A 225,143-nucleotide genomic window follows, 5' to 3' on the forward strand; every position below is an offset into this window, starting at 1 on the left:
GCGGTTGTAGCTCAGTTGGTTAGAGTACCGGCCTGTCACGCCGGGGGTCGCGGGTTCGAGCCCCGTCAACCGCGCCACTTCTTCCTCTCGGACTTGTAAAGTTGCGTTGTGAATCGCGCCCCGCTCGCCTATATCCGGGCGAAATTCGGGAGAGTTCGATGCGTTGGATCAAGCAGGTCTTTGACCATATCACCCTGTTTCAGGCCATTCTCTTCGCGGGGCTTTTGGGCCTCGCGCCGTTCACGCCCGAACCGCATATCTGGGAAAAGCTCAAGATGCTGGTGGCGGGCACTCTGGTGCGTCCGATCGACTGGTTCGACCTCTTGCTGCATGGCACCCCATGGGTGATCCTTGCGATCAAACTGGGCCAATGGGTGAAGACGGGACAGACCGGCAAGACCGGCGGAGGTGCGGCATGAAGGATGAACTGGACGCAAAGGCGCTGATCGAACGGCTCGGAGGCGCAGCGCGGGCGGCTTCGGCAGAGCTCGCATTCGCGAGCGCGCAAGCCAAGCAAAAGGCGCTCGAGGCGGCGGCCGATGCGGTGCTCGCGCATGCGGGCGACATCATCTCCGCCAATGGCGAGGACATGGCTTACGGCGCGCAAAAGGGGCTGAGCCCGGCGATGATGGATCGGCTGATGCTCGATCAGTCGCGCGTCGAGGCGATCGCGAAAGGCCTGCGTGCCGTTGCGGCGCAGCGCGATCCGGTGGGCGATGTGATCACCGAATGGGACATGCCCTCGGGGCTCCATATCCAGCGCGTGCGCACGCCGCTGGGTGTGATCGGCGTGATCTACGAATCACGGCCCAACGTGACCGCCGATGCCGGCGCGCTGTGCCTGAAATCGGGCAATGCGGTGATCCTGCGCGGCGGCTCGGAGAGCTATCATTCGAGCCGCGCGATTCATGCCTGCCTCGTCGAGGGGCTGAAGGCGGCGGGCCTGCCCGAGGATGCGATCCAGCTGGTGCCGACGCGCGACCGTGCGGCGGTGGCCGAGATGCTGCGAGCGACCGATTATATCGACGTGATCGTGCCGCGCGGCGGCAAGGGGCTCGTCGGGCTCGTGCAGGCCGAGGCGCGCGTGCCGGTCTTCGCCCATCTAGAGGGCATCTGCCATGTCTATGCCGATGGTGCGGCGGATCTCGAGAAGGCGCGTGCGGTCGTGCTCAACGCCAAGACCCGGCGCACGGGGATCTGCGGGGCGATGGAATGCCTGCTGATCGATCGCGCGTTCTGGGACAAACATGGCGGTGTTCTGGTCGAGGATCTGCTCAAGGCGGGCGTCGAGGTGCGCGGCATGGGTGATCTGCTGTCGATCGCGGGCGTAACCGAAGCCGCGGCCGACGATTACGGTCGCGAGTATCTCGACATGATCTGCGCCGCGAAGATCGTCGACGGCGTGGATGGCGCGATCGAACATATCCGCCGCTACGGCAGCCAGCACACGGAATCGATCCTGACCGAGGACGATGCGGCGGCGGCGCGGTTCTTCGAGCGTCTCGACAGCGCGATCCTGATGCGCAACGCCTCGACCCAGTTCGCCGATGGCGGCGAGTTCGGGATGGGGGCCGAGATCGGCATCGCGACGGGCAAGATGCATGCGCGTGGCCCGGTAGGGGCCGAGCAGCTGACCTCGTTCAAATACCTGGTGACCGGCGACGGCACGGTGCGGCCCTGAGCGGCGCGTCAGAACCGGATTACGCCGCCAGTTTCGGTGAGCGCCCAGTCGAGGCCAAGCCCCAGCCGCGCCGCCAGGCGCGGCAGCAAGGCAAATTGCACCTGCGCGGGCGTGACGTCGATATGCGCCCCGTCCAGCGTCGAGAACAGCCGTGCATCCCCGCGCGCCTTCTCGGACTGCGCCCCGATTTCCCAGCGCCCGCCGCAATCGCGCACGGTGATCGTACCGCCATAGGGCAGGACCGTCTCGAGGCAGAGGATGGACAGGAAGGCCAGTTTCACGAGCCCGCGGGCATGATCGCCCGAGATCTCCCAATGCAGGCGCAGCCTGCCTTGTGCCGAAATCCCGGCCAGAAGCGAGGCGATCTCGGGCTGGCCAAGCTGTTGTTGTTCGCTCGATTGGCCGAAAGCCACGCGGAAGAATTTCACCCGAGCATTGGCTGCCGCGACACTTTGCTCGATCAGCTCGATCTCGGGGCCCTGCGTGGCACAGCTCATGGTGAGCAATTCGAGCCCGTTTGCGATCGCGCCGATCGGGCTGATCAGGTCATGGCAGAGGCGCGAACCCAGCAAGGCGGTCAGGTCAGTCTCGTTCAAGCTTGCCTCGACGGTTTCGAACGGCATCAATATCTCCGAAAGTGAGGGCGCAAATGTATGAGATCCTTGAACCCGGCATGCTGGTACGAAACCCCGCGCAGCCCGACTGGGGTATCGGCCAGGTGCAGTCGCGGATCGGCGAGAAAGTAACGGTCAATTTCGAACATGTGGGCAAACAGGTGATTGACGGGCGAAGAGTCTCGCTTGAACTGGTTTTCCCCGATCAGGGTTGATGAAAGGTTAACACCTGAGCGGGACAGGTCGAGTCACAAAAACAACCTCAGGCTTTATTCGGTGTCTTCGCATATTGCCATGACGGTCAGGGCTTTCTACATCTGCGCCACGACGCGGGCGCCAGGAGGAGATGCGTGAGCGAGAATGCGGCATTCGATATCAGGCTCGCCCGGGGCAGGGCGGATCTCGAGGCCTCGCAACGTCTGCGGTACCGTGTCTTCGTCGAGGAGCTCGGCGGCGGTGGGCAGACCGTCGATCATGACGCGCGCATCGAACGCGACGATCTCGACCCCGTCTATGATCACCTTCTGCTTGTCGATCGCAACCGGCCCGAGGGTGAACATGTGGTGGGCGCCTACAGGCTGCTGACCTCCGACCGCGCTGCCGAGGCCGGTCATTTCTACTGCGACGCCGAATATGATCTGGGGCCGCTGCGCGCCTCGGGGCGCAAGCTGCTCGAACTGGGCCGCTCCTGTGTGCATCCCGATTACCGGGGCGGGGCGGCGATGCTTCTGCTCTGGAATGCGCTGGCCGATTACGTGCTCGCCCATGAGGTAGAGATCCTCTTCGGCGTGGCCTCGTTCCATGGCACCGATCCACAGGCGCTGAAGATGCCGCTTGCCTGGCTCCATCATCATCATCTCGCCCCCGAGGCGTTGCGCGCGCGCGCGCGTCCCGAGGCGTTCCAGCGCATGGATCTGGTCAGCGAAGCCGATCTCGACCGGCGCGCGGCGATGGCGCAGATGCCCAATCTGATCAAGGCCTACCTGCGGCTGGGCGGCTTCGTGGGCGAGGGGGCCTTCATCGACCATCCCTTCAATACGACCGACGTGCTGTTGCTGATGGATACCAAGGCGATGAGCGACAAGCACCGCGCCTTCTATACGCGGCGCTTCGAGGGCAAGGGATGAGCTGGATCGAGGAGGAACCCGATCCCAAACCGCTTGGAACTTTCGATTGGGCAAGGGCGATCGCGCGTGGGGTGATCTGGGGGCTGGTGCTGCTCACCGGCCTTGTCGCGTTGCTCGTGCTGCGCCTGATCGAGCGCCCGATCCACGGGCTTGCGCGCCCCTGGACGCCCTGGATTACCCAGATGGTCTGCCGGATGAGCCTGCCGATCCTCGGCATGGGCTACCGGGTGAGTGGCCGTCCGATGAACAAGATCGGCGCGGTGGTGGCCAATCACGGCTCCTGGCTTGATATCTTCGCGCTCAACGCCTGCCAGCGGGTCTATTTTGTCTCCAAGGCCGAGGTCGCGCGCTGGCCCTTCGTCGGCTGGCTGGCCCGCGCCACTGGCACCGTGTTCATCAAGCGCGATCCGCGCGAGGCCAAGGCCCAGCAGGCGCTTTTCGAGGAGCGGATCCGCGCGGGCCATCACCTGCTCTTCTTTCCCGAGGGCACCTCGACCGACGCGCGCCGGGTGCTGCCTTTCAAGCCGACGCTGTTTCAGGCTTTCTACAGCCACGGGCTCGACAAGGTGATGCAGATCCAGCCGGTGACGGTGGTCTACCGTCCGCCCGAGGGCGAGGATCCGCGCTTTTACGGCTGGTGGGGGGATATGGAGTTCGGGCCGCATCTGCTGAAGGTGCTGGCCCAACGCCGGCAGGGTTCGGTCGAGATCGTCTTTCACACGCCGCTGTCAGTTGCCGATTACCCGTCGCGCAAGGAGCTGGCCTGGGCGGCGGAGGCTGCGGTGCGCGCGGGGCTTCCCTACGAGATCGCGCGGTCACGATAATAGGCCAGAACATAGAGCCGGATCGCGGTCGCAAGCCCCGCCTCGGTGCCACGAGCGACATCAATTTCAGCGGCCAATTCATTGATGCCGAGGGATTTTTCGGCCGCGATTTCGCGGAACACGCGCCAGAATTCATCCTCGAGGGTGACCGAAGTGCGATGCCCGCCCAGGGTCAGTGAGCGCTTCTTCGGGCGGCTCATTCCTCACCGCTTTCACGATGGTGACCGTCGAGATCGCGCCGCGCTTTTTCCTCGCGGGCGGCCTCGAGCGATTTCTGCGCTTTGGTTCGGCCGAATTTCGCAGCGTTCTCATCGCCTTGCGCGCGCTTCTTCACACGATCGCGCTGTTTGCGAAACTGGTTGAGATTTGTGATCTTGCTCATGACGTCAGCCTGCCACAGCTCGGGGAGTCGGAAAAGAGGTAGGTTGAGGGCGGCAATCGCCCGATGGCGGCCCGATGGCGGATCGCGAGGGGGCGCTGCCCCCGCTCGCGTGCCGCGAGCCCCCCGGGATATTTGAGCCAATTCGAAGATGTGGGCGGCAACTGCGCCGAGGGCGCGCGCCATGGGCAAGCGGGGTGGGCGAGAGGGGTGTCATCACCGCGGCGTGAAGGGGCGCCGCGCCCGACCGCTTCGCCTTGCCAAGGTCGGAGGCCACGGATAGGGTGCGCGCCGACAAACCGGGGCGAGATGCCCCCAAGGCCCAAGACAAAGGACCATTTGTGATGTTCGTGACCCCCGCTTTCGCTCAGGCCGCCGGTGGCGCCGCCAATCCCGCAGCCGCTTTCGGTCAGTTCCTGCCGCTGATCCTGATCTTCGTGATCATGTATTTCCTGCTGATCCGTCCGCAGCAGAAGAAGGCCAAGGAGCACAAGTCGATGCTCGAGGCGCTGCGCCGTGGCGACAACGTGATCACCCAAGGTGGCATTATCGGCAAGGTGACCCATATCCGTGAAGACGGTGAGGTCGAGGTCGAGATCGCGCAGGGCGTGAAGGTGCGTGTCGTGAAGGCGACCATCGTTCAGGTTCTGTCGAAGACCGAACCCGCCAAGACCTCGGAATAAGCCATATAAGGCCCTTCGCCCATGTTGCAGATCTCGCTGTGGAAGCGCGCGCTGATCCTGATCGTCGTCCTGATCGGGATCGTCTTCGCCGCGCCCAACGTCTTTTACAACCGGGTGGAGGGCCATAACGACGCGCTCTCCGCCGAGGCCAAGGGCAACGCCCTGACGCCCGAGCAGCAGGCCGCCCGGGCCAGCTGGCCCGACTGGCTGCCCTCGGACATCATCAATCTCGGCCTCGATCTGCGCGGAGGCGCCCAGCTTCTGGCGCAGGTCAATGTCACCGAGGTCTACAAGGCCCGCGTCGACGGTCTCTGGCCGGAGTTCCGCAAGGCTCTGGCCGATGAGCGTGCAACGCTCGGCTCGATCCGCCGCGTGAAGTCCGATCCCGGCGTCTTGCGCATCCAGATCGGCAATGCCGACCAGATCCAGGAAGCGCTGCGCATCGCCGAGACGCTGAATACGCCGCTCGCCTCGCTGACCGGCGTGGGGCAGAAGACGCTCGCGATCACCGCCGAGGGCAATCAGCTGGTGATCCAGCTTTCGGACGCCGAAAAAGCCTCGACCGACGATCGCACGATGCAACAATCGCTCGAGATCGTGCGCCGCCGGATCGACGCGGCGGGCACGCGCGAGCCGACCATCGTGCGCGAAGGCTCGGACCGTATCCTGATCCAAGTGCCGGGGGCGAGCTCGGCGCAGGAGATCAAGCAGCTGATCGGCACCACGGCCAAACTGACCTTCAACTCGGTGATCGGGACCACATCGAACCCGAACCAGGCGACCGGCACCGATGAAGAGATCCTGCCCGCGGCGGATCAGCAGGGGCTCTATTACATCCTCGATCCCCTTCCGGTGGTGACGGGCGAGGATCTGACCGATGCGCGTCCCGATACCGATCAGAACGGCTATCCGGCGGTGGCGTTCCGCTTCAACGCCTCGGCCGCACGCACCTTTGGCGATTACACGCAGGCCAATATCGGCAAGCCCTTCGCGATCGTGCTGGACAACAAGGTGATCTCCGCCCCGACGATCCAGAGCCATATCGCGGGTGGCTCGGGCATCATCACGGGCCGCTTCACCGTCAAGGAGGCGACCGATCTGGCGCTCCTGCTGCGCGCAGGCGCGCTGCCCGCCTCGATGACCTTCCTCGAAGAACGCACGATCGGCCCGGAACTGGGCGCGGATTCGATCGCCGCCGGCAAGCTTGCCGCCGCCGTGGGCGCGGTCCTGGTCGTGGTCTTCATGGTGGCCTCCTACGGGCTCTTCGGGGTCTTCGCCTCCGTCGCGCTTGGCATCAACATCGCGCTGATCTTCGCGATCATGTCGCTGATCGGCGGGACGCTGACGCTGCCCGGGATCGCGGGGATCGTGCTGACCATGGGCACGGCGGTCGACGCCAACGTGCTCGTGTTCGAGCGGATCCGCGAAGAGCTGCGCATCGCCAAGAAACCCGCCCGCGCGATCGAGCTGGGTTATGAGCGCGCGATGTCGGCGATCATCGACGCCAACGTGACCACCTTCCTGACGGCTGTTATCCTCTTCGTGCTGGGCGCGGGCCCGGTGCGTGGCTTCGCCGTCACCTTCCTGATCGGGATCGTTACCTCGGTCTTCACCGCGATCTGGGTGACGCGGCTGTTCGTGAGCCTGTGGTTCGCGCGCCGTCGGCCCAAGGAACTGGTTCTGTAAGGGAGATCGAGACATGGCATTCCGTCTGAAACTGGTCCCCGACCACACGACGTTCGACTTCTTCAAGCACCAGTTCCTGACCTTCGGGTTCTCGGTGGCGATGGTGCTGGCCTCGGTAGTGCTCGTGCTCACCATGGGGCTCAATCTCGGCATCGACTTCCGGGGCGGCACCACGATCCGCACCGAGGCCGACCAGACCGAGCCGGTCGATATCGGCGCCTACCGCTCGGCCATCGCGCCGCTCGATCTGGGCGATGTACTGATCACGCAGGTCTATGACCCGAATTTCCGCGATGACCAGAAGGTCGTCACGATCCGCATCCAGGCCCAGGACGGGCAGGAGGCGATCAGCCCCGACACCCAGGCAAAGGTGCTCGACGCGCTTCAGACCGTGAACAAGGACATCAAGATCGTGGCGACCGAGTCGATCGGTCCCAAGGTCTCGGGCGAGCTGATCTGGACCGCGGTCTGGTCGGTTCTGGCCGCCGTCTTCGCGATTCTCGTCTATATCTGGATGCGCTTCGAATGGCAGTTTTCGGTGGGCGCGGTCGCGGCACTCGTGCATGACGTGACCGTGACGATCGGGATCTTCTCGCTCTTCCAGTTCAAGTTCGACCTGTCGATCATCGCGGCGCTGCTGACGATCCTGGGCTATTCGATCAACGACACCGTCGTCGTCTTCGACCGTCTTCGCGAGAACCTCGTGAAATACAAGAAGATGCCGCTGCGCGACGTGATGAACCTCTCGGTCAACGAGACCCTGTCGCGGACCGTGATGACCTCGGGCACCACGCTTCTGGCGCTGATCGCGCTGCTGGTGCTGGGTGGCGACGTGATCCGCAACTTCGTCTTCGCGATGACCTGGGGCGTGATCGTCGGCACCTATTCCTCGGTCTTCGTCGCCAAGAACATCGTGTTGTTCATCGGCCTAGACCGCAACAAGGAGAAGAAGGACCCCGCCGAGCAGTTCTTCGACAAGTCCGATGTCGCTGCTGACTGAGGCGAATTTCGGAGCCTCGCTGCCGATCGACGGCTACGGGCCGGGCTTTTTCCGCGTCGCGGGGGAGGTCCGGCACGGGTCTGTCTGGGTGATGGCCGATCGCTGCGGGGAGTGGGGCGGGTATGATGACCGCGATACGCTTGCAGCGCTCGCCGGTCAGATCGACCTGCTCTTCGTCGGGACAGGGGCCGATATCGCCCATCTGCCGAAGGATTTCGTGGCCGAACTCGAAGCGAAAGGCATCATGTGCGAGGGCATGGCGACACCGTCGGCCGCGCGCACCTATAACGTGCTTTTGTCCGAGGGACGCCGTGTCGGCTGCGCGCTGATCGCGATGCCCGCGAAGGGAGAGCCGTGATGACGATGCTCTCGGTCGCGGGGCTCGCGGTTTCGCGCGGCGGTCTGCCGGTTCTCGAAAACCTCGACTTCACGCTCGAGGCGGGCCACGCGCTCGTGCTGCGCGGACCGAACGGGATCGGCAAGACGACGCTTCTGCGCACGCTGGCCGGGCTGCAGCCGGCGCTCGCGGGGACCGTGTCGATGCCGCCCGAGAGCATGGCCTATGCCGCGCATTCCGACGGTCTCAAATCGACCCTTACCGTGCGCGAGAACCTGACTTTCTGGTCCTCGGTCTACGCCACCCACGATATCGAGCCCGCGCTTGACCGGATGAACCTTCGCAGCCTGGAGCATCGCGCGGCACTCAGCCTCTCGGCGGGACAGAAACGCCGGCTCGGCCTTGCGCGCCTGTTGGTGACGGGGCGTCCGGTCTGGGTGCTCGACGAACCGACCGTCTCGCTCGACACCGCCTCTGTCACGCTCTTCGCCGAGGCCGTGCGTGGCCATCTCGCCTCCGGTGGCGCGGCTCTGATCGCGACCCATATCGATCTCGGCCTCGATGAGGCCCGCGTGCTCGATCTCGGCCCGTTCAAGGCCCGGCCGCCCGAAGAGGGCGGGATGATGGGCGCCTTCGACGAGGCTTTCCTATGACCGGGCGTTGCGCGCGTGGCGCGCCAGGATGCCTCCGGCGGGGATATCTGAAGCAGCTGGAAGGTGACATTCTCATTCCAACTGCCCGAAATATCCCGGGGGGTGAGCGGCGCAGCCGCGAGGGGGGCAGCGCCCCCATGCGTCGCTCCGATAACGGAGGCGCGGCATGATCGCATTGCTTCTCAGGGATTTGCGGCTGGCGGTGCGCGCGGGCGGGGGCTTCGGCCTCGGGCTTGCATTTTTCCTGATCGTGGTGACGCTGGTTCCGTTCGGTGTGGGGCCGCAAGGTGAGATCCTTGCGCGGATCGCCCCCGGGATCCTGTGGCTGGGTGCGCTTCTGGCCTGTCTGCTCTCGCTCGACCGGATCTTCGCGCTCGATTACGAGGATGGCTCGCTTGATCTGCTGGTGACCGCGCCGATCCCGCTCGAAGGGGTGGTCAGCATCAAGGCGCTCGCGCATTGGATCACGACAGGGTTGCCGCTTGTCGTCGCGGCCCCCGTCTTCGGCATCTTGCTGCATCTCGCCCCCGAGGCGCAGCTCTGGATGATCGTGGCGCTTTTGCTGGGCACTCCGGCGCTGTCGGTGCTTGGCACATTCGGGGCGGCGCTGACGGTCGGGCTCAAGCGCGGCGGGCTTCTTCTGTCGCTGCTGGTCTTGCCATTCTACGTTCCGACCCTCATCTTCGGTGCGGAGCTCGTGCGCCGTGGCGCCGAGGGGATGAACACCCAGGTGCCGCTTCTGATGCTGGCGGGGATCACGGCCGCGACCATCGCGCTCGTGCCCTTCGCCTCTGCGGCCGCGATCCGCGTCAATCTGCGCTAGGGCATCCGGCGCACGCCATGCTAGGAAGGGCCGAACCGGCCAAAAGGTGAGCAGAACAACAAGATGTCGATCTGGGAATACGCCAACCCCGTCAAATTCATGAAGACCTCGGACAAGGTCTTGCCCTGGACGATCGGTCTGGCCGCGGTCACGCTGATCACCGGGCTGATCTGGGGCTATTTCTTCGTGCCTTCCGCCGAGAATTTCGGGGGTTCGGTGAAAGTGATCTATGTGCATGTGCCCGCCGCGATGATGGCGATCAATATCTGGGTGATGATGTTGGTCACCTCGTTGATCTGGCTGATCCGGCGCCACCATGTCTCGGCGCTGGCCGCGAAGGCCGCAGCCCCGATCGGCGCGGTGATGACGCTGATCGCGCTGATCACGGGCGCCGTCTGGGGCCAGCCGATGTGGGGAACGTGGTGGGAATGGGATCCGCGCCTGACCTCGTTCCTGATCCTGTTTCTTTTCTACCTGGGCTATATTGCGCTTTGGGCTTCGGTCGAGAACCCCGACACCGCCGCCGATCTGACGGGCGTTCTGTGTCTCGTGGGGGCCGTCTTCGCGCTGCTCTCGCGCTATGCGGCAAATTTCTGGAACCAGGGCCTGCATCAGGGCGCGACGCTTTCGATGGACCAGGAGCAGCACATCGCCGATGTCTACTGGTTCCCGCTTCTGATGTGCATGGCCGGGTTCGTCCTGTTCTTCGTCGCACTGGTGCTGATCCGCACCCGCACCGAGGTCCGCGCGCGCCGTCTGGGTGCGCTCCAGCAACGTGAGCGCATGGCATGACAGATACGACCGGGCAAGGAACGACCGTCACCGATGGCGGCGTCGTCCTCGTGGATCCGTCCACCAAATCCTACACTTACACGGTGAATATCGCCTGGGGCGCTACGATCCTGCTTCTCGTTCTGATCGTCGTGGTCTCGCTGATGCGGGGCGCGAAGATCAAGCGACAGCTGGCAGAGGCCGAGGCGCGCCGAAAGGGAGGCTTCGATGGTTAAGCCGCTTATGCTCCTGCCGCCGGTGATCTTCGCCGCGCTCGCAGGGCTTTTCATCTGGGGAATGAACCGCGAGGATCCGACCCAGCTGCCCACGGTTTTCGCCGGCAAGGCCGCGCCGCCCGTGCAGCTCGAACCGCTGGGTGAGTTCGAGCCCTTCACCGACAGCGATCTGCGCGACGGCAAGATCAAGCTGGTGAATTTCTGGGCCAGCTGGTGTGCGCCGTGCCGGATCGAACATCCCAATCTCGAAGCGCTGTCGAAGGAAGGCGTCGATATCTACGGGGTGAATTACAAGGACACGCCGTCGAAGGCGCAGGGGTTCCTCGAGGATATGGGCAACCCCTATGCCGAGCTCGGCGCCGACCCCAAAGGGCAGATGGCGCTCGATTGGGGCGTCTATGGTGTGCCCGAGACCTTCGTGGTCGATGGCGAGGGCAAGGTTCTGTTCCGTTTTGCAGGCCCTGTGACCGAGCGCGTGATCGCCTCCGATCTGCGCCCGCTGCTGGAAGGCAAGGCCGCCGCGAAATAAAGGTTCCTGTGGTCGGGCGGCTCAACGAAAAGGCCGCCCCACAGGAAATTTTCGCGCGGTGGCAAGACCGGGGCAGTCTGCTGTCCAGCCGCCTGAAAGTTCCTGGGGGTGAATGGCCACAAGGACAAAGGAGCGGCGCCCCTTGTCCTCAGGGCTTCCAGTTTCTCAGCCCGCGCGGGTTCAGCTTCGCCCAGTCGGGCCAGTAACCGAGCTTGTCCACGACGACGATCACGATCGCCGCCAGAAACGCCACCGCCGCGATCTTCACATGCAGCATCGAGGGCGGACGGCGCGCCCATTTCGCCATCCGCATCAGCCAGGTGATGTTCACGCCTCACCCTTGAGGAAGCGCACCTTGCCGATAAATGGCAGGTTGCGGTTGCGTTGGGCGAAATCGATCCCGTAGCCCACGACGAACTCGTCGGGGATCTCGAAGCCGGTCCAGGTGGCGCGCACGTCCACCTCGCGCCGGGCGGGTTTGTCGAGAAGCGCGCAGCATTCGATCCGCGCCGGTTTGCGGGCGCGCAGCATCCCCATCACATGTTTCAGCGTGAAACCGGTATCGACGATATCCTCGACCACGAGCACGTCGCGCCCCTCGATTCCCGCGCGCAGGTCCTTGAGGATGCGCACCTCGCGCGTGCTTTCGGTGCCATCCCCATAGGAGGAAGCCTCGAGGAAATCGACCTCGACGGGCAGGTCGATCTCGCGCACGAGATCGGCGATGAAGACGAAAGAGCCGCGCAGAAGGCCGACCACCACCAGCTTGTCGGTCTCGGCGAAGGTGCGGGTGATCTCGGCGGCCAGTTCCTCGACTCGTGCAGCGATCTGCTTGGCCGAGATCATCTGGTCGATCACATAGGGACTCTGCGTCATGATGTCGGGCCTTTGATCGGGTCGCGGGGCTTGAATTCGCCCCCAGCTTTATCGCATCAAGATGCGCAAGGAAACGGAAGAGACATGCCCAAGCATCACGAGAACCGCGTCATGCCCTACAGCGCCCAGCAGATCTACGATCTGGTGGCCGATGTGGCCCGCTATCCGGAATTTCTGCCGTGGAACTCGGCGGCGCGGATCCGCTCGCGCGTAGAACAGCCCGATGGTTCGGTGCTGATGCTCGCCGACCTCGTGATCTCCTTCAAGGTCTTCCGCGAGAAGTTCGGATCGCGCGTGGTGCTGCATCCGGCGGATCATCACATCGAGACCGAATATCTCGACGGGCCGTTCAAATACATGCACAGCCATTGGAAGATGCGCGACCGGCCAGATGGTGGCTGCGATGTCGATTTCCACGTCGATTTCGAATTCAAGAACGCGATTCTTCAGGGTGTGATCGGGGTGGTGTTCAACGAGGCGATGCATCGCATCGTGCGCGCCTTCGAAAAACGCGCCGAAGAGCTTTACGGCGCGCAAGGGTAAGCGCCGCCTCACCTTCGATCGCCCAATGAAAAAGGCCGCCCAGAGAGGCGGCCTTTGCAGTGATCCCAAACGGTTGCGCTCAGGAGTTCATGTCATAGGCGCGCTCGCCATGGGTCGAGAGATCGAGACCGTTCGTCTCGTGCTCCTGGCTGACGCGGATCGGGAAGACGAGCGCCACGAGCTTGGCGAGGATCCAGCTGCCGACGATCGTGAACACGCCCACCACCGCCAGCGCGCCGAGCTGCGCCACGAAGGATCCGTGGCCGAAGACCGCGATCATGATCGTGCCGAAAATGCCGCCCACGCCATGCACCGCGAAGACGTCGAGACTGTCGTCGACATGCAGTTTCTCGCGGATCAGGATCACGAATTCCTGACAGATGATCCCGGCGGCGAAACCGATCACCAGCGCTTCGATCGGGCCGACCCAGCCAGCCGCGGGGGTGATCGAGGCAAGGCCCGCGATCGTGCCGGTCACGAGGCCCACCATCGAGGCGCGGCCGAACTTGATACGCTCCCACAGCGCCCAGCTGAGCGAGGCAGCGGCGGCCGAAAGATGGGTGACGGTGATCGCCATGCCGGCCACGCCATCCGCGGCCAGCGCCGAGCCGCCGTTGAAGCCGAACCAGCCGACCCAGAGCAGACCCGCGCCCATCGCCACCATGCCGGGGTTGTGCGGCGGCGTGTTGCGCTTCGTGCGTGGCCCGATCATCAGCGCGAGCACGAGCGCCGCCAGACCGGCGGTTTCGTGCACCACGATGCCGCCGGCGAAATCCTTTGTGCCTTCCGCACCCCAGATCCCGCCATCGGCCATGATGCCGCCACCCCAGATCCAATGCGCGACCGGCGCATAGATCAGCAGCATCCAGAGCCCCGTGAAGGTCATCACGAACGAATAGTTGATGCGTTCCACGAAGGCGCCGACGATCAGCGCGGGGGTGATGATCGCGAAGGTCATCTGGAACGAGAAGAAGACGATTTCGGGGATCGTGCCCGACAGCGCATCCGGCCCGATCCCGAGCAGGGCGAACTTGCCCAGGCCTCCCCAATAGCCGTTGGCCTCGCCAAAGGCGATGGAATAGCCAAAGAGCAGCCAGAGCACGCTCATCAGCGCCGCGATCGAGAAGCACTGCATGAAGATCGACAGCACGTTGCGCGCCCGAACGAGCCCGCCATAAAACAGTGCCAGCCCCGGCAGCGTCATCATCAGCACGAGTGCCGTGGCCACCATGATCCAAGCGGTATCCGCCCCATTCATCCCTCGATTCCTCCTCGATTGTCCGTCTTGGAGGGGGAAGGGGCATAGGCGAACTGCTCAATAAAGATTCAATGGCCTACAGAAGTGATTAAATGCGCGGCAATTTGCGTAATGGGCAAAAAATAGGCGCTAAACCATATCGGCGACTAGAAAATAGTCGCAATTGAATCACGACAGCGCCGCAGAGAGGAGCAGTTTCAGCGCGTGGTCACGCGCCGCTTTGCGCACATTTTCGCGCCCCGCAGCGCCGAACTCGACGGTCTCGGTCAGGGTTTCGCGCCCCTCGCAGGCCAGCCCGAAACAGACCCGACCCTCGGGTTTGAACTCCGATCCTCCGGGCCCCGCAATGCCGGTGATCGCGACCGCAAGTTGCACGGGCGCGTGGGCGCGCGCGCCATAGGCCATCTCGCGCGCCACCTCTTCCGAGACCGCGCCATGCGCGTCGAGCGTCTGGGCGCGCACACCCAGCATCTCGCGCTTGGCCGCGTTGGTGTAGGTGACGAAGCCGCGCTCGACGACCGCCGAAGAGCCCGCGATGTCCGTCAGCGCGGCGGAGACCATGCCGCCGGTGCAGCTCTCGGCCGTCGCCAGCATCCATCCGCGCGCCTTGCAGGCCTCCAGAACCTCCGCGGCCAGGCTCATCACATCATCCCCAGGAAGACGACGTGATACAGCGCAGCGAGGAGGATGGTCACGACACCCGCGAAAACACCGGCCCAAAGATCATCCAGCATCACGCCGGTCGCGTCGTGGCGACGGTCCGCGCCGCCCACGAGCCAGGGTTTCCAGATATCGAACAGGCGGAAACAGACAAAGGCTGCGACCGCGCCGGGCCAGACCATGTGCAGCTCGACGCCCGTCGAGAGCCCGCGCGACCAGAAGCCAAACGCGGGGAAGAGCAGGGCGACCCATTGGCCCGCGACCTCGTCGATGACGATCTCGGAGGGGTCGTCGGTGCTGTCGCCGAGCTGCGCGCGCACCGACCAGAAACCAAGTGCGGTGACCGCGATCGTCGCGATGACGAGCGGGATGAAGCCCAGCCAATGTTCGATGGCCCAGCCGACCAGAACGGCGACCAGAGAGCCCCAGGTGCCGGGGGCGGGCTTGAGCAGGCCGACATATCCGACCGTGTTGATGGCGCGCAGCATGGGCTTACTCCTTGATCAGCGTGGCGGTGGCGATGGCGGCGATGCCTTCCTCGCGGCCCGTAAAGCCCAGACGTTCCGACGTGGTCGCCTTGACCGAGATCCGGCCCGGCTCCATCCCCATGATGCGGGCAAGCGCTGAGGCCATCTCGAGCGCATGGGGGCCGATCTTCGGGCGCTCGCAGATCAGCGTGACATCGACATTGCCGATCCGGAAGCCGCGCGTCTCAGCCAGTTTCACCGCATGATCGAGGAAGATTTCCGACGCGGCGCCCTTCCATTGCGGGTCCGAGGGCGGGAAATGCCGCCCGATATCGCCCTCGGCCAGCGCGCCATAGATCGCATCGGTCAGCGCATGCATCCCCACATCGGCGTCGGAATGGCCCCTGAGCGTGGCGCTATGGGGCACCTTGACCCCGCAGAGGATCACATGATCGCCCGGCTCGAACGCGTGCACGTCATAGCCATGCCCCAAACGGATATCCATCTTGCCTCCAAGTTGTCTCTCGGCCCGGGCGAAATCCTCCGGGTAGGTAATCTTGAAATTGTCTTCCGAGCCGCGCGTGATCGCAACCGAAAGGCCCGCGGCACGGGCGACCTCAACGTCATCGGCGGCCCCGCCCGGGTGAGCGCGATGGGCGCTCAGGATCGCGTCGAAATCGAAGCCTTGCGGGGTTTGCGCGCGCCAAAGCCCGCTGCGGTCCTGCGTGCCGGTGACCTGACCCTCGGCCCCGGTCCAGAGCGCGTCCGATACGGGTAGGGCGGGCGCTGCGGCAGGGGCTGTTTCCAACGCCTTCAGGACACCGTCGATCACCTCGGGGCTAACGAAAGGCCGCGCGCCGTCATGGATCAGCACCTTGCTCACGCCCGAGCCTTCAAGCATTTCCAGCGCGTTGCGCACCGAGGCGTCACGGCTTCCCCCCCCGGCGCAGAGCGTAACCGCGCCGCCGAAAAGCGCCACGCCGCGCGCCATGTCTTCGGGATGCAGGACAACGACGATGCGCTTCATGCCCGCGAAAGCCGCGACCGTATGGGCGAGCACCGGCTTGCCGGCGAGCATCTGCCATTGCTTCGGCTGCGCCCCTCCGGCGCGGGTGCCGCGCCCGGCGGCAACGATGATCACGGCGACAGTCATGAGCACTCCCTTTGCGCCAAAGGCTTAGGCCAAGGGGCAGGGCGGTGCAATCGTCTGAAATGCATCGCGCGTGGCCCGCGATGCGACATTGTGACTACTGCCTTTGATCAAAAAATACGCAAATGCTGATTTTTCCCGCCACATAGGGCTGGATCCAATTGTGATTCTCCGGTCGAACGCCTAGATCTTGGTTCAAAGAGTGACAGGAACGCACGTGCCTCAGGTTTTGGCCCTCGACGACATTCAGATTTCGCCGCCGGTTCTTCTGGCGCCGATGGCCGGGATCACCGACCTTCCGTTCCGCCGGATGGTCGCGCGCTTCGGCGCGGGCCTTGTCGTGTCCGAAATGGTGGCCTCAGGCGAGATGCTCACGAAAAAGCCCTCGGTGCGAGCCAAGGCGCGGGTTGAGATGGGGCTGGAGCTGCCGACCTCGGTACAGCTCGCGGGCCGCGAGGCGCAGCCGATGGCCGAGGCCGCGAAGATGGTGGCCGACATGGGCGCGCGGATCATCGACATCAACATGGGCTGCCCGGCCAAGAAGGTGACGGGCGGGGCCTCCGGCTCGGCGCTGATGCGCGACCCCGATCATGCGCTGCGCCTGATCGAGGCGACGGTGAATGCGGTCGATCTGCCGGTGACGCTGAAGATGCGCCTTGGCTGGTGTGATGACAGCCGCAACGCGCCCGAGATCGCGCGCGGCGCGGAAGCGGCGGGGATCCGGATGATCGTGGTGCACGGGCGCACGCGGATGCAGTTCTACAAAGGTGAGGCCGACTGGGCTGCGATCGCCGAGACCCGCGATGCGGTGAAGATCCCGGTCGTGGCCAATGGCGATATCGTGGATGCGGCTTCGGCGCGGGTGGCGCTGGCGCAATCGGGCGCGGCTGGCGTTATGGTCGGTCGCGGTGCCCAGGGTGCGCCCTGGCGGCTGGCAGAGATCAGCCATGCGCTGTTTGGTGCCCCGGCGCCGACGGTGCCGCACGGAAGCGCGCTTTCCGAATTTATTTCAGAGCATTACGAGGCGATCTTGAGCTTTTACGGCCGCGATCTGGGGCTGCGTCTCGCACGCAAGCACCTCGGTTGGTATGCCGATGAGGCCGGCGCGCCTCTGCGCGCCGAAATGATGGTCTCGGAAACCCCCGAGGCCACGCTCTCCCTGATTGAACGCGCCTTTGGCGAAAGGATGGCGGCATGAACCTTCCCGCGCCCGGCATCATTTGGAATTCCCTGCCGACCCCGGCGTTGTTGATCGACGGCGAGGACAAGGTCGACGAGGTGAACCCGGCTGCCGAGCTGTTCCTCAACCTCTCGGCTAAGTCGCTGAGGGGGCAGACCATCGGTGAACGGCTGGCGATCTCCGCCCCGCTAGAGGAGATCTTCTCACGGGTGCGCAAGAACCGTGCGTCTCTCTTCGTCAATGATGTCGAGGTTACGACCGGCGAGAAGGCCCCGGTGCAATGCAACCTGCAAGCCGCACCGGTGGGCGAAGAGCCCGACCGTGTGCTCCTGCTGATCGAGCCGCGCGAACTGGCGGACCGGCTGGGCCGCGCGAGCTTGGTGAAATCGGCCGCACGCTCGGCGATCGGCATGGCCGAGATGCTTGCCCATGAGATCAAGAACCCGCTTGCCGGGATTGCCGGGGCGGCCCAGCTCCTGAGCATGAACTTGTCTGGAGAAGACCTTGAATTGACGGATCTTATTGTTGATGAGACACGCCGGATCGTGAAGCTTCTCGAACAGGTGGAACAGTTCGGCAATGTCCGCGCACCCGAGAAGAAGCCGGTCAATATCCATGACGTTCTGGACCGCGCGCGCAAATCGGCCGGTGTGGGTTTCGGCGCGCATATGACGATCACCGAAGAATACGATCCTTCGCTGCCGCCGACTCTGGGCGATGCAGATCAGCTTACGCAGGTTTTCCTGAACTTGCTGAAGAATGCGGCGGAAGCGTCGGAAGGTGCAGGGAAAATCAAGATCCGCACCTTCTATGAGCACAGCCTGCGCCTGCGTCGCGCCGATGGCTCGGGCCAGCCGCTGCCGCTTCAGGTCGAGATCATCGACGACGGTCCCGGCATCCCGCACGAAATCGCCAACGAGATCTTCGAGCCCTTCGTCTCGGGCCGTGAGAATGGCACCGGGCTCGGTCTTGCGTTGGTCTCGAAGATCATTTCCGATCATGACGGCTGGGTCTCGCTCGACTCGGTGCCCGGCCGTACCCGTTTCCGTATTTCCCTGCCAGTTGCGCCCAAGGAGGCTTGATCCATGGACGGCACCGTTCTTGTCGCCGATGACGATCGCACGATCCGAACCGTTCTGACCCAGGCCCTGACCCGAGCCGGCTGCAAGGTCCATGCCACGGCCTCTCTGGTCACGCTTATGCGCTGGGTCGAGGAGGGCAAGGGTGACCTCGTGATCTCGGATGTGATCATGCCCGATGGTAACGGTCTCGAGGCGCTGCCGAAGATTTCGGAAGAGCGACCCGGCCTGCCGGTGATCGTGATCTCGGCGCAAAACACGATCATGACGGCGATCCAGGCGGCCGAGGCCGATGCTTTCGACTACCTGCCCAAGCCCTTCGATCTGCCCGACCTGATGAAGCGCGCGCAAAAGGCGCTTGAGCAGAAACGCCGCGCGCCGATGCCCACGAAACCGGGCGAGCCGGTGACCGAGGGCGGCGATCTGCCACTCGTCGGGCGCACCGCGGCGATGCAAGAGCTTTACCGACTCGTCGCGCGGGTGATGAACGCCGATCTTCCGGTTCTCATCTCGGGCGAGAGCGGGACCGGTAAATCCCTGATCGCGCGCGCAATTCATGACTTCTCCGACCGTCGCACGCTGCCTTTCGTGGTGGCTCAGGCCGGTGACCTGCAAGGCGCGGACGGTCCGGCCATGCTGTTGTCGAAAGCCAAGGGCGGCTCGCTCGTCTTCGACGAGGTGGGCGATTACGACGATGATACGCAGGCCCGGATCGTGCGCATGCTCGACGCGCTGCCCGACCCCGCGCCGCGGATCATGGCGACGACGCAGATCGATCTCGCGGGGCTGATGGAGGCGGGTAAATTCCGTCAGGATCTGTTCTATCGTCTCGGTGGCGTCACGCTGAACGTCCCGAGCTTGCGTGAACGGGTCGAGGATATCCCGCTTCTGGCCGAGCATTTCCTGGGCCGTGCCGAGCGTGACGGGTTGGGCACGCGCCGTTTCACTCCCGAGGCGATGCAACTCGTGCGCGCCTATAGCTGGCCGGGCAATGTCCGCCAGCTCGAGAACACGATCCGCCGGCTTGCCGTGACCTCCTCGGAGGAAGAAATCGCGCGCTCCGAGGTGGAGTTCGTCCTCGGCAACCAGCCCGCGATCGAGCCGCTGCGCCAGGGCGGCGAGGGCGAGAAACTCTCGGCCTCGATCGCGCGCCACCTCCGGCGCTATTTCGACCTTCACGGCGGTTCGCTCCCGCCTGCGGGGCTTTACGATCGTATTCTCAAGGAGATGGAGGGCCCGCTGATCGAGATCGCTCTCGATGCAACCGGCGGCAATCAGGCAAGATGTGCCGATCTTCTTGGCATCAACCGCAATACGTTGCGGAAAAAGATCACCGATCTGGATATTCAGGTGACACGCCGCCGCAAACTGATGTAAACCGGCAACAGGGGATTGTGGCTTTTCCGCTGTCACGGATTCGCGAGCCCACTCCTGAAATTTGGGGGCATCGGTGCAGGGCAGCACGGCATATCGGTCAGGCTGGGACAGGCTGGCGCGCTTTCGGCGTCAGCGGCGCGTTCGCAACATTTTCACGCTGAGCCTCGTGGTCCTCGGGCCCGTTCTGGCGATCGGAACTTTCGTCGTTCTGGGGCCGATGGGGCAGGGTGCGGACAGCGCTTCGCTGCGCCTGATCCTGCTTGGTGACTTCGTCTATTTCCTCGTGCTTGCCGGGCTGATCCTAATGCGCCTTGCGCAGATGGTGGCAGCGCGCAGGGCGCGTTCTGCCGGATCGCGGCTCACATTGCGCCTGACCGGTGTCTTCGCCGGGATCGCGCTGGTGCCGACGGTGTTGGTCGCGGTTTTCGCCGGGCTGACAGTGAATATCGGTCTGGAGGGATGGTTTTCCGATCGGGTGCGTTCGGTGGTGGGGACATCGCTGCAAGCCGCCGAAGCCTATCAGGCCGAACACAAGCGCGATCTGGTGCAGGATAGCCGGGCGCTGGCGGGTTTTCTCAATCTGCGCCGTCAGGCGTCGACGTTCATGTCCGATGGCGAGCTGCGCGAGCTGCTGATCGCCGGACAGGCGGGCATCCAGCGCGGCGTCAAGGAAGCCTATGTCATTGACGGAACAGGCAAGATCATTGCGCGGGGGGACCGGTCCTATCTCTTCGATTACGAGCAGCCCTCGTCCCGGGATATCGTCGAGGCGCAAAAGGGTGAGACCGTCCTGATCGAGGACTGGCCGATGTCCGAACTGCGCGCGCTGATCCGGCTCGACGCTTTCGTGGATCGCTACCTCTATATTTCCCGGAAAGTCGACGGGCAGATCCTGTCCCTGCTGGATCAGACACGCGAAACCGTAACGCTTTACCAGCAGCTCGAGACCGCGCGCGGGCGGGTGATCTTCGAGTTCGGCCTCGTCTATTTCGGATTCGCGCTGATCCTGATCCTTGCCGCGGTCTGGCTGGGGCTCTGGTTTGCCGAACGCCTGTCGAAGCCGATCGGGCGCCTTGCCGCTGCCGCCGAACGTGTCGGTGCGGGAGATCTAGATGCTCGGGTGATCGAGGCCGAGGGCGATGACGAGATCGCGACGCTCGGCGCGGCGTTCAACCGGATGACGAGCCAGCTCAAGGGGCAGCGCATGGCGCTGGTCGAGAACCACCGCGAGACGGAGGAGCGGCGCCGCCTTTTCGATTCCGTGCTGTCCTCGGTGACCTCGGGCGTGATCGGTCTTGACGCCGACGGGCGCATCGACTTCGTGAACCGCGCCGCGACGCAACTGCTCGAGCTCGACAGCATCCGCGATCATTCGCGCGAACTGGCCAATGCCGTTCCCGAGTTCGACAATCTTTTCAGGCGCTTGCAGGACGGTCTTAATGAGGTGGCTCAGGAAGAGGTGCGCGTCTCTCGCGGCGGCCGGCTCGAAAGCCTGCTCGTGCGCATGGCGGTGCGACGCAACGATCTGGGCGCGCCCGAAGGCTATGTCGTCGCTTTCGAAGACGTGACAGAACTCGTCTCGGCGCAGCGCATGGCCGCCTGGGGCGACGTTGCGCGACGCATCGCGCATGAGATCAAGAACCCTCTCACCCCGATCCAGCTGTCGGCCGAGCGTATCAAGCGCAAATTCGGCAAGATCACAGAAGGCGAGGATGCCGAGGCGCTGGAACAGCTGACCGGTGTCATCGTGCGCCAGACCAACGATCTGCGCCGTATTGTGGACGAGTTTTCGCGCTTCGCGCGGATGCCCGAACCCAACCGCGCCGATCACGATCTCGCGCAATTGGTGCGCGACGCGGTGACCTTGCAGCAAGATGCGCTGCATGGGGCGGAGCTGATCTCTGACGTTCCGACCGAGCCGGTGATCGTCGAACTGGATGCGACGATGATCTCTCAGGCGGTGACGAACTTGATCAAGAACGCCGGGGAAGCGATTGAATCCTATATCGAAAAAGGCCCCGAGGACGGGTTTGCTCCGCAGGTGCGCCTCGCGATGGAGGTGACCCCCGAACAGGTCACGATCCGCATCGCCGATAACGGGATCGGCCTGCCGCCCGACCGCGCGCGGCTCTTCGAGCCTTACGTGACGACGCGCGAGAAAGGGACCGGTCTGGGGCTTCCCATCGTTAAGAAGATCATCGAGGAACATGGCGGGACATTGTCCCTCAGCGACGCGCCCGCCTTCACAGAGGGCGCCCATCGCGGGGCGCTCGCCGAAATCAGGCTACCGCGCGCGCGCGCAGCGCTGCGGGCCATCAAGGAGAGGGGCGAGGCCCCCGGGGAAGTGACATGAGCGACATCCTGATCGTCGACGACGAGAAAGACATCCGCGAGCTGATCGCCGACATCCTGCGCGACGAGGGGTTCCAGACGCGGCTCGCGGCGAATTCCAACGAATGCATGGATGAAATCAACGCGCAGGAACCGGCGTTGATGATCCTCGATATCTGGCTGAAGGACAGCATGATGGACGGGATCGACATCCTCAAGACGGTCAAGCGCGACAACCCCGACGTGCCCGTGATCATCATCTCAGGCCACGGCAATATCGAGATCGCCGTCGCCGCGATCAAGCAGGGCGCCTATGACTTCATCGAGAAACCCTTCAACATCGATCAGCTGATGGTGGTGATCTCCCGCGCGATGGAGACCGCCCGTCTGCGTCGCGAAAACTCGACCCTCAAGCGCCGCGACATGTCCTCGGGCGAGATGATCGGCGACTCGGCAGCTTTCCGGCGGCTCAAGGATCAGCTCGACAAGGTCACCAAATCGAACGGCCGGGTGATGCTGACGGGCGAGCCCGGCTCGGGCAAGGAGATGGCCGCGCGCTATATCCACCAGTTCTCGACCCGCGCCGCTGGTCCTTTCGTCACCGTCGCCTCCGCCTCGATCGAGCCCGACCGGATGGAAGAGGTTCTCTTCGGGCGCGAAACGCCCGAGCGCGGCGTGGAAAAAGGTCTGCTGGAACAGGCCCATGGCGGCGTGATCTATTTCGACGAGGTGGCCGAGATGCCGCTCGGCACGCAATCGAAGATCCTGCGCGTGCTGACCGACCAGCAATTCCTCCGCGTGGGCGGGGCCGACAAGGTGCGCGTCGATCTGCGCGTGATCTCCTCCACGACCCGCGACCTGACCGCGATGATCCGCGAAGGCGGCTTCCGCCAGGAACTCTTCGACCGTCTCAATGTCGTGCCGATCGAAGTGCCGCCGCTGGCCGAGCGCCGCGAGGACGTTCCGCTTCTGGCCGAACATTTCCTGCGCGGCTTCAACGAGACGCAGGGCCTGCCGCTGCGCGAGATCACCGAAGAGGCGGCGGCGCTGATGCAGACGATGGATTGGCCCGGCAATGTGCGCCAGCTGCGCAACGTGATCGAGCGGGTTCTGATCCTCGGCGAAGGCTCCGGTCCGATCGAGGCGCGCGAGCTGCCCGGGCAGGAAACGCCCGCCGAAGAGGGCCGCATCGTGCTGGGCGGGGCGCTTGCGACGCTGCCCTTGCGCGAGGCGCGCGAACTCTTCGAGCGCGAATACCTGCTCACCCAGATCAACCGCTTCGGGGGCAATATCTCGCGCACCGCGAATTTCGTCGGCATGGAGCGCTCGGCGCTGCATCGCAAGCTGAAATCCCTCGGCGTCGTCACCACGAACAAGGCGGGTGCGCGCGTCGCGCAATTCGAGGGCGACGAGGAGCAATAAGAAAACGCGCGAGGGATTTACCCCTCGCGCGTTTCTTCTTCCTCTTGGCGGAAATATCCCGGGGGGTCAGGGGGCAGCGCCCCCCTTTCTTATTTCTCAGGCAAGAGCCCGCGCGGGCTGAAACGCAGCACGCCCAGCAAGATCACCCCCATCACCAGCATCCGCATATGCGGGGCCGACTGGATCAGGTGCTCCTTGACGCCGCCATCGGGGAAGGGCGAAGCGAGAGCCGCCATGATGTCGGGCCCCCAGTCTCCGGCCTTGACCCAGACATACCAGATCAGCACGCCTCCGAGGATCGAGCCCCAGTTATTGCCCGAGCCGCCCACGATCACCATCACGAGGATCAGGAAGGTGTAGCGCAGCGGGTTGTAGGAGGTCGGCGTCATCTGCCCGTCGAGCGAGATCATCATCGCGCCCGCAAGCCCGATCACCGCCGAGCCCAGCACGAAGATCTGCAAATGGCGGCGGGTGACGTTCTTGCCCATCGCGGCGGCCGAGATCTCGTTGTCGCGGATCGCGCGCATCATCCGGCCCCAGGGTGATTTCAGCGCCTTCTGCGTCAGCCAGATCAGTGCGCAAAGCACGACCACGAAGAGCAAGAGGAAAGCCAACTTCACCGTGATCGTCGAAGCGAGCTGCGGATCCATGCCCCAGCTCTGCGCCTTGGCGACGAATTCCGCGCTGTTTTGCAGGTCGATCTCGTAGGGAACCGGCCAGGGGCGCGGGATGCCGTTGACGTTGAGCACGCCGCGGTCAAGCCATTGCTCGTTCTTGAGCACCGCCACGAGGATCTCGGCAATCCCGAGCGTCGCGATGGCGAGATAGTCCGAGCGCAGACCCAAGGCCGTCTTGCCCACGAGCCAGGCCGCCCCAGCGGCCAGGATTGCGCCCACGGGCCAGGAGATCAGCGTCGGCAGGCCGAGCCCGCCGAGGTTGCCCTGCGCCGAGGGGTTGATCGCCTCGATCGCTTCGACCGCCGGGTCGAAGGCCCAGCGATAAGCGAAGAATCCCGCGATCAGCACGGCCGTCACCGCGAGCCCGCGCAAGCGGCCCGTTACGTTGCGCCAGATCCAGATCGCCGCCAGCACCGCGACGATGGCGATGAAGAAGGCAAGCATGATGCCAAAGCCCCCCGCCTTGAACGCACCGGGCGTCGGCGGCATCGAGATCAGCACGGGCGCGAGACCGCCAAGCGCGAGGAACCCCATCGCGCCCGCGTTGAACAGCCCCGCATAGCCCCATTGCATGTTCACCCCAAGCGCCATGACCGCGCTCAGAAGGCCCATGTTCAGAATGCCGAGCGCCGAGTTCCAGCCCGAGGTGAAGCCCTCGAACAGGATCAGCACGGCCATGATGGCGAAGAAGAGCGGCGCGCGCATCGCGCTCGATTCACCGGGTTGTCGTGTGGTGCTCATACGATTTTCCCCTTGAAGAGGCCGGTCGGCTTGAAGATCAGCACGAGGATCAGGATCGTGAAGCTGACCGCATATTTGTAATCGGTGGACAGAAGCTGGACGAGCCCGTCAGGTTGCCAGTTCGGGATCAGGTAGGTCACGACCTTTTTCCACGCATAGGTGAGCCCGACCTCCGAGAAGGAGATCACGAAGCCACCCGCGATCGCACCCACCGGATTGCCGATGCCGCCGACGATGGCCGAGGCGAAGATCGGCAGCAGGAGCTGGAAATAGGTGAAGGCCTTGAAGCTCTTGTCGAGCCCGTAAAGCGTGCCCGCAATGGTCGCCAGCGCCCCGGTGATGATCCAGGTGACGGCCACGACGCGGTTCGGGTCGATACCCGAGAGAAGCGCCAGGTCCTCGTTGTCGGAAAACGCGCGCATCGATTTGCCGGTGCGGGTCTTGCCGAGGAACCAGAACAGTGCGGCGACGGTGATGATCGCGGTGACCACGGTGATCACCTGCGTCGAGCGCAGCGTGAGAGGCTCGGAAAGCCCGGTCATCTCGCGCCATTGCCGCGCGTTGATGACGAAACGCGCGCCATCGTCGAAATTGATCTGGTCGACGCCGATCAGGAAGCGGGTGAGCGCGTTCATCACGAACATCACGCCCACCGAGACCATGACCATGACCACCGGAGCGGCCCGGACCTTGCGGTAATACTGATAGACGACCTTGTCGGTCCCGAGCATCAGCGCCGCGGTGATCGCGATGCCGAAGGGCAGGGCGAGCAGCGCCGTCGGCAGCGGTCCGAGGCTGATCCCCATCGCCTGAAAGCCCCAGGTGATCAGGATCACGATGCCCGTGCCGAAAGCCATCGTGTCGCCATGGGCGAAGTTGGAAAAGCGCAGGATCGAATAGATCAGCGTGACCCCGAGCGCGCCAAGCGCAAGCTGCGCGCCATAGGCGGTGGCGGGAATGATGACGTAGTTGGTGACCGCGACAAGCGCGTTGATGAGATCCATTGCTCAGCCCCCCAGGAAGGTGCGGCGGACTTCCGGATCGGCCAAGAGCGCCTGTCCGGTGTCGGTATATTTGTTGGTGCCTTGCACGAGGACATAGCCTTTGTCCGCGATTTCAAGCGCTTGGCGAGCATTCTGTTCGACCATCAGGATCGAGATGCCGGTGCGGGCAACCTCGATGATCCGGTCGAAGAGCTCGTCCATCACGATCGGCGAGACGCCCGCGGTCGGCTCGTCGAGCATCAGGAGCTTCGGCTGGGTCATCAGCGCGCGGCCCACGGCCACCTGCTGACGCTGCCCGCCCGAAAGCTCGCCCGCATTCTGGCGGCGCTTTTCCTTCAGGATCGGGAACAGCTCGTAGACCTGCTCCATCGTGCCGGTGAAATCGTCATTGCGGATAAAAGCGCCCATCTCGAGGTTTTCTTCGACGCTCATGGTCGGGAAGACGTTGTTGACCTGCGGCACGAAGCCCATGCCCTTCTTCACCCGGTCCTGGGGCGAAAGCGCGGTGATATCCTCGCCATCAAGCGTCACCGACCCGCCGCGCAGGGCGAGCATCCCGAAGACCGCCTTCATCGCGGTGGATTTGCCCGCGCCGTTGGGGCCCACGATCACGGCTATCTCGCCCTTCTCGACGGTCAGCGTGCAGGAATGCAGGATGTCGGCCTTGCCGTAGCCGCCGGTCATCTCCGAGGCGTTCAGATAGCTCATTTCGCGCCTCCCTTGCCGGCTTCGTCGCCCAGACCGGGCTGCGCGCCGTGGTCTTCATGGGCGGCGGCCTCGGCGGCTTCCTCGGCCTTGACCTTGTTCTTGAGGCCGGTGCCCAGATAGGCCTCGATGACGGCCTCGTTTTCCATGATGTGATCGGCGGACCCTTCGGCGAGCACCTTGCCCTCGGCCATCACGATGACCGGATCGCAGAGGCGGCCGATGAAATCCATGTCATGCTCGATCACGCAGAAGGTGTAGCCGCGTTCCTTGTTGAGGCGCACGATCGCATCGCCGATCGTGTTGAGAAGCGTCCGGTTCACGCCCGCGCCGACCTCGTCGAGGAACACGATCTTGGCCTCGACCATCATCGTGCGACCAAGCTCCAACAGCTTTTTCTGGCCGCCCGAGAGATTGCCCGCCTTCTCGTCTTTGAGATGCGATATCGTCAGGAAATCAAGCACTTCATCGGCTTTCTTCAGAAGCGCCGCTTCTTCGTCGCGGATCCGTCCACGACCGAACCAGGTGTTCCAGAGCGTCTCGCCGGCCTGGCCCGAGGGCACCATCATCAGGTTCTCGCGCACGCTGAGCGAGGGAAATTCATGCGCGATCTGGAAGGTGCGCAGAAGCCCCTTGTGAAAGAGCTCGTGGGGCGCGAGCCCGGTGATGTCCTCGCCATCCATCGTGACGCGGCCCGAAGTGGGGGCGTGCACGCCGGCGATGACGTTGAAGAGGGTGGATTTGCCGGCGCCATTCGGCCCGATCAGACCGGTAATCGAACCGGTCGCGATTTCGAGACTCGCGCCATCGACGGCGCGGAAACCGCCGAAGGATTTTACTAGTTTTTCAACCCGGATCATGGGGTCCCCTGACTTCATGCTTTGCGCGAGCATTGCGCCGCAAGGTCTTGTTTTAATTGGAAACAGCCCGGATCTCTCCGGGCTGCTTCGCGTCTGTTTTCAGTTCAACGGTACTGGACCGTCTCCATCTTGCCGTCCTTGAACTCGATCTCGCGGAAGGTGCCGGCGGCTTCGCCATTGCCGATCAGGTGAACGGCGGTCGCGCCTTCATAGTTGATCGCCTTGCCTTCCTTGATCAGTTCGAGAGCCTTGGCGAGTTCGCCCGGATAGATCTTCTCGCCATCGCCATTGGCGATGTCCATGATCTTGTCCTTGTAGACCTTCGGATCGGTCGAGTTCGCGGCTTCCATCGCGAGCAGCATCAGCGCCGCGGCATCATAGGCTTCGCCCGAGTAGACGGAGCTGCCGTCGAAGCCGGCGGCTTCGGCCAGCGCGAGGAACTTGTCATGGCCTTCGCCTTCCGAGGCGGGCATCTGACCGAAGGAGCCGTTAACTTCCGAACCAAAATTGTCCTGCAGGGTCTGGCTGACCATGCCGTCGGGGAACACGAACGTCTCGAAGGCGCCGGTGTCGAGCGCGCCGCGCAGGATGCCCGAGCCGCCCTGGTCGATATAGCCCGCGATCACGAGCGCTTCGCCACCGGCCGAGGCCAGCGAGGCCACTTCGGCCGAATAATCGCCCTTGCCGTCTTCGTGCGCGGCCGAGATCGTCACGGAACCGCCCTTGGCCTTGTAGGCCTTCTCGAAGCTGTCCGCGAGACCCTTGCCATAGTCGTTGTTGGTATAGGTCAGAGCGACGGATTTGATGCCTTTTTCGAGGATCTCGTCGGCCATGACTTCGCCCTGACGCGCATCCGACGGCGCGGTGCGGAAGAACAGGCCGTCATCGGGCAGGGTCGAGAGCGCCGGCGAGGTGGCCGAGGGCGAGATCATCACCATGCCGTTCGGCATCGCGACGTTTTGCAGAACGGCAGTGGTCGCACCCGAGCACATCGCGCCCATGATGCCCGACACCTTGTCGGAGGTGACCAGCGTTTCGCCCGCCGCGGTCGCGGCTGCCGCGTCGACGCAGGTCGAGTCGCCGCGCACCGGGGTCACGGTGTCGCCGCCCAGCAGCTTGCCGGAATCCGAGACTTCCTTCATCGCCAGCTCGGCGCCCTGTGCCATCGGCGGGGACAGGGATTCGAGCGGGCCGGTGAAGCCCAGCAGGACGCCCATCTTCACATCCGCGGCGTAAGCGCCGGTCGCGGCAAAGGCGATCGCGGCCGAGGCCAGAAGAATTCGTTTCATTTATTCACTCCCGTGTTGGAACTCGCGTTCTGGCGCGAGGTTAGTGTGCGGTTATGCAAATGTGAAGAACCGCTGGCGCGGCGATCACGCGAAAAACCGACCTGAAGGTCAAGACCGGGCGAAATCGACGTAACGGCAATGTGGGGGTGCGTGCAAATTCGTGAAAAAATTCGCTCCGTTTCGCGCAACTTTCAATCATCGGCGAAATCGGCTTCGGGGCCTTCGGTTGCATCCATGTTGTCACGTTCGCCCATAGCGGAAGTGCCGCGCTCGCGGTAGGGAGTCGTCTGGTAATGTGCGCGGTAGCATTTCGAGAAATGCGACGGGCTCGCAAAGCCGCAAGCCATCGCGACATTGATCACGCTCATCTCGGTCTGCATCAGCAGGTTGCGCGCCTTTTGCAGCCGCAATTCCATGTAATAGCGCTTCGGGCTGCGGTTGAGGTAGCGGCGAAACAGCCGTTCCAGCTGGCGCGCGGACATGCCGACCTCGGTGGCGAGTTGTGCGGGACTGATCGGATCCTCGATATTGGTTTCCATCCGCCCGATCACCTGGGCGAGCTTGGGATGCCGCACACCGATGCGGGTCGGGATCGAGAGCCGCTGGGTGTCGCGATCGGTGCGGATGGTCGAATGGATGAGCTGGTCGGCGACGGTATTGGCAAGCTCTTCACCGTGATCGCGCGCGATCAATCGCAGCATCAGGTCGATCGAGGCCGTGCCGCCCGCGGTCGTCACGCGGTTGCCGTCGATCACGAAAACGCCCTTGGTCAGTTCGACATCGGGGAAGTCCTCGGTGAAGGAATCGGTGTTTTCCCAATGGATCGTGGCGCGCTTGCCATCGAGAAGCCCGGCCTTGGCCAGCGCATAGGAGCCGGTGCATAGCCCGCCCATCACCGAGCCGCGCCGTGCCTCGCGGCGCAGCCAGCTGAGAACCGGCTTCGTCACCGCCTCGACCACGTCGATACCGCCGCAGACCAGAACCATCGTGTCGCGTCCGAGCTCTTCCAGACCGATATCGGTGCGAAACACCGTGCCGTTGGAGCAGGCGACATCGGCACCGTCTTCAGAGGCGAGCTTCCACGAATAGAGCATGCGCCCGGAAACCTGGTTTGCCAGTCGCAGCGGCTCGATTGCGCTGGCGAAGGCCATCATCGTGAACCGGTCGAGAAGCAGGAACACGACCGAGCGATGGCGGCTGTCCTCGCCGAGGCGGATCATTCCCTGCGACGGCGCGGGACGACGGGCAGGGCGGGGCGGGGAACGGTCGGACATGGGCGATCTCTTTGGAACCTCTCGGCTTCTTACGCAAAGCTGAAAATCGAGATCTCTGCAAGGGGCGGCTCGTGCGGGGACTTGCAGGGAGCTTTGGCATGTTAGCGTTAAATTCGGGTTTGTTCTCGGGCGTCGGCGAGTCTATAAGCGCGCCCTGAAAAGATACCATGCTTTGGAGGATCAGATGGGCAAGGGTTGGAGCAAATCGGACTGGCGCGCGAAACCGCGGGTTCAGATGCCCGACTATCCCGATCAGGCGGCGCTGCACGCGGTAGAGGAAACCCTCTCGCGGATGCCCCCTCTGGTCTTTGCGGGTGAGGCGCGCAAGCTCAAGGCGGAACTGGCCAAGGCCGCCAAGGGCGAGGCCTTCCTGCTTCAGGGCGGCGATTGCGCCGAAGCGTTCGGCGAATTCTCGGCCGACAACATCCGCGACACCTTCAAGGTCATGCTGCAGATGGCGGTCGTGCTCACCTGGGGCGCGAAAGTGCCGGTGATCAAGGTCGGCCGGATGGCGGGCCAGTTCGCCAAGCCGCGCTCGGCGCCCACCGAGGTGATCAACGGCGAGGAACTGCCGAGCTACCGCGGCGACATCATCAACGGCTTCGACTTCACCGAAGCGGCGCGTTTGCCCGATCCGAACCGGATGCTTCAGGCCTATACGCAGGCTGCGGCTTCGCTGAACCTGCTGCGCGCCTTCTCGACCGGCGGTTACGCCGATATTCACCGCGTCCAGAGCTGGATCGCGGGCTTCACCGATGCCGAGGAAGCCGAGAAATACCGCAAGGTGGCCGACCAGATCTCGGATGCGATGGAATTCATGCGCGCCGCCGGCGTGACCTCGGAAACCGCGCATGAGCTGGGATCGGTCGATTTCTACACCTCCCACGAGGCGCTGCTTCTGGAATATGAAGAGGCGCTGTGCCGCATCGATTCAACCACCGGTCTGCCGATCGCGGGAACGGGCCACATGCTCTGGATCGGCGACCGCACCCGTCAGGTCGACGGCGCGCATGTCGAATTCTGCCGCGGTGTGCAAAACCCGATCGGCCTGAAATGCGGCCCCACCACCACCGAGGACGACCTCAAGGCGCTGATGGCCAAGCTGAACCCCGAAAACGAGGCGGGCCGCCTGACGCTCATCGCGCGTTTCGGCGCGGGCAAGGTCGGCGATCACCTGCCGCGCCTGATCCGCACGGTCGAGGCCGAGGGCGCCAATGTCGTCTGGTCCTGCGACCCGATGCACGGCAACACGATCAAATCGGCCAGCGGCTTCAAGACGCGCCCCTTCGATAGCGTGCTGCGCGAGGTGCGCGAGTTCTTCGCAATCCACAAGGCCGAAGGCACGATCCCGGGCGGCGTGCATTTCGAGATGACCGGCAAGGACGTGACCGAATGCACCGGCGGCGTGCGCGCGGTGACCGACGAGGACCTTTCCTCGCGTTACCACACCGCGTGCGACCCGCGCCTGAACGCGAGCCAATCGCTGGAACTGGCGTTCCTCGTGGCCGAGGAACTTCAGGACCGTCGCAAGCTGGCCAAGGCTGCCTCGCAGTAAGCGGCGCACAGAAGAAACAGCAAAGGCCCGGGACTTCCCCGGGCCTTTTTCGTTGGTTCGGGCGTGCAGCCTCAATCCATCGGATGCGGCAACTCGACCGTGAAGAGCTTGAACCGCGTTGCCTGATGGCGGTTGAAGTTGTTGTCGCTTGCGGTGAGCATCGTCTCGCGTCCGCCGATGACCGGTCCGAAGGCGATATCTTCGAGATCATCCACCGCGATCCCGGGCATTCCGGGGGAAAGCGCGAACCACAGCGCCTTGTGCACGGGGCGATCGCGGATGCGGTCGATCCGGTCCTCGCCCGCGATATTGCTCGCGCCTTTTGTCGAGACCACGTAGAAGCGCACGGAATTTCCGACGCCCGCCGCATAGCCGCGCTCGACGGTCACCAGCCGACCGTCAGGCAGGGCCGCGAGCGCGGTCAGCCCGTTTGAGGCCGGGCCATCGAATTTCGTCGGGCGGGCCGGGATCGTGTCTGTGTAATAGACATATTCCGCGCGCGGCTGCCCGGTCTCGGGATCGAGCATCAACAGCCGCACCGGGCTTTGCTCGGTATAGCTTGCGACAGGGCCGTCTTGCGCCAGCGCCTCCTCGGTCGCCGCGATCAGCGTGTGACCGTCGGGGCCGAGGTCGAGCGCGTCGATCGGGTGATCGGGCCGCACGCCATGCGCGCGCAGGCCTTGCGCGGCGAAAGCCGGGGGCAGGGGCACGGGGGCTGCGCCATCGCCTGCGCTCGATGCGGAGAAGAGTGCAGGACCTGTCCCCTCTATGTCCTCGGCGCTCCAGTAGATCCGGTCATGCGCGGGATCGACCGCGACGCCGCCCGCGCGGACCTGTGCCCCGAATGCTGCGCCATCGGGGCCGCGCAGGGGCCGCATGCCCAGAATATCGAGCCCAGAAAAACGGCCGTTCTCGACCGCGATGCGCAGATGATAAAGGCGCGGCGGGCCGTTGTCGCCATGCGCGTCCGAAATCGCGACGAACTGCCCCGAGCGCGGGTCATAGGAGAGATCCGAGAGACCGCCGAACGGCACGCCCTCGATCGAGAGGCCGGTCGGCAACGTGATTTCTCCGATCAGCTCGGGCGCGGGGAGAGGGCCTGAAAACGTAGGCAAAGGCGCGAAGGCAAAAGCGCAAAGCAACAGGGCAGGGCGCATCGGTCGGGCTCCTTTCGGGTCGCAGCAATGGTAGAGCCCCTGCCGCGTCTGTCTGCCGACATTCCCCTGACAACGTTTCACTTTGGCGTGGCGGGCCCGTGTCCCTGCGTGAGCGAAAACCTCACCCGCGCGGGTGCAATTCACCCATTCGCAACGAAAATTCGATTGTGTTTCATCCTCCCGTGAAGCTATTGTCACCTTTAGTCGGCTTCGCGCAGAGCGTGCGGGGTCCACGGAATTCGCTGAGATCGGGGCAGAGGTCTCGCGCATGGCGCGAAGCAGCCCGGGCTCAACCGATTGGCCGGAAGGCCGTAAGTTTGTCTCCCTCTGCCGCATTGCGCGGGATGGAGGCCGTCAATTGGGTCCGCCCCGCCGGCAATGGCGACCGGATCTTGGAAAGAACCGCGATGATGCGTGACAGGATTTCGCTGATGGAGACGGGAAGGCCTCGGGCCACCGCCATCTGCGCGCAGGTCCGCATGCTCGCCTCAAGGACAGTCCCGGCCCTGCATGCCGCCTCGCCCCCGGGCAGGCGGTCGACACGGGTCGGCCTATTGGATTTACATGGCAAAGAAGATGCTCATCGATGCCACCCACGCGGAAGAGACCCGCGTCGTGGTGGTGGACGGCAACAAGGTCGAGGAATTTGACTTTGAAACCATCAACAAACGGCAGCTCGCCGGCAATATCTACCTCGCAAAGGTAACCCGCGTCGAACCGTCGCTTCAGGCGGCCTTCGTGGATTACGGCGGAAACCGTCACGGGTTCCTCGCCTTTGCGGAAATCCATCCCGATTACTACCAGATCCCGGTTGCCGATCGCGAGGCGCTGCTCGAGGAAGAGCGTCAACTCGCCGAGGCTGCTGCCGAGGAAGAGGACAAGCCGAAATCCTCGCGCCGTCGCCGCTCGCGCCGGTCCTCGGCAAAGGCCGAGAAGGCGACGCAGGACGATGCGGTGATCAGCTCGGAAGAGATCCCCGGCATGGCCGTGGTCGACCTGTCCGAGGGCGACGAGGCTGCGGCGGGCGAAGCTTCCGCCGAAGGCGCCGCTCCCGAGGCGCAGGCTGACGAGGCGCCCGTTGAGACCGCCGCGTCCGAAGAGGCCCCGGCCGAAGCCGACGAAGCCGCCGCGGAAGCGATCGAAGCTTCGGAAGAGGCCGACGAGGCCGAGGCTTCCGACGATGACGAGACCGACGCCGACGAGGAAACCGACGAGGACGCAGAGGCCGCCGAGGCCGATCACGGCATCGAATCGGTTGCCGAGGAAGACGTTCACGAGGAAATCCGCCCGGCGCGCAAACCGCGCCCGCGCCGCTACAAGATCCAGGAAGTGATCAAGGTGCGCCAGATCATGCTGGTGCAGGTCGTCAAGGAAGAGCGCGGCAACAAGGGCGCGGCGCTGACCACCTATCTCTCGCTCGCGGGCCGCTATTGCGTGCTCATGCCCAATACCGCGCGCGGTGGCGGGATCAGCCGCAAGATCACCAACGCGGCCGACCGCAAGAAGCTCAAGGAGATCGCGAGCGAACTCGACGTGCCGAAAGGCGCGGGGCTGATCGTGCGCACCGCCGGCGCGCAGCGCACCAAGACCGAGATCAAGCGCGACTACGAATACCTGATGCGCCTGTGGGAGCAGATCCGCGACCTGACGATGAAATCCATCGCACCCGCGCCGATCTACGAAGAGGGCGACCTGATCAAGCGCTCGATCCGCGACCTCTATTCGAAGGATATCGACGAGGTTCTGGTCGAGGGTGAGCGCGGCTATCGCGCGGCCAAGGACTTCATGAAGATGATCATGCCGTCCCACGCCAAGAACGTGAAGCATTACGCCGAGGCGTTGCCGCTCTTCGCGCGTCATCAGGTCGAGAGCTATCTCGGCTCGATGTTCAACCCGACCGTGCAGCTGAAATCCGGCGGTTACATCGTGATCGGCGTGACCGAGGCGCTCGTGGCGATCGACGTGAACTCGGGTCGGGCCACCAAGGAAGGCTCGATCGAGGAGACCGCGCTCAAGACCAACCTTGAGGCTGCCGAAGAGGTCGCTCGCCAGCTGCGCCTGCGCGATCTCGCGGGTCTGATCGTGATCGATTTCATCGACATGGAAGAGCGCAAGAACAACAACGCGGTCGAGAAGCGTCTGAAGGACAAGCTGAAGACCGACCGCGCGCGCATCCAGGTCGGTCGCATCTCGGGCTTCGGCCTGCTGGAAATGAGCCGCCAGCGCCTGCGTCCGGGGATGATCGAATCGACGACCCAACCCTGTCCGCATTGCCACGGCACCGGCCTCATCCGTTCGGATGACAGCCTTGCGCTGACCGTGCTGCGCGCGATCGAGGAAGAAGGGACGCGCAAGCGCGCCCGCGAGGTTCTCGTGCGCGCGCCGGTGGCGGTCGCGAATTACCTGATGAACGCCAAGCGCGAGCATGTCGCGAACATCGAGGCGCGTTACGGTCTGTCGGTCCGCATCGAGGCGGCGCCGGAACTCGTCTCGCCCGATTTCACCATCGAAAAGTTCAAGACCGCGACCCGCTTCGTGCCCGAAGTGACCAGCCCGGTCGTTTCGGCCTCCGCGAGCCTGATGGCCGAGATCGACGAGATGGAGGATGAGGTCGAGGAAGAGGACGAGACCGAGGCCGAGGTCGAGACCCCGGAGGTCGAGTCGGACGCCGAGGACCAGCCCAAGAAGAAGCGCCGTCGTCGTCGTCGCCGCAAGAAGCCGAACGGCGATCAGGCAGAGTTCAACGGATCCGAGGAGGGTTCGGACGAGGAAGGCGCGGAGAGCGACGCCGAGACCGAAGAGACCGCCGAGGAAACCACTCCGGCCGATGCCGAGCCTGCCGAAGCAGCCGAGGCTGCGCCGGTCGAGGAAGAGGCGCCCAAGCCCAAGCGCCGTTCGCGTTCGCGCAAGAAGGCGGAGCCCGCCGAGGCTGAGGTGACCGAAACCGCGACGACCGAGGCTGAGGCCGAGGCTGCGACGGAAGAAAAGCCCAAGCGCCGGACCCGTACGCGCAAGAAAAAGGAACCCGAAGCCGAGGCTCAGGCCGCGGTCGAGGGATCTGACGCTGTGGCCGAAGTCTCCGAAGAGGCACCGAAGCCGAAGCGTCGCACCCGCTCGCGCAAGAAAGTCGAGGAACCGGTCGCCGAGGCCGAACCCGAAACCCCTGCGCCCGAGCCCCCCGAGCCCGACGCTCCTGTCGAGCCGGTCGAGCCGGATGCTCCGGTCGAGACGCCCGAGCCGAGCCCGGAAGAGGCGCCGGACGTGACCCCCGAGGAGACGCCCGAGGCCCCCGAGCCAGAGACGCCCTTCGAGGAGCCCGTCGAGATGCCCCAGCCCGACGCGCCGGTCGAGATCCCGACGATGAGCGTCGAAGGCGAGGGGGAGGTTCTTGTCGAGGATGACACCAAGCCCAAACGTCGCGGCTGGTGGAGCCGGGGCTGAGAGCTCTGAAATGACGAAGGCCGGGCAGAGCGCCCGGCCTTTTTCTTTTGCGCGGCCGCGATCAGGCGGCTTGCGTCGCGCGTGCCCGGCTCAATTGCAGGGCTGCCCGCGCGGCCTCTCGGCCCTTCTCGACGAAATGGGCGCGGAAGATGCGTCCGTGATGCTCGGTCTCTTGGTACTGATGCGGCGTCAGCGAGACCGAGAGCACCGGAACCCCGGTCTCCAGCCCCACCTGCATCAGGCCGTTGACCACCGCCTGCGCGACAAAGTCATGGCGATAGATCCCGCCATCGACCACGAACGCGGCTGCGGCAATCGCGCCATAGCGTCCACTTCGCGCCAATTCCTGCGCGCGCAGAGGTAACTCGAACGCCCCCGGCACATCGAAGACATCGACCTGTGCGGCGGGGATCTCGTGCAAGAACCCGACCAATGCCTGATCGACGATGTCGGCATGCCAGCTGGCCTTGATGAAAGCGTAACGGGTGTGTGTCATCGTGAACTCCTTTTCGTGCGACACGTCACCCAAGGCGATCACAGGCAGACCTTCCCGCCCGCAAGGCGGGCCGGGTCGGCTGCTGCTCTCTTTCATCCGGACTATGACCGTCGGCTCAGGCCTCGCACCTGATCTGCTGACCCTCTCACGACGGAAAGGCGCTCGCGGGCTCGCAAGGGATCAACCCCGCATACCGCCGGTGGGGAATTTCGCCCCGCCCTGAGAGTGAGCGAAGAGTTTCACGCAAGGGCCGCGATGGCAAGGGGAGCGGTTCAGCCCTTGCGCACGTAATAGACCTTGAGGCCTTCCCAGTCCTCGGCATCAAGCAGTTTGTGGCCCGATTGCGCACAGAAATGAGGGACATCGACCCATGACGCGCCATCGGTCGCCGCAAGCCGCACAACCGCGCCGGAGCTGGCCGTTTCCAGCGCCTTGCGCAACCGCAGGACGGGCAGGGGGCAAAGCAGACCCCGGGCGTCAATATCGATGTCGGCGTGCATGACTCGCGCTTTAGGCCCGGCGCGCGGATTTGTCCACGCGGATGTTATCTCACGACCCGGTGACCGCGCCCGCGCAATCAGCTAGAGGAGAGATATGTTTGGAATCGATCTCGTCTCCGCCGCCTTCCTGCCCGCCGCCTTCGTTGCGCTTTTCGCGGGTCTTTTGTCCTTCCTGAGCCCCTGCGTGCTGCCGATCGTGCCGCCCTACCTGGCCTATATGGGCGGGGTCACGATGGGCGATCTGCGCGAGGGCAAGCGTTCGGCGGTGGTGCCGGCGATCTTCTTCGTACTAGGCCTGTCGACGGTGTTCCTCTTCATGGGATTCGCCGCCTCTACCTTCGGGCGGTTCTTCCTGACCAATCAGGTGCTCTTCGGACGGATCGCGGGCGGGGTGATCGTGATCCTCGGGCTGCATTTCCTCGGTCTTTTCCGCATTCCGATCCTCGATCGCGAGGCGCGGCTCGATGCGGGAGATCGCGGTGGCTCCTCGCTTGGCGCCTATGTGCTGGGGCTCGCCTTCGCCTTCGGCTGGACGCCCTGCATAGGCCCGCAACTCGGAGCGATCCTGTCGCTCGCCGCTCAGGGCGGAGACCAGATGCGCGGCACCGCGCTGCTGGCGATCTACGCGATGGGGCTGGGCATTCCTTTCCTGCTCGCCGCGATCTTCATCCAGCGCGCGATCGGGGTGATGAACCGGCTGAAGAAATACATGGGTGTGATCGAGAAGACGATGGGCGCGCTTCTGGTGATCGTCGGCCTGTTGCTTCTGACCAATGCTTTCTCGACGATCAGTTTCTGGTTGCTTGATACCTTCCCCGGCCTCGCGAAGCTAGGCTGACCTCCGGCAAGAGGGGGCGCTGCCCCCTCGGCGCGTTCCGCGCCTCACCCCCGGGATATTTTCGCCAATTCGAAGGTGCGAAGCGTCGTCTGAACCAGAACCGGCATTTTGAGATCGGGCGGGACAGGCGCGGACATCGATGACCGCCCAGGTCGGGTTTACGCGGATCCCCGCCTCGCTGCGGATCGCAGTCGGGCAGGTCCTCATTTCTTCGAATTGGAAGAAATATCCCGGGGGTGAATTTTCCTGAAAGGAAAAGAGGGGGCAGCGCCCCCTCTTTCTTATCTCAGCCTTCAGCGCGCGCGGCGCGTTTGCGCTCATGCGGGTCGAGGTGGCGCTTGCGCAGGCGGATCGCCTTGGGCGTCACTTCGACGAGCTCGTCATCGTTGATATAGGCGATCGCTTCTTCGAGCGACATCCGCACCGGCGGGGTGAGGCGGACCGCTTCGTCGGTGCCCGATGCACGAACGTTGGTCAGCTTCTTGCCCTTGAGCGGGTTCACTTCGAGATCGTTGTCGCGCGAATGCTCGCCGATGATCATGCCCGTGTAGACCTGCTCCTGCGCACCGATGAAGAGCTTGCCGCGTTCTTCGAGGTTCCACAGCGCATAGGCCACGGACACACCGTTCTCCATCGAGATCAGCACGCCCTGGCGGCGACCCTCGATCGTGCCCTTGTAGGGGGCCCAGCCGTGGAAGATACGGTTCAGCACGCCGTTGCCGCGCGTGTCGGTCATGAACTCGCCCTGGTAGCCGATCAGGCCGCGCGAGGGGACATGGGCGACGATGCGGGTCTTGCCGTGGCCGGCGGGGCGCATCTCGGTCATCTCGCCCTTGCGCGCGCCGGTGAGCTTCTCGATCACCACGCCCGAGAATTCGTCATCCACGTCGACGATGACTTCCTCGATCGGCTCCATCCGCTGGCCGTCTTCCTCGCGGAAGATCACGCGCGGGCGCGAGATCGACAGTTCGAACCCTTCGCGGCGCATGTTCTCGATCAGAACGCCCATCTGGAGTTCGCCACGTCCCGAAACGACGAAGGCCTCGCCGCCCGGCGTGTCCTCGATCTTGATCGCGACGTTCGACTCGGCCTCTTTCATCAGGCGGTCGCGGATCACGCGCGACTGGACCTTCGAGCCGTCCTTGCCCGCCAGCGGGCTGTCATTGATGCCGAAAGTCACGGAGATGGTCGGCGGGTCGATTGGCTGGGCCGGGATCGGATCGTCGATCTCGGGGGCGCAGAGCGTATCGGCCACGGTGGCCTTGGTCATGCCCGCGACGGTGACGATGTCGCCAGCCTCGGCGACGTCGATCGGCTGCTGGCCGAGACCGCGGAACGCGAGGATCTTGGTGCATCGGAAGGATTCGATCCGCTCGCCCTTGCGGCTCAGGGCCTTGAGCTGGTCGCCGACCTTGAGGCGCCCGGCCTCGACGCGGCCGGTCAGGATGCGGCCGATGAACGGGTCGGAAGAGAGCGTGGTCGCGAGCATCTGGAAAGGCTCGTCGGCGCGGAATTCCTGCTTGGGCGGTTCGACATGCTCGAGGATCAGGTCGAAGAGCGCCGAGAGATCCTCGCGCGGCCCGTCGAGTTCGCGATCCGCCCAGCCGCCGATGCCCGAGGCATAGACATGGGGGAAGTCGAGCTGTTCGTCGGTGGCGCCGAGGTTGGCGAAGAGGTCGAACACTTCGTTGAGCGCGTTGTCGGGGTCGGCTGCGGGCTTGTCGACCTTGTTGAGCACGACGATCGGCTTGAGGCCGAGCGCCAGCGCTTTCGAGGTCACGAACTTGGTTTGCGGCATCGGGCCTTCGGCGGCATCGACGAGCAGGCAAACGCCGTCGACCATCGACAGGATGCGCTCCACCTCGCCACCGAAATCGGCGTGGCCGGGGGTGTCGACGATATTGATGCGCGTGCCTTTCCACTCGACCGAGGTGGCCTTGGCGAGGATGGTGATGCCGCGCTCGCGCTCGATATCGTTGCTGTCCATCGCGCGCTCGGCGACGGCCTGGTTTTCACGGAAAGCGCCCGATTGGCGCAGGAGCTGGTCCACGAGCGTCGTCTTGCCGTGGTCCACGTGTGCGATGATCGCAATGTTGCGAAGGTCCATGGGAGGTCGTCCTGTTCTTGAGTTGCCCCGCCCATAAGGGAAAAAACCGGGCGCGGCTAGCCCCAGAGGTGCGACTTCGCGCCCTTCAGTGGAAATGCGAACGCGAAAACAGGTTGATGACCATAATTCCGGCAAGGATCAAACCGATTCCGATCAGCGCCGGGGCATCCAGTCGCTGGTTGAACAGAAGCCAACCGACGCTCGCGATCAGCACCATGCCGATCCCCGACCAGAGCGCGTAGGTGATCCCGAGCGGAAGCACCTTGAGCACAAGCGTGAAGAAATAGAGCCCGCCGATGAACCCCACCGCGACGCCGACGGTCGGCCAGAATCTGGTGAATTGCTGGCTGGCCTGAAGGCAGGCGGAACCGAAGGTCTCGAAAGCCACTGCCACCAGCAGGAAAAGGTATGTCTTGATCATGCCGCCACTCTGACCGATCGCCGCGCGACTTGCCAGAGGCACCGATCAGTCGAGAACCTCTTCCTGGAACTGGGTCAGCACGAGGCGCCAGAAATCGAACGTGTCGTCGAGATTCTTCCGGCTCACCCCGAAATCGAGATTGACGTTCATCTCCACTGTCGGATCGCCGTCCTCGTCGAGATAGGCCTTGCCGAAGCGCATCCCGCTATTCCAGGCGTTGATCTGCGCCAGAGACACCGGCACACCTGCCCAGCCAGCGGTGAACTGGATCGAATTGCAGTTCTGGCCGTTGGTGCAACCGTAGAAGAGCACGATATATTGCGTGCCGTCGATGCGCCCGACGATCTGCGGGTCGCCGTCGGAATCGGTCTCCAGTTCGGCCGAGCCGTACCCCGTCGCGATCGCGCGGATCGCCTCGGGATCGGAACCGTCGATCAGTGTCTCTGCCGAGGCCAGCGGGCCTGCGAGTGCGAGGGGAACGGACAGGCACAGGCCTGCCAGTCGGGCGCGCAACGTCATGTCTCTCTCCACTGTCTTGTCGGGTGAACCTTCGTTCACCTTATCGTGAGCCTAGAGAGAGTAAGGTTTCGCGCCAAGGGGTTGCAGGAGCGATGAGGCGATGCGGCGCAGGGATGCGCGCTTATTGCGCCACGTACCAGTCGCGGCGGTGGTTCATCGCGATGACGAAATTCAGCACCAGCGCCCCAAGGAGCGACCAGAGAACCAGCGAGGGTTCGAGCACGAAGCTCGCGATCACAAAGAGGCACAGGTCGTGGATCAGCTGCGTCCAGCCTGCGCGAAACCCGAACTTGTCCTGCAAGATCACCGCGACGATGGAGACACCGCCAAGCGATCCTTGATGGCGAAAGAGGCCCAGAAGGCCCACGCCTGCGGAGACGCCGAAGAGGGCGGCGGCGACGGCCGGGTGGATATGGTCGACATGCAGAACCGGTTTCAGCGCCTCGGCCATCAGCGAGACCAGCGTGACAGTCACCAGGCTTTTCACGGCGAACCCCGCACCGCGCGCGTAATAGGCAAAGGCGTAGAAGGGGATATTGATCGCGAAGAACACGAGACCGAAGCTGAAGCCCGTCACATAGGACAGGATGAGCGCCGCGCCCGCCGTGCCGCCCGTCACCAGTCCCGCTGCGCGCAGCAGGTGGATGCCGAGCGCGGCCTGCGCCGAGGCCACGACGAGGCCTTGAAGGTCCTCGAACTGGGAATAATGCGGACGAGCCGGAATGTGTGCGTCAGTGGTCATGACCTAAAAATAGGACAGAATCGCTGACTTTCCAAATCGCTGCACGCAGAGCGGCCTTGCAGCGGGGGAAAGGCTCAGGTCGCGACGTAGCGGTCGCGGCGGTGGTTGATCAGGATAATCACGTTGAGAACCATCGCACCCAAAAGCGACCAGAGCACCTTGTCGAGCGGCAGCACGAACAGCGCAAAGAGGAAAACCCCGCAATCGAAGAGGATCTGCGTGCGGCCCGCCTTGAACCCGGTCTTGTCCTGCAGATAGAGCGCGACGATCCCGACGCCGCCAAGGCTTGCGCCGTGACGAAAGAGCGCAAGCAGTCCCGCACCGGCGGTCACGCCAGCCAGGACGCCCGCCGCGCCGGGATGCAATGTGGCGAAGCTCAGAAGATGCGGGAAAATCTCGGTGAAGCTCGAGAGCAATGCGACCGCGAGCACGGTCTTGATCGTGAACCGCTTGCCCATCCGGCGGAAGGCCAGCCAGTAGAAGGGCAGGTTGAGCGTGAAGAAGATCGCGCCAAAGCTCCAGCCCGTAACGTAGGACAGCACCAGCGACAGGCCCGCGATCTGGCCGGTGAACAGCCCCGCGCCATGCAGCAGCGACACCGAGAGCGCCACCAGAAGCGTGCCCGAAAGCAACCCCTGAGTGTCCTCGGGCAGGGTGTGTCGATGCGGGTCTTTGATGCGTGTCTGGGCCATGGCCGCCAGATGCCACGGGTCCAAGGCGCGCGCAAGCACTGCGATCTATGGGCAACAGCCTGGCTCCAAGAACGGGCTTTCACACTCGCGTGACTTGCCTCATCGCTTCGCATCGCGCCAAGTGACGCCATCCGAAACGCCCAAACCAGGAGGAGGGCTCGTATGATCCAACAGCACCAAGCCCCCGCCATGCGTTGCGGATATTTTGTCAGCACCCAAGCCACCGCCATCCGCGTCGCACGACGCCAAGGCTGATCGCTCCCGCTGACACTTCCGGGGCCTAGCCCCATCCCGCAAACCGACCTGATCTGCGCCCCGATTTTCTCGTGGCGCCTTCGCCGCCTTCGCGCGGCGCCGTTCGGGTCGTCTTTTCAAACCAACTGAAGGAAAGGCCGGTTGCGGGGGAGGTCCCGTGCCGGAAGATGACAATGACCCAGACCCTCACGCGTCCGACGGATGCTTTTACCCTCGATGCCGCGATCGCCAAATATGGCGCGGCCAAGGTTCTGCGCGCGGCGCTCTTTGCGCTGATCACGCGTGGCCCGAAACCGCGGGCGCTCGATGCGGATGCGCTCAGCGATTACCTGCGGGCCGATATCGGCCTGGGGCCCGCCGAGCCCCCGCCCGAACCGTGGAGTTTCCTGCGGTAAGCGAAAGGGCCGGGCGTGAAATGCGCCCGGCCCCCTCAAACCTCTCTGCGCCGATCAGAGCGTCAGCGACTTGTTGAGATACTCGTCGATCTTCTCGAGGAAGCCCATCGTGGTCAGCCATTTCTGATCCGGGCCCACGAGCAGCGCGAGGTCCTTGGTCATGTGGCCGTCCTCGACCGCCTTCACACAGACCTTCTCGAGCGTTTCCGCGAAGGTCTTGAGCTGGTCGTTGCCATCGAGTTTGGCGCGGTGCTTGAGGCCCCCGGTCCAAGCGAAGATCGAGGCGATGGAGTTCGTCGAAGTCTCCTTGCCCTGCTGGTGCTGACGGTAATGGCGCGTGACCGTGCCGTGGGCGGCCTCGGCCTCGACGGTCTTGCCATCGGGCGTCATCAGGATCGAGGTCATCAGGCCGAGCGAGCCGAAACCCTGTGCCACGGTGTCGGACTGCACGTCGCCGTCGTAGTTCTTGCACGCCCAGACATAGCCGCCCGACCATTTCAGCGCCGAGGCCACCATGTCGTCGATCAGGCGGTGCTCGTACCAGATGCCGGCTTCCTTGAACTTCTCGGCGAACTCTTCTTCGTAGACCTTCTGGAACAGATCCTTGAAGCGACCGTCATAGGCCTTGAGGATGGTGTTCTTGGTCGACAGATAGACCGGCCAACCCTTCACGAGCCCGTAGTTCAGCGAGGCTCGCGCGAAGTCGATGATCGACTTGTCGAGGTTGTACATGCCCATCACGACGCCCGCGTCCGGCGCCTGGAAGATTTCCTTTTCGATCACCTCGCCGTCGTCGCCCACGAATCTCAGTGTCAGGGTGCCCTTGCCGGGGAAGCGGAAGTCGGTGGCCTTGTATTGGTCACCGAAGGCATGACGCCCGACCACGATCGGCTTCGTCCAGCCCGGCACGAGGCGCGGCACGTTGCGGCAGATGATCGGCTCGCGGAAGATCACGCCGCCGAGGATGTTGCGGATCGTGCCGTTGGGCGAGCGATACATGCGCTTGAGGTTGAACTCCTCGACGCGGGCTTCGTCGGGGGTGATCGTCGCGCATTTGACGCCAACGCCATATTGCTTGATCGCCTCGGCCGCATCGACGGTGATCTGGTCGTCGGTGCGGTCGCGTTCCTCGATGCCGAGGTCATAATATTTCAGGTCGATATCGAGATAGGGCAGGATCAGTTTCTGCTTGATGAAGTCCCAGATAATGCGGGTCATCTCGTCGCCGTCGAGTTCGACGACCGGGTTTTCAACCTTGATCTTGGTCATGCGCGTTCCTTCTGGTTTGCGGGACGGTTCACGGAACCGTGTTCCGGGGAGGCCGGGAATCGAAAGGGGCGGCTCGGTGCCGCCCCTTCTGTCTCAGTGCTCTCAGCCGATGATGGCGTTGAGCGTTGCGCTCGGGCGCATCACCGCGGCGAGTTTCGCCGGGTCGGCGTGGTAGTAGCCGCCGATATCGGCCGGCTTGCCCTGAACGGCGGCGAGTTCCGCCACGATCTTCGCTTCGTCATCGGCCAGCGCCTTCGCGACGGGCGCGAATTCGGCTGCGAGTTCCGCGTCGTCGCCCTGGGCGGCCAGAGCCTCGGCCCAGTAACGGGCGAACCAGTAATGGCTGTCGCGGTTGTCGGGCTGGCCGACCTTGCGCGAGGGCGAGCGGTCATTGTCGAGGATGCCCTGCGTCGCGACATCCACCGCGTCGCCCAGCACCTTCGCCTTGGCGTTGCCTTTCGTTTCCGCGAGGAAACGGAAGCTTTCACCGAGCGCACAGAACTCGCCGAGGCTGTCCCAGCGCAGGTGGTCTTCTTCCAGAAGCTGCTGGACGTGCTTGGGGGCCGAGCCGCCCGCGCCGGTCTCGAACAGACCGCCGCCCTGCATCAGCTTCACGATCGAGAGCATCTTGGCCGAGGTGGCCAGTTCCAGGATCGGGAAGAGGTCGGTCAGGTAGTCGCGCAGCACGTTGCCGGTGATCGCGATGGTGTTCTCGCCCTTGGTGATGGTCTCGAGCGAGGCGATGGTGGCTTCGCGCGGCGCCATGATCTCGAACTTGTCGGCAACGCCCTTGGCTTCGAGGATCGGCTTCACATATTTGATCAACTCCGCGTCATGGGCGCGGTTTTCGTCGAGCCAGAAGATCGCACGGTAGCCGGTCAGGCGCTGGCGATCGATCGCGAGGTTCACCCAGTCCTCGATCGGCGCCTTGCGGGCCGAGGCCGAGCGCCAGATATCACCAGCCTTGACCTCATGCGCGTGCAGCACGGTGCCATCGTCGAGCACCATCTTCACCACGCCGTCGGTGGGGATTTCGAAGGTGGTGGGGTGCGAGCCGTATTCCTCGGCCTTCTGCGCCATCAGGCCGATGTTCTGAACGGTGCCCGCGGTGGCGGGGTTCAGCTTGCCGTTGGCTTTGAAGAACTCGACCGCGGCGTCATAGACCGGCGCATAGGAGTTGTCCGGGATCACGCAGACGCAGTCATGTTCCTTGCCATCGGGGCCCCAGCCCTTGCCGCCAGCGCGGATCAGCGCGGGCATCGAGGCGTCGATGATGACGTCCGAGGGAACGTGCAGGTTGGTGATGCCCTTGTCGGAGTTCACCATATACATCGGCGGACGCTCGGCGGTGACGGCCTCGATTGCGGCCATGATCTCAGGCTGATCCTTCACGCGGGCGAGCAGGTCGCCCAGACCCGAATTCGGGTTCACGCCGAGCGCCTTCATCTCGTCGCCGTATTTCTCGAAGACCGGCTTGAGCCAGGCCTTGACCGCATGGCCGAAGATGATCGGATCCGAGACCTTCATCATCGTCGCTTTCATGTGCAGCGAGAACAGGACGCCTTCGTCCTTGGTCTTCGCGATCTCGTCCTCGAGGAACGAATCCAGCGCGGATGCCGACATATAGGTCGCATCGACCACGGTGCCCGCCGGGTACTTCACGCCTTCCTTCAGAACGGTCTCGGTCTTGGCGTTTTCCAGGACGATCGTCGCGGTTGCTTCCTTGGGCAGGGTGGCCGAGACTTCATTCGAGAAGAAATCGCCGCCCGACATTGCTGCGACGCGGGTCTTGCTGTCCCTGGTCCACTCACCCATGCGGTGCGGGTTGGCCTGGGCGAATTTCTTCACCGCGGTTGCGGCGCGGCGATCCGAGTTGCCCTCGCGCAGGACCGGGTTCACGGCCGAGCCCTTGATCGAGTCGTATTTCGCGCGGACCGCTTTCTCGGCGTCGGTCTTCGGCTCTTCGGGGTAGTCGGGCAGGGCGTAGCCTTGCGATTGCAGCTCCTTGATCGCGGCCACGAGCTGCGGCACCGAGGCAGAAATGTTCGGGAGCTTGATCACGTTTGCCTCGGGCGTCTTCACCAGTTCGCCCAGCTCGGCCAGATCGTCCGAGATGCGCTGCTCTTCGGTCAGCACTTCGGGGAAGGTGGCGAGGATACGGCCCGCAAGCGAGATGTCCTTGGTGCCGACCGAAATCCCGGCGGCAGAGGCGAATTTGCGGATGATCGGCAGCAGCGAGGCGCTGGCGAGTTCGGGGGCCTCGTCGACCTTGGTGTAGATGATATCGGGGGTATTTTTATCGGCCATTGCGGAGCCCTCTCGGTTGGAGTCTCGGTTTCGCTGCCTCATACCCGATTCAGATCCGCTTGGCTAGACGGTATGCGATTGTATACGGGAAGGCTCTGCCACTTATCGCCGAGGGGGGCGGATGCGGCACTGGTCGGGACCGCTCAGCCGAAGCGCGATCGCGATCAGGCTGACGAGACTCAGCGCAATCAGGGTCAACGGAATGTTGCGCGCGGCGATGTTGGTGCCGAGATGCGCGCAATCGGGAATGAGCACCAGATAGATCACGAAAGGCGCAATGGCGAGGCTCAGCACCATCCACTCGACCCAGTTGAAATAGAGCCCGTTGCGAAACAGCCTCAGCATGGCCGGGGCGCTCAGGAGAAGCAGAAAGGCTGGGATCGTGTCGTCGTCGCTGCCCGAGGACAGCAATTCGCGACAAGCAATGCCATCCGACCCGATCAGCGGTGCGTCGAAGGAGTCAAAAAGAAGGCCGAGGAGCATGGCGCTCAGAAGTGAGAGGAAGAACGGGATGTTCCAGCCGCTCATCGCGCCGTGAACCATCCTTCGACCCTGGCCCGGACCCATTCCCAGACCGCAGGCGCGCCGCGTGAGATCTTGGTGCCGATCCGGTCTTCGAGTTGGGAGAAGCTGACGTCATACTCGATCCACGATCCGCCGCCCGACTGGTGGTTGAGCAGCACCGGCTGCACCCGGTCGAGCGATTTGGCGAAGATGGCATCGGGGCTCTCGTTCGCCTCGAATTCGTGCCAAAGCGCGAGCAGCTCCGCCCCCTGATCCTCGGGCAGCAACCCGAAGATGCGCGCGGCGGCCTCGGCCTCGGCCTTCTGGATGTCCTCGGAGCCATGCGCCGTGCCGCCCTGAGAATGGATCGGCACATCGCCCACGTCGATCTCGACGAGATCATGCAGCAGCAGCATCCGGATCACCCGGTCGATCGACACGCCCTCGGGCGCCTGATCGGAGAGCGTCAGCGCATAAAGAGCAAGCGACCAGCTATGCTCGCCCGAATTCTCGGGGCGCGAGGCATCATGGATCGGCGTCGCCCGCGTGACCGATTTCAGTTTCTCGGCTTCGGCGAGAAACGCGAATTGGCGATCGAGCCGGTTCATCCACGCCTCCACAGTCGCGGCAGCAAAAGCAGGAAGGCCACGAAAAGGAACAGCCCGCTGATACGCCAGATCATCGCGCGATCCGAAAAGGTCGCGCAATCGATGCGCGGCACGGCGAAGGCGTAGAAGAACAGGGTGCCGAGCATCGACAGCAGCACCGTGCCAAGCCCCACCACTGGCGGGATCGCGCGGTCCGCGGCCGAAAGCAGCAAGAGTGTCCAGCCGATCCAGAGCGGCAGCACCGATATCATCAGGTGAAGCGGGCTTCGGACGAGCCCGGCAAAGCCGCGCAGCATCGCCTCGCCGCGCGTCGCATCCCCGGTCCAGTCGCCCTCGCAGATCATGTGGGTGGCGTGGAAGGCGGTGGCGATAACGAGCGACAGGCCGAGCGCGAGCGCCGCGGCGTAGAAGATCGTTGTCGCGGACTGGTTCACGCCTCGTCCCCGGAAGCGTCGGATTGCGCGGCTTTGCGCGCCTTGGCGTCGAGCTCGCGCAGGCGTTTCTCGAAGAAATCGCGCCCGCGCTGCTCGGCCATATGCAACCGGCAAGCCGTCATGAAGGCTTCTTGCAGCGAGGGCGAGGACGTGCCGATGTAATTGCCGACCTCCATGAAGAGGCGATCGTCGCCGTATTTGCGCATCGCCTCCATGGTCTCGGCGGCGAGCTTTTCAGCAAGCTCGTCGATCAGCGCCATCAGCGCGTGCCCTCCGTCAGGCGGCGACGCACATAGGTCTGCACCGTCTCGATCATCGGCTTCATATGGGCTTCTTCGTTCTTGAAGAAGTGATCCGCGCCCTCGATCTCCTCATGGGTGATCGTGATGCCCTTTTGCTCCTGGAGCTTGGCGACCAGCAGGTCGGTCTCCTTGGGTTGGGCGATGCGGTCGTTGGTGCCGTTGATGATCAGGCCCGAGCTGGGGCAGGGCGCAAGGAAGGAATAGTCGTAATTGCCGGGGCCCGGCGACGAGGGGCCCGGAGGTGCGACCGAAACGAAGCCGGTGATCTCGGGGCGACGCATCAGCAGCTGCATCCCGATCCAGGCGCCGAAGCTGTGACCCGCAACCCAGCAATGCTTGGAATTGGGATTCATCGCCTGAAGATAATCGAGTGCCGAGGCTGCATCCGATAGCTCGCCGATGCCCTGGTCGTATTCGCCCTGACTGCGGCCCACGCCCCGGAAGTTGAAGCGAAGCACCGTGAAGCCCATCTTGAAGAAGGCGTAATGCAGGTTGTAGACGACGCGATTGTTCATCGTGCCGCCAAATTGCGGATCGGGATGCAGGATGATCGCAATCGGGGCGTCGGGGGCGGGTTGCGGATGATAGCGCCCCTCGAGGCGACCTTCGGGACCGGGGAAAATGACTTCGGGCATTGTCTCTCGTTTGCTCTTGCCAGCTTGGCTCCGGCGCGCGTGCTGCGACCTCGCGTTTCTTGACGGGTCGGCACGGCTGGCCTAGGAGGAAGCCACCCCCGGCGCCATGCCGGGAGATCGGGTATTGGTGGAGGTAATCGGCCCTCGCGCTTGCGTCAATGCTTTCAGCGGTTTTTGCGTGCGTTGCGGGTCGATTTAAGTCAGCTTGAAGGTTCCGGGCGGGAGGGTCGCATGAAACTGTCGACGAAAGGGCGTTACGCGATGGTCGCGCTGGTGGATCTGGCGCTGGCGGGCGAAGGCAGCCGAACCTCTCTCGCGGCCTTGTCCGAGCGTCAGGATATTTCTCTGCCCTATCTCGAACAGCTTTTCGTGCGGCTGCGCCGCGCGGGCCTGGTGAATTCGGTGCGCGGCCCGGGCGGCGGCTATCGTCTTGCGCGTTGCCCCTCCGAAATCCGCATCTCGGAGATTTTCGAGGCCGTGGACGAAACCGTCTCGGCGATGCATGTAGGCGCGGGCGCCTCGGGCGCGATCTCGGGCTCGCGCGCGCAATCCATGGCGAACCGGCTCTGGGAGAGCCTGTCGGCACAGGTTTTCGTCTTCCTGCATCAAACGACGCTCGAAGACGTGGTGAAGAACCGGCTCAAGCCATGCCCGGCCGTGCCGAGCCTGTTCTCGGTGGTCGACGAGTAACCTCGAGCGGTGGTCGGCAAGGCGGGCCATGGACGCGCTGCGGGGGATATTTGAAGCAGTTGGAAAGTGAGAGTTTGCCTCTTCCAACTGCTTCAAATATCCCCGCCGGAGGCATCCGACCTCTCAACCACGCGGAGCGCATGATGGAGCGTACCTATCTCGACTGGAATGCAACGACCCCTTTGCGGGTCGAGGCCCGCGAGGCGATGATCGCGGCGATGGATGTGGTGGGGAATCCGTCCTCGGTGCATTCGGAAGGGCGCGCGGCGAAGGCCCTGATGGAGCGGGCCCGCGCGCAGGTGGCAGCGGCTCTCGGGGCCGAGGGGCAGGACATCATCTTCACCTCGGGAGCGACGGAGGCGGCGGCTTTGGCATTGGCCGGACAGGGGATGCATTGCGCCGGTGTCGAGCACGATGCGGTCCGAAGCTGGTGTGAACAGGATCTTGGCGTTGATCGGACGGGTCGGATCGAGGTTTCCGATCCCGCGCATTCTGCCGTCCAGCTTGCCAATTCCGAGACCGGGGTGGTGCAGGAGCTGCCGGAGGGGCTTTACCTGAGTGATCTCACGCAGGGTTTCGGCAAGATTCCCTTCGCCTTCAACTGGCTTGGCGTGACCTGCGGGATCGTCTCGGCGCATAAACTCGGTGGACCCAAGGGCATTGGTGCGCTGGTGGTAAAGCGCGGCACGGATATCGCCGCACAGCTCAAGGGCGGCGGTCAGGAGATGGGCCGGCGTGCGGGCACCGAGAACCTGACCGGGATCGCGGGGTTCGGGGCCGCCGCCGAGGCAGCCTCGCACGATCTTGAGAGCGGAATTTGGGCGCGCGTGGAAATAGTTAGAAACATTCTAGAGAGTGCCATTGCGGATCGCGCAAAAGAAACTATTTTTGTCGGGAATGAATCACGCAGGCTCCCGAACACCACCTGCTTCATCACGCCCGGATGGAAGGGCGAGACGCAGGTGATGCAGATGGATCTGGGTGGTTTTGCCGTTTCGGCCGGCTCGGCCTGTTCGTCGGGCAAGGTGAAAAGCTCTGCCGCTCTGGTGGCGATGGGTTTTTCCGAAGAGGAAGCCGGCTGTGCGCTGCGGGTCTCGATCGGCCCGGACACGCGTGAGGAAGATGTGATGCGTTTCGCCGAACACTGGCTGAAATGCGAAGGGAAACACCGCGCGCGGCGCGGGTGAGCGACAGGAGAGGCCGGATATGGCGGGTGCGGATCAGGTGGAAGTGCGCGAAGGCGTGGATCGCGAAACGGTCGAGACCGTCCAGAACATGGGCGCCTACAAATACGGCTGGAATACCGAGATCGAGATGGAATACGCGCCCAAGGGCGTGAACGAGGACATCGTCCGCCTGATCTCGAGCAAGAACAACGAGCCCGAGTGGATGACCGAGTGGCGCCTGAAGGCGTTTGCGCGCTGGCAGGACATGAAGATGCCCGACTGGGCGCTTCTGAACATCCCGGATATCGACTTTCAGGACCAGTATTACTACGCCCGCCCGAAAAGCATGGTCGAGAAGCCCAAGTCGCTCGACGAGGTCGATCCCAAGCTGCTGGCTACCTATGAAAAGCTCGGCATCCCGCTGAAGGAACAGATGATCCTTGCCGGTGTCGAAGGGGCCGAGGATATCGACCTCAACGACCGTCAGGTCGCTGTCGACGCGGTGTTCGACAGCGTTTCCGTGGGCACCACCTTCAAGGACAAGCTCGCCGAGGCGGGGGTGATCTTCTGCTCGATCTCCGAAGCGATCCAGGAGCACCCGGAACTGGTGAAGAAATATCTCGGCTCGGTCGTACCGCAGGCGGATAACTTCTATGCCGCGCTGAACTCGGCCGTTTTCTCGGATGGCTCCTTCGTCTACGTGCCCCCGGGCGTGCGCTGCCCGATGGAGCTTTCGACCTATTTCCGCATCAACGCGGAAAATACCGGGCAGTTCGAACGCACCCTGATCATCGCCGACAAGGGCTCCTATGTGAGCTACCTCGAAGGCTGCACCGCACCTCAGCGCGATGTCGCCCAGCTGCACGCTGCGGTTGTGGAGATCATCATCGAGGAAGACGCGGAGGTGAAATACTCCACCGTCCAGAACTGGTTCCCGGGCGACGAGAACGGCAAGGGCGGCATCTACAACTTCGTCACCAAGCGTGCCGATTGCCGTGGCGACCGCGCCAAGGTGATGTGGACCCAGGTCGAGACCGGCTCGGCGATCACCTGGAAATACCCGTCCTGCATCCTGCGCGGCGATGACAGTCAGGGCGAGTTCTACTCGATCGCCATCGCCAACAATTACCAGCAGGCCGATACCGGCACGAAGATGCTGCATCTGGGCAAGAACACCCGCTCGCGCATCGTCTCCAAGGGGATCTCGGCGGGCAAGGCGCAAAACACCTATCGCGGTCAGGTGTCTATGCATCCCAAAGCCACCGACTCGCGCAACTACACGCAATGCGACTCGTTGCTGATCGGCGACAAATGTGGCGCGCATACGGTGCCCTATATCGAGGTGAAGAATAACTCCTCGCGCGTCGAGCACGAGGCAACCACCTCGAAGGTCGATGACGATCAGCTCTTCTATTGCCGCGCGCGCGGCATGGATGAAGAGGAGGCCGTGGCTCTTGTCGTGAACGGCTTCTGCCGCGAGGTGCTGCAGGCTCTGCCGATGGAATTCGCGATGGAAGCCCAAAGCCTTGTGGCGATTTCTCTGGAGGGCAGTGTCGGGTGATTTGCACACGTGTAAATTGCAAAATCGCCCCGGATGTGCCCCATTTCAGGCACATTCCTTCAGCATGTCTTAACCCGCCAGGAAGATGGATCGAGGTGGGCCATGACGATATCCAGCACGAGCTTCAACGATCGGTTGACGCGGATCGAGAAGATTTCGGCCAAGAACAAGGGTCGGGTCGTGCTGCATGTCGGGGATCGCGAAATGAACGTGCGCGCGGATTCCGCGATGCTGCGCGGTGCGATCGCCGAGCCCAGGACGAAGCGACGTTTGCTTGCCTTCATTCCGGCATTGGGAACGGGCGTCGCGGGATTTGTTCTGGCATCCGTCCTGCGCGAGCATTTCATGACGCCGCAGATCGCGGAAGCGATCGGAACCCATGCCGATCTCGCGCTCTTCGGGGCGGCGCTTCTCGTGGCCTTCGTGATCGGACTGTTCTTCAAGCTCCTGTCGACGAAACTCGTCATGCTACAGGCGCTCGGCGTCGTCATCGCGATGGCGGGGCTGCACAATCTGGCCTTCTGGCAGCCCGCGCTGGCGTCTTCGGTCTTTTCCGAGGCCTGGGTGCAGCAGAAAGTGGCAGAGACCGAGCCGCGCACGCTGACCTATGCCGGGGCCGTGATCCACTTCTGACCTGCGGCGGCGCGGCCCCGCGGGGTCGCTCCATCGGAGGTCACGCATGATCGTCACCACCACCCCCACCATCGAAGGGCGCCCGATCGCGGCCTATCACGGCATTGTCGTGGGCGAGGCGATCATGGGCGCCAATGTCGTGCGCGACATCTTCGCCTCGGTCACCGATATCATCGGCGGCCGGTCGGGGGCTTACGAATCCAAATTGCAAGACGCGCGCTCCACGGCGCTGCGTGAACTTGAAGATCGCGCCCGCGAACTGGGCGCGAATGCCGTTGTCGGCGTCGATCTCGATTACGAGGTCGTCGGCCAATCCATGCTGATGGTGTCGGCCTCCGGCACCGCTGTTACCGTATCCTGAGGAAGAACCATGCTTGAGATCAAGAACCTGCACGTCAAACTGGAAGAAGAGGACAAGCAGATCCTCAAGGGCGTCAACCTGACCGTCGAGGCCGGAAAGGTCCACGCGATCATGGGGCCGAACGGCTCGGGGAAATCGACGCTGAGCTACGTTCTCTCGGGTCGCGACGGCTACGAGGTGACCGAGGGCGAGGCGGAACTCGACGGGATGGACCTGCTCGAGGCCGAGCCTGAAGAGCGCGCGGCGGCGGGCCTCTTCCTGGCGTTCCAATACCCGGTCGAGATCCCCGGTGTCGGCAACATGACCTTCCTGCGCACCGCGCTCAACGCGCAGCGCAAGGCCCGCGGCGAAGAAGAGATCTCCGCCGGTGACTTCCTCAAGCTCGTTCGCGAAAAGGCGAAATCGCTGAAGATCGACGCCGACATGCTCAAGCGCGCGGTCAATGTCGGCTTCTCGGGCGGCGAGAAAAAGCGCAACGAAATCCTTCAGATGGCGCTTCTGGAGCCGAAGATGTGCATCCTCGACGAGACCGACTCTGGCCTCGACGTCGACGCGATGCGTCTGGTCGCCGAAGGGGTGAATGCGCTGCGCGACGAGAAGCGCTCCTTCCTCGTGATCACCCACTACCAGCGCCTGCTCGACCACATCAAACCCGATGTCGTGCACATCATGGCCGATGGCCGCATCATCGAGACCGGCGGGCCGGAACTGGCGCTTGAGGTCGAGAAGAACGGCTATGCCGAGCTGCTGGCCAAGCACGGGATCTCGGAGGTGATGGCGTAATGTCGGCTGTCGAGAAAATGACCCCCGCCGAGGCGCGGCTTGCCCGCGTCACGCTGCCCGAGGGTTTCGGGCCGCAACGCCGGGCCGCGCTCGAGCGTCTGATCGCGATGGGCCTGCCGGGTCGTCGTGACGAATACTGGCGCTGGACCAACCCGACCGATTTCATCGCGCCCGAACCGGTCGCCGCCGCGCCGTTCAAGGATGACGAGCCGGAGCTGTTCGGCGAGATCGACCGCCTGAAGGTCGTATTCCGCGATGGCGTCTTCGATGCCGAGGCTTCGGACGATCTGTCCATGTCGGGCGTCGAGATCCTGCGTCTGGCCGAGGCGGGCGATGTGAACTGGGCAAGCGCGCTCTATGGCACGTTGGAGGCCAATGGGCAGAAGCCGGTCGTGCGCCCCTTCGCAGCCCTGAACACCGCGTCGGCCACCGATGGCGTGCTGATCCGTGTGACGGGCAAGGCCGAGAAACCGGTGAGCCTGATTTATACCCATGAATCAGAGACTTCCGATCCGATCTTGCATCATCTCGTGAAGCTTGAAGAGGGCGCCGAGATCACCGTGCTGGAAAACGGCCCGGCCGGTGCGCGGTTCAACAAACTGATGGAAGTCGATGTCGCCAAAGGCGCGCGCTTCCACCATATCCGCGTGCAGGGCCGCGATCACGAGCGTCGCGCCGTGACCGGCATCTTCGCGCGCGTGGCCGACGAGGCGCTGTTCAAGTCCTTCACGCTGACCTCGAACGGGGTGCTGACGCGCAATGAATGCGTGATCGACATCGTGGGCGACGATGCCAATGCCCATGTCGCGGGCGCGGCGCTTGGCGACGGCAAGAGCGGCGCGTTCCACCACGACGACACGATCTTCATCACCCATGACGCCGAACGCTGCGAGAGCCGCCAGGTGTTCAAGAAGGTGCTCAAGAACGGCGCGCAGGGCGTGTTCCAGGGCAAGATCCTTGTGAAGCCGGGCGCGCAGAAGACCGACGGTTACCAGATCAGCCAGTCGCTGTTGCTCGACGAGGACAGCCAGTTCCTCGCCAAGCCCGAGCTCGAGATCTATGCCGATGACGTGCAGTGCTCGCATGGCTCGACCACCGGCGCGATCGACGAGACTGCGCTCTTCTACCTGCGGTCTCGCGGGGTTCCGGTCGAGGAGGCAACCGCGCTTCTGGTTCTCAGCTTCGTGGCTGATGCCATTGAAGAGATTGAAGAAGAGCGCTTCCGCGACGCGATCCTGACGCGGCTCGAAGGCTGGCTTTCGCGGCATCGCGGCTGAGATGGCAGCCAGCGACGACATCCTGCGGACCTATCGGCACCCGCGTGTGGTGATGCGCGAACATCTGGCGCGTCCGGCTTCCGAGCCGCGCGCGCTGGTGTTCCTGCTGCTGGCGCTGACGGTGATCTTCATCGGCCAGTGGCCGCGCCTGTCGCGGCTGGCCCATGAGATGCCCGATCAGCCTATGGTCGGGCTGATGATGGGGACGATGCTTGCGCTTCTGGCGACGGTGCCCATCTTCTACCTGATCGCCGCACTCGGCCATCTGGTCGCGAAAGCGATGGGCGGGCAGGGCAGCTGGTATGGTGCGCGGCTTGCGCTGTTCTGGGCGCTGCTCGCGGTGTCGCCGCTGATGCTGCTGCAAGGTCTCGTCGCGGGTTTCATCGGGATCGGGCCGCAACTGTCGTTGGTCTCGCTCCTGGTCGGGGTGGCGTTCGTGCTGTTCTGGATCGTGGGTTTGCGCGTGGCGGAGTTCGAAGGAAAATCAAGGTGATGCAGGTCGATCTCAAAGACTGGCTGATGCGGAGCTTCACGGAACCGCGCGCGGTCGCCCGCGAATTGATGGCGCTCAATCTGCCCAATGCGGCACGCTTTCAGGCGATGGTGCTTGTCGTGGTGATGAGCGCGATCCTTGGCACGCTCGCGCAGATGGTCTTCACCGTCATCACCAAGCTCGACCTTGGAGAGCTGACCTCGCCGCTCATGGTGGTGGGGCTTCAGGCCTCGCTGCTGCTCTATGGCGCCTTTGCGATGTCCTTCGTCGGTCAGCGCGCGGGCGGCAAGGGCAGCTATGCTGACGCGTTGCTGCTGCTGACCTGGATCGAGTTCGTGCTGATGATCGGGCAGGTGATTCAGGTCGTTCTGATGGTCTTCTTCCCCATCTCGGCCACGATCATGTCGTTGTTGCTGGTCGGGCTGATGTTCTTCCTGCTTGTGCAGTTCACGATGGAGCTGCACGGCTTCACCAATCCGCTCGCCGTGGCCGTGGGGGTGATCCTGACCTTCCTCGGGTCCGCGCTCATTGCCGGGATCGTGCTGGTCTCGACAGGGCTCGTGCAGATGCCCACGACCCCCATGCCGAGCTGAGGTAGAGACATGTATGATATCGAAAAGATCCGCTCGGATTTCCCGATCCTGTCGCGCGAAGTGAACGGCAAGCCACTGGTTTACCTCGACAACGGGGCTTCGGCGCAGAAGCCGCGCGTGGTGATCGACGCGATGACGCGGATGTATGAGAACGAGTATTCCAACGTCCATCGCGGTCTGCATACGCTCTCGAATATCGCGACGGAGAAATACGAGGGCGTGCGCGCGATCGTGGCCAAGTTCCTGAAGGTGAAGGACGCGGATGAGATCGTCTTCACCACCGGCTCGACCGAGGGGATCAACCTTGTGAGCTACGCCTGGGCCGCGCCGAAGCTTCAGGCTGGCGACGAGATCGTGCTCTCGGTGATGGAGCATCACGCCAATATCGTGCCGTGGCATTTCCTGCGCGAACGTCAGGGCGTGAAACTGGTCTGGGTCGAGCCCGAGGCGGATGGATCGCTGCCCCCCGAGAAGGTGCTCGAGGCGGTGACCGATCGCACGAAACTGATCGCGATCACCCATATGTCGAACGTGCTCGGCACGCTGGTCGATGTGAAGCCCATCGCACAAGCCGCGCGCGAGAAGGGGATCGCGACGCTCGTCGATGGCAGTCAGGCGGCAGTGCACGGGCCGGTCGATGTCGACGATATCGGATGCGATTTCTATGCCATCACCGGTCATAAGCTATATGGGCCAAGTGGTTCCGGGGCGATCTTCATCCGCAAGGAACGGATGGCCGAGATGCGTCCCTTCCTCGGTGGCGGCGATATGATCGACACCGTGACCCGCGACAGCGTCACCTATAACAAACCGCCGATGAAATTCGAGGCCGGCACGCCCGGCATCGTGCAGCAGGTGGGGATGGGCGTGGCGCTCGACTACCTGATGCAGATCGGGATGGAGAATATCGCGGCTCATGAGCGGTCCCTGCGGGATTACGCGCAGGAGAAGTTGACGGGGCTGAATTGGCTCAACGTGCAGGGCAATGCGCCGGACAAGGGGGCGATCTTCTCGCTCACCCTCAACGGCCCTGCGCATCCCCATGATATCTCGACCATTCTCGACAAACGCGGCGTGGCTGTGCGCGCCGGGAGCCATTGCGCGATGCCGCTGATGGATTGGCTGGGCGTCTCTGCCACCGCGCGGGCCTCGTTCGGGATGTACAACACACGCGAAGAGGTCGATGCGCTCGTCTCCGCGCTGGAACTCTGCCACGAATTACTGGGCTAGGGCCTTTCGCACGCATTTGCGATGCGATGTGCGCTTGCCATTGCTGCGATGCAGCATAACTGTTTCTCGACAGCGGACGTGACAGAGGCAGGCCATGAAACGCAAACGGATCAACCTTGCCCTTCAGGGCGGCGGCGCGCATGGCGCCTTCACCTGGGGGGTGCTCGACCGCTTCCTTGAAGAGGACTGGCTGGACTATGCCGCGATCTCGGGCACCTCGGCCGGGGCGCTGAATGGCGCGGCTTTCAAGGCGGGATATGCGCGCGGCGGCCGCGAGGGCGCGCGTGCCGAGCTCGAACGGCTCTGGGGGCAGGTCTCGGAAACCGTAGATCTTCGGCTCAATCGCATCCTTCCCGCCGAGCTTCCCGGCGGCGAGGCGATCATGCGCTGGTTCGACGCCTTCACGCCTGCGGCTTTCATCGAAGGCATCTCGCGTGTGTTCTCGCCCTATGACACGGGACCGTTCTACATCAACCCGCTCGCGTCGGTGGTCGAGAAATTCCACTTCGAGGATGTCTGCGCAGCCGCAGACCCGGCGCTTTTCGTTTCGGCCACGAATGTGCGCACAGGAAAGATCCGGGTCTTTTCACGTGACGAGATCACGGCGGATGCGATCCTCGCCTCCGCCTGCTTGCCCGAGATTTTCCGCGCCGTGGAAATCGACGATCCCAAGACCGGCAAGAGCGAGGCCTATTGGGATGGCGGTTTCACCGGGAACCCTCCCTTGTTCCCGCTCTTCGAGCCGCGGTTCCCGCGCGATGTCGTCGTAATCTCGATCAACCCGCTGCTGCGGGACGGTATCCCGACGACGCCCGCGCAGATCGAGGAGCGGATCAACGAGATCAGCTTCAATTCCTCGCTCCTGCGCGAGCTGCGCGCGATCAATTTCGTGCGCCGCCTGATTGCCGAGGGACGTTTCCCGGAAGGGGCGATGAAGGATGTCCTGATCCACATGATCGCCGATGACGACGTCATGACCCGACTGAGCAGCAAGTCGAAGATCCTGCCCGAATGGGGGATGCTGCAAAAGCTCAAGGAGGCGGGGCGGGCCGCGGCCGATGCCTGGCTCGAGGCCCATGCCGACAAGATCGGGGTCGAGGCCTCGACCGATCTTCACTCGTTGTTCGACTGAAGTTTCGCCTTGATCTTGCGCCCGTCCTTGCCTTTCGCCTCCTTGGGCTGCGGATAGACGAGGCCGGCCGAGATGATCAGCTTCGCCGCATCCTCGACGGACATGTCGAGATAGGTGACCTGCGATTGGGGCACGAACAGCAAGAACCCCGAGGTCGGGTTCGGCGTCGTTGGCAGGAAGACCGAGATCAGCGGGTCCGCATCGTCCGCCTTCTGGGCGATCTCGCCCTTCGCGGTCGAGGAGACGAAGGCGATCGCCTTGAGCCCTTCGCGCGGATATTCGATCATGCAGGCACGGTCGAATTTCGCCTCGGATTGGCTCAGCACGGTCTCGGCGATCTGCTTGAGCCCGTTATAGACCGTACGCACCAGCGGCAGCCGATCGACGATGCTCTCGCCGAAGCGGATCATCGTGCGCCCGAAGAAACCCTTGGCGAGCCATCCCACGACCACGGTGAAGATCAGGAAGATGATCACGCCGATGCCGCGCACATTGACGCCGATATAACGCTCGGGGCGCAGTTCCGGCGGCACCAGCGGCAGCACCCAGCCATCGACCCAGCCCGCCATCGTCCACATCAGCCAGATCGTCAGACCGATCGGCGCGACCACGATCAAACCGGTGAAAAAGGACGCACGCAATGCCGCGAAACGCGAGCGTTTGCGCGGGGGATTTTCTTCGGGTTTCGTCATGGGCCTCTCACGGGCACGGGCGCCTGTGGCGCGGGATCTGCCAGCTATCTAGGCACCGCCCGCGCTTTCAGCAATGGCAATCGCGTCAGCCGCGGCGCGCGGCCGTGATTTCGCCCGCGATTGCGGCAGCCAGCCGTGCATTGTTCAGAACGAGGGCGATATTGGCCTCGAGCGAGCGGCCTCCGGTCAATTCGAAGATGCGCGAGAGCAGGAACGGCGTGACGGCCTTCGCGGCGATGCGCCGGGCGTCGGCTTCGGCCAGCGCCTCTTCGATCACCGGCACGATCTCCTCGCGCGCGATTTCGGCCTCGGCGGGGATCGGGTTGGCGATCAGCTGTCCGCCGGGCAGGCCGAGGCTCGCGCGGGCGATTTGCGCCTGTGCGATCTCGGCGGGCGTGTCGGCGCGCAGCGGTGCAGGCAGGCCGGAGCTGCGCGACCAGAAGGCGGGAAAATCGTCTTGCCCGAAAGCGATGACCGGCACGCCATGGGTTTCCAGAACCTCCAGCGTTTTCGGAAGATCGAGAATGGCCTTCGCACCCGCCGCGACCACGCTGACCGGCGTCTGCGCGAGTTCGAGCAGGTCGGCGGAGATGTCGAAGCTCTCCTCGGCGCCGCGATGCACACCGCCGATCCCGCCGGTTGCGAAAACCTCGATCCCGGCGAGATGGGCGGAGATCATCGTCGCGGCCACCGTGGTCGCGCCGGTCGCGCCTTTCGCGAGGCAGACCGCCAGATCGGCGCGGCTGACCTTCATCGCGTCGCTCGTACGAGCGAGCCGCTCCAGCGCGTCCTGCTCGAGCCCGATATGGATCAGACCGTCCATCACCGCGATCGTCGCGGGGACCGCACCGGATTCGCGCACTTCCGCTTCGACACGCTGCGCGGTTTCGAGGTTCTGCGGATAGGGCATTCCGTGGGTGATGATCGTCGATTCCAGCGCGACGATGGGGCGTCCATCGGCCTGGGCCCTGGCGACCTCGTCGGAAAAGGTGAGGGGGGCGGTGGTCATGTCGCAAGCTCTCCGGAAACATAGCGGGCCGCGGCGAGGAGCGCGCGTTCGAGCGCCTCCGCACGGGTGCCGCCCTGACGTTCGGCCACGAGATGCGCGGCCATGAAAGTATCGCCCGCGCCGGTGACGCGGGTCACGAGAACGGGGGGAGGGGCCGCGGCGATCACCCCGCCGGCACTCGCGCAGCCATCGGCCGCGGCCTTGCCGCCATCGGTCACTAGCACCCGATGCGCACCGCGTTCCAGTAGCCCTTCGGCGGCCGCCTCGGCGCTCTCGAAATTGCGCTGGCACAGGATGCCCGCCTCCTCGAGATTGACATAAAGCGTGGCGGACGGGTGCGAGAGCAGAGGCATCAGGCGTTCGGCCTTGCCGGGGCTCGCGGGCGCAACCCGCAGGTCGGATTTCGCAAACAGCGGCGACTGCGCGATCTGGCTGAGCAACGCTTCGGTGAGGTTGCCGTCAAGTGCGACCGGCCCCTCCCAGGGCTCGGCCTCGGAGCCCAGTCGCCCATCGGCGAGAGGCGCCAGGATCTTGTCGCCCGCAGCCTCCAGGGAATGCGCATCCGCGATGGCCGCGACCAACCCGTTCGCGCCTTCGATCGCCATGTAACGATCGGTCGGCAGATCCTCGGAGACGTAGAGATAGGCGCAATCGATCCCGAGCACCTCTGCGGCCCGGATCAGGTCTTCGCCCTGGCTGTCGCGACCCAGTGCGGTGAGCACGGCGGGCGTGAGCCCGAAACGGCGCAGCGTCATCGCGATATTCATCGCAACGCCGCCCGGAAGCCGCTCGATCCGGCCCGGCACATCGGAGCCGGTGCGCATATGCACGCTCGCGCGCCCGATGATGTCCCAAAGGACCGAGCCGATGCAGAGAATGTCGGGACGGGATTCTGTCATGAACCTTCTGTGGCGCGGTTTGGCGGGCGGAGCAAGGGGGCGCTGCCCCCTCGGCGCGGCGCGCCTCACCCCCGAGATATTTTCATCAAGAAGAAGCGCGAAATCATCTTCTTCTTGACCCAAATATCTCGGGGGTGAATTTCCGTAAGGAAAGAGGGGGCAGCGCCCCCTTTTTGTCAGCCGACGAGCCAGGCCGCGCCATTGGGGCCGAGCGTGACCCGGTCTCCCTGCGTTCGCGCCTCGATGCAGGGGCCGGTCAGCGTGCCTTGTATCTCGAGAGTGACCGTCTCGGGGCCGAGATTGAAAAGACAGGTGAGACGGGCGTCGTCACTCTCGCGAACGAAGCCCAGAACCGGATCGGGCAGGTCGAGAAACGTGGTACGCCCGGTGCGCAGGACCGGATTGGCCTTTCGGAAGGCCAGCACGCGGCGGTAATGGGCCAGCACGGAGCTGTCATCCGCGTCCTGCCGAGAGACCGCGCGCGCGGCTTGCGGCGCTTTGACCGGCAGCCATGGCGTCACCGTCGAGAATCCGGAATTGGCGCTCTCGTCCCAGACCATCGGCGTGCGGCAGCCATCGCGCCCCTTGTTTTCCGGCCAGAAACGCAGCCCCGGCGGGTCGGTCAGTTCGTGATAGGCCAGATCGGTCTCGGTCTGGCCAAGCTCCTCGCCCTGATAGATGCCGATCGTGCCCTGAAACGAGCCGAGCATGGCGATGGCGAGCCTGGCGATGTGATCTTCGGTGCCGAATTTCGCCCAGCGCGTCACATGGCGCTGCACGTCATGGTTGGAAAAGGACCAGCTTGGCCAGCCATCGGGCGCGCCTTTGAAGAACCCTTCGATCTTGGAACGAAAGTGCGTCGGAGAGAATTTCGGCCCGAGCATGTCGAAACTGTAGGCCATGTGCAGGCGCGCCTTGCCGGAAGTGTATTCCTCCATGATTCCCAGCGCGCGGTGGGGCGCCTCGCCCACTTCACCCACCAGCGTCCGGGCCTCGAACGCATCCATCAGCGCGCGCATCCTTTGCAGGAAGGGAAGGTTCTCGGGGCGGTTCTTGTCGAAGGCATGATCCTGCATGTCATAGGTCGAGATCGGCGGCCAGCGCTCGGGATCGGGCTCCATCGGCGGGTTGTCGCGCAACTCCGGGTCGTGGAAATAGTAATTCACCGTATCGAGGCGGAACCCGTCCACGCCGCGCTCGAGCCAGAACCGGAGCACGTCGAGCAGTTCGTCCTGCACCTCCGGATTGTGCAGGTTCAGGTCGGGTTGCTCGATCAGGAAATTGTGCAGGTAATACTGGCCGCGCTCGGGAGACCATTCCCAGCTCGAGCCACCGAAGACGGACTGCCAGTTGTTGGGCGGGCTGCCATCGGGTTTGGCATCGGCCCACACATACCAGTCCTTCTTCGCGCCGGCCTTCTTGGAATCCTTGAACCACGGGTGCTGGTCGGAGCTGTGCGAGATCACCTGGTCGATGATCACCTTCAAGCCGAGCTCATGGGCCCTGGCGACGAGCGCGTCGAAATCGGCAAGGGTTCCGAATTGCGCGTCGATGTCGCGGTAATTCGAGACGTCGTAGCCCATATCGGCCATCGGCGAGGTGAAGATCGGGCTCAGCCAGATTGCGTCCACGCCCAGCGAGGCGACATGATCGAGCCTGCGGGTGATCCCCTTGAGATCGCCGATGCCGTCGCCCGAGTCGTCTTGAAAGCTGCGCGGATAGATCTGGTAGATGACCGCACCGCGCCACCAATCCTTGGCCATGAAACGCTCCTGAAATTTTCCTGTTGCCCGTTCTCGCGGCAAGCATAGGTTTGTTAGCGCAAACGACAACCGCTTCGCGCCGGGTTTCGCCCCGCTTGCTTGACCTTGCCCGGGGTGCGCCCCATCAATCAATTGATATCTGCCGTGTATCGGAGACCTCCCGCGTGAAAGACACCCAATTGCCCTCAGCCGAAATTCTGCGTGACGAAATCCTGCATCACATCACCTATTCGATGGGCAAGGATCCCGATCACGCGTCGGTTTACGACTGGCGCATGGCACTGAGCCTCGCGATCCGTGACCGGGTGGTCGCACCGTGGTTCGCCGCGACCCGGCGCACCTGGGACGAGGGGCGCAAGCGCGTCTATTACCTCTCGATGGAGTTCCTGATCGGGCGGATGCTCGAGGATGCGGCGATCAATCTGGGCATCCGGGCAACCTGCCGCGAGGCGATCGAGGGGCTGGGGCTGGATTGGGATGCGGTGGTCGAGAACGAACCCGACGCGGCCCTGGGCAATGGCGGTCTGGGGCGGCTCGCGGCCTGCTACATGGAAAGCATGGCGACGCTGGGCTGCCCGGGCTATGGCTATGGCATCCGCTATGAGCATGGGCTTTTCAAGCAGCGTTTCGAGGGCGGGCGTCAGGTCGAGAGCCCCGAGGACTGGCTGAAACAGCGTCATCCCTGGGAGTTCGAGCGTCCCGAGGCCGCCTACGAGATCGGTTTCAAGGGCCATGTCGCGATGGTCGATGGCAAGCCCGTCTGGGAGCCCGCTGAGACCGTGATCGCCGAGGCCTATGACATGCCGGTCGTGGGCTGGGAAGGCAAATGGGCCAACACTCTACGGCTCTGGTCCGCCAAGCCCACCGAACAGTTCGACCTCGCGCGGTTCAACCATGGTGATTTCGCGGCCGCGGCCGAACCCGAGGCGCTGGCGCGCACGCTCAGCCGCGTTCTTTATCCCGACGACACGACCTTCGCGGGCAAGGAATTGCGGCTCAAGCAAGAGTATTTCCTGACCTCGGCGGCGCTTCAGGACATCATCCGGCGCCACCTCGCGGCGGATCGTTCGCTGTCGGAGCTGCCCGATTACGTCGCGATCCAGATGAACGACACGCACCCGGCGATTGCGGGGCCGGAACTGATCCGGATCCTCATCGACCTGCACGGGATGGCATTCGACGCGGCGATGGAGATCGCGCTGCAATGTCTCGGCTATACCAATCACACGCTTTTGCCCGAGGCGCTCGAACGCTGGGCGACCTATCTGATGGGCACGGTTCTGCCGCGCCACATGCAGATCATCGAACAGATCGACGCGTGGCACCTTAAGATGAACCCGAAACGGCCGCATTACGTGGGTATCGTGAAGCATCAGGAAGTGCGGATGGGGGAGCTGGCCTTCATCACCTCGCACAAGGTCAACGGGGTCTCGGCGCTCCATACCGAGCTGATCAAGCGCAATCTTTTTCCAGAACTCGACAAGCTCCATCCCGGGCGGATCATCAACCAGACGAACGGGATCACGCCGCGGCGTTGGCTGCGCATGGCGAATTCCGAACTGTCGCACCTGATCATCGACACGATCGGGGATGGCTGGGAAGCCGATCTCGACCGGCTGCGCGAGCTGGAACCCTACGCGCAAGACGCCGCCTTCCGTGACGCCTTCATGGGTGCGAAACGTCGCAACAAGGAGCGGCTGGCGCAGTGGGTGGCCGAGACGCAGGGCATCACCATCGACCCCGATGCGATCTTCGATATCCAGGTGAAGCGCATCCACGAATACAAGCGCCAGCTTCTGAACATCTTGCAGACCATCGCGGAATGGCACGAGATGCGCGAGAACCCGCAGGCCGATTACCAGCCGCGCGTGAAGTTCTTCGGCGGCAAGGCGGCGCCGGGCTATTACACCGCCAAGCAGATCATCCGTCTGATCAATGACGTGGCCGAAGTGGTGAATAACGACCCTTATGTCGACGGGCGCCTGAAGATCGTCTACCCGCCCAATTACAACGTCTCGATGGCAGAGCGGCTGATCCCGGCGGCGGATCTGTCGGAACAGATCTCCACCGCCGGCAAGGAAGCCTCCGGCACGGGCAACATGAAATTCGCCCTCAACGGGGCGCTGACCATCGGCACGCTCGACGGCGCGAATGTGGAAATCCGCGAGCAGGTTGGGGCGGAAAACTTCTTCCTCTTCGGCATGACAGCCGACGAGGTGATGGAGCGGCGCAAGGATCCCGAACATGCGCGTCATGCGATCTTGCAAAGCCAGGGTTTGCAGGATGTGCTCCAGATGATCGCGGAGGGGCGTTTCTCGCCGGAAGAACCCGAACGCTATCACGATCTGGTCCACAATATGTGGCACAGCGATTATTTCCTCGTCGCTTCCGATTTCGAAGCCTATGCGGCTGCGCAGAAAGAGGTGGACGCCGCCTTTGCAGATCGCGCAAGCTGGGCGGAGAAAGCCGTGCTCAATACCGCGCGGATGGGGTTCTTCTCCTCCGACCGGGCGATCCGCGGCTATATGGACGAGATCTGGAATACCCAATCGGCCCTCAAGGCCTAGGAGCGACATGAGACTGACCCCGGATGAGGCTCGAACCCTGATCGAGGCGCGGCACCCCGATCCATTTTCCGCTCTGGGGCTGCATGCGGGCGAGATCGTGGCGCTGGTGCCCGGGGCGGAGCGCGTCTGGGCGCTCGGCACGTCCGAGACCGAGCTGACCCAGATCGTGCCGGGCGTGTTCACGGGCGAATGGGGCGAACCTTCCTATCGCCTGCGTGCGCAAAATGCGCAGGCAACCTGGGATTTCGATGACCCTTATGCATTCGCACCCGTACTGGGCGCGATGGACGAATACCTGATCGGCGAGGGCACGCATAAGCGCCTTTGGGAGAAGCTCGGCGCCCATGCGATCACCCATCAGGGCGTCGAAGGCGTGCATTTTGCGCTCTGGGCACCCAATGCGCGGCGCGTCTCGGTCGTGGGAGAGTTCAATTTCTGGGACGGGCGGCATCACCAGATGCGGCGCATGGGCGCGACCGGGGTCTGGGAGATTTTCGTGCCGGGCATCCACGAGGGGGCGCTTTACAAATACGAGCTGCTGGACGCCGCGGGCAAGGTTCTGCCGCTCAAGGCCGACCCGCTGGGCTTCGGGGCCGAGCATCCGCCCGCGCAGGCCTCGGTCGTGCGCAAGCTGGGCCTGCATCGCTTCGGGGACGGGGCCTGGTGCGAGACCCGCGCCGCCGCGCAAGAGCGCCACGCACCGATCTCGATCTACGAGGTGCATCTCGGGTCTTGGGTGCGCGTCTGGGACGAGGGCGGCAGGCCGCTCTCATATCACGAACTGGCCGAGAAGCTCGTCGATTACGCCTGCGACATGGGCTTCACCCATATCGAGCTGCTGCCGATCACCGAGCACCCGTTCGACGGATCGTGGGGTTATCAGCCCATCGGCCTTTATGCGCCGACCATCCGCCATGGCCGCCCCGAGGAATTCGCCGAATTCGTCGATGCGGCGCACCGGCGCGGCCTCGGCGTCATCCTGGACTGGGTGCCGGGGCATTTCCCGACCGACGATCACGGGCTCAAGCGGTTCGACGGCACGGCGCTTTATGAACATGCCGACCCCAAGGAGGGTTTCCATCAGGACTGGAACACGCTGATCTACAATTACGGGCGGCGCGAGGTGTCGAATTACCTGCTCGCCAACGCGCTCTTCTGGCTCGAGCAATATCACCTCGACGGCCTGCGCGTGGATGCGGTGGCCTCGATGCTCTATCGCGACTATTCGCGCGCGGCCGGCGAATGGGTGCCCAACAAATTTGGCGGGCGCGAAAACCTCGAAGCGATCGAGTTTCTCAAGGCAATGAACGCGGCCTCCTATGGCGGCGCGCCGGGGATCATGACGGTGGCCGAGGAAAGCACCGCATTTCCGGGCGTGACGATGCCGGTCCATGAAGGCGGGCTTGGTTTCGGCTACAAGTGGAATATGGGCTGGATGAATGACAGCCTGCGCTATTTCGCCCGCGACCCGATCTATCGCAAGCACCACCATAACGAGCTGACCTTCGCCAGCTCCTATGCGTTTTCCGAGAACTTCATCCTGCCGATCAGCCATGACGAGGTGGTTCACGGCAAGGGCTCGATGCTGGGCAAGATGCCGGGCGACGACTCGGAGAAATTTGCCAATCTGCGCGCTTTTTACGCGTTCCAATGGGCGCATCCGGGCAAGAAACTGCTCTTCATGGGGCAGGAATTCGGACAATGGTCGGAATGGAGCCACGAGCGCGAGCTCGACTGGTATCTCCTTAACGATCCGCGCCATGCGGGGCTGCGCAATCTCGTGCGCGACCTCAACCGCCTCTATCGCGAGACGCCCGCTCTGCATTGGGGCGATTGCGATCCGGCCGGGTTTTCATGGAGCGCCGCCGACGATGCCGAGGCCTCGGTCTATGTGTTCGAACGCCACGCGCCGGGGGGCGTGCCGGTGGTGGTGGCGGCCAACCTCACGCCGGTCGAGCGAAGCTACCGGATCGGCCTGCCGCAGGGCGGGCACTGGGGCGAGATCCTGAACACGGATTCGGGTCATTACGGCGGGGAGAACCGCGGCAATCTCGGCGCGGTGGAGGCCGAAACCTTCACCCAGTCACATCGCGATCACAGTGCGGAGGTCTATCTGCCGCCACTCTCGGTGGTGATGTTCGCGCCACAATCGATTTGAAGGAACAGCAAGGGGGGAAAGCATGAAACCGCAACCCAATACGCGACTGAGCGCCCAGGCGATGGCCTTCGTGCTGGCCGGCGGCCGCGGGAGCCGATTGAAGGAACTCACCGACCGGCGCGCCAAACCGGCGGTCTATTTCGGTGGCAAGACACGGATCATCGACTTCGCGCTGTCGAATGCGCTGAACTCGGGCATCCGGAAAATGGCGATTGCGACGCAATACAAGGCCCATTCCCTGATCCGCCATGTCCAGCGCGGCTGGAACTTCTTTCGCGCCGAACGCAACGAATATCTCGACATCCTGCCCGCCTCGCAGCGCGTGGCCGAAAGCCGCTGGTACCAGGGCACCGCCGACGCCGTCGCCCAGAACATCGACATCATCGAGGATTACGGCGTGAAATATGTCGTCATCCTCGCGGGCGACCATATCTACAAGATGGATTACGAGGTCATGCTGCGCCAGCATGTCGAGACCCAGGCCGATGTCACGATCGGCTGCCTCACGGTCCCGCGGATGGAGGCCACCGCTTTCGGCGTGATGGCGGTCGATGCCTCGGGCCAGATCACCGACTTCCTCGAAAAGCCCAAGGACCCGCCGGGCATGCCCGACGATCCGACCCATTCGCTGGCCTCGATGGGGATCTATGTCTTCGATTGGCAATTCCTGCGCGAGCTGCTGGTGCGCGACATGGAAGATCCCAATTCTAGCCACGATTTCGGCCATGACCTGATCCCGCAGATCGTGCGTCACGGCAAGGCGATGGCGCATAAGTTCTCCGACAGCTGCGTGACGACCGGGCTCGAGACCGAACCCTACTGGCGCGATGTCGGGACTGTTGATGCGTTCTGGCAGGCCAATATCGACCTGACCGATTTTACCCCGAAACTGGATCTTTACGACAGTGAATGGCCGATCTGGACCTATGCCGAGATCGTGCCGCCCGCGAAATTCATCCATGACGAGGAAAACCGGCGCGGCACCGCGATTTCCTCGCTGATCTCGGGGGATTGCATCGTCTCGGGCTCGGAGGTGCGAAATTCGCTGCTGTTCACGGGTGTTCGCTCGCACAGTTTCTCGTCGCTCGAACACGCGGTGGTGCTGCCTTACGTGACGGTGAACCGCAAGGCGCAGCTGACGCGCTGCGTGATCGATCGCGGCGTGACCATTCCCGAAGGTCTCGTCGTGGGCGAGGACCCGGAAGAGGATGCGAAGTGGTTTCGCCGCTCGGAAGGCGGCGTGGTGCTGATCACGCAAAGCATGCTCGACAAACGCGCAGCAGCGCTTGATTGAGAGCGGGGCAGGGGGCCAGCCCCCTCGGCGCGTCCCGCGCCTCACCCCCGAGATATTTATCTCAAGAAGAAGGAATGGCCCCGTTTCTTCTTGATCCAAATATCTCGGGGTGAATTCGGCGAAGCCGAAGAGGGGCAGCGCCCCTGTCCTTCATCTCCATTCCGGGGCTTGCCATATCCGGCTCAAGCGTCTATATCGCGCGCACTTCACAGGCGGAGGCGGGCCGATGGGGGAGACATCCCCAAAGGTCCACCGGTTGGGGCATATGCCCTGAAACCCTCCGCTCAGGCGCAAACCGGAAAAGGAAATGGACATGGCGCTTCCCGATTTCTCCCTGCGTCAGCTCTTGGAAGCTGGCGTTCACTTTGGTCACCAGACGCAGCGCTGGAACCCCCGCATGGGTCAGTACATCTACGGCGAGCGGAACGGGATCCACATCCTCGATCTGACCCAGACCGTGCCGATGCTCGACCAGGCTCTGCAAGTCGTTCGTGACACCGTCGCCAAGGGCGGCCGCGTTCTCTTCGTCGGCACCAAGCGTCAGGCGGCCAAGCCGATCGCCGATGCGGCCGAGAAATGCGCGCAGTACTACATGAACCACCGCTGGCTCGGCGGCACGCTGACCAACTGGAAGACCGTCTCCCAGTCGATCAAGCGTCTCAACGAGATCGACGAGAAGCTCGAGTCGGGCGCTGGTGGTCTGACCAAGAAAGAGCGTCTGGGCATGGAACGTGACCAGGCCAAGCTGCAGGCGTCGCTGGGCGGCATCCGCGAAATGGGCGGTCTGCCGGACCTGCTCTTCGTGATCGACGTGAACAAGGAAGATCTCGCCATCGCGGAAGCCAAGAAGCTCGGCATCCCGGTCGTGGCCGTGGTCGACTCGAACTGCTCGCCCGAAGGCGTTGACTACGTGATCCCGGGCAACGACGACGCGGCCCGCGCCATCGCGCTCTATTGCGACCTCGCTTCGCGCGCGGCCCTCGACGGCATGAGCGCCCAGATGGGCGCCGCCGGTGTGGACCTCGGCGCGCTGGCCGATACCCCGGTCGAGGAAGCTCTCGCCGAGGCCGGCATCGAAGCCGACGCCTGAGCCGTCACTGCAATGACATGAGGGCGGGCTATCCCGCCCTCGCTGACTTCTTCAAAGGAGATCCGACCATGGCGATTACCGCTGCAATGGTGAAGGAACTGCGCGAATCGACCGGCGCAGGCATGATGGACGCGAAAAAAGCGCTGACCGAAACCGATGGCGACATGGAAGCCGCCGTTGACTGGCTGCGCACCAAGGGCCTCGCGAAGGCCGCCAAGAAATCCGGCCGCGTGGCCGCCGAAGGCCTCGTCGCGCTCGCCGTCGACAGCGGCAAGGGCGTCGCGATCGAAATCAACTCGGAAACCGACTTCGTCGCGAAGAACGCCGATTTCCAGAAACTTGTCGCCGACATCGCGGAAGTCGCGCTGGAAACCGGCGAGAGCGTCGAGGTCGTGAAGGCCGCGCATCTGGGTGGCAAGACCGTGGAAGACGTGCTCACCGACGCCATCGCGCGCATCGGCGAGAACATGACCCTGCGCCGCATGCACATGCTCGAAGGTGAGACGCTGGTGCATTACGTGCACAACGCGGCTGCCGAAGGCATGGGCAAGATCGGTGTGCTCGTCGCTCTGAACGGTGCCGATAACGGCATCGGCAAGCAGATCGCGATGCATATCGCGGCGACCAACCCGGCCGCGCTCTCGGAAGCAGATCTCGACCCGGCCGTGGTCGAGAAGGAAAAGCAGGTCCAGATCGACATCGCACGTGAATCGGGCAAGCCCGAAGCCGTGATCGAGAAGATGATCGAAGGCCGCATGAAGAAATTCGTGGCTGAGGTGACCCTGCTCAACCAGCAATTCGTGATCAACCCCGACATCACCGTCGGTCAGGCCGCGAAAGAAGCTGGCGTCGAAGTCACCGGTTTCGTGCGCATGGAAGTCGGCGAAGGCATCGAGAAGAAAGAAGAAGATTTCGCTGCCGAAGTCGCGAAGACCGCAGCCGGCAACTGAGCCGCAGCGATCTGATCAGAACAGGAAACGCCGCTCCCTTGGGGCGGCGTTTTTCATTTCCGTGCCTTTCAATCCAGCTGGGCGCGGTCAGCGCGGCATGGTCGCGTTGAGAAAGATCTGTTTTTGCAAAGAGGCTTTCATCACCGCCTGAGCGGTGGTGTCGACATCGAGCGCCTCGCGCGCAAGCCGCAGGTGCTTTTCCACCGTCGACGGCGTGAGCCCCATGATGATCGCGATATCGGCGGTAGTCTTGCCGTCAGCAACCCATTCGAGCACTTCGCGCTGGCGATTGGTCAGCGCGCGGCGCGCCGTCGCGAAGGGCATGGTCGAGATCCGCAGATGGACGAGACTGTTCTTCGCCATCAGCTCACGCTCGTTCTCGGCCCAGATCCGGTCGACATCGTCCTGGCTCAGCCCCGGACGCCCGACAAGGCCCATGCCGCCACGCGACCGGCTCGAGGCGTCGCCGAAGCCGATCGAATAGCCCGCGCGGATCCCGAAGCGATTGTTGAGGTCGATCACCGCGATCTCGGCGGGGCTGAGTTCGTTTCGATTGATCCGGTCCGCCAGCAGCCGCCAGGAGGCCGCGCCGTCATTGGCCGCCGCCCATTGCACCATCGGCGCATCGCGGTAAAGACCGCCGCCCACGAAGAGTTCCAGATATTCCGGCTCGTGGTTGGACAGGATCAGCATGTCATCGACATCGCCAAGGCTGTTGGCGGTGCGAAAGCTCGTGAAGCCATAGATGACGCGGCTGAACCCGTAATGCGCCATCTCCCGGCAATGGGTGTCCCAGATCTCCTTGATGTCGCGAGATCTTAAAATCTTTTCACAAAAACTCAGCATCCAGCGCAGCCCCGCCTCTGCCTCCCGTTCGCCCTTCGGTAGCAAAGGAGAGGTCTTTGACGCAACAATCATAACCTAAGGTCAGGATTGTGACTGCACTGTTTATGAACCTGAGTGCAACCCCTTGTTATCGATGTGTTTCACAACGTGACAGATCGGCACAATCCCGGGTCGTCTCGGGGGCCAGCGTCGCAAGAGCATCGAAATGCGTCAGGTAGATCTGGCCGGAGAGATGGGTGATCAGATCCGAGCGCGTGAGGCGATCCATGACCGGGCCTTTCACCTCGGACAGATGGAGCCGGACGCCCGCATCCTTGAGCTGATCGTTGACCTGTTCGAGCGCCTCGAGGGCCGAGGAATCGATATGGTTGATCGCGGGACAGTTCAGCACGACATGCTTGATCGACTTGTCGGCGGCGATGCGGTCATAGATCAGCTCTTCGATGAAACGCGCATTGGGGAACCAGAGGCTTTCGTCGACACGCAGGCTCAGCACGCCCGGTGCGGTCTCGACGCGGTGGCGCAGCACATTGCGGAAATGTTCGGTGCCCGGCACCTGCCCAAGCTCGGCCACATGCGGGCGCGAGCTGCGCCACAGATGCAAGCCGATCGAAAGGATCACCCCGGTTGCGATGCCGACATCGACACCGTCGAGCAGCGTCACGACAATCGTTGCCACCATCGCCATCGCGTCGCCGGGCGAATAGGTGAAGATGCGCTTGATCGCACCGAGATCGACCAGCGTCAGCACCGCCACGAAGATCGTCGCGGCGAGCGTTGCCTGCGGCAGGAAGTAGAGCGCGGGTGTCAGCGTGAAAGTCGCGACCGCCATACCGATCGCGGTGAAGGCGCCGGCGGCAGGGGTGGCTGCCCCGGCCTCGAAATTCACCACCGAACGCGCGAATCCCCCGGTCACCGGGAAGCCGCCCGAGATAGAGGCCGCGATATTCGAGCCGCCCAAAGCCACGAGTTCCTGATCGGGGTCGATGCGCTGGCGCTTCTTCGCGGCAAGCGTCTGGGCCACCGAGATCGTCTCGACATAGCCGATGATCGAAATCAGCAGCGCGGGCACGAAGAGCTGCCCCCAGAGCGCGGGATCGAACGGGGGCAGGGTGGGGGCCGGCAGGCCTTTCGGCACCTCGCCCACGACCTTCACCCCCCATTTTTCAAGCCCGAGCGCCCAGGTCACGAGGATCGTCAGGATGACCGCGGCCACGGGTGCTGCGCGCACGAGGACCGAGGCAAGCCGCTCTGATATTCCGCGCTTGATCAGAACGGGCTTCAGTCCCTTGCGCGACCAGTAGAGAAACCCGATCGCGAAGGTCGAAATCAGCACGGTCGGGACGTTGATCTGGTTGATATTCATCCAGATCCCCTCGGCCACTTCCGGGATCGTCTTGCCCGAGACCTTGATGCCGAGGAAATGTTTCAGCTGCCCCGCCGCGATCAGGATGCCCGAGGCCGAGATGAACCCCGCGATCACCGGATGGCTGAGGAAAGAAGTGATGAAGCCGAGCCGCAGCAGGCCCATCACCAGCAGCATGATGCCCGAGATGAAGGCGAGCGCGATCGCCGCGCCCAGATATTCCGGCGTCCCCTTGGCCGCGAGATCGCCCACCGCCGTCGCCGTCATGAGCGACACCACCGCCACCGGCCCCACCGCAAGCGGGCGCGAGGTGCCCAGAAGCGCATAGATGATGAGCGGCGAGATCGACGCGTAAAGACCGACTTCGGGCGGAAGGCCCGCGAGCAGTGCATAGGCCAGCGATTGCGGGATCAGCATGATCGTGACGATGATCGCCGCGATCAGGTCGGCCTCAAGGGTGGCGCGGTTATACTCGCGCCCCCAGGTGAGGATCGGGAAATATCTTTTGAGCATATGGTCTTATCAGAGAATCTTGCCACGGCGCGTGGCGTAGAATTTCAAAACCGGGATCAGCGAGCTGTGGTCGTAGCCGGCATGGGCGGCGGTCTCGATGATCTTGTCGAGATCCATCTTGCCCGCCTCGCTCATCCCCCAAAGATGCGACGAGCGCGTGCCCGAGCGACAATAGGCGAAGACGGGCTTGGGCGCGGATTTCATGATCGCCTCGTAATCGGCGACGAGGTCGAAGGTCATCTCGCCCGGATAATAGGGCAGGTAGTGATAGTTCATCCCGTGCTTGGCGGCGAGCTTGGCCATCGCCGCCGAGCTGTGCTCTTCATCCACCTCTTCATCGGGGCGGTTGGTGATCAGCGTGCGAAAGCCCATCTCGGCGAGCTTGGCCACGTCCTCGGGTTCGATCTGCGGCGCGACCGAGAAATTGTCTGAGAGTTTGCGCGGTTCCATCTGGTTTCCTGTATGTCCTGCCAGTCAAAAATCGGGGCGGGTGTTTGCCTCCCGCCCCCTGTGCTGTCTCAGAGCCCGTTCACCGGCACCTTGAGATAGGTGTTGCCCTTTTCATCCTTCGGCGGCATCTGGCCTGCGCGCATGTTCACCTGCAACGAGGGGATGATCAGCTTGGGCATCGCCAGCGTCGCGTCGCGCTCGGTGCGCATCTTGACGAATTCCTCTTCCGACTTGCCGCCGCCGATATGGATGTTGCGCGCCTTCTCCTCGGCCACGCTGGTCTCCCAGGCATATTCGTCGCGGCCCGGCGCCTTGTAGTCGTGGCCCACGAAGATGCGGGTGTCGTCGGGCAGGGTGAGGATCTTCTGGATCGAGGCATAGAGCGTTTCCGCCGAGCCACCCGGGAAGTCGCAACGTGCGGTTCCGAAATCGGGCATGAAGAGCGTATCGCCCACAAAGGCGGCGTCACCGATCACATAGGTAAGGCAGGCGGGGGTGTGGCCCGGCGTGTGAAGAACCTTGCCTTCAAGCGCGCCGACCGAGAATGTGTCGCCTTCCTTGAAGAGCTGGTCGAACTGGCTGCCGTCGCGCTGGAACTCGGTGCCTTCGTTGAAGATCTTGCCGAAGGTGTCCTGCACGACCTGGATACGGTCGCCGATGCCGATCTTGCCGCCGACACGTTCCTGGATATAGGGCGCGGCCGAGAGGTGGTCGGCGTGGACATGGCTTTCGAGGATCCATTCCACTTCGAGCCCTTGTTCTTGCACATAGGCGATGACCTCGTCGGCGGATTTGGTATCCGTCCGGCCCGAGGAATAATCGAAATCGAGAACGCTATCGACAATGGCGCAAGCCTTGCTCCCGGGATCCTTCACCACATAGGAGACGGTGAAAGTCGCAGTGTCGAAAAACGCTTTGACGTCAGGTTTGATCATGGCGGCCTCCGTTAACCTGCCCCGGATATGTGGCGGGGCAAAAGACTATGAAATTGCGGCACTCTGTCCCAGCCCTTGCCGGATCTCGGACGGTAAGGGATGCGAGAGATCGGGAATGATCCAATCGGCGGAGGAGAAATCCCCGCCGTCGGTATAGGCAGATGGTGTGAGCACGACGCGCAGCCCCGCACCTTGCGCCGATTTGAGGCCCATTTCGCTATCCTCGAAGGCGATGCAGGCCTCGGCGGGCAGGTCCAGGCGGCTCAGGGCCAGCGCGAACACGTCGGGCGCGGGTTTCTTGGCCTTCACCTCGTCACCCGCCGCGATGGCCTCGAAGATCGAGCCGGGCTCGGCGTTCATCGTCGCGCGGATCAGCGCGTCGACATTGGGCCGGTTCGTGGTGGTCGCAATGGCGAGCGGGAGCCCGGCCATGCGCGCAGCCTCGATCAGTTCGGCCACGCCCGGGCGCAGCGGAACCTCTCCGGAGGCGATGATCTCGACATAGCGCGCGGTCTTGAGCTTGTGCAGGTCGGCGATCTCACCGTCGGACGGGCCGAACCCGACCTCGTCGCGATGGCGCGCCATGCGTTCCTTTCCGCCGGTGGTCTTCAGGAGTTCGCGATAGTCCTCCTGTGACCAGTCCCAGTCGATCCCGCGGGACGCGAAAGTCTCGTTGAAGGCGCGGCGATGCGCTTCTTCGGTTTCCGCGAGTGTTCCGTCCACGTCGAAGATCAGCGCGCTCACCATTTCCAGCCCTCCACCAGACCGGGCACCATCGCCCAATCCGAAAAGGCCACGTCATGGGGCACTTCATGCAGCGGCGCCTTGCGATACCCCTCGGAATAGATCGCGAAAGGGGCGCCTGCATTCACGGCCGTCTCGGCATCGACTTCGCTATCGCCCACATAGATCATCCGACCACCGCCAAGGGCTGCGTGGCAATGGTGCAGCATCTGCGGCTCGGGCTTGCGGGTGGGCATGGAATCCCCGCCCAGCGTCAGCTCGAAATAGTCCCAAAGCCCGACATGACGCAAAGCCGCCTCGGCCGGGGCGAAGGGCTTGTTCGTGCAAACCGCCATCCGGCAGCCCTTCGCCTTGAGCGCATCGAGAGCGGCAATGACGCCGGGATAGGGCACATTGCCCTCCACATCGGTCTCGTAACGCTTGACCAGCGCATGTTCCACGCGGGAAAAAAGCGGCCCGTCGGGGTCTTCGCCGGACGTGATGAGCAATTGCCGGACGAGGTTCGGCACCCCCTTGCCGACAAAGCTGCGGATCGTCGAAAGCGACAGCGGCTCGAAGCCCAGATCGCTCAACACCGCGTTCGAAACGGAATGGATCGCCGGGACGGAATCGATCAGGGTGCCGTCGAGATCGAAGATGATCGAAGGCGCATCGCTCATGCGGCTTTCCACTTGATCGAGCAGCCCATGGACGGGATCTGATCCTCCGGGCCGACGCCCGTTTGGGCCACCATCATCATCCCCTCGTAAAGCTCGCGCCGTGCATCCGCCGGGCCCGCCTGCTTGGTCGACGCATCGAGCCGCCCGCGATATTGCAGCTCGTCTTCTGCGTTGAAGCCGAAGAAATCGGGGGTGCAGGCCGCACCATAGGCCTTCGCGACGGTCTGGCTTTCGTCATAGAGATAGGGGAAGGAAAAACCCTTCTCCTTCGCAAGCCTGGCCATGTTCTCGAAACCGTCCTCGGGGTAGTCGTCGGCGTCATTGGCCGAGATCGCCACGACGCCGATCCCTGCCGCCTGCAACTCGGCCGCATCGCGCAGGATACGGTCGAGGATCGACTGGACATAGGGGCAATGGTTGCAGATGAACATCACTAGCGTGCCCTTGGGGCCGCGGATGTCATCGAAGCTGTAATCCTTGCCATCGGTGCCCGGAAGCGTGAAGCCCGGAGCCTTCCAGCCGAAATCGCAGACGGGGGGTGTGACAGCCATGGGATCTCCTATTCGAATTCCATTTCCTCGTAGACGACGCCCGCGTTTTTCGTCGCCAGCTCCTCGAACGTGTCGAGGTTCTTGTAGGGGCTCTGATCGACGTAATAGGCGCCGGCAAGATCGCCGCCATTGTCGATATGCTCGCCAATCTTGTCGCGCAGATAATGCAGGTAGCCAGTCGTGCCGCGCGTCACCTTTTCGAGATTGGTCGGATGGCCGTGGCCGGGGATGATGAAGGTCGGATTGAGCGGGATGAATTTCGTCTCGAAGGTCTCGATCCAGCAGCTCGTGCAGGTGCCCGAGAAGATCGGCGGCATCCGTTCGGAGAAGGCGATATCGCCCGCGATCATGAAGCTTTGCTTGGGCAGCCAGACCTGCGTGTCGCCGGGGCTGTGAGCGGGGCCGAGATGCATCACGTGGATCTCGAAATCGCCCATCGTGATGACCTTCTCATCCTCGAAGGTCTCGGTGGGCAACATCGGGTCGGTGCCCTCGGCCGTTTCCTGCCCGTAGCGTTTCAGCGCATCCCAGGCGCCAGCCATGTCATGCTTGAACTCTTCGGCGGCATCGGCATGGGCAAGCACCGGAATGCCCTGCGCGATCCAGTAATTGTTGCCAAGCATCGCATGGCCCTGGCCGTTTTCGTTGATCACCAGCTTCACCGGTTGATCGGTGACGGCCTTAATCTCGTCATGCAGCGCCTTGGAGAGCTGGTAGGAGGCGCCGGAATTGACGACGACCACGCCATCGCCCGTGACGATGAAGCTGAGATTGTTGTTATGGCCCGCATTCTCGTAGGTCGGCGGCGCGGTGGCCCCGATCGCGGTCCAGACGCCGGGGATCACCTCATAGGGCTTCGAATACAGGACCGAACCCGGATACATGTCGGGCACATCCTCGGAGGCGAGGGAGGGCGTCACATGAAGCAGGGCCACCAATGCACTGGTCAGAAAAAGTTTTTTCATTCTCAGACCTCGGGAACGTAACGATAGGCATCGCCGTCACGCTCGACATGCCCGAGCCCGCCTTCGGGAAGGTGGAAGCCGACGATCGGCATCTTTTCCGAAGCCAGCTGGTCGAGCAGCGCCACACGGGTCGTCGCGCCCAGATCGGGATCCTGATCCGAGCCAGCCGCCATCGCAGGGGCCGCGAAGGCAAGGTAATGGTTCACGATCGCATCGCCGATGATGAAGGCCTGCGCGTTGCCGTTCTTCACCTGATAGGACATATGCCCGGGCGTATGGCCGGGGGTCATCTGCGCCATGATTCCGGGCAGGATTTCCTCGCCATCTCCGAAGGTTGCGATCTGATCCTGAAGCGTCTCGAGGCGGCGCAGCGCGCCGGCGGCAAAGGTCTTGCGCCCGTCGTCGATGCTGTCTTGCGTGGCCGGGTCGATCCAGTAATCGAATTCGCTCTTGCCCATCATGTGCTGGGCATTGAAGAAGAACGGCTCGTCGAAATCGTCGAGCACGCCCCAGAGGTGATCGGGGTGGCCGTGGGTGAAGACCACATGGGTCACATCCTCGGGGGCCACGCCAAGCGCGTCCATCGCCTCGGTCAGCTTGCCTGCGGTGGGCATGAAGTCATTGCCCGAGCCCACATCGAACAGAACCGTGTTCGTGCCGTCGCGATAGAGCGTGACATTGCAGGGCGGTTCGACCGCATCGCCGGTGATCCCGTACCTCTCTAGGATCGGCTTGGCCGCGGGATTGTCGCTCACGAAGCCAAGCGGCAAGACGAGATTGCCATCTGAAAGCGTGTCGATCCGGGCCGAGCCCATCTCGAGCGAGGTGGCGGCGAAGCTGAGCCGGGGCAGGGCACTCATGGCGCCTGCCGCCATGGCCCCACGCAGAATGGTGCGTCGCGTGAATTTCATGCCAGTCCTCCCTTACTGGTATTCAATTCTGCGAATATGACGGACAGAATGTCGCAGGGCAAGCGGTCAGTTCACACAAACGCGATCTACTTGCACCCTCACTGGGCCGCCTTGAGTGCCCCTTCTGCCGCCGCGCGAATGGCCGCGATGTTCTGGCCATAGACTTCGGGCTTGTCGACGGAGCCGCCTTTGAACACTGCCGAGCCTGCGACGAAGCAGTCCGCACCGGCCTCGACGAGCGGGCCGACAGTGGTCGGATCGACTCCGCCATCGACCTGGATGTGAATCTCGCGATCACCAATCATTTCGCGCACTTGGCGAACCTTGTTGATGCTGGTGGGGATGAATTTCTGCCCGCCAAAACCGGGGTTCACGCTCATCACCAGAACCATGTCGACGAGATCCAGTAGCTCCGAGATCACGTTCGCGGGCGTGCCGGGGTTCAGCGAGATGCCGCATTTCACCCCTTGCGCCTTGATCGCCTGAAGCGTGCGGTGCGGGTGCGGACCGGCCTCCCAATGAGCCACGATCATATCGGCGCCCGCTTCGGCATAGGCCTCGATGTAGGGATCGACCGGGGCGATCATCAGGTGAACGTCCATGAAAGTCTTCACATGCGGACGGAACGCCTTCACCGCGGGCGGTCCAAAGGTGAGGTTGGGCACGAAATGCCCGTCCATGACGTCGATATGGACCCAATCGGCGCCTTGATCTTCGATGGCGCGAATCTCGGCGCCGAAATTGGCGAAATCGGCCGAGAGGATCGAGGGCGCGATCTTGATGGAACGGTCAAAGCTCATGGGGGCCTCCTTGGCGGCTCATTTCGTCAGTTGCGCGAACAGGGTCGGCAGTTTCTCGGGCAGGCGCTCGACCTGATCGATGATGGTGTAGTTATTGGCCCCGAAGATGCGCGACACGTAACGGTCTGCCTCCGGGTCCAGGGTCAGGCAATAGCTGTTTACGCCCATCTGCTGCAATTCGGAAACCGCCTTCTTGGCATCCATGCGCAGATATTGCGGATCGCGTTCGTCGATATCGGCGGGTTCGCCATCGGTTACGATCAGAAGCAGCTTGTGCGCCTCCGACCGGCCGGCGAGGTGATGGGCGGCGTGGCGCATCGCTGCCCCCATCCGCGTCGAGAGCCCGCCCTTCATTCCCGCAAGCCGTCCCTTGGCGTCTTCGTCGAGCCGCTGCTCGAAATCCTTGAACCGGTAATAGTGCACGTCGTGACGGCCATCCGAGGCAAACCCGTGAATCGCGAAGGGATCGCCGATGCCCGAGATCGCCGAGGCCACGAGCGCCGAAGCCTCGCGGGTCAGCTCCAGCACGGTCTTGTCCGATCCGCGCACGGTTTCATTGGTCGATTCCGATAGATCGAGCAGGATCACCACCGCCAGATCGCGCCGGTTGATCACGTTGCGCATCGTGATGCGGGTGTCGGGCTGCATGCCGATCCGGCTCATCACCATCGCATCGACGGCGGCATTGATGTCCAGCTCGTCGCCATCCTCCAGCCGCCGCTGGCGCGACACGCCCTGCGGGCGCAGCCGGTCCACGATCTGCTTGATCCGGTGGCGGATGCCGCGATGCTCGGTCAGGATCTTGTCGATGCTCTCCGGGTCGGCCTTGCCCGGACGGCGCTCGTAGACGGTGGACCAGCTCGGACGCATCAGCTGTACCTTGTAATCCCACTCGCCGTAATGGAACGGATCCGAGATCGGCTCCTTGCCCTCCATCTCGTTATAGGAGACGCCCTCATCCTCGTAGGGGAAAAGCTCCGAAGACAGCACCCAGACCTCTTGCGCATCGTCTCCAGCGGTCTCGACATCGACCTCGTTGACGAATTCCATCAGCCCGACATGTTTGCGGACCTGTCCCTGATCGGGCTGGTAGGCGGAGCTGTTGTTCCAATCGTAATCGTCCAGCGACCAGATGAAGCGGTTGTCGTCGCGATAGGGAATGTTGAGGCTTTCGAGAATTCGCAGGGACGGCACCGCACGACGTTGGGCGAGTAGGTTGTAAAGCTCCACCCCAAGCGCCCAACTCAACATCGTCTCGCGCTCATTGCCCGCGATCTCGGAATGGAATGTCTCCACGAGATTGTCGATCTCGATATCGCCCGTGCGCATTCCCGGCTCGATCAGCGCCTTCGCGACCTTCTCGAGCAGATACATCGTCTCATGCTCATAGGCCTTGGGTTCGGACTGCGGCATGAGGTTGCGAAACATCGTGGCGAGCCCGGGAAAGGCCTTGATCGCGCAATATTCGACGCGGGCATCCTCGATCATCCCGATGAGGAAGATCTGCGCGGGATTGAGCGCCTCCTGGCCCAGCCCCTTATCGGAATAGACGATATGGGCCGCCATGTGGGCGCACATCGCGCGGTAGAGATCGAGCCCCGAGACAACACCGATCCCATCGACCGCATCCGGCAGATGCAGCGCGCCGTCTTCGATGAAGGGCCGAAAGCCGGTGAAATCGGCGGCAGACGGGCGCAGGAAGAAATCGCGGCCCCAGAAGGCACGCAGGTAGAAGTTGAGGCGACGCTGGCTGTCGATGAACAGCGTGCCGCGGCGTTCCTGCTTGAGGATCGCACGGCTGTCCTCGGAGACGAGGCCGAAATAATCCGCCTGTTTCGGCAAGTCACGCCGATAGGCCTCGGCGCCGAAATCCACCCAGCGGCGCAGGCCGGAGAGGGTGAGTTTCGACAGCAGCTCTTCGAGCACGCCGAACATCGGGCGCAGGCCGCGCGGCGCATTTGCCGCCAGCCGGTGCAGCAGCGCGAGATAGCCGCGCAGCAATTCCGGGTCACCGAAGCGCCGCGCGGCGCCGGGCAGGGTGTCGATCATCAAGATCAGCACCTCGCCCGAGACCATCGAGGCCAGTTTCAGCACGGCGCCGACCACGTCACGGATCGAATCTTCGCCGCATTCCTTCACCACCTGCGGGATCTCGTCGAGATAGGAGATCAGCAGGCGCGGCCCCTTGCCGAGCGAGATCATCGCGCGCGCGCCGTCCATGTAGTCCTTCAGACCGGCGGGCGACATCAGCCGCGCTGCCTCGTGGAAGAGCCCCTCCAGGCTGTCCTCCAACTCGGGCGCGGCCTTGACCAGCTCCTCGCGATAGTCGTCGAGATCGACCTTCATCGCTCAGCTCCTCATGCCACCTTCGAGCTGTCGGTTACTTCGGGGAAGAAGGTCTGGACGGCGGCCTGCAGCGTGTCGCGCATGTCCGGATCGTCGGTGAGCGGCTCCACCAGCGCCATCTGGCAGGCGGCGGGCGCGGGGATGTCCTGCGAAATCAGCTGGCCCGCGTAAACCAGAAGGCGCGTGGACATGCCCTCGTCGAGCCCGTGGCCCTTGAGGTTGCGCGAGCGCTCGGCGACCTGCACGAGCTTTTCGGCGGTCTTCAGGTCGATCCCGGCTTCGTGCGAGACGATCTCGGCTTCGGTCGCGGCGGTCGGATAGTCGAAGGACATCGCGCCGAAGCGCTGCTTGGTCGATTGCTTAAGATCCTTCATCATCGACTGGTAGCCGGGGTTGTAGGAGATCACGACCTGGAAATCGGGATGGGCATCGACCAGCTCGCCCTTCTTCTCCAGCGGAAGCTGGCGGCGGTGGTCAGTCAGCGGGTGGATGACGACGGTGGTGTCCTGACGGGCCTCGACGACCTCGTCGAGATAGCAGATCGCGCCGATCCGAGCGGCAATCGTCAGCGGGCCGTCTTGCCATTTGGTACCGTTGATATCGAGCAGGAACCGCCCGATCAGATCCGAGGCGGTCATGTCCTCGTTACAGGCGACGGTGATCAGCGGACGCTGCAGCTTCCACGCCATGTATTCGACGAAACGGGATTTCCCGCAGCCCGTCGGCCCCTTCAGCATCACCGGCATGCGCACGTCATAAGCGGCGGCGAATTGCTCCACCTCCCAGCCTACGGGCTTGTAATAGGGCTCGTTCTGAATGCGGAACTGGTCGATATCGATGTCGCTCATGCTCGGGGCCTCCCGTTCGCGCGTGGGATTTCTTTGGGAAATGGGGCAGGGTGGGCCACCGTGACCGGCAGCCCGCCCCGCGATCTCATCAAGCGGTCATGTCGGCGCGGTGCACCACCATCGAGGTGCCCTGCGACTGCTTGAAATTGTCATAGCCGACGAGACGCACGTGGTTGCCCGGGTTGGCCTTCTTGCACATCTCGATCTCGTTGAAGATCGCATCGACATCGGTTTCGCCGAACATCGGCAGCTTCCACATGTACCAGTAGTTCGAGCGCATGTTCTCGGGCTCGGTATGTTCGATGGCCGGGTTCCAACCCTTCGAGACGATGTATTCCACCTGCTTGCGAAGCTCCTCGGGGGTCAGCTGCGGCAGGTAGGAGAAGGTGCCCATCTTGCGGCTGTTCGGGTCCGAGATGCGCGAGCCGTAATCTTGCATTCCGCTCATGTTTTCAATCCTTTCTCAGGCGTTGTCGAGGGGGCGCACCTTAGCGGTGCGCCACGTCCAGCTTGTCCACGGTGTCGAACTCGAACTTGATCTCTTTCCACGTTTCCATGGCGATCTTCAGTTCGGGGCTGTGTTGGGCAGCCTCGGTCATGATGTCCTTGCTCTCCTTCTCGAGGTCGCGGCCCTCGTTGCGTGCCTTGACGCAGGCCTCGACCGCGACACGGTTTGCCGCAGCGCCCGCCGCGTTGCCCCAGGGGTGGCCGAGCGTACCGCCACCGAACTGAAGGCAGCTGTCATCGCCGAAGATGTTGACCAGCGCCGGCATGTGCCAGACGTGGATGCCGCCCGAGGCGACCGGGAGAACGCCCGGCATCTGGCCCCAGTCCTGATCGAAGAAGATGCCGCGCGAACGGTCTTCCTTGACGTATTTCTCGCGCATCAGGTCGATCCAGCCGAGCGTCGCCGCACGGTCGCCCTCGAGCTTGCCGACGACGGTGCCCGAGTGCAGGTGGTCACCGCCCAGAAGGCGCAGCATCTTCGCCAGCACACGGAAGTTGATGCCGTGCTTGGGGTGACGGTCGATCACGCCGTGCATGGCGCGGTGGACGTGCAGCAGCATCCCGTTGTCGCGGCACCAGCGCGAGAGCGAGGCCTGAGCCGCCCAGCCGAGCGTGAGGTAGTCCGACATGATGATCGGCGAGCCGATCTCCTTGGCGAACTCGGCGCGCTTGTACATCTCTTCGATGTTGGGCGCGGTCACGTTCAGGTAGTGGCCCTTGCGCTCGCCGGTTTCCTTCTCGGCCTTTTCGATCGCTTCCTGGCAGAACTCGAAACGGTCGCGCCAGCGCATGAAGGGCTGCGAGTTGACGTTTTCGTCGTCCTTGGTGAAGTCGAGACCGCCACGCAGCGCCTCGTAGACGGCACGGCCGTAGTTCTTCGCCGAGAGGCCCAGCTTCGGCTTGATCGTGCAACCAAGGAAGGGGCGGCCATATTTGTCGAGCTTGTCACGCTCGACCTGGATGCCGTGGGGAGGGCCGTCGCAGGTGGCGACGAACCACAGCGGGAAGCGCACATCCTCGAGGCGCAGCGCACGCACGGCCTTGAAGCCGAACACGTTGCCGACGAGCGAGGTGAAGACGTTCACCACCGAGCCCTCTTCGAACAGGCCCATCGGGTAGGCGATGAAGGCATAATAGCTTTCGTCGTCGCCCGGCACGTCCTCGATCGCGTAGGCGCGGCCCTTGTAGTAGTCGAGATCGGTCAGCAGGTCGGTCCACACGGTGGTCCAGGTGCCGGTCGAGGATTCAGCGGCCACGGCGGCGGCGGCTTCCTCGCGCGGGACGCCGGCCTGCGGTGTGATCTTGAAACAGGCGAGAACGTCGCTTTCCTTCGGGGTGTAGTTCGGGTCCCAGTAGGTTTCGCGGTATTCCTTGACGCCGGCGGAATATTTGCCCGGTGCGTTCTGATTCATCTGAGGGTCTCCTTCTCTCCCTAAATCTCAGTGCGCCCGGCCGGCGGCCGGCCGGGCGCGATGTGTCAGGCCACGACCGGGTCGAGCGACCCGCTGGCATAGCGTTTGGCCATGTCATCCATGTCGATGACGTCGATCTTGCTGGCATTGCCCGCGGTGCCGAAGCGTTCGAACCGGTCGAGACAGAGTTTCTCCATCTCCTCCATCGCCGGGATCATGAACTTGCGGGGATCGAATTCTTTCTTCTTCTCCATCGCGACCTTGCGGAACTGGCCGGTGATCGCCATCCGGTTGTCGGTGTCGATATTGACCTTGCGCACGCCCGACTTGATGCCGCGCTCGATCTCTTCGACCGGGACGCCATAGGTCTGGGGCATCTCGCCGCCGAAATCGTTGATCAGGTCCTGGAGATATTGCGGCACACTCGACGAGCCGTGCATCACGAGGTGCACCGAGGGGATCTTGGCGTGGATCTTCTCGATCTGGCTGATCGCGAGCGTGTCGCCGGTGGGTTTCGAGCTGAACTTGTAGGCGCCATGAGAGGTGCCGCAGGCGATGGCCAGCGCGTCGACCTTGGTGAGCTTGACGAAATCGAGCGCCTCGTCGGGGTCGGTCAGGAGCTGGTCATGGCTCAGCTTGCCTTCCGCGCCAGAGCCGTCTTCCTTCGCCGCCTCGCCGGTCTCCAGCGAGCCGAGCACACCGAGCTCCCCCTCGACCGAAGCCCCGACCCAATGGGCCATGTCGGCCACGCGCTTGGTGATGCCCACGTTGTAATCCCAATCGGCGGGGGTCTTCATGTCTTCCTTCAGCGAGCCGTCCATCATCACGGAGGTGAAGCCGTGCTTGATCGCGGAGAGGCAGGTCGCTTCGTTGTTGCCGTGATCCTGATGCATGCAGAGCGGGATCTTCGGGAACATCTCGGCCAGCGCCTGGATCATGTGGCGCAGCATGATGTCACCCGCATAGGAGCGCGCGCCGCGGCTCGCCTGCATGATCACCGGCGCGTCGCATTTCGCGGCGGCCTTCATGATCGCAAGGCCCTGTTCCATGTTGTTGATGTTGAAGGCCGGCACGCCGTAGCCCTGTTCGGCAGCGTGGTCGAGCAATTGTCTGAGCGTAATCAGTGCCATATCAGTCGTTCCTTACCTTTCGCGCTTCAGATCAGCTTGCCCATCGCGACGGCCGTGTCGGCCATGCGGTTCGAGAAGCCCCATTCGTTGTCGTACCAGCTCAGGATGCGGACCATCCGACCGTCCATCACCTTGGTCTGGTCCATGTGGAAGACCGAGCTGTGAGGATCGTGGTTGAAGTCACTGGAAACATTGGGTTTGTCGGTGTAGCCGAGGATGCCCTTCATCGGACCGTCGGCCGCGGCGCGGATCGCGGCGTTCACCTCTTCGACGGTGGTGTCCTTCGCCGCTTCGAACACGAGGTCGACGACCGAGACATTCGGGGTCGGCACGCGGATCGCGACGCCGTCGAGCTTGCCGTTGAGTTCCGGCAGCACGAGGCCCACGGCCTTGGCAGCACCCGTCGAGGTCGGGATCATCGACAGCGCCGCGGCGCGGGCGCGATACATGTCGGAATGCATCGTGTCGAGCGTCGGCTGATCGCCCGTGTAGGAGTGGATCGTGGTCATGAAGCCCTTCGAGATGCCGATGGCGTCATTGAGCACCTTGGCAACCGGCGAGAGGCAGTTCGTGGTGCACGATGCGTTCGAGACGATCATGTCGTCCTTCGTCAGCGCGCCGTGGTTCACCCCGTAGACGATGGTCTTGTCGGCACCCGCGGCGGGGGCGGAGACCAGCACCCGCTTCGAGCCGTTCTCGAGATGGAAGGCCGCTTTTTCGCGCGCGGTGAAGATGCCGGTGCATTCCATCGCGATATCGACATCGCCCCAGGGCAGTTCCTTCGGGTCGCGGATCGCAGTGACCTTGATCGGGCCACGGCCAGCGTCGATCCAGTCTTCGCCCGTCGTCACGGTTTGCGGAAAACGCCCATGCACGCTGTCGAATTGCAGCAGATGCGCATTGGTCTCGACCGGGCCCAGATCGTTGATCGCGACGACCTCGATATCGGTGCGGCCCGACTCGATGATCCCGCGCAGAACGTTACGGCCGATCCGACCAAACCCGTTGATGGCAACTTTAACCGTCATTCTCTCATGTCCCTCAGATCAGTTCTTTGGCTTCCGAAACAATCGTTTCGGCGGTGATATTGAAGTGTTTGTAAAGGGCCGGGGCAGGGGCCGAGGCGCCGAAGCCCGTCATGCCCACGAAGCTGTCGCGCGGCCCCAGGAAGAGATCCCAGCCCTGGCGGATCGCGGCCTCGCAGCCGATCTTCGGCTTGGTGCCCATGACCTCGACCTTGTAGACCGCGTCCTGCTGTTCGAAGAGTTCGAAGCACGGTGCCGAGACGACGGCCGCCTTGATCCCCTCTGCAGCGAGCTTGTCCGCGGCATCGAGCGCGATCTCGATCTCCGAGCCGGTCGCGATGATCGTCACGTCGCGCTCACCCGGATCACGCAGCAGATAGGCGCCGCGCGCGGTGAGGTTTTCGGCCACATGCTCGGTGCGCACGGTCGGCAGGTTCTGGCGCGAGGCGACGATCATCGTCGGCGTGGTCTTCGAGGTCATCGCGATTTCCCAAGCCTCGGCGGTCTCCACCGCATCGGCCGGACGCAGCACCAGAAGGTTCGGAATGGCGCGCAGCGAGGCCAGATGTTCGACCGGCTGGTGCGTCGGGCCGTCCTCGCCCAGACCGATGGAGTCATGGGTCATCACATAGCAGGTCGGCACGCCCATCAGCGCCGAAAGGCGGATCGCGGGGCGGCAGTAATCGGCGAAGGCCATGAAGGTGCCGCCATAGGGCTTGAGCCCGCCATGCAACGCGATCCCGTTCATCGCGGCGGCCATCCCATGCTCGCGGATACCGTAATGGATGTAATCGCCGGTGAAATCGGTGGGCGTGATCGATTTCATGCCCGAGGATTTCGTGAGGTTCGACCCGGTCAGGTCGGCCGAGCCGCCCACGGTGAAGGGCAGGGTGGCGTTGACCACTTCCAGTGCCATCTGGCTCGCCTTGCGGGTCGCGACCTTCGGCTTGTCCTCGGACAGCTTGCGCTTGCAGGCCTCGATCGCGGCGGGTAGCGCCCCGACCTCATCCTCTTCGGCAGCGAGGAATTCGGCGCGGGCGGTTGCGGTGTTCAACCGCTGCTCCCACTCCGCCCGCGCCTTCGCGCCACGCGACGCGATCCGGCCCCATTCGTCATAGATCGCCTGGGGAATCTCGAAAGGTGCATGGTCCCAGTGAAGCTGCTTGCGCGCGGCGGCGATTTCCTCGTCGCCCAGAGGCGCGCCGTGCACATCGTGGCTGCCTTGCTTGTTGGGCGCGCCGAAACCGATGATGGTGCGGCAGGCGATCAACGAGGGGCGCGGATCCTTGCGCGCGGACTCGATCGCATCGGCGATCTCGGTCGGCGTATGGCCGTCGCATTCCAGCACGTGCCAACCTGCGGCGGCGAAGCGCGCCTTCTGATCCATCGAAGTCGAAAGGTCCGTGTCGCCGTCGATGGTGATCGAATTGTCGTCCCACATCACGATCAGCTTGCCGAGCTCGAGATGGCCCGCAAGGTCGATCGCCTCATGGCTGATACCCTCCATGAGGCAGCCGTCGCCCGCGATGACGTAAGTGAAATGATCCACAAGATCATCGCCATAACGCGCATTCTTCATCTTTTCGGCAATTGCCATGCCCACGGCGGTGGCGATGCCCTGGCCGAGCGGGCCGGTGGTGACCTCGATCCCGTCCGCATGACCGTATTCCGGGTGCCCTGCGGTGCGGCTCCCGAGCTGGCGGAAAGCCTTGATCTGCTCGATATCCATATCGGCATATCCGAGCAGATGGTTGATCGCGTAGATCAACATCGAGCCGTGACCTGCCGAGAGAACGAAGCGGTCGCGATCGGGCCATTTCGGCGCGCTCGGATCGATATTCGTGAAGCGATTGAAGAGCACCGTAGCGACGTCGGCCATGCCCATCGGCATGCCCGGATGGCCCGAATTGGCCTTCTGCACCGCATCCATCGCCAGCGCGCGGATCGCGTTCGCCATGCGGGTTTCCTGAGTGATATGAATGTCTTTCATCACAGCCTTCATCTCCCTCAAGCGCGCTTGCTGTCGCGCACGATGCGCTCGATCAGCGGAGTCAGGATCAGCTGCATCGCGAGATCCTGCTTGTTGCCCGGAATGACGATCGAATTGGCGCGGCTCATCCAGGAGCCGTTGATCATCGAGGTCAGGTAGGGGAAATCGATCCCGCGCGGGTTCTTGAAGCGGATCACGACGAGGCTCTCATCGGCCGTCGGGATCCAGCGCGCCACGAACGGGTTCGAGGTATCGACCACCGGCACACGCTGGAAGTTGATGTCGGTCTCGGTGAATTGCGGGCAGATGCAATGCACATAGGAGTGCATGCGGCGCAGGATGACATCGGTCACCGCCTCGGTCGTGTAGCCACGCGAAGCGCGGTCGCGGTGGATCTTCTGGATCCATTCGAGGTTGATCACCGGCACCACGCCGATCTTGAGATCCGCATGGGCGGACAGGTTCACCTCGTCATTGACAACGCAGCCATGCAGGCCTTCGTAAAAGAGCAGATCCGAGCCATTCTCGAAATCGCTCCATTCGGTGAAATGACCGGGGGGCGTGCCCCATTTCTCGGCCTCGATATCGTCATGGACATAGTGGCGGGTCTTGCCCTTGCCGGTCTCGCCGTATTCGCGAAAGACGCGCTCCAACTCTTTGAGTTCATTGGCCTCGTAGGAGAAATGCGAAAAGCCCTGATCGCCTTCGTCATAGCGCTTCTCAAGCTCGGCCTTCATGTCCGCGCGGTTGAAGCGGTGGAAGGCGTCGCCCTCGATCGACACCGCCTTGATGCCCTCGCGGCGGAAGATCTGGTCGAAGGTGTTCTTGACGGTCGAGGTGCCGGCGCCGGACGAGCCGACAACAGAAATGATGGGGTGTTTCTTGGACATTCTCAGCTCCGGAACAGGCCGCGGGAATTGAAGAGCGCGTGGCTCTCGTCGTGCGGCAGGTCGTGATAGGCAGCGACGCGGGCGACTTTCGTGCTCGAACCGAAAACGAAAGGCGTGCGGGCGTGCAGGCGGTCGGGCAGGGCGTTCAGGATCGGGTCGGCCCCGTCCGTGGCCCCGCCGCCGAGTTGCGTGATCAGCAACGCGATCGGGGCGCATTCGTAGACATGGCGCAAACGGCCGCGCTCATATCCCTTGCGATCATCGCCCGGGTAGAGGAACACGCCGCCGCGCGAGATGATGCGGTGCGTTTCGGCCACCAGAGAGGCAATCCAGCGCATGTTGAAATTGCGCCCACGCGGACCTTCGGCACCGGCGACCATGTCATCGATGAAGGCACGGATCGGCTGCGGCCAATGGCGGTAGTTCGAGGCGTTGATCGCGTATTCCGAGGTTTCATGGGGCAGGGGCTTGGGGTCGGCGACACGGGTCCAGATATCGGTACCCGGCTCGAGAACCCATTGCTGTACGCCTTTGCCGAAGCTCACCACGAGCGCGGTCTGCGGCCCGAAGATGATATAGCCGCCCGCGATCTGCTCGGTGCCCGGGCGCAGGAAGCTTTCATCGGGCCCCTCGGCTTTCGGGAAGATCGAGAAAATCGTCCCGATCGAGACGTTCACATCGATATTGGACGATCCATCCAGCGGGTCGATGGCGAGCGCCAGCGTGCCGGTTTCGAAATCGACTACGTCATCCTGCTCTTCGGATGCATAGTAGCGCACCGCGCCATCGCGCAGCGCATCCATGAACGCCTCGTCGGCGATCACATCGAGCGCTTTCTGACCGTCCCCACCGGCATTCGTGCCCGCCGCTTCGGCAAGGTTTCCCTCAAGTCCGTTGCGGGCGATGATCCGCGCCAGGGTGGCGCCGACGCTGGTCAGACGTGTCATAGTGTCGGCCAATTCGGGCGACAAGCCCAGGCCGTCGAAGCTCACTGACATCGATCCCTCCTCCAAGACGATGTGCTGTCGAGCTGGAGCATTGCGAAAGAATGCGTTTTATGAAATTTAAATCTTGGGAAATCGCGTTAAAGAAAGTTGAACATGATGCGGATGAATGCCTTGACGCTGAAACAGCTGCGCGCGCTCGATGCGGTGGCGCGCGGCGGTTCCTTGACGGCGGCGGGTGAGACGCTTGGGCTGACGACACCGGCAATCCATACGCAGATCAAGGGCTTGGAAGAAGCGGTCGGGATGAAGCTGATCCAGCGCGCGGCGGATGGCTCGGGTTCGGAGCTGACCGAGGCCGGCATGGCCTTGCGTGAGACGGCGCGACGAATCGAGGACAACTTGTCGCAGGCCGCCGCCAACCTGCTCGCCATCCAGCGTGGGCAGTCGGGCAGGGTCACGCTTGGCGTTGTCTCGACCGGAAAGTATTTCGCGCCTCGATTGGTGAAGATGCTGCAAGACGCGCATCCCGAGATCGAGGTTGCGCTGCGGGTGGGCAACCGCTCGAGCATCATCGAAGGCGTCGAGCGCGGCACCTTCGATCTCGCGATCATGGGCAGACCTCCGCGTCATCCGCCCGTAATCGCCGAGCCGATAGGCGAGCATCCGCATGGGTTGATCGTGCCGCCGGGCCATCCGCTGATCGGGCAGGGGATGCAGCTCGATCTTCTGTTCGACCAGACCTTCCTTGCGCGCGAACAAGGCTCGGGAACCCGGATTGTGATGTCGCGCTGGCTCGACCGGATCGGCGAAGGACGGATCTACGACACGCTCGAGATGGATAGCAACGAGACGATCAAGCAGGCGGTGATGGCCGGCCTCGGCATTGCCTTTCTCAGCCTGCACACGGTCATGGACGAGCTTGCGACAGGCCGGCTCGTGCAGATCGACGCGCCGGGTCTGCCGCTCATGCGCCACTGGTTCCTGGTTCGCCGCGAGGATGAACGCACGCGGGAACTGGCGCTGCGGGTCTGGGAAGAGATCGTCGAGATGAAGGGCGCGTTCCTGCCACGGATGGAGCAAGATTGACCTTGCCTGCGGCTGAGTTAACTCTGTCGCAAAAGGGAGGTGCGCATGGCATATGCAATGGCAATCACGGCGCCCGGAGGGCGCGACCAGTTCCACCGGATCGAGATCGCCCCGCCGCAGCCGGGGCCGGGAGAGGTCACGTTAAGACACACCGCTATCGGATTGAATTTCATTGATGTTTATTTCCGAACGGGTCTCTATCCCTGGCCAGTGGAGCGCGATCTTATAACCGGTGCGGAAGCTGCCGGCGTGATCGAGGCGGTTGGCGAGGGTGTCAGCCTCAAGCCGGGACAGCGCGTCGCCTATACGCTGCCCAATGGCGCCTATGCGAGCCACCGAGTCGTCGCTGCCGATCAGCTTGTGCCGGTGCCCGACGCGATCTCTGACGATGTCGCGGCGGCGGTCATGCTCAAGGGGCTGACCGTGCATTACCTCATACATCACTCATACCCGGTAAGTGATGGTGAACACGTGCTTTTTCACGCAGCGGCAGGCGGTGTCGGGTTGATCGCGGGTCAATGGCTCAAGGCCAAGGGCGTGACCGCTTATGGCACGGCTGGCGGGCCCGAGAAATGCAAGCTTGCGAAAGATCACGGCTATGCGCAGGTCATCGACTATCGCAGCGAGGATTTCGTCAAGGAAGTCATGGATTTGACGGGCGGCGCTGGTGTGGATGCCGTCTACGATTCCGTTGGCGCCGATACGCTGATGAAGTCGCTCGATGTGCTCAAGCGGTTCGGAACGCTCGTGAGCTTCGGTCAGAGCTCCGGTCCGCCGGATCAGTTCAAGGTCGGGGATCTCACGCGGAATTCGCTGCGACTGACGCGACCGACGCTGTTCCATCATACGACACGGCCGGGTTGGTTGCTTGAAGCAGCCGGAGAACTCTTTGAGATGATTGCGAAAGGCGCGATCAAGATAGAGATCGCACAACGCTTTGACCTCGCGGACGTCGCCGTTGCACATGAGGCCCTGGAGGGGCGCAAGACAGTGGGAAGCACGGTTTTGATCCCGTAAAGGCGCCAAAATAGCGCATTTTAGTTACATAATACGGATTATACGCTTTACGGATGCGACACAGGGAGGCGCAAACCGCGCCCCCTAACGTCCCGATCCAAAGAGAAATGCCGCCAGTTGCGCCGTGGGCACCGGCTTGGTGAGAATTTCCACCTGAGCCGGTTGTGCCCTTTTGCGCAAAGCTTCGGACCGGTCAGCGGTCACGAGCCGCACCGGAACGTCGCTGCGGCGTGCGCGCAGTTCCTCGATCAGAGCGAGCCCGTCCATACCGTCTCCCAGCTGGAAATCGATCAGACAGGCATCGGGTTCGAGCCCGGTGGCTTCGAGCAGCTCCAGCGCTTCTTCTCCCGAACTCACATCCAGCACGGTCACGCCCCATTTCTCGAGAAGCTGGGTCATCGCGCGCGACAGTTCAGCGTCGTTCTCCACCAGAAGCACGACGATATCGCCCCCTTCGGGATCGCGTGCCACAGCGACCGGATCGTCCTCGATGCGTGCGACCTGGCCAAGCGCGGGTTTCAGGCCGAGCGAAAACGTCGATCCGCATCCCGGTGCAGACCGTAACGTCAGTGGGTGGCCGAGAACGGCGGCCGCGCGTTCGACGATCGCAAGTCCCAGCCCCATGCCCTCGGACGCTGAGGCTTTCGCGTTAAGGCGATGAAATTCATGGAAAATCGAATCCTGATCTGCTTCCGCGATGCCCGGCCCACTATCACGAACTTCGACGAAAAGACCGTCGCGGCGCTGTCGAAGTGCCACGAAAACACCGCCCGTTTCGGTATAGCGCACCGCGTTCGAGATCAGGTTTTGCAGGATACGGCGCAGGTATGTCCGGTCGGAAATCACCACCGCATCCGTTGGTTTTATGCGTATTTTCAAACCCTTGATGCGCGCATGCAATGTGAATTCATCGCGCAGGGCTGCAAAGATCGGCCCCAGTGCGACCGGACCGGGATCGACGGTGACGTGGCCTGACTCGAGCCGCGAGATATCGAGAAGCGCGCCGAGGATCCCCTCGACCGACATCAGCGCGTTATGCGCCTTCTCGACCGTGCGCGCAGCCATTTCCGCGGTATTCTCTTCACCAAGCGAAGCGAGATAGAGCTTTGCCGCAGAGAGCGGTTGCAGGAGATCATGACTTGCCGCCGCGACGAACCGCGCGCGCGAGGCGTTTGCCCTCTCGGCGCGAGCCAGCGCATCTTCCAACTCCAGCGTGCGCTCGGTCACGCGGGCCTCGAGCGTTTCGTTGATCCGGCTCAGGCCTTCGATCGCATGGCGCTCGGCAGAGATGTCCGAGAGCGACATCACGAAGCCCCCGTCGGGCATTTCCTGCGCGAAGATTTCAAAGACCTTGCCGCCGTCCTGCGTCACCTCGACCTGGAAATGATCGTGACGCAGCGCGCGGCGGACCCAATCTCCCAGACGATGCGCCGAGAGCCCGCTCGGAAAGATGAACTGGTCTCGGACCTGATCGAGTACCGTGTCGAAATGCATCCCCTGGCGCAGACGGTTGCGCGGCAGCAGGAGAAATTCGCTGAGCCGCGCGTTCCAGCCAAGCAGGCGCAAGCCCGCATCGAAAATGCAGACCCCGAGCTTGAGATGTTCAAGCGTCGCCCGCAGGATCTGCGCCTGATCGTCCAGAAGCCTGCCCCGCTCCTCGCGTTCGGCGCGTATCAGATCGGTCACCTCGGTCTGCAAGATCACCGTGCCGCCGTCATGGGTGCGATGTTCGGAGACCTGCATCCAGCGATCCTCACCCATCGCCTGATTGAGGATGAAGTGATGCTCGGCATGGCGTGCGCGGCGCATTGCGATCCAGCTTTCGCGGGTCATCCCGGGGGGCATGTGCAGATGATCGGAATGCGCGACGAGGTCGAGGTAATCGTGGAAATGCAGCCCCGGAACGATCTTGTCGCGCACGTCGCTCAACAACGCATTGAAACGCGAATTGGCCATCACGAGCACGTCTTGCGCGTCGAATAACGCAAACCCGTCCTGAACCGTCTCGATCGCGGCGGCGAGGTTCTGGCGCGCGGTTTCGGTCTCGCGGTTCGCATCGGCCAGTCGCGCATTCGAGGCGTTCAGAAGGTCGAGCGCGCGTTCGAGATCGCGGGTCCGCTCGCGCACCTGATCCTCGAGCATCGCGGCGCGCTGGAACTGCGCGAAGGCCGCACCGCGATCTTCGTTCATCTCCTCGGAATGGCGGATCAGCGCCTCGGCGATGGTCAGAAGTTTCTCGTTCTGGCGCTCAAGCGTATCTGCGGGATCGAGAAAGGATGTGGCAAGCGACTGTTTCATGACGCGGCATCCAGGGATTCGGGCGGGAAGAAAGCGACGCCCGTCATCGTCTGGTTCACATGCATCGCGCCGATCTGCTCGCCATAGGTGGAGAAACCCACCACCCCGTGGCGCGCGAGCGTGTCCGACACGGCACGTACGGATTGACGACCTTCGGCCTCGAAGCGGCGAAAAATACAGTCGAAGCCCAGAACCGCCGAAGGTTGCCGGCGCGCCGAGAGCGCGTCGAGTTCGCGCGCAAGATGGGCCGAGATGTCTTCGGGCTCGCCCAGCGTCAGCACCAGCCCCTCGTCGATCGCCGCAAAGAAAACAAGCGAGTCCCCTGCCCCAACCTGCTGGATCGAGCGCGCGTGATAGCGTCCGCCCACCCGCACGAGCACCGGGTTTGCGGCAAAGACCGTGGGAGAGAGTTCCTCGACATGAAGCCCCAGCAGCCGCGCATATTCGCGCGCGGCGGGCTCGTCATTGATCCGCACGACCGACCGCGCCTCGGGATCGGCACGGGTCACGACCATGCGCGACATGGTGGGTTTCAGGTGATTGAAGGAAAAGAGCTGCACATCGCAGGCGGAACGCACGATGCTGAGAACCGCCGCGTTGGAAAACCGGCGTCCGCGCGCGAAAAGCTCGGCCCGTTGGAACCGGATCCCGTCGCCCGCCGATCCTCCGAAAAGCGGTACCGGCCCGAGACCGCCCGAAAGCGCGGAGACCAGCGCGTCTTCCTGACCGGACAACCCGTCGACCAGCAGAACGGCGAATTCGCTCGCCCGCGCAAAGGCCCGCCGCGCAAGGCTCTGGCGGGCGCGCAAAAGGTCCGAGACCAGCGCTTTCGTGTCGAGTTGATCGAGGTTTTCGATCACGAGGAGTTCGGTCGAGAACCCCATCGCAGGCAAGGCGAAAGCGACGATCTGCCCCGCATCATAGCCGCGTGAGGTAATCTCTCCGGCGGTGGTGCAGCCCACCACCTCCGCCTCGGGCCAGAGTACCTGCCCCTCGCGCGCAAGGCTTTCGATATCGGCGAGCGCATCGGCAAAGAGGAAGACTTGAGCGAGATTGCCCGGCCCCAGCGCCTCCTTGATCTGGCGGAGCGCATCGGGCGCATTCGCCGACGCACAGGCCGAGCGCGGACATCCCGGCCCCGCAGGTCTGATCAAATTCTCTCGCATGGCGCCTCCCAACATCGGGAGGTTAGCCCGTCCGCCAGCTTTCCGGCAATCCCGACATGCTCTGCGCCTCGCGCGCAATCAGCACGGCCTGCGTGCGTGAACACACACCGAGCTTGCGCATGATGGCGGTGACATGGGCTTTAACCGTGGTTTCCGCGATGTTGAGGTCATAGGCGATCTGCTTGTTCATCTTGCCCTCGCAGATCTGCTCGAGGATGTTCGCCTGCTGGCGGGTGAGCTGGCTCAGGCGGCGGATCGCCTCGTCCTGCGGGCTCAGACCGTTGCCTTCGGCCAGTGCCTCGCCATTGGCCTCGGGCACGAAAACCTCGCCCCGCGCGATCGCGGCAAAGGCGGCGCGGAACAGCTCGCGGCGCGAATGTTTGGGCACGAAACCGGCAGCCCCGGCTAGGATGGCCGAGCGGATCACCCGCGGCTCGTCGAGAGAGGACACGACCATGATCGGCAGATCGGGCGCGGCCTGCTTGAGCCGCATCAACCCGTCGAGCCCGTTCACATCCGGCAGGTTGAGATCGAGAACGATCACATCGGGCGTGGCCCCCTCCTCGATCTTGTCGAGCGCCTCGGCAAGCCGTTCGGCATGGGTCACCGTCTGGATCCCCGCCACCGCCTGCAAGGTCATCGCGAGCGCATCGCAAAAGAGCGGGTGATCCTCGACGATGAGGGCCGAGGTGAACTCGTTTCTGTGCTGCGGAACTGCGCGATCCTTCATGGGCCGTCCTTCGGTCTGCGTCGCGGGGTGAGAGGCCCGCTTTCTTCCAACCTAGCGCGCGGCGCGCCCGGAGGGATACTGGCAATAAGTAGGATATGGGGTTTTGCGGTGCTTTCCCCTTCACCCGGTTCAGCCTTTGGAGCGGCGCTGATAGCCCCGACGGCTCCCGCACGCGCGGCTCGGATCGGTGCAGGGCCCCGGCGATACCGATCGGACAAGGAAAAGGGCGCGAGGTTTCCCCCGCGCCCTGTCCGTCTCGCACCTTTGGATCAGTTCGCCGAAGCGAGTTTCTTGGGCAGGCGGAACGTCCAGACCATGCCACCCTGGTTGAGGTAGTTGACGTGCTTGGCGACTTCGCCACCCCAGAGCGGAACCGCGCCGCCCCAGCCCGACATCACGGTCACATATTGCTCGCCATCCTGCTCCCAGGTGATCGGCTGGCCGACGATGCCAGAGCCGGTCTGGAACGACCACAGCTCTTCGCCGGTCTCGTCATCGAGCGCGATGAACTTGCCCTCGGGCGTGCCGAAGAACACCAGACCACCCGCGGTCGCCATCGTGCCACCCCAGAGCGGCGCGTCGTTCTTGTACTCCCACTTCACCTCGCCGGTATTCGGGTCCATCGCCTTGAGCGAGCCGATGTAATCCTCGAAGAGCGGTTTGATGGTGAAGCCAGCGCCGAGATAGGCCGCGCCTTTCTTGTAGGAGATCGGCTCGTTCCAGATATCCATGCCCCACTCGTTCGAGGGCACGTAGAACAGGCCCGTCTTCTGCGAGTAGCTCATCGGCATCCAGTTCTTGCCGCCGAGGAACGACGGAACCGCGAAGACCTGCTGGCCCTTGCCATCGTCCGAGCTGGCATTCGGAGCGCCGGGGCGGTTCTCTTCGTTGTAGATCGGACGGCCGTTCTCGTCGATGCCGCTGGCCCAGCTGATATCCTTCACGAAGGGATAGGCCGCGATGAACTTCCCGTCCTCGCGATTGAGGATGTAGAAGAAGCCGTTGCGGTCGGCGGTGGCGAAGCGCTTGTTGCCGTCCTTGTCGGTGAAGGCGATCACCTCGTTCACACCGTCAAAGTCCCAGCCTTCGCGGGGCGTGGTCTGGAAGTGCCACTTGATCTCGCCGGTCTTCGGATCGATCCCGAGACGCGAGGCCGCATAGAGGTTGTCGCCGGTGCCGTCGTTCTTCTCGCCCGCGTTGCGCAGCCACGAGTTCCACGGAGCGGGGTTGCCCGCGCCAAAGACCAGCGTGTCGGTGTCGATGTCATAGGAACCGCCGAGCCAGGTCGCCCCGCCGCCGGTCTTCCACATGTCGCCCGGCCAGCTCGCATTCAGCGTGCCGGTCATCGTGCTTTCCTCGCCGTTGAGCGTGCCCATGTGGCCTTCGATGGTCGGACGGGTCCAGACCAGCTCGCCGGTTTCAGCGTCGCGCGCCTGAACTTCGCCGACGATCCCGAATTCACCGCCCGAATTGCCGGTGATGACAAGGCCGTTCACGATCAGCGGCGCGGCGGTGTAGGAATAGCCTTCCTTGTAATCCGCGATCTTCTTGTTCCAGACGACCTTCCCGGTCTTGCGATCGAGCGCGACGATGCGCGCGTCCAGCGTGCCGAAATAGACATTGTCGCCATAGATCGCGGCACCGCGGTTGATCACGTCACAGCAGGGCAGGATGCCTTCGGGCAGGCGCGCGTCGTATTGCCAGAGCTCTTCGCCCGTCTTCACGTCGATCGCCCACATCCGCGAGTAAGAGCCGGTGATGTACATCACGCCGTCATAGACGATCGGCTGGCTTTCCTGGCCGCGCTGTTTCTCGCCCCCGAGGCTGAAAGCCCAGGCCGGGACGAGGTTCTCGACGTTGCCCTTGTTGAGCGTTTCCAGCGGCGAATAGCGCTGGAGATGGCGGCCCATCCCGTTGGTCAGCACATCGGCGGTGCTGTTCTCGTCATTGGCCAGATCCTGCTCGGTCACGCCCGCGGTGGCGGCGGTCCCGAGGCAGGAGATGGCAACGACGGCGGCCAGTACGAATCTGTTCATCATGTCCTCCCGTTGATCTCCCCACCGTGGGCTCACACGCGGCTCACGGTGCATCACGGGTCAAGTATCGACGGCAGGCTCCCGGCGTATATTGTCCATTGGTCTTACGCCCCATGCGACCCTGCCGTCGAAACGGGAGGCGGGGGTCAGTGCAAGGTCGAGAGATAGCTCACGATGAAATCCTGAACGGTCGGATCCTCGATGCCCACATGGCGCATCTTGGTCCCGGGAACGAATTCGTCATTGTATTCCATCCAGGCGCGCAATGCGCCGGGCGTCCAGACGAACCCCGCGTTTTCAAGGGCTTCGGAATAGGGATAGCCCTCTTTCGTGCCCGCTTTGCGCCCGACGACACCATTCAGCAGCGGGCCATAGCTCGCCTTGTCGGCATCGACCGAATGGCACCGTTTGCAAGCGGTCTCGAAGAGCGCGGCACCGGCATCGACCTTGACCTTCTCGAAGGTCTCGGCCTGCACGGGCAGGCTCAGGCACATGAGGGCGAGGGCGGAAAAAATCGGGCGCATCATCAGTTCGTCTCCTGTTACGATTGTCACTGGCGAGACTGCCCGCGCGCGGCCGATCCGGGCTTGATACGGATCAAGCTACCCCCCCGACCTTGGTCGTAATTCACGCCGAAAATCGCTGCGATCGAACGGAAAACTGCGGCGGCCGGGCCGAGACGAGAGAGAGGACACCCCGGCCGCCCACGCGCCACGTCAGGACAGCGGCGCGTATTTCCAATTATCCGCGTCGGGCGTGACCTCATCGAGATCGTAACCCGCGCCTTGCAAACGTTTCGCGGTCGGCAGGCCCGCTTCGGCGGCGCGATCGACCAGCGCCCTGCCCGCCGCCTCGTCCCTGGCCACGCCTCTCCCGCGCATCAGGTCGAGCCCGCGATTGAACATGCCGACCGGATCGCCCAGATCGGCGGCGCGCTTGTCCCAATCTGCCGCGGCGCCCGGATCGAGCGGCCCGCCAAGCCCGTTATCCTCGAGCTGGCTCATCCAGGTCATCGCGCCGGTCCAGCCATCTTGCGAGCAGCGCTCGAAGAGCATGCGCGCCTCGGCGTGGCGGCCCGATTTCGTGATCAGATAGCCCATCGCGCAATTCGTCATCGAGGTCTCGCCGCGCCCGACATCTCGCAGCGCCCGATCGAGCGACAGTTCCTCGGGATTGAGGTCTCCATAGCTTTCGGCGTCCTGTGCGAACCCGTTGCCGGGCAGAGCCGCCAGCAGCATTGCGAGGATGAAAACGTGGCGCATCGCATGACCTCCCTCGATCTCCCGAAAGCCATCGTAACATGCGCGGGCCTCACGCGGGTCACCTTGGTCCCTAGACATTGGTCGTATTGCGCATACGACCACGCATTCGCAGCATGAGCCGACCGGGAAAGATCCGGTACGGGAGGAAATCATTGGCTTTTCAATGGCTCATCGGCGCCTGCGCCGCGCTTGTGCTTGCGACTCAATCGCAGGCCGAGGTGCTGCGCATCGACTGGATCGAGCGGCAGGTGTCGCCGCCGCCGGTGCTGTCGAACATGGCAGCGATTCCCTCCGGTCTCGGCCTCGACGGTGCACGACTGGCCGAAAGAGACATCGCTACGACCGGGCGCTTCACGGGGCAGAGTTATGATTTGCACGAGACAGTCGTCGCCCCGGATGCGGATTTCCTGAAAGCTGCGAAATCCACGTTGGCCGAGGGCGCCCGGGTTCTGGTGGTCAAGGCCCCTGCCCCGGATCTGCTCGCACTCGCCGACCTGCCCGAAGCGCAAGGCGCGCTCATCCTCGACGCCTACGCGCAAGATGATGCGCTGCGGGGCGCGGACTGCCGTGCCAACGTGCTGCACACCGCACCGAGCTATGCGATGCGCACCGATGCGCTGGCGCAGTTTCTACTGAAGAAACAATGGCGCAAACTGGTCCTCATTGCCGGGCAATTACCCGAAGATCTGGCCTTTGCAGCCGCATTGAAACGCTCGCTCACGAAATTCGGTCTGAACCTCGCCGGCGAGAAAACCTGGGATTTCGACGCGAATATGCGCCGCGCGGCGGCCGCTGAAGTCCCCCTGTTCACGCAGGACCTGCCCGCGCATGATCTGCTCCTCGTCTCGGACGAGCCCGGCGATTTCGCCCGCTACATCGCTTATAACACCTGGGTTGCGCGCCCACTCGCGGGGTCCGAGGGGCTCAAACCCGTCGGCTGGTCCGGCGTGGTCGAGCAATACGGCGCGGCGCAACTGCAAAACCGCTTTCGCGAGGCGGAAGGCCGCGAGATGCAGCAGGCCGATTTCGCCGCCTGGATCGCTGTCGCGGCCCTTGGCGAGGCCTTCACGCGCACGCAATCGACCGACCCCGCGAAGCTGCGCACCTATATGCTCTCGGACGCATTTCGCCTTGCAGGTTTCCTTGGCCGGCCTCTGTCCTTTCGCAACTGGAACGGACAGATGCGCCAGCCGATCCCGCTCGTGACCGAGCGTGCGGTGACCGCCCTCGCGCCGCTCGAGGGCTTCCTCCACCAGATCAACGAACTCGACACTCTGGGCGTGGACGCGCCCGAATCCCCCTGCACAGCTTTCGGAGACGCCAGATGATCCGCGCGTTACTACTGACTACCCTTCTCGCCTCGCCCGCTCTGGCCGACGAGATCTGGGTCACCAATGAAATGGACGACACGGTCAGCGTGATCGACGCGAAGACGCTCGAGGTTCTGCATACCTACGAGACCGGAGAACGCCCGCGCGGGATCACCTTCAGCCGCGACTTCAAGCGCCTTTATATCTGCGCCTCCGACAGCGATGCGGTGCAGGTGATGGACCCAGACACCGGCGAGATCCTGCATGACCTGCCCTCGGGCGAAGACCCCGAGCAATTCGTGATCGCGCCGGATGATCGGCTGCTCTACATCGCCAATGAAGATGACGCCATCACCACCGTCGTCGATACCCAGACCCGCAAGGTGGTCTCGCAGATCGACGTGGGCGTGGAGCCCGAGGGTATGGGGATTTCGCCGGACGGCAAGGTGCAGGTGACGACCTCCGAGACGACGAACATGGCGCATTGGATCGACACGCAATCGCACAAGATCATCGCCAACTCTCTCGTCGATCCGCGCCCGCGCCATGCCGAATTCAGTCCTGACGGCAAGGAATTGTGGGTCAGCTCGGAGATCGGCGGGACCGTGGCGATCTTCGACACGAAGGATCAAAGCCAGATCGGCAAGATCTCCTTCCAGCTCAAGGGCGTGCGGCCCGAGAAGATCCAGCCGGTGGGCATGCGGTTTTCGCCCGATGCCACAAAGGTCTTCATCGCGCTTGGCCCCGCAAACCATATCGCGGTCGTCGATGCGAAAACGTTCGAGGTCGAGCGATATATTCTCGTCGGGCGTCGCGTCTGGCACATGGCGCTTTCGCCGGACCAGACCCGCCTGTTCACCACCAACGGTGTTTCCGGCGATGTGACGGTAATCGATATCGCCTCGCTCGAACCTATCGACACCGTGAAGGTCGGCCGTTTCCCCTGGGGCGCGGCGGCGCGTCCCTCCAGCAAGTGAAGAGGCTTCCTGTGTTTTCCGAAATTCTGAAAATCGGTTTGATTGCAGCGATTTGCGCGGGCCCCGCTTGGGCCGATGACGATGGAGACGATGCTGCGCCGCCCGCGGGTCTGCTCGCAGGCAAAAACAAGGAGGACCTCCCGGAGGTGATCCTGTCGGTGGGCGAACCGCTCGGCGATCCGTGGCATTTGAAATCCGGCCGCTATTACGAGGTCGAGATCACGGCGGACGGCTCGGGCGAGATCGGCCTTGAAGGCGCGGGCTTCTTCCGGGCGATCTGGGTCGACGAGGTGGTGATCCGGGGGCTGGAGGTCCGACCGATGGGCCTCCATTCGATCGAGTTCGATCGCGCGGGAACGATGGAGATCGGCTTTGTCGCGATCAAGCCGGGTCTCTACGACCTGCATATCCCCGGCGCGACCGGCGCCACACAACGGTTGGAGATCGTGATTGAGTGAGGCGCCCGCCCTTATCGTCCGGGGTCTCAGCCATGACTGGGGCCGCAAACCCGCGCTGCGCGATGTGAGTTTCTCCGTCCCGCGCGGGCGGTTTTGCGCGCTTCTGGGACCGAACGGCGCGGGCAAATCCACCTTGATGTCTGTTCTGACCGGGCTGATCCGTCCCGCCCCGGGCGTGGTGGAGATCGCGGGTCACGACATGGCGCGCGCGCGCCGCGCGGCCCTGGCCGAAATCGGCGTCGTCTTTCAACAACCGACGCTGGATCTGGATCGTTCGGTGCGCGCCAACCTGCGTTATTTCGCGGCGCTGCACGGGCTGGGGCGTAAGATCGCGGATGCGCGGATCGCCGAAGCGCTGGAACGTCTCGGCATGGCCGAACGCGCGGATGAACGGCTCCGCGCACTCAATGGCGGGCATCGGCGGCGCATGGAGATCGCCCGCGCGCTCCTGCACCGCCCGCGTCTTCTGTTGCTCGATGAGCCGACCGTTGGCCTTGACGCGCCTGCCCGGAGCGCGATTACCGATCATGTTCATCAACTCGCCCGCGACGGCATCGCTGTCCTCTGGGCTACCCATCTCGCCGATGAGCTGCACCCCGAGGATCAGGTCGTCTTGCTCCATAAAGGCGTCGTGATGACCAATGGCGTCGTCCGGCATTTGGTTGAAGATCGTTCTGTAACCGATTGGTTTTCCGACGCCATGGAGAGTGCAGCATGAGCGCGCTTTCCGCCGCGACTGCCATCGCCACGCGCGAACTGGCCCGCTTTGTCACCCAGCGCGAGCGCTTCCTCGCAGCCCTCGTGCGTCCACTCGTCTGGCTTTTCATCTTCGCCGCAGGTTTTCGCGCGGCGCTCGGCCTGTCGATCATCGCGCCTTACAAGACCTATATCTCGTACGAAACCTATATCCTGCCCGGTCTTTGCGCGATGATCTTGCTGTTTTCTGGAATGCAAAGCTCGCTCAGCCTCGTGCATGACCGGGAAAACGGAGCGATGCGGTTGATGCTGACGGCGCCGCTGCCGCGCTGGTTCATGCTGGGGGCGAAGCTGCTGGCCGGGGCGCTGGTCGGCCTCGTGCAGGTCGCGGCTTTTCTTGTCATCGCGGCGCTTTTCGGTCTGCGCGTGCCTGTTCTGGGTTATCTCACGGCGCTGCCCGCGCTCTTGCTCTCGGCGCTGATGCTCGGGGCCTTGGGGCTGCTTCTCTCGGCGCGCATAAGGCAGCTTGAAAACTTTGCGGGGGTGATGAATTTCGTGATCTTCCCGATGTTCTTCTGCTCTTCGGCGCTATACCCGATCTGGAAAATGCAGGAGAGCTCACCACTCCTAGCGAAACTCTGTGAAATCAATCCCTTCACGCATGCAGTTGAACTGATCCGATTCGCGCTTTATGGCCAGCTCCACCTCGCGGCGCTCGGCTGGACCGCCCTCGCGGCGGTGGTCTTTTTCGCAACCGCCCTCTGGGGTTACGAGCCCGCCCGCACCCGATCGTCCTGAAGCAATCGCGCTGGCCGTCCATCGACCCGGGCAAAACGCGTGGCCAGCGCGTCCAGCTCGGCGGTGGAATGGCTCGCGATGACCACAGCGGCATTGGTTTCAGCGATGAGCGCGGCTGTGAGTTCAAGAAGATCCTCGACCCGCGCCCCGTCGAGCGAGGCGAATGGCTCATCCATCAAGAGCAGGTCGGGCTTGGTCACGAAGGCCCGGGCAAGCCCCACCCGGCGGGCCTGACCGACCGAGATTTGTCCCGGCCAGTGATCCTCGACACCCTCGAGCCCGACCCGCGCAAGGATCGCGCGCGCCTGCGCCTCGGTCGCCGAAGTGGGCAGCGTCACATTGTCGATCACCCGCCTCCAGGGCATGAGCGTCGGGTTCTGAAACACCATCGCACGCCGGCCTCTGACCTCCAGCGTTCCCTCGAACCGGGTGTCGAGCCCCGCAAGGATGCGCAGGAGCGTCGTCTTGCCCGCCCCGGACGCGCCCGACAGTCCCAACACCTCGCCGCGCCCGACATGGAGCTGCATCGGTCCCAGGACGGGCACGCCGCCATAGCCCTTTTTCTGGAGATCGAGCCGGATCATCGCTGCCTCCAGCGCGCGGCGCGCCGCGCAAGCGGGGCGACGATCGCCCATTCCACCACCAGCATCACCGCCACGAAAGCCAGCGCATTGGCCAGCACGCCTGCAATGTCGAACATTTGAAAATCCAGATGAATACGAAAGCCTATCCCGTTGGAACGGCCAAGAAATTCGACGACGAGCACGATCTTCCAGATCAGTGCGAGCCCCGCCCTTGCCGCCGCCATGATTTGCGGCGCGAGTTGTGGGATCAGGATGTGACGCAGCCGCGCAACACGCCCCATCCGGTAAAGCCGCGCCATGTCGGAGAGGTCCGGATCGCGCGCGATCATTCCCTCGCGCAGCATCACCGCGACCATCGGGATCTTGTTGACCGCCACGGCCGCGATCGCCGCCCATTCATTCAGACCGATCCAGAGATAGCACAGCACGATCGTCACAAGCGCCGGAACGTTGAGCGCGACGGTCAGCCAGGGGCCGAACCAGCGATCCAGCCGTTCGCTCGCCCCAAGTGCGACGCCAAGCGCCGCGCCGATCCCCATTGCGAGGGTGAAGGCGGCGAGGACGCGGATCAGCGTGGCGCTCAGATCGGGCCAGAGCTGACCGGAGATGAGCGCTTCCCAGAGGGTCGGAAAGACGATTTGCGGACCCGGAGCAAGGCGCGGGTCATTCAGGAGCCACGCGCCGCCAGCCCAGACCAGCACGAGCGCAATCAGCGAAGCCAGCGCGACCGGGAGATCGGGGCGCCGACTGGCGACCCGCTTCGGTCTCCGCCCGATCCGTTCGCGCTCATGTCCCTGTGTGATCACGCCCGCTCGCATCATTGGTTCAGTTCGACAGGAAGGTGCCCTTGGGCAGGGAGGTCGCCCCACCCACGAGTTTCGCGCCCCCCAGCTCGGCCATCAGGCGCAGCATCCGGTCGGCGGCCTCTTCATCGACCGGACCCGGGGCAGGAATGCCCGCGCGGAATCCGGCGACGAGAGCCGCATATTGCGCATCATCGCCCGCGCGCATGATCGGGCGCAGCCGCGCGAAGGCCGCATCGTCCGTCGCGAGCTTTTCCTTCGCCGCGCGCGAGGCCGCCGCCAGCCCTCGTGCAAGCTCCGGTTTGCTCTCGACGAGATCGCCGGGGAGCACGTAGCCCAGTAGCGGCGTCTCGGGCGAGAGGCCCAGCTCGGTGGCGGCGGCGCCGACGGTGATGAGCGGCACCATGCCCGCCGCTTCCATCTTCGCAGCGAAGTGCCAGAAATTGATCGCGCCATCGACCTCCCCCGAGAGCGCGGTCTTCATGATCAGAGGCGGCGCGCCGAAGACCTGCTCGGTCTCGGTCGCCAGATCGATCCCTTCGGCCTTTTGCGCATAGGCCCGCAGGATCAGCCAGCTCTTGTCGATCGGACCGCCCGCGATCCCGATCTTCTTGCCCTTCAGATCCGCAAGGCTCCTGGCGGGACTATCAGCCCGCACCATCAGCCCGCCCACGGCCTTCGAATAAGGGATGAAGCGGTAATCCTCACCGGCTGCGCGCATCCGCGCGACCCAGAACCAGTCGGTCACGATCGCATCGACGGCACCGCCCTGAAGCATGATGTCCGAGCCCGACTTGCCGGCGACCGGCACGACCTCGAGGGTGAACCCGTGTTCGCGGTCAAGCCCGTAATGCCGGATCGTGTCGAGCTCCCAGTTGACCGTGCCGCCCTCAAGTGCGGCCACTTTCAACACCGGCAGATCGCCCGCACGTGCAGCGACCGCGCCCGAAAGCCCCATCGCGACCGAGACCAAAGCCGCGCCCGCCGCGCGAGCCCATCCATCAAACGCCATCTCATCCTCCCATGCGCGATCACGATCACGCCTCGGCAATCAGAGTATCAGCCCGCCCGCGCCCGCCTATTCGACCAAAGGACAATGCCGAACCCCGCAGAACCCGGCCCGACCGAGACCAAGGTCGAATGGTGGCCTGCTGCACCGCCGCGCTATCCAGTGACCAAGCGAGATCTTTTTGGGAGGTTCAGATGCTCGACACCCGCATGACCCTGATGGCCGCACTCTGCGCCCTGAGCCCGGCGGTTGCCTTTGCTCATGGCGATGTGACCCCGCAGCCGGTCAATACCGATGTCCTGCCCGATGTGGGCGAGGAGTGGCTCAGCGAAAACCCCTACCGGGCCGCAACCGCGGGCGAAGAGGTCTGGGCGAAGGCCGTGCAGATCGGCGATAGCGGTTTCAACCAGAACTGTGCGCGCTGTCACGGGCTTGGTGCGGTCTCGGGCGGTCTGGCCCCCGACCTGCGCTATCTCGAGGCCGAGGAATATGGCGACGAATGGTTCGTCGAACGCTTCCGCCACGGGATGACCCAGAACGGCATCACCAAGATGCCCGCTTTCGGCGACATCCTCGGTCAGAAAGCGGCCTGGGCGATCCGCACCTATATCGAGACGCGCCCCGACGATGGCGCGCTCGAACCCTATTCGGATCAACTCCACAAGATTCGCGACGAGCTTGCCGCGGGCAATGCCGATGTGCCGACTGTGATCGCCACGCTCGAGGATATCGCGGGCAAGGTCGAGACCGCCTCGGGCGCGCCGGTCGCCGACAGCGCGGTGTCGCGCGCGGCCCATGAGCTCGAGAAGAGCCCCGAGAAGCAGAAGGAAGCGGCGGATATGCTCTCGATCGGCATTTCGGCGGCCGAGTGATGCGCATGCACCGATTTAGGGCCGGGTGTCTTGCCCTGGCGCTTCTGGGCGGGGTGGCTTTGGCCACACCCGCCCTTTCGGCCTGTGAGGGCTATGAGCCCGAGCAGAAACTGCAAAACACCGCCCCCCAGGATATCGGGCGCGACCTCGACCGGATCATCGCGGATGGCTATATCGAGTTCGCCCTCTATGAGGATTACGCGCCCTGGTCCTATGAAGAAGCTGGCAAGGCGAAGGGCATCGATGTCGAGATCGGCAAGATCATCGCCGCGGATCTCGGCGTTCAGCCCCGCTTCCGTCTGGTGAGCGCGGGCGAGACGCTCGACGCCGATCTGCGCAACTATGTTTACAAGGGCGCAGTGATCAACGGACGTGTCTCGGACGTGATGCTGCACGTGCCCTATGATGTGGACTATGCGTGCCGCTTCGATCAGGTGGTCTTCACCGGGCTTTACGGCGAGGAGCATATCGCCATCGCCTATGACGCGGCGAGCTACCCCGACAAGGGGCCGACGCCGGCGGTGTTCCGCTACGATCCGATCGGGGTCGAGAATGACTCGATCTCGGATTTCTACATGACCGATGTGACGCGCGGCCCCTCGGCCGACAAGGTGCATCGCTATCGCTCGACCGTCCTCGCCATGAAGGCGCTGGCCGATCACGAGGTGATGGCTGTAATGGGGCCACGTGCCGAGATGGAAGCGGCGATAGCGCCCGGCATCCAGATCCACGAGCCGCCCCTGGGCCTGCCGCGTTCAAAATGGGTGATCGGCGTGGCGCTGTCGATGCAGCACCGCCCGCTGGCATATGCGGTGGATGACGCGATCGCGGCGGCGCTCGAAGATGGTCGGATCGCCAAGGCCTTTGCCGAATACGGCGTGGAATTTACCCCACCCACTCCGTAAGAAAGCAAATCGGGCCGCGCTGATCCCAGATCAGAGCGGCCCGTAATTCCCCTCGAAATCGACGAGATGCACCTCTGACAGCCCGAGCTTTGTGGCGCTGCGCGAGATCGCCTTGCGGTCCATCAGGACGAACGCGGTCGAGGCGGCATCAGCCAAAGCCGCGCTTGGTGCCTCGACGGTGACGGTCGACCAGATTGCGTGCTGCCCTTTGGGGCCGAGAATGTGGCTGCCGCCGGGCAATGCGAGTGCTCCCGGCGAGGAGGTCGCGACCGCCTGACCATCGGTCAGAACGAGGCGCGCCAACATGCCAGCTGCCGGGTCCGAGACCCCAAGCGTGAACGGCCCGCCAATCGCCGCAAACTCTCCCATATCAACAAGCACATCACGATAACCGCGTGCGATCAGAAGCGCACGAATGCGATCGGCCGCATAACCTTGAACGATCCCGTTGAGTGTCAGCCCTTGCCCCTGCCCGAGCCGAATTTCTTCCCCGATCTCGACACGCTCGAAACCGATGCTCATTCTCTCCGCCTGCCCGTCGCGGCTGTCCGCCAAGGCCTGCCAAAGCGGTTGCACGGTCGGATCGAATGCCCCATCCGTCGCATGGTGAACGAGGCGCGCCAATTCCAGAACGTCGCGCATTGCAGCCGATGGCCTGGCCCTGCCGCGTGCGTTCAATTCTTTCAGTTCAGACGGGCGATGGAGCGAGAATGTCGCTTCGATAGCCTCAATTTCATCCTGTATTTCATTGAGATCATGCCCAATATTCTTCGCGCCACGAATGTCTATGCCGATCTGCGCACCGAAGGCCTGACCCTGCCATGATGTCGCCTGCGCCGGGTGCCCCGCCAGAGCCGCAACCGCTGAAATCTGCAAAAACCGCCGCCGTTTCATTCCGCCGCCTCCCGAATTCCCGTTGCGCGTTGCGCCCGTTTCGCCTCCAGCACGAGCGGCACGCAAAGCGCCGGGTCATCGTGGATCTTCACGCAATCAAGGCATTGGAAACACTCGGAATAGCGGATCTCTCCACTCTTCGCGATGGCGCCGTAATTGCAACGCACCTTGCAGAGCTGACAGGGCGAGCCGCACTCGGCCCTCCGCGGGATCCAGTTGCGCAACCGCAGGAGCCCGCCAAGCCGCATCGCCGCTCCCAATGGGCAAACCGAACGACAGAACCCCTTGAACCAGACGGTCGAGACCGCAATCCACCCGGCCGCCCACAACACATAGGGCCAGGGGCGATCGAAATGGGTCGTGATGGCGGTTTTGAAGGGCTCGATCTCGACGGCCTTCTCGGTGTGGTCGGGCGACAAGAGCGCGATCCCGACAAGCGCGACCAGCGCCAGCGGCCCCGTCCACAAGAGCGCCTGAGCCAACGAGCGCGGCGGCTCCCAACGTGGCAGGTGCAAAACGCGCCCGAGGTGATGCGCGAATTCCTGCATCGCCCCGTAAGGGCAAAGCCAGCCACAGAAAAAACCGCGCCCCCAAAGGAAAAACCCGAGGATTGCCGCTCCCCAGATCAACAGCGAAAACGGATCGTAAAGCAACACTTCAAGCGAACCATTCCCCGTCAGCGCCCGCAGCACCGCAAGCGGTGTGACGATCGAGAGCTGCCCTTGCCCCCAATACCCGACGAAGCCGATGGTAATCGCGAGAATGCCGAGACGTACCGGCGTGAACAGCTTCAATGCGGCCAGCTTCGACTGCATCAGAAGCGCGCCGAAAAGAAGCGTCAGGAAGCCGGACAAGATCCAAAAATCCGTGGCCCGGTTGCGCAAGGCCTCGCGCCACGGGGGCAACGCCTCGGGGGTCTGAGGAAAGGTGAAAAACCGTTCGGGCGTCTTGAGCGTAAGCGAGAAATGCGCCTCGCCCGGCTCGGGCTGGAACATCCCGTGCATCCGCACCGCCTGCGCTGAAAGCTGCCAATCGCGCGTCGGATCGAACCCAAGCCGACGATCGAGCCGGACGACGAGTTTCGTCGAATCCTCAAGGGCTTCCGGTACGTCTTTCGCAAGATGTGCAAGGATATCCGCATCGCGCAGGGCGAGAGGCAGCCCATCTTGCTGCGCCGAAATCCGGTCGGGCGCGGTGTTGCGCACGAAATCCTCGCTCACCAACCCCTGACGCCCAGCCTCGATCAGCAGGTAAAGCTCGTCATCGGGCGCGCGCGACAGAAACCGGCGCGTCTCTGCATAGGTTTCAGGCGACAGGACGGCTTTGGCGATCGAGGGCGGCCCAAGGTCGATCACATAAAGATCAAGATACATCCCATTGGGATCATTTGATCCTTCCGGATCATCATATGCCCATTTCGTGTTCTTGAAAGCGGCATCTTCCTCGGCATTCGTGACCCTGAGCCGTCCGATCAATCCGGCATCGGCAAGCGCCTTCCAGTCCAGATCCTCAACGTGGTCAGGATCGGGCTTGGGTGGCGGACCCGCACTAATCCCCTGCATCTTCTCGCGCGCGACCGCGAGCGTCGCGGCGAGGATCGATTCATGGGCGATCCGTACGCTCGCCGTCGCCTTCGTCACCCCGTCGAGATAGACCAGATCCGAGCCCGATCCCGCCCCCCCGTAAGGTGTCCCGACGACGAGCGGTTCGTTGATCGAATGTCCGCGATATTGTTCGAGGAAGTCGCGAAACGGCGCTTCGCCGAGCCCCGAGACGAAAACCGGCTCATGCTGAGCGATCAGCTTCACGGCGATGAACCGGCCCTCGAGATCAAGCATCACCAACATGTTGATCGGTTTGCCGGAAAACCCCGGAAGGGGCGCGAGCTCCCCGGTTTCGAAGACGTAGCCCGCCTCGCCACCGCCCGAGTTCAATAGCTGCCAGACACCCTTGTCGTTGATCTCCTCACCCACCGCATAAGGCGCCACGACCATATCGGCGACCTGATCATGTGTGAGGCTGGCCGCGAAAGCGGGCAAAACCGTCATCAACCAGAAAAATGCCGCGCGTAACATGCGCCCAGCCTAGCGGATGGGCGGCGCGAAGAAATTCGACCTTCGTCTCAGGTGATGACGTCGGGACCTGTGCATCCGGTGCGGGCGCGGATGCCGACAAGGGCTTCGGTCGCGGCAATGATCGGGGCGAGCGCCTCTTGCGGATCGCGGTCGAGCCCATCCGGCCCCGGCGCGTAGCGTTCGAGATAGACGCGCAATGTCGCGCCCTGCGTCCCGGTACCTGACAGACGCAAGACGACACGCGAACCGCCCTCGAAGAGGATACGGAAACCCTGCCCCTCGGAAACCGATCCATCGACCGGGTCGGTATAACAGAACTCGTCTGAACTTTCGACCGTAAGCCCTTCGGTTTGCGTGCCTTTCAAAGATCTAAGCTTGGCGCGCAGATCCCCCAGCATGGTTTCGGCGAGATCGACTGGCAGCGCTTCGTAATCGTGGCGCGAATAGTAATTCCGGCCGTAGCGCGCGAAGTGGTCGCTCAGGATCTCGGCCACCGACATCTTCCGCACGGCGAGGATGTTCAGCCACATCAGGACCGCCCAGAGCCCGTCCTTTTCGCGCACGTGATCCGAGCCGGTGCCGAAGCTCTCCTCGCCGCACAGGCTGACGCGGCCCGCATCCATCAGATTGCCGAAGAATTTCCAACCCGTCGGTGTCTCGTAGCAATCCAGACCGAGCGCCTCCGCCACCCGGTCCGCCGCCGCAGAGGTCGGCATCGAGCGCGCGACGCCCTTCAGACCATCCTTGTAGCCCGGCACGAGATGCGCATTGGCCGCCAGCACCGCGAGACTGTCGGAGGGCGAGACATAGGTGCCCGCCCCGAGGATCATGTTCCGGTCACCATCCCCATCCGAGGCGGCGCCGAAATCCGGCGCGCTCTCGCCCATCATCTCGGCCATCAGCTCATGCGCCCAGGTCGGGTTCGGATCGGGATGCATGCCGCCGAAATCGGGAAGCGGCGTCGCATGGGTCACCGTGCCCTTCGGAGCGCCGAGACGGTTTTCGAAGATCTCAACCGCATAGGGCCCGGTAATCGCGCACATCGAATCCATGCGCATCCGGAAACCGGACTCAAAAAGGTCACGCAGTGCATTGAAATCAAACAGCGTTTCCATCAGGTCCGCATAGGCGGAAACAGGATCGACCACTTCAATCACCATCTCGCCCATCGCACTCTCGCCCAGCGTATACAGATCGGGATCAGGTGCATCGAGCTTGAGATAATCGGAGATTTCCTGCGTGCGATCATAGATCGTGGAGGTGACGGATTCCGGCGCGGGGCCGCCGTTCGACATGTTGTATTTCACGCCGAAATCTTCATCGGGACCGCCGGGATTGTGGCTCGCCGAGAGGATCACGCCGCCATCGGCGCCGCGCTGTCGAATCAGGTTCGAAGCGGCGGGTGTCGAAAGCCAGGCCCCGCGACCCACGATGACGCGCGCAGCGCCATTCGCCGCCGCCATCTTCAGGATCGTCATCGCGGCTTCGCGCCCGAAATAGCGACCGTCACCGCCAAGGACCAGGGTCTTGCCCGTCACGCCGCCCACCGCGTCAAACGTCGCTTGCACGAAATTCTCGAGGAAATCCGGCTGCATGAAAATGCGTGTCTTCTTGCGCAGGCCCGAGGTTCCGGGTTTCTGGCCGTCGATCGGTTGGGTGGTGTGGCGGGTCATGACGTCTCCTGCGGTGTCGCGCGGGTGAAGACTTGAACGGATTGTGCGGCAAGGCAAGTCTCGGCGGCGGAGAATTGCTCTTCCGCGGCTTCGGGTCGCGCCGTGTCGAGCAGTTGCGTCCACCGCCCCGTAGGCAGGGACGCGGAGCACGCCGGGCCCGCGTTCAGAAGAAGATAGACAGCTTCAAATCCGGCATCCCCCGCCGGACCTTCAGCCGCGCCCCGGATCTCGACCCCGATGCACCGCAATTCCGGGTCGTTCCAGTCATTGGGCTGCGGCTCCTCACCGGAACAAAGCCGCCAGATCAGATCGCGAATGCCGTCCTGCTTGCGTTCCAAAGCGTGAAGGAACCGAGTCTGACGCAGGACCTTGTGGTCTTTTCGTATGCGGATCAAGCGCTTGACGAATGTTTTCAATTCCTCGTCCGGCGCGGTCCAATCGACCCAACCGGTCTCGTTATCCTGCGCATAGGCATTGTTGTTACCGCCTTGCGAATTACCGATTTCATCACCTGCAAGCAGCATCGGAACGCCCTGGCTGAGGATCATCGTGGCCAGCAAGGCGCGTTTGCGCGCGGCCTGCGCCTGCGGATCCGCGAGTGCTTCGGAAAAGTTCGCATCATGCCCGTCGCGATTATTCTCGCCATTCGCCAGGTTCTGCTTTTCGCCAAAGGAAACAAGATCTTGCAGGGTAAAACCGTCATGAGCGGTGATGAAATTCACCGAAGCCGTCGCGGGGCGTCCATGCTGATCAAAAAGCTCGGCCGATCCTGCGACGCGCCGCGCAATATCCCCCGTCATGCCGCGATCGCCGCGCCAGAACCGCCGCGCATCGTCGCGGAACCGATCATTCCATTCGCTGAACGGATGCGGGAATCCGCCAAGGTAATAGCCACCCGGCCCGATATCCCACGGTTCGGCAATCAGTTTCACCCCACGCAGGACCGGATCTTGCGCAATCGCCGTCAGGAAAGGAGCGTGCGGCTCGATCGCGCCCGAAGCGCCGCGCGCAAGCGTTGCGGCCAGATCGAAGCGAAACCCGTCCACCCCCATCTCCTCGACCCAATGGCGCAGGCAATCCATCACGAGACGCAGCGCAAGCGGGTTCGCGAGATTGAGCGTGTTGCCCGTCCCGGTTTCGTCGATATAGCTGCCCCCAGCACCGAGCCGGTAATAACTCGCATTGTCGATCCCGCGCAGGCTCAACATCGGTCCGAGCGCATCGCCCTCACCCGTATGGTTGAAGACCACATCGAGGATCACCTCGATCCCCGCGGCATGGAAACGCCGCACCATTTCGCGAAATTCCTCGCGCGGATCCGGGCCGCAATACCGTGGCTCGGGCGCGAAGAAGCCAACCGGCTGGTAGCCCCAATAATTCGAGAGCCCCTTTTCGACGAGGAAGCGGTCATCGTGATAGGCGCATGTCGGAAGCAGCTCGATCGCGGTGACGCCCAGGTCGCGCAGATGGGCCAGGATCGGTTCGGAGGCCAACCCCGCCCAACGCCCGCGCAGCTCTGCCGGGATCGCGGGATGGGTCATGGTGAGACCCTTCGGGTGGGCCTCGTAGATCACCGTCCCGGACCAGGAGTGATGCGGTCGCTGCCAGTCCGGGCGCACGATCTCGGCGACCACGGATTTCGGCATGACCTCCGTGCTATTGCGCCGGTCCGGTTTCGTTTTCCCCGGCTGCATGGGGGCTTGCCAGGTAATCTTCGAGTCGATGATGCGGGCGTAGGGATCAATGAGAAGTTTCGCAGAGTTGAAGCGGTGCCCCGCCTCCGGCGCCCATTTGCCGCACACCCGATAACCGTAACGGGCCCCCGGTTTGAGCCCCGGCACGAAACCGTGCCAGATCGGCCCGGCGCGTCCGGGAAGCCTGAGGCGCGTCTCGCCCGCTTTGGTGAAGAGGCACAGGTCAACCGCCTCGGCATGGGCCGAGGCGAGCGCGAAATTCACGCCGCCCTCGACAGGCGTCGCACCAAGCGGGTCCGGGCGTCCGGCCTCGATCTTCATCGCGTGCAAAGCTGGTCGTAAAGTGCCGCGTAACGCTCGGCAGAGCGTGCCCAGCCCCAGTCCATCTTCATCGCGCGGCGCTGCATCGCACCCCAGCCCTTGCGATCGTAATATAGCGCGGCAAACCGCATGAGCGCCTGACGCAGAGCGAGGTCGTCGACCGGATGGAAGACAACGCCCGTCGAGGCATTGGCGGCGTCGGTCGCGGGGGTCGCTCCGATCACCGTATCCGCGAGACCACCCACGGCGGCCACGACCGGCAAGCAGCCATAGCGCAGCCCGTAAAGCTGGGTGAGACCGCAAGGTTCGAAACGCGAGGGCACGAGCACCGCATCGCCACCCGCGAACATCCGGTGGCTGAGCGCCTCGTCATAGCCGATCTTCACACCGACCCGACCGGGATTGTGAGCGGCCAACTCGCGCATCGCGTGTTCCGCCCAGCCATCGCCCGAGCCCAGCACGGCCAGCCCGCCCCCGGCGGCGAGAAACGGCCCCAGCGCGGGCGTGATCAGGTCAATCCCCTTCTGCGAGGTGAGCCGCGAGATCAGGATCGCGAGCGGCCCGGGCACATCCAATCCGAATTCGGCTTCCAGCGCCTTGCGGTTGCTGGCCTTGCCCGCGGGTTTTGCCGCCGAGAACGGCGTGATCTCGGGGTCAGTCTCGGGGTTCCAGACAGTTGCGTCGATACCGTTGAGAATGCCGTGCAGATCGCCTGCGCGCATCTGCAAGAGCCCCTCCAGCCCAAGCCCGAACTCGCCGCGCATCAGCTCCTCGGCATAGCGCGGGCTTACGGTGGTGATCGCATCGGCGGCCACGAGACCGGCCTTGAGCGTCGAGATATCGCCCCAGAACTCCACTCCGTCACGGTTGAAATCCCAGGTCTGGAGCCCGAGAGCCGCGAGCTTGTCGCGCCCGAAACGGCCCTGAAAGGCGATGTTGTGGATGGTGATCACCGTCGGGATGCCCGAGCCGCGCAGATACCAGGGCACGAGCCCGGTCTGCCAGTCGTGGCAATGCACGAGATCGGGGCGCCATTTTCCCAGACCCTCCCGCGCGATCTCGGCTGCGACGAAACTCAGCGCGGCGAAGCGCTCGGCATTGTCGCCGTAATCCTGCCCGTCCTGCGAGTAGGGGCCGCCATCACGATCGAAGAGGTGATCGGCAACGAGCGCCAGCACCTCCATCCCGGCGGATTTTCCCAACGTCAGCCGCGCCGGGCCGCCATAGAGATTGGCGCTTTCCCAGACCTTTTTCGGTGATTTCAGCTTTTTCAGAATGCCGCGATAGGCGGGGATCATCACCCGCATGTTCCAGCCTTGCTCGGCCAGCGCTGCGGGCAACGCGCCCACCACATCGGCCAGACCGCCGGTCTTGACCAGCGGCACGGCTTCCGAGGCGACAGAAAGAACATGTTTCATGATCTTCCCCCTATTCAAAACATTCCGGGGCGCAGCGCAGCGACCGAGGGGCTACTCCACCCCTGCCCCGTTACCGAAACAGGACCAGCGCGCCGGGTGACCAGGACACGCGGGTGCGCGTGCCGACATCGAGCACCGGGCGCCCGAACACATTGCGCATCGAGATCCGCACCGGCTTTTCCATCCCGTCGAGCCGCACGTCATAATAGGTCATGTCGCCGTAATAGACGACCTCGTCAATCGTGCCCGCGGCTTCGCGATCGCTCGCCTGCTGGCCTTCATACAGAAGCGTCAGCGTCTCGGGCCGGAAACCGACCGCCGCGCTATCCCCGGTGGGCGCGGCCGAGACTTGCGATGTCGAGACGTCGAGCACCCCGAGCCCCGCCACTTCGGCACTGATCAGATCGCCGCTTTCGCCGGTCACCTTCGCGGGCAGGAAGTTCATCACGCCGATGAAATCGGCCACGCGGCGCGAATTGGGGCGGCGGTAGAGCGTCTCTGGATCGGCAAGCTGGGCAATCTCGCCCTCAAACATCACGGCGATCCGGTCGGACATGACCAGCGCCTCTTCCTGATCGTGGGTGACGAGCACGAAGGTGATGCCCACCTCGCGCTGCAGCTTGATCAGTTCGACCTGCATCTGCTCGCGGATCTTGCGGTCGAGCGCGGAGAGCGGCTCGTCCAGAAGCAGCACCTTCGGCTTCAGGATCAGCGCGCGCGCCAGCGCCACACGCTGACGCTGTCCGCCCGAGAGCGCATGGGCCGCACGCGCGCCATAGCCCTTCAGCCCCACCATCTCTAGCGATTCCTCGACCAGCTTGTCCTTCTCGGCCTTCGAGCGCGGATCACGGCGCAGCCCGAAGCCCACATTCTGCGCCACCGTCAGATGCGGGAAGATCGCGTAGGACTGGAACACCATATTGGTCGGCCGCTTGTTCGCGGGCACGCCGGCCATGTCCTTGCCGTCGATCAGAACCGCGCCCGAAGAGATATCCTCGAACCCCGCGATGGTGCGCAGAAGCGTGGTCTTGCCGCAGCCCGAGGGGCCCAGAAGCGAGAAGAACTCACCCGCGCGGATCTCGGCCGAGATGCCGCGCAGCGCGTGATAATCGCCGTAATATTTGTGAACGTCTCGGAAGGCGATCATCGGGTTATCTGTCACAGGAAACCTCCGGTATCCTTTGCGCCGGTCCGCTTGATGCCGCGGCGGCGGAAGAACTCGGCCACGCTCAGAAGCAGGATCGAGGCCGCGACGAGGCAGGTGCCAAGCGCCATGATGACCGGGATCGCGCTCGGGAAACGCAGCTGGGAAAAGATGTAGGTGGGCAACGTCGGTTGGTTGCCCGCGAGGAAGAAGGCCACGATGAACTCATCCAAAGAGATCGTGAACGAGATCAGGAAAGCCGAGATGATGCCCGGCATCACCAGCGGCAACACGATCAGGCGGAAGGTGGACATCCGGGTCTCTCCCAGATCCACCGCCGCCTCTTCAAGCGACTGATCGAGCGTGGCGAACGCCGTTTGCAGCACCGCGATCGCGTAAGGCAGCGCGATGATCACATGGCCAAGGATCACCGTCCCGATCGAGAGGTTCACGCGCAGTACCTCGAGCATCACCAGAAGCAGCGACATCCCCATCAGAATGTCAGGCAGCACCATCGGCAGCATGATCAGCCCCATGATCCCGCCCTTCGCGCGAAACTTGTAGCGCGTCGAGGCGCGGGCCGCGAAAACCGCGAGGATCGTCGCACCCGCCGAAGAGGTCAGGGCGATGATCAGCGAGTTCGTCAGAGCGTGGCGCAGCGTGTCGTTCTCGGCCATCTTCGCGAACCAGTCGGTCGTGAAGCCCTTCAGCGGGAAAGCGATGATCGTGCCGTCGTTGAAAGCGAAAAGCGGCAACAGGAAGATCGGCGCATAAAGGAAGATCAGGTAGGCCAGTGCGTAGATCTTGAGCGAGGGAAATTTCATGCGCGGCTCACTTTCCGACCTTGAGGAAGCGGCGGTTGAGCCACAGGAATACCAGCGCCAGGGCGGCGACCACGAGGAGCGAACTGACCGCGATGGCCGACCCCAGCGGTCGGTTGTCCAAAGGCAGCATCTGCGCCTGAATGAGGTTCGCCACCATCGGCATCTTGCCGCCCCCGATCAGCTCGGGCGTGACGTAGTCGCCGACCGTCGGGATGAAGACGATCAGGGTCGCGGCGACCACGCCCGGCATCGCCAGAGGCAGGGTCACCCGCAGGAAGGTGCGCCAACGGCTCTCACCCAGATCCTGCCCGGCCTCCAGCAGCGAGCGGTCGATCTTCTCGAGGCTGACAAAGATCGGCAGGATCGCGAAAGGCGCATAGGCATGGGCCAGCGTCAGCGCGATCGCCCCCACCGAATTGAGCATCTGCAGCGGGTCCGCGATCAGCCCGTTCGGGCCGATGATCCCGATCCCCTCCAGCGCCGAATTGATCACGCCGTTATAGCCGAGGATCACCTTCCACAGGAACACGCGGATCAGATACGAGGTCCAGAACGGAATGGTGATCAGAAAGATCCAGCGCGCCTTCTGGTTCGGCGCGAGTCCGAAGCTCAGGTAATAGGCAATCGGGAAGGCCAGCCCCACAGTGACCAGCGTCACCAGCCCCGCCACGAACAGCGACCGCACCAGAATCACGCGAAAGATCGGATCGGACCAGGTCGCGAGGTAATTCTGCAGGGTGAATTCGTGAATCACCGTGAGATAGCCGTCCTTAAAGAAGGAATAGGCCAGGATCGTCGCGAGGGGCGCGGCCAATAAAAGAAGGGCGTAGATCGCGGGCGGAGAAATCAGCGCATAGCCCTGTGCCGCGTCGCTGCGCAACCAGCTCTCACCTTTAGCGGCCATGCATGTCTCCCTTTTCGCGCCCTATGCAGGCGCCATCCGGGGGCCACGAAAGCACAAGGGCGCGGGCGTGAAAAGGGGCCATGCCGATCACGCGAGCGCGAGACAGGCAGCTGCCGCAATTTTGTGCACTCAGACCGGCAGGTCGTCCGGCATCCGATCGAGAAGCCCGGTCAGCGTGCGCAAGGCCGACCTGAAACGTTCTTCGGGGGCGGACCCTGCCATCGCGATCCGCACCGCATTGGGCGCCTGCCCGTCCTGCACGACATATTCATCGGCCGAGCGCAGCAAGACGCCCTCGGCCTCGGCCATGCGCGCAAAGCTCGACGCGCGCCATCCGAGCGGTAGCTTGAGCCAGAGGAAGCTCAACCCCGGCAGCCAGGAGATGTCCTGCCCGCCAAGCGCCTGCACCGTCATCTGCAAGCGCCGTCCCATTTCCTCCTGCGCGGCATAGCGCAGTCGCATCGCCTCGCCGCTGTCGAAGAGACGCGCCACCATATCGGTGATCGGGCGCGCGAGGCCGAAGAAGGAATGTTGCGCCGCTAGCCGCCCCACCTCGCCCATGCCCTCAGGGGCGGCGACGATGCCAAACCGCATCCCGGCCGAGATCGTCTTGGAGAGCGACGTCACATGCCAGCAGCGTTCAGGCGCGATCACGCGCAGGCTGGGCAGGCCCGTCACTGGGGCCGTGTAGCAATCATCCTCGATGATCTGGAGGTCGTGGCGGCGCGCGACCTCGGCCAGCGCCATCCGGCGCGCCTCGTCCATGCGCCCGGCGGTCGGGTTCTGCGCATCCGGGGTGATGCAGACGATCTGCCCGCGATAGCGGCGGCAGGCGGCATCGAGCGCCTCCGGGATCATCCCCTGCTCATCGATCGCGACCGGATGGATCTCGGCACGGTTGAGCCGCGCGGCATGGCGAAAGCCCGGATAGGCCAGCTCTTCGATGAAAACGCCGGGACGGTCGCCGCGCAGACAGGTCTGCATCACGAGATTGATCCCGTTCTGCCCGCCATGGGTCAGCACCAGATCATCGGCACTCAACTCGGCATGGAGCGAACAATCCCTCGGGAACCAGTCGAGCACCGCCTCGCGGCAATAGGCGTCGCGACGCAGGCCGGGATATTGCAGATAGGTCTTGCCGATATCGCGCGCCGCTTCCTGCATCGCCCAGGCCAGCGCCTTGGTCTGGCCGACATCGGGAAGTTGCGGCGAGCGCAGATCGACGACGCGGTCGGGCTCACGCTCCACCTCTTCGCCGGTCTGGCGATACAAAGGTTCGCGCGGGCCGAGTCGCTGATTTTGTGTCGATACAAATGTACCCCGACCGACCTGCGCATCGAGCAGCCCTTCCTGGGTCGCGATCTGGTAACCCCGCGCCACGGTGCCCGGAGTGACCCCGAGTTTCCAAGCCAAGTCCCTGACCGTAGGCAATTTTGTTCCGGGCGGAAGATCGCCGCGGCGGATCCCTTCGCGCAAGGCGCGCACGAGAGCGAGGTATTTCGGGCCACTCAGTTTAGCGAGCTCGGGGGACCAGCTTGTATCAGTCACAATATTTCTCTGGCTGCGCAAATCGACACAATGTATCCATCTTATACCAAAGGAACACAGATTGTATCAATACAGAAAGGCCCTGCAATGTTGACCCTGTCGCGGACCCGTCCCGCCATCGCCCGTCACGGCTCGCTCAGCCTGATCGCGCGCGTCGCGCGCGTCCTCGAAACCCGCCGCTCCCGCGCGGCTCTGGGGAAACTTGACGCGCGCCTTCTGCAAGACATCGGAATCAGCCGGGCTGAGGCCCAGCGAGAAGAGCGCCGCTTCCTGTGACGCGGGCGATCCGGGCATTCCCCTGAACGGATCGTCATCTATCTGGCCGGGCAATGCGCCCGGCCTTTTTTTGACTGTGATCGCGGTCGTCGGCGACCAACCCGCACCAAGCGCGGCCAATCTGCCCTGCGGTGGGCGAACCGTCCCGGAGCGCGATTATCCGTGCGCGTCGTGCAACGAACGTGGCAGTCCCGAAAGAGACGGCCGGACGGGACGATAATCGGCGCTTTCGAGAAGATCGGCGCGTTTTGCCAGCAAATCGGCGCGCGCGATTTGTTCAAGCGCGGCGATGCTTTCGGGCGTCGGGCGAAAGCTCTCTGCCCAAACACCCTCGCCCAGGATCAATTCGTGCCGATCGAAAAGCAGCTGGAGATAGCGGACGCCCTCTTGAGGTGTGATCTCTTCGATACCGTCCATCCCGACGAGATCGCGCGCCATCACCATCGCCTCGCCCTGCCCATCATGGAAAACCGACAGCAAATGATGGCTGGGCGAAACGATCAGGTCGCGCAGCGGCTGATCGGGGCCAAGCGCCCCAGCCCGCACCCGCACCGGACGCAACAGTGGATTGAGCGCGAGATCGCGCGCGCTGAAGGTTCGCTCGCCGATCCAGCGAAGAACCTGAACCCCGTTGTCGCGGGTCAGGAGCCGTGCACCGGGCACGAGATCTCCGGCCCGGCAGGCGCCACTCTCGGTGGCGAGAAGCGTGTCGGGCGTGAAACAGGGAATTGCAGCGACGAAATCACGGATCGGCGCTTCGAAAAGCGCCGCGCCCCGAGCATCAAACCCCGCGATCCGCCCTTCCAGATATTCGTAATCCGCAAAGTCGAGTCGCAGATCGACAAGCTCTTCACGGGCCCGCCGCGTAAATCCGACTGCGGGAGAGCGCCCGATCGTGGTTTCGAAGATGTCACGAATTCCGATCATCTTTCGGCCCTCCCCAGCCTCTCTGGTTCCCGATTTCGCCATGCTATGGCGCGGTGGTCTATAAAAAGAAGCAAATACGCCCGCTTTTCGCCCGAAATTGCGAAAACAGAGTGTTTCGCCCGAGGAAGCCCTCACGCCGTCCCAACATGGAAACGCCCGGGGAAATCTCCCGGGCGCCCCGTTTTCTCGTTCACCCGCGCAGCAGCACCGCCGCCTCGTGCCGCTTGAGCGTCTTGCGCGCGGCATGGTAATCGCTGCGCCCCTTTTCGGTTTGCAGATCCGGGAAGAGCTCGAAGATCTCCTGCCGCTGCGCATTCCCCAAACCGCCAAGCGCCTGGTCGCCAGGCTGGAAGCTCTCGGTCCATGAGCCGTTGGCGAGGACGACCTCGTGACGGTCGAACATGAAGTGCAGGTAGCTGGCACCAAGCGTCTCGACGGTCGAGACGCCTTCATTCGCCACAAGGTGCTTGGCCGCGACAAGAACCTCGTGCTCTTCGAAATAGAGCGCGGTCATGTCATTGGCGACCAGCATGCGGTGGTTCGGCGAGACCAGCATGTCGCGCTCGGGCAGATCGTTGCCAAGCGACCCGGCCCGGATCAGCACCGGCTTGAGATGCGGCGCGCGGGCGAGCTGCTCGCGCGTCATGTCGGCACGGCCCGCCCATCGGATCTCCTGGATGCCGTTGTCGCGGGTGAGCACCTTGTCGCCCTCGCGCAGCAGCTCGACCGGAACCTCGCCCTTCGGCGTCGCGACCAGCGTACCGGGAGTGAAGCAGGGAATGATCTGCTCCATGTTCGAGAACGCGAGCGTGCCGGTCACATTGCCGTCGCCATCGAGGAAGCTCACCGTACCCGCATAGGTCGTCGGGTCGGTCATGTAGCTGTCGACGCGCAGAGGACCTGCGCCACGCAGATCGAGCGTATCCCAGTCGTCGCCGCCCTCGCCGCCATCAAGCGTGTCGCCCGCGCCGTTCTCGGGCGCATCCACGAAGAAGAAGTCGCGATCATCCCCGCCAAACGCATAGTCCGCACCGGTGCCGCCAAGCAGCGTGTCGCTGCCGGTGCCGCCGTCGAGACTGTCCGAGCCGTCGCCGCCGAGCAGGCTGTCATCGCCCGCGTCGCCCATCAGCGTATCGTCGTCGATCCCGCCATCGAGCGTATCGTTGCCATTTCCGCCCGAGATCCAGTCGTCGTCATCCTCGCCGAAGATCACGTCGTTGCCGTCATTGCCTTCGGCCGAGTCATTGCCCGCGCCGCCGATCATCGAATCCGCCGCATTGCCGCCGATCAGCGTGTCATTGCCCTCGCCCCCGTCGAGCAGATCCTCGCGCGGGCCGCCAAGCAGACGATCGTCGCCGGCATCGCCATAAAGCGTATCGCCATCCTGACCCGCATCGAGCGTGTCATTCCCGTCGCCGCCATGCAGCGTGTCGTCTCCCGCTCCGCCCGAGAGGTAATCATCCCCATCGCCGCCATAGAGGTCATCATTGCCCTCGCGACCGGCCAGCGTGTCATTGCCGCCTTGACCATAGATCACGTCATCGCCAAGACCGCCGTCGAGGCTGTCATCGCCCGGCTCGCCCGTTCCGTCGAAGACCGGAACGGCCTCGCACTGGATGTCGGTGATGGTGATCTTCTGATCAGTGGCCCCGCCATTGGCATAGGCGATGGTGATCTTCGCCGTCGGGTCCGCGATCTCGACGAGCACCGAGCCGATCGCGTCATCCGGGCCAAGATAGCCGGTATCCTGATCGCCCGCGGTGATCGTATAGGTGCCATCGCCATTGTCGGTGACGGTTTGATTGCCCGAGGGTGTGATCGTGATGTCGACCGGGTTGCCATCGGCGTCGAGCGCCGAGAGCGTCACCACGTCGATATGGTCGTCGCAGCTATCCGAGCGGTCGATATCATTGATCCGGAAAGCGACGTTCTGCACTTCGCCGGTGTAATCGGGATTGTCCGACGAGAAGCTCAGCACCGTCGTCGAGGTCGGGTCGATCCCGCCCTCGCCGCCGCAGCCGTAAAGCTCGAGCGCGGAATTGCTGTCGAAGGTCTCGCCCGGAGCGACATATTGCGTCGAGGAGACGAATTTCGCGGTCGCGCCAAAATCCTGCGAAGTGAAATCGAAGGTGACCTTGGTATCGCCGAGATCGACGGTCTGGTCCGTCAGGGTGCCGCAATAATCGTGCAGATCGCCCCAGTCGACGGTTTGCGAGACCGGATCGGCGACGGGTCCGTCGGATGTATTGCCATCCCCCCAGATCGTATCGTTGCCCGCGCCGCCGTTGATCGTGTCGTTGCCGCCCTCGCCATACAGAAGATCGTTGCCATCGCCCCCATCGACCGAGTCATTGCCCGCGCCTGCGTAAACGGTGTCATTTCCGTCGCCCGCAAGGATGATGTCGTCGTTGCCGACCTGCCCGGGAAGGATCGCGTCGTTATGGTCGACCATGTCGCCCTGCGGATCGCCCGTGTAGGCCACGTCGATCAGATCGTCACCGGCGGTGCCTTCCACGATACCGTCGAGCTCGGGCTCCTCGACGGTGAGCGTGACAGTCGCCCAGTCATAGCCGCCATGGCCGTCCGAGATCTGGTAATAGAAGGTATCTGGCCCGAAATAGTCTGGATCGGGCGTGTAGGTGATGGTTCCGTCTGCATTGAGCGTCACCGACCCATGGGCCGGATCGGTCACCTGGCACACACGGATCGGGTCGCAATCGGGATCGCTGTCATTGGCCAGAACGTTGATCACGACCGAGCTGTTGTAGCTCACCGTTGCCAAGTCGTCCCTGGCATATGGGTCATGATTGCAGAACGAATAATAGGTCATCCCGTACTCTCCTTGGCCTCCCGCCGCTGTCCCGGCCGGTGCGCCTTGTTTCCCCGATCCCGCGGCGCGAACTGGCAGCGCCGGAATGATTTCCCGGACCTCGCGATCCGGTGATGTTTCGTGAAACGGGATATGGCTTGCTCACACAGGCGCAGCCGTTGACAGACGGCTCGGATTGCTCCGAGGTCTCGCAATTGTCGGTCGGATTGACGGTTTGTCCCCACGTAATCCTGGCAGCACCTGGTGAGGTCTCGCGCTGAAGCCCCCTTCACTGGCCACCCCCATGGCCAAGTTGCCCCCCAAGTCGGGCATGGCCACAATCTGCCCGCGCCTCCGCCACAAAGAAAGGGTAATTTGCCTTGTTCTTGCCTCATTTGTGCAGATTGCTTGCAAAATAAGCAGCAATCGCCGCAGTGCGGAAAGTCGTTGAAAAGACATATTGTTTCGATTTGAAACTCGGCCGGTTGGCAATTCCGCAGTGTAGCCGCCTGAAATGGGGAGGCTTTTCGCGCCGTCGAGATGATTCGTCGCGTTTCGCAAAAGCCGGTTCGCTCACTTTGTTCCACTTTCGGAAACAATGCTGGACTTCAATCGTTTCCAAATCGCACGCAATCGTGCGCCTTATTCTTGCCATCAATCCGCCCGGATTGTTCCCGATCGCGCTCCAAAATCAGAGGGATACGCGGTTTGTTCTCCCCGATGCCGCGGCGTCACGTCGAATCACCATTCGGTAATTTCAATTGAGGCAAATGGGATGAAACGTGCCCGTATGCGATGCGGCAGGTCTCTGCCCGCCCCAAGGCAAATTGCGCCCTCACGAGCGGTGAACGGACCTGATCTGCTTCGGGCCGATGGTCACAAAAACGCCGACAGACCCCGCCAACCCGCCAGCGCGCCTGAAAACGCCATCACCCCGATTGCCAGCATCCTGTATTGCCCATGGTTGAGGCGCGCGAAGGCACGCGTGCCCGCCCACGTCCCGAGCGCGAGTGCCGGAATCGACACCACCGTCAGCCAGAGGGTCCTCGCGTCGATCGCTCCGGCCAATGCCAAGCCCGGTGTCGCCATCAGCGCGGCAAAGAAAAAGAACAGCAAAAGCGACGCGCGGGTCTGCACGGAACTGGTGCCCGCCCCGAGGTAATAGGCGACCGCGGGCGGTCCCGACATCGCGGCAAGCCCTGAGAACGCGCCCGAAGCGATCCCCGCCGCGATGGCCAGCCCGCCATGGGGATGCGCATGGGTCGGGCGATAGCGCACCAGAACCACGAGCCCTGCGAGCACCACCACTGCGATGATCACCCGCGCCGCATCCGGGCTGAGCGCGGTGAGCGCAAAGATGCCCAGCGGCGTGCCCAGCAACGCCCCCGCCGTCAGACGCATCAGCGAGGGCATATGCGCGTCACCCCTGAGCGCGAAAATATCGCGCAGCCCCACCGCGACCTGCAACAAAACCGCGAGGGCGACCGCCTCGATCGGGGGCAGCAAAAGCGACACGATCGGAACCGCCGCGAGCGCGAACCCGAACCCCGCCACCCCGCGCAGGAAGGCCGAAACGAAAACAGCGCCGATCACGAGCGCCGTGGTCGCGCTCAGCATTGCCGCGCCTCGGATTTGGCTTGCGCGATCCGTGCCGCACAGCCCGCGGAGCAAAAGGCGATCAGACCCTCGACCGAGGCCTGTGGGCCCGTCGTCGCGGCCAGTGCCGCGACGCGCCATTCCGACGTCAGAAAGGCCAGCAGGGCCGCGACCGAATAGACGAAGCCTTCCGCGACAACCGAACAGCGCACGCCCGGATAGAGCGCGCAGATCTCCTCGATGAAGCGTTGTGCGGTCGGATCGAAGAGATCGGCCGAAATATCGGCCCAGGCCGGATCGGCCGAGACCATCGCCACGAGCCGCGCATAGGCCAGCCATTGCGGATCGCTGCCCGCAGCCTTCGCCAGATAAGGCCGGAAGAAACAGTCAAGGATCACATCGAGACTGAGCGCCCCCTGCCCCTTCGCACCCGCAAGCGCTTCGAGACGAAGCTGGGTCAGTTCCTCGGCGCGCCGTTCGACGACCTCGCGAAACAACGCCTCTTTCGAGCCCCCGTGATGGTTCACCAGACCCAGCGGAACTTCGGCCAGGGCAGCGATGTCTCGCACCTTCGCCCCCTCGAATCCATCCCGCGCGAACACGGTTTCCGCCGCATCGAGAATTCGTGAGCGACTCGCGAGCGAACGCTTCGACGGGGCCCTAAGTCTCTGTTTATCGGTCGTCTTCTTCGTCATCGCATCGGGGCTTGCTTATTTTGAACAATGGTTCAATTTAAGAATGTCTGGGAGGAGACGCAACATGACAAATACGAGGGGCACGTTCGCCCTGATCGGCGCGGGCCCGATGGGTCTGGCCGCGGCCAAGGTGCTGGGCGAACAGGGTGTGGAGTATCAGGGGTTCGAGCTGCACAGCGATGTGGGCGGGCTTTGGGATATCGAGGGCGCGCGCTCGACAATGTATGAAAGCGCGCATCTGATTTCGTCCAAGCGGATGACGGAATTTGCCGATTTCCCGATGCGCGAGGACGTGGCCGAATACCCGAGCCACCGCGAGATGGCTCAATATTTCCGCGATTTCGCCGATCACTTCGACATCCGCCGCCATTACCGCTTCGGCGCGGAGGTGACGAAGGTTGAACCGCTCGGCGATGATGGCGAGGGCTGGCGGGTCAACTGGCGCGATGCCGAGGGCGAGCATTCGGAGATCTATGCGGGCGTGCTGATCGCCAATGGCACGCTCTCCGAGCCGAACATGCCGGAGTTTCCCGGTCAGTTCGACGGCGAGTTGATCCATTCCTCGGCCTATCGCGATCCGTCGCAATTCAACGGCAAGCGCGTGCTCGTCGTGGGTGCAGGCAATTCGGGCTGCGACATCGCGGTGGACGCGATCCATCACGGGCAAAGCTGCGATCTGTCGATGCGGCGCGGTTATTATTTCGTGCCGAAATATGTCTTCGGCAAACCCGCCGACACGCTGGGCGGCGCGATCAAGCTGCCGATGTGGCTCAAGCGCAGGATCGACGGCGCGCTGCTGAAATGGTTCGTGGGCGATCCGCAGAAATACGGGTTTCCCAAGCCCGATTACAAACTCTACGAGAGCCATCCGATCGTGAACTCGCTCGTGCTGTTTCACGCAGGCCATGGCGATCTGAAAGTGCGCCCGGATATCGAGCGGCTCGACGGGAAGACGGTTCATTTCAAGGACGGCTCGCAGGCCGAGTATGACATGATCCTCGCGGCCACCGGCTACAAGCTGCACTACCCGTTCATCGAACCTGCGCTGCTGAACTGGCAAGGCGATGCGCCGCATCTCTATCTCAACGCGATGCACCCCAAGCGCGACGACCTCTTCGTGCTTGGCATGCTGGAGGCGAGCGGGCTTGGCTGGCAGGGCCGCCACGAGCAGGCCGAGATGGTGGCGCGCTACATTCGCGGGTTGCGTGACGGCGTCGAGGCCGCAAAACGCCTGAAGGCACAGAAATCCGCAGGGTTCGAGCGCGCAACCGGCGGCATGGGCTATCTCAAGCTCGCGCGGATGGCCTATTACGTGGACAAGGCGACCTATCGCAAGGCGGTCACCGGCTGGATCAAGGCGCTCGGCGGGAAGGCCGCGGCATGACCGGGCTCGACGCGGTCCGGCTGAATTTCAGCCCCGGCGCCCTGCATCTGCTCAATGCGATCCTCGGAATCGTCATGTTCTCGGTCGCGATCGACCTCAGCCCCCGCGATTTCCGCCCGCTGGTACGCAAACCTTGGGCGCTGATCGTGGGGTTTGCCTCGCAATTCCTGGTGCTGCCCGCGCTGACCTTCGGGCTGGTGCTTGCGCTCAAGCCCAGCCCCTCGATCGCGCTCGGGCTGATCCTCGTCGCGGCCTGCCCGGGCGGGAATGTCTCGAACTTCTTCACCCACCGGGCGGGTGGGAACACGGCGCTGTCTGTCTCGCTGACAGCCTTCGCCACGGTGGCCGCGATCGTGCTGACGCCGTTCAACATCGCGTTCTGGGGGAGCCTTTACGCGCCGACCCGCGCGCTGCTGCATGCAACCCATATCGACCCGATGAGCGTCGCGTTCACCGTGGGCGTGATGCTTCTGCTGCCGCTCATCGCCGGGATTGCGCTGAACCATTACCGCTACGATCTGACGACGCGCATTCGCGACCCGTTGAAATGGGTATCGATGGCGATCTTCGTGGGGTTCGTGGCGCTCTCACTCAGCGCCAACTGGTCCTATTTCGTGCAATTCGTCGGGCTGATCGCGGGGATGGTGGTGATGCACAACGCTCTGGCCTTCGCGGGCGGTTACGGCACGGCGACGCTCGCGCGGCTCTCGCCTTATGACCGGCGCGCGATCACGATCGAGACTGGCATTCAGAATTCCGGCCTCGGGCTGGTGCTGATCTTCGCCTTCTTCGGGGGGCTGGGTGGCATGGCGATCGTCGCCGCCTTCTGGGGGATCTGGCACATCATCGCCGGGTTCACGATCTCGACTGTCATGAGCCGAAAGGAGGCCGCGCGATGACCCGGATCCTGATCACCGGTGCCAGCGGCATGATCGGCCGCGTGCTGACAACCGAGCTGGCCGAGAGCGGTCACGAGGTCATCGCGACCGATCTTGCGGCGCCGAACGAGCTCCCGGAGGGCGTGGATTTCATCGAGATGGATGTCACGACGGACGCGCCTGCCCGCGTAATCTCGCAGGTACGCCCCGAGGTGATCGTGCATCTCGCCTCCATCGTGACCCCCGGCCCCGGCATAGGGCGCGAGCTGGCCTACAAGGTCGATGTCGAGGGCACGCGCAAACTGCTCAATGCGGCTCTGGAAAACGGCGTGCGGCGGCTCGTCGTGACCTCGTCGGGCGCGGCCTATGGCTATCATGCCGACAATCCCGTACCGCTGCGCGAAAGCGATCCGGTGCGCGGCAACCCCGAGTTCGCCTATGCCGATCACAAGCGGCAGGTCGAGGAGATGCTGGCCGAGGCGCGCACCACCCACCCCGCTCTCGAGCAGGTCGTCCTGCGGGTCGGTACGGTTCTGGGCAAGGGCACGGAGAACCAGATCACGGCGCTCTTTCGCAAACCGCACCTGCTCGCGATCCGGGGCAGCGAGAGCCCCTTCGTCTTCATCTGGACCCGCGATCTCGCGCGTATCCTGATGCGCGCTGCGACCGACGGCCCACCCGGCATCTTCAATGTCGCGGGCGATGGCGCGCTGGGGGTGGCGGATCTCGCGCGGCGTCTGGGTAAACCTGTGCGCCGCTTGCCCGCGCTTGCCATCAAGGCGGCGCTGGCCATCGCTCATCCCCTCGGCCTCAGCCGCTACGGGCCGGAACAAGTGCGCTTCCTGCAATACCGCCCCGTGCTCGCCAATGACGCACTCAAGGAGGTCTTCGGCTACACGCCCGAACTGACCAGCGCCGAAGTTTTCGATCTATGGGCCCGCGAGGCAGGGCTATGAGCGCGCGGGTCGCGGTAATCTCGGGCGGCGCCGGGGGGCTTGGGCAGGCCCTTTCGGCGGCGCTGCGATCGGAGGGCTGGCAAGTTGTGCTGCTCGACCGGGACATTTCGGGGCTGTCGGCCAAGTCAGGAGAAGAAGCCATTGGCTGCGACCTGACCGATCCGGCGCAACTTGCCAGCGCCTGCAATGACATCCTTGCGCGACACACCCGGATTGACCTCGTGATCTATAATGCGGGTGTCACCCAGATCGGGCCGTTCGCGGATCTGACCGACGCCGCGCATCGCAAGGTGTTCGAAATCAACTACTTCGCCGCAACGGCAATGGCGCGTCATTTCCTCGAGCCGCTACGGCAAAGCCACGGCACCCATCTCGCGATTTCCTCGGTCGCGGGCTTTTCACCGCTTCATCACCGCACCGCCTATGCGGCCTCGAAACATGCGCTCGAAGGTTTTTTCAAATCGCTGCGCTCCGAAGAGGCGCCGTATGGCGTCCGCGTCCAGATCGCAGCCCCGTCTTTCGTCGCGACGAATATCGGTCGCGAGGGATACGAGCCCGGTGGCATCGCCCGACCGGGATCGGCCCCCGACGGGGTGGATTACATGACGCCCGAGGCGGCCGCGCGCGAAATCCTGAAGGGGCTGAAGGCGGGACGCCCGATGATCCCCGTCGGGCGCGTCGCACGGCTGTCCTGGTGGATCAACGGTCTCTCGCCACGGCTTTTCCAGCGGCTGATGGAGCGCTCGATCGCGAAGACCGGGACCGGTTGAGCGGCGCGGCGCGTGTGCTTGCTTTGAGGATGACTGGTGCCCGAGGTCGGACTCGAACCGACACGCCTTGCGGCGGCGGATTTTGAATCCGCTGCGTCTACCATTCCGCCACTCGGGCCCAGTTCCCGTCCTCTAGCGCGCTGTTTCGGCGCTGGCAAGCACCCTCAGAGGTTGCGCACCGAAAACGTGTCGCATTGCTTGAGATCGCCGCTCTGATAGCCGCGCTCGAACCAGCGTTGGCGCTGGGCGGAGCTGCCATGGGTGAAGCTGTCGGGCATGGGCACGCGGCCGGCATTGCGCTGGAGCGTATCATCCCCGATCCGCGCCGCCGCGTTCATGGCCTCGCCGATATCGCCCGGTTCGATCGAGCCGAATTGCTCCTGCGCCTGTCGCGCCCAGATCCCCGAGAAGCAATCAGCCTGCAACTCGATGCGCACCGAAAGCGCGTTCGACTGGGCCTCCGAGCTTTGCGCGCGGATCTGGTTGACCTTGCCCAGAATGCCCAGTTCGTCCTGAACATGGTGGGCGACCTCGTGGGCAACGACATAAGCGGCAGCGAAATCGCCCTTCGCGCCAAGCTGCTGGCTGAGCGTGTCGAAGAAGGCCGTGTCGAGATAGACCTTCTTGTCGCCCGGACAGTAGAACGGCCCCGTCGCGCCGCTCGCGTTGCCGCAAGAGGATCGCGTGATGCCGCTGTAAAGCACCAGCGTCACCGGGTGGTATTGCCGCCCGAGCTCGTCGCGGAAAATCCCGTCCCAGACATCCTCTGTATCAGCCAGCGTCACGGAGACGAAATCTCCCATCGCCTTCTCGCGTTCGCTCAGCTCGCCCGATTGCGTCACGACAGGTCCCGACGTCGTCGTGCCCTCTAGAAGCGGCGTAAGATCGACCCCGAGGAAATAGGCGATCACGACGATTGCCACGACACCCAGCCCTCCGCCGCCGAGCCGGATCGCTCCGCCACCCGCAGAGCGCTGCCCGCGCCGGTCCTCGATATTGCGGCTGCCCCGCCGTCCACGCCATTGCATCGCACCGACCTCCTGTCCCGATTTCGTGAAGATTAGCGAAAGCGTGACAAAAGCAAAGACCATCAACGCCCTCTTCGCCTTGACCTCGGCGCACATGAGAGGCACGAAGCAAGCCAGAAGCACAGATGAGGCACCGATGATCCGCGGTATCTATGACTGGACGATGGCCCGCGCGAGCCATCCCAAGGCGATGTGGTTTCTCGCCGCCGTCGCCTTCATCGAGGCCTCGGTCTTCCCGATCCCTCCCGATGTGCTGATGATCCCGATGATCCTCGCGCGGCCCTGGGCGGCCTGGCGCATCGCGCTGGTGGCGACTCTCGGCTCGGTCGCGGGCGGCTGCCTGGGCTATCTGATCGGCTATGGGTTCATGGATGCGATCGGCCAGCCGGTGCTCGAATTCTACGGCAAGGCGGGTGCCTTCGACGACCTCGCCGCGCGGTTCAACGAAATGGGCGGCTGGGCGGTGCTGATCGCTGGTGTGACCCCCTTCCCCTACAAGGTGATCACGATCTTCTCGGGCGCGACCCATCTCAATCCGGCACTCTTTCTCGGAGTGTCCGTCATCGCACGGGCCCTGCGCTTTTTCGTCGTGGCCGCGCTCTTGTGGAAGTTCGGCGCGCCGATCAAGGTCTTCATCGAGCGTTGGCTCGGCCTGCTCTTCACCCTCTTTGTCGTTCTGCTGATCGGCGGCTTCTACCTGTTGAAATATCTCTGAGGATCCTGATGCAAACCCGGCTCGATTTTCGCATGCTCACCGGCCTCGCCGCCGCTGGCTCCGCCTTTATCCTTGCCGGGGCGCTGATGTTCCAGGCAATCGGCTATGCGCCCTGTCACCTTTGCCTGCTGCAACGCTGGCCGCATCTGGCCGCCGCTCTGATCGGCCTTGCGATCCTGGCTTTCCGACTGCCCGGCTGGACCGCGCTTCTCGGGATGGTCGCGGCGCTGACCACGTCGGGGATCGGCTTTTATCATTCCGGAGTGGAGCGCAAGATTTTCGCAGGCCCCGTCGACTGCACCTCGGGTGCGGTGAACACGACGATCTCGGCCGCAGACCTGATGAAACAGATCAACGGCGCGCCCCTCGTGCGCTGCGACGAGATCCCGTGGGACATCTTCGGCATCACCATGGCCAATCTCAACGCCGTGGGCTCGCTGGTCCTTGCGGGGATCTGGCTCTGGGCTTTCCTCAAGTCGCGCCGCAGCGCGGCTTGATACGCTAGAGGCAGGGGCGCTGCCCCCTCTGGCCTGCGGACATTCACCCCAGGGATATTTTCGCCAAGTCGAAGAGGAATTCGCCCCTTTATGCTTCGGGTCGAATACCCCGGGCGGGAGCGCGACAGCGCGAGGGGGCAACGCCCCCCGCCCCGCCCTCGATCAGAGCGCCGTCCAGCCGCCATCGACCGAGATGGTCGTGCCGGTGATCTGCGCGGCCGCGTCAGAGCAGAGGAATACCGCAGTGCCGCCGATCTGCTCGGTGGTCGCGAACTCCTTCGAAGGCTGGCGCGCGAGGATGACCTTCTCGATCACTTCTTCCTCGGTCATGTTGTATTCCTTCGCCGTGTCGGGGATCTGCGCCTCGACGAGCGGGGTCTTCACATAGCCCGGGCAGATCGCGTTGGCGGTGATGTTTTCCTTCGCGGTCTCGAGTGCTGTGACCTTGGTCAGGCCCACCACGCCATGCTTGGCCGAGACATAGGCCGATTTATAGGGCGAGGCGGTCAGCCCGTGCGCCGAGGCGATATTGACGACGCGGCCCCAGCCCGCCTTGCGCATCATCGGCAGCGCTACGGCGGTCGTGTGGAAGGCCGAGGTCAGCATGATCGCGATGATCGCGTCCCATTTCTCGACCGGGAAGTCCTCGATCGGCGAGACATGCTGGATGCCCGCATTGTTGACGAGGATGTCGCATTTGCCTGCCTGCTCGATCAGCGCGCGCGCCTCGGCGCCTTTCGACAGGTCCGCCTTGATATAACGCGCGGTGACACCGAACTCCTTGCCGAGATCTGCGGCGAGCTGGTGATCTTCCTCGCGGTCGGTGAAGGAGTTGAGCACCACATCCGCGCCCGCACGGGCCAGTTCGCGTGCGACGCCGAGGCCGATTCCCGAATTCGAGCCGGTAATGACGGCGGTTTTTCCCTTGAGCGACATGTCCTCTCCTTCCTGGTGACTGGATACTGAGTCTCGATCTGGCGCGATCATGGCGCGCGGCCAGCATAAAGACCATGCTGCACGTGCAAATGCGCGTGAGCCCGCGCCGAGGCGGATTGAAACTGCGATGGAGAAAAGAAAAAAGACGCCCGCACAAGGCGGGCGTCAAGTCATGAGGCAGGTTTCATACAGGCAAGAAACCTATCGAGCAGTGCCCCCTTTATAAGCAATCGCGCGCCGCTCTCCAAGGGAAAAGTTTGCGCAGTTTCAAACCTCTCGCTAGCTTGGCGTCACAAAATACGGGCAGACGGGGAATTGTTAACATGCAGGGATCGGTGTTTTTCCACGCCATCACGGCGCTGGCACTGGGGCTCGCCCCTGTATTTACAGGCCCTGCCCGGGCCGAGCCGCAACCCGCGATCGCAATGTATGGCGAACCGGCCCTGCCCTCGGGATTCACCCACCTTCCCTATGCCGATCCCGACGCACCGAAAGGGGGCGAGATCCGATTCGGTGTCTCGGGGATGTTCGATTCTCTCAATCCCTGGATCCTGAATGGCCGCCCGGCGCAGGGAATCAGTTCCTATGTCACCGAATCGCTGATGGGCCGGTCGATGGACGAGCCCTTCACGCTCTACGGTCTGCTCGCGGAATCGGTCGAGACGGATGATGCGCGCACCTGGGTCGAGTTCACCTTGCGCCCGGATGCGAAATTCTCCGATGGCAATCCCGTCACCGTCGAGGATGTGATCTGGAGTTACGAGACGCTCGGCACACAAGGCCACCCGCGCTACCAGAACGCCTGGTCGAAGGTGGACAAGATCGAGCAGACCGGACCGCGCAAGCTGCGCATCACCTTCAAGGAGGCGGATCGAGAGCTCGCGCTGATCATGGGGATGCGTCCGGTGCTCGAAAAAGCGCAGTGGGAAGGCCGCGATTTCTCCTCGACCACCGATATCGTTCCGATCGGCTCGGGTCCCTACACGGTGGGGCGCGTCGATCCGGGCAAGTTCATCGAACTCAAGCGCAATCCCGATTACTGGGGTAACGATCTGGGCTTCAACAAGGGCCGGAACAATTTCGACGTGATCCGCTATGACTATTTCGGCGATGGCGGGGTCATCTTCGAGGCCTTCAAGGGTGGCGAGACCGACAGCTATACCGAGTCGAACGCAGCCGACTGGGGCCGGAACTACAATTTCCCGGCCGTCATCTCGGGAGAGGTCGTCAAATCCGAGATCGCGAACGGACGGCCCTCGGGCATCAAGGGGCTGGTGATGAACACCCGCAACCCGCTCTTCGCGGATTGGCGGGTGCGTCAGGCGATGATCGACGCGTTCAATTTCGAGTTCATCAACACGACGATCAATGGCGGCGCAGAGCCGCGCATCGCCTCCTATTTCTCGAATTCGGAACTCGGGATGAAACCCGGCCCGGCCGAGGGCAAGGTGAAGGCGCTTCTCGAGCCCTTCGCCGATCAGCTCCCGCCCGGCACGATCGAGGGCTACGCGCTGCCGCAATCCGATGGCGGCGTGCGCAATCGCAAGAACATGCGCGCGGCGACGAAATTGCTCGAAGAGGCAGGCTGGCAAGTCGATGGCGACGGCATTCTGAAGAAGAACGGCCGGCCCTTCAGTTTCGAGATCGTGCTGCAACAGGGCGCGGCCGAGACCCAGAGCGTCGTCGATATCTATGTCGAGGCGCTCAAGAAGCTCGGGATCTTCCCGAAAGTCACGGTGATCGACGATGCGCAATATTCGCAGCGCACCAACGCCTATGATTTCGACATGGCCTGGTATTGGCGCGCGCTCTCGCTGAGCCCCGGCAACGAACAGATGCTTTACTGGGGGGCGAAAGGCGTGACCGAGCCCGGATCGCGAAACTGGATGGGGATGAACTCTCCCGCCGCAGAGGCGATGATCCGGGCGATGCTGAATGCGCGCAGTCACGAGGATTTCGTGGCCGCGACCCGCGCGCTCGACCGCATCCTTACGGCGGGGCGCTACGTGATCCCGATCTGGTATGCACCGGTTGACCGCATCGCGCATATCAAGCAACTTCATTTCCCGGAGAAGACCCCGCTCTACGGGGCTTGGCCCGGGTTTCAACCCGATGTTTGGTGGTATGACGAGGCAGGACAATGAAGAAACTGATCCTTTTCGCCGCGCTGGCCGCGGCATTGGCTGGGTGCAACACGGTCGCGGGCGTGGGCGACGACGTCTCTTCGGGCGCGCGCACGGTCCAGAGCTGGTTCTGATGACCGTCCGCTGAGCCGGACGCGATGGAACCAAGCAACCGATAATTTCCTTTTGCCTTGCAAACCTGCCCGCGCGATCCTTTCTCAGGAAAGGAGGGCGCGTCAGCCGCGCTCTGCGCTCAGGATGGAGAACACACATGAAATGGCATCATATCGAGGAAAACTGGGCGGCCTTCTACGAGGCGATCGTCGACAAATGGCCCGAGGCCGACGAGGCCGAACTGGACGAGATCGACGGTGACCAGCGCGCCTTCGTGAAATATATCGCAGAGCTCACCGAGCAGGAACTGGCCGACGCACGCGAGGAGATCCTCGACTGGATGCGCGGCGAGCTGCCTTCCGACGTGGTGATGGATCCGGGTCATGACGGGCATTCGATCTCGCTTTCCGCGAAATACGTGGGCGAAGGCGAGGACGAATATGACGACGACGCACGCTTCGGAGATGACGAGAAGGAGTGAGCGGCGTCCCGGCGGAGAGGTCGAGGGGGCGCTGCCCCCGCATGCGTTCCGCATGCCCCCCGGGATATTTTCACCAATTCGAAGGGGCATGGCGCTTGCTCGCACGCGGCGCCCGGCCTAGCTAAGCGCTATGGACTCGCTTTATCGCACCGCCCCGATCCCCGCCCCGCCAGCCGCCTTCAACATGGCAGCCCATGTGTTGTCCGCTGGCATGTCCACGCCCGACAAGCTCGCGATGCAGATCGTGAAGCCTTCGGGGGCCGAGCGCTGGTCCTATGCGCGGCTGAACGCTGCCGTGCGCGGCGCCGGAACGGTATTCCTGCGCGCAGGGCTTGTGCCCGGTGACCGGGTCCTCCTGCGGCTGGGGAACGGGCCTGAATTCCCGGTGGCCTTTCTCGGCGCGATCGCGGCGGGTCTGGTTCCCGTGCCCTCCTCGTCGCAGCTGACCGGGCCCGAGATCACCAAGCTTGCGCGTGACCTCGCACCCTCGGCCGTCGTTGCGGGCGCCGGTATCGCGCTGCCCGATCATCCGGCGCAGGTGATCGGTGCCGATGCATTGCGGCGCGCCGAGGAGATCGAGCCCTGCGCTTTTGATCTCGGCGATCCGAACCGTCTTGCCTACATGATCTTCACGTCGGGCACGGGCGGCTCGGCGCGCGCCGTGATGCATGCCCATCGCGCGATCTGGGCGCGGCAGATGATGTATCGCGGCTGGTACGGGATGGGGTCCGAAGACCGGCTGATGCATGCGGGCGCGTTCAACTGGACCTATACGCTCGGCACCGGGTTGATGGACCCCTGGACCCTGGGCGCAAGCGCGCTGATCCCCGCCGAGGGTGTCGAGGCGCGGGCGCTCCCGCTGTTGCTCAAGCGCTTCGATGCGACGATCTTCGCGGCCGCACCAGGGGTGTACCGTCAGATCCTCAAACATCACGAGCAGCTGTCCTTGCCGAAGCTGCGCCATGGGCTGAGCGCGGGCGAAGCCCTGCCCGAGCCCACGCGCGCAGCCTGGAATGCGGCGACCGGGACCAAGATCTACGAGGCGCTCGGAATGTCGGAATGCTCGACCTTCATCTCGGGCAGCCCCGATCATCCCGCGCCCCCCGGCACCACGGGCTATCCGCAGGAGGGGCGCACCGTTGCGGTGCTGGGCGAGAATGGCCAGCCCGTGCCGCGTGGCGAGCCGGGCCAGCTCGCGATCCATGAGAGCGATCCGGGGCTCTATCTCGGCTACTGGAACGCCCCCGAGGAAACAGCCGCCCGGCGCGTGGGTGAATGGTTCGTCACCGGGGACACGGTGTCGATGGCGGAAGATGGCGCGATCACCTATCTCGGGCGCGGCTATGACATGATGAATGCGGGCGGGTTCCGGGTCTCGCCGATCGAGGTCGAGGAAGCGATGCATGACTGCCCCGGCGCGGGTGACGTCGCCGCCGTCGAGGTCGCGGTGAAGGCCGATGCGACGGTGATCGCGCTGGCCTATACCGGCGAGGCCACGCCCGAGGCGCTGGAGGCCCATGCGCAACAGGTGCTGGCGCGGTACAAACAGCCTCGGATGTTCCGCCATGTGGACGCCCTGCCCCGCAACCGCAACGGCAAGATCCTGCGTTCGGAGATCCGCGCGCGGCTGCAAGAGGAGATGACCACGTGATCCCGCTTGATATCTTCGCCGATCCGGTCTGCCCCTGGTGTTTCATCGGCAAGGCGCGGCTGGATCGCGCGCTGGAGCAGCGTCCCGGCCATTCCATCGTGCGCAGCTGGCAACCTTTCGAGCTGAACCCGACAATGCCCGCCGAGGGCGTGTCGCGCGCAGCCTATCTGCAGGCGAAATTCGGGCAGGACGGGGCCGCGAAAATGCATGTGCAACTCCTCGAGATCGCCGAAGCGGAAGGCTACGATTTTCACCCCGAGCGCGTCACCCATCAGCCCAACACCCGCGACGCGCATCGCCTGCTCTACTGGGCCGGGATCGAGGAAGCGCAGGAGGCGGTGATGGAAGGGCTGCTGAGCGCCCATTGGCGCGAGGGGCGCAATATCGGCGATCATGCGACGCTTGGCGCGATTGCCGAAGCCGCCGGGATGGACCGCCGAATGATCCAGCGCCTGCTAGCCTCGGATGCCGATCGCGACACGATCATCGCCAAGGAGGACTATGCTCGCGAGCGCGGCATCACCGCAGTCCCAAGCGTTATCGTCGCGAATGCCCATCTGGTGAGCGGAGCGCAGCCGACCGAGCTTTGGCTCAAAGTGATCGACGAGCTGTCCGGCGCCCCGCCCGAGGCCACGCGACACTGATGACCTCCGCGTGAGCGCACACGGGTCTGCGCGCCCTGCCCTCTGGCCTTTGGCACGGATTTGCCTATTGTCGCGCCCGTACCAATCCGTCTTGCGGAAAGATCCCCCGTCATGGCCCAGATGACCGACGCGCCGCGAGCGCGCACGCCCCTTTCGCTGCCTGAACTCACGGTGATGCTGGCTTCGCTCACCGCGACGGTGGCCTTTTCGATCGACGCGATGCTGCCCGCGCTGCCGCAGATCGCGGCCGAGTTGAGCCCCGACGCGATCAACCGCGCGCAGCTGGTGCTAACAGCTTTCGTGCTGGGCATGGGCGTGGGCACGTTGTTCGCCGGACCGATCTCGGATGCGATCGGGCGCAAGAAGACGATCACGGGGGGAATCGCGATCTACCTCGTCGGCGCCTTCGTCGCGGCCCATGCCCAAAGTCTCGAGGCACTGCTGGCTGCCCGCCTTTTGCAAGGGATCGGCGCGGCCGGTCCGCGCATTACAGTGATGGCGCTGGTGCGCGACCTGTTTGCGGGACGCGAGATGGCGCGCGTGACCTCCTTCATCATGATGATCTTCATTCTCGTGCCGGCGGTGGCCCCGTCGATCGGCGCCATCGTGATCGGCTTCGCCGGATGGCGCGGCGTGTTCTGGGCCTTCATGGTCTTCGGTCTGGTCGGGGTGAGCTGGCTCAATATCCGTCAGCCCGAAACGCTTCCGCCCGAGTATCGCCGCCCTCTGAGCGTGAGCAAGCTTAGCGCCGCCGCGCGCGAGGTGCTCGCGCATTCCGACGTGCGCCTCTACATCATCACGATGACGCTGGGCTTCGGGCAGATGTTCGCGCTGCTTTCGTCCGCCCAACAGCTTTATGCCGCCCATGGCGTGACCGACACCTTCCCGGTCTGGTTCGCCATCGGCGCGCTGCTGGCCGGCACGGGTTCGATCTTCAACGCGCGCTTCGTGATGCATCTCGGGATGCGCAAGATCGTCAAGGGCAGCTACATCATGCAGATCATCGTCTCGGGCGTGATGCTGGTGCTGGTGCTGACCGGGATGACCGAAGGGGTGACGGGCTTTCCGCTGATCTTCCTCTACACGGTCAGCGTGTTCTGGATGGCGGGCGTGACCTTCGGCAATCTCAACGCACTGGCGCTCGAACATATGGGCCATATCGCGGGCATGGCGGCCTCGATTGTCACCGCTATCGCCACGGTCGGCGCGGTGCTGATCGCCGCGCCCGTGGGGCTGGCCTTCAACGGCACGGCGCTGCCGATCGTGGTCGCGACCTTCCTGTGCTCGGCGCTGGCCTGGTGGCTGATGCGGAACACGAGCAGCGACAGCTGAGCCCTCTGCCCCAGCGTCACAACTGCCGCGGGCTTGGGAGTTTGCCCGATCGTTGTTATCTTGGATCGAGGGAGACCGGAGATCCAAGCATGACACGCCACCAATTGAGCCACAGTTTTCACGAGCATTTCGCCGACGGGATCGTCCATGTGCTGGGCGTCGTGTTCGCCGTGGCGGGCGTGAGTGCGCTGATCGTCTGGGCCTCTCTCGCGGCGCCTGCGGGGCGGATCTGGCCGCTTGCGATCTATTCGGTGGGCCTGATCGCGTCGTTTTCGCTCTCGGCCGCCTATAACCTCACGCTGCATGCACCCACCCGTGCGGTGCTGCGCCGCTTCGATCACGCCGCAATCTACCTGCTGATCGCGGGCACCTATACGCCGATGGCGCTGATCGGGCTCGGCGGGGTTGCCGGCTGGGTGCTGACCGCGACGGTTTGGGGGCTCGCGACGGTCGGGATCGTGATGAAGCTCGGCTTCTTTCACCGCTCGGAGCGCGCCGGGTTCTGGCTCTATCTCGCGATGGGCTGGCTTGGGATGATCGCGGTCTGGCCGCTGGTCTCGGCCCTGCCGCTGCCCGCGTTGATCCTTCTGGTCGCGGGCGGGCTGACCTACACGGTGGGCGTGATCTTCTACCATGTCGAGCGCATCCCCTTTTCGCGCGCAATCTGGCATACCCATGTGCTCGCCGCCGCCGCGACCCATTATGCGGCGGTGATCCTTATCTCGCATAACTGAGCGAACGCGGCCGTTTCTCCGTCCAGTTCCCTAGTGACGGGAACGCGGTCGGCGGAGACGCCTCAAGCGACGTTGCTGCGCGGGCTGAAAACCGGCAAAGGCGTTTCGTTTTCCTGAAGATATTCGCGACGGACACTGGGCCCCTCAACGCCACACGGCTTCCCGGAGCCGGGAGCCCGCGCCCCGATCACCTGCGCCCGTCCCGACAATCCTTAGCGCGTGGCCACGAAGGTCACGCCCCGTCTAGCCAGATCAGAGCGGCTCGATATCACCCATCGCACGGGTCTCGTGGAACTCTGTCACGAAACGCGCAAGTTCGCCCTCGGTGATCGCCGCACGCAGGCCCGCCATCAGTTCCTGATAGTAGTGCAGGTTGTGCCAGGTCAGTAGCATGCCCGAGATCATCTCGCCGGCGCGGAAAACATGGTGCAGATAGGCGCGCGAGTAATTCGAGCAGGCAGGACACGTGCAGGCCTCGTCGAGCGGACGCGGATCATCGGCATGGCGCGCGTTCTTGATATTGACCTGCCCGCGACGGGTCCAGGCCTGCCCGGTCCGCCCCGAGCGCGAGGGCAGCACGCAATCCATCATGTCGATACCGCGCTCGACCGCGCCGACGATATCATCGGGCTTGCCCACGCCCATCAGGTAGCGCGGCTTGTCGGCAGGCAACATCTCGGGAGCGTAATCGAGGACGCCGAACATCGCCTCCTGCCCCTCGCCCACCGCGAGACCGCCAACCGCATAACCGTCAAAGCCGATTTCCTTGAGTTTCTCGGCGCTTTCCTCGCGAAGCTCACGCGTCACGCCGCCCTGCTGGATTCCGAACAGCGCGTGACCCGGACGATCGCCGAAGGCATCGCGGCTCCGCTGCGCCCATCGCATCGAAAGCCGCATCGATTTTGCGACCTCTTCTTCCGTCGCGGGCAGTGCGGGACATTCGTCGAAACACATCACGATATCCGAACCCAGAAGTTTCTGGATCTCCATCGAGCGTTCCGGGCTGAGCATGTGCTTGGAGCCATCGACATGGCTCGTGAAGGTCACGCCCTCTTCGGTCAGCTTGCGCAAGGAAGACAGGCTCATCACCTGGAACCCGCCCGAATCCGTCAGGATAGGTTTGTCCCAGTTCATGAATTTGTGCAGCCCGCCCAGACGCGCGATCCGCTCGGCGCCCGGACGCAGCATCAGATGATAGGTATTGCCCAGCAGGATATCGGCGCCGGTCGCGGCCACGCTCTCGGGCATCATCGCCTTCACGGTCGCGGCGGTTCCCACGGGCATGAAGGCAGGCGTCTGGATCTCGCCGCGCGGGGTCGAGATCGTACCCGTGCGGGCTCGGCCATCGGTAGCCTTGAGAGTGAAGCTGAATTTCGTCATCCGGGCGCTCCTGAGCGGTCAGGGCGCGGGTTTAGACCGAAGTGGTGCGAAAGAAAAGCACCGGCAAGGATTGCGCCATTCCGCAGCGCGAAGTCGATTGACACGCCCGCGGGCCGTTCCGAGAATGCGGCCATGGCAATTTGACCCGCGCATCGGCCCTCCCGCTGATTTCCAAACCGGATTTTCGCCCCTCCGACGCGCCTTCACGAGCATATGATGGCAGAGACCTCCCCTCCCGAACAGCCGACGCAGGCGCATGCGATCTGTGTCCAGCAAGGGTTTGATCCCGCAGATGCGCTCAGCACGCAGTTCCTGCTCTGCGAAAACCCCGCCGAGACGCTTCCCGGTCTTGAGGCGATCGAGCTGGACCGTTTCACGCTCCAGCTCGGGCGCGAGATGCCGCGGGTCGAGATGCGCGACGAGAAAGGGCGCCTGTTCGGCGTGTTCATGGGGATCGGCGTCGATCCCGACGGCGCCTTGATCACGGATGGCAGCTTCAGCCGCTTCAACCTCGATGCGAAAGATTTCGTCACCGATCTCGAGGCCTATATCGCCTATAGCGCGGGCCGCTATGCGGTCGTCATCGACTGCCCCCGCGCCCACGAGATGCTGTTCGATCCGGTCGCCCATCTGAGCACCGTCTACGACCCGGAGACGCGGCGCGCGGCCTCCTCGGTGATGCTCGCACTGACCCGGCCGATCATCGAGAACCCGCTTTTCGACACCACGGCGATCGGCAACGGGCGCGCGCGGGGCGATACGGAGATCGCCTATCTGCTCGGGCATAGCCGCGACGCGCAGGTGAAGTTCTGCATGCCCAACCACCGGCTGAACCTCGACAGTTTCACACCCGAGCGGATCTGGCCCTTGCCCGACAGTTTTCCGCCCTGCGCAGCCGACGAGCACGAAAAGCTCGTGGCCGAAATGGTCGAGCGGCTTCGCGCGATCCTGCATGCGCTCGTGGACAACCACCCTTCGATCATGCCGATCTCGGGCGGGACGGATTCGCGCAAGCTCGTCGCCTGCGTCACCGACAAGCTCGACCAGATCGGTGAACTCTTCGCCTTCCAGCACACCCGCTATGCCGATCTCGACGCAACGACGGGCGAATATGTCGTCACCGAACTGCTTGGCCAGCCCTTCCGGCGCTATACCGAACTCGATGCCGCCGATCACGCTGCCAAGCGCCCCTTCGAGAAACGTCAGGCCAAGCGGCTATTCTGGCTGCGCACCTCTTCGGTCGCGCCGCCCCCGAACGAACACAGCCGTGGACTGACGTCACTGACCCCTCCGGGGCATCTGCACCTTCGCGGCAATGTGATGGATGTGATGCGCGGGGTCTGGTGGGGCAGCTTTGCCAATCGCGCCGAAATGGTGAGCCTCAATCTCGAACAGGAGATCGGCTCGCTCTTTCTCACGGGATCGCCCTCGAAGGAGGTGATCGCGAAATGGGCCGAGGAGTATATTCGCTGGAAACTGACGCTGCCGGAAAACGCGCAGGCGCTGGTCTATGATTTCATCTTCCTCGAGTTGTTCCTGCATGTCTCGAGCGCGAAATATTACGGCTATGAGCGCAATTTCTACATCTGCCCCTTCTCGGACCGAAAGCTGATCGAGACCTCGCTGCGCTTCCCTGTCGAGGTTCGTTTCGCCGGAACGCTCAACGAGATGTTCCTCGAAGCGGCCGATCCCCGACTTGCGAACCAGCCCTATCGCGGCGGGGTGCGCGATCTGATCAAGGCGGGGAAGTGGACGCCGAAAACGGCAATCCGCGAGGACGCCGCCGAATGAGAAACGCGCCCCGGAGCCCGCAAGGCCGCCGAGGCGCGTAAATTCATTCAAGTCCAGGTGAACAACTCTCAGAACGGCAGGAGCGATTTCTTCGGTTTGAACTCGACCCCGCAGCTTTCGAAGAACGCACGCACTTCCGGGGTGAGCATCCCCTTCCCGTTCGAATATTGCGGCAGGTCGAAGCCACCACCGGCATTGATTTCCACCACGACAGGACCATCCTCGGTGATCGCGATATCGGTCGACTGGTAGCGGATCGGGGCGAAGCTGCGCGCCGCACGTTCGTTGATTTCGAGAACTTCCGACCAGAACGGCAGGTTCATCCCCATGAGCCCGGCCTGATCGGGGTGATCGTCGAGGAACTCGACCTCGATCCCGCGCCGCGCAACCGTCCGAATCCGCCCCGTCGCAACCTCGATCCCGCAGGCGAGGTTGCCCGGGCGCCAGAACGCATCCGCGATATTGTCGCCCTGCGGCAGCTTGATCGCCGCCATCGGCACGCGCAGCCCGTCATCGGTGATCAGGTTCACCATGCGGATCGTCGCAAGCGCGGAGGCAAACGGCCTCAGCGCGCTGTGGTTTTCGAGGACCGGCTGAAGGATATAGGCGTTCTGCGCCAAGGTTTGCGCCGCGAAATCCCCGTAGCTCATCGGTTCGTGACCGGAGCAATAGACCATCTCGGCATCGGCTTTCTCGATGCGGAACGCGCCGAAGCTGACCATCCCGTCATTGATCTTGCCGAAGAATTGCTGGCCCGGGCGCGCCAAAAGGAAGGCGCGAAGTTCGTCTGCCCCGGTGATCCGTTCGGCACCGCCGGGATAAATCCGCTGCGAGCTGTCGAGCACGGCAACGATCTCGGGCACCGGCACCCCGGCAGCACTCAGCAGCGTGGTCGCGACGGATTTATCTTCCGCCGCGCTATACCAGCCGCGATTGTTCACCTTGTTGGCGATCGGCCAGTGCAGGTCGTTGGAGAGGAATTCCGCGCGTGCCTGCGCCTCGAAGCGCGCCTGATCGTAAAGGCCGAAGCGGACATATTCGACGAGATTGATCCGGGTTTCCGATTTCGCCATCTGACGATAATCGCGCAGAACCTGAAGCACGGACCGGCCGGATTTCTTCGCCGCATAGACGAGAAGATCCTGGAAGGAACTGTCGCGCGCGGCCGTGTAGTTGCTTTCATCGAGGGTGGCGAGGGACATATCGGCTCCGATAGAAACAATCATGGGGGCATTGGGTTGATTTGATCCTAATGCGAAACACGGCAGAAATTGGGCGCCTCGATGTCATTTTACCGTTTCGGCTTCACAATGCGGGCGCACGAAATTGGGTTCTGAAGGCCTCGATAGACCGGAATCGGCTTTTTCGATTACGCTGGGTCAAAGGAGACCCGCCATGTTCCGAGTTGCCCTCACCCTGATATTCGCCCTGCTTGCCCCGCTGACGGTGCAGGCGCAAAGCCAGCGCATCAGCCATTGCATCGCGATCGCGCAATCCGCCCCCGGGATCGACTACCTGCACAAGGCCAGTTGGACCGACCCTGTGCCCGCGCAATCGGTACGGCTCCATTACATCGACCACTCGATGTTTCTCTTGCAAACCCAGGGCGGAATCACGGTCATCACCGATTACAATGGCTGGGTCGGCGGTTCGCGCTTCGCGCCCGATTACGTCACGATGAATCGCGCCCATTCGAGCCATATGAGCGAGGACGTCCCCGATGGCACGGTAGCGCTGAAAGGCTGGTCGGACCAGTTCGGCATCGCCGCCGAGCACTATCTCGACCTGGGCGAATTGCTGATCCGCAACGTGCCCACCGCGATCCGCAGCTTTGGTGGCGTCGAGGAGAACGGCAATTCGATCTTTATCTTCGAGGTGGCGGGGTTGTGCATCGGCCATCTGGGCCACCTCCATCACGAACCGAACGCGGCGCAATATGCGGCACTTGGGCGGCTCGACGTAGTGATGGCGGCGGTGGATGGGTCGATGACGGTCGATCAGCCCACGATGATCCGCATTCTCGAACGGCTGCGTTCCCGCATCGTGATCCCGATGCACTGGTTTGGCGAACCGACCTTGCAGAGCTTCCTTGACGGGATGCAGAGCGAATTCGTGATCGAGCGACCTTTGTCGAGTGATCTCGTGGTGTCCCTCAAGACACTCCCGCGAGAGCCGACCGTAATCGTGCTGGAGCCCGAGAGGCTGCGGTGATCCGCTCGAGCGTTGCGTGGGGCCAGATCGGAGGCCCCCATCGCCCTCTCAACTCTCCGCTTTCTTCTCCCAGCGGCCGCCCTCTTCGGACCAGTAGATCGCCTTCGCCCCCGCTCCGGTCAGCGCCTTCCACTGGCCGCGCGCATGTTGCACCGCCTCTGGGTCGTTGCCGTCGAAGAGGATCCAGAGCCGCTTATGCGCGTCCGTTTCCTCAGCGGCGATCTCGGCGCCATCGACGGCCATTATCGCTTCGCGCCCGTCACCCGCGGGCCTGGTGCCCAGCAGGATCGGTTGCAGCGCATCATGCGGGCCACCCGCGAGACCGTGCGGCAGGAAGCTCTCATCGCCCATCAGCCACAGTTTCTGGTCCAGCCAGTCGAGCCGATCGGGATTTCTCCCGCGCAATTCCACCTTCCAACCCTGCTCGAGCGCGCGCGAGGAGAGGTTGAGCACCACCTCCTCGACGCTCGAGTGGGTCAGATGGTAGAAATTGACCTGCCCCATCCCGGTCTCCGCCTCAGGCTTCGAACTTGTCGCGGATCAGCCGGTCGAGCGTGCGCACGCCCCAACCCGTCGGACCTTTCGGCGCAAGCGTGGTCTCGGAGGGCGGCAGGGCGACGCCCGCGATGTCGATATGGCACCACGGCACCTCGGGCTTCACGAAACGCTTGAGGAAAGCGGCCGCCGTGATCGAGCCGCCCCAACGCCCGCCCACGTTCTTCACATCCGCAAGGCGCGACTTGATCAGCTTGTCATAGGCGGGTTGGAGCGGCATGTGCCAGGCCCCTTCGCCCTCTGCCTTCGCCGCATCAAGAATATCCGCTACGAGTTTGTCATCATTGGCAAAAAGACCCGCATTCTCATGACCGAGCGCGACGATGATCGCGCCGGTCAGCGTGGCGAGGTTCACCATCGCCTTGGGCTTGAAGCGGTCCTGCGCATACCAGAGCACATCGGCCAGCACGAGGCGGCCTTCGGCATCGGTATTGATCACCTCGATCGTATCGCCCTTCATCGAGGTCACGATATCGCCGGGACGCTGAGCCTTGCCGTCGGGCATGTTCTCGACGAGCCCCACCAGCCCCACGACATTGGCCTTGGCCTTGCGCAGCGCCAGCGTGCGCATCACGCCCGAGACGACCCCGGCGCCGCCCATATCCATCGTCATCTCTTCCATGCCCGCGCCGGGCTTGAGCGAGATCCCACCGGTATCGAAGACCACGCCCTTGCCGACCAGCGCGAACGGGGCCTCCCCCTTGGCGCCGCCATTCCATTGCATGACAACGAGTTTCGACGGCATCTCGGAGCCCTGCCCCACGCCGAGCAACGCGCCCATCCCGAGCTTTTTCATGTCCTCTTCTTCGAGGATCTCGACGTCGAGGCCCAGTTCGTGCATCGCGGCGAGGCGGGCTGCGAAATCGTCGGTGGTGAGGATGTTCGTCGGCTCATTGATCAGATCGCGGGTGAAGAACACGCCCTCGGCCAGCGCCGCATGGGGGGCGGCCGCAGCGGCGACCTCCTCGGGCTTGGAGACCATGATCGTCACCGGGCCGAAACCCTTCTTGTCTTCGCCCGTGTGATAATCGAAGCGATAGGCGCGCAACGCGAGCCCGAGCGAGAGATCCGCCGCGCGGGGATGGCCCTGCGCCACGACGAGCGCGCCCTCCGCGCCCAGTTTCGCCCCGATCGCGGCACCGGCCTTGCGGGCTTCATCGGCGGAGGACTTGCGGTCGAGACGCACCACCTGCACCGCCTGCGCCTCGATCCCCGCGGGCCAGCTCAGCTCCATCGCCTCGCCCTGCCCCAGACCTTTGAACGCCTCAGAGCCGACCGCGCGGCTCAAAGCGCTCTTCATCGCACGGTCGAGCTTGCGTCCCGCAGCCCCGAGCTTGCCATCCCCACCCACGATCAGCGCGATCCGGCCGGTTTGCGAGGCGAAAACCTCGGGATCGGTTTCCTTGAAGGCGATGGCGACAGGCTGTGTCATGGAGTTCTCCCTTGGCAGGCCGACCCGGTGCAGTCTGCACAGCGAACGGGCCCGCGATTGGCATCAATTTGCGCGCGAGCCTAACGGGGCGCCCGGAAAATGAAAAGCGCTCCGAACGTGGTCTTCCCTCACCCGATCCGACAGGCTAGAGAGAGGAGAAACCGCCGCGGGGATAGGAAAACAAGTGACGCGACTGGACAAATATGTCTTGTCAAAGCTGATGGCTCTGTTCGGGTTTTTCGCGCTCGTGCTGGTGTCGGTCTATTGGGTGAACCGGGCTGTGATGATGTTCGACAGCCTGATCTCGGATGGGCAGACGGCGGCAGTCGTACTGGAATTCACCGCCCTCACCTTGCCATACGTGATCCGCATCGTCCTGCCGGTGGCGGCCTTCGCGGCCACGATCTACGCGGTCAACCGGCTCGATCAGGACAGCGAACTGGTGGTGATGCGCGCGACCGGCACCTCGAACTGGCGCCTGGGGCGCCCGGTGCTGGTCTTCGGATTGATCGTGTCGCTGATGATGGCGGTTCTGGTGAATTTTCTCGTGCCCGCCGCAAAGGCCCGGCTTGCCGATCGCCAGCAGCAGGTGTCGCAGAACATGACCGCGAAGTTCCTCACCGAGGGCACCTTCCAGCACCCTGTCAGCGGCATCACGATCTATATCCGTCGGATCTCGGATCTGGGCGAGCTTTACGACCTGTTCCTCTCGGACCGGCGCAATCCGAAGGCGCACACGATCTACACTTCGGAAAAGGCGCTGATCGTCAAGACAGAGACCGGTCCGAAGCTGATCATGTTCGAAGGCATGGCCGAGACGCTGCGCCCGGATACGGGCCGCCTCGAGGTGACCCGGTTCTCCAATTTCACCTATGATATCGGCAGCTTCCTGAGCGGCGGCAAGGCCCGCAAACCCAACCTCGACGAGATGATGACGCCAGAGTTGCTAAAGGGCGGCGCCGCGATCGCGGCACTTGGCGAGGGGGTAGAGCCGCGCGTGACGCTGGAGCTGGCACGTCGCATCGCGCAGCCGCTCCTTGCGCCGATCGCGGCGCTGATCGGATTCGCGGCCCTGATGATGGGAACCTTCTCGCGCTTCGGGATGTGGCGGCAGATGACGCTCGCGATCGGCGGGCTGATCTTCGTGCAGGTCCTGCAAAACGCCGCGGAAAGCGCGACCAACCGCGATCCGACGCTCTGGCCCGTGTTGTTCGTGCCGACGGTGGGTGGCGCGGTGATCGCGCTCTTCATGCTCTGGTGGTCGGGTCGGCCGCGACGCATCCGGGTCATACGGGAGGGCACCGCGTGACGATCGCTCTCTACCTCGCCCGCCGGTTTGCCAAAAGCTTCCTCGTCGTTGCAGGCAGCTTCTGGGGGATCCTCTTCCTGATCGACATCGTCGAGGAGATCCGGCGGTTTTCAGACGAGGGCCTGACGCTGGTGCAGCTGGCCGTTCTATCGGCGCTCAACATCCCTTCGACGGTCTACAATATCCTGCCTCTGATCGTGATGCTGTCGGCGGTGGCGCTGTTCATCGCGCTCGCGCGCAGCTCCGAGCTGGTGGTGATCCGCTCCGCCGGTCGCTCGGCACTGCGGATGCTTGCAGCCCCGCTGGGGGTCGCCCTGATCCTTGGGCTGCTTGCGCTTTTCGTCGGCAATCCGCTCGTCTCGGCCACGTCGAAACGCTACGAGAGCCTTGTCGATCACTACACGTCGGGCGGAAATTCCACCGTGTCGATCGGGCGCGAGGGGGTCTGGATGCGCCAGAGCGCGGGCCTCGGCTCCGACGGCAAATCGCTCGCACAGGCGGTCATTCACGCCGAAACCGCCAATGGCGATGCCACGACCCTGCGCAACGTGACCTTCCTGATCTTCGATCCCGAGCGCGGACCGGTGCGTCGGATCAATGCGAAAAAGGCCGTCCTCGAGCCCGGAGAATGGGTGCTGACGGATGCCAAGGACTGGGCGCTCGGCGCCTCGACCAACCCCGAGCGCGACGCCAAGGAAGTGGCGAGCCTGACGCTGCCTTCGGATCTGACAGTCGCGCGCATCCGCGACAGCTTCGGCAAGCCCTCCTCCGTGCCGATCTGGCAATTGCCGGGCTTCATCGCCTCTCTCGAAGAGGCAGGTTTCTCGGCCCGTCGCCATATCATGTGGTTCCAGATGGAGCTTGCGCTACCGGTGCTGCTGGTGGCGATGGTGATGGTCGCGGCGAGCTTCACGATGGATCACGCCCGCTTTGGCGGTACGGGGACGAAAGTTCTTTTGGCGCTCGCCGCTGGTCTGGGCTTGTTCTTCCTTCGCAATATCGCGCAAGTTCTGGGCGACAACGGACAGATTCCGATCCTTCTTGCGGCTTGGGCGCCGCCGGTGATCGGGCTGATGCTGCCGCTTGCGCGGCTCTTGCACCGGGAGGATGGTTGATGCGGTCGCGGTTGCGCTCTGAGCCCTGGGCGGGGCGGGTCAGTGCTCTGGCGCTTGCCTGCGTGCTCGGGCTTGTGGGGTTTGGCCCCGCCCCGGCGCAGGTCACCGACACCAAGGCCGCGCAGGATGTCGCCGACCCTTCCGCCATTCCCGCGAGCGAGGAGCTTGCAACGCTGCTGGCCGATCGGGTGCGCATCGAGGATGGCGGAAAGCTCGTGGCCGAGGGCAATGTCGAGGTTTTCTACAAGTCGAACCGGCTCTCCGCGACGCGGGTGATCTACGATCAGAAGGAAGACAAGCTCTATCTCGAAGGGCCGATCCGGCTGGTGCAGCCGGGGCAGTCAAACGCGGTGATCCTCGCCTCGTCGGCGGAGCTTTCGACCGATCTGCAAAACGGTCTGTTGCTGAGCGCACGCATGGTGATGGCGCGCGAATTGCAGCTCGCGGCGGCGAAGATCGAACGGCGCGACGGGCGGCTGACGGTGATGGACAAGGTCGTCGCCTCCTCGTGCCAGGTCTGCGCGAGCAACCCCACCCCGCTATGGGAGATCCGCGCGAGCCGCGTCATCCATGACGCTCAGACCCGCCAGATCGTCTTCCGCGACGCGCAGCTTCGCGCGATGGGCGTGCCGATCGCCTACATCCCGCGCCTGCGCATGCCCGAACCCGGCGTCAAGCGCATGTCGGGCTTCCTTCAGCCCGAGTTCCGCACCACTTCGGGTCTCGGGCCCGGCCTCAAGATCCCCTATTTTCTTGCGCTCGGCCCCAGCCGTGACCTGACGATCACGCCTTACGTGGCCACGTCGCGCACCCGTACGCTCGAGCTGCGCTACCGTCAGGCTTTCGAGTGGGGCAAGACGGAATGGTCGGGGGCGCTGAGCAAAGACGACATCATCGCCGACAAGACCCGCGGCTATCTTTTCGCAGATCTCGAGGCGCAGCTGCCGCGCGATTTCAAGCTGACGGCACAGCTGCGGCTGGTGAGTGACCGCTCCTACCTGCTCAATTACGGCATCTCCGACGAGGATCGTCTCTGGTCGGGCGTCACGCTGGAGCGGATCCGCACCGACGAGATGATCTGGGCGCGGTTCGGCAACACCCATTCGATCCGCGACGGCGAGAGCAACGCAAGTCAGCCAATGCTGAGCGGCACCGCCGAATGGGTCAAACAATTTGAGCCAGCTACCGTTGGCGGGATCGCCACGCTGCGGCTTTCGACGCTCGGCAGCCGTCGCGCGGCATCGAGCACGCTCGATACCGATGGCGACGGCATCCCGGACGGGCGCGATGTGCTGCGCGGCTCGCTCACCGCCGACTGGCGTCGCAACTGGCTCTTCGGGCCGGGGATGCTCGGCTCGATCGAAGCGCAATTTGCCGGCGACATCATCGAAACCAATGACGACCCCGCCTATCCGCAAACCGTGCTGCGCGGTCAGCCGACGCTCGCTGCCGAGCTGCGCTGGCCCTGGGTGAAGACGAGCGGGCGCGCGGCCTATGTGATCGAGCCGATCGCGCAGATCGCCTGGGCCCCGAACCGTCTGAGCGCCTCGCCCAACGAGGACAGCCAGCTGCCCGAGTTCGACGAGGGCAACCTCTTCTCGCTCACCCGCTTCCCCGGCGAGGATCTGCGTGAAACGGGATTGCGCGCCAATCTCGGCCTGAGCTGGACGCGCTATGACAGCTCGGGCTGGTCGCTGGGCGTCGCGGCGGGCCGGATCTTCCGCCAGCGCGACCTTGACCAGTTCACCCCCGGCACCGGTCTTTCGGGGATCCGCTCGGACTGGTTGCTGTCGACCCATCTGAGCACGGCGAACGGGCTCACGCTCTCGAACCGGGCGCTTTTCGACGACACGCTCGCGATTTCGCGCGACGAATTGCGCCTCGCCTGGGCCACGGATCGCTATGACCTTGCAGCGGGCTATCTCTGGCTCGAGGCGAACCCCGCCGAGGGGCGCGACACCGACATGTCCGAGCTGATGCTCGATACCGGCTGGAGCTGGGGCAATGGCTGGTCGGGCACCTTCGGCACCCGCTACGACTTCACCGCCGAGCGCGCCGCCAAGGCCAATCTGGGCCTGCGTTACACCAATGAATGCCTCGCGGTTGATCTTTCCCTCTCGCGCCGCTTCACTTCCTCCACTAGTGTAAGCCCCGAAACCGCATTCGGCCTCTCGGTCCAGTTGATCGGCTTCGGGGCGAGCGACGGAGGCCCGGTCCGCCAGACCTGCGGACGCTGAGGCGAGACGAGTAGACAACAGGCCGGCCAGGCCGCGAATGAACGAGACGAAACGGACAGGCACGCGATGACGATGATGACCCGACTGCTCACCCTTCTGGCTCTGGTGCTCACCTTGCCGCTGGCACCGCGTGTCGCGATGGCGCAGGCCGGCAATTACGCTCCGGTGATCACCGTGAACGGCCTTGGCATCACCGATTACGAGATCAGCCAGCGCGAGAAATTCCTCAAGCTTCTGGGAACGCCCCAATCGACCCGCGAGGATGCCGAGAAAGCTCTGATCGAGGACCGCCTGCGGACCTGGGCGGGCAAGCAGCTCGGGATGAAGATGAATGAGGAGGCGCTAACGCGCGGCATGTCCGAATTCGCGAGCCGCGGAAACCTGTCGACCGAACAATTCATCACGCTGCTCGGCCAAAATGGCATCGACCCCAATACCTTCCGCGATTTCGTCGCCGCCGGCGTGATCTGGCGCGAGGTGGTGCGCGCGCGCTTCGCCCCCCTGATCAATGTCACCTCCGCCGATGTCGATCGCGCGATGATGCCCGAAAGCCAGACCGGCAAGGGCGTGAAAGTGCTGATCTCCGAAGCAATCGTCCCCGCCCCGGCCGGTCAGGAAGCCGCAGCGTTGGCTCAGGCCCGCCAACTCTCGGCGGCGAAGGGCGAAGGCGCCTTTGCTGCTTTGGCGCGCAAATATTCCGCCGCGCCGACCCGTGATCGCGGCGGGCGTCTCGAATGGATGCCGATCGACAAGCTGCCCGCACAGCTGCGCGGTCCGATCCTCGCGCTCAAGCCCGGCACCGCGACCGGTCCGATCCAGCTCAACGGGGCTGTGGCGGTGTTCATGCTGCGCGCGATCGGCGATGGCGATGCGCCCTCGGCACCGCAGGATCTGAGCTACATGACCCTGAATCTCGGCGCGACTGGCAGCGCACAGGCCGCGAAGCTCGCAGCACAGGCCGCCGCCGATGCGCGCGTGTGCAATCAGCTCTATACCGTCGCAAAGGGCCTGCCCGAAAGCGCCATCACCCTTCACGAGAAGGTCGCGCAATCCGCCGTCCCGACCGACGAGGCGCTGGTTCTGGCCCAGCTCGATCCGGGCGAGACCCAGATCCTGCGTCGTGGCGGCAGTGACGTGCTGGTGATGCTGTGCTCGCGCGAGGTGGCCGACACCAAGGATCAGCCCGCGCCCGATCGCAAGACGGTGCGTTCCTCGCTCGAGGATCAGGCGCTCGGCGCCTATGCGACGGGCTATCTCGCCGATCTCGAGGCCGAAGCGGTGATCGTGCGGAAATGAGACCGCGCGACGCAGACCGCCCGGTCATTTTGAGCTGTGGCGATCCATCCGGCGTCGGGCCGGAACTCGCCGCGCGCGCCTGGGAGCATTTCGGCGCGCGACTGCCCTTCGTCTGGATCGGCGATCCGTCGCACCTGCCGCGCGGCACCAAGGTCCGCGAGATCGAGCGCGCCTCCGACGCCGTCACCCATGCCAGCGCGGGCCTGCCCGTGCTGCCGCATGCCTTCCCGGCCGCCGCCATTCCGGGTCAACCCGATCCGGCCAACGCGAAATCGGTCGTCGATGTGATCGCGCGGGGGGTCGATCTTGTGATGCGTGGCGAGGGTGTGGCGCTTACGACCGCGCCCATCAACAAGAAGGCGCTGCATGACGGGGCGGGCTTTGCCTTTCCCGGGCATACTGAATTTCTCGCCCATCTCGCGGGTGTCGAACGGGTGGTGATGATGCTCGCCAGTTCGCGTAGCACGCCGCCCTTGCGCGTCGTGCCCGCCACGATCCATATCGCGCTGCGCGATGTGCCCGAGGCCTTCACGCCGCAACTGTTGCGCGACACGGTGCGCATCACCGCCGAAGGGCTGCGCCGCGATTTCGCGCTCGACACGCCACGCATCGCGGTTGCCGGGCTCAACCCCCATGCCGGCGAAGGCGGCGCGATGGGGAGCGAGGAAGGCGACTGGATCGCCGACACGATCGCCGGGCTGCGCGAAGAGGGCTATGCGCTCGCCGGTCCCCTGCCAGCCGACACGCTCTTCCACGAGCGCGCGCGTCAGGGCTATGACGCGGCGATCTGCGCCTATCACGATCAGGCGCTGATCCCGATCAAGACGCTCGATTTCGACGGGGGCGTGAATGTCACGCTCGGCCTGCCCTTCATCCGCACCTCGCCCGATCATGGCACGGCCTACGATATTGCGGGTCAGGGGCGTGCGAACCCCGCCTCGCTGATCGCGGCGCTCGAGATGGCCTCGCGCATGGGCGCGGCGCGGAGGGCGTGAGATGGCCACGATCGACGGGCTGCCCCCGCTGCGCGAGGTACTGCGCACCCATGACCTCGTGGCCAAGAAAAGCCTCGGGCAGAACTTCCTGCTGGATCTGAACCTCACGGCCAAGATCGCGCGCTCGGCGGGCGATCTGACGGGGGCGGATGTGCTGGAGATCGGACCCGGACCCGGAGGTCTGACGCGCGGGCTTCTGGCCGAAGGCGCGCGCAAGGTGCTCGCGATCGAGAAGGACACGCGCTGCCTGCCCGCCCTGGCCGAGATCGCTGCCGCCTATCCGGGGCGGCTCGAGGTGATCAACGGCGATGCGCTGGAAATCGACCCGCTCTCCCATCTCACCCCCCCGATCAAGATCGCAGCGAACCTGCCCTATAACGTGGGCACCGAACTGCTGGTACGCTGGCTGACGCCGAAGGACTGGCCGCCCTTCTGGGAGAGCCTGACGCTGATGTTCCAGCGCGAGGTGGCTGAACGGATCGTCGCGAAACCCGGCAGCAACCATTACGGGCGCCTCGCGATCCTCGCGCAGTGGCGCGCCGAGGCGAAGATCGTGATGAGCCTGCCGCCCGAGGCCTTCACCCCGGCGCCCAAGGTTCATTCGGCGGTCGTGCATCTGCGCGCCCTGCCCGCGCCGCGCTACCCCGCCAATGCCGCGACCCTGAGCCGGGTCGTCGCGGCGGGCTTCAATCAGCGTCGCAAGATGCTGCGCGCCTCGCTCAAAGGCGTTGCGCCGGATATCGAGGCGAAACTGGAGAAGGCCGGGATCGCGCCCACGGAACGGGCCGAGAAGGTGACGCTGGAACAGTTCTGCCGACTGGCGCGGATCGTCGACGGTCAGGAATGATCCGCGCGGCCCGTGCGGAAGATCTCGATCGGATCGGGGCGATCACCGACGCGGCCTTCCGCCCCTACATCGCGCGCATCGGTCGCCCACCCGCGCCGATGGCGGCCGATCACCGCTCTGACCTCTCCCATCTCTGGGTCTGCGAACATGACGGAGACGTCGTGGGGCATATGGGCCTGATTGCCCGAGACAGGCCCCACATTGCTTTGCAGATCGAGCCGATTGCCGTCGATCCCGACGTGCAGGGAAAGGGGATCGGAGGGCGCTTGATCGCCTTCGCCAAGGCGCAAGCCCGATCTCTCGGGGTCGAACGGCTGACTCTCTACGTCAATGCCGCGATGATCGAGAGCCGTGCGGTCTATGCGCATCTCGGCTTTCTCGAGACCGATCACCGTGTCGAAGACGGGTTTGACCGGGTCTTTCTCGAAAAATCCCTGCCTCGCTGAACCGAGGCGATGTGCTACATCAAAAAGGCCCGCCAGTCCGGCGGGCCTTTTATCTGGTTCGTCAGGATAACCGCTTATTCGCCCGATGCCTCGGGGGGCGCGGTTTCCACTGCCACTTCAGCCTTTTCAGCTTTAGGCGCACGCGGTTTGCGCGGTGCACGCGGGCGTTTCGGCTTCTCGGCTTTTTCCGCCTTCTCGGCGGGAGCCTCTGCCGGAGCGGCTTCGACGCGGCTTTCGGGGGTTTCGACGAGGCTCGAGCCGTCTTCTTCAGGCTCGGGCATCGGCGGCATCATCGGGGCGCTCTGATCGGCGTTCTCCTGGCTGCGCTCCTCGCGCTCGGGGCGCTCGTTGCGATGGCCGTCCTGAGCGTTGCCGCCCTGACCGTTCGCCTGATGGCTTTGCTGGTTCTGCTGACGCTGCTGGTTGCGCGCTTCCTGTTCGCGGGCCTGCTCTTTCTGGGCCTCGCCCAGCATGCGGGTGTAGTGCTCGGCATGCTGAAGGAAGTTCTGCTCGGCCACGCGGTCGTTGCCAAGTTGCGCGTCACGGGCGAGCGCAAGGTATTTGTCAATGATCTGCTGGGGCGTGCCACGCACTTTGCCCTCGGGACCGGAGCTGTCAAACACCCGGTTGACGATGTTGCCCATCGACCGCTGACGGTTCGACTTGTTACGCGAACGGGATTTCGAAGATCTCATGGCTTTCGTTTTTCTGGCCCGGTCACGCCGGGCTTGAGGAATCTGGCCGAAGGGATTTGGCCTTGCGAGAGGAAGAGCCGCCCTGAGCATTATTGCCCGGTTTGGCATCGTCACCCGCGCTGTGAAGCTGAGCCGTGCGGGGGATATCGATCCGCCCTGCACAGGCTTGACTAAACATGTGCGGAGTGGGCTTTCAAGTCGGAAAATGTGTCAAATCCACGTTTTCCCCGGATTTTCCCAGGTTTTGCGCGAATTTGCGCTCAACTGGCACCACAATCGCCAGCGTCACCGGGCTTCTGCGCCACAATGACGCGGTCGCGCCCATCGAGGTCCTGCCGGGTCTCGATCTGTTCGAACCCCTGCGCAGCAAGCAGCTCCGTCACAGCCGAAGCCTGGGTCGGCCCGATTTCGAGCACGATCCGCCCGCCCGCCATAAGCCGCGCCGGAGCCCCAAGCGCAATCGCGCGATAGGCATCGAGACCGTCACCGCCGGGGGTCAGGGCCGAGTGTGGCTCCCATTCGCGAACATCGCGCGACAGCCCCGCCATCTCGTCCTGCGCGATATAGGGCGGGTTCGACACGATCAGATCGAAGCGTCCCGGAACGGCGGAAAACCAGTCGGACAGCAGGAATTTCGCCCGTTTCCCGACGCCGAGCGCGTCCGCGTTCCCTTTGGCGACGTCCAGAGCCGCGGAAGAAAGATCGGTACCCGTTCCCGCCGCGAAGGGCATGGATTTCAGAAGCGAAATCAGGATGCAGCCGGTGCCGGTGCCAAGGTCAAGCGCATGAATGAAAGGGCGTTCGAGCGCCACTTGCACGAGGATCTCTGTCTCCGGGCGCGGATCGAGCGTGTCGCGGGTGACGCGGAACTCATGTCCCCAAAACAGACGCTTTCCGGTGATCTGGGCGACGGGCTGGTGTTGCATACGGGCCGCGATCGCGGCGTCAAGGCGAGTGGCCGCGTCATCGGGCAGCGGATCGTGCAGCGCGAGCGTCAGCCGCTCGGGCGCAATGCCGAGCGCATGCGCCAGAAGCCTGCGCGCATCGCCCGACGCGCCCTCGATCCCGGCCTCTTTCAGGCGCCGGGTGGCGGCGATCAGCGCTTCTTGCGCCCTCACCCGTCCATCTCCGCGAGCTTGGCCGCCTGATCGTCCGAAATCAGCGCGTCGATCACCTCTTCGATCTCACCTTCCATAACCTTATCAAGGGAATAGAGGGTGAGGTTGATGCGGTGATCGGTCAGGCGCCCTTGCGGGAAATTATAGGTTCGGATGCGTTCCGAACGATCGCCCGACCCCACCTGGGACTTCCGCGTCTCGGCGCGTTCCGAGGCCGCGCGGTCGCGTTCGGCCTCGTAAAGCCGCGCGCGCAGCACCGCCATCGCATTGGCGCGGTTCTGGTGCTGGGATTTCTCGGAGCTCGTGACCACGATGCCGGTCGGCAGGTGCGTGATGCGCACCGCCGAGTCGGTGGTATTCACGTGCTGGCCGCCCGCCCCCGACGCGCGCATCGTGTCGATCCGGATATCGGAGGCGGGAATGTCGATATCGACGTCCTCGGCCTCGGGCAGAACGGCGACGGTAGCCGCCGAGGTATGGATGCGCCCACCGGCTTCGGTCTCGGGCACACGCTGAACCCGGTGCACGCCGCTCTCGTATTTCATCCGGGCGAAGACGCCCTCGCCCTCGATCCGCGCCACCGCTTCCTTGACGCCGCCGAGCTCGGTCTCGGTCAGGTCCATCAGGTCGAACCGCCAGCCGTGTTTCTCGGCGTATTTCTGATACATGCGCAGCAGATCGCCCGCGAAAAGCGCGGCTTCCTCGCCGCCCGTGCCGGGGCGGATTTCAAGGATCGCGGGGCGCGCATCGGCGGCATCTTTCGGCAAAAGCGCAAGGCGCAGCGCCTGTTCCATCTCGGGGATGCGGGCCTTGAGGCGCGGCAGCTCTTCCTCGGCCAGCCCTTTCATCTCGGGATCGCTCAGCCAGCCCTCCGCCTCGGCAAGATCGGCCCGCGCCTGACGCCAGGCCTCGACCTCGGTCACGACCGGTTTGAGCTCGGAATATTCGCGGCTGATCTCGGCGATCTTTGCGGGATCCGCGCCCGCGTTGAGCTGCGCCTCGAGGTACTCGAAGCGTGCAAGGATCTGGTCGAGTTTCTCTTCGGGCAACATGAGGCTCGGTTTGGCGTGAAGCGCGGGGGGCGTCAAGCGCAGAGCGGTGCAACAGCCCTGTGACGCAGGGTGTTTGCCGCTCGGGCACACCCGATCCGGAGCGCGGCGATCCGCATGTAACAAACAGATGACGCGCTTGCGGCCCTTTGCTAAACCGCGCGCCGGGAGAGACCCGAGGGAGAGAAATGATGATCCGCAACCTGATCATGACGAGCCTGCTCGTGCTGGGCACCACGCCCGCGCTCGCACAGGACCGCGACGCCGCCATAGAGGCGATGAACGACTACATGATGTTCTCGGGCTATGAGGACGGGATCATCCTGCCCGAACAGATCGACAGGGAGGTCTTCGAGAATGTCCTCTTCGTGGACACCCGCGATCCCGCGCAATTCGCCCGGGAAACCATTCCCGGCGCGGTGAATATCGAATGGCGCGAGGTGCTCGACCGGATCGACGAGATCCCCGAAGAGCAAAAGACCATCCTGTTTTGCAACACCGGCACGCTGAGCTCGATGGCGACCTTCGCGCTACGCACGGCGGGGCGCAAGAATGTCGTGGTGCTGCAAACCGGGATCGACGGCTGGCGGGACTGGGCGGCCTACAAACCCGAGTGACGCAATCCGGGGCCGCGCGATCACAACTTGGCCGGGCGCGACGGTGCGTCCCTTTACGCCTCTCGCGCAATGACCTAGATAAACAGTCGAGAAATAGACGCCCCCTGATTGCCGCCCTCTCGGGCGCGAACCGCGAAAGAGGCCCCGATGACCGCCACGCCCGAAGAGCCGCTCGAAGGCACGCCGCTGATCAAGCCCTCGACCACCGACCATCCGCTCTATGAGAAGGTCGTGGAGGCCTGCCGTACGGTCTACGACCCGGAAATCCCGGTCAACATCTACGATCTGGGCCTTGTCTACACGATCGAGATCAGCCCCGAGAACGACGCGAAGGTGATCATGACGCTCACCGCGCCCGGCTGCCCCGTGGCAGGCGAGATGCCCGGCTGGGTGCATGATGCGGTGGCCTGCGTCGAAGGGCTGCGCGACGTCGACATCGAGATGACCTTCGATCCGCAATGGGGCATGGACATGATGTCGGACGAGGCGCGGCTGGAACTGGGCTTCATGTGATCGGTTTGAGGGCGGCTCGGGCCCCGTCACGGGGCGGCAGGGCCTGAACGGGAGGGGGCGCTGCCCCCGCTCGCGTCCCGCGAGCCCCCCGAGATATTTTCGTCAAGAAGAAGGGGGCGGTCGTGCTCCCTTCTTGCATTTTCGCACAATGGGTCGCGCGCGGGCGCGCTTGTCCTCGCCCCGCCCCGCCCCATCTCAACGGACCGATGCGCAAACCTGAGAAGAGGACTTGCATGACCGATACGCTTTTCACCCCCGCCAAACTCGGTGCGATCGAGATCGCCAACCGTTTCGTGATGGCCCCCCTGACCCGCAACCGCGCGCCCGATCTGGTGCCGACCGATCTGACGGTCGAATATTACCGCCAGCGCGCAGGCGCCGGGATGATCGTGACCGAGGGCACGCAGATCTCGCCGATGGGCCAAGGCTATGCCTGGACGCCGGGGATCTACAATGACGATCAGGTCGCGGGCTGGAAGAAAGTCACCGAGGCCGTGCATGGCGCGGGCGGCAAGATCGTGGCGCAGCTCTGGCATGTCGGCCGGATCTCGGTGCCGCAGCTTCTGGGCGGGCGCGATCCGGTGGCCCCCTCGGCGATCTCCGCCGCGTCGAAGACCTTCGACGGCGAGGGGTTCGTCGAGACCACCACGCCGCATGCCCTGAGCGTCGAGGAGATCGCCGCGACCATCGAGGATTACCGCAAGGCGGCCGCGAATGCGAAAGCTGCGGGTTTCGACGGGGTCGAGATCCATGCCGCGAATGGCTACCTGATCGACCAGTTCCTGCGCGACACCTCGAATACGCGCGAGGATGCCTATGGCGGGTCGATCGAGAACCGCACGCGCTTCCTGCGCGAAGCGGTCTCGGCGGTCGTGAGCGTCTGGGGTGCGGGTCGGGTCGGTATCCGTCTCTCGCCTTGGTCGAATGCGAACAATGTCGGCATCGACAGCGATACGCCGGCGCTTTTCGGGGCCGTGGTCGATTTCCTCAACACGCAGGACATGGCCTTCGTACATCTCGTCGAGGGGCAGACCGGCGGCCCGCGTGACTGGCCCGAGGGTGGGATCGAGACGCTGCGCGCGAAGATCCGGGCGCCCTATATCGCCAATAATGGCTATAGCAAGGAGATGGCCGAGGCGGCGTTGGCCGACGGGGCCACGGCGGTGGCCTTCGGGAAGCTCTTCATCGCGAACCCCGATCTGCCGAAGCGTTTCGAGACCGGGGCGGCGCTCAACGAACCGAACCCGGCGACGTTCTATGGCGGCGGGGCCGAGGGCTATACGGATTATCCCTTTCTCGACTGAGACCGTCTGAGTGATTGAGCGATGCGGGCCTGCGGGCCCGCATTTTCATTACGTCCACGGGTTTGGCGCGTCAGGTCACGGGTTTGTCGGCCGGACCGCCGAGGATCCCGATCGCCGCATCGACCGACTGGAAGACGAATTTCTCGCCCAGGGTCGAAAGCAGACCGCTTCGGGCGAGGTCGTCTTGCGCATGGGGGGCTTCGAGCCGCGCGAGCGCCACGACGAGGCCACGCCCGCGCAACTCCTCGATCAGCGCGCCGAGCCGGTCCGCCCCGGTCAGATCGACCGCCAGCACGCCCGCGCATTCCAGAACCACGAGATGGGCCCCGGGCATCGCGGCGACGTGGCGGCGGATGCCGTTCATGATTCCGGAAGCATTCGCGAAACTGATCGGCGAGGTGATGCCCAGAACCAGCACGCCCTCGTAACGCTCGGGCTCCTCGTCGCTTGCGGGTCGGCGCCACCAGACCGTGGTGCCGGGGACGTTATGCAATTCGACGACCTGCGACTGGAAAAGCGGCATCGAGGCATAGACGAGCGAGAGCAGGATCGCGAGCGGCAAGCCGTATTGCAGCGGCAACAGGATCACGAGCCCGGCGGTCGCCAAGGCGATCGCCCCTTCGGAGGAACTGCGGCGGATCAGGTCGTGCAATCGGGCCGAACTCAGCAGATGCAGGGCGATATAGCTCAGAACGCCGGCCAGCGCGGCGGCGGGCAGATTGCTGAGCACCCCCGCGCCCAGACCGAGCAGCGCCAGCCCGATCAGCGCGGCACCCAGCCCCGCGAGCTGGGAACCCGCCCCGCTTTCACGCAGGATCTGGGTCCGGGGCGGGCTCGAGTTGACACCGAACCCGCCTCCCGCGGCCGTGGCCAGATTTGCCAGCGCCAGCGCGCCGAAGGCGTTGCGGCGCTCGGGCGCGCTATCGGCGCCGCTCGTGCGCAGAACGACCGTGGTCTGCGAGAGGCACAGGAAGGTGATGGAGAGCGCGGTGGGCAGCAGGTCGATCGCGCGTGCGGCGGACAAAGCGGGCCAGTGCAGCCCCGCATCGCCCGCCACTCCCCGGATGCGCGGGAAGATCTCGCCCGAGGGATCCGCGAAGGCGGCCACGGCAATCGCACAGACCAGCGCGCTCAGGGGGATCGGCAAGCGACGGTTCACCGCCGCTCCGATCACGCAGGCCAGCGTGATCAGAGCGGCCATGACGAAAGGCGCGAGTCTGGCCTGCCCGGAGGCGTCCCAAAGCGCGGGAACGGTCTCGATCGGGCTTCCGGGCGGCAGGGACAGCCCCAGGGCGACCGGCAGTCGGCCCACGAAGATATGGACCGCGATCCCCGCGAGCATCCCGGAGGTCACGGGTTTCGACAAGAGCTCGGCCATCCATTCAAGCCGCAACAGCCAGACGACAAGCAGCATCGCGCCCACCATCGCGGCCAGAAGCGCCGGATCCCCGGGCATCGCGCCCATCGCGGCAAGTGCAGTGGCGATGAGGGGCGCGATGGTCGAATCCGCGCCTACCGAAAGCGTCGGGTTGCGCCCGACCAGCACCATCACCACCGAGGCCACGGCGAAAACGATCAGCCCCTGCGCCGCGGGAAGGCCCGCAAGCTGCGCAGTCGCGAGCTGTTCGGGGATCGCGATCGCGGCCAAAGTCAGCGCCGCAAACAGATCCGCGCGCGGCGCAAAGCTGGGCAGGCTCGGGAAAAGGGGCAGGCTCGGGCGCATGTCTCAGGCGGTCTCCGCGACGATCGGTGGGTCTTTCTCCTTCCGTGTTAGGCCATCGCGCGACACGGGTCCATCGCCCGGGCGCGCGCACCCGCGCTGTGCGGCCCTGTCCCGGAGGCGCCCTTGGAAATCCCGACCGCGCGCATTAGGTTGTTGCACGAAGGAGACCGCGCCCCATGTTCAACGTTCCCGGACAAGATCCCGTTACCCTGACCGATGCCGCCGTCGCGCAGATTGCCAAGCTGATGGCGCGCGAAAATGCGGCCGGTTTCCGCATCGGCGTCAAGAAGGGCGGCTGCGCGGGGATGGAATACACGATGGAAGTCGCGGCCGAGGCCGGTCCGATGGATATCGTGGTCGAGAAAGGCCCCGCGCGGGTTCTGATCGCGCCGATGGCGCAGATGTTCATGCTCGGCACCGAGATCGACTACGAGACCGGCCTTCTGGAAAGCGGCTTCAAATTTCGCAATCCGAACGTGGTCGAGGCCTGCGGCTGCGGCGAGTCGATCAAGTTTCGCGACGTCGACGCCGACGAGACCACCTGAGCCACCGCGCAGGTCCGCCCTGCCCCGCGCCAATTTGCCCTTTGCGAGCAGCCGCGCCCTGGCCTAATCTCCCGCGCAATGACATCAGGGAGAGAGAAACCACATGCGCAAGAAACTTGCTGCCGGCAACTGGAAGATGAACGGGCTCAAGGGCGACCTGCACGAGGTCTCGGCGCTCATCGAAGCCCATCCCCACCCGAAATGCGACGTTCTGCTCTGCCCGCCCGCGACGCTGATCGCAGGCATGTCGATGACGGCTGCGGGCCGGATCGCGGTGGGGGGCCAGGATTGCCACATGCGCAGCTCGGGGGCGCATACCGGCGACATTTCCGCGCAGATGATCCGCGATGCGGGCGGTTCCTACGTGATCCTCGGGCATTCCGAACGCCGCGCCGATCATCATGAGAGCGACGTGATCGTGCGCGCCAAGACCGAAGCCGCGATCGAGGCGGATCTTGTCGCGGTGGTCTGCGTGGGCGAGACGGAGGCCCAGCGTGACGCGGGCGAGACGCTGACCCTGATCGGCAACCAGCTCAAGGGTTCGCTGCCCGATCATGCGAGCGCCGCCAATACCGTCATCGCCTACGAACCCGTCTGGGCGATCGGCACCGGCCGTACCCCGACGCTTGAGCAGATCGCGGAAGTCCATGATTTCATGAGAGAACAGCTGATCAAGCGTTTCGGAGCCGAGGGCGACGGGATGCGTCTGCTCTATGGCGGGTCGGTCAAACCCTCGAACGCCGCCGAGATCTTCGCGGTCTCGAATGTCGATGGCGCGCTGGTTGGCGGGGCCTCGCTCAAGGCCGCTGATTTCGGTGCGATCATCGAGGCGCTTGCGGCCAGCTGAGCCGCGCCCGACCATTGCAGATACCAATTCGCCGCCCGGTCTCCATGCCGGGCGGTTTTTCCATGTCGCCGGCAGGACCGCCCCGCTCCAACTCGGGTATGACCGAAGATGTCAAAGCACATATCGGTCTCGCCAAGTCAAATCTCTTCGCCCATAGTGCCGCCAGGGTCATGCAACAGGGCGGAAAAGACAGATGACGACAGCGGGCGGGTACGTTCGGCGGGTTTTGATGGTCGCTGTGCCGGCGGCACTTGGGGTGTTCGCGATCTATTACGCAGGCAATCTCAAGAGCTTGCCCGAACCCACTGAAACGAAGCGCAATCCGACGCCGGTTCGGGTCATCACGCTTGAACCGATCGATCTCGTTCCGCGGGTCAGCGGCTACGGCACGATCGCGCCGGTGCGCGAATGGCGTGCGGTGGCGCGGATCGAGGGAGAGGTCACCGAGGTCGCCCACCCGCTCGCCCCCGGCGACATCGTGCCCGCTGGGACGCTCGTGTTCCGCATCGACGACAGCGATCTGAAACTCGATCTGGCGAATATCGACGCGCAGCTCGCCGCCTCGAAGGTCAAGGATGAGACCGTCAAGGCGAGCCTTGCGCTGGCGCAATCCGACCTCGCGCTGATGCAGGAAGATCTCAAACGTCAGGAGCGGCTCAACAGTCAGGGCGTGGTGACGCAAGCGGCACTGGAGGCCACGCGCCGCCAGGAGCTGACCGCGCGCACCAAGGTCACCGAGCTTGAAAACCAGATCACCTTGAATGGCGCGGAACGCGAAGTTCTGGGCACGCAGCGCAGCTCGCTCGAACGCTCGATCGGTTTTGCCGAGATCCGCGCGCCCTATGAGCTTCGCGTGGCCTCGATCAGCGCCGATCTGGGGCAATATGTCAGCCGGGGTCAGGTGATGCTGACCGGCGAAGGCACCGAAGCGGTCGATATCTCGGCGCAATTCCCGATCGGACGGATCGGCCCGCTGCTGCGTCTGGCTGGCGAAGGCACCGAGGTTACCGATCTCAAGGCCAAGGTGAAACTGCCCGCGCCCGAGCATCAGGTCGACTGGCCCGCCACGGTCGAGCGCATGGGTGAGGCGATCGACGAGCGCACGCAAAGCGCGCCGGTCGTGGTGCGCGTCGACGACCCGCAAAGCCAGAGCGTCGCAGGTCAACGCCCGCCGCTGCGGCGCAACATGGTCGTCGAAGTCGAGCTTTCCGCCCCCAAGCGCAAGGCGCTCGTGGTGCCGGTCGAGGCGGTGCAAAACGGCTTGGCGCTCGTTGTCTCGGCCGAAGGCGTGCTCGAGAAGCGCCCCGTGACGACCGGTTTCGTCTCGGGCGATATCGCGGTGGTGACGAACGGGCTCAAGCCGGGCGATCAGCTCGTCGTGACGGACCCTTCGATCGCGGTCCCGGGCATGGCGGTGAAGCCGCTCGAGGATGATGCGCGCAAGGCCGAGATCCTCGCCGAGGCGCTCGGTCAGGCGGCGGAGGCCCCCAAGCCCGGCTCGGGCGGCGGCGCAGGCGGCGGCAAGAACAAAGAGGCCGCGCAATGATCCGTCTGTTCGCGGGCCACCGCACGGCGGCCAATATCCTGATGATCGCGATCTCGGGGCTGGGGCTGCTCGCCCTGCCGATGATGCAGCGCGACACCTTCCCCGAGACGCCGCCTTCGGATGTCTCGGTGCGCATCACCTATCCGGGTGCGGCCCCCGCCGAGGTGGAGACCGGGATCTGCACCGTGCTCGATCCGGTGTTGATGAAGGTCGAGAACCTCGCCAAGCTCACCTGCCTTGCACGCGAAAACGCGGCCCAGGTCACCGCCGAGATGATCGAAGGCGCGGACATGACGCGCTTTTACAACGACATCAAGGATGCGGTGGACGGGGTGACCTCCTTCCCCACCAAGGCCGATGATCCGGTGACGCAGATCGTCGAGCGTGTGGCCTCGGTTTCCTCGGTCGCGGTGACCGGACCGAAGGATCCGGCGGTGCTTTACGCCTATGCCCAGCATCTCGCCGATCAGCTGCGCGCCGACCCGGCAATTTCGCAGGTCGATGTGAACGGCTTCTCGGATCGCGAGATCGCCATCGAATTCGACCGCGCGGCGCTGGAGCGCTACGGGCTCGACATGACCGAGATCGGCACGGGTCTCGCGCGCTACAGCCTCGACATGCCCGCAGGTACGCTAGAGGGACGCTCGGGCGACACCGCGATCCGCTTCCTTGGCGAAAAACGCACCCCGCAAGAGCTGGGCCAGATACCGATCGCGGGCAGCGCGACGGGCGGCGAAGTGCGGCTGGGCGACGTGGCCAAGATCACCGCCGGGTTCTCCGATCCCGCGCAGGCCACCTATTTCGACGGCCAGCGCGCGGCGATCGTGGCAGTATCGAAGACCGGTTCGCAGGATGCGCTGAAGGTGAAGGCCGCCCTCGATCGCCAGCTCGACAAGGCCCGCGCCGAGGCGCCGGGCAATATCACCCTCTCGATCTCGCAAGATTCCACCCAGAACATCCGCGAGCGCCTGCGGATCATCGGCACGAACGGCTTTCAGGGCCTCATTCTCGTCCTCGTGGCGATGTGGCTCTTCTTCGGGCTACGCATGTCCTTCTGGGTCGCGATGGGCCTGCCGGTCAGCTTCCTCGGCGCGATCTTCGCTATGCAGATGCTGGGCTACACGATCAACATGATGACGATGGTGGCACTTCTGGTCGCGACGGGTCTGTTGATGGACGATGCGATCGTGATCTCGGAGAACATCGTGCGCCGGCGACAGAAGGGCGAAAGCGCGCATGAGGCCGCAGTCAACGGCGTGCTGCAGGTCGGTCCCGGCGTGCTGGCCTCGTTCCTCACGACCGCGATGATCATCGGGCCGCTGAGTTTCCTGTCCGGCAATATCGGGGCGCTTCTGAAATACATCCCGATCGTGCTTTTGCTCACGCTCACGATCTCGCTGGTCGAGGCGTTCCTGATCCTGCCCGCCCATATGCGCCACTCGCTCCATGGCGATCTGCGCCCGGGCCGGGTCAGCCGTGCGGTCAATGGCGCGTTCGACAAGCTGCGCGACGGGGTCATCGTGCCGCTGGCCGAGCGCGCGTTGCGCTATCGCTACCTCACGATCGGACTTGCGATCTTCATCGTGGCCCTGTCGGTCGCCCCGTTCACCGGCGGGTTCATCAAGTACCAGAGCTTCCCGACGCTGGAGAGCGACACGGTCGAGGCGCGGCTCTTGCTCGCGGAAGGCTCGCCGCTTGCCCGCACCGAGGCGCGGGTCGCCAAGGTGGTCAAGGCGCTTGAACAGCTCAACGCAGAGCTGACCCCCGAGCAACCCGACGGCCAGCAACTCGTGCAGAGCTATACGATCACCTATGGCGCCAATGCCGACAGCCCGAGCAGCGGTCCGAACATGGCCACCGTCAGCGCCGCACTGCTGCCTGCGGGTACGCGCTCGACCGAGGTGGGCGTGATCCTCGATACCTGGAAGAAGTTCGTAGGGCAGATGCCCGACATGGCGGCCTTCCGCATCACCGACAAGGAACGCGGTGCCGGGGGCAAGCCGATCGACCTTCTGCTCGAAGGCGACAATCTGGACGATCTCGCGATCACCGCACGCGAGCTGCGCAAGTTCTTCCGGGGCTTCGACGGCGTGCGCGACGTGACTTTCGATCTGCAACCCGGCAAACCCGAGATCGTGGTGAGGATGCGCCCGGCGGCGGCCAACCTGCTGGGCGTGACCCCGCAGGCGCTTGCAACCGAGCTGCGCGCGGCCTTCCGGGGAGACAGCGCAGTGAGCTTCGCCGATGCCTATGGACAGGTCGACGTGGTGGCGCGCTTGGCGCCGTCCGAACGTCAGACCCTGAGCGACGTGCTGGCGCTGCGCGTACCGGGGGCGAATGGCGCGTTGGTGCCGCTCTCGGCGGTGGCGGATGTCACCGAGACGCGTGGATTCAACACGATCACCCATGTGAACGGGCAGCGCGCCGTCTCGGTGCAGGGCTCGATCAACGCCGCGGTCGCCAATGCGCGCGAACTGATGGCGGCGATGCGTGCCGATTACCTGCCGCAGCTGGCGCAGAAACGTCCCGGCATCAAGGTTATCGTGCTGGGTGAAGAGGAAGATACGGCGACGACGGGTGCCTCGCTGGCGCGCTACATGACGGCGGGTGTCGTGGGCGTCTATCTTCTGCTGGCTTTCTACATGTCGAGTTTCATCCGTCCCATCGCGGTCATCGCGGCGGTCCCCTTGAGCCTTGTGGGCGTGATGTGGGGCCATATGGCGCTTGGCATGCAGATCTCGCTGCCGAGCCTCGTGGGCCTCGCAACCCTGGCCGGCGTCGTGGTGAACGACTCGATCCTGCTGGATGCGTTCATCGGCGAACGCCGCGCGGCGGGTTCCGATATCAGCGAGGCGGGCCGCGAGGCGGTGCGCGATCGTTTCCGTGCGATCTTCCTGACCTCGCTGACGACGATCGTGGGGCTCGGACCGCTCCTTCTCGAACAAAGCACCCAGGCGCAGTTCCTTCGGCCTATCGTCGCGAGCCTCGCCTTCGGTATGACCGCCGCGACGGTCCTGTCGCTCTTCGTGACCCCGGCGCTGCTGGCGATCCTCGAAGATTTCGGCCTCAATCTCGCCACCAAAGAGGCTGAGGAGGACAGCGCCGCGCCGCTGACCGAGCCCGCCACGAAGACCTGACACGTCCCGCTCATCGCGCGGCGCCGATTGCATGGCGCCGCGCGGCACCTATATCTGCCTCGCTTGGGATCACGTCAGGTGAGAGGACGCGAAAGAGAATGGGATACGTCAAGACCGCGATTCTGATGGCCGCGCTGACGGCCTTGTTCATGGGGCTCGGATACCTGCTTGGCGGGACCGGGGGCGCGCTGATCGCATTGGTCGTGGCTGCCGGGATGAACGCCTTTTCGTGGTGGAACTCCGACAAGATGGTCCTGAGGATGCACAATGCGCACCCGGTCGGACCGAATGACCGCTCGGGACTGACGGAGCTTGTGGGCGAACTGGCCCGCAATGCCGGGCTGCCGATGCCCGCGGTCTACTTGCTCGACACAGCTCAACCCAACGCTTTCGCCACCGGCCGCAACCCGGAAAACGCAGCCGTCGCGGTGACGGCGGGCCTGATGCAGAGCCTCTCGCGCGAGGAACTCGCCGGGGTGATCGCCCATGAGCTTGCCCACATCCGAAACCGCGACACCGCGATCATGACCGTGACGGCGACTTTCGCCGGTGCCATCGGCATGCTGGCGAATTTCGCGCTGTTCTTCGGCGGCTCGCGTGAGCGGATGGGAATCTTGGGCACGCTCGCAATGATGATCCTCGCGCCGCTGGCAGCCGCACTCGTTCAGATGGCAATCTCGAGGACGCGCGAATATGCCGCCGACAAGGCAGGTGCCGAGATCTGCCGCAACCCGCTCTGGCTGGCCTCGGCGCTCGAGCGGATCGAGGCGGGCGCAGCGCGCGTCGACAATATCGCAGCAGAGCGCAACCCGGCCACGGCCCATATGTTCATCATCAACCCGCTGCATGGTCAGGGCGCGGATAACCTTTTCGCAACCCACCCCTCGACCGCGAACCGCGTTGCGGCGCTGCGCCAGCTGGCGGGCGGTTCGGGCCCTCGCTCGACGCAGCCCCGCCCCGCTCCGCAACCCGAGATGACGGGATTCCGCGACAGCTCCGTGCCGCCGGTGCGGCGCAAGCATCGCTCCGGCCCCTGGAGCTGATCCAGCCATCACCGCAAAGCAAGAGCGCCCGACCGAGTGAACGGTCGGGCGCCTCCTTGGCCTTAATCGCGACCCAAGAGACAGCGACGCGAACGCGCCGAAGTCTCAGTAGGTCAGGCGGCGATACATGTGCCAGCTCGCATGGCCGAGCACCGGCAGCACCACCAGAAGCCCAAGGAACATCGGGATCATCCCGATGAACAGGCTCAGCGCGATCGTCAGGCCCCAGATCCCCATCGAGACCGGGTTGGCGATCACCGCGCGCATCGAGGTCAGGATCGCCGTGATGATGTCGATCTCGCGCTCCATCAGGAGCGGCAGGCCGACCACGGTGAAGGAAAACAACGTCAGTGCGAAGATCGCGCCGATGATCGAGCCGATCGCCAGCATCGCAAGCCCGTTCCCGGTGAAGAGGATTTCGGGCGACGAACTGACATTGGTGAAGGCCGACAACCCCATGAACAGCGCGAAGGTGGTATGGGCCACGAAGACCCAGAACATGAACATCATCAGGATCAGCATCGCCATGGACGGGATCTGCCGGTCCTTTTGCGAGATGCAGCAGGCCATCACCTCTCCCCAGACCAGGGGCTCCCCTCCCTCGATCCGGCGGCTGATCTCGTAAAGCCCGATCGCCGCGAAGGGCGCGAGCAGCGGAAAACCAAGCGCGAAGGGAATGAGCCACCATTCCTCGCCGCGTGCCGAAAACACCATCCAGAGCACGATCCCGCCGAGGACATAAAAGCCCGAAAACATCAGCCCGAAAGCGGGCGCGCGCAGGAAATCGCGCCACCCCTCACGCAGCACCTCCGGGATCGCCGAGACCGGCATGTCGCGAAAATGCGGCAGCTCGGACGGCTCAGACATCACTTGTTGCATTCTACTCTCCCTGACAGACAGGCCCTCTCCCCAGAGCCTGTTCACTCACGTTGCGTCACGCATCCGTGATCTGTCGAGAAAAACCTCTGCCGCAGAGCAGCAATGCAGATGCAAAAAACAGGCTTCAAGCGTCGCGAAAACGGGACAGTTCTCGGATTGGGCCCCAATTTCGACGTCGACCCAGCACATTCCCGACACAATTGAAAATCAGACCGATCATCTTAAGTGTGCAGGACCGAAATCGGTGTCGGCTCCGGCAAACCTGCTCGCGACAAAGACAGACTGAACGCGATGACCACCTACAGCCTCAAGATCTTTTCGCTGGATTCGGCGACGACCAGCGCCGCCGGCATCCTCGAGCAAAGCCCGTCCGGCGCCCAATGGGGCTGGTATTCCTCCCCCACACTCACGGTGAACACCGGCGCCGCGCCAACCCAGGTTGAGATCTCCGACACCGATGGCTCGAGCGGCACGCTCGACGATGACAGCGAGGGGCAAGTTCTCACCCAGGACACGGTGATCGGGGGTGTAACCTATGCCGCGGGCTCGATGCTTCAGGACGAATACGAGGTCTCGTTGACCGACGGCACGAATACGTATCGTCTCGTCGCGATCTCGGTGCGAACCTATTCCGACCCATATACCTATAACGACCAGATCATCGGCTTTTCCTGGGAAGGCGATGCCCCGCCCGAAGGCGTCACTCTCACCTACGTCGCCTCGAGCAATCAGGATTACGCATCGATGGTGCCCTGCTTCACGCCGGGCACGCAGATAGAGACGCCTGACGGCCCCCGCCCGGTCGAGAGCCTTCGGGTGGGCGATACGGTCCTGACCCTGGACCACGGCGCGCAACCGCTTCGCTGGATCGCCCGGCGGCATCTGAACGCGGGCGATATCGACCTGCGCCCCGAACTCTGTCCGATCCGGATCGCCGCAGGGGCGCTCGGGCCGGGGCGGCCCGCACAGGATCTGGTGGTATCGCCACAACACCGCATCTTGCTGCGTTCGCGTATCGTCGAGCGGATGACAACCGAACCGGAGGTCCTGATCGCCGCGCGCCACCTCACCGCCCTGCCCGGGATCTCGGTGCTGCGCGACGCATGTGAACCCGCATATATCCATGTGCTCTTCGATCGCCACGAGGTGGTCATCGCAAACGGCACGGAAGCTGAGACACTGCTGCTCGGCCCGGAGGTGACACGCACCCTGCCCCGCGCCACCCGGCAGGCCTGGCATCGGCTCCTGCCCGATCTCGATCCGACGAATCCGCCGCCACCCGCGCGGCCGCTGGTGACGGGAAAAAAGGCGCGCAATCTCGTGGCGCGCCACCACCGCAACGCCAAGGTCCTGCAGGATACCCTCGTGACGGTGATCTAGCCGCGCGTGCTGAGTGTCGCGAGCACGGTGGAGACCAGATCCTCCACCGGACGCGCGCCCGAGAGGTTCAGCACCGGCTCGGATCGTCCCGCCAGCCACTCCCGGTGACGCGACAGCGAACGCCCCGAGAAATAGGGATCGTCATAGTTCGACGCCCATTTCAGAAAGGCGGCGTGGTTATGAAACAGATCGCCTCCCGCCCGGATCCTCTCACCGAACTTGAGCGCCTCGCGTTTGCGGATGCGGGCCAGACGGATCGGTGTCGGAGCGCTGAGGAAGACGATCAGATCCGCCCCTTCGATCACCGGCTCCCCCCAGCCATCGAGCGAACCGGAAATCACCCATCCCCCGGGCGCTTTCGCCTCTTCCATCAGTTGAAGCCGCTCTTCGGGCGGGCGTTTGACGGTATAGGGCGGATCGCTCGGCGCCCAGAAGAACGCGTCAGTGTCGAGATGGGGCACATCAAGACGCTCGGCAATCCCCCGTCCGAGGGACGAGGTTCCAGACCCTGCGGCGCCGGTGATATGAACCCGCGCCGCCATCGGCTCAGTCCGCCGCCTGTGCGTCGGCTCGGGATTTGCCCTCGACCCCCATGGCCAGCGTCGCCGCCATGAGCCCGTCGAGATCTCCATCGAGCACGCCTTGCGTATCCGAGGTCTCGAACCCGGTGCGCAGGTCCTTCACCATCTGATAGGGCTGAAGCACATAGGACCGGATCTGGTTGCCCCAGCCCGCCTCGCCCTTGTTCTCGTGAGCCTCGTTGATCGCAGCGGTGCGCTTGTCGAGCTCCATCTGGTAGAGGCGCGACTTCAGCGCGTTCATCGCGATCTCGCGGTTCTGGTGCTGCGATTTCATCGAGGAGGTCACCACGATCCCGGTCGGGATGTGGGTGATCCGCACCGCCGAGTCGGTCGTGTTCACGTGCTGACCGCCGGCGCCCGAGGACCGGTAGGTGTCGACACGGATATCGGAAGGGTTCACCACGATGTCGATATTGTCGTCGACCACCGGATAGACCCAGACCGAACTGAACGAGGTGTGACGGCGCGCCGCCGAGTCATAGGGCGAGATCCGAACGAGACGGTGCACGCCCGATTCCGATTTCAGCCAGCCGTAGGCATTGGGGCCCGAGATCTTGTAGGTCGCCGATTTGATCCCGGCCTCTTCGCCCGGGCTCTCGGATTCGAGCTCGACCGTGTACCCCTTCTTCTCGGCCCAGCGGACATACATCCGCGCCAGCATCGAGGCCCAGTCGCAGCTTTCCGTGCCACCCGCGCCGGAATGCACTTCGAGATAGGTATCGTTGCCATCCGCCTCGCCATCGAGAAGCGCCTCGAGTTCCTTGCCCGCGGCCTCCTCTTTCAGCGCCTTGAGCGATTTCTCGGCCTCGGAGACGATCTCGGCATCGTCTTCCATCTCGCCCAGTTCGATCAACTCGACATTGTCGGTGAGCTCCTGCTCGATGCGCTGATAGGTCTCGAATTTGTCCATCAGTTGCTGACGATCGCGCATCAGCTTCTGCGCGCGCGCCTGATCGTCCCACAAGGTGGGATCCTCGATCATGGCGTTGAATTCCTCGATCCGGTGCGGCGCGGTCTCGAGATCCATGCGCTGGCCCAGCAGGGCAAGCGATTTGCGGATCTGCTCCACGATATTCTGCGTCTCGGCGCGCATATGTCGTCCTTCGTGATATCTTGGTGCGGGTGATACGAAATCGACAGCCCGCCCGCAAGCACCGGCGTCGCAAGAGGCGGCGAAGGGGCGCTGCCCCCGCCTGCCCTTCGGCAGGCTCCCCCGAGATATTTGGATCAAGAAGAAGGAAAAAGCGCGCCTACTTCTTCTTGATGGAAATATCTCGGGGGAATCCGCGTCAGCGGATGGGGGCAGCGCCCCCGTTTCAGCCGATCGGCAAGGCGCGTTCGGCCAACCGCGCGAGGAAGGACGCGCCCATCGGGGCGGCCTCGTCGTTGAAATCGTAACGCGGGTGATGGAGGCCGTGGCCCTCGCCCGTTCCCATGAAGAGATAGGCGCCCGGGCGGGTCTCCAGCATGTAGGAGAAATCCTCCGCCCCCATTTCCCGCGCGGCGCGACGCTCGACCCGGCCGGTGCCGGCGATTTCCTCGGCGACCGTCGCGGCGAACTCGGCCTCATCCGCGTCATTGACCGTGGGCGGGTAGCCGCGCTCATAGGTGATCTCGATCTCGACGCCATGCGCCGCGGCAAGCCCCGACACGATGTCACGAAAACGGCCTTCCGCCAGATCTCGGATCGCGGGATCGAAGGCGCGGATCGTGGCGCAGAACCATCCCTCTTCGGGAATGATGTTCGAAGCAGAACCGACATGGATCTGGGTGACGGAAATCACCAGCTCGTCGCCCGCACCGACATTGCGCGCCACCACCGTCTGCAGAGCGTTGACCATGCCGGTGATCGCGACGATCGGGTCGATGCAATCTTGCGGCGTGGCGCCATGCCCGCCCTTGCCGCGCACCGTGACCCAGGCGGTATCGACCGAGGCCATATAGGGGCCCGGCGTGGTGTAGAAATGGCCGAACGGCAGGCCCGGCGCGTTATGGATGGCGAAGACGCGGGCGATCTTGAAACGGTCCATGACGCCCTCGCGCACCATTACCTCTCCGCCGCCGCCCTCTTCTTCGGCGGGCTGGAAGATCAGCGCCACGATGCCTGCGAAATTGCGCGTCTCGGCGAGGTAGGCGGCCGCGCCCAGAAGCATCGTGGTATGCCCGTCATGACCGCAGGCATGCATTTTACCTTCCGTCTCGGAGGCGTAATCCGCACCGGTCTCCTCGGTGATCGGCAGCGCGTCCATATCGGCGCGCAGCCCCACCACCGGGCCCGGCGCGCGCCCCTTGATCAGCGCCACGATACCGCTTTGGGCGATGCCTTCATGGATCTCGTCGACACCGATCTCGCGCAGGCGTTCAGCCACGAAGGCGGAGGTCTGCGGCAGGTCGAATTCAAGTTCGGGATGGCGATGCAGCCAGCGCCGCCATTCGGTCATCCGGTCTCCGAGATCGGCGATTCGATTGATGACGGGCATGGTGGACTTCCCTCGCGCGGATGGTTAGGCCAGAGGCAATCGCATGGCAGGAGGCAAGCTGCAATGGCCAAACCCGATGACGCGCTGATCTTTGACGAAAGCGGGGAGGCCGCGCATCAGTTCGACCGGCTGATCGCGATCATGGCCTGTCTGCGCGACCCGAAAACGGGCTGCCCCTGGGATCTCGAACAGGATTTCGCCTCCATCGCCCCCTACACGATCGAGGAGGCCCATGAGGTCGCCGATGCGATCGCGCGGCAGGCCTGGGAAGAGCTGCCCGGAGAGCTGGGCGATCTGGCCCTGCAGGTGGTCTATCACGCGCAGATGGCCTCGGAAGAGGGCCGGTTCGACATCGCCGATGTACTGCGGGCGATCAACGCCAAGATGGTGGCGCGCCACCCCCATGTATTCGGCAATGAGAGCCGCGACAAATCTGCGGCGCAGCAAACCGCGGATTGGGAAAAGATCAAGGCGGCCGAGCGGGCCGCGGCGGGCAAGACCGAGCGCGTCGGGGTTCTCGATGGAGTCGCGCTGGGGCTGCCCGCGCTGACCCGGGCGATCAAATTGCAGAACCGTGCGGCGCGGGTCGGGTTCGACTGGCCCTCGACCGACGAGGTGCTGGAAAAGATCGTCGAGGAGGCGCGCGAGCTGGAAGAGGCGCGCGACCAGCTCGGGCCCGAAGAGCTGGCCGAGGAATATGGCGACCTGCTTTTCGTGATGGTCAATCTCGGACGGCATCTCGAGCTCGATCCGGAGGGCGCTCTGCGCGCGGCAAATCTGAAATTCACCAATCGCTTCAATTATATCGAGCGTGAACTCGAGGCGCGCGGCAAGGCTCCGAAGGATAGCGATCTGGACGAGATGGACGCGCTCTGGAACGCGGCGAAAGCGCGGGGGATCAAGTGACCGGAGAGGGCTCTGCCACCGCGCTGTCGCGCCCCCCGAGGTATTTCGGGCAAGCTGAAAGGCTCAGAGAAACGCCTTGCGCAGCATGTTCAGCGCGACCAGCATCAGGAAGACCGCAAAGACGCGCTTGAGCTTCTTCGGATCGAGCTTATGCGCCAGCGCGGCACCCAGCGGCGCGGTGAAGGTGGTCATCGCGATCACGATCAGGAAGGCGGGGATGTTCACCGCCCCGATCGAATAGGGCGGCGCATCGGCCACGGGCGTGAGCAGGAAGCCGATCGCCGAGGGCAGAGCGATGGTCACGCCGAAGCCCGCCGAGGTCGCGACCGCGCGGTGGATCGGGATGCCGTGCAACGTCTGCATGGGTGTGCCGATCGAACCGCCGCCAATCCCCAGCAGAACCGACAGAAACCCCATCAGTGGCCCGAACCAGGCGCGGAACAGCCCGCCCGGCAGCCCGTCCGAGATCCGCCAGCTCGATTTGCCGAACATCATGTAAAGCGCGATCACCATCACCATCACCGCGAAGATGATCTGCATGGTGGAGGAGCGCAGCTGATGCACCACCAGCACGCCGATCACCGCGCCGATGGCGATCGGCACCACCCATTGCTTGAGGATTACCCAGTCGACCGCGCCCTTGCGGTTATGGGCCATGACCGAGCGGATCGAGGTCACGATGATCGTCGCCAGAGAGGTCGCCACACAGACCTGCATCAGATCGTCGGACGCATAGCCCAAGCCGTTGAAAAGATAGAAGAAGGCGGGAACCAGAACGATCCCGCCGCCGACGCCCAGAAGGCCCGCGAGAACCCCCGCGAAAGCGCCCACCCCCATCAGGATCAGCACGAGGGGCACAAGGGTGGACAGATCGGGCATGGGCGGAAACTCCTTGATTTCCGCTCAGTTAACCCGTTCACGCAGCGCTGACAACGCGCTCTCGAAAAGTTCAACCCCGGCGCCCTCGCGCGTGGCCCCCTCGGAGAGGATCTGGCGGAAGCGGCGCGCGCCGGGCTTGCCGTGGAAGAGGCCCAGCATGTGTCGGGTGATCTGATGCAGGCGTCCCCCCTTTGCAAGGTGATCGGAAATATAGGGGATCATCGCCTCGGCCACCTCAAAGGCGTCGCGCGCCTCGCCCTGCCTCCAGAGTCGCGCATCGGCTGCGCCCAGAACCTCCATCGGCTGGTGATAGGCCGCACGCCCGACCATCACCCCGTCGATCCCCTGCCCGAGTTGCGCCTCGGCGGCGGCCAGATCCGCAATGCCGCCATTGATCGAGATATGGAGCTGCGGGAAGGCCGCTTTCATCGCGTGGACCAGCGGGTAATCGAGCGGCGGGATCTCGCGGTTATCTTTGGGCGAGAGGCCTTGCAGCCAAGCCTTGCGGGCATGAATGGTGACACGGGTGACACCGGCCGCAGCGATCTTTTCCAGAAATGCGGGCAGAACCTCCTGCGGCTCCTGATCATCCACCCCGATCCGGCATTTCACCGTGACCTCGACAGGTTGCGCGGCGATCATCGCGGCACAACACTCGCCCACCAGATCGGGGGTCTTCATCAAAACCGCACCGAAGGCGCCCGATTGCACCCGATCCGACGGGCAGCCGCAATTGAGGTTTATCTCGTCATAGCCGAAATCCGCGCCGATCGTCGCGGCCTCGGCCAATTCGCGCGGATCCGAACCGCCAAGCTGCAACGCCACCGGATGCTCGGCATCGTCAAAGCCCAGAAGCCGCGCGCGATCGCCGTGGATCACCGCAGGCGCCGTCACCATTTCCGTATAGAGCAGCACCTGAGAACTGATCTGACGATGGAAATAGCGGCAATGCCGGTCGGTCCAGTCCATCATCGGCGCCACGGACAGGCGAGAGACCTTTGATAAATCATATTTTTTAATTTTATCCGTCACTTAACTGCGCCTCATCTTCGTCTCGTTCCCGCCTATTCTGTACCAAACACGCCGATTTCGACGCTGGACTTGGCACAATGTACCAAATAGAATTCCCATGTACCAAGTCAGGAGGTCATCATGGGCTCGATTACCACGCGCAAACGTAAAGATGGCAGTAGCAGCTACCTAGCACGTGTGCGTGTAATGCGAGAGGGCTCTACTTATCATGAGACGAAAACCTTTGACAGACGCCCCGCTGCGACCGCCTGGATAAAGAAGCGTGAGAAAGAGCTTGCCAAGCCAGGAGCGCTGGAGGAACTGAATGCATCCGACCCTCCCCTGTCCAAAGCGATCGAGCGCTACACCGAAGAAACGGTGAAGGACATCGGTCGCACAAAGGCGCAGGTCCTCAGGACCATCGCCTCCTACCCGATCGCCGATCTGCCCTGTTCCACCATCAAGTCGAAGGATGTCATCGAGTTCCTTCAGTCACTGCCCGGACAACCGCAAACAGTCGGGAACTATGCGAGCCATCTCGCCTCCATATTCGCCATAGCACGACCGATGTGGGACTTCCGACTGGATGACCGGGAGATGAGAGACGCGATCACCGTCGCGCGCCGCATGGGGATCATCTCGCGTTCCGCGCAGCGGAACCGCAGACCCACCCTCGATGAACTCGACCGGCTGCTGGCTCATTTCGTTGATCGACGCCAGAGAACACCTCAGGCCATGCCCATGCACAAGGTGATCGTGTTCGCTCTCTTCTCGACGCGCCGACAGGCAGAGATCACCCGACTCACCTGGGATGATTTCCAGAAGGAACACAAACGCGTTCTGGTCCGTGACATGAAGCATCCCGGCGAGAAGCTCGGAAACGATACCTGGGTCGATCTGCCCGAGGAAGCCATTCGGATCATCGACAGCATGCGCAAGAGCAAGACTGAGATCTTCCCCTACTCTCCGGACGCGATCACGGCCAACTTCACCCGCGCTTGCAAGCTGCTCGGAATCGAAGATCTGCACTTCCACGATCTGCGCCACGAAGGCATTTCTCGGCTGTTCGAAATGGGCTGGAACATTCCTCATGTCGCAGCCGTCAGCGGACACAGGTCTTGGGTCAGCCTGAAACGCTACACGCACATCCGCGAAACCGGCGACAAATATGCAAGCTGGCCCGGCCTCCAACATGCGATCGATAGAGACTAAGTTCTCAGCCTTACGGAAGGCTCGCCAGCCTGCCCCCTTGAAAAGGCTCAAATAGGCCAGACATCAGCCGAGCTACTTGCAAATTATCAATGCTTCGTTGGCTGCGGAGGCGTGCAGCCAACGATACTTGCGAATTTTCGAGCGCCAAGTTCCGAAGCTCGCGTCATTGCAAAATGCTCGGCGCGCTCTTGGTCGATGCCTCTTCCATATTCTGCCTTTGGCAGATCACAGGATTTCCCACCTCATTGTGTGCGATACAGCTGCGGGAACGCCCAACACAAGAAAGCTTGCAGAACATAATGTATGGTACTATACCGTACCAAATCATATGCCTGTTCTGGATTTCCTCATGGAACCACCTCCAAACCACCGCACCTCACAAGGCGCCGCCAGAATTCAAACACTTACAGACACAGCCGCATTGATGTTTCTCGAACACGGCTATGAGGCAGTTTCAATTGATGAGCTCATCGCGCAAGTTGGAGGTTCACGACGAAATATTTACCAACACTTCGGAGGCAAGAAGGGGCTTTTCATTGAAGCGATAACTCGCTTGTGTAAAGAGGCTGCAAAACCACTTGCGGAAATGAAAATTGAAGAGCTAGAAGCGCGATTGGCTCTTTCTGCGTTCGGGCAGCGGGTTTTGGAAATAATCTTACAGCCACGCTCGCTTTCCCTCCACAGGTTAATGATCGCAGAGGGCGCGCGCTTTCCAGAATTGGCACAGGCAGTTTGGTATTCGGGTCACCAGCATGCGATCAATCTATTGGCTTCGTGGCTTCGGCAGCGCCCACTTGGGGAATTCAAATCCTTCAACGCTCTGGAAATGCAAGCGGAGCAATTTATAAGCATGCTTGTTACCGGACCACAGCTGCGATCATTGATCGGCTTGTCCGACCATCCGCCATCTTCAGACGAAATTGCATATTTGGCGTCGGAAACCGTTGAAACATTTCTCACAGGCATGCTGAAACAAGGACGGCAAATCCATGAGTAGGTTGAATTTAAAATCATCCCTTACTTGGCTGTTAGTGGTATTTTTCGTTTTTGGCGGTCTCGGAAATATCTTTATCTCCAATGAGCAGGCTGCCAGTTACATTCGATGGGGATATCCCGGCTGGTTTCACTATCTGACCGCTGCGTTAGAAATATCGACGGCTGGACTAATTTCCACACGAAAGTTTCGCAATTTGGGCTTTGCGCTAGGTGGATCAATAATGATTGCCGCCGCTGCAACCACATTATTTCATCGAGAATACATTCATGCCGCGCCATCCATTACTGCACTTCTATTCACAGTGATAGCCGCCAGATTGAACGGTTTCGAAAGGAGTAAATTCTAGCGCTGGCCTGACGCACCCAAATAGATAGGATCCAACCTTAACTCCTTTTCAGGCACCCAATCAAAGCGCACGAAAGCGACTTCGCAGCATAGGCCTATTTCAATGCTGCCAGAACGCAGCATACGCTATGGACGAGAACTATGGTTGAGATACGAGAACTTCGATATTTGCTCGCCGCCGCGGAAAGTCGCAGCATACGCCGAGCGGCCGATGCAATGGGAGCACAGCAATCAACGCTTAGTAGAGCCATTCGCAATATTGAAGAGGAGCTGGGCGTGCCTCTTTTTGAAAGGCGCCATAACGGAATTTTCGCAACATCTGCTGGGGTAATTTTCCTAGAGAAATCAAAGAAAATTCTAGAAAGTCTTGATTGCGCCATTCATGAGGCCAGCTTGGCAGGTCGAGGGATACCAGACCACTTGAGAATTGGAATTCACTCATCCTTAGGCCGTGGATTCTTACGAAACTTCTTGAAAATTTACTATACCGAGCATCCAGAAGTCCACTTGGACATTTTCGACGGGCTGGACGCGGACTTCTTGAATCTTGTCGCTTCAGGAGTTTTAGACATCACGTTTACATCTAAGAGGAAAACTCCTAATAGCTGCGATAGCGCGAAATTATGGAAAGAGGCAGTTTTCGTTGCGATGGCGAAAGACCACGCGCTTTCTCATCATGAATCTCTCGATTGGTCAGACTTGTTAAACGAACAAATTCTTGTATCTGTCGCATCTCCCGGCCCAGAAGTTGAGACCTACATTTGCGACAGCGCCCCAGAGGGAGGGGGACAACTCAAGATTGATCATGTCAATTCAACACAGGAAACACTACTCGACCTAGTCTCTTTGGGAAAAGGTATTACTCTCGTGGTCTCATCTTGGCACAGAGAAAATTCTAGCGATCTTTCTTTTATTCCACTCGCAGGTAAGAATAACTTCGTGATATTCAACGCGACCTGGAGGCGTGACAATAAAAACTTTGCACTTCAAAAGCTGATAAATATTCTGCACTTATCCGCATAAACTAAACTCGTCGAAGACGGAAAGCCACGACCGTCTAAATGTGGAGCATCATGGTCTCCAGGCATCCAAACGGAGATGCCGAAGATGCATCATGCCTGCAGGAAAGCAGATGTTTCACGAGGTTCCTCGATAGCATCGACAAATGAGCCACCCCCAGTGGCAGTGATATATGGGGATATATCCGCGAGCAGAAAAAGAAATCATTCAGAGAAATTTTCCTGATTTTTTAACATTTAGGCCAAACGCCTCGCCTTCGCGAACCCGCGATCCGTGGCCATGAACCGCTCCAGCATCGGCACGATCAGCCGGACAGGATCGGCGACAGGCTGGCCTGTCTCCCGCCCTAACACCTCCGCATAGGCGACAAGATCGCGATGAACGGACGCGGGCAATTCCACCGTCACTTTCACCGGCTTGTCATCGGGCAGAGGTCCCAGCTTCAACTTCGACATGATCAACCTCCTGCGGGTTCGAATACGAGATCGCGGGTGACGATGATCCTGACAGGGAACCCCGGACGGATGGTCAGTGTCGGCCCGACCTGCAACTGACGCTGAACGATCTGCTGGCCGGCCTGGTTGATCGTGTCCACAGCGCCATCGCGGATCGCCTGGACCAGGCGGTCTTCGTCATCGGTGGCGAGGTCTGCGCCGATCGCGAGCAGCGTGGACAGACCCGCTGCGCGCATAAGATCCCACCAGTGGTAGTCAACGCCATCCTCGAGGCCTGCATAGCCGCTCGCATCCGCACCCGGCAGACGTTCGAGAACGATGGACCGGCCTCCGGGAAGGATCAGGCGGTTCCAGACCAGCAGCACGCGTCGCTGGCCGAACGTCACACCGTCATCGTATTGGCCGATGATGCGGGTTCCCTGCGGGATCAGGAGCAGCGATCCAGTCGGGCTGTCATAGACATTCTCGGTGACCTGTGCGGTGATCTGCCCCGGAAGATCGGAACGAATGCCCGTGATGAGGGCGGCCGGGATCACTGCTCCCGCCTGAAGGATGTACGGCGAGGCTGGCGGCTGAATGCGATCGGATGCGACGGTCTGCCGGTCCACCGGACCGTTGAGGAAAGCCGTATGCCGACTCCCCTCGGGTTGCTCGGAGCCACCCAGGCCCGGAAGATTCACGCCGACCCCGGCCGTCGTCGCCCTGCCAGACGCCGTCTGAAAGAAGACACCGCTCAGACGCGCGGTTTCCTCCTCTGCCCTGCGGCGCTCCGCTTCCGGATCGACGGTCGGGCCCACAATCGGCGGCGGGGTCACGGGCACTCCGCGCTCCTGCGCATCGAGGATCGGCCGCCCGAGGTCACCGGGCAGTGCGGGTCCCAGAACCGGTCCGGTATAGTCGGACGGCAACCCTTCCAGGCCGTCCGCGGCCGGTCGGTTGTCGATGGAGTAGAGTTCTCCCCCTCCCGGCCCTGCTTCAGGGGTCTGGAGCGCATAAATCAGCGCACCCCCGATGCCGAACAAGGCGACCGCTCCGACACCGGCCAGAACCTTGCGCGACAGCCTCGTCACGCGCGGCGGATCGGGGCGCAGACGCATCGGCGCTGCAGGATCGGTGTCACTCATGACGCCCCTCCCCTTCGCGCATCCACCTCCGTCCGCGCATCGGCCTCGCGCTCCTCCATGCGCACGATCCGGACCACCTGCTGGCGGTCTCCTGCTCCCAGACGGAGCTCCGCCGCACCGAAGAGGCGATCCACGATCAGCACGTTGCCGTGGATACGGCTGTTGACGATCTGCGGCTCTCCATCGGCGCCGAGCACGAAGAGCGGTGGCATTTCGCCCTGGGCGATGCCAGCCGGGAAGACGACATAGACGCGGCGGCCATCATCGAAGACGGAAACCGGGCGCCAGGGCGGACTCTCACCCCGGATCTGTAAGCCGTAACGATGATTACGGGCCGACGGCGCCGGGATGGTCGGCGCGGTCGCCACAGCCTGTCGCCCACCACGGGGCGCAGCCGGATAAGCCCAGGCAACGGAGGGCATGTAGAGCGCCTCGCGCGCACGCAACTCGATCGTATACACCCGCCTGTCAGTGCTGATCACCAGATTGGTCGAGATGTCGTCCCGCGTCGGTTTGACGAGGATGTGGACGCGGGCGGTGGATCCGGACCCGCTCTCCGTGTCGCCGATGATCCAGCGCGTGGTATCCCCCGCGGCGATCGGGCCCGCGCCGGTCAGGCGCTCGCCCGGCTCCAATGCGATGTTGGTGATCTGACCCGGCGCGGCATAGACCTGATAGAGAGCACCTTCCGACCAGGGATAGATCTGGATCGCATTGTAATAGCCCTCGCGGCGCGGTTCGATCCGGGCGGCGGCATTGGCGTTTTCGATACGGCCTGACGGTGTGCCCGCCGCCGCTCCGCCGTGCGCCACCGCCCAGACGGGTGGCGTGTGCAGTGGCCGAGGGTGTTCCCCGGCAGCCGAGGCGGGCGGAGTGGGCAGTGGCGGCACGGACTCATCGTAGCTGAATTCTGGCACCGGATTACTGGCGCACCCCGCCAGCATGGATGCGGATAGCAGCAAGGCCACCAACGCAGGCGCACCGACCATCGGAGACCTGGTCTCAAAGAAACGCAGTTCAGTCATTGGCTCATCTCCCGCGACCAGGAGATCGCATTGATATAGATTCCGAGGGGATTGGCGCGCAGGCGCTCGGCGCTGCGCGGGGTCTGGATCACGACGGTCAGGATCGCGGTCCAGCGCTCGGTCGTGGAAAGCTGGCCGTTCTCGTAGTGGCGCTCGGTCCAGGCAACGCGGAACGATCCCGGCGAGGCCCGGATGACGGAGGACACCTCGACAGCGATCTGTTGACGACCGACGCGTGTGAAGGGGTCGTTAGCGCGAGCGAAGTCGTTGAGCGCGGCCGCCCCACGATCCGTGGTGAACTCATAGGCGCGCAACCAGTTCTGCCGCACGATAATCGGATCGGCGGGGATCGACCGGACCTGTTCGATGAAACGACCGAGATGGAAGGCGATCTGCGGATCGGTCGGCTCGTAGTCGGCGGAAGCCGGGGCGACAGCCTGGGCCTCGCCGAGCGCGTCGACCTGAACGACCCAGGGCACTACCGTGCCGCGTGCGGATTGCCAAACCAGGGTGCCAGCAAAACCCGCCGCCAGGATCAGGCTGCCAAAGGCCATGTAGCGCCAATTGCGGGCCTGAACACGGGCGGAGCCGATACGCTCATCCCAGACCTGCGCAGCCCTCTGGTAAGGCGTCTCTGGTTGAGGTGTCTTGCCATAATGCGTGGCGGAACGCCTGAAGAGGTTCATGAGCGATCCCTTTCGGAGAGATTGACGGAGGAGCCCGAGCCGTGACTGTCACCCGACCGGACGGCGTGGGCGGCAGCGCGCACGCCATGGCTCACGGCCTGGCTATGGCGCATGCGCTTCGCCCAGGCTGGCGGGCCATCGGAGGCGGACGGGCTGGAGCTGCCAGGCTCAGGTGCCGCGCCGCCGACCGTGCCCATCGAGGTGGTTCCGCCCGTCGCCGCAACACCGCCCTTGACGCCCTCGGCGTAGCTGGACTGGATGCCGCCAGCCGCGCGAGAGGACGCCTTCTTGAGCGGTGATGCCGAGGCGGCGGCCCCGGCGCGCGCCACACCAGCCATCCCGCCGGCGAGACCTCCTCCGCCCATCGAGCCGAGCATGTAGGCGCTCGAGGCAGCGCCCGCCGCGGTGGCGCCGCCGCGTGCGAGGGCGGCGCCACCGGAGAGCGCAGATCCCGCCCCGCGTGCCGCCAGCATGCTCGCCCCTCCGGCCCCGATCGCAGCGCCACCAACGGCAAAGCCGGTGCCTATGGCCGCCCCCGCGCTGAGTTGCGGCCCGCCGGACACCAGACCCGAAGCGATGCCGGGGCCGAAGATACCGAGGCCCAGCAGAGACAGAGCGGCCAGCACAATCGCCATGGCATCATCGATGGTCGGCGTCACGCCGCCGAAGCCAGCGGTGAACTGGCCGAAGAGCGTCGATCCGATGCCGATGATCACGGCGAGGACCAGGACCTTGATGCCGGAAGAGATGACGTTGCCCAGCACTCGCTCGGCCATGAAAGCGGTCTTGCCGAAGAGGCCGAAGGGGATCAGCACGAAGCCCGCGAGGGTCGTGAGCTTGAACTCGATCAGGGTGACGAAGAGCTGCACGGCGAGGATGAAGAAGGCGAGGATCACCAGCGCCCAGGCGAAGAACAGGCAGAGGATCTGAACGAGGTTCTCGAAGACCGCGACCCAGCCCATCAGATCGGAGATGGATTCGAGTAGCGGTCGCCCGGCCTCGAGCCCGGTCTGGGCGACGCGGCCGGGGCGCAGAAGATCGGCGGCGGAAAAACCAGTGCCCGAGGCCATCAGGCCGAGGCCCGCGAAGCTCTCGAAGACAATCCGGGCGAGGTTGTTCCAGTTGGAGATGATATAGGCGAAGACCCCGACAAAGAGCGTCTTCTTCACCAGTCGGGCGATGATGTCGTCATCGGCACCCCAGGCCCAGAACAGCGCCGCCAGCGTCACGTCGATGACGATCAGCGTGGTGGCGATGAAGGCGACCTCGCCGCCGAGCAGCCCAAACCCGCTGTCGATATAGCTGGTGAAGATGCCCAGAAAGTTGTCGATGACGCCGGTTCCTCCCATGGCTCATTGGTCTCCCGGACGCTGCTGCGCTTCGGGTGCAGGCGTCCGGCCGAGGAACCGGTCTCGGCTCTCGGCCCAGGCGGCGAGGCAATCGGCATCGCTGGAAGCGGCCTCGCCAAGCTGCTGGCACCGGCGCAGCGTCGCGCGGAGAGGATCGGCAGACGGCTGGAGCGCGGGCGCGGTGCTGGCCGGCACGGGAGCCTCCTTGCGTGTCATCTCGATCACTGTGGCGGCGATCGCGATCGCCACGAACACGATGGCCACGATCCGGGCCAGCACTTTCCCCTCCATCGGCTCCCCTCCCGGCCTCAGTTGAACATCTGCGCGTTGCCGGGCTGGTAGCCCGCGCCCGGCGTCAGGAAGCGCTCGCGCTGGATGCGACCCTGTTCGGCGGCGGTGGCGCGCTCGGCCTCGGTCAGCGCGTTGGCGCGGCCGTTTGCCGAAATCACCGCGATCAGATCCGAGAGCTGCTGCGATTGCAGTGCGAGGAGCTGGTTGCCCGCCTGCGTGGCCTGCAGAGCACCGACCGCGTTCTGGCTCTGCCCTACGAGCGCGGACATCTCAGCACGGTTGGCATCGATGTTGCCGACGACACCGGCCTGCACGCGCATCGCATCCTGCAGGCCACCGACGGTGTTCTCCCAACGGGACCGGGCCTCGGCGATCAGTTGCTGGTCGGTCGCCGTCAGGGAAAGGTTGCCATAGTCCTGCTGGAACATCTGGTCGATGCTCTGCACGTCGAAGGCGATGTTCTGCGCCTGCGCCAGGAGCTGCTGCGTGCGGCTGACGTTCTGCTGGATCTGCTGGAGCGCGGAATACGGCAGGTTCGCGAGATTGCGTGCCTGGTTGATCAGCATCTGCGCTTCGTTCTGGAGCTGTGCGATCTGGTTGTTGATCTGCTCCAGAGCGCGCGCCGCGGTCAGGAGATTTTCCGCGTGGTTGGTCGGGTCGTAAACGATGAAGGGTCCCCCGCCGATGCCGAAGAGCGCATGCGCGGGCGGCGCTGCGATGGGCGACATTGCGACAGGCATCGCCAGCGCAAGGGCGAGCAGCGACGTGCCAGCGGACCGAAACGTGATCTTGCGTGTCATGGTGTGATTTCCTCTTCTTCAAGGTCGATGTCGGCGTCCTCAACAACAGCGGTGGCCGAAGAGGCCCCCTCTGCGTCGATGGCGAGATTGGTGAGGTCGGGGATCAGGTCGGCGGCCCAATCCAGGCCATGCGCCTTCAGCCAGGCGGCGAGGAAGCCGTCTCGGCCGTGCTCAGCGCAGATCTCGGCGATCAGCGCCTGATCCGATTTGGCGGAAGCCGCGCAGAGCGCGAGCCCGACATCGCTGAGACCCAGCTCGAACAGCCGGTTGCCGCGCCGCGACTGACAATAGTAGTCGCGTTTGGGCGTGGCCCGCGCGAGGATCTCGATCTGCCGGTCATTGAGGCCGAAGCGGCGATAGATGGCCATGATCTGGGGCTCGATGGCCCGCTCGTTCGGCAGCAAGAGCCGGGTCGGGCAGCTTTCGATGATCGCAGGCGCGATGGCGCTGCTGTCGATGTCGCTGAGGCTCTGCGTCGCGAAGATCACCGAGGCATTCTTCTTCCTCAGCGTCTTCAGCCATTCGCGGAGCTGCTCCGCGAAGGCATCATCATCGAGCGCAAGCCAGCCCTCGTCGATGATGAGCAGCGTGGGTCGTCCGTCGAGCCGATCACCGATCCGGTGGAACAGGTATGAGAGGACGGCGGGCGCCGCGCCAGTTCCCACCAGCCCCTCGATCTCGAAGGCCTGCACAACCGCCGATCCCAGCTGTTCGGTCTCGGCATCGAGCAACCGGCCATAGGGCCCACCCACGCAATATGCGCGGAGCGCCTGCTTCAGATCGTTGGATTGCAGCAGGACCGCAAGGCCGGTCATGGTCCGCTCCGCGAGAGGGGCCGAGGCCAGCGAGGTCAGCGCGGTCCAGATATGTTCCTTCACATCGGGCGTGATCTGGATGTTCTCGCGCGTCAGGATTGCAACGATCCAGTCGGCCGCCCAGGCGCGCTCCGACGTCTCGTGAATGCGGGCCAGCGGTTGCAGCGAGACGGAGGTGTCGGCCGCGTCGGTCAGCTCTCCGCCGAGGTCATGCCAGTCGCCGCCCATGGCGAGCGAAGCGGCGCGGATCGAGCCGCCGAAGTCAAAGGCGAAGATCTGGCTGCGCGAGTACCGCCGGAACTGAAGCGCCATCAGCGCCAGCAACACGGACTTGCCGGCGCCGGTCGGGCCGACGACGAGGGTGTGACCGACATCCCCGACATGAAGAGAAAACCGGAACGGGGTGGAGCCTTCGGTCCTGGCGTAGAGCAACGGAGCGTCGCCGAAATGCTCATCCTGTTCCGGCCCTGCCCAGACCGCCGAGAGCGGGATCATATGGGCGAGATTCAATGTGCTGATCGGTGGCTGGCGGACATTGGCATAGGCATGCCCGGGAAGGCTTCCAAGCCAGGCATCGACGGCGTTGACCGTCTCGACCATGACGCTGAAATCGCGGGACTGGACGATCTTCTCGACCAGCCGCAGCTTCTCGTCGGCGCGGCGGACGTCCTCGTCCCAGACCGTGATCGTGGCCGTGACATAGGCCATGCCAGCCAGATCCGCGCCGAGTTCCTGCAAGGCCATGTCCGCGTCAGCGGCCTTGTTCGCCGCATCGGTGTCGACCAGCGCGGATTGTTCGTTGGTCATCACCTCCTTGAGGATCGCGGCGATGCTCTTGCGTTTGGCAAACCACTGACGGCGTATCCGGGTCAGCAGCTTCGTCGCATCCAGCTTGTCCATGAGGATGGCCCGGGTCGACCAGCGATAGGGAAAGGCCAGCCGGTTCAACTCGTCAAGCAGGCCCGGGGTCGTGACGCCGGGAAAGCCAGTGATCGTCAGGACGCGGAGGTGATGATTACCCAGGCGCGGCTCCAGCCCGCCGGCCAGCGGCTGGTCGGGCAAGAGCGCGTCGAGATAGACCGGCACCTCGGGCACGCGCACGCGGTGCCGGTTGGTCGAAATCGTCGAATGCAGGTAGGTCAGCGTAGCGGCGTCATCGAGCCAGTGGCAGTCCGGCATGAAGCCGTCGAGCAGCGCCAGCACGCGATCGGTGCGGTCGATGAAACCGCGCACCTGTTCCCAGGGGTTCACACCTGAGGTCTCGCGGCCCTCGTAGAGCCAGGACTCCGAACGCGCCGCGTCCTCGGCAGACGGAAGCCAGAGGAGCGTCAGGAAATAGCCGGATACGAAGTGGCTCCCCTCCTCCTCGAAATCGGCCTTGCGCTCAGCATCGACCAGCGCGGAAGCCGCATCCGGGAAGATGCTCACCGGATAGGTTGCGGCCTCAGAGCGCTGTGCTTCCACGAAGATCGCCCACCCGGAACCGAGCCGGCGGAAGGCGTTGTTCAGCCGCCCGGCGACTGCGACCAGTTCGGCCGCGACCGCGCTGTCGAGATCGGGACCCCGAAACTTCGCCGTCCTCTGAAACGAGCCGTCCTTGTTGAGGACCACGCCCTCCCCGACCAGCGCCACCCAGGGCAGGTAGTCGGCGAGGCGCGAGGCGGTGCGACGGTATTCTGCGAGATTCATCATGGGGGTTCACACCGAGAGATGACCGGGAATGCGCAAATGGCGGCGCGCAACCTCGACGAAGAGCGGATCGCGCCTGGCCGCCCAGACGGCGGCGATGTGGCCGACGGCCCAGATCAGGATCCCGACCAGCCAGAGCTGAAGCCCGAGGCCGACCGCACCCGCGAGCGTGCCATTCAGAATTGCGACCGAGCGCGGTGCGCCGCCGAGGAGGATCGGCTCGGTCAGCGCGCGGTGAACCGGCACGCTGAACCCCGGCACCGCGTCGAGGGCCTCGAAACTCACCGCCATCAAATCAGCGCTCCGCCACCAAAGCTGAAGAAGCTCAGGAAGAAGGACGAGGCCGCAAAGGCGATGGAAATCCCGAAGACGATCTGGATCAGCCGCCGGAAGCCACCGCCGGTATCGCCGAAGGCCAGCGTCAGACCGGTGACGATGATGATGATCACCGCCACGATCTTGGCCACCGGCCCCTCGACGGAGTCGAGAATGGATTGCAGAGGCGCTTCCCAGGGCATGGAAGACCCGGAGGCGTGCGCAGCCGGAGCGATGAACAGGCTGACGTAAGTAGTGGCGGCGGCCGTGGCGATGTGCTGGCGGATGCGCAGGGCGTGACGGATCATTCGGGATCTCCTTGTTCGTGAGGGATGGCGGGTTCTGAAATGGCAGGTGAAATCCGGTAGTCGCCCTCCGGCCCGAGGCCCTCGACGCAGGCGAGTTCGGCCAGACGACGCGCGGAACCGCGCCCGGCCAGGACGGCCACGAGGTCGATGGTCTCCGCGATCATGGCCCGCGGCACGGTGACGACGGCTTCCTGGATGAGCTGTTCGAGGCGGCGCAGCGCACCCATGCCGGAACCGGCATGGATTGTGCCGATGCCGCCCGGATGGCCGGTGCCCCAGGCTTTGAGAAGGTCCAGCGCCTCGGCGCCACGCACCTCGCCGATCGGAATACGATCGGGGCGCAGACGCAGCGAGGACCGCACCAGATCGGACAGACTGGCAACACCGTCTTTGGTACGCATCGCCACGAGGTTCGGCGCGGCGCATTGCAGTTCCCGGGTGTCCTCGATGATCACGACGCGATCGGAGGTCTTGGCCACCTCGGCGAGCAGCGCATTAGTCAGCGTGGTCTTGCCTGTCGAGGTACCCCCCGCCACCAGGATATTGGCACGGGTCGCGACCGCCTGGCGCAGCGCCTCGGCCTGCATCAAGGTCATGATCCCGGCGGCGACGTAGTCGTCGAGCGTGAACACGGCGACAGCAGGCTTGCGAATGGCGAAGGCCGGCGCTGCGACCACGGGAGGCAATAGCCCCTCGAAGCGCTCGCCGGTTTCCGGGAGCTCCGCAGAGACGCGTGGGGACAGACCATGAACTTCGACGCCGACATGGTGCGCGACCAGTCGAACGATGCGCTCGCCGTCTGCTGCGCTCAGCGTCTTGCCGCTGTCGGCCAGCCCCTCGGAAAGCCGGTCGACCCAGAGCCGCCCATCGGGGTTGAGCATCACCTCGACGGTCATGGGATCGTCCAGAAACCCGGCGATCGCCGGCCCGAGCGCGGTGCGCAGCATCCGCGCGCCTCTCCGGATCACCTCTGGTCTCTGATCGGTCTTCGCCATGCCGGCCCCGCTCCTTTGCAGGCGCCTCCAACAGGCCGCCCTGGATCGGGGTCGATTAAGAAAGCCGTAAATGCCTACGGCTCAACAGGTTTCTGAGGGGCGTCGTAGCGTGGCGCACAAAAACAGGTAATCGGCGATATGCGCACGGACAAATTTACCTTCAATCATCTGAGATTTACTCAAAACGGTCGATCAACAGAGCCGCTAAAAAACAACACTCCAGCGCCGACCGTAAAGAGGACATTACCGGCAATAGCATGCAATATGACAGCGAGAGGAAAAGATCTGCGAACACTATAAGCCCAAGCAAATATTACCCCGCCAACGAACGTTATCAAAGCAACGATCCAGTTCCAGTAGAGCAGATGTGCGAGTGAAAAAAGTATGGCATTCAAGGTGATCGCTCTTTTGGACCCCGGAAGAATTCGGCCGTATCTACGAAAGAAAAGTGACCGAAATACCACCTCCTGCGGAAGAGCTGAAAGCAGAGGATAGAAGAGCATCACGGCGCCCCAAGCCCAAGGGTTAACTCGGTAGAGCGCAAAAAATGACTCTGGCATGGTAAGTGAACCGCCCCGGGTTTGCCGGAGGCTCCAACTTCTGAATAGGATGGAGCATCATGAGCAAGACCACGAACAAGTTTTCTCCCGAAGTGCGCGAGCGTGCAGTACGCTTGGTTCTCGACAATGAGGGTCAGCATGGATCGCGCTGGCAGTCAGTCATGTCGATTTCCGCGAAGATCGGCTGTGCGCCCCAGACTCTGAACGAGTGGGTCAAAAAGGCCGAGGTCGACAGCGGCAAGCGCGCAGGCATCCCAACCGACATGGCCGAGAAGATGAGGGCTCTGGAGCGGGAGAACCGGGAACTGCGCCAAGCCAACGAGATCCTGCGCAAGGCGTCAGCGTATTTTGCGATGGCGGAGCTCGACCGCCGGTCGAAGTGATGGTCGGGTTCATTGACGATCATCGGGAGGCGCATGGGGTCGAGCCGATCTGCAAGGTTCTGCCGATCGCCCCGTCCACCTATTATGATCACTTGGCGAAGCGTGCCGATCCAGCCCGGTTGTCGGATCGTGCCAGGCGGGACGCGGCGCTGCGGCCCGAGATTGAGCGCGTGTTCGAGGCGAACTGGCGTGTCTATGGGGTGCGCAAGGTCTGGCGCCAGCTGGATCGGGAAGGCTTCGCGGTCGCCCGTTGCACGGTGGCCCGGCTTATGAAGGGGATGGGCATTCAGGGCATCATCCGAGGCAAGCCGCACAAGACGACCATCCCCGACAAGAAGGCTCCGTGCCCGCTGGACAAGGTGAACCGGCAGTTCAGGGTTCCAGCCCCGAATATGCTCTGGGTCAGCGATTTCACCTACGTCGCTACCTGGCGAGGGTTCGTCTATGTGGCTTTTGTCATTGACGCCTATGCACGCCGGATCGTCGGCTGGCGGGCAAGCCAGACCGCGCATGCAGGCTTCGTCCTTGATGCCCTCGAACAGGCCGTCCATGATCGCCGCCCGGTCAAGGGTGCGGGCCTTGTCCATCATTCCGACCGCGGGTCTCAATACCTGTCCATTCGCTACACCGAGCGGCTGGGAGAGGCCGGCATCGAACCTTCAGTTGGCAGCGTTGGCGACAGCTATGACAATGCGCTGGCCGAGACGATCAACGGTCTATTCAAGGCCGAGGTCATCCATCGCCGCGGCCCTTGGCGCAGCTTCGAGGCCGTCGAATATGCCACCCTTGAATGGGTCGATTGGTTCAACAACCGCCGCCTGCTCGAGCCTATCGGGAACATCCCTCCGGCAGAAGCCGAGGCAAACTTTTACGCGGCTCTGGAAACTGAAGGCATGGCCGCGTAACTAACCAAAATCAGCCTCCGGCAAACCCGGCGCGGTTCAAAGCGCAACGATCGCGACGCTTACTAACGTAGTGGTTATCGCAACGCCAATTACGGTAGGCCAGTCAATCTCGTTCCAGCCTTGTATCAGTTCCAGCCAGCAAAAACCTGGTGTTTGATTCAGCAGAACAACTCCGATGACAGTCACACCAAGCAACATCGGGAGCATTGCGTAAGACGGAAGGCAAACGGCTAATATTACAGGAGCAGCTATAAATAGAGTGAGAAATTCCACGACCAGCCTAGGTAGAGAAATAGCAACGACATCTGTCTCTACAAGATCATTGGCGTCATTTAGCTTACCCGGGCTGTTCGTCATTCTGATATCTGGGGGAAGAACCTCGTTTCCCCCTCCTCCATAACCGTAAAGCTGTTAGGTGGGCTATTCGATACCCTAAGGGCCGATAACAAATCTGTCAGCGGTTGATCAAAGGCTTCCGAGGAAAGCTGAAACGTACCGATGTGCATGCCGATGCTTTGGCCTGCCTCCAGATCACCATGAGCAACTAGAGCTTCGGCAGGGTTCATATGTAGAGGTCTCATGAACCATGAGGGTTCATATGAGCCAATGCCGAGCAAAGCAACTTCGGGTGGACCTAGCCGCTCCCTGATGTCTGAGAAATGCGACGAGTAACCGCCATCTCCGCCGAAGAAGAGGCTCCTGTCTCCACGTTTGACAAAGTAGCTTCCCCACAGCGCTTTATCCCTGTCAAACAACCCGCGGCCAGATGAATGCTGTGTCGGGGTCAGCATGATCTGTACCTGCGAGGGCGCGGCGACGCTTTGCCACCAGTCGAGTTCAACGACATCCTTGATGCCTGCGGATTCCAACAAGGCCCGGTTTCCAAGAGGGACTACAAAGGTTGGTTCAAATCGTTCGTGCAATCGGCGTAAGGTCGTCAGATCCAAGTGATCATAATGGTTGTGAGACACCAGAACGACATCGAGAGAAGGTATCTTTTCCAAAGCGATGCCGGGCGACCTCACCCGCTTGGGCCCAAAACACGAAACTGGGCTTGCGCGCTCGGACCAGACTGGGTCCGTTAGGATCGTAATGCCAGGCATCTGAATCAGGAAAGTCGCATGGTTTACAAAGGTGACCGCCATGCGGTCACGGCCAAGATCGGCTGCCAGTTGCGGAACGCCGGTTGTCGGAAGGTTCGTTGGCCAGGTCTGCCGGCCCTCTCGCATCATCCCAACGACATCCGAAATCCCTGGAGATATCTGCTCGGACAGTGTCGGGTTGATGAAGTTCTTACCGTTGAAATGATCTGTCATCTCATACTCTGGCGCTTTGTCGCAACTCGCAAGCGCCGCCATGGTCACAAGAACTATAAATCGTCTGCTCAGATCCCTTTGGTCGTGCGAATGGCGAAATTGCAAAGAAGGGTGTCCCTTGGGTGACGTTCCGGAGCCTCGGAGATTATCCAAATCTTGTTCTGCGTGCTGCGCACGGTCACACCAGAGTTTATCCGTATGAACGTAAAGAAGTGCAAAGTTCTGGTAAACTTAGGAAAATTCTCATTGGCTGGGGATTTTCAGAACCATAACAAGACCGCCGTCAGTCGGCAGTTCCGCGTACACCTCGCCGCCATGCTTCGTAATGGCACTTCTCGCAATCGCGAGGCCAAGCCCGTGTCCCCCGACGGGGAGAACGTCTCCGCTGCGGGTGAAGGGCTCAAATATCCGATCTACGTCTCCTGGTTCAACTCCAGGACCATGATCCGTCACGCGAACCTCCAACAGGTTGCCTTGTACTCTGCAATCGACTGACACATGCGAGCGTTCTGCCGTGTACTTGGTGGCATTTCGGATCACATTTTCCAGAGATCGGTAGATCAGTTCACCATCAACCCTCGCCAAGAAGCTTCCATCGACATCCGTCGTTATGGTTACACTGCGAGCCTGTGCTTCAAACGCGGCATCGGCAAGAATTTCATTCAGAATTTCAATGACATCAAGATCCTGCACTCGTAAAGGATCGTCTGAACGCACCGTGAGCCGAGCAAGGGTTAATACCTCGCCGACCAGCCTGTCGAGCCTTTCAACCTCGCGGTCCATTCGCTCAAGCATCACATCCAGGCGGGCGGGTGTCTTGCGCAGGATCCCTGTCGCAGCCTGAAGGCGCGACAAGGGCGATCGTAGTTCGTGAGATACGTCATGGAATAATCGTTGCTGAGCCTCGTGATTCTGCTGAAGGCGCAGGGCGGTGAGATCGAAATCACGCCCCAGATCCGAAATCTCGTCCTTCTGAGGAGCCAGCGTTTCGCCAATCCGGATATCGAACCGCCCTTGGGCCAAAGCGCTAAGACCATCTTTCAAGAGGATGACGGGACTCACCAAGCTACGAACCAGGAGTGCCGCAGCCGCCACACTGGAAATTAGGATGGCGAGGCCAAGCATAGTTGGTGCCAGGCGCGACGGGACGATCCCTTCGGCCTCCAACACAGAGATCTGGTAGCAGGTGCCGCCTTGCTGCACTGCCCTTGCAGTCAATCGATTGGCGGGTTCACAGACGGAGTCGTCTACGGTGGGTATAATTGTCAGACCGAGGGGGCGGGCCGCTTCACTAGCCGTCACGAAGCGTCTTGCTTCATCCTCGCCTTGCTCTTGCAAAATCGTTTGTGTGAGATCGAGGATGATTTCACGCTTCTGGGCCTCTAGTTCAGGTATGACCGGCGAAGCTCCAAAGGCATTCAGGATCAGAGCCATTGCAACCACCGATCCAACGACGGTGATCGAAATTATGATCATGAATTTCCGAAAGAGCTTGCGCATATCAATCCACCAGCAACTGGTAACCTTGGCCACGCACCGACAAGATTTGAGATTGCCCGTCGTTTCGACGACCAAGTTTCTGACGGACGCTGCTGATGTGAACGTCGATACGCCTGTCGAACGGCGCCAAAGGTTGCCCAAAGGCACGCTTCGAAATCTCCTGTTTGGAGACAAGCTCACCGGCATGGCGTGCAAGAACTTCGAGAAGGCTGAATTCTGTACCCGTTAGGTCAAGGGCGTGCCCGTCCCATTCCGCACTCCGGTTGGCGGGATGCAGTACCAGTCGCCCTGCGATGATCGGTGCTTTGGCTTCGGCCTGGCTCGACTGGCTGGTTCGTCGCAGAATTGCACGCACGCGCGCAGCCAATTCACCAGGGGAACAGGGTTTGGGCACGTAATCGTCAGCGCCAAGATTCAGGCCAGTGATCCTATCCACGTCATCGCCCCGCGCAGTCAGCATGAGGATGGGAACCTGGCTACACTCCCGGATCCTGCGCAAGACCTCAATACCGTTCATACGCGGCATCATGACATCAAGGACGATCAAATCTGCCGCGTTGTTCATCGCAGCGTTTACAGCGCTACGCCCATCCACCGCTGTGCTCACGTCATAACCTTCTTCAGAGAGATATTCCTGAAGAAGGGCTGTCAGTTCCATATCGTCATCTACGAGGAGGACTTTCATCATTGGCCAGGTCCTTCAATACTGTACGGTTCCTACCCTGTCGACGCCTCGAGCAGAAGCTTTTTACCTAACTTTACACATGCTTGACGGCGTTTAACCCTAACAGAGATATCATCCCACATTTCCCAAGTAAGGCGCTGATTTCGCTGTCCTGACCATTATATTTCCTATATAAAACATGGTGTTGAAGGCTGCGAGGGGCGCGTTTCATGGATCACCCAGAGGGTGCGGGCTTGCAACGGGCAGATCGGGTGGATTTCGACCCTCGCGTGCGGCTGGAATTTCGCGGCACGCAGCTCAGTTCCGACGGCGGCCTTCTGGTGATGCGCGAGCTTGATGACGCGCTCGGGTTGTCCGATTTGGCGTCAGCGGCGCTGCGCGATACTCGCTCTGGCAAGAACACGGTCCATCGGCTCGACGGCCTGTTCCGGCAATCAGTCTTTGGGCGGCTGGCCGGATACGAGGATGTCAACGACGCCAACCGTCTCGCCTGCGATCCGGTCATGCGCCAAGTTGTCGGCGGCAGAGCGGTCGATGCACAAGCGGCCTCGGCATCGCAGATGGGACGGTTCGAGACCGAGACGCTGGCTCTGGCCGGGAACCGTGCCGCGCTGGCCGACCTGAACGGGCAATGGATCGACCGGTTCCATGACCGTAACGGGCTGAAGTACATCGTTCTGGACATGGACAGCTCGGTCAGCCCGACCCATGGCGACCAGGAAGGGTCCGCCTGGAATGGCCATTTCGACTGTAGCTGCTATCACCCCAACTTTCTGTTCAACCAGTTCGGGATGCTGGAACGCTGCGCCCTGCGCCATGGCAACGTCCACAGCGCCGATGGCTGGCGTGATGTTCTCGACCCCGTCATTGCGCGCTACGCGGAGCGCGACCTTGGTGGCAGGTTCTTCCGGGCCGATGCTGCCTACGCGATCCCGGCGATCTATGAGCGATTGGAAGAAGCGCGGTTCTTCTACGCCATCCGGCTGCCCGCAAACGCGGTCCTCAAGGACAAGATCGCGCATCGGCTAACGCGCCCTGTCGGGCGGCCGTCACTGACCAAGGTCAAGCGGTTCTTCGAGGAATTCGAGTATCAGGCGGCGTCCTGGGACAAGGAACGCCGGGTGATCGCCAAGATCGAATGGCATCCGGGCGAACTGTTCCCGCGTGTCGGCTTCATCGTCACCAACCTGCCGATGGAGCCGGACTGGGTGGTGCGGTTCTACAACCAGCGCGGCACCGCCGAGCAGCACATCAAAGAGGGCAAATACGCCTTTCGCTGGACGCGGCTGTCGTGCCGGAAGTTCCGCGACAATGAGGTGCGGCTGCAACTGCACGCCCTGGCGTACAACCTGGCCACCTTCTTGCACTGCATCGAGCTGCCCGAGGCCATGGCCGACTGGTCGTTGACCAGCCTGCAACTGAAGCTGATCAAGATCGGGGCACGTGTGGTCCGTCACGCCCGCACCATCACCTTCCAGCTGGCCGAGGTCGCTGTCACCGGCACGATGGTACGCGCCATCCTCGCCGCTATCCGCCGATTGCGAGCGCCACCGCTATGCGCATGATCGCGATCCACGCTCAAACTGAACGAAAGCGGCTGGACAGATCTGTCCGCTGCGCTGAAAAACGCCGCCCCTGGGCAAGGAAACAGCGGCTTCGCGGTCTGATCCGTCCAGATCCAGCAGTCTGCGCGACCGCAGGTGCCGCTTGCGGCAGAAAATCCTTGTCTAGCGCTCGGATACAGGCGATCTTCACCTCAAACGACACGCCACTTGGGGAATGCAGGATCATGACTTTGCTGGCCAATCTGGCTTCAAAAGTAGCCGTTATGGTGTCCGGACGATCGTATATCTGACCGTTCAGGCCCAGCACCGGCGTGATGTCGGTTTGAAAAGACGGAAGACAAAGGGACGTAGAATTGCTGAAGGTGCGCCGCATACCAATCGACACCCATCCCGAGAATACCGCTCTGCTTTTTCGGCACGGCAATGGCTACTCGACCGAGCAGTACCGCGCGCTGCGCAAACTCCGCGTCTGGACCGATGACGCCGAAATTCTTGCCACCTTGGCGCTGGTAGACGACGAGACAATCGTCGGGCCCGATGAAATAGGACTTGGTGAGCAATCTTTTCGTCGCCTTGGCTGCGACGAGGGCAGCGAGGTTTCGATTGAGCAGGCTCCCCCTCCGGCGAGCCTCGAATTCATCAAACGCAAGATCGAAGGCGAGACGTTAGACGAAAGCGAGATCGCAGCAATTGTGCGTGACCTGGCGAGCTACATCTACTCTCCAATGGAGATTGCGGCCTTCCTAGTGGCCTGTGCTGGTTTCATGAGCACACAGGAAACTCTCTCGCTGACGCGCGCGATGATCAATGTTGGAAATCGTTTAGACTGGAAGACACCTTTGGTCGTGGACAAGCACTGCATTGGTGGCATTCCGGGCAATCGGACGTCCATGATCGTCGTTCCGATCATGGCAGCGCACGGCTTGATCTGTCCCAAGACCTCGTCGCGTGCCATTACATCGCCTGCCGGCACAGCGGATACGATGGGTGTGCTTGCCAACGTCGACCTTACGCAAGAGCAGATGAAAGAGATCGTTGCCCAGGAAAACGCCTTCCTTGCATGGGGCGGACGAGTGAATCTTTCTCCGGCTGACGATGTACTGATTTCCGTGGAGCGACCGCTGCGGCTCGACACGTTCGAGCAGATGGTCGCATCAATTCTATCGAAAAAGGTTGCGGCTGGTTCTACACATCTGTTGGTCGATATTCCGGTCGGCCCGACAGCAAAAGTGCGCTCCCAAAGAGATGCCATACGATTGCGCAAACTCTTCGAATATGTCGCTCGCCACCTAGGATTGGAGATCGACGTGATGCTGACGGACGGCTCGCAACCCGTAGGGCGCGGAGTGGGGCCTGTTCTGGAAGCCCGAGACGCCATGGCGGTGCTGCGCAATGATGATGACGCACCGGCGGATTTGCGGGATCGAGCTGTCATGCTTGCAGGGCGCATGCTCGAGTTCGATCCGTCCCTTGAAGGGGGAAAAGGATTTGCCAAAGCCGCCGAACTGCTTTCCTCCGGCGCCGCATTGGCGGCAATGGAGCGGCTGATCAAAGCGCAGGGCCGCCGAGAAGAGCCGCCGCGGCTCGGCATTCACCAGTTTGAGGTGACCTCCTCGAAGTCCGGGTCGGTTGTCCAGATTGATTGCCAACGTATCGCTCGGATCGCGCGACTGGCGGGGGCTCCCATTGATGAAGGGGCAGGCATTGATCTGCTTCGCAAGGTGGGCGCGCAACTACGCGCTGGCGATGTACTCTACCGTATTTACGCCAACTCAGAGGCCGGACTGGCCTTCGCCAGGAAACTTGCCGAGGAACATCCGGCATATGAGATTTCATCATGAGTTGCGCTGTATTCGGTTTTCCTGAATGTACGGTGCAGGCAGTTCGTCTCGCTCAGGAACTCGGGGTCGCCTACCACGACGTCGAGTTGCGCTCTTTCCCTGATGGAGAAAGCCTTGTTCGGGTACCTGCCGCGCCCACCACCGCAATCCTGTATCGTTCGCTTGACCACCCGAATGAGAAAATCATCGAAGTGCTATTGGCCGCATCGGCGTTACGGGGCCAAGGCGTTTCCAGACTGGTGTTCGTCATTCCTTATCTGGCCTATATGCGGCAGGATATCGCGTTCCGACGGGGCGAAGCCATCAGCCAGAAAGTCGTCACCGGTTTGCTGGCACAACATTGCGATGCCCTCATCACTGTCGATCCACACTTGCACCGAACCCGTTCGCTGTCGGTGCTCATGCCATCCATCGAAACTGCCTCCATTTCAGCGGCGCCGGTGCTTTCAACGGCACTTGGCGACGACAGGGATTTGCTCCTCGTCGGACCGGATGAGGAATCCCAGCAATGGGTGGAGGCGATCGCGCACCCCCACGGGTTGGAATTCCTTATTGGCCGAAAGCAACGGCTAGGAGACCGGCACCTGAAACTGGCCATCGAGGGTATTGAGCGAGTATCGGGACGCCCGGTGGTGCTCGTGGATGATCTTGTATCGAGTGGTGGAACCTTGAAGGCTGCCGCGAAACTATTGCACGAGGCAGGCGCTGCGAAGGTCGATGCATTGGCCACGCATTGCATCGCCAATGCGACGGACCTTCAAGAGCTTTCTCAGTCGGGTATTTCCTGTTTTCGAGCGACAGACACCGTACCCGGTTCGGTCAGCTCAGTCCACATCGGTGCAGCTCTTGCGCGAGATATTGAACGGCGTGGTTGGCTATCGTGAAGGTTCTGGCCTGCCAATATAGGACGAAGCCAAACGCCTAGCGACACAGCTTGTGTCGCGCAGGTCTCGAGAGGGTTTTTGTCTTCTCGGTTGACCGACAATGAAGACTTTTCTCGCTCTATCCCTTTCCCACCTCGAATGCAAAAAAGGTAAGTGCTACGCCGACCCCCTCCTGCCATTTGCGACTTGATCCGGCCATTCTGCGCGCATGGGCGTGACGGAGGGTTTGGATTTTGGAAGTAGACGGCAAAATGGGCGTCCAATTGGGCGGCTCTATGGGGGTTGGGGTTTCCCGGCTGGAGGTGATCGAGGGGCCGAGCGGTCGTCGTCGGCGCACGAAGGCAGAGCGGGCGCGTATCGCGGCAGAAAGCATGATGCCCGGGGTGACGGTCACCGAAGTTGCGCGCAAGCACGGCACGACCCGCTGGCAAATCTACGATTGGCGCAAGCAGATACGCAAAGGCAACCTGATGTTGCCCGAGAACTTGGCGGCTTTGCCGTTCTTCGCGGAACTGGTGGTCGATGACAGGGCGGCTGCGGCGTCGGCGGTTGTCACAAGTTGCGATCTCGAGATCCTTGTCGGTGATGTCGTGATCCGGGCGGGTTCTGGTGCCGATGAGGGGCAGCTGACCCGGGCAATCCGGGCGGCACGGGCTGCGGCATCGTGATGTTCGGCCATGGCGGTTCGGTGAAGGTCTTCGTGGCGACCCGGCCGGTAGACTTCCGCAAGGGTATCGATGGCTTGGCACTGGCGGTGCAGGAGATGTTCGGGATGGACCCGTTCTGCGGGGCGGCTTTCGTGTTCCGCGCAAAGCGGGCGGACAGGATCAAGCTGCTGCTCTGGGATCAGACCGGCATGGTGCTGGTTCACAAGCGGCTGGAAGGCGGCAAATTCGTCTGGCCACAGGTGCGCGACGGGGTCATGCGCATGTCCAGCGCGCAGTTTGCAGCGCTTTTTGAGGGCGTGGATTGGCGGATGGTCCGACCCGAACGGGCACGACGCCCGCTGACGGCGGGGTGACAGGTAGACGGCGCCGAAATACCTGTTTTTGCTGGCCTGTAAGGGCATCCTGTGATTCACTTCCTGGCATGGAAGCAGCTGATCTTGCGCGTGAAAATGCCCTGCTGAAGGCCCGCCTCGCTGAGGTGGAGGCGACGCTGGCCGAGACGCAAGAGGCCAACCGGCGGCTGCAGGATATCCTGCACGCGGCGCAGCGCGAGAAATTCGGCAAGCGCTCCGAAAAGCTCTCGCCCGAGCAGTTCAACCTGCCCCTGGAAGATGCCGAATTTGCCCAAGGCGTGCTCGAGGCGGCACAGGAAAAGGCCGAAGCGGCGATGCAGCGGGCGCGCGGGGAAACATCGCGCAAGCCCAAGCGCAACCGTGGGCATCTACCGCCCCATCTGCCCCGGGTCGAGCGCGTGATCGAGCCTGCCAGCACGCTCTGCCCCTGTGGTTGCGGTGAGATGGCCAATATCGGGGAAGACGTCTCCGAACGGCTGGACGTGATCCCCGCGCAGTTCCGGGTGCTGGTCACGCGGCGGCCCAAATACGCCTGCCGCCGCTGTTCGCAGGCCGTGGCGCAAGCGCATGCGCCTGAACATGTGGTGCCTGGCGGTCTGCCCACGGAACTCTTCATCGCCTGGATTATCGTCTCGAAGTTCGGTGACCACCTGCCGTTTTATCGGCAGGCCGAGATCTTCAAGCGGCAAGGGATCGATCTGGACCGCGGCACGCTCGGCAACTGGGTCGGCCGCGCCTGTTTCCACCTGATGCCCGTCATCAACCACATGCGCACGCATCTGCGCGGTGCAGACCGTATCTTCGTGGACGAAACTCGCGCGCCAGTGTTGGAACCGGGCCTGAAACGCACCAAGAGCGGCTTCTTCTGGGCCGTCGTCACTGATGACCGTGGTCATGGCGGGGCCGGCCCACCCATCGTGCTGTTCCACTACGCCCCTGGCCGGGGCAAGGCGCATCCGCTGAAATTCCTCGCCGGATACCGCGGCCGCTTCCTGCAGTGCGACGCCTACCAGTCCTACAACGCGATGACGGAAATCGCGCGCGACAATGGCCCGTGGCAACTGGTCTATTGCTGGACCCATGTCCGCCGCCGCTTCGTGAAACGCTTCGAGAGTGACGGCTCGCCCATCGCCGAGGAAATGCTGCGCCAGATCGCGCTTATTTATCAGATCGAGAAGTCCGTGCGGGGCAAGGAGGCCACTATGCGCCTTGCTGCACGGCGTGAGCATTCGGCCCCGATCATCGCGGCGCTGAAACCCTGGCTGGAAGCCCAGCTCTCGCGCATACCGCAGAAATCCCAGCTCGCCGAAGACATCCGCTACACCTTGGCGCACTGGCCCGGACTGATCCGCTTCCTCGGGGACGGCATGCTGGAGCCCGACACCAACCCGGTCGAGAACCAGATCCGACCGATCGCCCTGACAAGAAAGAATGCTCTATTTGCAGGGAATGAAGTCGGCGCCGAGAACTGGGCCATGCTCGCCTCGCTGGTCGCTACCTGCAAGATGTCCGACGTGAATCCGGTCGACTACATCGCAGCAACCCTGCACGCCATCCTCGACGGTCACCCGCAAAACGGTATCGAAGACCTCATGCCGTGGCGATTCAATCAGCAGTCAAGCCTCGCCGCATAGGGCCACAACGTCGCGCTTACGCCTCTATCGGCCAGCAGCCACCCCGCCTTTGGCAGGCTGCCCAGTAGCGCCGCCGCGCCGGTGTAATCGCTGACCTGGCCCGCCGACATGAAGAACCCGATCGGCCGCCCCTTGGCGTCCGAAACAGCGTGCAGTTTGGTGTTCATGCCGCCTTTGGTTCGCCCGATCTGGCGGGCACGCCCCCCTTTTTGACCCGCAGGCTCGACGCCGTGCGGTGCGCCTTGAGGTAGGTTGCATCGATCATGATAGTCTTGTGTTCGGCGCGCTCGGCGGCCAGGCCCACCATGATCCTGGCGAAGACCCCGTTATCGCTCCAGCGCTTCCACCGGTTGTAGAGGGTCTTCGGCGGGCCGTATTCCTTCGGCGCATCGCACCAGCGCAAGCCATTGCGATTGATGAAGATTATGCCGCTCAGGACGCGGCGGTCATCGACGCGGGGCTTGCCATGGCTCTTGGGAAAGAAAGGCTTGAGGCGCTCCATCTGGGCGTCGGACAGCCAGTAAAGATTGCTCATTGGTCAGTCTCCTTGCGGAGCCTGAATCACGCCCGAAACCTGAAATCAATGGGTCTGGAGCCTACATCAAATCGTTCAATTATCTGAACTATGATGGTGGCCAGTTCTCGACCTCTCAGGGTCGTGGCATTTTCATGGATCAAGCGCTTGCGATTTTGCCGCCAGACTATTGGCGCTGGTGGCTATTGTCTCACGCTCCTGAAAATGCAGACAGCGAATTCACCTGGGAGAACTTTCAGACCTCGATCAACAAGGATCTCGCCGACGTACTGGGCAATTTTGTCTCTCGGGTGACCAAGTTCTGTCGTTCGAAATTTGGCGAAGAAATCCCAGCAGGCGGTACATATGGGGCACCCGAGATCGCCCTGATCACGGAGCTCGAGAAGCGCACCCGAGCGTATGAAAGTCATATGGATGCAATGGAAGTGCGCAAGGCCGCAAGCGAGCTGCGCTCAATCTGGGCTATTGGAAACGAGTATCTGCAAACCGCGGCTCCATGGTCTGTCTTCAAGGAGGACCCCGCACAAGCAGCGGCTATTACCCGTTTGGCTTTGAACATCATCCGGGTCTACGCGGTACTCTCTGCGCCGTTCATACCGGATGCTGCAGCGGCCATGCTCTCGTCCTTGAAGACGAGCGATGTTGATTGGCCTCTCGATATGTCCATTGCCCTTACCAGCTTACACGAAGGTCATGGGTTTCGGGTTCCGGGCATGATGTTCGAGAAGATCACTGATGAAGCCCGCGAAGGCTGGCAGATTCGGTATTCTGGAGTGCATGATCGACCGGACTTCCATTCAGCAGACTAAAGTGCGACTTTTGCGCTGCCGTCCGTCGTTGCCTCCTTTCTCATAGGATTTTCGGCTCAATTCTGACCAGATAGAGTTACGAGAAATTTCCGAGAACAGTGCGGAACAAAAATTGCATGCCCTTACACTAGCGAAACACCACAAGAAATACTACCTCGTTGGCTATCCCTAAACATCCTCCACATCCTCCGACACCTCCTGCCGCAGTTTCGGCCCCTGCGCGAGGCGCCGACCGAGAGCCAAGATGAATGCCTCGTAGCGCTCCCCAGCCTTGGCCCGCGCCGCCTTGGCTGCGGGTTCCGGCAGAGCCGGTGTTGTCGCAAGCCAGAAACGAATAAACACGGCCAGGCTTTCGACGGAGATCCCGACATCGCGTTCCAGCCGGGTGATCCGCCTGTCGATCTGATCCAGGCGCCGGGCCAAAACCGCCTCGCGGCGCTCTGCGTCATCCGGGGAGAGGAAGGATGCGATCGCAGCCTCGGCCACCATCGATTGGGATCTGTCGCGACGGGCGGCGAAGTCTGCCAGCATCTGCATGACCTCAGGATCGAGGTAGACCGAGATCTTCGTCTTCTTGCGGCTGGTGGTCATAATCAAAGCTCCATGCCATCATCGGGATTGAGGGAGACCTGGCGCGCGACACCGCGCATCTGCTGCAGGATGCGCCGATTGCGGATGGCGCCATCGTCCTCATCCTCGGGCGGGTCGAATTCAAACTCGTTCTCAATGGGGGACTGCCTGTCGATCGGCTGACGCTGCGCCAGCTCCGGCTGAAGACGGCGTTCCGACGCTGTCGGGTCCTCATCCTCCGATCCCGCCTCGGAGATTGGCTCCATCTCGTCGTCCTGCTTTGGGACTGCCAGACTGCTCCAGTCATCCTCCCCCGAGGCGTTCACCTCAACCAAGTCGGGTGGCGGCAAGACCCGCTCGGTGAACCGCGCATCTTCGTAATACCGTGCTTTTGTCGCCCGGATCGGTGGTGTGCCGGCCACCATGACGATCTCGTCAGATGGCGGCAGCTGCATGATTTCGCCGGGCGTGAGCAACGCCCGCGCGGTCTCCGATCGGGACACCATGAGATGGCTGAGCCAGGGCGCCAGACGGTGGCCGGCATAGTTCTTCATCGCCTTCATCTCGGTGGCGGTGCCGAGGGCATCAGAGACGCGCTTGGCCGTGCGCTCATCATTGGTCGCGAAGCTCACCCGGACATGGCAGTTGTCGAGGATCGAGTTGTTCGGACCGTAGGCCTTCTCGATCTGGTTCAGCGACTGGGCGATGAGGAAGCTCTTCAGGCCGTAGCCCGCCATGAAGGCCAGCGCACTCTCGAAGAAATCCAACCGGCCGAGCGCCGGGAACTCATCGAGCATCAAAAGCAGCCGATGCCGGTCATCCTTGCCCTGCAGGTCTTCGGTCAGGCGTCGGCCGACCTGGTTGAGGATCAGTCGGATGAGCGGTTTGGTGCGATTGATGTCCGAAGGCGGCACCACGAGATACAGCGTGACGGGGCGCACTCCCCCGACAATGTCACCGATCCGCCAGTCGCAGCGGCGCGTGACCTGAGCGACGACAGGGTCGCGATAGAGGCCAAGGAAAGACATTGCCGTCGAAAGCACACCGGAGCGTTCATTCTCAGACTTGTTGAGCAACTCGCGGGCGGCACTGGCGACCACGGGATGCGGCCCCGTCTCGCCCAGATGCGACGTCCGCATCATCGCCCGGAGCGTCGACTCTACAGGACGCCGCGGGTCGGACAGGAAGTTGGCGACACCGGCCAGCGTCTTGTCCTTCTCGGCATAGAGGACGTGCAGGATCGCACCGACGAGCAAGCTGTGGCTGGTCTTCTCCCAGTGGTTCCGCCGCTCCAGACTTCCCTCGGGGTCGACAAGGATGTCGGCGATGTTCTGGACATCGCGAACCTCCCACTCCCCGCGGCGTACTTCGAGCAAGGGGTTGTAGGCCGAGGAGTTCGGATTGGTCGGATCGAACAGCAGGACCCGACCGTGCCGGGCGCGGAACCCGGCGGTCAGCTGCCAGTTCTCGCCCTTGATGTCATGAACGATGGCCGAGCCGGGCCAGGTGAGAAGCGAGGGTACGACGAGCCCTACCCCCTTGCCGGATCGCGTCGGGGCGAAGCAGAGCACATGCTCCGGCCCATCGTGGCGCAGATATTCCCGCTCATAGCGACCGAGGACCACTCCATCCGGGTCAAGCAATCCAGCCGCCTTCACCTCGCCCTTCTCGGCCCATCGGGCAGATCCATAGGTCGCGACGTTGCGGGCCTCGCGGGCGCGCCAGACCGACATGGCGATGGCTACGCCGATCGCGATGAAGCCCCCCGAGGCAGCGATGATCCCACCCGTCGCAAAGACCGGTGGCGCGTAGGCCTCGTAGAAATACCACCACCAGAAGATGGCCGGTGGATAGTAGACGGGCGTCCCGAACAGCACGAACCAGGGCGGGCCCAGCTGTGCCTGATAGCCAAGGCTCGCGGCCACGTATTGCGTCGCTCCCCAGGTGGTGGCCAGAATGATGAGGAAGACGATGGAGATCTGCCCCCAGAGGATCTTGGTCGCGGACATGACTGTCGCTCCTTTCCGGTGTTTGATCAGAGGCCGAGGCCGCGCTTGCGGCCGAAGTCCCAATCGACCCCGCCGTCCCCGCGTGCGACGCCGGTGACATCCCGGCCGAGATGCTTTTCGAGGGAGGGGGACCAGGGCACCAGCTGGAAGCCGAGCGCGCCGTCAGCTCCATAGCCCTCGATCATCGCAAAGCGACCCGAGGCCAGCGCGAGACGCTGGCGATAGAGGCCGCTGACGTAGTCGCCCGCCCCCGTCTTGCTGAACGGCAACCCGGTTTCCCCTGAGAGCCGCTGGCCAACCGCCTGCAGCTCCCGGTCGCGCAAGGTTCCAAGCAGGCGCCGGGCAAAGACCACTCTGCCGCCCCTCTGCTCGGCCAGCCCCACCGAGGTCAGATGATCGGCGCGCGCGTCCAGGGCCTGCCGGACCTCGGCACCGAAGCCATGGTCCGACAGGGCGAGCGGGTCCCGCGCGATTGCCTGCCGGTCGAGCCAGGTGGCCCCGGACGCGGTAATCTGCGCAGCAAGGTCCGGGTCGGACCGGACCGCCAGCGCAACGCGACGCTGGCCGCGCGCATCGTCATAGGTGCGGAGCTCCACGATCGAGCCGGCGGCGCCGTCGCCGGCGGCGTCGAGATGAGGCAATCGGATATGGTGGCTCCGGCCATCGACGCCATCGACGACGGCATAGGCTGTCCCCTTCAGTTCGTCATCCAGACCGCGCTGGACCAGACGACCGATGACGGGAACATCGAGGCTCTCCGCGGCAAGGACGTAACTCGAGGACCCGCGCTCGATCCCCCGATCCGTAAGCGCCCGATGCATCCGCTTGATGATGTCGCCACGCCCCCCCATCTCCCGCAGGACCGCTTCGGCATCGTCCCTGATGTGCCATTGCGCCTGTCCGATCTGGTCAGCAACGCCGAGGACTTCCAGCCGGCGCAACCGCCCGACCTTCAGCGCGTGAAACGCATCCGGCTGCCGATCCGCATCCGGCGCCATGTCGAGGATGCGCGAACGCCCCGCGTCCCGCAGCAACTGACGGTCGAGCTGCGTCCAGCGCTCGGCCCCGATCTGACGTTCAAGTGTCCGGCGGATATCGAGATCACTGCGCGGGCCCAGTTCCTGGGTGATGAGATCCCGTGCCCTGTCCCGTATGCCCTCCTTGATGTAGTCCCGCGAGATCACGAGATCCTGGCCGTCGTCGCGCACACCCCGAACGATCAGATGGACATGGGGGTGGGCGGTGTTCCAGTGATCGACACCGACCCAATCAAGCGCCGTGCCGAGATCCTGCTCCATCCGCCCGACGAGATCGCGGGTGAAGGATTGCAGGTCAGACATGTCGGGCGCGTCGTCGGGTGAGACGATGAAGCGGAAATGATGACGGTCATCGCGACACCGCCCGGCAAAGGCCCGGCCATCGGCATCCTCCGTTCCCGGCCCGAAGAGCCTGGCCTTCTCCCCGTCCCGGGTCACACCGTCCCGGTGGAGGTAATCGAGGTGGGCTCCGAGAGGCGCGGACGTCCCGCTGTGCCGCACTACACGCGCCTTGACCACCGCGCCGCGCGTGCGGGCGGTAATGAGGCGGTTGGCCTGAATACTGGCGCGTTGACCGCGCCCGAAGCGGGACCGATTGCCCGGGGTGACGCGCCCGGCCCGCGAGACACCACCCCCGGCCTTTTTCGCGGCAGCCAGAGCCTGTGCGATGAAGGGCCGGGCCTGCTGCGCACGGGTGGAGCGGATACGCCCCGGGCGGATGCGGAACTCGCGATCATCGGGCATGGGAAATCCCCGCACAGTGCGAAACAACGCAAAAGATCAGAGTGTTAGGCACATTTCGCACGCTGCGCGCACGCGCCATACGGTGCGGAACGCAGCAAAAACATGAACAAAAACAACCGCCCAACCGCCGCGCACCGTGCGCCCTTTTATCCTGCCATCCTTCGGTCGTGGTGCCCGCCACCACTCCTTGCGCCCTCCAAGACACGCCAGAGTACGATGGAGCGCGAAGTGCGATCTCCCGGGTCATGGCTGGACCTCACCAGTCTCCCGCCGGACAAAGAGGCCCTCAGGCTGCGGGGTGAGGCCCGCCTGCGGCGCCGCCGGGACGGGTGAAGCAGCGCCGCCGACCGTTCGGTCAGGCAATACAGGATCGGTCGCAGACGCGCCGTCTTCGCGGCTGATGAAGAGCGCCGCCTCACGCCAATCGAGTTGCCGGGCTGCAGTGATAGCGGTGCCCGATGGCCGCTCGCCAAGCAACACGGGCGCAAGCGCAGCGACATAGGCGCGCGTCTCGGCCGGCAACGGACGATCCGCCAGTCGGTAGTCTTCGTAGCGAGCCGGACCGGCATTATAGGCCGCCAACATCGCCACGACATTGCCATAGCGGTCCCACATCTCGCGCAGATAGGCCGTGCCCGCGAGGATGTTGTCACGCGGATCGTAAGGGTCTCGGCCAAGTCCATGACGGATGCGCAGCCCGGCCCAGGTGTCGGGCATGACCTGCATCAGCCCCATCGCACCCGCGGAAGACACCGCGCGCAGATCGCCCGCGCTCTCTGCCCGCATCACGGCCATGATCCAGGTCGTCGGTATGCCGAAGCGCTGCGATGCCTCGGTGACCTGGGCGGCGTAGGGATGCACGGCGATTGCGTGTTCGGACACAGCGGTTTGCGCCAGAAGCGGCTGCGTGGCGGTGACCGGGATGAGGAGGCCGGAAAGAAGAAGGAGGAGAATGCGGTGGCAGATGCCACCGCTCCCCGAGGCGGGACGGGTGCAGGACGCGATCATCGTCAGTCCTGCTCGTCGCGCTTCTTCGGGCGGGTCCAGTGCAGCCCCCAGTCCCTGCCCTCCTCATCCGACTGGAACAGGCGGGCGCGGATCGGATGCCGGAAAACCGGGTCATTGAGCAGGACCGAAACGAAAGCCCCTGCGGTTTCGCCTGTGTGTTTCCAGCCCGCGCCAACCTCCGGGCCCTCCTCGTCACCGAGGTGGATACGATAGGCGGGAGCTTTCTCGGTATCGACGTTATCGGTTGGAACAAAGGTCAGTTCCAGGTCCAGAGAGAGCGTGCGAAGCTGTCCGGAATAGCCGGACGGGGTGCGTGTGAATTGACCGATCTGTGGCATTGGAGGTTCCTTCTTCATGCGGTGAGTGGGATGCGGGCCGCTGGCACGTCCCGCCATGAACGCGCCGTCACCTCTCCGGCGCGCGCCAGACGAGGCAGCCATCGCCACCTTCGTCGGTGAACAGTGGACTGGCCCGGCCGATCACTGCCGAGGTGGGGAACGGACCGAAGTAGCGGCCATCGAAGCTGTCAGAGACCGCCGGGTTCATCAGGAAGACCTCGCCCTCTACGATGGTGCGGCAGCCTTGCCAGACGGGAAGATCGCGGCCCTGGCTGTCGCGCTCTCGCGCCTCCCCCAGGTGTCTGCCATCGACGGTGATCGCGGCGCCGTCACGGCAGACCCGTTGTCCCGGCAGCCCGATGACGTGTTTCAGGATCGGCACATCGCGACCGACATAGCCGCGCGCGACCATGAAGCCTGCAAAGGGTTCGGGTGGCATGACCGCGACCAGATCTGGCACCGCGAGCCGATCCGTCGGCGCGATGGTGTAGAAACCAATCGGCACGCTGGCCGAGGCGTTCCAGACCAGCCGTGGCGCAGCCGGAATGCTGCCGGCGATGACGGTGGTGAGCGCCGCGACCGTCGCCATGATGTAGCGGGCACGGGTCATTTTCCGATCTCCCGACGCCGGAGCCATGCGGCATGGCGTTCCGCCGTATAGGGTCGCGGCGCTTCGCCCGCCTTCATCCAGTGCCCGACATGACGCCAGTGGTCGGGATCGACCTCGGCAGGGTCGATGCCAAGACCCTCGGTCGCATCGACATGACGCAGAACCTCTTCGACCTTGGGCCAACCTTCGATCTTCAATAAAATCTCGCCACCGGGGCGTACGAAGGGCAGCGTCTGGTAGGAGTTGCCAGCCGCGATCGCGCGAACAATGTCGATGCGCGAGACAACGGTGCCGTAGTCATTCGCCGCCCAACGGACGAAGCCAAACACGGCGCCGGGACGGAAGAAGACGATGCGGCGGCTGCGGTCGAGGATCTGCGTTCCGGCCTCCTGGCCGAACCTGATCCAGAACTCGATCCGCTTCTCCACCCAGGTCAGTTCCACGCGCGTCAGCTCGCCGCGGAAACGGGCGTCGAACGATCCGTCTCCGGTCACGCCGGAGATCACAAAGCCGGTCATTGAGGTTCTCCTTCGGGTTTCGGATATTCGCGCCCGAGCAACTCGCGCAGCATGTCAGCGACAGTGACGCCTCGGCTGAAAGCTGCGACCTTGATGCGACCGCGCAGGTCCGGGGTGATGTCGATGGTGAGCCGGGCCGTATAGATCGCCGCCGCGCGACCCTGTGCGGATGGCGCCTCGCCAGCCTTGATCCAGGTCTCGGCATCGACTGGCCGCGCGGCGAAACCACGCTTGTCATTGCGCCCGGTCATACAGCCACCTTCCCAAGACCGAGGCGCCCGATCTCAGACGTCAGCGCCGCGATCTCTCGGGCAGCAGGCGATTGACGGTCGATGTCACTGGCGAGGCGACCGGTTTGCGCCGCATCTGCAAAGACAACGCGCTGACCAATCGTGCTGGCAAGCACAGGAGGATTGTGATCCGCCAGCGCCTCGGCGGTGTCCCGGGCGATGACGGTGCGCGCGCCGCAGCGGTTGAGCAGGAAGCGGGCGACAAGTTCCGGCCGATAAATGCGGGCCTCCCCAAGGAGGGACAGCATCTCGGCAGAGGCCCAGCCATCGAATGGCGAGGGTTGTACCGGGATCAGCACCAGATCGGCGGTGAGAAGCGCTGAGCGCATGAGCCCGGCAACACGCGGTGGGCCATCAATAACGACATGATCGACTGTGCGGGCAAGTTCGGGGACTTCGCGGTGCAGGGTGTCACGGGCCAGGCCGAGGGTGCCGAAGAGCCGCGGCAGACCTTCGCGGGCGCGTTGCTGCGACCAGTCCAGGGCGGAGCCTTGCGGGTCGGCATCGATCAGGGTGACACGCTTGCCCTGTATCGCCAATTCACCAGCAATATGGAGCGCCAGCGTCGTCTTGCCGACGCCACCCTTCTGATTGAGCAGAGCGATGATCATGCGCCACCTCCCGGCACTTCGAGAGGAAGGCGGGGCGTATCTGGATGATCGGAGGCTGCTGCGACACCCTGATCGGAAGCCGTTCGCGGCACCGATGGGGCGACGGCTGCCTTCGTCTTACCGGCCAGGCTGAGGCTTTTTGCGGTGGCACGGATGACGTTTTCCACATCACGCGCGCGCTCTTCAAAGTTAGACTCTTTGTTAGACTCTAAGTTAAGGGGGCGATTTCCGCTTTTGCTTCCGTGCGTTACCCCCTGTTTGGGTTCCTGATAGCACGAGCCTCCGGTTCCCGATAGCACGATAGCCCGGGTTCCCGATAGCACGAGCCCATTCACAGGTTTTCCACAGCCCGGAGTAGGCTCGAAAGCCAGCAGCTTGCGACCACCAACTTCAGTCTCGAGAAAGAGCGTGTAGCCCGGCAGCGGCTGCCGCTGGATGATGTCGCGAAGCTCGAAGGCGAAGCGCTTGAAGGGGGACAGCGCCCCGGACTTCTGGTGAAGATGATGGAAGTCGAAACGCCAACCGTCCCGTTGCCTGCCACCATGCTTGCGCACCAGGCGATAGAGCCAACGGTCGAGCCCGCCGGTCAGGTCGAAATACGCCCGATCAATGGTGAGGACGAGTGCATTGTCGAGCGCGGCCCGGTAGAACCAGTCGGGCACGATCAGCTCGATGCCGTCCGGGCGCCCATCCCTGTCGCTGCGCTCCTGCCATTCGTTGATCCAGGAGAAGCGGTGCCGGCGTCCTTCAGCCGGCTGCCGGATCGAGGTGGAGATTGTCGTCGACTGCAGACGATCCAACGCCGCCTTCAGGCGCTGGTAATCCCGCGCACTGGTTCCGCGACCGACATAGGTGAGGATCTCGTAAGGGGTGGCGGCCATCAGCCGGGAGGTGCGCAGCCCCGCGTCACGCGCCTCGACGATCTGGCTCGCCGCCCAGATCAGGATGTCGGCATCCCAGATTGTGGCCATACCGTGATCGGGAACGGCCTCGACCCGAATGCTGACGCTGCCAGCGGCAAAGTCGATCGGCGCAACACGCTTAGACTTGGCGAGGGAAAAGAAGGGATAGGCCATGAGGTCCTGCGCATCTCTGGGGGCGAAGTCACCGGGCAGCGCGCGGAACAGATCGAGCTGTCCGCGCTCGGAGCGGGGTTTGCGTCCATCGGTCATGACGGCATTGCCGCTGCGTCAGCGCACGAAGCGGCCGGGCTGCTGGAGGTTCGGGAGCGTGTGGCGTTTCGCTGGCAGCACCTGTCCGCGCGGGTCGGAGGTCGAGGTGACAGCGCCGCGTCCAACCCAGGCCTGCAGGTCCTCGATCGCATAGACCACGCGTCCGCCCAGCTTGTGGTAGGCGGGACCGGTGCCATAGGTCCGGTGCTTCTCCAGCGTCCGAGCCGACAGGCTCAGGAACTGGGCGGCTTCCTTGGTGCGCAGATAGCGCGGGGGAAGTTCGGTTGAGATAGCGGACATCGGGCGTCTCCCTACTGTGTGTGACCAGTGCCGCGAAACAGCGGCTGATGACGGTCACGATGGCGAAGCGCGTCCGGTCAGATGCAGTGGGGAGTTGGCAGGGGTAAATCCGCACACCGCGGCGCGGGATCGCCGACCTAAAGGCGGCGCTGGTGACGCAGGAGCTTGCGATAGCCGCCTGCGATCAGGTCACGTCCCTCGCGAAGGAGGCTGGAGACGGCAAAACGGGCCGAGGACACCTGCCATTCATCGCGGCCCAGGTGACCGGTACGGAACAAGACCTCGGCGATCTGCTTCTGGGTCGCGCCATGGAAGGCTGCGTCGGAGGCTTGAAGGACACGCCGCAGGCGCGCTTTCTGCTGCGCGGTCAGGCGGGTGTCGCGGGGGATGGATCGACGTCGATGCTGATCCGCCAGGAGCCGCTGGATTGCTTCGATGCGGTCGAGCCCCTCGAGGCCGAGAGGAACGGTGGCCACAAGCCGACCACGGTCTTTCAGGGGAGCGACGAGATGCAGGTATGTCCCGTCCGGCAGCCTGTGGCGCAGGTGCTTGCCAATGGGGGACGCCCTGCCCGTCGGGGCGACTATTTCACTACCGGGGGCGTCTGACTCTTCGGCCAGTGCCTCGGGGGCGGCAACGAGCACCACGACACCTGTATCGACCGCCGGACACCAGAACACCTCCGCAACGGAGGCGGGCAGCCCGGGCCGGATCGGGAAAGCACAACCCCCATCGACGGCCGACCTGATCCATCAGATCAACCCTCTCCGGGGGTTCTCCTGCGAGCTTTGCGTAATCATGCTGATATTCGGGATTGCGGCGCAGACATTCCCAGCCGAGGTCCGGCGCAGCCAGATCATCGAGATAGTCGTAGGCGGCCTGGTCACGCCAATTCGAGCGATCAGGTTGCATGGCATCGCCTCTCCCCTGGGTTGATCACAAGAAAGGATTCCAAGAGATCAATCACTTGGGAAGCCCGCCGCAAGGCATCAGGTGATGCGCGCGGCGCATCACCTCCTCAGGCGGTTCGCCCCGCCGCCAACTGCCGATACCCTTCCGAGCTCAACCAACGCGCGCGTTCAAGATGTGCGTCATGGACCAGGCGCACCCGCTCCGGCTCTTTCTGCGCATCGAGACCCAGGATGATCTGCGCCGCCTCCTGCCAGCTCGCACCCTCGCCTGCAGCATCGAGCAAACGCATATACTGCGTCATGTGACGACGGTCATACTCCGTCACCACATCCCCCTGCGGCGGCACATCCTGCAAGCTGCTGATTGTCACGCGCATCCCCACGGCATTTGCTGCACATCCTTAGCACAGCCAGTTGACAGTTTTGTGAGCACGGCAATAGCGCAATTCGGCTCTCTGCAAAACCTGCCGGAAAGGTCAGGCCTTCGAGGCAGCCTTCGCCTGAACATGCATCACTCCTATCCCCTGGTCGGAGTTCAGGAGCAGAATGCCATTCGCCTCGAAAGCCCGTCGGACCTGATCGCGCGTGGTCTCATAGACCTCGAGCCCGCTTTCGGACTCGAGGCGCTTGAGCGCGGTCAAAGATACCCGGGCCTCATCCGCCAGCTGCTCCTGTGTCCAGCCAAGAAGCGCCCGCGCGGCCCGTGATTGTCGGGCGGTGATCATGCAGATCACCTCCCATCCGGCCCGGCGCAAACGCCAGAACTACGACTATTATAGTCGCTTATCGGAATTTCACCACCAAAATTCTGACGTGTTTACATCGCGTTTTCGCTTTGGCGTCGCATATTTCGGGAACTGATTCGGTTGCCCGGCTTGGCGGTCGGCCCCGGCCTTTCGACCGGGGCCTCGCGACAGCGTTATTCGCCGCGGCGACCGTTGGGGCGGGACCAGATCAGAGCGTAGCTCTCGCCGTCCTCGTCGTCGAAGAGGTTGGCGTAGATCGGGGCGGTGAAGCTCGGATCGTCGAGCTTGAGGCCCAGATAGTCGCGGCCCTCATTGGACCGCTTGGACCAGGCGGCGCCGATCTCGGCGCGGCCGACCAGGACCCGGTGGCTGGGGGCGTTCTCGCCGGTGGCGCGGGTGTCGGGAACGATGCGCACGCCCTGGACCTGGACGCTGAGGGTGACGATTTCGCCGGTGAATTCGTTGCCGGTCTTCTTGAAGGTGCCGATGGTTGCCATTTTAAGTCTCCGTTTTCCGTTTCCGGGTCCGCACCATTGCGGCCCGATGGCGATCGACAGGCCGGAGACGACCGGCGGCGCACCCCCGGCGTGCCGGGGGCAGGACAGCAAAGGCAGAACTTTCTTGTTCCGCGCGGAATGGGCGCAGCCCAGGGGAAGAAAGTTATGGCGGCGCTGTTGCGCCAAGCCGGTCGAGGCGTAGCTGATCTTCGGCCAGATCAGGCCATTGAAAGGGCCGGATGGAGCGGACATGGGACGGGTCAGAACGGAGACGATGGCAACCGTGGATGCTCATCAGCCTGACCGGCCTTTCCACCGGCGGGTTTGTTCACCCGCGACAGGCCATGCGCGTCGTTCTCCAGGTGCCCCGCCCGACGTGCCCCCGCAATCACGGGTGCGACCTGCCGCTCGAACGCTCCGCCATTCCCTCCGCACGGCCACGGGCAGCGACGCGGGCCTCAAGCCGATCCGCACACCGCCCCATACCGGCAATCTGAGGATTGGGATGACAGTCCAGCACTGATCAGGCCCCGCCTCATCGGATCGCCTGCAGTGTCAGGCGCTTACGGGAGAGCTGTCCGAAGGCTCGGCTGCCGAACCGGCAATGCGGAGAAAGGCGGAAACGCCTACAGCGCCAGCGCCGATGACGGCGAAGATCATCTGCCAGGTCTCCGAGGGCATCATGGCCCTGGCGATCCCGAGGGTTGCGTGGAAGCCAGCGAGCACCGCCGGCACCACGAAGATCAGCGCGATGACAAACCGCGCCCAGAGCGGGCGCACGAGCATGATCAGCGCCTGACCGATGGCAAGCGTCAACCCTGCGGCGAATCCGCCGACGAGGATTGCACCGAACCAGCCTGCGCCGGTTCCATAGGCCCAAATGCCGGTATGAAGTCCGACGAGGAACGGCAGGGCGAAGACCGCGAGGTTGAACACCAACCAGCACAGGCCCGCAATGGCCGCGAAAGATGTAAGGATTCCGAGAACGATCACGGTGGAGTCTCCCGTTTGACTTGGAACGGTCGCGCCTTCCACCACCACCATGGCGCAAGGCGAACATAGCATGAAATCGCCCGGCATGGCGAGAGTTCTGCCGGGCATGGTATCGATGGATTGCAGGCAGCGCTCACGCGCTGCCCTCCGCGAGGCGATAGACCGGGATACCCATCTTGCGGGCCTTGTCGGCGAGGTTTTCCTGGATACCCGTTCCGGGGAAGATGATGACCCCGATCGGCATGGTATCGAGCATCCGGTCGTTGCGCTTGAAGGGCGCGGCCTTGGCGTGTTTCGCCCAGTCGGGCTTAAAGGCGACCTGCGGCACCTTGCGGTTGTCGGCCCAGGTGGCTGCGATGCGCTCGGCGCCTTTCGGACTGCCTCCGTGCAGGAGCACCATGTCGGGGTGCTTGGCATGCACCTGATCGAGCCTGGCCCAGATCGTGCGGTGATCGGTGGTGTCCCCGCCCGAGAAGGCGATCTTTGGTCCGGCGGGCAGCAGCACCTCGTTGTCGGCCCTGCGCTTTGCGGCGATGAAGTCGCGACTGTCGATCATGGCCGAGGTCATCTGGCGATGGTTGACCCGTGATCCGGAGCGCGGTGACCAGGGCGTGCCTGTGCTGCGCAGGTAGAGGTCGGCGGCGGTATCGCGGAAAGTCTCCATGCTGTCGCGGCGCTCGATCAGGCTCTGGCCGATACCAATCAGGGTTTCGAGCTGGACGGATATGACCTCGCTGCCGTCCTGTTCGCGCTGAAGGCGCTTCTGGGCCTGCTCGTTGTCATCGAGTTTGCGTTCGATCCGCTCGACGGCGCGGTGGAAGGTATTGACGGTGGACCACATGATCTCGTCGAGGTCGAAATCGAGGCTGGTATCGGCCATGGTGGAAATCAGGGCATCGAAGATGTCGGCAACCGCACCCTGGATGGCGGTGTCCTCGGGCGTGATCCGGGGATCGGCCTCGCCCTCGGCGGGACGGTAGCCATAGAGTTCGAGCGCTTCGATGGCATGGCCGGTGGGAGACGTGCTGTGATCGGGTTCGAATTCGTCATGGGCATACATGGGATGTGTCCTTCGGCTGGACCGCGACCGTCGCGGCCTTCATGGCGACGACAAGCCCACGGGCGCTCCGGTCTGGCAGTCCGAGCCTCTGGCGAGGGCCTTGATGGCAAAGCCCGGCTGATTTGTTTCGCGCTGTAAAGGCGGGGGAGACGGGGTCCCCACGCGACCTGTCGCGTGGGGTGGCGGGCCGCCGACGGAAATCAGTCGGGCGCCGCCATTGCCGGGCCGGAGTGTTTGTGGGCCGCTCGCCCTCTCAAGAAGGCCAAGGCGCGGCCCCCTTGCCGAGGTGCCGCAACCCCTTACCCATGGCGGGATCGGTTCCCCCGCTCACGGCCCTCTCTGGCTATGGTGCGCGCGACATGAAACGGCTGACGTCCTCAGGAGCGATCTGTACCCGGATCTGCGCCCGAAGCGCCTCCAGGCCGAGGCTGACAAGATCGTCGTTGAAATCTCCCAGCATGGGCGAAAGCGTGATCGCCTCGATCCCGGCTCCGATGGCCCGGTCCACCAGGCTGTCCCGTGCGGCGTCGCCTGCCGGATCGATGTCGCGGACGATATAGAGCCTGCGCAGATGCGGCGGGAACAGGACAGCAGCGAGATGCCCGGCCGAGAGTGCGGAGACCATCGGCATGATCGGCAATGCCTGCCGCAGCGAGAGGATGGTCTCGATCCCCTCGCCCGCTGCCATGACATCCTGCACCTTGCCAAACCGAACGGCGTTTCCGAGCAGGTCTCCCATTGCCTTTCTCGGCGGATCGATCGGCGCTTTCCCGGAGCCGTCACGTTGAAGCCAGGTGCGATGCACACCGGTGATCCTGCCTTCGAGGTCGGTGACGGCGGCGATCATGGCGGGCCAGGTTTCGGTTGGGCCGTCGCCCTCCGCACGCCAGTAGCAGGTCGGGTGGCACCGCAGATTTGCGGTTCCGCGTAAATCCGCAATGCCGCGTTGCCGTAAGTACGCCTCTGCGAGACTGCCGGTGAGCGGCTGCGTCATGCGCCAGAGGCGACGGGCGGCTTCGGACGATCCCGATGGTGCTGGCGGTGTTCGGGCTCGGCGGGACTCTGGCTCCGGTTCAGGATGCGGTAGACTGAGAAAGCGGCGGGCTTCTTCGGCAATGTCGGCGAAGTCGATGAGGCCGAGACTTTCGCCGATCACGTCGAGCAGATCGCCATGCTCGCCGGTCGATGCGTCAGTCCATTTTCCAGCCGCCCCCTTACCGGCCTCTGGCCCGGTCAGACGGACGAACATCGAACGACCGGGCGTGTTTCGCACATCCCCGACCTGCCAGTAATTGCCCTGCTTGCGCCCGTTCGAGAGGTAGTGGCGGCACACCACCTCGGCCTGTCGGGCGAGACGGTGTGCCAGTTCGGAAGCGTTGAGACGTGCCATCACGCAGCCACCCGCTCACCGATGCGCTCAACCGGGAAGCGATCGAGCAGTTTGCCGATGATCTCCGGCCCCGATGCATCGACGGGCACGAAGAAGCGCAGTTTCCACGAGATGATCTCGCTGAAGAGGCCATAGGCCCGCAGACGCTCGCGCATTGCGTCAGTAAAGCCGGTCAGTTCGACCCGGTTCGCGCCCATGACACGCGAGCGTCGCAGTTGCAACCCCTCGGCGAGATCAAGGATCGTGTGACCCTCAATCAGTGTGGCATAGGCCTCATCTGGCGTGATGCTGGTGGCAACCCCGCTGGTAGCGGCATTCGCTGCCCATGCGGGCGAGACACGGCGACCGATGATGCGTTCCCCCTCATCGGTTTGGAGCCGGTAGACCCGGGAGGACTCCTGCGGCAGGCGCTTCCATATCGGCAGCAAGAGCCCTGTCACCATATGCAGGATGCTGTCGGTGAACTCCGGCACCTCGGCCAGTTCCGCCTTCCAGGCCACGATGAAGTCGGCACGGTCGGCCTCGATCCAATGAGTCTCACCCATCGCACGCACCGGAATGTTCATCGCCTCCATGGGCCGGATCAGCCGCACGCGCCGTTCGATCTCGCCATCATCGAGCATGACGCTGGTGGTCGGGATCTGCACGGCGGCACGGCCGGATCGCTCGTTGATGAGCAATCTTGCGCGAGGATCATTCAGTTCCGCCAGGGCTGCATCGAGCGTGACCGGCTGATTGCGTTTGCGCTCGGTGAGCGTCAGGAGCCGGGTTTCCGCGCCAGTCCCCGGATGGGTGTGGATCACCTGCCGGTCTGTGACGATGAAGCTTTCGGCCTTCAGCGTTTCCAGCCCCATGTCATAGGTGCCGGATGCAATCGCCCCGTCGATCCGCGCCTGCAGAAGCTGCTCGAAGGCCGAGAACAGGATGCCCTGCAACTCGATGGTCAGCGCCAGCAGGCGATTGAGGAAGGTGGTGATCGGCGGCAGTTCGTCCTTCACACCGTTGCTGTCCATCAGCTTCAGGCCGGTGGCGGACTCAAACCGTTCGAGCGAGCATCCCTCGACCTTGCCGCGCACGATCAACAGGTAGAGCTGGCGCAACGCATCGCGGGCATAGGCGGATTCCAGATTGTCCTCGGGCCGGAACAGTCCCTGACCACCTGTCTGGCGCTGGCCGCGGGTGATCGCGCCCAGGGTGTCGAGGCGACGGGCAATCGTGCTAAGGAAACGCTTCTCAGCCTTCACATCCGTGGCGATGGGTCGGAACAGCGGCGGCTGCGCCTGATTGGTGCGGTTGGTGCGCCCGAGCCCCTGAATGGCGGCATCGGCCTTCCAGCCCGGCTCCAGCAGGTAGTGCACCCGCAGGCGCTGGTTCCGCGCCAAAAGGTCCGCGTGATAGCTGCGCCCGGTGCCACCGGCATCAGAGAAGACCAGAATGCGCTTCTGGTCATCCATGAAGGCCGCAGTCTCGGAGAGGTTGGCAGAAGGCGGACGGTTCTCGACTGCAAGACATGCGGACGCACCGTCGCCTTTGCGCACGATCCGGCGCGAACGTCCTGTGACCTCCGCCACCATATCCGTGCCGAAGCGCTGAACGATCTGGTCGAGCGCGCCCGGGACAGGCGGAAGCGAACCCAGCTGCTCCAGCATCTCATCGCGCCGGGCTACGGCTTCGCGGCTTTCGACCGGCTGGCCGTCCCGGAACACTGGCCGCGACGAAACATTGCCCTCGCTATCGGTGAAAGGCTCGTAGAGCTGCACCGGGAAGGAATGCTGCAAGTATGAGCCGACATATTCCCGTGGCGTGACGTCGACGGAGATGTCGCTCCATTCGTCGGTGGGTATCTCGGCCAGTCGCCGTTCCATCAGCGCCTCGCCGGTCGAGACGATCTGGATGACAGCCGCATGGCCCGCCGCCAGATCGGCTTCGATCGAACGGATCAGCGTCGGGGTTTTCATCGAGGTCAGCAGGTGGCCGAAGAAACGCTGCTTGGTGCTCTCGAAGGCCGACCGCGCGGCGGATTTGGCCTGCCGGTTCAACGTGCCTTCACTGCCGGTGATATTGGCGGCCAGCATTGCGGCATCGAGGTTATTGTGAATGACGGCGAAAGCTCCGGCATAGGCATCATAAATGCGCCGCTGTTCATCCGTGAGCTGATGCTCGATCAGTTCATATTCGACACCATCATAGGAAAGCGAGCGGGCGGTGTAGAGGCCGAGGGACCGCAGATCGCGGGCCAAGACCTCCATGGCCGCAACGCCACCGGCTTCGATCGCCTCGACGAATTCGGCCCGAGTCTGGAACGGAAAATCCTCGCCGCCCCAGAGACCGAGGCGCTGCGCATAGGCGAGATTGTGAACCGTGGTGGCGCCGGTCGCCGAGACATAGACCACGCGCGCATCGGGCAGCGCGTGCTGGAGCCGCAGGCCCGCCCGTCCCTGTTGCGAGGCGGCGATATCGCCGCGGTCTCCCTTGCCGCCTCCTGCATTCTGCATGGCATGGCTTTCGTCGAAAATGATGACCCCATCGAAGTCCCTGCCCAACCATTCGACGATCTGCTTGACGCGGGAAACCTTCTCGCCCCGGTCATCGGAGCGCAGCGTGGCATAGGTGATAAACAGGATGCCTTCCGACAGCGTGATCGGCTTTCCCTGCGGGAAGCGTGACAGAGGTGTGACCAGCAGTCGCTCCATGCCGAGCGCCGACCAGTCGCGTTGCGCGTCCTCGATCAGCTTGTCGGATTTGGAGATCCAGACCGCCTTGCGGCGACC

Annotated in this window: 219 protein-coding genes, 2 tRNA genes, 2 pseudogenes, 1 riboswitch and 1 other annotated feature (1 of these 225 running past the window's edge); of the genes and pseudogenes, 95 read left to right on the forward strand and 128 right to left on the reverse strand. The window is 63.4% G+C overall.

From position 1 onward, the window contains the following. The 3 genes from BMI90_RS06140 (at position 1) to BMI90_RS06150 (ending at position 1,681) form a co-directional block, all read left to right on the forward strand. Positions 1-77 (forward strand) — tRNA-Asp (locus BMI90_RS06140). A gap of 81 nt (positions 78-158) precedes the next feature. After that, positions 159-419 (forward strand): RND transporter, encoded by a 261-nt coding sequence (locus BMI90_RS06145; protein ID WP_078527282.1) that lies wholly within the window; start codon positions 159-161, stop codon positions 417-419. After that, positions 416-1,681, forward strand: a complete 1,266-nt coding sequence (locus BMI90_RS06150) for a glutamate-5-semialdehyde dehydrogenase (RefSeq protein ID WP_078527284.1) — start codon at positions 416-418, stop codon at positions 1,679-1,681. Before BMI90_RS06145 ends, BMI90_RS06150 begins: the two co-directional genes overlap by 4 nt. A gap of 8 nt (positions 1,682-1,689) precedes the next feature. Here BMI90_RS06150 and BMI90_RS06155 read toward each other — a convergent pair whose 3' ends face one another. Beyond that, a complete protein-coding gene (locus tag BMI90_RS06155) occupies positions 1,690-2,304 on the reverse strand; it encodes a histidine phosphotransferase family protein (RefSeq protein WP_078527286.1) in 615 nt (204 codons plus the stop codon). A 26-nt stretch (positions 2,305-2,330) separates the two neighbouring features. Here BMI90_RS06155 and BMI90_RS06160 point away from each other — a divergent pair, with 26 nt between their 5' ends. The 3 genes from BMI90_RS06160 (at position 2,331) to BMI90_RS06170 (ending at position 4,246) form a co-directional block, all read left to right on the forward strand. Then, positions 2,331-2,510, forward strand: a complete 180-nt coding sequence (locus tag BMI90_RS06160; RefSeq protein WP_078527288.1) for a DUF3553 domain-containing protein — start codon at positions 2,331-2,333, stop codon at positions 2,508-2,510. Positions 2,511-2,645: 135 nt separating this feature from the next. Further along, on the forward strand, positions 2,646-3,422 hold the full coding sequence (locus BMI90_RS06165) for a GNAT family N-acyltransferase (RefSeq protein WP_078527290.1): 777 nt from the start codon (positions 2,646-2,648) through the stop codon (positions 3,420-3,422). After that, complete coding sequence (locus BMI90_RS06170; protein ID WP_078527292.1) at positions 3,419-4,246, forward strand: lysophospholipid acyltransferase family protein; 828 nt, start codon at positions 3,419-3,421, stop codon at positions 4,244-4,246. The genes BMI90_RS06165 and BMI90_RS06170 overlap by 4 nt, the downstream gene beginning before the upstream one ends. Here BMI90_RS06170 and BMI90_RS06175 read toward each other — a convergent pair. Together BMI90_RS06175 and BMI90_RS06180 are read right to left on the reverse strand one after the other, a co-directional pair. Next, positions 4,222-4,446: a ribbon-helix-helix domain-containing protein gene (locus BMI90_RS06175; RefSeq protein WP_078527294.1), complete on the reverse strand. Its 225-nt coding sequence runs from the start codon at positions 4,444-4,446 to the stop codon at positions 4,222-4,224. The two genes, BMI90_RS06170 and BMI90_RS06175, sit on opposite strands and share 25 nt — an antisense overlap. Beyond that, entirely contained in the window at positions 4,443-4,628 is a 186-nt protein-coding gene (locus BMI90_RS06180) for a DUF4169 family protein (RefSeq protein WP_078527296.1), read from the reverse strand. Before BMI90_RS06180 ends, BMI90_RS06175 begins: the two co-directional genes overlap by 4 nt. Positions 4,629-4,969: 341 nt before the next feature. Between BMI90_RS06180 and yajC the strand changes: the two genes are divergently transcribed. From yajC to BMI90_RS06225, 9 genes are all read left to right on the forward strand, one after another. After that, positions 4,970-5,308 carry a preprotein translocase subunit YajC gene (yajC, locus tag BMI90_RS06185; RefSeq protein WP_051692612.1) on the forward strand — a complete coding sequence of 113 codons (339 nt, stop codon included), beginning with the start codon at positions 4,970-4,972 and terminating at the stop codon, positions 5,306-5,308. 21 nt (positions 5,309-5,329) lie between these two features. Further along, a complete protein-coding gene (secD, locus tag BMI90_RS06190) occupies positions 5,330-6,994 on the forward strand; it encodes a protein translocase subunit SecD (RefSeq protein WP_078527298.1) in 1,665 nt (554 codons plus the stop codon). A gap of 13 nt (positions 6,995-7,007) precedes the next feature. Then, the gene (gene secF, locus BMI90_RS06195; RefSeq protein WP_078527300.1) at positions 7,008-7,994 is read left to right on the forward strand and encodes a protein translocase subunit SecF; all 987 of its coding nucleotides are present in this window, start codon (positions 7,008-7,010) and stop codon (positions 7,992-7,994) included. After that, a complete protein-coding gene (locus BMI90_RS06200) occupies positions 7,978-8,352 on the forward strand; it encodes an Mth938-like domain-containing protein (RefSeq protein WP_078527302.1) in 375 nt (124 codons plus the stop codon). The genes secF and BMI90_RS06200 overlap by 17 nt, the downstream gene beginning before the upstream one ends. Then, a complete protein-coding gene (gene ccmA / locus BMI90_RS06205) occupies positions 8,352-8,984 on the forward strand; it encodes a heme ABC exporter ATP-binding protein CcmA (protein ID WP_078527304.1) in 633 nt (210 codons plus the stop codon). The genes BMI90_RS06200 and ccmA overlap by 1 nt, the downstream gene beginning before the upstream one ends. A gap of 166 nt (positions 8,985-9,150) precedes the next feature. Beyond that, positions 9,151-9,807, forward strand: a complete 657-nt coding sequence (gene ccmB, locus BMI90_RS06210) for a heme exporter protein CcmB (RefSeq protein WP_078527306.1) — start codon at positions 9,151-9,153, stop codon at positions 9,805-9,807. A gap of 63 nt (positions 9,808-9,870) precedes the next feature. Next, positions 9,871-10,599: a heme ABC transporter permease gene (locus BMI90_RS06215; RefSeq protein WP_078527308.1), complete on the forward strand. Its 729-nt coding sequence runs from the start codon at positions 9,871-9,873 to the stop codon at positions 10,597-10,599. Then, entirely contained in the window at positions 10,596-10,814 is a 219-nt protein-coding gene (gene ccmD, locus BMI90_RS06220) for a heme exporter protein CcmD (protein ID WP_078527310.1), read from the forward strand. Before BMI90_RS06215 ends, ccmD begins: the two co-directional genes overlap by 4 nt. Next, positions 10,807-11,343 carry a DsbE family thiol:disulfide interchange protein gene (locus tag BMI90_RS06225; RefSeq protein WP_146671228.1) on the forward strand — a complete coding sequence of 179 codons (537 nt, stop codon included), beginning with the start codon at positions 10,807-10,809 and terminating at the stop codon, positions 11,341-11,343. Before ccmD ends, BMI90_RS06225 begins: the two co-directional genes overlap by 8 nt. Before the next feature lie 148 nt (positions 11,344-11,491). Here the strand turns inward: BMI90_RS06225 and BMI90_RS06230 are convergent, their stop codons facing one another. Further along, the gene (locus BMI90_RS06230; protein WP_078527314.1) at positions 11,492-11,674 is read right to left on the reverse strand and encodes a hypothetical protein; all 183 of its coding nucleotides are present in this window, start codon (positions 11,672-11,674) and stop codon (positions 11,492-11,494) included. After that, on the reverse strand, positions 11,671-12,219 hold the full coding sequence (gene hpt / locus BMI90_RS06235) for a hypoxanthine phosphoribosyltransferase (protein WP_078527317.1): 549 nt from the start codon (positions 12,217-12,219) through the stop codon (positions 11,671-11,673). Before hpt ends, BMI90_RS06230 begins: the two co-directional genes overlap by 4 nt. An 84-nt stretch (positions 12,220-12,303) precedes the next feature. Here hpt and BMI90_RS06240 point away from each other — a divergent pair, with 84 nt between their 5' ends. Beyond that, on the forward strand, positions 12,304-12,762 hold the full coding sequence (locus tag BMI90_RS06240; RefSeq protein WP_078527318.1) for a type II toxin-antitoxin system RatA family toxin: 459 nt from the start codon (positions 12,304-12,306) through the stop codon (positions 12,760-12,762). Between the two features lie 79 nt (positions 12,763-12,841). On the opposite strand, the gene BMI90_RS06245 is transcribed toward BMI90_RS06240, so the two are convergent. The 4 genes from BMI90_RS06245 to BMI90_RS06260 all read right to left on the reverse strand — a co-directional run bounded on the left by BMI90_RS06245 (position 12,842) and on the right by BMI90_RS06260 (position 16,300). Next, complete coding sequence (locus BMI90_RS06245) at positions 12,842-14,020, reverse strand: ammonium transporter (RefSeq protein WP_078527320.1); 1,179 nt, start codon at positions 14,018-14,020, stop codon at positions 12,842-12,844. Between the two features lie 168 nt (positions 14,021-14,188). Continuing rightward, on the reverse strand, positions 14,189-14,662 hold the full coding sequence (locus BMI90_RS06250; RefSeq protein ID WP_078527322.1) for a CinA family protein: 474 nt from the start codon (positions 14,660-14,662) through the stop codon (positions 14,189-14,191). Further along, on the reverse strand, positions 14,662-15,168 hold the full coding sequence (locus BMI90_RS06255) for a phosphatidylglycerophosphatase A (protein WP_078527324.1): 507 nt from the start codon (positions 15,166-15,168) through the stop codon (positions 14,662-14,664). Before BMI90_RS06255 ends, BMI90_RS06250 begins: the two co-directional genes overlap by 1 nt. A 4-nt stretch (positions 15,169-15,172) precedes the next feature. Beyond that, positions 15,173-16,300 (reverse strand): bifunctional 2-C-methyl-D-erythritol 4-phosphate cytidylyltransferase/2-C-methyl-D-erythritol 2,4-cyclodiphosphate synthase, encoded by a 1,128-nt coding sequence (locus BMI90_RS06260; protein WP_078527326.1) that lies wholly within the window; start codon positions 16,298-16,300, stop codon positions 15,173-15,175. 214 nt (positions 16,301-16,514) lie between these two features. Here BMI90_RS06260 and dusB point away from each other — a divergent pair, with 214 nt between their 5' ends. From dusB to BMI90_RS06285, 5 genes are all read left to right on the forward strand, one after another. Then, complete coding sequence (gene dusB, locus BMI90_RS06265) at positions 16,515-17,495, forward strand: tRNA dihydrouridine synthase DusB (protein ID WP_281491807.1); 981 nt, start codon at positions 16,515-16,517, stop codon at positions 17,493-17,495. Then, positions 17,492-18,559 (forward strand): ATP-binding protein, encoded by a 1,068-nt coding sequence (locus tag BMI90_RS06270; protein WP_078527330.1) that lies wholly within the window; start codon positions 17,492-17,494, stop codon positions 18,557-18,559. The genes dusB and BMI90_RS06270 overlap by 4 nt, the downstream gene beginning before the upstream one ends. Before the next feature lie 3 nt (positions 18,560-18,562). After that, positions 18,563-19,933 carry a response regulator gene (locus BMI90_RS06275; RefSeq protein ID WP_078527332.1) on the forward strand — a complete coding sequence of 457 codons (1,371 nt, stop codon included), beginning with the start codon at positions 18,563-18,565 and terminating at the stop codon, positions 19,931-19,933. A gap of 73 nt (positions 19,934-20,006) precedes the next feature. Continuing rightward, on the forward strand, positions 20,007-22,286 hold the full coding sequence (locus tag BMI90_RS06280; protein ID WP_246831499.1) for a PAS domain-containing sensor histidine kinase: 2,280 nt from the start codon (positions 20,007-20,009) through the stop codon (positions 22,284-22,286). Then, positions 22,283-23,686, forward strand: a complete 1,404-nt coding sequence (locus BMI90_RS06285) for a sigma-54 dependent transcriptional regulator (protein WP_078527336.1) — start codon at positions 22,283-22,285, stop codon at positions 23,684-23,686. Before BMI90_RS06280 ends, BMI90_RS06285 begins: the two co-directional genes overlap by 4 nt. Positions 23,687-23,775: 89 nt before the next feature. Here the strand turns inward: BMI90_RS06285 and BMI90_RS06290 are convergent, their stop codons facing one another. From BMI90_RS06290 to BMI90_RS06315, 6 genes are all read right to left on the reverse strand, one after another. Continuing rightward, entirely contained in the window at positions 23,776-25,104 is a 1,329-nt protein-coding gene (locus tag BMI90_RS06290; protein WP_078527338.1) for a branched-chain amino acid ABC transporter permease, read from the reverse strand. Further along, on the reverse strand, positions 25,101-26,108 hold the full coding sequence (locus BMI90_RS06295; RefSeq protein ID WP_078527340.1) for a branched-chain amino acid ABC transporter permease: 1,008 nt from the start codon (positions 26,106-26,108) through the stop codon (positions 25,101-25,103). Before BMI90_RS06295 ends, BMI90_RS06290 begins: the two co-directional genes overlap by 4 nt. Positions 26,109-26,111: 3 nt before the next feature. Beyond that, positions 26,112-26,816, reverse strand: coding sequence for an ABC transporter ATP-binding protein (locus BMI90_RS06300; RefSeq protein WP_078527342.1), 705 nt, complete (start codon positions 26,814-26,816; stop codon positions 26,112-26,114). Beyond that, positions 26,813-27,673: an ABC transporter ATP-binding protein gene (locus BMI90_RS06305; RefSeq protein WP_078527344.1), complete on the reverse strand. Its 861-nt coding sequence runs from the start codon at positions 27,671-27,673 to the stop codon at positions 26,813-26,815. The genes BMI90_RS06300 and BMI90_RS06305 overlap by 4 nt, the downstream gene beginning before the upstream one ends. Positions 27,674-27,777: 104 nt before the next feature. After that, positions 27,778-28,962, reverse strand: coding sequence for an ABC transporter substrate-binding protein (locus BMI90_RS06310; protein WP_078527346.1), 1,185 nt, complete (start codon positions 28,960-28,962; stop codon positions 27,778-27,780). 191 nt (positions 28,963-29,153) lie between these two features. Next, on the reverse strand, positions 29,154-30,182 hold the full coding sequence (locus tag BMI90_RS06315; RefSeq protein ID WP_093469844.1) for a GlxA family transcriptional regulator: 1,029 nt from the start codon (positions 30,180-30,182) through the stop codon (positions 29,154-29,156). A gap of 238 nt (positions 30,183-30,420) precedes the next feature. On the opposite strand from BMI90_RS06315, the gene BMI90_RS06320 reads away from it, so the two are divergent. After that, positions 30,421-31,791: a 3-deoxy-7-phosphoheptulonate synthase class II gene (locus BMI90_RS06320; RefSeq protein WP_078528086.1), complete on the forward strand. Its 1,371-nt coding sequence runs from the start codon at positions 30,421-30,423 to the stop codon at positions 31,789-31,791. 71 nt (positions 31,792-31,862) lie between these two features. Here BMI90_RS06320 and BMI90_RS06325 read toward each other — a convergent pair whose 3' ends face one another. Further along, a complete protein-coding gene (locus BMI90_RS06325) occupies positions 31,863-32,948 on the reverse strand; it encodes an esterase-like activity of phytase family protein (RefSeq protein WP_168172730.1) in 1,086 nt (361 codons plus the stop codon). 564 nt (positions 32,949-33,512) lie between these two features. Between BMI90_RS06325 and BMI90_RS06330 the strand changes: the two genes are divergently transcribed. After that, complete coding sequence (locus BMI90_RS06330; protein WP_078527354.1) at positions 33,513-36,389, forward strand: ribonuclease E/G; 2,877 nt, start codon at positions 33,513-33,515, stop codon at positions 36,387-36,389. Between the two features lie 61 nt (positions 36,390-36,450). Here the strand turns inward: BMI90_RS06330 and BMI90_RS06335 are convergent, their stop codons facing one another. Then, positions 36,451-36,981, reverse strand: coding sequence for a 6,7-dimethyl-8-ribityllumazine synthase (locus tag BMI90_RS06335; protein ID WP_281491808.1), 531 nt, complete (start codon positions 36,979-36,981; stop codon positions 36,451-36,453). Further along, a riboswitch (FMN riboswitch) is annotated at positions 36,966-37,116 on the reverse strand. Its footprint overlaps the gene before it by 16 nt. Positions 37,117-37,157: 41 nt before the next feature. After that, on the reverse strand, positions 37,158-37,385 hold the full coding sequence (locus tag BMI90_RS06340) for a sulfurtransferase TusA family protein (protein ID WP_078527359.1): 228 nt from the start codon (positions 37,383-37,385) through the stop codon (positions 37,158-37,160). A 94-nt stretch (positions 37,386-37,479) separates the two neighbouring features. On the opposite strand from BMI90_RS06340, the gene BMI90_RS06345 reads away from it, so the two are divergent. After that, positions 37,480-38,223 carry a cytochrome c biogenesis protein CcdA gene (locus BMI90_RS06345; RefSeq protein ID WP_078527361.1) on the forward strand — a complete coding sequence of 248 codons (744 nt, stop codon included), beginning with the start codon at positions 37,480-37,482 and terminating at the stop codon, positions 38,221-38,223. 286 nt (positions 38,224-38,509) lie between these two features. Here BMI90_RS06345 and typA read toward each other — a convergent pair whose 3' ends face one another. The 5 genes from typA to BMI90_RS06370 all read right to left on the reverse strand — a co-directional run bounded on the left by typA (position 38,510) and on the right by BMI90_RS06370 (position 42,704). Further along, a complete protein-coding gene (gene typA / locus BMI90_RS06350) occupies positions 38,510-40,330 on the reverse strand; it encodes a translational GTPase TypA (RefSeq protein ID WP_078527363.1) in 1,821 nt (606 codons plus the stop codon). Between the two features lie 85 nt (positions 40,331-40,415). Next, positions 40,416-40,751, reverse strand: coding sequence for an SMR family transporter (locus BMI90_RS06355; protein ID WP_078527365.1), 336 nt, complete (start codon positions 40,749-40,751; stop codon positions 40,416-40,418). A 45-nt stretch (positions 40,752-40,796) separates the two neighbouring features. Next, on the reverse strand, positions 40,797-41,270 hold the full coding sequence (locus BMI90_RS06360; RefSeq protein WP_078527367.1) for a YbjN domain-containing protein: 474 nt from the start codon (positions 41,268-41,270) through the stop codon (positions 40,797-40,799). A 121-nt stretch (positions 41,271-41,391) separates the two neighbouring features. Next, positions 41,392-42,012, reverse strand: a complete 621-nt coding sequence (locus BMI90_RS06365) for a YitT family protein (protein ID WP_078527370.1) — start codon at positions 42,010-42,012, stop codon at positions 41,392-41,394. Positions 42,013-42,086: 74 nt separating this feature from the next. Next, positions 42,087-42,704, reverse strand: a complete 618-nt coding sequence (locus tag BMI90_RS06370; protein ID WP_078528088.1) for a YitT family protein — start codon at positions 42,702-42,704, stop codon at positions 42,087-42,089. 428 nt (positions 42,705-43,132) lie between these two features. On the opposite strand from BMI90_RS06370, the gene BMI90_RS06375 reads away from it, so the two are divergent. Then, positions 43,133-43,354: a hypothetical protein gene (locus BMI90_RS06375; protein ID WP_146642512.1), complete on the forward strand. Its 222-nt coding sequence runs from the start codon at positions 43,133-43,135 to the stop codon at positions 43,352-43,354. 54 nt (positions 43,355-43,408) lie between these two features. Here the strand turns inward: BMI90_RS06375 and BMI90_RS06380 are convergent, their stop codons facing one another. From BMI90_RS06380 to BMI90_RS06410, 7 genes are all read right to left on the reverse strand, one after another. Then, positions 43,409-44,623, reverse strand: coding sequence for an NADP-dependent isocitrate dehydrogenase (locus BMI90_RS06380; RefSeq protein WP_078527375.1), 1,215 nt, complete (start codon positions 44,621-44,623; stop codon positions 43,409-43,411). 102 nt (positions 44,624-44,725) lie between these two features. Next, positions 44,726-46,930: an NADP-dependent isocitrate dehydrogenase gene (locus BMI90_RS06385; protein ID WP_078527378.1), complete on the reverse strand. Its 2,205-nt coding sequence runs from the start codon at positions 46,928-46,930 to the stop codon at positions 44,726-44,728. Positions 46,931-47,032: 102 nt separating this feature from the next. After that, positions 47,033-47,458, reverse strand: coding sequence for a hypothetical protein (locus BMI90_RS06390; protein WP_078527381.1), 426 nt, complete (start codon positions 47,456-47,458; stop codon positions 47,033-47,035). Next, positions 47,455-48,042, reverse strand: coding sequence for an HD domain-containing protein (locus tag BMI90_RS06395; RefSeq protein WP_078527383.1), 588 nt, complete (start codon positions 48,040-48,042; stop codon positions 47,455-47,457). The genes BMI90_RS06390 and BMI90_RS06395 overlap by 4 nt, the downstream gene beginning before the upstream one ends. Then, the gene (locus BMI90_RS06400; protein WP_078527385.1) at positions 48,039-48,476 is read right to left on the reverse strand and encodes a hypothetical protein; all 438 of its coding nucleotides are present in this window, start codon (positions 48,474-48,476) and stop codon (positions 48,039-48,041) included. The genes BMI90_RS06395 and BMI90_RS06400 overlap by 4 nt, the downstream gene beginning before the upstream one ends. Further along, positions 48,473-48,736, reverse strand: coding sequence for a hypothetical protein (locus tag BMI90_RS06405; protein ID WP_210401926.1), 264 nt, complete (start codon positions 48,734-48,736; stop codon positions 48,473-48,475). Before BMI90_RS06405 ends, BMI90_RS06400 begins: the two co-directional genes overlap by 4 nt. Next, on the reverse strand, positions 48,736-49,413 hold the full coding sequence (locus BMI90_RS06410; RefSeq protein ID WP_078527387.1) for an alpha/beta hydrolase: 678 nt from the start codon (positions 49,411-49,413) through the stop codon (positions 48,736-48,738). The genes BMI90_RS06405 and BMI90_RS06410 overlap by 1 nt, the downstream gene beginning before the upstream one ends. Positions 49,414-49,644: 231 nt before the next feature. Here BMI90_RS06410 and BMI90_RS06415 point away from each other — a divergent pair, with 231 nt between their 5' ends. From BMI90_RS06415 to BMI90_RS06465, 11 genes are all read left to right on the forward strand, one after another. Then, complete coding sequence (locus tag BMI90_RS06415; RefSeq protein ID WP_078527389.1) at positions 49,645-50,103, forward strand: Rrf2 family transcriptional regulator; 459 nt, start codon at positions 49,645-49,647, stop codon at positions 50,101-50,103. Positions 50,104-50,246: 143 nt separating this feature from the next. Continuing rightward, complete coding sequence (locus tag BMI90_RS06420; protein WP_078527391.1) at positions 50,247-51,290, forward strand: aminotransferase class V-fold PLP-dependent enzyme; 1,044 nt, start codon at positions 50,247-50,249, stop codon at positions 51,288-51,290. Between the two features lie 19 nt (positions 51,291-51,309). Continuing rightward, a complete protein-coding gene (sufB, locus tag BMI90_RS06425) occupies positions 51,310-52,830 on the forward strand; it encodes a Fe-S cluster assembly protein SufB (protein WP_078527393.1) in 1,521 nt (506 codons plus the stop codon). Between the two features lie 102 nt (positions 52,831-52,932). Further along, positions 52,933-53,463 (forward strand): hypothetical protein, encoded by a 531-nt coding sequence (locus tag BMI90_RS06430; RefSeq protein WP_078527395.1) that lies wholly within the window; start codon positions 52,933-52,935, stop codon positions 53,461-53,463. A gap of 46 nt (positions 53,464-53,509) precedes the next feature. After that, complete coding sequence (locus BMI90_RS06435) at positions 53,510-53,824, forward strand: heavy metal-binding domain-containing protein (protein ID WP_038078274.1); 315 nt, start codon at positions 53,510-53,512, stop codon at positions 53,822-53,824. Between the two features lie 9 nt (positions 53,825-53,833). Beyond that, on the forward strand, positions 53,834-54,607 hold the full coding sequence (gene sufC / locus BMI90_RS06440; RefSeq protein WP_078527397.1) for a Fe-S cluster assembly ATPase SufC: 774 nt from the start codon (positions 53,834-53,836) through the stop codon (positions 54,605-54,607). Next, positions 54,607-55,884: a Fe-S cluster assembly protein SufD gene (gene sufD, locus BMI90_RS06445; RefSeq protein WP_078527399.1), complete on the forward strand. Its 1,278-nt coding sequence runs from the start codon at positions 54,607-54,609 to the stop codon at positions 55,882-55,884. Before sufC ends, sufD begins: the two co-directional genes overlap by 1 nt. Before the next feature lies 1 nt (position 55,885). Continuing rightward, entirely contained in the window at positions 55,886-56,377 is a 492-nt protein-coding gene (locus BMI90_RS06450; protein ID WP_078527401.1) for a Yip1 family protein, read from the forward strand. Continuing rightward, the gene (locus tag BMI90_RS06455) at positions 56,377-56,970 is read left to right on the forward strand and encodes a YIP1 family protein (protein WP_078527403.1); all 594 of its coding nucleotides are present in this window, start codon (positions 56,377-56,379) and stop codon (positions 56,968-56,970) included. The genes BMI90_RS06450 and BMI90_RS06455 overlap by 1 nt, the downstream gene beginning before the upstream one ends. A gap of 9 nt (positions 56,971-56,979) precedes the next feature. Further along, a complete protein-coding gene (locus tag BMI90_RS06460; protein ID WP_078527405.1) occupies positions 56,980-58,200 on the forward strand; it encodes a cysteine desulfurase in 1,221 nt (406 codons plus the stop codon). 94 nt (positions 58,201-58,294) lie between these two features. Further along, positions 58,295-59,332: a patatin-like phospholipase family protein gene (locus BMI90_RS06465; protein WP_078527410.1), complete on the forward strand. Its 1,038-nt coding sequence runs from the start codon at positions 58,295-58,297 to the stop codon at positions 59,330-59,332. Here the strand turns inward: BMI90_RS06465 and BMI90_RS06470 are convergent. From BMI90_RS06470 to BMI90_RS06485, 4 genes are all read right to left on the reverse strand, one after another. Then, positions 59,314-60,024: a DUF502 domain-containing protein gene (locus BMI90_RS06470; RefSeq protein WP_078527413.1), complete on the reverse strand. Its 711-nt coding sequence runs from the start codon at positions 60,022-60,024 to the stop codon at positions 59,314-59,316. The genes BMI90_RS06465 and BMI90_RS06470 overlap by 19 nt on opposite strands. An 85-nt stretch (positions 60,025-60,109) precedes the next feature. Beyond that, positions 60,110-61,033 (reverse strand): pseudouridine-5'-phosphate glycosidase, encoded by a 924-nt coding sequence (locus BMI90_RS06475; RefSeq protein ID WP_078527415.1) that lies wholly within the window; start codon positions 61,031-61,033, stop codon positions 60,110-60,112. Beyond that, on the reverse strand, positions 61,030-61,932 hold the full coding sequence (locus BMI90_RS06480; RefSeq protein ID WP_078527417.1) for a PfkB family carbohydrate kinase: 903 nt from the start codon (positions 61,930-61,932) through the stop codon (positions 61,030-61,032). Before BMI90_RS06480 ends, BMI90_RS06475 begins: the two co-directional genes overlap by 4 nt. Positions 61,933-62,108: 176 nt before the next feature. Continuing rightward, complete coding sequence (locus BMI90_RS06485; RefSeq protein ID WP_078527419.1) at positions 62,109-63,695, reverse strand: alpha-glucosidase; 1,587 nt, start codon at positions 63,693-63,695, stop codon at positions 62,109-62,111. 164 nt (positions 63,696-63,859) lie between these two features. On the opposite strand from BMI90_RS06485, the gene BMI90_RS06490 reads away from it, so the two are divergent. The 5 genes from BMI90_RS06490 (at position 63,860) to tsf (ending at position 71,754) form a co-directional block, all read left to right on the forward strand. After that, complete coding sequence (locus BMI90_RS06490; RefSeq protein WP_078527420.1) at positions 63,860-66,262, forward strand: glycogen/starch/alpha-glucan phosphorylase; 2,403 nt, start codon at positions 63,860-63,862, stop codon at positions 66,260-66,262. A 7-nt stretch (positions 66,263-66,269) separates the two neighbouring features. Continuing rightward, a complete protein-coding gene (glgB, locus tag BMI90_RS06495; RefSeq protein WP_078527421.1) occupies positions 66,270-68,420 on the forward strand; it encodes a 1,4-alpha-glucan branching protein GlgB in 2,151 nt (716 codons plus the stop codon). A 22-nt stretch (positions 68,421-68,442) separates the two neighbouring features. After that, on the forward strand, positions 68,443-69,714 hold the full coding sequence (gene glgC / locus BMI90_RS06500) for a glucose-1-phosphate adenylyltransferase (RefSeq protein WP_078527423.1): 1,272 nt from the start codon (positions 68,443-68,445) through the stop codon (positions 69,712-69,714). Between the two features lie 313 nt (positions 69,715-70,027). Then, positions 70,028-70,804, forward strand: coding sequence for a 30S ribosomal protein S2 (gene rpsB / locus BMI90_RS06505; RefSeq protein WP_078527425.1), 777 nt, complete (start codon positions 70,028-70,030; stop codon positions 70,802-70,804). 68 nt (positions 70,805-70,872) lie between these two features. Then, positions 70,873-71,754 (forward strand): translation elongation factor Ts, encoded by an 882-nt coding sequence (gene tsf / locus BMI90_RS06510; RefSeq protein WP_078527427.1) that lies wholly within the window; start codon positions 70,873-70,875, stop codon positions 71,752-71,754. A gap of 87 nt (positions 71,755-71,841) precedes the next feature. Here the strand turns inward: tsf and BMI90_RS06515 are convergent, their stop codons facing one another. From BMI90_RS06515 to BMI90_RS06605, 19 genes are all read right to left on the reverse strand, one after another. Then, positions 71,842-72,600 carry a LuxR family transcriptional regulator gene (locus tag BMI90_RS06515; protein ID WP_078528090.1) on the reverse strand — a complete coding sequence of 253 codons (759 nt, stop codon included), beginning with the start codon at positions 72,598-72,600 and terminating at the stop codon, positions 71,842-71,844. A gap of 127 nt (positions 72,601-72,727) precedes the next feature. Then, entirely contained in the window at positions 72,728-74,479 is a 1,752-nt protein-coding gene (gene sulP / locus BMI90_RS06520) for a sulfate permease (protein WP_078527429.1), read from the reverse strand. Between the two features lie 9 nt (positions 74,480-74,488). Beyond that, complete coding sequence (locus tag BMI90_RS06525; protein ID WP_078527431.1) at positions 74,489-74,929, reverse strand: TIGR01244 family sulfur transferase; 441 nt, start codon at positions 74,927-74,929, stop codon at positions 74,489-74,491. A gap of 68 nt (positions 74,930-74,997) precedes the next feature. Continuing rightward, positions 74,998-75,861 carry an MBL fold metallo-hydrolase gene (locus BMI90_RS06530; RefSeq protein ID WP_168172743.1) on the reverse strand — a complete coding sequence of 288 codons (864 nt, stop codon included), beginning with the start codon at positions 75,859-75,861 and terminating at the stop codon, positions 74,998-75,000. Positions 75,862-75,909: 48 nt separating this feature from the next. Next, a complete protein-coding gene (locus BMI90_RS06535; protein ID WP_078527435.1) occupies positions 75,910-76,611 on the reverse strand; it encodes an HAD family hydrolase in 702 nt (233 codons plus the stop codon). Continuing rightward, on the reverse strand, positions 76,605-77,267 hold the full coding sequence (locus BMI90_RS06540; protein WP_078527437.1) for a phosphoglycolate phosphatase: 663 nt from the start codon (positions 77,265-77,267) through the stop codon (positions 76,605-76,607). The genes BMI90_RS06535 and BMI90_RS06540 overlap by 7 nt, the downstream gene beginning before the upstream one ends. Next, positions 77,264-77,818 (reverse strand): thioredoxin family protein, encoded by a 555-nt coding sequence (locus tag BMI90_RS06545; protein ID WP_078527439.1) that lies wholly within the window; start codon positions 77,816-77,818, stop codon positions 77,264-77,266. The genes BMI90_RS06540 and BMI90_RS06545 overlap by 4 nt, the downstream gene beginning before the upstream one ends. Before the next feature lie 8 nt (positions 77,819-77,826). Then, entirely contained in the window at positions 77,827-78,783 is a 957-nt protein-coding gene (locus tag BMI90_RS06550; RefSeq protein ID WP_078527441.1) for an MBL fold metallo-hydrolase, read from the reverse strand. A gap of 2 nt (positions 78,784-78,785) precedes the next feature. Further along, a complete protein-coding gene (locus tag BMI90_RS06555; RefSeq protein ID WP_078527443.1) occupies positions 78,786-79,694 on the reverse strand; it encodes an MBL fold metallo-hydrolase in 909 nt (302 codons plus the stop codon). Positions 79,695-79,792: 98 nt separating this feature from the next. Then, on the reverse strand, positions 79,793-80,494 hold the full coding sequence (gene rpe / locus BMI90_RS06560; RefSeq protein ID WP_078527445.1) for a ribulose-phosphate 3-epimerase: 702 nt from the start codon (positions 80,492-80,494) through the stop codon (positions 79,793-79,795). An 18-nt stretch (positions 80,495-80,512) separates the two neighbouring features. Further along, positions 80,513-82,840: a nitric oxide reductase activation protein NorD gene (locus BMI90_RS06565; protein ID WP_078527447.1), complete on the reverse strand. Its 2,328-nt coding sequence runs from the start codon at positions 82,838-82,840 to the stop codon at positions 80,513-80,515. An 11-nt stretch (positions 82,841-82,851) separates the two neighbouring features. Next, positions 82,852-83,688, reverse strand: a complete 837-nt coding sequence (locus BMI90_RS06570; RefSeq protein ID WP_078527449.1) for a CbbQ/NirQ/NorQ/GpvN family protein — start codon at positions 83,686-83,688, stop codon at positions 82,852-82,854. An 88-nt stretch (positions 83,689-83,776) separates the two neighbouring features. Continuing rightward, positions 83,777-84,136 (reverse strand): ribulose bisphosphate carboxylase small subunit, encoded by a 360-nt coding sequence (locus BMI90_RS06575; RefSeq protein WP_078527451.1) that lies wholly within the window; start codon positions 84,134-84,136, stop codon positions 83,777-83,779. Positions 84,137-84,176: 40 nt separating this feature from the next. Continuing rightward, positions 84,177-85,607 carry a form I ribulose bisphosphate carboxylase large subunit gene (locus tag BMI90_RS06580; protein WP_078527453.1) on the reverse strand — a complete coding sequence of 477 codons (1,431 nt, stop codon included), beginning with the start codon at positions 85,605-85,607 and terminating at the stop codon, positions 84,177-84,179. A 65-nt stretch (positions 85,608-85,672) separates the two neighbouring features. Continuing rightward, a complete protein-coding gene (gene fba, locus BMI90_RS06585; RefSeq protein ID WP_078527455.1) occupies positions 85,673-86,737 on the reverse strand; it encodes a class II fructose-bisphosphate aldolase in 1,065 nt (354 codons plus the stop codon). A 26-nt stretch (positions 86,738-86,763) separates the two neighbouring features. Beyond that, positions 86,764-87,765, reverse strand: a complete 1,002-nt coding sequence (gene gap / locus BMI90_RS06590; protein WP_078527457.1) for a type I glyceraldehyde-3-phosphate dehydrogenase — start codon at positions 87,763-87,765, stop codon at positions 86,764-86,766. 13 nt (positions 87,766-87,778) lie between these two features. Continuing rightward, positions 87,779-89,752 (reverse strand): transketolase, encoded by a 1,974-nt coding sequence (gene tkt, locus BMI90_RS06595; RefSeq protein ID WP_078528092.1) that lies wholly within the window; start codon positions 89,750-89,752, stop codon positions 87,779-87,781. A 17-nt stretch (positions 89,753-89,769) separates the two neighbouring features. Next, on the reverse strand, positions 89,770-90,642 hold the full coding sequence (locus tag BMI90_RS06600) for a phosphoribulokinase (RefSeq protein ID WP_078527459.1): 873 nt from the start codon (positions 90,640-90,642) through the stop codon (positions 89,770-89,772). Between the two features lie 2 nt (positions 90,643-90,644). Beyond that, a complete protein-coding gene (locus BMI90_RS06605) occupies positions 90,645-91,640 on the reverse strand; it encodes a class 1 fructose-bisphosphatase (RefSeq protein WP_078527461.1) in 996 nt (331 codons plus the stop codon). Between the two features lie 102 nt (positions 91,641-91,742). Here BMI90_RS06605 and BMI90_RS06610 point away from each other — a divergent pair, with 102 nt between their 5' ends. Further along, positions 91,743-92,675: a LysR family regulator CbbR gene (locus BMI90_RS06610; protein ID WP_078527463.1), complete on the forward strand. Its 933-nt coding sequence runs from the start codon at positions 91,743-91,745 to the stop codon at positions 92,673-92,675. Positions 92,676-92,720: 45 nt separating this feature from the next. Continuing rightward, the gene (locus tag BMI90_RS06615; RefSeq protein ID WP_078527465.1) at positions 92,721-93,692 is read left to right on the forward strand and encodes a quinone oxidoreductase; all 972 of its coding nucleotides are present in this window, start codon (positions 92,721-92,723) and stop codon (positions 93,690-93,692) included. An 84-nt stretch (positions 93,693-93,776) separates the two neighbouring features. Here BMI90_RS06615 and BMI90_RS06620 read toward each other — a convergent pair whose 3' ends face one another. The 6 genes from BMI90_RS06620 to BMI90_RS06645 all read right to left on the reverse strand — a co-directional run bounded on the left by BMI90_RS06620 (position 93,777) and on the right by BMI90_RS06645 (position 101,184). Further along, the gene (locus BMI90_RS06620) at positions 93,777-95,990 is read right to left on the reverse strand and encodes a PAS-domain containing protein (protein WP_078527467.1); all 2,214 of its coding nucleotides are present in this window, start codon (positions 95,988-95,990) and stop codon (positions 93,777-93,779) included. Continuing rightward, positions 95,987-97,156 (reverse strand): FIST N-terminal domain-containing protein, encoded by a 1,170-nt coding sequence (locus tag BMI90_RS06625; RefSeq protein ID WP_093469983.1) that lies wholly within the window; start codon positions 97,154-97,156, stop codon positions 95,987-95,989. The genes BMI90_RS06620 and BMI90_RS06625 overlap by 4 nt, the downstream gene beginning before the upstream one ends. Positions 97,157-97,178: 22 nt before the next feature. Then, positions 97,179-97,886, reverse strand: a complete 708-nt coding sequence (locus BMI90_RS06630) for a response regulator transcription factor (RefSeq protein ID WP_078527471.1) — start codon at positions 97,884-97,886, stop codon at positions 97,179-97,181. 269 nt (positions 97,887-98,155) lie between these two features. Further along, complete coding sequence (locus tag BMI90_RS06635; RefSeq protein WP_078527474.1) at positions 98,156-99,922, reverse strand: PQQ-dependent methanol/ethanol family dehydrogenase; 1,767 nt, start codon at positions 99,920-99,922, stop codon at positions 98,156-98,158. Positions 99,923-100,068: 146 nt separating this feature from the next. Further along, positions 100,069-100,449, reverse strand: coding sequence for a c-type cytochrome (locus BMI90_RS06640; protein WP_348638923.1), 381 nt, complete (start codon positions 100,447-100,449; stop codon positions 100,069-100,071). Between the two features lie 189 nt (positions 100,450-100,638). Beyond that, complete coding sequence (locus tag BMI90_RS06645; RefSeq protein ID WP_078527476.1) at positions 100,639-101,184, reverse strand: sel1 repeat family protein; 546 nt, start codon at positions 101,182-101,184, stop codon at positions 100,639-100,641. Between the two features lie 152 nt (positions 101,185-101,336). On the opposite strand from BMI90_RS06645, the gene BMI90_RS06650 reads away from it, so the two are divergent. The 5 genes from BMI90_RS06650 to BMI90_RS06670 are packed head-to-tail and all read left to right on the forward strand — an operon-like array spanning position 101,337 to position 105,423. After that, entirely contained in the window at positions 101,337-102,512 is a 1,176-nt protein-coding gene (locus BMI90_RS06650; RefSeq protein ID WP_246831500.1) for an ABC transporter substrate-binding protein, read from the forward strand. Beyond that, positions 102,509-103,471 (forward strand): YVTN family beta-propeller repeat protein, encoded by a 963-nt coding sequence (locus BMI90_RS06655; RefSeq protein ID WP_078527482.1) that lies wholly within the window; start codon positions 102,509-102,511, stop codon positions 103,469-103,471. Before BMI90_RS06650 ends, BMI90_RS06655 begins: the two co-directional genes overlap by 4 nt. A 50-nt stretch (positions 103,472-103,521) precedes the next feature. After that, a complete protein-coding gene (locus BMI90_RS06660; RefSeq protein ID WP_078528095.1) occupies positions 103,522-103,929 on the forward strand; it encodes a hypothetical protein in 408 nt (135 codons plus the stop codon). After that, positions 103,922-104,647, forward strand: a complete 726-nt coding sequence (locus BMI90_RS06665; protein ID WP_078527485.1) for an ATP-binding cassette domain-containing protein — start codon at positions 103,922-103,924, stop codon at positions 104,645-104,647. Before BMI90_RS06660 ends, BMI90_RS06665 begins: the two co-directional genes overlap by 8 nt. After that, on the forward strand, positions 104,644-105,423 hold the full coding sequence (locus tag BMI90_RS06670; protein ID WP_078527487.1) for an ABC transporter permease: 780 nt from the start codon (positions 104,644-104,646) through the stop codon (positions 105,421-105,423). The genes BMI90_RS06665 and BMI90_RS06670 overlap by 4 nt, the downstream gene beginning before the upstream one ends. Here BMI90_RS06670 and BMI90_RS06675 read toward each other — a convergent pair. From BMI90_RS06675 to BMI90_RS06685, 3 genes are read right to left on the reverse strand one after another with little or no spacing between them, the layout of a single operon-like run. Next, a complete protein-coding gene (locus tag BMI90_RS06675; RefSeq protein WP_078528097.1) occupies positions 105,393-106,007 on the reverse strand; it encodes an ATP-binding cassette domain-containing protein in 615 nt (204 codons plus the stop codon). The genes BMI90_RS06670 and BMI90_RS06675 overlap by 31 nt on opposite strands. Next, on the reverse strand, positions 106,004-106,813 hold the full coding sequence (locus tag BMI90_RS06680) for an ABC transporter permease (RefSeq protein WP_246831501.1): 810 nt from the start codon (positions 106,811-106,813) through the stop codon (positions 106,004-106,006). The genes BMI90_RS06675 and BMI90_RS06680 overlap by 4 nt, the downstream gene beginning before the upstream one ends. A gap of 19 nt (positions 106,814-106,832) precedes the next feature. Next, complete coding sequence (locus BMI90_RS06685) at positions 106,833-107,822, reverse strand: ABC transporter substrate-binding protein (protein WP_078527491.1); 990 nt, start codon at positions 107,820-107,822, stop codon at positions 106,833-106,835. Positions 107,823-108,013: 191 nt separating this feature from the next. Between BMI90_RS06685 and pedF the strand changes: the two genes are divergently transcribed. Continuing rightward, positions 108,014-108,691 (forward strand): cytochrome c-550 PedF, encoded by a 678-nt coding sequence (pedF, locus tag BMI90_RS06690; protein ID WP_078527494.1) that lies wholly within the window; start codon positions 108,014-108,016, stop codon positions 108,689-108,691. A 5-nt stretch (positions 108,692-108,696) separates the two neighbouring features. Beyond that, positions 108,697-109,596 carry a transporter substrate-binding domain-containing protein gene (locus BMI90_RS06695; RefSeq protein WP_146671231.1) on the forward strand — a complete coding sequence of 300 codons (900 nt, stop codon included), beginning with the start codon at positions 108,697-108,699 and terminating at the stop codon, positions 109,594-109,596. Positions 109,597-109,626: 30 nt separating this feature from the next. Here the strand turns inward: BMI90_RS06695 and BMI90_RS06700 are convergent, their stop codons facing one another. Beyond that, entirely contained in the window at positions 109,627-110,340 is a 714-nt protein-coding gene (locus BMI90_RS06700; protein ID WP_246831516.1) for an FAD:protein FMN transferase, read from the reverse strand. Here BMI90_RS06700 and BMI90_RS19060 point away from each other — a divergent pair. Then, positions 110,296-110,421: a hypothetical protein gene (locus BMI90_RS19060; protein WP_281491809.1), complete on the forward strand. Its 126-nt coding sequence runs from the start codon at positions 110,296-110,298 to the stop codon at positions 110,419-110,421. The genes BMI90_RS06700 and BMI90_RS19060 overlap by 45 nt on opposite strands. 65 nt (positions 110,422-110,486) lie before the next feature. Here the strand turns inward: BMI90_RS19060 and BMI90_RS06705 are convergent, their stop codons facing one another. The 8 genes from BMI90_RS06705 to BMI90_RS06740 all read right to left on the reverse strand — a co-directional run bounded on the left by BMI90_RS06705 (position 110,487) and on the right by BMI90_RS06740 (position 122,091). After that, the gene (locus BMI90_RS06705; protein WP_078527499.1) at positions 110,487-112,565 is read right to left on the reverse strand and encodes a 4Fe-4S binding protein; all 2,079 of its coding nucleotides are present in this window, start codon (positions 112,563-112,565) and stop codon (positions 110,487-110,489) included. A gap of 47 nt (positions 112,566-112,612) precedes the next feature. After that, positions 112,613-114,238: an alpha-D-glucose phosphate-specific phosphoglucomutase gene (locus BMI90_RS06710; RefSeq protein ID WP_078527501.1), complete on the reverse strand. Its 1,626-nt coding sequence runs from the start codon at positions 114,236-114,238 to the stop codon at positions 112,613-112,615. After that, complete coding sequence (gene glgX / locus BMI90_RS06715) at positions 114,235-116,253, reverse strand: glycogen debranching protein GlgX (RefSeq protein ID WP_078527503.1); 2,019 nt, start codon at positions 116,251-116,253, stop codon at positions 114,235-114,237. Before glgX ends, BMI90_RS06710 begins: the two co-directional genes overlap by 4 nt. Then, positions 116,250-117,671 (reverse strand): glycogen synthase GlgA, encoded by a 1,422-nt coding sequence (gene glgA, locus BMI90_RS06720; protein ID WP_078527505.1) that lies wholly within the window; start codon positions 117,669-117,671, stop codon positions 116,250-116,252. Before glgA ends, glgX begins: the two co-directional genes overlap by 4 nt. 70 nt (positions 117,672-117,741) lie before the next feature. Beyond that, on the reverse strand, positions 117,742-118,818 hold the full coding sequence (locus tag BMI90_RS06725; RefSeq protein WP_078527507.1) for an ABC transporter ATP-binding protein: 1,077 nt from the start codon (positions 118,816-118,818) through the stop codon (positions 117,742-117,744). Positions 118,819-118,829: 11 nt separating this feature from the next. Further along, the gene (locus BMI90_RS06730; RefSeq protein ID WP_078527509.1) at positions 118,830-119,639 is read right to left on the reverse strand and encodes an ABC transporter permease; all 810 of its coding nucleotides are present in this window, start codon (positions 119,637-119,639) and stop codon (positions 118,830-118,832) included. Positions 119,640-119,646: 7 nt separating this feature from the next. Then, positions 119,647-120,543: an ABC transporter permease gene (locus BMI90_RS06735; RefSeq protein WP_078527511.1), complete on the reverse strand. Its 897-nt coding sequence runs from the start codon at positions 120,541-120,543 to the stop codon at positions 119,647-119,649. Positions 120,544-120,672: 129 nt separating this feature from the next. After that, positions 120,673-122,091 (reverse strand): PLP-dependent aminotransferase family protein, encoded by a 1,419-nt coding sequence (locus tag BMI90_RS06740; RefSeq protein ID WP_078527513.1) that lies wholly within the window; start codon positions 122,089-122,091, stop codon positions 120,673-120,675. A gap of 87 nt (positions 122,092-122,178) precedes the next feature. On the opposite strand from BMI90_RS06740, the gene BMI90_RS06745 reads away from it, so the two are divergent. Continuing rightward, positions 122,179-122,367 (forward strand): DUF1127 domain-containing protein, encoded by a 189-nt coding sequence (locus BMI90_RS06745; protein WP_146642517.1) that lies wholly within the window; start codon positions 122,179-122,181, stop codon positions 122,365-122,367. 156 nt (positions 122,368-122,523) lie between these two features. Here BMI90_RS06745 and BMI90_RS18710 read toward each other — a convergent pair whose 3' ends face one another. The 4 genes from BMI90_RS18710 to BMI90_RS06765 form a co-directional block, all read right to left on the reverse strand. Continuing rightward, a complete protein-coding gene (locus tag BMI90_RS18710; protein ID WP_168172732.1) occupies positions 122,524-123,294 on the reverse strand; it encodes a Hint domain-containing protein in 771 nt (256 codons plus the stop codon). Between the two features lie 190 nt (positions 123,295-123,484). Further along, entirely contained in the window at positions 123,485-126,124 is a 2,640-nt protein-coding gene (locus tag BMI90_RS06755; RefSeq protein ID WP_168172733.1) for a Hint domain-containing protein, read from the reverse strand. 855 nt (positions 126,125-126,979) lie between these two features. Next, complete coding sequence (locus BMI90_RS06760; RefSeq protein ID WP_078527519.1) at positions 126,980-127,720, reverse strand: sulfite exporter TauE/SafE family protein; 741 nt, start codon at positions 127,718-127,720, stop codon at positions 126,980-126,982. Further along, positions 127,714-128,394, reverse strand: a complete 681-nt coding sequence (locus tag BMI90_RS06765) for a TetR/AcrR family transcriptional regulator (protein WP_078527521.1) — start codon at positions 128,392-128,394, stop codon at positions 127,714-127,716. The genes BMI90_RS06760 and BMI90_RS06765 overlap by 7 nt, the downstream gene beginning before the upstream one ends. Positions 128,395-128,458: 64 nt before the next feature. Here BMI90_RS06765 and BMI90_RS06770 point away from each other — a divergent pair, with 64 nt between their 5' ends. From BMI90_RS06770 to BMI90_RS06785, 4 genes are read left to right on the forward strand one after another with little or no spacing between them, the layout of a single operon-like run. Then, on the forward strand, positions 128,459-129,778 hold the full coding sequence (locus tag BMI90_RS06770) for an NAD(P)-binding domain-containing protein (protein ID WP_078527523.1): 1,320 nt from the start codon (positions 128,459-128,461) through the stop codon (positions 129,776-129,778). After that, on the forward strand, positions 129,775-130,677 hold the full coding sequence (locus BMI90_RS06775; protein ID WP_078527525.1) for a bile acid:sodium symporter family protein: 903 nt from the start codon (positions 129,775-129,777) through the stop codon (positions 130,675-130,677). The genes BMI90_RS06770 and BMI90_RS06775 overlap by 4 nt, the downstream gene beginning before the upstream one ends. After that, the gene (locus BMI90_RS06780; protein WP_078527527.1) at positions 130,674-131,612 is read left to right on the forward strand and encodes an SDR family oxidoreductase; all 939 of its coding nucleotides are present in this window, start codon (positions 130,674-130,676) and stop codon (positions 131,610-131,612) included. Before BMI90_RS06775 ends, BMI90_RS06780 begins: the two co-directional genes overlap by 4 nt. Next, positions 131,609-132,382: an SDR family NAD(P)-dependent oxidoreductase gene (locus tag BMI90_RS06785; RefSeq protein ID WP_078527529.1), complete on the forward strand. Its 774-nt coding sequence runs from the start codon at positions 131,609-131,611 to the stop codon at positions 132,380-132,382. The genes BMI90_RS06780 and BMI90_RS06785 overlap by 4 nt, the downstream gene beginning before the upstream one ends. A 34-nt stretch (positions 132,383-132,416) precedes the next feature. Here the strand turns inward: BMI90_RS06785 and BMI90_RS06790 are convergent. Together BMI90_RS06790 and BMI90_RS06795 are read right to left on the reverse strand one after the other, a co-directional pair. Continuing rightward, positions 132,417-132,500: transfer RNA gene (locus BMI90_RS06790), tRNA-Leu, on the reverse strand. Between the two features lie 46 nt (positions 132,501-132,546). Continuing rightward, a complete protein-coding gene (locus BMI90_RS06795) occupies positions 132,547-133,410 on the reverse strand; it encodes a neutral zinc metallopeptidase (protein ID WP_078528103.1) in 864 nt (287 codons plus the stop codon). A gap of 136 nt (positions 133,411-133,546) precedes the next feature. On the opposite strand from BMI90_RS06795, the gene BMI90_RS06800 reads away from it, so the two are divergent. Then, complete coding sequence (locus BMI90_RS06800) at positions 133,547-134,125, forward strand: YqaA family protein (RefSeq protein WP_078527531.1); 579 nt, start codon at positions 133,547-133,549, stop codon at positions 134,123-134,125. A gap of 8 nt (positions 134,126-134,133) precedes the next feature. Beyond that, positions 134,134-134,622: a disulfide bond formation protein B gene (locus BMI90_RS06805; RefSeq protein ID WP_078527533.1), complete on the forward strand. Its 489-nt coding sequence runs from the start codon at positions 134,134-134,136 to the stop codon at positions 134,620-134,622. Between the two features lie 162 nt (positions 134,623-134,784). Here the strand turns inward: BMI90_RS06805 and BMI90_RS06810 are convergent, their stop codons facing one another. After that, positions 134,785-135,558, reverse strand: coding sequence for a 3-hydroxybutyrate dehydrogenase (locus BMI90_RS06810; protein ID WP_078527535.1), 774 nt, complete (start codon positions 135,556-135,558; stop codon positions 134,785-134,787). Positions 135,559-135,881: 323 nt separating this feature from the next. Here BMI90_RS06810 and BMI90_RS06815 point away from each other — a divergent pair, with 323 nt between their 5' ends. From BMI90_RS06815 to BMI90_RS06840, 7 genes are all read left to right on the forward strand, one after another. Further along, positions 135,882-137,702, forward strand: a complete 1,821-nt coding sequence (locus BMI90_RS06815) for an extracellular solute-binding protein (RefSeq protein WP_078527537.1) — start codon at positions 135,882-135,884, stop codon at positions 137,700-137,702. After that, entirely contained in the window at positions 137,699-137,815 is a 117-nt protein-coding gene (locus BMI90_RS18495; RefSeq protein ID WP_093469850.1) for a lipoprotein, read from the forward strand. The genes BMI90_RS06815 and BMI90_RS18495 overlap by 4 nt, the downstream gene beginning before the upstream one ends. A 137-nt stretch (positions 137,816-137,952) precedes the next feature. Further along, positions 137,953-138,276: a hypothetical protein gene (locus tag BMI90_RS06820; RefSeq protein ID WP_078527539.1), complete on the forward strand. Its 324-nt coding sequence runs from the start codon at positions 137,953-137,955 to the stop codon at positions 138,274-138,276. A gap of 130 nt (positions 138,277-138,406) precedes the next feature. Then, positions 138,407-139,927 carry a class I adenylate-forming enzyme family protein gene (locus BMI90_RS06825; RefSeq protein WP_078527541.1) on the forward strand — a complete coding sequence of 507 codons (1,521 nt, stop codon included), beginning with the start codon at positions 138,407-138,409 and terminating at the stop codon, positions 139,925-139,927. Further along, entirely contained in the window at positions 139,924-140,571 is a 648-nt protein-coding gene (locus BMI90_RS06830) for a DsbA family oxidoreductase (RefSeq protein ID WP_078527543.1), read from the forward strand. Before BMI90_RS06825 ends, BMI90_RS06830 begins: the two co-directional genes overlap by 4 nt. Positions 140,572-140,682: 111 nt before the next feature. Next, positions 140,683-141,903, forward strand: coding sequence for a multidrug effflux MFS transporter (locus BMI90_RS06835; RefSeq protein WP_342745828.1), 1,221 nt, complete (start codon positions 140,683-140,685; stop codon positions 141,901-141,903). An 89-nt stretch (positions 141,904-141,992) separates the two neighbouring features. After that, positions 141,993-142,637, forward strand: a complete 645-nt coding sequence (locus tag BMI90_RS06840; protein WP_078527545.1) for a hemolysin III family protein — start codon at positions 141,993-141,995, stop codon at positions 142,635-142,637. A 252-nt stretch (positions 142,638-142,889) separates the two neighbouring features. Here BMI90_RS06840 and tgt read toward each other — a convergent pair whose 3' ends face one another. Beyond that, a complete protein-coding gene (gene tgt, locus BMI90_RS06845) occupies positions 142,890-144,017 on the reverse strand; it encodes a tRNA guanosine(34) transglycosylase Tgt (protein WP_078527547.1) in 1,128 nt (375 codons plus the stop codon). Positions 144,018-144,233: 216 nt separating this feature from the next. Here tgt and BMI90_RS06850 point away from each other — a divergent pair, with 216 nt between their 5' ends. Next, positions 144,234-145,808, forward strand: coding sequence for a hypothetical protein (locus BMI90_RS06850; protein WP_078527548.1), 1,575 nt, complete (start codon positions 144,234-144,236; stop codon positions 145,806-145,808). A 68-nt stretch (positions 145,809-145,876) separates the two neighbouring features. Here the strand turns inward: BMI90_RS06850 and BMI90_RS06855 are convergent, their stop codons facing one another. Beyond that, positions 145,877-147,010 carry a sugar-transfer associated ATP-grasp domain-containing protein gene (locus tag BMI90_RS06855; RefSeq protein ID WP_168172734.1) on the reverse strand — a complete coding sequence of 378 codons (1,134 nt, stop codon included), beginning with the start codon at positions 147,008-147,010 and terminating at the stop codon, positions 145,877-145,879. Positions 147,011-147,203: 193 nt separating this feature from the next. On the opposite strand from BMI90_RS06855, the gene BMI90_RS06860 reads away from it, so the two are divergent. Continuing rightward, positions 147,204-148,019 carry an MBL fold metallo-hydrolase gene (locus BMI90_RS06860; protein WP_078527552.1) on the forward strand — a complete coding sequence of 272 codons (816 nt, stop codon included), beginning with the start codon at positions 147,204-147,206 and terminating at the stop codon, positions 148,017-148,019. Between the two features lie 48 nt (positions 148,020-148,067). On the opposite strand, the gene BMI90_RS06865 is transcribed toward BMI90_RS06860, so the two are convergent. After that, complete coding sequence (locus BMI90_RS06865) at positions 148,068-148,523, reverse strand: DNA polymerase III subunit chi (protein ID WP_078527553.1); 456 nt, start codon at positions 148,521-148,523, stop codon at positions 148,068-148,070. Between the two features lie 13 nt (positions 148,524-148,536). Further along, positions 148,537-150,006 carry a leucyl aminopeptidase gene (locus BMI90_RS06870; protein WP_078527555.1) on the reverse strand — a complete coding sequence of 490 codons (1,470 nt, stop codon included), beginning with the start codon at positions 150,004-150,006 and terminating at the stop codon, positions 148,537-148,539. A gap of 184 nt (positions 150,007-150,190) precedes the next feature. Between BMI90_RS06870 and lptF the strand changes: the two genes are divergently transcribed. From lptF to BMI90_RS06905, 7 genes are all read left to right on the forward strand, one after another. Beyond that, entirely contained in the window at positions 150,191-151,315 is a 1,125-nt protein-coding gene (gene lptF / locus BMI90_RS06875) for an LPS export ABC transporter permease LptF (RefSeq protein ID WP_078527557.1), read from the forward strand. Further along, positions 151,312-152,430, forward strand: coding sequence for an LPS export ABC transporter permease LptG (gene lptG / locus BMI90_RS06880; RefSeq protein WP_078527559.1), 1,119 nt, complete (start codon positions 151,312-151,314; stop codon positions 152,428-152,430). Before lptF ends, lptG begins: the two co-directional genes overlap by 4 nt. Beyond that, positions 152,430-154,667 (forward strand): LPS assembly protein LptD, encoded by a 2,238-nt coding sequence (lptD, locus tag BMI90_RS06885; protein WP_078527561.1) that lies wholly within the window; start codon positions 152,430-152,432, stop codon positions 154,665-154,667. The genes lptG and lptD overlap by 1 nt, the downstream gene beginning before the upstream one ends. A gap of 66 nt (positions 154,668-154,733) precedes the next feature. Continuing rightward, positions 154,734-155,963 (forward strand): peptidylprolyl isomerase, encoded by a 1,230-nt coding sequence (locus BMI90_RS06890; protein ID WP_078527563.1) that lies wholly within the window; start codon positions 154,734-154,736, stop codon positions 155,961-155,963. Further along, positions 155,960-156,958, forward strand: a complete 999-nt coding sequence (gene pdxA, locus BMI90_RS06895) for a 4-hydroxythreonine-4-phosphate dehydrogenase PdxA (RefSeq protein ID WP_078527565.1) — start codon at positions 155,960-155,962, stop codon at positions 156,956-156,958. The genes BMI90_RS06890 and pdxA overlap by 4 nt, the downstream gene beginning before the upstream one ends. A 1-nt stretch (position 156,959) precedes the next feature. Further along, positions 156,960-157,805, forward strand: a complete 846-nt coding sequence (gene rsmA / locus BMI90_RS06900) for a 16S rRNA (adenine(1518)-N(6)/adenine(1519)-N(6))-dimethyltransferase RsmA (protein WP_078527567.1) — start codon at positions 156,960-156,962, stop codon at positions 157,803-157,805. Continuing rightward, complete coding sequence (locus BMI90_RS06905) at positions 157,802-158,251, forward strand: GNAT family N-acetyltransferase (protein WP_078527569.1); 450 nt, start codon at positions 157,802-157,804, stop codon at positions 158,249-158,251. Before rsmA ends, BMI90_RS06905 begins: the two co-directional genes overlap by 4 nt. Before the next feature lie 74 nt (positions 158,252-158,325). Here the strand turns inward: BMI90_RS06905 and BMI90_RS06910 are convergent, their stop codons facing one another. The 3 genes from BMI90_RS06910 to prfA form a co-directional block, all read right to left on the reverse strand. Then, complete coding sequence (locus BMI90_RS06910; RefSeq protein ID WP_078527571.1) at positions 158,326-158,946, reverse strand: DUF4167 domain-containing protein; 621 nt, start codon at positions 158,944-158,946, stop codon at positions 158,326-158,328. Between the two features lie 260 nt (positions 158,947-159,206). Continuing rightward, positions 159,207-160,064, reverse strand: a complete 858-nt coding sequence (gene prmC / locus BMI90_RS06915) for a peptide chain release factor N(5)-glutamine methyltransferase (RefSeq protein ID WP_078527573.1) — start codon at positions 160,062-160,064, stop codon at positions 159,207-159,209. After that, the gene (gene prfA / locus BMI90_RS06920) at positions 160,061-161,116 is read right to left on the reverse strand and encodes a peptide chain release factor 1 (RefSeq protein ID WP_078527575.1); all 1,056 of its coding nucleotides are present in this window, start codon (positions 161,114-161,116) and stop codon (positions 160,061-160,063) included. Before prfA ends, prmC begins: the two co-directional genes overlap by 4 nt. A 188-nt stretch (positions 161,117-161,304) precedes the next feature. On the opposite strand from prfA, the gene BMI90_RS06925 reads away from it, so the two are divergent. From BMI90_RS06925 to BMI90_RS06935, 3 genes are all read left to right on the forward strand, one after another. Continuing rightward, entirely contained in the window at positions 161,305-161,730 is a 426-nt protein-coding gene (locus tag BMI90_RS06925) for a rhodanese-like domain-containing protein (RefSeq protein ID WP_246831503.1), read from the forward strand. 147 nt (positions 161,731-161,877) lie between these two features. Continuing rightward, the gene (locus BMI90_RS06930; RefSeq protein WP_038078223.1) at positions 161,878-162,243 is read left to right on the forward strand and encodes an SUF system Fe-S cluster assembly protein; all 366 of its coding nucleotides are present in this window, start codon (positions 161,878-161,880) and stop codon (positions 162,241-162,243) included. Positions 162,244-162,476: 233 nt separating this feature from the next. Then, positions 162,477-163,547 (forward strand): alkene reductase, encoded by a 1,071-nt coding sequence (locus BMI90_RS06935; RefSeq protein ID WP_078527579.1) that lies wholly within the window; start codon positions 162,477-162,479, stop codon positions 163,545-163,547. 70 nt (positions 163,548-163,617) lie between these two features. Here the strand turns inward: BMI90_RS06935 and BMI90_RS06940 are convergent, their stop codons facing one another. Beyond that, a complete protein-coding gene (locus tag BMI90_RS06940) occupies positions 163,618-165,270 on the reverse strand; it encodes a SulP family inorganic anion transporter (RefSeq protein ID WP_078527581.1) in 1,653 nt (550 codons plus the stop codon). A 176-nt stretch (positions 165,271-165,446) separates the two neighbouring features. Between BMI90_RS06940 and BMI90_RS06945 the strand changes: the two genes are divergently transcribed. The 5 genes from BMI90_RS06945 to htpX all read left to right on the forward strand — a co-directional run bounded on the left by BMI90_RS06945 (position 165,447) and on the right by htpX (position 172,388). Further along, complete coding sequence (locus BMI90_RS06945; RefSeq protein ID WP_078527583.1) at positions 165,447-165,815, forward strand: iron-sulfur cluster assembly accessory protein; 369 nt, start codon at positions 165,447-165,449, stop codon at positions 165,813-165,815. A gap of 103 nt (positions 165,816-165,918) precedes the next feature. Then, positions 165,919-166,662 carry a triose-phosphate isomerase gene (gene tpiA, locus BMI90_RS06950; protein WP_078527585.1) on the forward strand — a complete coding sequence of 248 codons (744 nt, stop codon included), beginning with the start codon at positions 165,919-165,921 and terminating at the stop codon, positions 166,660-166,662. Between the two features lie 229 nt (positions 166,663-166,891). Continuing rightward, complete coding sequence (locus BMI90_RS06955; protein WP_168172735.1) at positions 166,892-168,208, forward strand: efflux RND transporter periplasmic adaptor subunit; 1,317 nt, start codon at positions 166,892-166,894, stop codon at positions 168,206-168,208. Beyond that, positions 168,205-171,345: an efflux RND transporter permease subunit gene (locus BMI90_RS06960; RefSeq protein ID WP_078527589.1), complete on the forward strand. Its 3,141-nt coding sequence runs from the start codon at positions 168,205-168,207 to the stop codon at positions 171,343-171,345. Before BMI90_RS06955 ends, BMI90_RS06960 begins: the two co-directional genes overlap by 4 nt. A gap of 98 nt (positions 171,346-171,443) precedes the next feature. Further along, complete coding sequence (htpX, locus tag BMI90_RS06965) at positions 171,444-172,388, forward strand: zinc metalloprotease HtpX (RefSeq protein WP_078527591.1); 945 nt, start codon at positions 171,444-171,446, stop codon at positions 172,386-172,388. 105 nt (positions 172,389-172,493) lie between these two features. Here htpX and BMI90_RS06970 read toward each other — a convergent pair whose 3' ends face one another. Next, entirely contained in the window at positions 172,494-173,267 is a 774-nt protein-coding gene (locus BMI90_RS06970; RefSeq protein WP_078527593.1) for a DUF2189 domain-containing protein, read from the reverse strand. A gap of 291 nt (positions 173,268-173,558) precedes the next feature. Here BMI90_RS06970 and BMI90_RS06975 point away from each other — a divergent pair, with 291 nt between their 5' ends. Continuing rightward, complete coding sequence (locus BMI90_RS06975) at positions 173,559-174,647, forward strand: Hint domain-containing protein (RefSeq protein WP_078527595.1); 1,089 nt, start codon at positions 173,559-173,561, stop codon at positions 174,645-174,647. Here the strand turns inward: BMI90_RS06975 and BMI90_RS06980 are convergent. The 3 genes from BMI90_RS06980 to BMI90_RS06990 all read right to left on the reverse strand — a co-directional run bounded on the left by BMI90_RS06980 (position 174,644) and on the right by BMI90_RS06990 (position 177,708). Beyond that, positions 174,644-175,189 (reverse strand): AAA family ATPase, encoded by a 546-nt coding sequence (locus BMI90_RS06980; protein WP_078527597.1) that lies wholly within the window; start codon positions 175,187-175,189, stop codon positions 174,644-174,646. The two genes, BMI90_RS06975 and BMI90_RS06980, sit on opposite strands and share 4 nt — an antisense overlap. A 4-nt stretch (positions 175,190-175,193) precedes the next feature. Then, the gene (prfB, locus tag BMI90_RS06985; protein WP_078527599.1) at positions 175,194-176,321 is read right to left on the reverse strand and encodes a peptide chain release factor 2; all 1,128 of its coding nucleotides are present in this window, start codon (positions 176,319-176,321) and stop codon (positions 175,194-175,196) included. A gap of 223 nt (positions 176,322-176,544) precedes the next feature. Beyond that, entirely contained in the window at positions 176,545-177,708 is a 1,164-nt protein-coding gene (locus BMI90_RS06990; RefSeq protein WP_078527601.1) for a M20 aminoacylase family protein, read from the reverse strand. Between the two features lie 63 nt (positions 177,709-177,771). Between BMI90_RS06990 and mazG the strand changes: the two genes are divergently transcribed. Next, complete coding sequence (mazG, locus tag BMI90_RS06995; protein WP_078527603.1) at positions 177,772-178,614, forward strand: nucleoside triphosphate pyrophosphohydrolase; 843 nt, start codon at positions 177,772-177,774, stop codon at positions 178,612-178,614. A gap of 63 nt (positions 178,615-178,677) precedes the next feature. Here the strand turns inward: mazG and BMI90_RS07000 are convergent, their stop codons facing one another. Further along, positions 178,678-179,493, reverse strand: coding sequence for a sulfite exporter TauE/SafE family protein (locus BMI90_RS07000; protein ID WP_078527605.1), 816 nt, complete (start codon positions 179,491-179,493; stop codon positions 178,678-178,680). Positions 179,494-179,517: 24 nt separating this feature from the next. After that, positions 179,518-180,513: a tRNA dihydrouridine(20/20a) synthase DusA gene (gene dusA / locus BMI90_RS07005; RefSeq protein WP_078528107.1), complete on the reverse strand. Its 996-nt coding sequence runs from the start codon at positions 180,511-180,513 to the stop codon at positions 179,518-179,520. Positions 180,514-180,645: 132 nt separating this feature from the next. Between dusA and BMI90_RS07010 the strand changes: the two genes are divergently transcribed. From BMI90_RS07010 to BMI90_RS07025, 3 genes are all read left to right on the forward strand, one after another. Further along, positions 180,646-181,716 (forward strand): site-specific integrase, encoded by a 1,071-nt coding sequence (locus tag BMI90_RS07010; RefSeq protein ID WP_078527607.1) that lies wholly within the window; start codon positions 180,646-180,648, stop codon positions 181,714-181,716. 76 nt (positions 181,717-181,792) lie between these two features. Continuing rightward, positions 181,793-182,713 carry a TetR/AcrR family transcriptional regulator gene (locus BMI90_RS07015; RefSeq protein ID WP_210401927.1) on the forward strand — a complete coding sequence of 307 codons (921 nt, stop codon included), beginning with the start codon at positions 181,793-181,795 and terminating at the stop codon, positions 182,711-182,713. A gap of 486 nt (positions 182,714-183,199) precedes the next feature. Next, entirely contained in the window at positions 183,200-184,081 is an 882-nt protein-coding gene (locus BMI90_RS07025; protein ID WP_078527611.1) for a LysR family transcriptional regulator, read from the forward strand. Between the two features lie 233 nt (positions 184,082-184,314). On the opposite strand, the gene BMI90_RS07030 is transcribed toward BMI90_RS07025, so the two are convergent. The 12 genes from BMI90_RS07030 to BMI90_RS07085 all read right to left on the reverse strand — a co-directional run bounded on the left by BMI90_RS07030 (position 184,315) and on the right by BMI90_RS07085 (position 194,490). Then, a complete protein-coding gene (locus BMI90_RS07030; RefSeq protein ID WP_078527613.1) occupies positions 184,315-184,533 on the reverse strand; it encodes a DUF2274 domain-containing protein in 219 nt (72 codons plus the stop codon). Positions 184,534-184,535: 2 nt separating this feature from the next. Then, the gene (locus BMI90_RS07035) at positions 184,536-185,657 is read right to left on the reverse strand and encodes a TrbI/VirB10 family protein (protein ID WP_078527614.1); all 1,122 of its coding nucleotides are present in this window, start codon (positions 185,655-185,657) and stop codon (positions 184,536-184,538) included. Beyond that, positions 185,654-186,646 carry a P-type conjugative transfer protein TrbG gene (gene trbG / locus BMI90_RS07040; protein ID WP_246831517.1) on the reverse strand — a complete coding sequence of 331 codons (993 nt, stop codon included), beginning with the start codon at positions 186,644-186,646 and terminating at the stop codon, positions 185,654-185,656. Before trbG ends, BMI90_RS07035 begins: the two co-directional genes overlap by 4 nt. A 32-nt stretch (positions 186,647-186,678) precedes the next feature. After that, positions 186,679-187,368 carry a conjugal transfer protein TrbF gene (gene trbF / locus BMI90_RS07045; RefSeq protein WP_078527616.1) on the reverse strand — a complete coding sequence of 230 codons (690 nt, stop codon included), beginning with the start codon at positions 187,366-187,368 and terminating at the stop codon, positions 186,679-186,681. Further along, positions 187,365-188,717, reverse strand: a complete 1,353-nt coding sequence (gene trbL, locus BMI90_RS07050; RefSeq protein ID WP_078527618.1) for a P-type conjugative transfer protein TrbL — start codon at positions 188,715-188,717, stop codon at positions 187,365-187,367. Before trbL ends, trbF begins: the two co-directional genes overlap by 4 nt. Before the next feature lie 3 nt (positions 188,718-188,720). Beyond that, positions 188,721-189,008 carry a putative entry exclusion protein TrbK-alt gene (gene trbK-alt, locus BMI90_RS07055; RefSeq protein WP_078527620.1) on the reverse strand — a complete coding sequence of 96 codons (288 nt, stop codon included), beginning with the start codon at positions 189,006-189,008 and terminating at the stop codon, positions 188,721-188,723. A gap of 17 nt (positions 189,009-189,025) precedes the next feature. Then, entirely contained in the window at positions 189,026-189,808 is a 783-nt protein-coding gene (gene trbJ, locus BMI90_RS07060) for a P-type conjugative transfer protein TrbJ (RefSeq protein ID WP_078527622.1), read from the reverse strand. After that, entirely contained in the window at positions 189,805-192,315 is a 2,511-nt protein-coding gene (gene trbE, locus BMI90_RS07065; RefSeq protein WP_078527625.1) for a conjugal transfer protein TrbE, read from the reverse strand. Before trbE ends, trbJ begins: the two co-directional genes overlap by 4 nt. 6 nt (positions 192,316-192,321) lie before the next feature. Next, positions 192,322-192,603: a VirB3 family type IV secretion system protein gene (locus BMI90_RS07070; RefSeq protein ID WP_009573786.1), complete on the reverse strand. Its 282-nt coding sequence runs from the start codon at positions 192,601-192,603 to the stop codon at positions 192,322-192,324. Beyond that, a complete protein-coding gene (locus BMI90_RS07075) occupies positions 192,603-192,935 on the reverse strand; it encodes a TrbC/VirB2 family protein (protein WP_078527627.1) in 333 nt (110 codons plus the stop codon). The genes BMI90_RS07070 and BMI90_RS07075 overlap by 1 nt, the downstream gene beginning before the upstream one ends. After that, positions 192,932-193,930: a P-type conjugative transfer ATPase TrbB gene (trbB, locus tag BMI90_RS07080; RefSeq protein WP_078527629.1), complete on the reverse strand. Its 999-nt coding sequence runs from the start codon at positions 193,928-193,930 to the stop codon at positions 192,932-192,934. The genes BMI90_RS07075 and trbB overlap by 4 nt, the downstream gene beginning before the upstream one ends. 179 nt (positions 193,931-194,109) lie before the next feature. Then, positions 194,110-194,490, reverse strand: coding sequence for a CPBP family intramembrane glutamic endopeptidase (locus tag BMI90_RS07085; RefSeq protein WP_078527631.1), 381 nt, complete (start codon positions 194,488-194,490; stop codon positions 194,110-194,112). A gap of 59 nt (positions 194,491-194,549) precedes the next feature. Between BMI90_RS07085 and BMI90_RS07090 the strand changes: the two genes are divergently transcribed. Beyond that, positions 194,550-195,778 (forward strand): IS3 family transposase gene (locus BMI90_RS07090; protein ID WP_146671235.1). Its coding sequence is split into 2 segments (ribosomal slippage): positions 194,550-194,838 and positions 194,838-195,778, totalling 1,230 coding nucleotides; the frame shifts between segments, so codons are not numbered across the junction. Beyond that, positions 194,831-194,947 (forward strand) — a sequence feature (AL1L pseudoknot). (Overlaps the previous gene by 117 nt.) A gap of 36 nt (positions 195,779-195,814) precedes the next feature. Here BMI90_RS07090 and BMI90_RS18500 read toward each other — a convergent pair. From BMI90_RS18500 to BMI90_RS07105, 4 genes are all read right to left on the reverse strand, one after another. After that, on the reverse strand, positions 195,815-196,135 hold the full coding sequence (locus tag BMI90_RS18500) for a hypothetical protein (protein WP_146671236.1): 321 nt from the start codon (positions 196,133-196,135) through the stop codon (positions 195,815-195,817). Continuing rightward, positions 196,132-197,094: an MBL fold metallo-hydrolase gene (locus BMI90_RS07095; RefSeq protein ID WP_078528111.1), complete on the reverse strand. Its 963-nt coding sequence runs from the start codon at positions 197,092-197,094 to the stop codon at positions 196,132-196,134. Before BMI90_RS07095 ends, BMI90_RS18500 begins: the two co-directional genes overlap by 4 nt. Before the next feature lie 243 nt (positions 197,095-197,337). After that, the gene (locus tag BMI90_RS07100; protein ID WP_078527633.1) at positions 197,338-198,594 is read right to left on the reverse strand and encodes an ATP-binding protein; all 1,257 of its coding nucleotides are present in this window, start codon (positions 198,592-198,594) and stop codon (positions 197,338-197,340) included. A 1-nt stretch (position 198,595) separates the two neighbouring features. Further along, positions 198,596-199,282, reverse strand: a complete 687-nt coding sequence (locus BMI90_RS07105) for a response regulator transcription factor (protein ID WP_078527635.1) — start codon at positions 199,280-199,282, stop codon at positions 198,596-198,598. 206 nt (positions 199,283-199,488) lie between these two features. On the opposite strand from BMI90_RS07105, the gene BMI90_RS07110 reads away from it, so the two are divergent. From BMI90_RS07110 to BMI90_RS07135, 6 genes are all read left to right on the forward strand, one after another. Beyond that, complete coding sequence (locus tag BMI90_RS07110; RefSeq protein WP_078527637.1) at positions 199,489-200,844, forward strand: IS1380-like element IS1247 family transposase; 1,356 nt, start codon at positions 199,489-199,491, stop codon at positions 200,842-200,844. Between the two features lie 362 nt (positions 200,845-201,206). After that, entirely contained in the window at positions 201,207-202,685 is a 1,479-nt protein-coding gene (locus BMI90_RS07115) for a thymidine phosphorylase family protein (protein WP_246831518.1), read from the forward strand. Next, positions 202,682-203,569 carry a ribose-phosphate diphosphokinase gene (gene prs / locus BMI90_RS07120; RefSeq protein WP_078527641.1) on the forward strand — a complete coding sequence of 296 codons (888 nt, stop codon included), beginning with the start codon at positions 202,682-202,684 and terminating at the stop codon, positions 203,567-203,569. Before BMI90_RS07115 ends, prs begins: the two co-directional genes overlap by 4 nt. Before the next feature lie 251 nt (positions 203,570-203,820). Then, complete coding sequence (locus BMI90_RS07125; protein ID WP_246831505.1) at positions 203,821-204,237, forward strand: transposase; 417 nt, start codon at positions 203,821-203,823, stop codon at positions 204,235-204,237. Further along, positions 204,237-204,590 (forward strand): IS66 family insertion sequence element accessory protein TnpB, encoded by a 354-nt coding sequence (gene tnpB, locus BMI90_RS07130; protein WP_078527643.1) that lies wholly within the window; start codon positions 204,237-204,239, stop codon positions 204,588-204,590. Before BMI90_RS07125 ends, tnpB begins: the two co-directional genes overlap by 1 nt. A gap of 68 nt (positions 204,591-204,658) precedes the next feature. Beyond that, positions 204,659-206,224, forward strand: coding sequence for an IS66 family transposase (locus BMI90_RS07135; RefSeq protein WP_078527646.1), 1,566 nt, complete (start codon positions 204,659-204,661; stop codon positions 206,222-206,224). Positions 206,225-206,244: 20 nt separating this feature from the next. Here BMI90_RS07135 and BMI90_RS07140 read toward each other — a convergent pair. Then, positions 206,245-206,759: pseudogene (locus BMI90_RS07140) on the reverse strand (IS5 family transposase); the annotation flags it as partial. Between the two features lie 62 nt (positions 206,760-206,821). On the opposite strand from BMI90_RS07140, the pseudogene BMI90_RS07145 reads away from it, so the two are divergent. Further along, positions 206,822-207,568, forward strand: a pseudogene (locus BMI90_RS07145) (class I tRNA ligase family protein); the annotation flags it as partial. A 168-nt stretch (positions 207,569-207,736) separates the two neighbouring features. Here the strand turns inward: BMI90_RS07145 and BMI90_RS07150 are convergent. The 19 genes from BMI90_RS07150 to BMI90_RS07240 all read right to left on the reverse strand — a co-directional run. Then, positions 207,737-208,159: a CopG family transcriptional regulator gene (locus BMI90_RS07150; protein WP_078527650.1), complete on the reverse strand. Its 423-nt coding sequence runs from the start codon at positions 208,157-208,159 to the stop codon at positions 207,737-207,739. 2 nt (positions 208,160-208,161) lie between these two features. Next, positions 208,162-210,147: a conjugal transfer protein TraG gene (locus tag BMI90_RS07155; RefSeq protein WP_078527652.1), complete on the reverse strand. Its 1,986-nt coding sequence runs from the start codon at positions 210,145-210,147 to the stop codon at positions 208,162-208,164. Between the two features lie 26 nt (positions 210,148-210,173). Next, positions 210,174-211,928 carry a VirD2 family relaxase/mobilization nuclease gene (locus tag BMI90_RS07160; RefSeq protein ID WP_078527654.1) on the reverse strand — a complete coding sequence of 585 codons (1,755 nt, stop codon included), beginning with the start codon at positions 211,926-211,928 and terminating at the stop codon, positions 210,174-210,176. Between the two features lie 243 nt (positions 211,929-212,171). Continuing rightward, complete coding sequence (locus BMI90_RS07165) at positions 212,172-212,936, reverse strand: lytic transglycosylase domain-containing protein (RefSeq protein WP_078527656.1); 765 nt, start codon at positions 212,934-212,936, stop codon at positions 212,172-212,174. Between the two features lie 2 nt (positions 212,937-212,938). Next, positions 212,939-213,274, reverse strand: a complete 336-nt coding sequence (locus tag BMI90_RS07170) for a DUF736 domain-containing protein (RefSeq protein ID WP_078527658.1) — start codon at positions 213,272-213,274, stop codon at positions 212,939-212,941. Between the two features lie 67 nt (positions 213,275-213,341). After that, positions 213,342-213,884, reverse strand: coding sequence for a S26 family signal peptidase (locus BMI90_RS07175; RefSeq protein ID WP_078527660.1), 543 nt, complete (start codon positions 213,882-213,884; stop codon positions 213,342-213,344). Beyond that, on the reverse strand, positions 213,881-214,402 hold the full coding sequence (locus tag BMI90_RS07180; RefSeq protein WP_146671238.1) for a DUF2840 domain-containing protein: 522 nt from the start codon (positions 214,400-214,402) through the stop codon (positions 213,881-213,883). The genes BMI90_RS07175 and BMI90_RS07180 overlap by 4 nt, the downstream gene beginning before the upstream one ends. Then, positions 214,399-214,653 (reverse strand): hypothetical protein, encoded by a 255-nt coding sequence (locus BMI90_RS07185; RefSeq protein WP_078527662.1) that lies wholly within the window; start codon positions 214,651-214,653, stop codon positions 214,399-214,401. The genes BMI90_RS07180 and BMI90_RS07185 overlap by 4 nt, the downstream gene beginning before the upstream one ends. Next, positions 214,650-215,303, reverse strand: coding sequence for a ParA family partition ATPase (parA, locus tag BMI90_RS07190; RefSeq protein WP_078527664.1), 654 nt, complete (start codon positions 215,301-215,303; stop codon positions 214,650-214,652). The genes BMI90_RS07185 and parA overlap by 4 nt, the downstream gene beginning before the upstream one ends. Then, a complete protein-coding gene (locus BMI90_RS07195; protein WP_078527666.1) occupies positions 215,300-216,475 on the reverse strand; it encodes a replication initiator protein A in 1,176 nt (391 codons plus the stop codon). Before BMI90_RS07195 ends, parA begins: the two co-directional genes overlap by 4 nt. Before the next feature lie 18 nt (positions 216,476-216,493). Next, positions 216,494-216,775: a helix-turn-helix domain-containing protein gene (locus BMI90_RS07200; RefSeq protein WP_078527668.1), complete on the reverse strand. Its 282-nt coding sequence runs from the start codon at positions 216,773-216,775 to the stop codon at positions 216,494-216,496. 137 nt (positions 216,776-216,912) lie between these two features. Then, positions 216,913-217,455 (reverse strand): DUF2285 domain-containing protein, encoded by a 543-nt coding sequence (locus tag BMI90_RS19125; protein ID WP_348638924.1) that lies wholly within the window; start codon positions 217,453-217,455, stop codon positions 216,913-216,915. Positions 217,456-217,793: 338 nt separating this feature from the next. After that, a complete protein-coding gene (locus tag BMI90_RS07210) occupies positions 217,794-218,063 on the reverse strand; it encodes a DUF2285 domain-containing protein (RefSeq protein ID WP_078527670.1) in 270 nt (89 codons plus the stop codon). A gap of 99 nt (positions 218,064-218,162) precedes the next feature. Next, positions 218,163-218,411 (reverse strand): helix-turn-helix transcriptional regulator, encoded by a 249-nt coding sequence (locus tag BMI90_RS07215; RefSeq protein ID WP_009573769.1) that lies wholly within the window; start codon positions 218,409-218,411, stop codon positions 218,163-218,165. Positions 218,412-218,605: 194 nt separating this feature from the next. Then, entirely contained in the window at positions 218,606-218,929 is a 324-nt protein-coding gene (locus BMI90_RS07220) for a DUF736 domain-containing protein (protein ID WP_078527672.1), read from the reverse strand. Between the two features lie 555 nt (positions 218,930-219,484). Continuing rightward, positions 219,485-219,922, reverse strand: a complete 438-nt coding sequence (locus tag BMI90_RS07225) for a hypothetical protein (protein ID WP_078528119.1) — start codon at positions 219,920-219,922, stop codon at positions 219,485-219,487. A 133-nt stretch (positions 219,923-220,055) separates the two neighbouring features. Then, on the reverse strand, positions 220,056-220,982 hold the full coding sequence (locus BMI90_RS07230) for a DUF2493 domain-containing protein (protein WP_078527674.1): 927 nt from the start codon (positions 220,980-220,982) through the stop codon (positions 220,056-220,058). Positions 220,983-221,325: 343 nt separating this feature from the next. Beyond that, positions 221,326-222,372, reverse strand: coding sequence for a toprim domain-containing protein (locus BMI90_RS07235; protein WP_078527676.1), 1,047 nt, complete (start codon positions 222,370-222,372; stop codon positions 221,326-221,328). Further along, positions 222,372-225,143, reverse strand: partial view of a strawberry notch-like NTP hydrolase domain-containing protein gene (locus BMI90_RS07240; RefSeq protein ID WP_078527678.1) — the 3' portion only. 1,545 nt of this gene lie beyond the right edge of the window; 2,772 of the gene's 4,317 nt are visible here — the last part of the coding sequence; its start codon lies off the right edge, out of view — the gene reads right to left on this strand; the stop codon is at positions 222,372-222,374. Before BMI90_RS07240 ends, BMI90_RS07235 begins: the two co-directional genes overlap by 1 nt.

Source organism: Thioclava sp. L04-15 (assembly GCF_002020275.1).
In the GTDB taxonomy this organism is placed as follows: Bacteria; Pseudomonadota; Alphaproteobacteria; order Rhodobacterales; family Rhodobacteraceae; genus Thioclava; species Thioclava marina.

Coding starts and splice junctions, on each gene's coding strand:
- BMI90_RS06145 (WP_078527282.1), top strand. CDS start 159: ATGCGTTGGATCAAGCAGGTCTTTGACCATATCACCCTGTTTCAGGCC.
- BMI90_RS06150 (WP_078527284.1), top strand. CDS start 416: ATGAAGGATGAACTGGACGCAAAGGCGCTGATCGAACGGCTCGGAGGC.
- BMI90_RS06155 (WP_078527286.1), bottom strand. CDS start 2,304: ATGCCGTTCGAAACCGTCGAGGCAAGCTTGAACGAGACTGACCTGACC.
- BMI90_RS06160 (WP_078527288.1), top strand. CDS start 2,331: ATGTATGAGATCCTTGAACCCGGCATGCTGGTACGAAACCCCGCGCAG.
- BMI90_RS06170 (WP_078527292.1), top strand. CDS start 3,419: ATGAGCTGGATCGAGGAGGAACCCGATCCCAAACCGCTTGGAACTTTC.
- BMI90_RS06175 (WP_078527294.1), bottom strand. CDS start 4,446: ATGAGCCGCCCGAAGAAGCGCTCACTGACCCTGGGCGGGCATCGCACT.
- BMI90_RS06180 (WP_078527296.1), bottom strand. CDS start 4,628: ATGAGCAAGATCACAAATCTCAACCAGTTTCGCAAACAGCGCGATCGT.
- yajC (WP_051692612.1), top strand. CDS start 4,970: ATGTTCGTGACCCCCGCTTTCGCTCAGGCCGCCGGTGGCGCCGCCAAT.
- secD (WP_078527298.1), top strand. CDS start 5,330: ATGTTGCAGATCTCGCTGTGGAAGCGCGCGCTGATCCTGATCGTCGTC.
- secF (WP_078527300.1), top strand. CDS start 7,008: ATGGCATTCCGTCTGAAACTGGTCCCCGACCACACGACGTTCGACTTC.
- BMI90_RS06200 (WP_078527302.1), top strand. CDS start 7,978: ATGTCGCTGCTGACTGAGGCGAATTTCGGAGCCTCGCTGCCGATCGAC.
- ccmA (WP_078527304.1), top strand. CDS start 8,352: ATGACGATGCTCTCGGTCGCGGGGCTCGCGGTTTCGCGCGGCGGTCTG.
- ccmB (WP_078527306.1), top strand. CDS start 9,151: ATGATCGCATTGCTTCTCAGGGATTTGCGGCTGGCGGTGCGCGCGGGC.
- BMI90_RS06215 (WP_078527308.1), top strand. CDS start 9,871: ATGTCGATCTGGGAATACGCCAACCCCGTCAAATTCATGAAGACCTCG.
- ccmD (WP_078527310.1), top strand. CDS start 10,596: ATGACAGATACGACCGGGCAAGGAACGACCGTCACCGATGGCGGCGTC.
- BMI90_RS06225 (WP_146671228.1), top strand. CDS start 10,807: ATGGTTAAGCCGCTTATGCTCCTGCCGCCGGTGATCTTCGCCGCGCTC.
- hpt (WP_078527317.1), bottom strand. CDS start 12,219: ATGACGCAGAGTCCCTATGTGATCGACCAGATGATCTCGGCCAAGCAG.
- BMI90_RS06240 (WP_078527318.1), top strand. CDS start 12,304: ATGCCCAAGCATCACGAGAACCGCGTCATGCCCTACAGCGCCCAGCAG.
- BMI90_RS06245 (WP_078527320.1), bottom strand. CDS start 14,020: ATGAATGGGGCGGATACCGCTTGGATCATGGTGGCCACGGCACTCGTG.
- BMI90_RS06250 (WP_078527322.1), bottom strand. CDS start 14,662: ATGAGCCTGGCCGCGGAGGTTCTGGAGGCCTGCAAGGCGCGCGGATGG.
- BMI90_RS06255 (WP_078527324.1), bottom strand. CDS start 15,168: ATGCTGCGCGCCATCAACACGGTCGGATATGTCGGCCTGCTCAAGCCC.
- BMI90_RS06260 (WP_078527326.1), bottom strand. CDS start 16,300: ATGACTGTCGCCGTGATCATCGTTGCCGCCGGGCGCGGCACCCGCGCC.
- BMI90_RS06270 (WP_078527330.1), top strand. CDS start 17,492: ATGAACCTTCCCGCGCCCGGCATCATTTGGAATTCCCTGCCGACCCCG.
- BMI90_RS06275 (WP_078527332.1), top strand. CDS start 18,563: ATGGACGGCACCGTTCTTGTCGCCGATGACGATCGCACGATCCGAACC.
- BMI90_RS06285 (WP_078527336.1), top strand. CDS start 22,283: ATGAGCGACATCCTGATCGTCGACGACGAGAAAGACATCCGCGAGCTG.
- BMI90_RS06290 (WP_078527338.1), bottom strand. CDS start 25,104: ATGAGCACCACACGACAACCCGGTGAATCGAGCGCGATGCGCGCGCCG.
- BMI90_RS06295 (WP_078527340.1), bottom strand. CDS start 26,108: ATGGATCTCATCAACGCGCTTGTCGCGGTCACCAACTACGTCATCATT.
- BMI90_RS06300 (WP_078527342.1), bottom strand. CDS start 26,816: ATGAGCTATCTGAACGCCTCGGAGATGACCGGCGGCTACGGCAAGGCC.
- BMI90_RS06305 (WP_078527344.1), bottom strand. CDS start 27,673: ATGATCCGGGTTGAAAAACTAGTAAAATCCTTCGGCGGTTTCCGCGCC.
- BMI90_RS06310 (WP_078527346.1), bottom strand. CDS start 28,962: ATGAAACGAATTCTTCTGGCCTCGGCCGCGATCGCCTTTGCCGCGACC.
- BMI90_RS06315 (WP_093469844.1), bottom strand. CDS start 30,182: ATGATCCGCCTCGGCGAGGACAGCCGCCATCGCTCGGTCGTGTTCCTG.
- BMI90_RS06320 (WP_078528086.1), top strand. CDS start 30,421: ATGGGCAAGGGTTGGAGCAAATCGGACTGGCGCGCGAAACCGCGGGTT.
- BMI90_RS06325 (WP_168172730.1), bottom strand. CDS start 32,948: ATGCGCCCTGCCCTGTTGCTTTGCGCTTTTGCCTTCGCGCCTTTGCCT.
- BMI90_RS06330 (WP_078527354.1), top strand. CDS start 33,513: ATGGCAAAGAAGATGCTCATCGATGCCACCCACGCGGAAGAGACCCGC.
- BMI90_RS06335 (WP_281491808.1), bottom strand. CDS start 36,981: ATGAAAGAGAGCAGCAGCCGACCCGGCCCGCCTTGCGGGCGGGAAGGT.
- BMI90_RS06340 (WP_078527359.1), bottom strand. CDS start 37,385: ATGCACGCCGACATCGATATTGACGCCCGGGGTCTGCTTTGCCCCCTG.
- BMI90_RS06345 (WP_078527361.1), top strand. CDS start 37,480: ATGTTTGGAATCGATCTCGTCTCCGCCGCCTTCCTGCCCGCCGCCTTC.
- typA (WP_078527363.1), bottom strand. CDS start 40,330: ATGGACCTTCGCAACATTGCGATCATCGCACACGTGGACCACGGCAAG.
- BMI90_RS06355 (WP_078527365.1), bottom strand. CDS start 40,751: ATGATCAAGACATACCTTTTCCTGCTGGTGGCAGTGGCTTTCGAGACC.
- BMI90_RS06360 (WP_078527367.1), bottom strand. CDS start 41,270: ATGACGTTGCGCGCCCGACTGGCAGGCCTGTGCCTGTCCGTTCCCCTC.
- BMI90_RS06365 (WP_078527370.1), bottom strand. CDS start 42,012: ATGACCACTGACGCACACATTCCGGCTCGTCCGCATTATTCCCAGTTC.
- BMI90_RS06370 (WP_078528088.1), bottom strand. CDS start 42,704: ATGGCCCAGACACGCATCAAAGACCCGCATCGACACACCCTGCCCGAG.
- BMI90_RS06375 (WP_146642512.1), top strand. CDS start 43,133: ATGACCCAGACCCTCACGCGTCCGACGGATGCTTTTACCCTCGATGCC.
- BMI90_RS06380 (WP_078527375.1), bottom strand. CDS start 44,623: ATGACCAAGATCAAGGTTGAAAACCCGGTCGTCGAACTCGACGGCGAC.
- BMI90_RS06385 (WP_078527378.1), bottom strand. CDS start 46,930: ATGGCCGATAAAAATACCCCCGATATCATCTACACCAAGGTCGACGAG.
- BMI90_RS06390 (WP_078527381.1), bottom strand. CDS start 47,458: ATGAGCGGCTGGAACATCCCGTTCTTCCTCTCACTTCTGAGCGCCATG.
- BMI90_RS06395 (WP_078527383.1), bottom strand. CDS start 48,042: ATGAACCGGCTCGATCGCCAATTCGCGTTTCTCGCCGAAGCCGAGAAA.
- BMI90_RS06405 (WP_210401926.1), bottom strand. CDS start 48,736: ATGGCGCTGATCGACGAGCTTGCTGAAAAGCTCGCCGCCGAGACCATG.
- BMI90_RS06410 (WP_078527387.1), bottom strand. CDS start 49,413: ATGCCCGAAGTCATTTTCCCCGGTCCCGAAGGTCGCCTCGAGGGGCGC.
- BMI90_RS06415 (WP_078527389.1), top strand. CDS start 49,645: ATGAAACTGTCGACGAAAGGGCGTTACGCGATGGTCGCGCTGGTGGAT.
- BMI90_RS06420 (WP_078527391.1), top strand. CDS start 50,247: ATGGAGCGTACCTATCTCGACTGGAATGCAACGACCCCTTTGCGGGTC.
- sufB (WP_078527393.1), top strand. CDS start 51,310: ATGGCGGGTGCGGATCAGGTGGAAGTGCGCGAAGGCGTGGATCGCGAA.
- BMI90_RS06430 (WP_078527395.1), top strand. CDS start 52,933: ATGACGATATCCAGCACGAGCTTCAACGATCGGTTGACGCGGATCGAG.
- BMI90_RS06435 (WP_038078274.1), top strand. CDS start 53,510: ATGATCGTCACCACCACCCCCACCATCGAAGGGCGCCCGATCGCGGCC.
- sufC (WP_078527397.1), top strand. CDS start 53,834: ATGCTTGAGATCAAGAACCTGCACGTCAAACTGGAAGAAGAGGACAAG.
- sufD (WP_078527399.1), top strand. CDS start 54,607: ATGTCGGCTGTCGAGAAAATGACCCCCGCCGAGGCGCGGCTTGCCCGC.
- BMI90_RS06450 (WP_078527401.1), top strand. CDS start 55,886: ATGGCAGCCAGCGACGACATCCTGCGGACCTATCGGCACCCGCGTGTG.
- BMI90_RS06455 (WP_078527403.1), top strand. CDS start 56,377: ATGCAGGTCGATCTCAAAGACTGGCTGATGCGGAGCTTCACGGAACCG.
- BMI90_RS06460 (WP_078527405.1), top strand. CDS start 56,980: ATGTATGATATCGAAAAGATCCGCTCGGATTTCCCGATCCTGTCGCGC.
- BMI90_RS06465 (WP_078527410.1), top strand. CDS start 58,295: ATGAAACGCAAACGGATCAACCTTGCCCTTCAGGGCGGCGGCGCGCAT.
- BMI90_RS06470 (WP_078527413.1), bottom strand. CDS start 60,024: ATGACGAAACCCGAAGAAAATCCCCCGCGCAAACGCTCGCGTTTCGCG.
- BMI90_RS06475 (WP_078527415.1), bottom strand. CDS start 61,033: ATGACCACCGCCCCCCTCACCTTTTCCGACGAGGTCGCCAGGGCCCAG.
- BMI90_RS06480 (WP_078527417.1), bottom strand. CDS start 61,932: ATGACAGAATCCCGTCCCGACATTCTCTGCATCGGCTCGGTCCTTTGG.
- BMI90_RS06485 (WP_078527419.1), bottom strand. CDS start 63,695: ATGGCCAAGGATTGGTGGCGCGGTGCGGTCATCTACCAGATCTATCCG.
- glgB (WP_078527421.1), top strand. CDS start 66,270: ATGAGACTGACCCCGGATGAGGCTCGAACCCTGATCGAGGCGCGGCAC.
- glgC (WP_078527423.1), top strand. CDS start 68,443: ATGAAACCGCAACCCAATACGCGACTGAGCGCCCAGGCGATGGCCTTC.
- rpsB (WP_078527425.1), top strand. CDS start 70,028: ATGGCGCTTCCCGATTTCTCCCTGCGTCAGCTCTTGGAAGCTGGCGTT.
- tsf (WP_078527427.1), top strand. CDS start 70,873: ATGGCGATTACCGCTGCAATGGTGAAGGAACTGCGCGAATCGACCGGC.
- BMI90_RS06515 (WP_078528090.1), bottom strand. CDS start 72,600: ATGCTGAGTTTTTGTGAAAAGATTTTAAGATCTCGCGACATCAAGGAG.
- sulP (WP_078527429.1), bottom strand. CDS start 74,479: ATGCTCAAAAGATATTTCCCGATCCTCACCTGGGGGCGCGAGTATAAC.
- BMI90_RS06525 (WP_078527431.1), bottom strand. CDS start 74,929: ATGGAACCGCGCAAACTCTCAGACAATTTCTCGGTCGCGCCGCAGATC.
- BMI90_RS06535 (WP_078527435.1), bottom strand. CDS start 76,611: ATGGTGAGCGCGCTGATCTTCGACGTGGACGGAACACTCGCGGAAACC.
- BMI90_RS06540 (WP_078527437.1), bottom strand. CDS start 77,267: ATGAGCGATGCGCCTTCGATCATCTTCGATCTCGACGGCACCCTGATC.
- BMI90_RS06545 (WP_078527439.1), bottom strand. CDS start 77,818: ATGGCTGTCACACCCCCCGTCTGCGATTTCGGCTGGAAGGCTCCGGGC.
- BMI90_RS06550 (WP_078527441.1), bottom strand. CDS start 78,783: ATGAAAAAACTTTTTCTGACCAGTGCATTGGTGGCCCTGCTTCATGTG.
- BMI90_RS06555 (WP_078527443.1), bottom strand. CDS start 79,694: ATGAAATTCACGCGACGCACCATTCTGCGTGGGGCCATGGCGGCAGGC.
- rpe (WP_078527445.1), bottom strand. CDS start 80,494: ATGAGCTTTGACCGTTCCATCAAGATCGCGCCCTCGATCCTCTCGGCC.
- BMI90_RS06565 (WP_078527447.1), bottom strand. CDS start 82,840: ATGAAGGTCGATCTCGACGACTATCGCGAGGAGCTGGTCAAGGCCGCG.
- BMI90_RS06570 (WP_078527449.1), bottom strand. CDS start 83,688: ATGAGCGACATCGATATCGACCAGTTCCGCATTCAGAACGAGCCCTAT.
- BMI90_RS06575 (WP_078527451.1), bottom strand. CDS start 84,136: ATGAGCGGAATGCAAGATTACGGCTCGCGCATCTCGGACCCGAACAGC.
- BMI90_RS06580 (WP_078527453.1), bottom strand. CDS start 85,607: ATGAATCAGAACGCACCGGGCAAATATTCCGCCGGCGTCAAGGAATAC.
- fba (WP_078527455.1), bottom strand. CDS start 86,737: ATGGCACTGATTACGCTCAGACAATTGCTCGACCACGCTGCCGAACAG.
- gap (WP_078527457.1), bottom strand. CDS start 87,765: ATGACGGTTAAAGTTGCCATCAACGGGTTTGGTCGGATCGGCCGTAAC.
- tkt (WP_078528092.1), bottom strand. CDS start 89,752: ATGAAAGACATTCATATCACTCAGGAAACCCGCATGGCGAACGCGATC.
- BMI90_RS06600 (WP_078527459.1), bottom strand. CDS start 90,642: ATGTCCAAGAAACACCCCATCATTTCTGTTGTCGGCTCGTCCGGCGCC.
- BMI90_RS06605 (WP_078527461.1), bottom strand. CDS start 91,640: ATGTCAGTGAGCTTCGACGGCCTGGGCTTGTCGCCCGAATTGGCCGAC.
- BMI90_RS06610 (WP_078527463.1), top strand. CDS start 91,743: ATGATGCGGATGAATGCCTTGACGCTGAAACAGCTGCGCGCGCTCGAT.
- BMI90_RS06615 (WP_078527465.1), top strand. CDS start 92,721: ATGGCATATGCAATGGCAATCACGGCGCCCGGAGGGCGCGACCAGTTC.
- BMI90_RS06620 (WP_078527467.1), bottom strand. CDS start 95,990: ATGAAACAGTCGCTTGCCACATCCTTTCTCGATCCCGCAGATACGCTT.
- BMI90_RS06625 (WP_093469983.1), bottom strand. CDS start 97,156: ATGCGAGAGAATTTGATCAGACCTGCGGGGCCGGGATGTCCGCGCTCG.
- BMI90_RS06630 (WP_078527471.1), bottom strand. CDS start 97,886: ATGAAGGATCGCGCAGTTCCGCAGCACAGAAACGAGTTCACCTCGGCC.
- BMI90_RS06635 (WP_078527474.1), bottom strand. CDS start 99,922: ATGAACAGATTCGTACTGGCCGCCGTCGTTGCCATCTCCTGCCTCGGG.
- BMI90_RS06640 (WP_348638923.1), bottom strand. CDS start 100,449: ATGATGCGCCCGATTTTTTCCGCCCTCGCCCTCATGTGCCTGAGCCTG.
- BMI90_RS06645 (WP_078527476.1), bottom strand. CDS start 101,184: ATGCGCCACGTTTTCATCCTCGCAATGCTGCTGGCGGCTCTGCCCGGC.
- BMI90_RS06655 (WP_078527482.1), top strand. CDS start 102,509: ATGATCCGCGCGTTACTACTGACTACCCTTCTCGCCTCGCCCGCTCTG.
- BMI90_RS06670 (WP_078527487.1), top strand. CDS start 104,644: ATGAGCGCGCTTTCCGCCGCGACTGCCATCGCCACGCGCGAACTGGCC.
- BMI90_RS06675 (WP_078528097.1), bottom strand. CDS start 106,007: ATGATCCGGCTCGATCTCCAGAAAAAGGGCTATGGCGGCGTGCCCGTC.
- BMI90_RS06685 (WP_078527491.1), bottom strand. CDS start 107,822: ATGGCGTTTGATGGATGGGCTCGCGCGGCGGGCGCGGCTTTGGTCTCG.
- pedF (WP_078527494.1), top strand. CDS start 108,014: ATGCTCGACACCCGCATGACCCTGATGGCCGCACTCTGCGCCCTGAGC.
- BMI90_RS06695 (WP_146671231.1), top strand. CDS start 108,697: ATGCACCGATTTAGGGCCGGGTGTCTTGCCCTGGCGCTTCTGGGCGGG.
- BMI90_RS19060 (WP_281491809.1), top strand. CDS start 110,296: ATGGAGCGAGAATGTCGCTTCGATAGCCTCAATTTCATCCTGTATTTC.
- BMI90_RS06705 (WP_078527499.1), bottom strand. CDS start 112,565: ATGTTACGCGCGGCATTTTTCTGGTTGATGACGGTTTTGCCCGCTTTC.
- BMI90_RS06710 (WP_078527501.1), bottom strand. CDS start 114,238: ATGACCCGCCACACCACCCAACCGATCGACGGCCAGAAACCCGGAACC.
- glgX (WP_078527503.1), bottom strand. CDS start 116,253: ATGAAGATCGAGGCCGGACGCCCGGACCCGCTTGGTGCGACGCCTGTC.
- glgA (WP_078527505.1), bottom strand. CDS start 117,671: ATGAAACATGTTCTTTCTGTCGCCTCGGAAGCCGTGCCGCTGGTCAAG.
- BMI90_RS06725 (WP_078527507.1), bottom strand. CDS start 118,818: ATGATCGCCTTCCGAGACGTTCACAAATATTACGGCGATTATCACGCG.
- BMI90_RS06730 (WP_078527509.1), bottom strand. CDS start 119,639: ATGAAATTTCCCTCGCTCAAGATCTACGCACTGGCCTACCTGATCTTC.
- BMI90_RS06735 (WP_078527511.1), bottom strand. CDS start 120,543: ATGGCCGCTAAAGGTGAGAGCTGGTTGCGCAGCGACGCGGCACAGGGC.
- BMI90_RS06745 (WP_146642517.1), top strand. CDS start 122,179: ATGTTGACCCTGTCGCGGACCCGTCCCGCCATCGCCCGTCACGGCTCG.
- BMI90_RS18710 (WP_168172732.1), bottom strand. CDS start 123,294: ATGATCGGAATTCGTGACATCTTCGAAACCACGATCGGGCGCTCTCCC.
- BMI90_RS06755 (WP_168172733.1), bottom strand. CDS start 126,124: ATGACCTATTATTCGTTCTGCAATCATGACCCATATGCCAGGGACGAC.
- BMI90_RS06760 (WP_078527519.1), bottom strand. CDS start 127,720: ATGCTGAGCGCGACCACGGCGCTCGTGATCGGCGCTGTTTTCGTTTCG.
- BMI90_RS06765 (WP_078527521.1), bottom strand. CDS start 128,394: ATGACGAAGAAGACGACCGATAAACAGAGACTTAGGGCCCCGTCGAAG.
- BMI90_RS06770 (WP_078527523.1), top strand. CDS start 128,459: ATGACAAATACGAGGGGCACGTTCGCCCTGATCGGCGCGGGCCCGATG.
- BMI90_RS06775 (WP_078527525.1), top strand. CDS start 129,775: ATGACCGGGCTCGACGCGGTCCGGCTGAATTTCAGCCCCGGCGCCCTG.
- BMI90_RS06780 (WP_078527527.1), top strand. CDS start 130,674: ATGACCCGGATCCTGATCACCGGTGCCAGCGGCATGATCGGCCGCGTG.
- BMI90_RS06785 (WP_078527529.1), top strand. CDS start 131,609: ATGAGCGCGCGGGTCGCGGTAATCTCGGGCGGCGCCGGGGGGCTTGGG.
- BMI90_RS06795 (WP_078528103.1), bottom strand. CDS start 133,410: ATGCAATGGCGTGGACGGCGGGGCAGCCGCAATATCGAGGACCGGCGC.
- BMI90_RS06800 (WP_078527531.1), top strand. CDS start 133,547: ATGATCCGCGGTATCTATGACTGGACGATGGCCCGCGCGAGCCATCCC.
- BMI90_RS06805 (WP_078527533.1), top strand. CDS start 134,134: ATGCAAACCCGGCTCGATTTTCGCATGCTCACCGGCCTCGCCGCCGCT.
- BMI90_RS06810 (WP_078527535.1), bottom strand. CDS start 135,558: ATGTCGCTCAAGGGAAAAACCGCCGTCATTACCGGCTCGAATTCGGGA.
- BMI90_RS06815 (WP_078527537.1), top strand. CDS start 135,882: ATGCAGGGATCGGTGTTTTTCCACGCCATCACGGCGCTGGCACTGGGG.
- BMI90_RS18495 (WP_093469850.1), top strand. CDS start 137,699: ATGAAGAAACTGATCCTTTTCGCCGCGCTGGCCGCGGCATTGGCTGGG.
- BMI90_RS06820 (WP_078527539.1), top strand. CDS start 137,953: ATGAAATGGCATCATATCGAGGAAAACTGGGCGGCCTTCTACGAGGCG.
- BMI90_RS06825 (WP_078527541.1), top strand. CDS start 138,407: ATGGACTCGCTTTATCGCACCGCCCCGATCCCCGCCCCGCCAGCCGCC.
- BMI90_RS06835 (WP_342745828.1), top strand. CDS start 140,683: ATGGCCCAGATGACCGACGCGCCGCGAGCGCGCACGCCCCTTTCGCTG.
- BMI90_RS06840 (WP_078527545.1), top strand. CDS start 141,993: ATGACACGCCACCAATTGAGCCACAGTTTTCACGAGCATTTCGCCGAC.
- tgt (WP_078527547.1), bottom strand. CDS start 144,017: ATGACGAAATTCAGCTTCACTCTCAAGGCTACCGATGGCCGAGCCCGC.
- BMI90_RS06850 (WP_078527548.1), top strand. CDS start 144,234: ATGGCAGAGACCTCCCCTCCCGAACAGCCGACGCAGGCGCATGCGATC.
- BMI90_RS06855 (WP_168172734.1), bottom strand. CDS start 147,010: ATGTCCCTCGCCACCCTCGATGAAAGCAACTACACGGCCGCGCGCGAC.
- BMI90_RS06860 (WP_078527552.1), top strand. CDS start 147,204: ATGTTCCGAGTTGCCCTCACCCTGATATTCGCCCTGCTTGCCCCGCTG.
- BMI90_RS06865 (WP_078527553.1), bottom strand. CDS start 148,523: ATGGGGCAGGTCAATTTCTACCATCTGACCCACTCGAGCGTCGAGGAG.
- BMI90_RS06870 (WP_078527555.1), bottom strand. CDS start 150,006: ATGACACAGCCTGTCGCCATCGCCTTCAAGGAAACCGATCCCGAGGTT.
- lptD (WP_078527561.1), top strand. CDS start 152,430: ATGCGGTCGCGGTTGCGCTCTGAGCCCTGGGCGGGGCGGGTCAGTGCT.
- BMI90_RS06890 (WP_078527563.1), top strand. CDS start 154,734: ATGACGATGATGACCCGACTGCTCACCCTTCTGGCTCTGGTGCTCACC.
- pdxA (WP_078527565.1), top strand. CDS start 155,960: ATGAGACCGCGCGACGCAGACCGCCCGGTCATTTTGAGCTGTGGCGAT.
- rsmA (WP_078527567.1), top strand. CDS start 156,960: ATGGCCACGATCGACGGGCTGCCCCCGCTGCGCGAGGTACTGCGCACC.
- BMI90_RS06905 (WP_078527569.1), top strand. CDS start 157,802: ATGATCCGCGCGGCCCGTGCGGAAGATCTCGATCGGATCGGGGCGATC.
- BMI90_RS06910 (WP_078527571.1), bottom strand. CDS start 158,946: ATGAGATCTTCGAAATCCCGTTCGCGTAACAAGTCGAACCGTCAGCGG.
- prfA (WP_078527575.1), bottom strand. CDS start 161,116: ATGTTGCCCGAAGAGAAACTCGACCAGATCCTTGCACGCTTCGAGTAC.
- BMI90_RS06925 (WP_246831503.1), top strand. CDS start 161,305: ATGATCCGCAACCTGATCATGACGAGCCTGCTCGTGCTGGGCACCACG.
- BMI90_RS06930 (WP_038078223.1), top strand. CDS start 161,878: ATGACCGCCACGCCCGAAGAGCCGCTCGAAGGCACGCCGCTGATCAAG.
- BMI90_RS06935 (WP_078527579.1), top strand. CDS start 162,477: ATGACCGATACGCTTTTCACCCCCGCCAAACTCGGTGCGATCGAGATC.
- BMI90_RS06940 (WP_078527581.1), bottom strand. CDS start 165,270: ATGCGCCCGAGCCTGCCCCTTTTCCCGAGCCTGCCCAGCTTTGCGCCG.
- BMI90_RS06945 (WP_078527583.1), top strand. CDS start 165,447: ATGTTCAACGTTCCCGGACAAGATCCCGTTACCCTGACCGATGCCGCC.
- tpiA (WP_078527585.1), top strand. CDS start 165,919: ATGCGCAAGAAACTTGCTGCCGGCAACTGGAAGATGAACGGGCTCAAG.
- BMI90_RS06955 (WP_168172735.1), top strand. CDS start 166,892: ATGGTCGCTGTGCCGGCGGCACTTGGGGTGTTCGCGATCTATTACGCA.
- BMI90_RS06960 (WP_078527589.1), top strand. CDS start 168,205: ATGATCCGTCTGTTCGCGGGCCACCGCACGGCGGCCAATATCCTGATG.
- htpX (WP_078527591.1), top strand. CDS start 171,444: ATGGGATACGTCAAGACCGCGATTCTGATGGCCGCGCTGACGGCCTTG.
- BMI90_RS06970 (WP_078527593.1), bottom strand. CDS start 173,267: ATGCAACAAGTGATGTCTGAGCCGTCCGAGCTGCCGCATTTTCGCGAC.
- BMI90_RS06975 (WP_078527595.1), top strand. CDS start 173,559: ATGACCACCTACAGCCTCAAGATCTTTTCGCTGGATTCGGCGACGACC.
- BMI90_RS06980 (WP_078527597.1), bottom strand. CDS start 175,189: ATGGCGGCGCGGGTTCATATCACCGGCGCCGCAGGGTCTGGAACCTCG.
- prfB (WP_078527599.1), bottom strand. CDS start 176,321: ATGCGCGCCGAGACGCAGAATATCGTGGAGCAGATCCGCAAATCGCTT.
- BMI90_RS06990 (WP_078527601.1), bottom strand. CDS start 177,708: ATGCCCGTCATCAATCGAATCGCCGATCTCGGAGACCGGATGACCGAA.
- mazG (WP_078527603.1), top strand. CDS start 177,772: ATGGCCAAACCCGATGACGCGCTGATCTTTGACGAAAGCGGGGAGGCC.
- BMI90_RS07000 (WP_078527605.1), bottom strand. CDS start 179,493: ATGCCCGATCTGTCCACCCTTGTGCCCCTCGTGCTGATCCTGATGGGG.
- BMI90_RS07010 (WP_078527607.1), top strand. CDS start 180,646: ATGGGCTCGATTACCACGCGCAAACGTAAAGATGGCAGTAGCAGCTAC.
- BMI90_RS07025 (WP_078527611.1), top strand. CDS start 183,200: ATGGTTGAGATACGAGAACTTCGATATTTGCTCGCCGCCGCGGAAAGT.
- BMI90_RS07030 (WP_078527613.1), bottom strand. CDS start 184,533: ATGTCGAAGTTGAAGCTGGGACCTCTGCCCGATGACAAGCCGGTGAAA.
- BMI90_RS07035 (WP_078527614.1), bottom strand. CDS start 185,657: ATGAGTGACACCGATCCTGCAGCGCCGATGCGTCTGCGCCCCGATCCG.
- trbG (WP_246831517.1), bottom strand. CDS start 186,646: ATGGTCGGTGCGCCTGCGTTGGTGGCCTTGCTGCTATCCGCATCCATG.
- trbF (WP_078527616.1), bottom strand. CDS start 187,368: ATGAACCTCTTCAGGCGTTCCGCCACGCATTATGGCAAGACACCTCAA.
- trbL (WP_078527618.1), bottom strand. CDS start 188,717: ATGGGAGGAACCGGCGTCATCGACAACTTTCTGGGCATCTTCACCAGC.
- trbK-alt (WP_078527620.1), bottom strand. CDS start 189,008: ATGGAGGGGAAAGTGCTGGCCCGGATCGTGGCCATCGTGTTCGTGGCG.
- trbJ (WP_078527622.1), bottom strand. CDS start 189,808: ATGACACGCAAGATCACGTTTCGGTCCGCTGGCACGTCGCTGCTCGCC.
- trbE (WP_078527625.1), bottom strand. CDS start 192,315: ATGATGAATCTCGCAGAATACCGTCGCACCGCCTCGCGCCTCGCCGAC.
- BMI90_RS07070 (WP_009573786.1), bottom strand. CDS start 192,603: ATGGCGGTGAGTTTCGAGGCCCTCGACGCGGTGCCGGGGTTCAGCGTG.
- BMI90_RS07075 (WP_078527627.1), bottom strand. CDS start 192,935: ATGATCCGTCACGCCCTGCGCATCCGCCAGCACATCGCCACGGCCGCC.
- trbB (WP_078527629.1), bottom strand. CDS start 193,930: ATGGCGAAGACCGATCAGAGACCAGAGGTGATCCGGAGAGGCGCGCGG.
- BMI90_RS07085 (WP_078527631.1), bottom strand. CDS start 194,490: ATGCCAGAGTCATTTTTTGCGCTCTACCGAGTTAACCCTTGGGCTTGG.
- BMI90_RS18500 (WP_146671236.1), bottom strand. CDS start 196,135: ATGACGAACAGCCCGGGTAAGCTAAATGACGCCAATGATCTTGTAGAG.
- BMI90_RS07095 (WP_078528111.1), bottom strand. CDS start 197,094: ATGACAGATCATTTCAACGGTAAGAACTTCATCAACCCGACACTGTCC.
- BMI90_RS07100 (WP_078527633.1), bottom strand. CDS start 198,594: ATGCGCAAGCTCTTTCGGAAATTCATGATCATAATTTCGATCACCGTC.
- BMI90_RS07105 (WP_078527635.1), bottom strand. CDS start 199,282: ATGATGAAAGTCCTCCTCGTAGATGACGATATGGAACTGACAGCCCTT.
- BMI90_RS07110 (WP_078527637.1), top strand. CDS start 199,489: ATGGATCACCCAGAGGGTGCGGGCTTGCAACGGGCAGATCGGGTGGAT.
- prs (WP_078527641.1), top strand. CDS start 202,682: ATGAGTTGCGCTGTATTCGGTTTTCCTGAATGTACGGTGCAGGCAGTT.
- BMI90_RS07125 (WP_246831505.1), top strand. CDS start 203,821: ATGGGCGTCCAATTGGGCGGCTCTATGGGGGTTGGGGTTTCCCGGCTG.
- tnpB (WP_078527643.1), top strand. CDS start 204,237: ATGTTCGGCCATGGCGGTTCGGTGAAGGTCTTCGTGGCGACCCGGCCG.
- BMI90_RS07135 (WP_078527646.1), top strand. CDS start 204,659: ATGGAAGCAGCTGATCTTGCGCGTGAAAATGCCCTGCTGAAGGCCCGC.
- BMI90_RS07150 (WP_078527650.1), bottom strand. CDS start 208,159: ATGACCACCAGCCGCAAGAAGACGAAGATCTCGGTCTACCTCGATCCT.
- BMI90_RS07155 (WP_078527652.1), bottom strand. CDS start 210,147: ATGTCCGCGACCAAGATCCTCTGGGGGCAGATCTCCATCGTCTTCCTC.
- BMI90_RS07160 (WP_078527654.1), bottom strand. CDS start 211,928: ATGCCCGATGATCGCGAGTTCCGCATCCGCCCGGGGCGTATCCGCTCC.
- BMI90_RS07165 (WP_078527656.1), bottom strand. CDS start 212,936: ATGATCGCGTCCTGCACCCGTCCCGCCTCGGGGAGCGGTGGCATCTGC.
- BMI90_RS07170 (WP_078527658.1), bottom strand. CDS start 213,274: ATGCCACAGATCGGTCAATTCACACGCACCCCGTCCGGCTATTCCGGA.
- BMI90_RS07175 (WP_078527660.1), bottom strand. CDS start 213,884: ATGACCCGTGCCCGCTACATCATGGCGACGGTCGCGGCGCTCACCACC.
- BMI90_RS07180 (WP_146671238.1), bottom strand. CDS start 214,402: ATGACCGGCTTTGTGATCTCCGGCGTGACCGGAGACGGATCGTTCGAC.
- BMI90_RS07185 (WP_078527662.1), bottom strand. CDS start 214,653: ATGACCGGGCGCAATGACAAGCGTGGTTTCGCCGCGCGGCCAGTCGAT.
- parA (WP_078527664.1), bottom strand. CDS start 215,303: ATGATCATCGCTCTGCTCAATCAGAAGGGTGGCGTCGGCAAGACGACG.
- BMI90_RS07195 (WP_078527666.1), bottom strand. CDS start 216,475: ATGACCGATGGACGCAAACCCCGCTCCGAGCGCGGACAGCTCGATCTG.
- BMI90_RS07200 (WP_078527668.1), bottom strand. CDS start 216,775: ATGTCCGCTATCTCAACCGAACTTCCCCCGCGCTATCTGCGCACCAAG.
- BMI90_RS07210 (WP_078527670.1), bottom strand. CDS start 218,063: ATGCGCGTGACAATCAGCAGCTTGCAGGATGTGCCGCCGCAGGGGGAT.
- BMI90_RS07215 (WP_009573769.1), bottom strand. CDS start 218,411: ATGATCACCGCCCGACAATCACGGGCCGCGCGGGCGCTTCTTGGCTGG.
- BMI90_RS07220 (WP_078527672.1), bottom strand. CDS start 218,929: ATGGCAACCATCGGCACCTTCAAGAAGACCGGCAACGAATTCACCGGC.
- BMI90_RS07230 (WP_078527674.1), bottom strand. CDS start 220,982: ATGTATGCCCATGACGAATTCGAACCCGATCACAGCACGTCTCCCACC.
- BMI90_RS07235 (WP_078527676.1), bottom strand. CDS start 222,372: ATGGCACGTCTCAACGCTTCCGAACTGGCACACCGTCTCGCCCGACAG.